Source organism: Streptomyces sp. NPDC007945 (assembly GCF_042958885.1).
Taxonomy (GTDB): Bacteria; Actinomycetota; Actinomycetes; order Streptomycetales; family Streptomycetaceae; genus Streptomyces.
Window position 1 is genome coordinate 449486 of sequence record NZ_JBIBJV010000004.1, and the last position, 230686, is coordinate 680171.

Here is a 230686-nt window from a genome sequence, read left to right on the forward strand (position 1 = left end):
CGGCCCCGAGGACGACGATGCGGTGCTGCTCCATGTCTCGCTCCTGTCGTTGTCTGCGTGCTCTCGACGGTTGAGCGGGGCAGCCCGTCGATTCCTGACAGGAGGGCGATGTGACATGGGTCACGTGGTGGAGTGGGGGTCATGACGGTCGAGGCGCTCGGCGGCGCGGTGGCCGGGGACTAGGTTGGGGGGATGACTACCGGGACGGCGCCACGCCACACACGGATCGGTGACCCGGTGCTCTCCTGAGCGCCGTGCGGGCCGGCGAGGGCCCGCTGTTCGATCGAGGAGCGTGCGCCGTCGCGCGGGCTCCGCCTCCGTCGTGTTGACCACAGGCTCGACACATCGACCACGACTGGAGGACCTTCATGCCGCTCACGACCCTGCGGATTCCCACCGCGGACGGGCAAGCCGACGCGTTCGCCGCCTTCCCCGACCGCGGCGGACGGCACCCGGGGGTGCTGATGTACCCGGACGGCTTCGGTATCCGGCCCGTACTGCGCGACATGGCCCGCGAACTGGCCGAGCACGGGTACTACGTGCTCGTCCCCAACCCCTTCCACCGGCACGGCCCGGCACCCGTCGTCGAACTGCCCGCGCACATCGGGGAAGAGGACCGGCCCGCCGTCTTCGCCCGACTCATGCCCTTGATCGAGGCGCACACCGCCGAACGCGTCCGCGGCGACGCCGAGGCCTACCTCGGCTTCCTCGCCGCCCAGCCCGAGGTCGACGCCGGACCGGTCGGCGTGACCGGCTACTGCATCGGCGGCCTCTACGCCATGCGTACCGCCGCGGCCCACCCCGCCCGCGTGGCCGCCGTCGCCGCGTTCCACGCTCCCGTGGGCGTCGACGGCCCGGGCCTCTTCGCCCCCCTCACGGCCCAGGTGCACCTCGGCCACGCCGAAGGCGACATGACGCCCGAGGCACTCGACGAACTCCATCGTGCCCTCGACGCAGCGGGTGTCGGCTACACCTCCGAGGTCTACCCCGGCACCGTCCACGGCTTCACGATGCCCGACACCGACGCCTTCAGTGCCCCCGGCCTCAAGCGCCACTGGGATCGCCTGCTCCCCCTCCTGGACCGCACCCTGACCCGAAGGGAGTGAACCCCCTCGCGGGCCTGGGATCCCTGGGCCGGCCCGCGCTCGGTACCGGCCGGTGCTCAGTACCGGGCGGTGCTCGGTACCGGCCCGCGCTCGGGGCCGGCCGGTGCTCGGTACCGGCCGGGCTCGGTACCGGCCCGCGCTCCGCGCCTGCTCGACCGGCCGGGGGACGGCGAGTGAGGCCGTAGGGTCTGCTCGTGCACCAGTACGAGATATCCGACCTGATCACGGTGGTGGAGCCACACAGCGGCCGCCGGCTCCCGGTCCGGCGCGCCGACGTGACGCGGCTGCTCCGCGAGAACGGGGACCGGCGCGCGGCCCGGATCGTCGCCGAGCTGCCCGTGGACCGGGACGGCGTCCTCGACCCGCACGCCGTGGACCGCCTGCTCATCAGCGTGCACACCGAGCTCCAGCGCCTGAGCGAGGAGCTACGGATCGGTGAACGGCTCATCCACGTACTCCGTCCGCTCTTCTCCGCGATCCGCTCGACGGCGGGCGCGCCATCCGGCCCGTACCGCCTCGTCGACGTCGGCTGCGGCCTGGGCTACCTGGTCCGCTGGCTGGCGGCCACCGGCGCCCTGGGAGCGGACGTCGAGCTGGTGGGCGTCGACCTCGACGCCGCGCTGGTGGGTGAGGCGGATCGACTGGCCCGCGCGGAGGGGCTCGACTGCCGCTTCGTCCACGGCAACGCCTTCGACCTGCCGGAGGCGGCGACCGTCTACGTCTCCACCGGCGTGCTGCACCACTTCCGCGGGGCGGCCCTGACCGACTTCTTCCACGCCCAGGCCGCCTCCCCGGCGCAGGCGTTCTGCCACTTCGACATCGCCGCGACCCGACTTGCCCCCATCGGAGCCTGGGTGTTCCACCGCGCCCGGATGCGGCACCCCCTGGGCCGCCACGACGGCGTCGTCTCCGCACGGCGCGCGCACAGCGACGAGACGCTGCTGCGCGCCGCCGCCGCACCCGGCATCCGGCCTCTGCTGTACGAGCCGCGCGGCTCGGCCAACCCGTTCTGCACCACGCTCCGGCCGGTCATCGGCGTACGCCCGCACCTGGAGGCGCCGCTCCGACTGGCGCTGGGCCGCGCCGCCCGCCGCCTGGTCGGCCCGGAACAGCCGGCAGAGGCCGCCCGATGACGACCGCCGCACTGCTCGTCCTCCTCGGCCTGATCGACGCGTCGTTCAGCGGCTTCCGCGCCTACGCCGGCCGCGACGCCCGCATCCGCAAGCACCGGCCCACGGCGCGAGCGGCCCTCCGCGGGCTCGCCGTCGGAGCCGTACTGCTGCTCGCCCCGACCCTGACCGCCGTCCTCCTCCTGCTCACCGCGGCCGACCGGTCCCGGACCTTCGACACCCTGGCCGCCGGAGGCCTCGGTTACCTGCTCCCGCTCGCCCTCTACACCGCCGTCGTGACGGTCTCGCTCGCCGCGTACCTGGCCCTGCCCTTCCGCGCCAGCACCCTCGCCGTGGTCATCGGCCTCGGCCCGCTGACCCTGCTGCGCCCCCTCGCCGTCGCCGCCGCCTGCCTCGGCGCCCTCCTCAACGGCGGCGGACTCCCGTCCCTCCTGGTCGGCGCGACCGCAGGCGCGGCTGTCCTGTCCGTGGAACCTCTCGTGCACCGACGGTGGTACCGGCAGGTGCGGTAGGGGAGTGCGGCCCGGTCCGACGGCCCACGCCGCCTACCTACCGTGCCCTCCGCTTCGTCAGCCGGTCACTGTTCCCGGAGAGTCCGGAGAGCGCAGTGGATGGGGAGACTTCGGCGAGTTCGGCGAGGGCCCCCACCCACAGCTTCGGGAGGTCGGCCGCCGCCGCGGACGACCGGTCGTGAACGACCGTCATGCGAGCCGTCCCCGTCGTGCGGACGAGGGAGAAGTAGCCGAGCATGCCGGGACTGTTCAGCGCGAAGACGCCCCCTCCCAGAAGGGGCGCGTCGAGGACGCGATAGGTGCCGTTGAGGTTGATGTTGCTGATGGCCAGGCGGAAGCCGACGCGTTCCGTCGTTCGGCAGAGCAGGCGGGGTGGGATGCGGAGGAGGGCCCTCCAGCCGCTCTCCCGCAGCCCGGAGCCCTTGTGCGCGAGGGTCTGTCCGGCCAGGTCCGCCAGGCGCTGCTCCGGCGCCGCCGTGGTGCACGGCAACCGTACGATCGCCGGCAGCGCCGCGTTGCCCGGCGCGAGCGAGGCCCCCTGGGCGCGGACCGACATCGGCATCACCGCCTTCAGGTCCCTCGCCCGGCCCGTCCGCCGCTCCTGGAGGGCCGTGAGCGCACCGGCCACCGCGGCGAGGTAGACGTCGTTGACCGTCACCCCCCGACGCGACGCCACCGCCCGGAGTTCCGCCTCCGGGACGTCCGCGTACGCCATGGCCACCTGCCCGCTCCGCGGGGCGTCGCAGCCGGCCGGCACCGTCTCCCCGTCGGGGAGCTTCCCGAGCGGCCAGGTGGCCGCCCACGATACGGAGCCGCGCCGCCTTCGCACGGGCGGCCGGTAGGGGTACGGCCCCGCGCACGGCTCGTCGGCCAGCAGCGCGGCCAGGAGATGGGCGGCGCCGACCCCGTCCGTGATCGCGTGTTCGATGCGGAAGCACACCCGTTGCACGTTCTCGGCACGGCAGGTCAGCAGCCGCAGGTCCCAGCGGGGCGCTGGACGGGCGGGCAGCGGCCGGTGCTGGGCCGCGTCGGTCGCCTCCGCGAGCCGGCCGTCCGCGTGCTCTCCGCCGACGTGCAGCTCCGCCAGGGGCGGCGCGGTCCGCGTCCACGACCGCGCTCCCGGCACCGCCGCGAGATTCAGGGGTTCCAGCCCGGGCGCCCGTTCGGCCACGCGGGCGCGCAGGGCGTCGAGCGTGAACGATTCGACGGGAAAGTCCAGGACATGGCCGACCATGAACGGCTCGGCACGGCGGTCGGAGAGGAACGCGAACGCCCGGTCGAGGGCGTTCATCCTCCCCGGCCGTACCGACCCGGCACCGGACTCCTCGCCCGCGTTCCCCGACATCTTCCTGACCTGCACGAACCCACCTCGTATCCGACCGACGCGCCCTCCGCCGTGCGAACGAGCGCGCCTGCGAAGGGACACGGCACCGACAGGCGGCCGGGACGGCGCCGATCACCGGGCCGACGGCGAGGCGCTCAGAGGCGAGGCGGGGCGGCGCCGCCGTCGGCGAGAGGTCGGCCGTCGGACGCGCACCCGCCGGCGCTCACGATTCGGTCGGTCCGCTCGCGTCGAGGGCGGCCTCGACGCGGGCGGGAGCCCGCCCAGAGAACGGGCCGTACAGGGCCGCCCATTGCAGGAGCAGGATGGTCTTGCCGTCGACGATGCGCCCGTCGTGGGCCATCGCGAGGGCCTCGGCGAAGGGCAGTTCGAGGACTTCGATGTCCTCGCCGTCCTCCTCCAGTCCTCCGCCGGTGCCGGTCCGGTCGGCCGGGGTGTAGGGGGCGGCGAAGAAGTGGAGGCGTTCGGTGACGGACCCCGGGCTCATGTAGGCGTCGAGCACGGGGGTGGGCGCGCCGAGGTCGACGCCGAGTTCCTCCGCGCTCTCGCGGCGGATCGCGGTGAGCGGGTCGTCGGCGTCGAGGAGGCCCGCGGCGGCTTCGATGAGCATCCCGTCCGGGTGGTCGTTGACGTACGCCGGGTAGCGGAACTGCCGGATCAGCAGGACGCAGCCGCGTTCGGCGTCGTAGGGCAGGACGACGGCGCCGTCGCCGCGGTCGTACGTCTCCCGCTGCTGGGTCACCCACCGGCCGTCGCGGCGACGGAGGTCGAACGTCGTGCGGCGCAGAACGTGCCAGCCCTGGGAGGTGAGTTCGACGTCGCGTATCCGGACATCGGGGTTGCGGTCGAGCTCGCGCCCGGCGAGGTGAAGGCCAGTGCGCTCGCGGTGATCGGGGACGTCGACCCCCGGGCGCCCGGTCACGCCCGCCGCGTCGGCGCCGTGGCGGGAACGCCCGGCGGTCGGGAGGGGCTTCGGGTCGTCGTTCATAGCCGCTAAGGTACATGCAGAATCATGCAAGAACAGGAAGGAACGTGCATGCTGGCTGCTGAACGGCGCGAGCACCTGCTCGAACTGCTCGCCCGCAACGGGAAGATCGTGGCCAAGGACGTCGCCACCGATCTGCGCCTCTCGGAGGACACCGTGCGGCGCGACCTGCGGGACCTCGCCGCCGAGGGGCTGTGCCAGCGGGTCTACGGCGGCGCGCTCCCCGTCTCCCCTGCCGTGGTGGACTACGACGCCCGGCAGGCGCTCGCCTCCGACGCCAAGCGGAAGGTCGCCTCGCTCGCCGCGGGGCTCGTCCGACCGGGCGGCTCGGTGATCCTCGACGGCGGAACCACCGCCCTCGCGGTGGCCCGCGCCCTCCCGCGCGACCTCGCCTGCACCGTGATCACCCACAGCCCGACGATCGCCACCGCGCTGATCGACCATCCGCGTGCGGAGCTCTTCCTGATCGGCGGCCGCGTCTTCAAACACTCGGCGGTCACCTGTGGCGCCGCCGCCGTGGAGGCGGCGCGGAACGTCTCCGCGGAACTCTGCCTGCTCGGCGTCACCGGGGTCCACCCCGAGGCGGGCCTGACCACCGCGGACGCCGACGAGGCGGCGATGAAACGGGCGCTGTCCGCACGGGCCGCCGACACGTACGTCCTCGCCTCCTCCGAGAAGATCGGGACGGCCTCGCCGTACCGTGTCCTGCCGTGGGAGTCGATCACCGGGCTGATCACCGACGCGGACCCCGGGGACGCGACGGTCGGCCGGCTCCGGGCGCTCGGTGTCGACGTCCTCACGGCGGACTGAACACCGAACCGCCCGCCGCTCCAGCGCCCCCGGGATGGACGGCAGGGGAGCGGGAGGATCGGCCCGGCCAGGCCCGGGCTCGTCCGAAGGCTCCGTGCCGTTGCCGTTTCGGCAACACGGCTGGCCCGGCGCGGAGGCGCTGGGCGACGCTGGCGCCATGGCCGACGACACCGCAGCAGAAACCCTCCCCGCCGACGACTCCTCCTTCGGCGACTCCGACGACTCCCTCTTCGCCGACGGGTACGTCGGCGACCCCGCCGTGCGCGACGAGTGGGACAACCGCTATGCCGAACGCCCCCGGCTGTGGAGCGGACAGCCCAACGGGGCGCTCGTCGCGGGCGTCGCCGACCTCACGCCCGGGCGCGTGCTCGACGTCGGGTGCGGAGAGGGCGCCGACGCCATCTGGCTCGCCCGCTCCGGCTGGGACGTCACCGCCGTGGAGGTCTCCGGCGTGGCGCTGGCCCGGGCCGCCGCCCACGCCCGGGAGGCCGGCGCCCGCGTGCGCTGGGTGCACGCCGGTCTGACCGAGGCGGCGCTCCCGCCCGCCTCCTTCGACCTCGTCTCCGCGCAGTACCCCGCGCTGCTCCGCACCCCGGGATCGACGGCCGAGCGCGCCCTGCTCGACGCGGTCGCGCCCGGCGGCGTCCTGCTGTTCGTCCACCACGCTGGGATGGACGAGCACCACTCCGGCCAGGACGGTGGCTTCGACCCCGCCGACTACGTCTGGCCCTCCACGGTCGCCGCGCTCCTCGGCGACGACTGGCGCGTCGAGGTGGACGAGGAGCGGCCCCGCGTACTGCCCGGGGGCGGCGCCGGCGCCCATCACACCCACGACGTCGTGCTGCGGGCCCGCCGCCTGCGCTGACGCCGCGGAACGGCTGACGCCCCGGAACAGCGGGTCCCGGGCAGTCCCGGATCGGGCAATGGCCGGGAATCGATGACACCTCCGAGTGAAGTACGCCAAAAGGGGCGAGTCGCCCGACGTGGGCCTCGACACTGTGCCGGAGCCGGCAAACCCGGCGGAACGACATACACCCCTACCGGAGGTGGGCCCATGTCACGAGGCAGCGTGCTGCTGGCACTGCGCGAGAATCCCTTGGCCGGCGGCGTCAGTACCGAACAGGTACGGCGCATCGGCAAAGAGCTGGAGGGCCGGGGCCTGGAACCGCGCTGGGCCGCCGGGGCCGAAGAGGCCCGCGCGATCCTGCGGACCGAAGCCGGACTGGGGGCCGCGGTGGTCGCCTGGGACCTGCCGGGCGGCGCCGACGAGGAAGGCGGCGGCGCGGAGGTCCTCCGGCAGATCCAGCGCCGCTGGAAGCGGCTTCCGGTGTTCCTCCTCATGAACGACGACTCCGACCACGACCTCGAACGGCTGCCCCTGTGGGTGTCGGAGACGGTCGTCGGCTACGTCTGGCCGCTGGAGGACACCGCCGCGTTCATCGCCGGACGGATCGCGGCGGCGGCCGGCGCGTACCAGCAGAGCGTCCTGCCCCCGTTCTTCAAGGCCCTGCGGCGCTTCGACGACGCCCATGAGTACTCCTGGCACACCCCGGCACACTCCGGCGGCGTCGCCTTCCTCAAGTCCGCCACCGGCCGCGCCTTCTTCGACTACTTCGGCGAACGCCTCTTCCGCAGCGACCTGTCCATCTCCGTCGGCGCGCTCGGCTCCCTCTTCGAGCACAGCGGTCCCATCGGCGCGGCCGAGCGCAACGCCGCCCGGATCTTCGGCGCCGACCGGACGTACTTCGTGCTGCACGGGAACTCCACCGCGGACCGCATGGTGGGCCACTACAGCGTCACCGCCGACGAGATCGCCCTGGTCGACCGGAACTGCCACAAGTCGGTGCTGCACGGCCTCGTCATCTCGGGCGCCCGCCCCGTCTACCTGGTGCCGACCCGCAACGGCTATGGCCTCGCCGGCCCCCTCCCGCCGCATGCCCTCGCCCCCGAGGCCATCGCGGCCCGCGTGGCGGACCACCCCCTGGCGGCGGGCGCCGTCTCCCCCGAGGCGCAGTACGCCGTCGTGACCAACTCCACCTACGACGGCCTGTGTTACGACACCGTCGCCGCGGCCCGCACCCTCGCCCCCAGCGCCCCGCGCCTCCACTTCGACGAGGCCTGGTTCGCGTACGCCCGCTTCCACCCCCTGTACGCCGGCCGGTACGGGATGGCCGTCGGCCCCGACACCCTGCCGGACGCCGAGCGGCCGACGGTGTTCTCCACGCAGTCCACGCACAAGCTGCTGGCCGCCCTCTCGCAAGGAGCGATGGTCCACGTCCGCTCGTCGCCCCGGGCGCCCGTCGAACACGAACGCTTCAACGAGGCGTTCATGATGCACGGCACGACCTCACCGCTCTATCCGGCGATCGCCTCCCTCGACGTGGCCGCCGCCATGATGGACGGCCCCCAGGGGGAGTGGCTCATCGGCGAGGCCGTGACCGAGGCGATCCGCTTCCGGCAGGCCGTCGTCCGTGCCGGCCGCCGGATCGCCGAGGCCGGCGACCGCCCCGGGTGGTTCTTCGGCGTCTGGCAGCCGGAGACCGTCACCGACCCCGCCACCGGCCGCACCCTCCCCTTCGCCGACGCGCCCTCCGAACTCCTGCGTACGGAGGCGTCCTGCTGGCAGCTGGAGCCCGGTGCCGCCTGGCACGGCTTCGAGGGGCTCACCGACGGCTACTGCATGCTCGACCCGATCAAGGTGACCCTGACGTGCCCCGGCGTCACCGCGACGGGAGAGGTCGCGGACCGGGGCATCCCGGCCCGGATCCTCACCGCCTATCTGGAGAGCCGGGGCATCGTCGTCGAGAAGACCGACAGCTACACCGCCCTCGTCCTGTTCTCCATGGGCATCACCAAGGGCAAGTGGGGCACCCTCATGGACGCCCTGATGGACTTCAAGGCGCTGTACGACGCCGACGCGCCGCTCGACCAGGTCCTGCCCGACCTGGAGGAGCAGTACCCCCTGCGGTACGGCGGCCGCACGATCCGCGAGCTGTGCCAGAACATGCACGACCACCTCACCGGCAGCGAACTGATCGCGGCCCTCGACGCCGCCTTCCAGCAGCCCTCGGAGCCCGTCGAACCGCCCCAGCGCTGCTACCAGCGCCTCATCCGCGGCGGCACCGAACGCCTCCGCCTCGCCGAAGCCGCGGACCGCGTCGCCGCCGCCATGGTGACCGTCACCCCGCCCGGCATCCCCGTCCTCATGCCCGGCGAATCCACCGGCACCCCCGACGGTCCGCTCCTGCGCTACCTGCGGGCCCTCGAAGCGTTCGACAGGGAGTTCCCCGGCTTCCACAGCGAGGCGCACGGGGTGACGATCGACCCCGACTCCGGCGACTACCTCATCGAATGCGTCCGCCGCAGCCCCGCATGACACCCGCCGAGGCCCTGAGCGGGACGTGAAGAAAGGGGGCCCGCCTCGCCGGCGGCCCCTGATCCGCGCGAGGTGGGCCCACTTCGTCCGCCGGGGGAGGGCGCGCCGGCCTCACGACGCGCCGCGGCCGGTGCCTTCCGCCCCCTGCCCGGACACCTTCCGCCTCGGGCTGGGGACGACGCCGAGGACGAGGAGGGGGAGCGCCCCCAGGACCAGCCACGGCAGGGGGCCGCCCCGGTCGAGGAGCGCGCCGACGGGGGCGCCGGCGGCGAGCACGGCCAGGCCGGAGAGGGAGGACAGGGCTCCCGTGAAGAGCCCGAGGTGCCGGTGCTCGACGAGGTCGGGGAGCATGGCCCGGGTGGCGGGCAGGATCAGCAGCTGCCCGAAGGTGAGCAGCACCGTGAGGACGAGCGCTGCCCCTATGCCGTCCAGCGGGCGCAGCAGTGCCGCCGTGACGAAGGCCCCGGCGATGGCGAGGAGACCCGCCCGCGCCGCGCCGGGATGGTCGAGGCGCGTGGCGGCCAGCTTCTCGACCGGGCCGGAGCCGCACACGACCAGTGCGGCGGAGAGCGCGAACAACCAGCCCAGCGCGGCCTGGGAGCCGGTGGACCGTTCGAGTTCGGCGGGCAGCGCCAGGTAGAGCTGGTTGTAGGCCAGCAGGTAGACCGCGTACGCGGCGGCGAGCCGGAGGAAGCGCCGGTTGCCGAGGACGAGCCGAGCCGCCGCCGGGACGCCCGGCCCGTCGGGCGGAGTCGCCGACCCCGCTCCGTCCTTCTCGGGCATCAGCACGAAGTGGGCCGCCAGGACGACGACGAAGACGGCCGCACCGGCGAAGCACGCCCCACGGAAGGCGCCGTCACCGCCCCACGTGAGGAGGAGGGATCCGACGGCCGGGCCGACGAGGGCGCCGGCCTGGCCGCCGGCCGAGAACCGGGCGAGGGTCCGGGTGCGGCGGGGACCTCCCGCGTCCTCGACACGCAGCGCCTCGCGGGTGATCTCGGACTCGACCGCCGGGGAGAACAGCGCGGCGGCGAAGCCGACGAGGGTGACGGCCCCGATCACCGCCCCGACGCCGGTCGCCTCCGCCAGCCAGCAGAATCCGGCGACCCGCAGAGCACAGCCGACGAGGACCACCGGACGCGGCCCGTACCGGTCGGTGAGCATGCCTCCGACGACGAAGAGGCCCTGCTGGCTGAAGGTCCGCAGCCCGAGGACGAGCCCGACGACGGCTCCGCTCAGGCCGAGCGTTCCGGCAAGGTGCTCGGCGAGGTACGGCAGGACGGCGAAGAACCCCACATTGAAAGCGAATTGACTGCCGATCAGGAGTCGGCCGAGGGACGTCACGGGGCGAGCTCGCCGTCACGCATGGTCAGGACGCGGTCGCTGACGTGCCGGACGGCCGCGTGGTCGTGGGAGATGAGCAGGAAGCCGACGCCCAGGGAGTCCCGCAGGTCCATCAGCAGGTTGAGGATGCCCGCCCGCAGTGACGGGTCGAGGGCGGAGGTCGGCTCGTCGAGCACGAGGAGATCGGGGCGCGTGGCCAGCGCCCGGGCGATGACGACACGCTGGCACTGCCCTCCGGACAGCTCGTGCGGGAGCCGCGGCCCGTGGGCGGGGGAGAGCCCGACGCGTTCCATCAGTTCGTCCACGCGGGCCGGACCGGCCGCCCGGGACCAGCGGCCGTGCACGCGCAGGGGTTCCGCGATCTGGTCGCGGACCCGGCGGCGCGGGCTCAGGGCCCCGTGGGTGTCCTGGAAGACCGGCTGGAACCTGGGCCGCAGACGGCGCAGTTCGCGCTCGGGCAGGTGGGTGAGGTCGACCCCGGCGAAGCGCACCGTGCCGGCCGTCGGCCGGAGCAGGCGCAGCACGGCCAGCGCGGTCGTCGACTTGCCGCAGCCCGAGGGGCCGACCAGCCCGACCGCCTCCCCGGCACCGACCGTGAAGGACACCCCGTGCACGACCTGCCGGGCTCCGTACCGTACGACGAGGTCACGCACGTCCAGGAGGGGATTCACGCCGCCTCCCCGGACGGGTGGTGGCAGGCGACCGCACGGCCGTCCACCGTACGGAGCGCCGGTTCCTCTCGCCGGCAGAGGTCGTCCGCGCCCGGGCAGCGGGGGGCGAAGCCGCACCCGGCGCCGGCCGTTCCCGGAGCGGGCGGGGAGCCGGCGAGGACGGGCAGGCGCGTCCGGCGGGGGACGCCGGGCCGCGGGAGGGAGGCGAGCAGGCCCCGGGTGTACGGGGCGACCGGCCGTTCCAGTACCGGCTCGTCCCCGCCGAGTTCGGTGATCCGTCCGGCGTACATGACGGCCACGCGGTCGGCGTGCCGCCGTACCGCCGTCAGGTCGTGGCTGACGAGCAGCAGCGTCGCCCCCGCGGCCGCGCAGCGCTCGCGGAGGAGCGTCAGCACCTGTTCCCGGCGTTCGGGATCCAGTGCGGTGGTCGGCTCGTCGGCCACGACCAGCGCCGGGCCGTTCACCAGGGCCAGCGCGATGACGGCGCGCTGCCGCATTCCGCCCGACAGGGCGTGCGGGTACGCGCCGGCCGCGTCCGGACCGAGGCCGACCGCGGCGAGCGCGCCCCGAGCCGCCGACAGCGCCTCGCGCCGTCCCGCATGCGCCACCGTCCGCACGGCGAAGGCCAGTTGGTCCTCGACGCGGTGCACCGGCGACAGGGCCGACACCGCGTCCTGGGGGATCCACGCGACACGGCGGCCGAGATGGGCACGGGTGACCGGACCGCCGTCCAGCAGCACCCGTCCTCGTACGGTGACTCCGCGCGGCACCATCCCCAGCAGTGCCCGCGCGGTGAGGGACTTGCCGGCCCCGGACTCGCCGACGAGGGCGAACACCTCACCGGCGGCCAGGTCGAAGGAGACTCCGCGGACGGCCTCGTCACCGTCGGGGAAGCGGATCCGCAGACCGTTCACGCGCAGCAACGGAGCCGGAGCGTCGGACAGGGGGAGAGACGGGGGGACGGCCGGAGAGGGAGCCGGGCGGGGCGGGGGAGAGGAGGGAGACGGGGGGAGGTGCGGAGGGAAGGGCACGGTGGAGGACTTTCATCGGAGCGAGCACGGAACCGGGGGAGCGCGGCCCGGGGCGGCGGGTCGTGCCGAGGGACGAGAGGCAGACCGCCAGCGCGGCGAGCAGGGCGAGTGCCACGGCAGGGGCGAGAGCGGGGACGGGGGCGCGCTCGACGTAGTCGGCCGACTCGTCGAGCAGCAGCCCCCACTCGGGCGAGGGGGGCCGGGCGCCGAGGCCCAGGAAACCCAGCGACGCCAGGGCGAGCGCGACGCCGGGCAGGCGCAGTACGGCGTGCCGGGCGACCGGGCCGGCCACCGACGGCAGCACGTGCCGCGTCCACACCCACAGGGGGCCGGCACCGATGGCCCGCTGGGCCGACAGGAACCGGGAGGCCCGTATCTCCTGGACCAGGGCGGCGGCGTGCGCGGCGAGCGGCGGCCAGGACACCAGGGTCACGGCCAGCGCCGCCGCCCCGCTTCCCGGACCGGTGACCGCGGCGACCAGCATGCCGGTGAGGACCGGCGGCAGCGCGTTGGCGACGTCCGAGAAGCCGGTCGCCACACCCGGGACGAAACCGAGGAGGAGCGCGATCAGCCAGCCGGTCGCCGTCACCGCCGCGGCGGTACCCACCGTCGCCGCGGCGCCGTGCCCCAGGCGGGCGAGCACGTCCCGGCCGAGCGCGTCCGCGCCGAGCGGATGCGCTCGGGACGGCCCCGCGAGCCGAGCGGCCACGTCCACCGCGTACGGGTCGCGCAGCAGCCCCCACCCGACCACCCCCAACAACACGAGCGCGAGCGCCACCGGCACGGCGAGCGGGATCCGATGGGGACGCGGCGTCGGAAGCGCGAGCCCGGCCTCCCGCAGCGCGGGCCCCAGCAACCGGCGCCGGACCAGCGCCGCCGCGGCCCCGGCGAGCAGCCCCAGAGCCAGCAGCGCGAGGACGCAGCCCTGGAGCAGCGGCAGGTCCTGCGACGTCGCCGCCCCGAGCGCCGTACGGCCGATCCCGGGCACGGCGAACACCGTCTCCACCGCCACCGCCCCGCCGGTCAGGCCGACGGCCACCATCCCGAACTGAGCGGCGAGGGCGGGCATCGCGCGGCGTAGCGCGGCCCCGGTGATCCGCCACCGGCCGATGCCCGCCCCGCGCCACGCCTCCACCCACCGCTCCTCGAACACGGCGGGCAGGGCGTCGGCGACCAACCGGCCCAGGAGCGCACCGGCCGGCACGCCGAGCGCCACGGCCGGCAGCATCAGGTGCGACGGCCCCGCCCAGCCGGACGTGGGCAGCCATCCCAGCCACACGCCGACCGTGAGCAGGAGGATCAGGGCGAGCAGGAACTCGGGCACCGCCGCGAGCACCGCGCCAGACGTCCCGCCCGTGGGCCGTCCCCGCAGGAGCGCCGGGGCGGCGAGCAGCGCCCCCACGGCGAGGGCGACCGCCAGGGCCGCCCCCATGAGGGTCCCCGAGACCCCGAGCCCGGAGACCACCGCCGCCCGCACGTCGCCGCCCGACACCCACGAGACCCCCAGGTCGCCGCGGAGCAGCCCGGCCAGCCAGTCGCCGAGAAGCCCGCCGGGGCCCGCGTCCAGGCCGAGATCGGCGCGGATCGCGGCCAGCGCCTCGGGCGTCGGAGCCTGCTCAGCGGACCGGGCGCGCAGCAGCGTGAGCGCCGGATCCCTGCCGGAGAGCCACGGGAGCAACCCGACCGCGGCCATGACGGCGGCCAGGGCGACGAGCCGAGCGAGGCCAGACCGTACGGCGGCGGCGGAAGGCGTACGACGCGGCGCGAGAACGCGCTCACGCGCGGACGCGTGCGAGCCGTGCGGGGCGGGGAGCCCGCCCCTCGAAGGCGCGCACAGTCCGGGGCGACGGAGGACGCCGTGCGGTGACGGAGCGGTCAGACGGAAAAGGCGGCGCCTTGTCGGCGCGAGGAGGCGGAAGAGGCGACGCCTTGTGGGCGCGAGGAGGTGGATGACGTGGCGCCTCGTGGGCGCGAGGAGGTGGGAGGCGCGGCGCCTTGTGGGCGCGAGGAGGTGGATGACGTGGCGCCTCGTGGGCGCGAGGAGGTGGGAGGCGCGGCGCCTTGTGGGCGCGAGGAGGTGGAAGACGTGGCGCCTCGTGGACGCGAGGAGGTGGAAGAGGCGACGCCCTGTGGGTGCCAGGAGGTGGAGGACGCGGTGTCTCGCGGGCGCGAGGAGAGCTCGGAGGCGGTGCCTCGGAGGCGCGTTCTCGCCGGTGCCCTTCCGTCCTGCGCGTCGGTGGGGCGCCCTCACCGGACGTGCGTGTCGAGGGTGACGAGCTCGCGCTCGCGCGGATCGTGCGCGGCGCCCACCACGTTCTCGGCGTCGCCCTGGATCACCCGCTCGTGCAGGAGCGGCACGGCCGCGTCCGTGGCGAGCACCGCGGCCTCGGCCGCGACGACGGCCTTGCGCCGGGCCTCGCCCGTCCCCGTCGCCGCGGCGGCGGAGAGAGCGGAGTCGACGGCGGGATCGGAGAGCTGGGAGATGTTGAAGGAGCCGTCGCCCGCGAAGTCGCTGTACAGGTACGCCGCCGGGTCACCCGAGTCGAGGACGGTGGCCCGGGAGAGGACGAAGGCGTCGAACTTCCCCGCCAGGGCGTCGGCTTCGATGTGCGCGTACTCCCGCACGTCCAGCTCGACCTCGAACCCGGCCTCGCGCAACTGCTGCTGGAGCAGCTGAGCGACCTCGGGCAGCTCGGCCCGGTCCGTGAACGTGCCGATGGTGATCCGGGCACCCTTCGGGTCTCCGGCCGTCGTGCGCCGCGCCGGGCCGCGCAGCTTCGCCGCCCACGGCAGGGCCGGTCCGAGCAGTCCGTGGGCCAGGTCCGCACGGCCCTCGTACACCCCCGCGACGAGGCTCCGCGCGTCGACGGCCTCACGGGCGGCGGCCCGCAGCGCGGGATCGCGGAAGGCGCCGCGCTCGGTGTTCAGGTACAGGGTGTTGGTCCGGGGCATCGGCACCTCGGTGACGAGGTCCGGGTCCAGCAGACCGGCCTGGGCGACGGGCACCGCCTCCACGATGTCCGCCTCACCGCTGCGCAGCGCGGCGGCCCGGGCGGTGCCGTCGGGCACGTAGCGGACGTCGATGCCCGCGGCCTTCGCCCGGCCGCCCCAGTAGCGGTCGTACCGGTCGAGGGTCGCCGACGAGGTGCCGTCGGCACGCACGAGCACGAACGGTCCGGTGCCGGCGCCGACCGGGTTCACGCTCCTGCCCCGGTACGCCTTGGCGGAGAGGATCGACAGCTGGGGGGAGCTGAGTCGCTGCGGCACGAGGGGGTCGGCCCGGGAGGTGGTCACGGTCACCGCGCGCGGGCCGTCAGCCCGGACGGTGAGGTCGACGCCGTCGAGGATCCGCGGCTTGGGGGAAGCCGTCGCGGCGGCGGAGAGGGAACGGACGACGTCCGCGGAGGCGAGCGGGCTGCCGTCGTGGAAGGTGACGCCCTCGCGCAGGGTGAACGTCCAGGTCCTGCCCTGCTGCCGCCACTCCGTGGCGAGGGAGGGAAGGGCGTCGCCGTCGGGGTTCAGCCGGACGAGCGTCTCCGCCGTGGACCAGCGCGACAGCTTGAAGGCGTCGTCGGAGAGGGGGGAGAGCCCCGAACGGGGCGGCTGCATCATCGCCACGCGTATGCGTCCGTCGTCACTCCTGGACCCTCCGCCGGCCCGGCTACCGCCGCCCGCGAAGCAGCCGCCGAGGAGGGCGGTGGCCGTGACGGCGGAGAGGAGGGCGGTCACGCCGCGGCGGGTGCGGCGCGGTTTTTCGGAAGGGCGAGACATGCGGATCCCCAAGGGTGTGGTGCGGTGAGGATCCAGACCTTAACAGAATGAAAATCATATTCGTTAACGGGGTGATGGGGTACGGGGGCGGGTCCGAAGGTGCGGCGAGGGCGAGGGGAGGGCGGGGTCGGGGTCGGGGTCGGACGTGTGCGGCCGGTGCGCGGTCAGGCGGCGCGCAGGTGCCGTACCGCGTCTTTCGACAGGCCGACGCGGACGAGCGCCGCGGCGAGGCTCGCGTGCTCCTCCGGAGGCACGAGGTCCCCGAGTCCGCGAGGTGTGTGCGGGAGGCCGAGCTCCTGCGCCGTCCGGCACGCCCGGTCGTCGAAGTACGGGCGCAGCCACGGCCAGACCGCCTGGACCTCCCGGCAGAAGATGTCCGCGCCGACCGGGCCGATCCGCGGAACCTCCCGGAGCAGCCCGCGCAGGGCGTCCGGGTCGCCGTCCGCCTCGTCCCCCAGGCGGCGGAGGTCACCGCCCCAGCGATCGAGCACGAGGCGTGCGCCGTCGCCGAGTGCCGTGGCGGTGCTCTCGTCGTACCGCACGTAGTGGGCCCGGCCCAGGGCGTCCACCCGGGCCTGCCAGCTGGAGCCCGCCATCGCCCGGGGCGTCCGGAACCCGGCCCGCGACAGTTCCCGCGCCGCCGCGACCGCCGTGTCGGCGCCGATCCGGATCGAGCAGAGCACCGTGAGCACCAGGAGCCGGTACAGCGGGGAGGGCTTGTCGCGCAGGGTGATGCCCGCCTGCCGCGCGTAGGTCCGGCCGTACTCGGACAACAGCCTGGAGGTCATCGTGTCGGCGGTCATCGGCCGGGCACCTCGCCTTCGTACGCCGGTGTACGTCGTCCCGTACGCATCCCCCGTCGAGCGACTGCCCCGCGGGGGCGCTGTCACACCGCGGCGTGTCCCCGCCCGGTCCACGGGGTAGACGCGGAAACCGGAGAGGAGGAGACGGGAGGGCAGGGGAGGGGAGAGGCGAGCATCATCCGCGAACGAAGGAAGCCATGACCACCACCGCCATCCGCGTGAGCGGCCGGACCGTCGAGATCAAGCGCGCGGGCAAGGAACTCTTCCCCGACGACGGCATCACCAAGGCCGACCTCGCCGCCTACTACCGCAGGGTCGGCCCGCGCATCCTGCCGCACCTGCGCGGGCGCCCGCTGATGCTGGAGCGGTACCCCGACGGCATCGCCGAAGGCCGCTTCATGCAGAAGGACACGCCCGACCACTTCCCGGACTGGATCCACCGCGTGGAACTGCCCAAGGAGGGCGGCACCGTCACGTACGCGGTCTGCGACGACCTGGCCTCCCTCCTCTACCTCGTCGACCAGGCGTGCGTCACCCCCCACCGCTGGCTGTCCAGAGCGGACCGGCCGGACCACCCCGACCGCCTGGTCTTCGACCTGGACCCTCCCGGCGAGGACTTCGAACCGGTCAGGCGGACCGCCGCCCGGCTTCGCGAGCTGCTCGCCGAGCTCGACCTGCCGGCGGCCCTGATGACCACCGGCTCGCGCGGACTGCACGTCGTGGTGCCGCTCGATCGCCGTACCGCCTTCGACGAGGTACGGGCGTTCGCCGGCGACGTCGCCGAACTGCTGGCCGCCCGCCACCCGGACGAGCTCACCACCGCGCCCCGCAAGCAGGCCCGCGAGGGACGGCTCTACCTCGACATCCAGCGCAACGGCTACGCCCAGACGGCCGTCACCCCCTACGCCGTCCGCGCCCGCCCCGGCGCCCCGGTCGCCACCCCGCTGAGCTGGACCGAACTCGACGCCCCCGATCTCACCGGGAGGCGCTGGACCCTCGCCAACCTCGACGAACGCCTGGAGGAAGACGATCCCTGGAAGCGAGAACTGCCCCGAGGCCGCTCCCTGAAGGCGGCCCGCGGGCGGCTGGAGAAGCTCACCTCATGAGCTGGTCTGATCATGGAGACTGACGCAGGGACCGGCCCGCCGACCCGTCCGACCCCGCCGAAGCCCGACGACCCGACAGGACCATGAGGCCTGCCGGACCCGTCGAAGCCGCGCCCCGCACCCCCGACGAACCCCTTCCCGCCGGGCCGTCCGGCGCCCCGGCCCGGGCCGGGGCCGGTACCGGAACGTGAGTCCTGGACCCGTCCGCAACGAGCGACAGAGGTCCGTCCACCCGCCCGCTGACGGGGGCGGGCGGCACATTCGCCCGCCGCGTCGTCTGCGACGATCGCGGCATGACCGCCCACCGCACACCTCCACCGCCGGAAGCGCCGCGCCCGGCGGCGTGCCCCGTGTCGGCGGCGTCCTCGGCACCGTCCACGTTCTCCGCGCCGGCCCACCTCTCCGCGTCGGCCACGGCCGTCCTCGCGGCGCTGCTGGACCGTTCGGTGGACCGCATGGCGGAAGCCGCGGCGGACGTCCGCCTCTTCGACCGGGAGGCGGTGCGCGAGGCGGCGGACGTATGGGACAACAACCTCTTCCCGCTGTTCTGGGCCATGAGCACGCCGCGCGCCGGAAGGCGCGAGCGCCGGGCGGCGGCCGTACTGGAGTGGATGGCCGGTCTCGGCGAACGGCGGCGCGTGTGGATGACCGAGCAGGCGGCCGTGGTCGGCTACGACGTGGCGGCGCTCCTGTCGGCACCGGACGAGCCGTACGCACCGGGCCGGGACTACCGTGGGCACGTCATGGCGCCGCAGGGCCGGCTCACGCGTGAGCGGATGGAGGAACTGGCCGCCGACTACGACATGACGACCGCGACCGTCCGCCACCTGAGGGTGGAGCGTGCCGGGAGCGAACTGACCGCGTTCCTCCGACTCGACGTCGCCCGCAGGTTCGCCGTCGAAACTGCCGCGCCTGCCGCCCTGTTGAGCCTGTGGCTGGACCGCGTCACCGACGCCGACTTCACGGCCCCGGGCGAGGGCGGTGTGACCCTGGACGCCGGGCCGGGGGAGATCGGGATAGCCCTGGGCAGCGGCGGACGACTCCGCGCGGCCGGCGCCTTGTACCACCCGGACGACCGCTCATGGCACCTGTCGGCCGCCGGTCGACGCGCGGACGCGATCACCCCTCCCCGCCCCGAGCGGCCGGAGCGCCGGCGGAAGGCGCCGGGCGGAGCCCTGGGACCCGACGCGCACGCCGCCGCCACCCTCCTGCGCATGGCCATGCTGGAGCTCCGCTCGGTGCGTTACCCGGAGCGCGCGGATCGCGTCCCGGTTCTGGAGCTGTGCCGGGCGTTCTCCGGGGCGGGCCAAGGGATCCTCGCCGCCGGGTCGAAGGTCTGCGCACGCCGCCGGGAGGCGGCCTTCCGCGCGCTGATCCGCGAATGGGCCGTCCGGGGCGGCCCCCGGCTCGCGCGCGGGTTCGCGCGCGTCCTCAAGACCGCGGCGGGCCGCACGGACCTCATCGAGGCGCCGAAGACCGCCGACCGGACGCCGCCGTCCCCCGTGGCCGACGCACCCGGGCGCGGAACGCCCTCCAGGGCGGTGCTCGTCATGGCCTCGTGGACGGCCGCGCACACCGACTACGGGACGGAACGACCGGCTGCCGCGCAGTTCCAACTCGCCCTGCCACCCCGCCCCGACGACCCGGCGCCGGGACGCTGGAGACTCCGTACGGTCGGCTGCGCGGAGCCGGTAGCCTTCCGCCTCCGCGCAGCCGCGTTCGAGGGGGCGGGGCCGCTCGTCCAGGTGGAGGCGCCGAACGCGGCCCGCGGTCTCGACCTGCATCAGGGGGCCTTGCACGTCGCAGCCGAGGACGGCTGGAGCGCGTCCGCGAGCTGACCGCAGGGAGGGGGCAGGGGGCTCAGCGCAGCGAGGACCTGTCGGTCGGGAGCAGCCGCAGCCTCTGCGGTGCCCTCGCCCAGCGGTCCGAGAGGATCGGCAGGAGCTCCTCGCGCCAGCGTTCCACCCGCTCCAGCCGCTCCAGATGCCGGTCGAGCTCGGCTTCGTCGGCGAAGCGCGCGAACCAGACGAACACCTCCTCGTCCCGGCGTACCGGCAACGCGGGGAAGGTGTTCGGCGCGTGTTCCGACCGGAGGCACGCCAGGGGCTCGCACCCGGTCTCGGCCAGGACGGGCCGCACGCGCCGCCGGAAGAAGTCGACGAAAGCGGCGTCGAACGGGCCGCGCCCGTACCAGATCGTGGCGAGGAAGAGCGACCGCCGCCGAGGAGGCGGCGCGCCGGGAGCCGGCCGGGAGCCGACCGGCACCGGGAACCCGCCGTGCGCCGAGGCGGGTCGCAACAGCAGCACGTCATCGGAGTCGACCATCGTCGCGTTCGCCTCGCGCCGGTGGGCCGCCCAGACCGGCCCACCGTAGAAGTCCTCCAGGGCCTCGGCACGACGATCCATGTCCGCGAAACCGCGCAGCCAGACGAACCGGTCGGGATCGTCCAGGTCGCGGAACTGGCCCAGGAGGGTCGCACCCACGGCCTCCTGGGACTCGACGAACTCCCGGTCGAACAGGTCGATCAGCGCGTCTCGGCGTCCCGGGCGCAGCGTGTACTGCCGCAGCTCGACGACGCCGGCGGGACACCGCAGGGCTTCCACCACACGTGCTCCTCGTTCATTGCTGGAACAGAAATTGTTACGACAAGTGGCAGGGTGAGGGGATGGACTGCCGACCCGCTGGCCCGGCCAGCCGCATGGCCTCCCGCCCGCCCGCCCGCACCGTCGCCGGCCCGTGTCCGTACCACCTGACCTGGCCCTGACCTGCCTGGCCCGCCGGCCCGCGCCCTTCCGTCAGTTCGCCAGCGACTCGCGCAGGACATCGGCGATCGACGTGGCCGCCAGCTCCTGCCGAAGGGCCTGCTCGACCCGGTCGTAGACCCCGCTCAGGGCGGGGCGGATGCCCCGGCCGACCGGGCACTCCAGGTTGGGCTCGGTGCGGTGCAGGCCGAACGGCGGCTGCGCGTCGACGGCGTCGTACACGTCGAGCAGCGTGATCCGCTCGGGCTCGCGCCCCAGGCTCCACCCGGCGCCGGCGCCGTGGCGCACCTTCACCAGGCCGGCGCGCCGCAGGTCGCCCAGGCTGCGCCGGATGACCACGGGGTTGGTGTTGACGCTGGCCGCCACCTGCTCGGACGTGAGGACCTCCTGGCCTCGGCGCTGTGCCAGCGCCAGCCAGGCCAACGCGTGTGCCGCGATGGTCAATCGACTGTTGGCCGCCATCATCCCTCCTTGTCGCAACAGCTTCTGTTACAGCCGACGCGGTTGTCAACGCCGAGCCCCTGGCCCACACGCTCACCGGCCGCTTCGCCCTCCAGCCTGCGCGCGAGGTGGGCCTGATCTACCGTCACCTCAAGCCGTCCAACGTCGTCGTGACCATGGACCGCCCCGCGTCATCGACTCCGGCATCGCCCGGGCGATGGACACCGGCCTGAACGCCCACCTCTTCCGGGTCGCCGACGAGGAAGCCGTCTCGTTGCGGCGTGCCGGGCCCGCTCATCGACCTCGTACGGCCATGCCGCGACAAGGAGCCGACCACGCGGCTCGCCCCGCACGAGGCGGCCGCGCGCACGGCCAGCGCCGAGGCGGGGGAGTGGCCGCCCGGAGCGGTAGTCGCCCAGCTCGACCGCCGCCGCGCCGCGCCCCTGCTGGGACTACGCTCCTGCTGCTCCTGCTGCTCCTGCTGCTCCTGCTGCTCCTGGTGCGCCCGGCGCGGCCGCCCTGACCGATGTCGGCGTCGGCCTCCTGCTCACGGGCGTCGGACACCTTCCCTATCGGGGCGTGCGGGGCAACGGCCCGTCCCTGCGGTCACCGACCGACGGTGTCGAGGAGGACCTGCGCCAGTTCGCGCGGCTGGGAGAACATCGGCCAGTGGCCGGTGTCCATCTCGACCAGCCGCCAGCGCTCGCCGGCCAGCAGCTTCGCCACGTCATCGCTCGGTTCGGGGTCGCCGAGCGTGCACTTGACGTACGTCGCCGGGAGGTCGCCCAGCGGCCGTTCCAGCGCGGCGGGTTCGGTCAGCGTGGCGCCCGGGTGCGGCGTCGAGCCGCGCACGATGCGTGCGATCTGCTCGTCGGTGAGCCCGTGGCCCTCGAAGTGGGCCGCAGTCGCGACCGGCCAGAATCCCTCGTTCTCGGCGAGCGATGCCCTCATCGCCGCCCCGCCGTCCGGCCAGGAGGAGACGAACGGTTCGCCGTCGACCGGAACGCTGGAGTCGACGAAGACCACGCCCGCCAGCCGGTCGCCGATCCGCTCGGCGGCCTGACCGACCGGGATGCCCGAGTAACTGTGACCTACCAGGACGACCTCGCGAAGGTCCTGGCGCTCGACCTCGTCGACGATGTCCTGAACATGGGTGCGCTGCCCGGCCGGCACGCCTCGCTTCTCCGCGAGACCGGACAGCGTCAGCGGGTGGACACCGTGTCCGGCCGCCTCCAGATGCGGCACCACCCCGTCCCACGCCCACGCTCCGAGCCGAGCACCTGCAACCAGCACGTAGTTCACCATGGCCGCACCCTAGCGAAGCGCCCGTACAGCGGCTCCGGAAATATTTCCGATAGCTCCCAGGCCCCCTGGAGGTGGTCAGCGATCAGGGCCGATGTCGCGGTGCGTGAGGGGTACGGGCCCGCTGCTTGGCCTCTCCGGTCGTGCCCGAGGGCGATCGGTTAAGACGGCTCTCATCTGGGGCGCCTAGCGTGCGCCGCATGGATACGAAGACGACCGAGAAGACCGACGGGGCGGCGGTACGCCTGGACGGCGAAAGCGTCGGCGACCGTACGGACCTGTCCGACGAGCTGCACGACGACGCACGCGCAGACGCCCACGAGGACGCCCGCGACGACGAGGGCGACGGTGCATTCGTCCGGGACGAGGAGGCGGACGACGACACAGACGGTGGGGCCGCCCGGCCGGATGCCACCGGTGTCGGTGCCGCCGCCGCGGCCGTCGTCTCCGCCGCGCTCTCCGTCGTCGCCCTGACGGGCACCTGGACCGGCAGGGTCGTCGCCGAGCGCGAGACGCTCGTCGGCCAGATCAAGACCTCCGGCACCGGCACCCCGGCCCAGCAGATCAGCGAGATCTACGGCGACGCCTGGCACAGCACCGCGCTGGTCAACGGCATCTTCGCGCTCCTCGCCGTGATCGTCGCGGGCCTCGTTCTGACGCTGCCCCGGCGCCCCGCCTGGGTGCGCGCGGTCGCCGTCGCGGGCGCGGTCCTCGGGGGCGTCGGCCTGCTCCTCTCGGCCGGCACCTACTTCGACCTGTTCCTGAGCCTCCCGACCGCCGGATCCTGACATCCGTCCGGCGTGGCCCTGCCGCGCAGAGCGGGCCACGCCGCACGCGCCCCCCGCGGAAAGGGCCCCTTCACGCCCCATCCACCCACGCGTGCCCGAGTGGCGTGAGGGTCTCGGCGCGGGCGTTCCGCCGGCTCGGCCAGCGGCTCGTCGACCTGGCTCATCCACCGGATCGTCCACCGGCTCGTCGACCTGGCTCATCCACCGGATCGTCCACCGGCTCGTGCGTCGGCCTCTCCGTCGGTGGGGGCCACCGGCTCGGCCGCCGGTCGGGCCACCGGCGGACGGGGACGGTCTCAGACTCCGGCGGTCGCGGTCCGTGCGATGCGTGCGAGGGTGGTGCGCATGCCGGCCCGGTTGAGTGCCACCCGGCGGGCGGGATTCGACCCCGCGAAGACCGTTCCGAGGAGTTCGGCGGCCCGGGCGCGGAATCCTTCGGTGCGCAGGTCCTGCCAGAACTCGGTGACCCGCGTGCCCGAGCCCTCCGGTTCGAACCGGTAGCCCCAGCGAGCGATCGGCAGTCCGAAGGCGCTGATGTCGAAGACGAAGGCGCTGTCCCGGCGGGCCTGGGTCACGCGTCCCACGGTCGGCCACAGGAACGGGCCGCGCCGGTTGAACCCGATGAACCGGGAGCCGGGGCGGGCCGGCGGCCGCGGCACCCACACGCCCCGGCACTCCGGGCTCCAGCGGCCCATGTTCCGGAGGTCCGACACCAACGCGTAGACCACCACGGGCGGCGCGTCGACCACGACGCTCTCCTCCAGGCTCCACTGCCGGTCCATGGCCCGCTCCCTCCGCACCGCGCGACACCGTCGCCGCTCATTCCTACTCGCGGGTACGTTAGTTGCCGCGGCGGCCGCCTGTCCTCCGTTCCCGGGTTCGGGTGTCGCGGGCGGGACGACCTGCCGCTGAGCGAAGGAGAAGTACATGACCGAGGTCTGCGTCATCCTCGACATCGGCGGCGTCCTGGAGTTCACCCCCGACACGGGCTGGGTGCAACGGTGGGAGGACCGACTGGAGTTGCCACACGGCACCGTGCACGCACGGATGCACGACATATGGCGCGCCGGGAGCGTTGGGAGCGTCGGCGAGCCGGAGGTGCGCGCACAGGTGGGGGTCCGCCTGGGGCTCGACGCGCCGCAGGTCGAGGCCTTCATGGCCGACCTCTGGACGGAATACCTGGGGACACCCAACGAGGAGCTCATCGCCTACCTCCGAGGGCTGCGCGGAACCTGCAGGCTGGGCATCCTCAGCAACAGCTTCGTCGGCGCCCGCGAGCGGGAGACCAGCCTGTACCGCTTCGACGAGCTGGTGGAACAGATCGTCTACTCGCACGAGCTCGGCATCGAGAAGCCCGACCCCCGCGCCTACGACGCCGTGTGCGCCGCCCTGGGCGTGCGGCCGGAGGACTGCCTGTTCGTCGACGACGTCACGGTCCACGTCGAGGCCGCGCGGGCGAGGGGCATGCAGGCGCACCTGTTCGAGGACAACGCCCGCACCATCGCGCGCATCGCGGCCCACCTCGATCGGGCCCCGCTCCCACGGGTCGCGCGGCGTCCCTCCGACCGGACGTGATCAGGACGCCGGCTCCTCCGGAGGCGGCGCAGCGCCCGTTCGACCGGCCTGCGGGGCGGCGGCGCCCGCCACAGGAGGGCCGGAACCGCACGCGGCGGCGTCAGTCGATGCGGATGGCCAGCATGCAGGCGTCGTCGTCGTGGCCCGTCTGCTGCTCCGGGTCCGCGAGGATCGTGTCCATCAGGGCCCGGGGCGTCGGGTCGGGGACGGCGGCGACGAGGTCGGCGAGGCGTTCGATGCCCTTGGTGACGTCCTCGCCCCGTCGCTCCACCATGCCGTCCGTGTAGAGCAGCAGCAGGTCCCCGGGGCGCAGACGCGTCGTGGTGGTCTGGTACGCGTAGCCGGGCAGCGCGCCGAGCAGGGGCCCGCGTTCGGTGGTGCGCAGGGGCCGGGCACGCCCGTCACGGAGGAGGATCGGGGCCGGGTGGCCGGCGTCCGCCCAGTACAGGTCGCGGGCCTCGTCGATGTGGCCGGTGACGACCGTGGCGGTCTGCTCGACCGGGTCGCTGCAGACCAGTTCGTTGAGCCAGGTCGTGATCTCGCCGGCCGAGGCGCCGGTCTGCGCCAGGCCGGCCAGGGCGTGGCGCTGCTGGGACATGCGGGCGACGGCGTCCAGGCCGTGACCGGCGGCGTCACCGATGGCGATCAGGACCCGTCCGTCGGGCAGCAGCCGGCACTTGTACCAGTCGCCGCCGACGGCCGCGTCGGGTTCGGCGGGCCCGTACGATGCCGCCACGGTCAGCCCGACCGCCGCCAGCGCCTCGGAGTGGGTCGGCAGCAGTGCCTCGCGCAGCGCGTCCGCGACCCGCCGTTCGGCCCGTGCCTGGCGCCGGAGCCGGTCGGACTCGCGCTCCGTCTCGGCGAGCCTGCGGCGGCTGCGGATCTGCGGCGTGAGGTCGCGGGCTATGAGGTTCACCGCCCAGGGCCTGCCGTCGGTACCGGCGACGGGCCTGCCGAGCAAATCGAGTGTGCGGACCTCGCCGAGGACGAGGAAACGGATGCGCGTCCAGGCGGGTTCCTCGCCCGCGAGGACCGAGGTGATGAACTCCGAGAAGGCGGTGAGGTCGTCCGGGAGGAGGGCGTCGCACAGCTGCTCCAGCGACCAGGGCATCCGGATGTCGGCGTGGAAGATCCGGCTCAGCCCCTCCGACCAGGTCACCTTCCCGGACAGCAGGTCCCAGTTGCCCCAGCCGAAGGACGCGAGGTACTGGGCGTCGATCGTCAGGAGCTCGGTCTGGCTCTGCACGGGCCGCCACGTCGCCAGGATCTGCTCGCCGCAGCGCGCGGCCGAGTAGAGGAGCGGTGCGCGGTGCAGCCGCCCCAGCCGCTGCTCCGTGTAGTCGACGACGCGGCCCTCCAGCGGGCCGCCGCCCGCGGCGACCTCCGAGAGGCCCGCGAGCAGCCCGCTCGTCGCCGCCCCCGGCCGGGCCTCCAGGAACCGCTGTCCGACCTGCCGGTGCGGCGCCTCCAGCCACTCGGCGGACCGGATCCGATTGCCGGCGACGATGCGGAAGTCGCGGACCGCCCCGGCCTCGTCGCGCATCGCTTCGAGGAGGACGGCGGACGCCGGAATCGCTTCCAGGACGGAGCACGTACCGGTGGCACCGGGGTCATGGGTACTGCAGAGGCAGCCGTCCGACGAACCGTCCCGCGTGGGCAGGCTGGGGGTCGGCGACAGCGCCTGCGCGGACGCGGTGACCTCCTCGCCGGGCCCGGGAGCGGCCGGCCGGTCGGTGGCCCTGCGGACCGCCGACCGCAGACCGGCCACCTCCTCGCCGATGAGGACCTTCAGGTCCTCGACGTTGTCGGGCAGCGGAAACCCCATGATCGCCTCCCGTGGCCGGTGGACGCACCACCATGCCGGCGGCCCCGGCCCTGCCACCACCGACGCGCTCTTCCTCCGGCCACTGCCCACCCCACGGACCCCCCATGCGCGGGCCCGAGGACGACCGTCGCCGTTCCGCGTCCTGCGGGGCGGCGTGACGCCCGTGCTCAGCATCCCGTCCTCCGCCGTGGGACCCGGCGGGTCGCACCCGGAGACAGACGCCACCCGGACCTTCCCCTCCACCGCGCCCTCCCCCCCCCGCGCCCCCGAACGAAGGGAATCCCCACGCCTCCCGCCCCCGCCGTCCCGCCGCGCACGTACAGTGACAGGACGACGTCCCTCCCGGAGGTGCCGATGAGCGCGGAGCCCGACCACACCCCGTTCACCCCTCACGCGCCGGCGCCCGGCGCACCGGCGGAACTGCTGGCCCGGCTGCGTTCCAGCGACCGCGCGGAGCGGTGGGCCCCGGCCTTCGAGCGGGAATGGACGGCGGCGCTGGAGGAGTCCCGGCGGACGTTCTCCCTCGCCGGGCTGTACGAGGTCGTCCGGGCCTGGCAGGGCCGTCTGGCCCACGCCTCGGCGGTCGACGCCTTCATCAGCTCCGGCTACGACGACAGCGACGCCGTCGACATGGCGGAAGTGCGGCGACGGCGCCCGTGACCGGCGCCCCGTACGCGGTCCGCCTCTCCTCCACCGCCGCCAAGGTCCTCGACACCCTTCCCGGTCAGGCCGAGGACACGGTGTGGGACGTCCTGGACGCCGCCGCGACCGACCCGTGGGGCTTCCGCCAGTGGAACGCCGACGACCCCGAGGGCGGCGACGTCCGCTACGCCTCCGTAGGCCGCCTGTCCCTCACCTACTGGGTGAACAGACCCCTGCGCCACCTCACCGTCCTGAGCATCGTCTGGCTCGGCTAGGCAGTCCCGGGCGGACCAGCCCCACATGATCGCGAGCCGAGACCCGTCCCCGCTCGGCACGCACGTCCGCGAGATCCAGAGGGAGGGACCGGTTTCCGGGGTCCAGGAGCAAGGCGCTCTCGAAGCCCGCCGCCTGATCCGGGTCGCCCGTCACGCGCCGGGTGGCGGCCCGCGCGACCGCCGTCCGCATGACCCGCTCCACGGCGTCCGCGCGGTCGCACAGCGTGGAGACCGGCTCGTACCGGCCACAGACCCGGGCCGACCGGGACACGGCGGCCGGCGACCCCGGCACGGGATCGCGTTCGGACACGCGGCCGGGCCTGTGGGCGGCGGTGTCCCGCACGAGCAAGTCCCGGCCGTGCAGGGGCGGTCCGCACCTGCACGGAACGAAACCGTCCGACCCCTCGCCGTGGGACCGTTGGGCTACTCTCCTTCCTCGTGGACCAGTTGACCGCCGAAGATCCGCCGCGCATAGGCGCCTACCGTCTCATCGCCCGCTTAGGTGCCGGCGGCATGGGGCGCGTCTACCTGGCCCGCTCCGAAGGCGGGCGCACGGTCGCGGTCAAGGTCGTACAGACCGAGTTCGCCCAACATGCCGAATTCCGCTTGCGGTTCGCCCGCGAGGTCACCGCCGCGAAGCGGGTCGGCGGGGCCTGGACCGCTGCCGTGCTCGACGCGGACACGGGCGCGGAGACGCCCTGGGTGGCGACCCAGTACGTTCCCGGACCCGATCTGCACGCCGTCGTGGCCGAGCGGCACGGGCCGCTGCCCGAACAGTCGGTGCGGGTCCTGGCCAACCGGCTCGCGCTCGCCCTGCAGGCCATCCACGGGGCGGGCCTCGTCCACCGCGACCTCAAGCCGTCCAATGTCCTGGTCACCGTGGACGGGCCCCGGGTCATCGATTTCGGTATCGCCCGGGCGCTGGACAGCATCACCGGGGACAGCCTGCAGACCCGCACGGGCATGGTGATCGGTTCGCCCGGCTTCATGTCCCCGGAGCAGGTACGTGGGCTCCACGTCACCACCGCCTCCGATGTGTTCAGCCTGGGTTCGGTGCTCGCCTACGCGGCCACGGGGCGCCAGCCCTTCGGGGCGACCGGCAACGGCCTGCACGCCCAGCTGTTCCGGGTCGCCGAGGAGGAACCCGACCTGGACGGGGTGCCGGAGGCGCTTCTCGGACTCGTACGGGACTGCCTGCGGAAAGACCCGGCGCAACGCCCCACGCCGGAGCAGATCGCCGCCCGCACCGCCACAGAAGGCGTCGGCGAATGGCTTCCGGGCGCGCTGCTCGGCCAACTGGGGCGGCACGCGGCACAATTGCTGGACTTCGATCCGCTGCGGCCGCACACGGCCCTCGTGCCGGGCCAGGTTCCCACTCCACCGGCGCCCGCCCGGCCCGTGCCCACGTCCCGGCCCGTGCCCACCGCCCGGCCCGTGCCCACCGCCCGGCCCGTTCCCGGTCCCGCCGCACCTCAGCCGGTGCCCGCGCCCGCCGCGGCCCCGGCGGACGCGCTCGCGCAGGCGCCCACGGTGGGGCCGGGACACGACGAACCGGCACGCTCGCCCGGGTCGGCGCAGCCCCCGGAACAGCGGCGTCGCCCCGCCGTCGTGGCGGGGACGGCAGCCGCCGTGGTGCTCGTCGCCGTCGGTGGCCTGCTCGCGCTCCGTCCGTGGCAGGGCGGGGCGGGGGAAGCACCGTCGCCGTCGCTGAGTGCTCCGAAGGCGTTGCAGGGGAACTGGGAGGCGCGCCTGAGCAAGGGCGACCTGCACAGGGAAGGAGCGCTCGCACGCCTGCTCGTCGATGGGAAGGGCACCGTCCAGTACTCCCTGCTCAACGAGGTGCGGCTGTGCGTCTGGGAAAGCACCATCACCGCCTCCAGAAGCGACGCGATCAAGCTCGGCTCGAGCCGGCTCAAGAAGGTGAGCCCCCAGTCCGAGGCGGAACGTTGCGAAGACAGCACCGAGGACTACAGCTCCTCCCGCCCGGACGGTACCGGGGCGTTCGTCGCCTCATGGAACGGTGCGTTCCAGTGGGAGGACGACCCGAGCTTCTACGACCGCCACAACGACCGACAGGCCTCCTACGAACCTGCCATGTTCGAGAAGGTGCCGCCCGCCACGGGCGCGCTGCCGGAGAAGTTCCGGGGCTCCTGGGGTGGCCGGGCTGCGGACGGCACCTACCGCTTCGAAGTCACGATGGGTCAGGGCGCGGCGAAACGCGACATCCGTCTCGTGTCCATCAGCGCGGTGGGCCAGAGGTGCACGTACAAGGCGGAGGTGTTCTCCCAGGATCCGACCCGGCTCCGCACCGCGCCCGTGGAGCTCGCCGACAACAAGCAGCCATTGGGCTGCTCCAGAAGCACCGCCTCCCTGACGTTCTGGGTGAGCGAGGAGAAGGGAAGACGGAAGCTGTCCTCCGGTCCCCTCCTCGGCGCCGACACACCCTGGGCCGAGGCCAGCCACTGGGTAGCACAACTGACCCCCGCAGGCACCTAGGTGTGCGGTTCGGGGGCGTTGGCCTACCTCCGCACCACCCTCGACGACCACAGCCGCATCGCCTACACCGAGAACCTGCCCGACGAGACCGCCCCGACCTGCGCGGCCTCCTCGTCCGGGCCACGGCCTACTTCGCTCCCTGGGCATCCGCATCGAACGGGTGCCGACCGATTACGCCTGGGCATACCAGAGGCCCTACACCTCAGACCACGAACGCAGGGAAGCGTTCACCCACTGGCTGCACTGGTACGACCACCACCGAACCCACACCGGCATCGCAGGCCGAACCCCCGCCAGCCGCGGCACCGACCCCTCCGGGCGACACACCTTGCCGGCCGGCTTCCTCCGCGGCCGGCCGTGCGCCGCCGGGCCCCGCGGTTCGTCGTCCGTCCGTCGGGGGTCACGCGGGGGTGCCGAGCGGCGGGTGGTCGAGCACGCGGGGCTTGTACTCGACCAGTTGGATGCGGCCGTCGAACGTGCGGTGCCCGGTCATCTCCAGAGCGACGTCCGGATAGCCGTCGTAGATGCGTTCCTCGCCCGTGGCCCCGGTGATCACCGGGAACATCACCACCCGGAAGCGGTCGACGAGACCGGCCCGCAACAGGGACCGGGAGAGGCTGAGGCTGCCGATCGTGCTGAGGAGCCCCGAGCCCGTCGCCTTCATGGCGCGGACCGCCTCGACGGCGTCGTCGCGGACGAGCGTGCAGTTGGCCCAGGTCAGCGGCGCGTCGAGGGAGGAGGAGAACACCACCTTGGAGGCGCGCGTGAGCTCGTCCACGGACGCCTCCTCCTCGGGCCTGAACTCGTCCTGGCCCGCCGGGACCTGCCCCGCGGCGAAGCCCGACATCAGGCGGTAGGTGTTCGCTCCCATGAGATACGTGGCCTCGGGCTGCTCGCCGAGCCACGCGAGGTACTCCGGGCCCTCCAGCCCCCAGAAGCCGGGCCACCCCTCTCCCGACGCGTAGCCGTCGAGCGAGGTGATGAAGTCGACGAGAAGCTCCGACATGGCGGTGTCCTTCCTGCGGGGGATGTCACGAGTGTGGACCGCCCGGAAGCCGCGAACTCATCGGCCACGCTGTGGAGCGCCGAGAAAACTTCGCCGCGAGGGGGCACCGGAGGTGACGGCGGCGGCGGGGCCCTGTCCAACGCACGGCGGGGGGCCTGCGAGCGCACGGCGGGGCCCGCCCAGCGAACGGCAGAGCCCCGCCCAGCGAACGGCGGGGCCCTGCCGAGCGTACGGCCGGGCCCCGCGAGAGTACGGCGGGCCCCGCCGTACTCAGCGCAGGATCTCGAGCCGCACCCGCTCGTCCGGCGTCGCGATGTCCCAGAAGCGGGCGATGCCCCGTGCGTCGCGGTAGACGCCCGTACCGCCGGTGATGGCCATGTCGAGGGAGGCGCCCGCTCCCCGCGTCCACAGCGACTGCATCGTCAGGGAACCCCGTTCGACCTCCATGGTGATCAGGCACTGCGAGGTCGTCTCCTCGCCCTTCAGGTGGATGACCTGGCAGTGACCGCCGCCGCGTCCGACGGTCCGGCCGTCCTTGACGGCGGTGCCGGAGTACACGTCCATGTCGCCCAGGCTCGGTCCGGCGGGCCCGAGATCCACTGCCGTGTACTGGTCGTTCCGGACGGCCATTTCGATGACCTCGGGCCTCTTCGGAGGCGCTGCCCCCGCGCCCTCGACCGCCCCCATGCCGACCGCGACCGCGGCGAGCGACGCCGCGACGAACCTCTTCCTCTTGGCTGCCATGACCGATGCTCCTCGATGTGAAGGAATGCCGTACGCGAACGGGGGTCAGGCGAGCTGGTCCTTGTCGGACGGAAGCCAGACGGTCAGGGTGGCCGGGTCGATCGGGATCGAGACGTGCTCGTGGGTGATCGACCAGGTGCCGTCGCCGGCCTTCCGGAGGCAGACGCTCTCCCGTACCCAGATCGAGCCCTGGAGCCCGCCCTTCCGCTCTCCCGAGTCGCGGTGGAGCATGTGCGCGAACGCGGTGTCCCCGCCGGCCGTGAGGGTGAGGTCGTGCGTCTCCAGGCTGATCCCGCCGACGTATCCGTCGAACCAGCGCAGGAAGTTCCGCCGGATCTCCTCGGTTCCCGTGAACCGCAGGGGCGGGACGACGTCGTAGTAGACGGCGTCGGGGGCGTAGAACGACATGAGCCGGTCGATGTCCTTGGACTGCTGGGCGTCGGCGCGGCTCGCCAGAAGCGCCCGGATCTCGGACTCGCTGGTGGTGGTCATCGTGTACTCCTTCGGTGAGGGCCATCGGCACGGCCGAGGTGCCGTTGCCGGGTACGACGAGACGGCCCGGCGGAATGTGAGGTGGGCCGCATCACATTCCGGGGCGCCGGCGCGTCATAACGGTGAAGGAAGATCCGACCGAGGAGCCCCAGGACCATGACGTACCGTGCGACCACGCCCCAGGACGGCCGACAGGACTCGACGGTGAGCGCGCTCGCGGCCGAGCGCCGCCGGCTGATCAACCTCGCGTACCGGATGCTGGGTTCCCTGGCCGAGGCCGAGGACGTCGTGCAGGAGACGTACGCCCGCTGGTACACGATGCCCGCGCGGCAACGGGAGGCGGTGGCTTCCCCCGGGGGATGGCTGACGAAGGTCGCCGGCCGCATCTGCCTGGACGTGCTGCGCTCGGCCAGGACGCGGCGGGAGCGTTACGTGGGGGAGTGGGTGCCCGAGCCACTGCCCGCGCACGCCGAGTGGCCGGCCGGCGGGGCGGACGGCGGCACGGCGGATCCGGCCGACCGCGTCACGCTCGACGAGTCGGTCGGCATGGCCTTCCTCGTCGTACTCGAATCGATGACGCCGGCGGAACGCGTCGCGTTCGTCCTCCACGACGTGTTCCGCTATTCCTTCGGCGAGGTCGCCGACATCGTCGGCCGCACACCGGCGGCCTGCCGCCAGTTGGCTGCCTCGGCCCGGCGCCGCGTCGACGCCTCACGGCCGCCCCGGTCGCCGTCCGCCCAACGAGCCGCTGTCGTACGGGAGTTCAAGCAGGCGTGGCAGGCCTCGGACATCAGCGCCCTCATCGGCCTGCTCGACCCCGACGCCACCGCGGTCGGGGACGGCGGCGGACGCGTCACGGCCCTGCCCCATCCGATCGAGGGCGCCGAACGGATCGCCCGCTTCTTCGCCGCACGCACCCTCCCGGGCCGACTCGCGCTCCGGGAGTGCACGGTCAACGGGCAGCCCGGCCTGGCGGCCCACCTGGACGGCACGGTCGTCTCCGTGTACGCGTTCGACATCGTGGACGGCCGGATCCACCGGATCTGGGCGGTCCTCAACCCCGAGAAGCTCCGGCCGTGGCGGGAGGAATGACCGGCGCGGCAGCCGCCGGCCTCCGGCGAGTCCGCGCCCGCCGCCCGTGTCGCCGATCCGCCGAGGAGGGACCCCGGCGACGGCGAACCGTGCCCCGGCCGCCGACGTCGAGACGGGCTCGGCCCCACCAGGAGCGGATCAGAGGGCCTGCGCGGTCGAACGCGGGTCGGACGTGTCGATGCCCTCGACGAACCGACGGACTTGGTCCTCGACGGGGTCGGCCCCGGTGACGGCCATGGTGTAGCGGAAATGCGATGCCGTCGCGAGGACCGCGTCCTCGACGCGGAACCACATCGTGACGCCGGCCTCCTCGCCGCGGCCGCGGACCGAGACGCCCAGCCCCCACGGCGGGGCCAGGCAGTTCCACCGCTGGTGCCAGTCGCGGGCGGCCAGTTCCCGCGCCAGGAGGCGCGCGGCGGTGTCGACCGGCTCCTCCCAGCTGTGGTCGGCGGCGAAACGGTCGAGCTCGGCGTCGTACTGGACGGCGTCGAAGTGGCAGTCCGGCGGCAGCGGAACCCGGACGTCGTCCGTGTTCTCCCACGTCCAGACCACCAGGCCCGCGCATCGCTCGACGGTCACGAAGACGCCCCCGCAGCAACCGCTGTCGCAGTAGTTGTTCGACAGCTCGACCCGCCGCGGCTCCGTGCCCGCCGTCAACGGCCACGACTCCGGCGGGCCGATCAGCATGTCGCGCAGGAGGCTCGCATCGCTGTCGGGGTGGATCGTCTCCACGACATCCACCCCGTCGACCAGCACGCGGAACCGCGCCGACGCTCGCCAGGAGCAGGGATCGGCAGGGGCGTGGCGAAGCGAGAGGACATCGAACGGCTCGGACGGTTCCATCCGCCCATCATCACACCGCCCTCACTCCACGAAGCCTCCGATGCCCTCCACATCCCGCCGCCGCGCGCATCTGGAACTCGTCCGGTCCGAACTGCTCGCCGCCCCGTCGCGCGGCGAGTGAACCGCACCCGGAGGCGCGTCATCGCGAGGATCACGTGGTGCGGCTGATCCACCGTCGGAGCGCGGCGTGAGTGGTGTCGTCCAGCCTGCACAGCGCTTCGATGGCGTCGAGGTCGCCGGGCCGGGGCGTGACGCCCGCGACGGTGAGGGCGGCGTGCAGGTCGAGGCGACGCCGGTCGACCGGCGCGAGGGACGAGAACACGCGGCTGTCCGGTTCGGACGCGGGCAGGGGGACGATGTCGGGCTCCACGGCGCCGCGGGTCGTGTGCGTCGGCTCCGGCACGTCGTCGACGAGTGCGGCGGGGAAGCGGTACGGGTCGAGGTCCGTCAGTCCCACGGTGCTCCAAGTGAAAGCCTGAAAACCAGTCACAGTTGCCTCCTTGGTCGTCATACCACTGCAGCAGACGACTACGTGCGGCGCACGGCCGGTTGCGGACCGCGACGGATGCCACCCGGATGTCCCCTATGACATCTCGTCACAAGACCGATGAGCCGACCGTCCGCCCGCCGGTCCGCCAGTGCGGTCCGTCGGCTCACCGGTCCGTCCGCCCGTCCGCCGGACGGCACAGCCACCAAGGCAGCCACGCCCCCTCAGTCGCGTCGCTGTCCGACCCCGCCGGCTTCTTCCATGAGCCCGGCAACCTTTCCGTGCCCGGTGGCGACTGGAGGTCGACCACCCCCTCCACGGAAACGGACACTGCACATGACCTCCCACCATCGCGCCGCGCGTCACCGCAGGCCCCGCAAGGTTCTGGCGCTGGGGCTGCCGGCGGCGGCGGTAGCCGCCGGCGTTCTGGCCTACGGGTCGGTGTTCGGCCTGGGGCTCGGCGAGGACGGCAGGGCCGTCGCGGCCGAGGTGCCCGCGGGGGCGGCCGACGCCGCCGACGGCTTCGCCTCGGTCGACGCCCTCGGGCAGAACGGTACGTACGGCGGACGGAACGGCAGGACCGTCACCGTCACGACGCTCGCCGACCTGGAGAAGTACGCGACCGCCCCCGAGCCCTACGTCATCGTCGTCGCCGGCACCATAGCCGTGGCCCCCGTCGGCAAGGAGATCAAGGTTGCCTCGGACAAGACGATCATCGGTTCCGGAACCTCGGGGCACATCGTCGGCGGCGGGTTCTTCCTGGGCCAGGGCGTGCACAACGTGATCATCCGGAACCTGACGATCCGGGATTCGTACCAGGGCGTGTGGAACGACAAGGAGCACGACTTCGACGCCGTCCAGATGGACGGCGCCCACCACGTGTGGATCGACCACAACGATCTCCGGCACACCGCCGACGGGCTGATCGACGTCCGCAAGGACAGCACGTACGTCACCGTCTCCTGGAACCGCCTGAGCAACGCCAACAAGGCGTTCGGCATCGGCTGGACCGAGAACCTGGTCACCGACATCACGATCCACCACAACTGGATCCGCGAGACGGAGCAGCGCAATCCGTCCACGGACAACGCCGCCCACGCCCACCTCTACAACAACTACCTGGAGGACGTGGCCGGCACCGCCATCACCTCCGCCTACGGCAACTACGCCCGGGGCCGGACGCGGATGGTCCTGGAGAACTCCTACTTCCAGGGCGTCCGCAACCCCGTCATCAAGGACGCCACCGCCGCCCTCGTGCAACGCGGCAACCTCTTCTCCGGCACCAGCGGCCGCAACGAGAGCGGCGGGACGGCCTTCGACCCGAGGGCGTCCTACGCCTACACGGCGGACGCGGCCGCCGACGTACCGGCACGGGTGAAGGCGGGAGCCGGTCCGAGGACGTCCGTGGGCAGGCCGGCCACCGCCGCCACCACCGGCGCGGCCGCCGGGACCCTGACCGTCGCCAAGGACGGCACCGGCCAGTACCGGACGGTCCAGGCCGCCGTGAACGCCGTACCCGCCGGCAACACCAGCCGCGTCGTCATCTCCGTGAAGCCGGGCACGTACCGCGAGACGGTGAGCATCCCGGCGAACAAGCCGCACGTCACCATCCAGGGCTCGGGCGCGAGCCGCAAGGACACGGTCATCGTGTACGGCAACGCGGCCGGGATGCCCAAGCCCGACGGTTCGGGCACCTACGGCACTCCCGGGAGCGCCACCGTCGCCGTCCGCTCGGACGACTCCCACCTCCGCAACCTCACCGTCTCCAACGACTTCGACGAGGCCGCCCACCAGTCCCTGACGGGCCACCAGGCGGTGGCGCTGCTCACGACGGCCGACAGGATCGTGCTGGACAGCCTCATCGTCACCGGCGACCAGGACACCCTGGAGCTGGAGACCGCGGCGAAGGACAAGCCCGGCCGCGTCTACATGAGGAACTCCTACGTCATCGGCAACGTCGACTTCGTCTTCGGCCGTGCCACCGCCGTGATCGACCAGTCGATCATCACCCTGAAGAAGCGCTGGAACGGCACCTCGGCCGGGTACGTCACCGCCCCCAGCACCCCGGCCGGCCGCAAGGGCATCCTCATCAACCGCTCCACGATCAACGGTGACGTGACCGCGGGCTCCTTCCACCTCGGCCGCAACTGGCACCCCGGCGGCGACACCACGGCGGACCCCCAGACCACCGTCCGCGACTCCGAGCTCAGCGCGGCGATCAAGCGCACGCCCTGGACCGACATGGGCGGCTTCTCCTGGAAGGAGGACCGCTTCGCCGAGTACGGGAACACCGGCCCGGGAGCAGGCCCGGCAAGCACCGAACGTCCCCACCTGACCGCGACCCAGGCCGCCTCCCAGGAGGTCGCGGACTGGCTGGGCGACTGGACCCCGTAGGACGCTGCGCCGCCCCGGCAGAACTTCGGTGAGCCCGGGGGTGATCCGGAGCGCGCCGCCGGTGCGCCGTCGGAACGGGCGGCCCGCCTCCGGGACCGACGGCGGGTTCATCCGTCTGCCGCACGGCGCGCGGCCGCCGGCCGCGCGGCGGGGGCCGCTGGTACAGACTGGCCTCATGGGCGAGACCTCCGCCCCGGCGGCGACGTCCCGCCGGTTCCCTCCGGTCCCGGTGAGCGTGGCCCGGGCCCGGCGCTTCGTGCGGGCCGCCCTCGCCGGCACCGCGCCGGAGGCCGTGCCCGGCCTGTCGGACACCGCCGAACTCCTCGTGAGCGAGCTGGCGACCAACGCGCTCCTGCACGCCAGGACCGAGATCGAGGTCTCCGCCCAGGTGTCCGGCCACCGCGTCCGCGTCACGGTCCGCGACCGCCGGCCGTCGCGCGCCCTGGTGCCGCAGGACTGTCCCCCGTACGCCGGTACGGGACAGGGGCTGGTGCTCGTCGCCCGGCTGGCGTCGCGGCACGGCGTCGACGCCGGCGACGACACCAAGGCGGCGTGGTTCGAGCTGGGGCCCGACGGGAGACCGCCCCCCTCGGCCTGGGAGCTCCCGCCGCCGCCCGCCGAGACCGCGCGGACGGTGACCCTCGTCGACGTGCCGGGCGCGCTGTACTCCGCCGCGCAGCAGCACCGGCACCTGCTGCTGCGGGAGCTGGAGCTGGCCTCGGCCGCGGGGGAGGACCTCGTCCCGCCGCGCGACCTCGCCACCGCCCACGACATCAGCAACGTGATCAGCGGGTGCGTCACCGCGGCCCTGCGCCGCGAGCCCGCCGAAGGGGAGATCCGCTCCCTGCCCCTGGCCGTTCCCGCCGACGCCGCACCGGCGGTCGGGACCCTGCGGCAGGTACTGGACGTGGCCGAAGGGGCGGCCCAGGAGGAGCGGCTCCTCTGCCTGCCGGCCCTGCCCCGCAACCGGGTCTTCGAGCGGTGGCTGCTCGACGAGATCACCGGCCAGCTCGCCGGCGCCCACCCCACCGCGTGGACCGTGGTGCCGCGCGAACCCGGCGCCGGCCCGGCGGAGCTCGTGCCGTGGGACCCCGCACACATCCACTCCAGCAGGGCGCCGACGATCGCCGCCGACGAACAGAACCGCATCATCGCGGCGAACGGCCCCGCCGCGGACCTCCTCGGCTGGCACGCGGACGAGCTCGTCGGACAGCGGCTCACCGCCATCATCCCGGAGCACCTGCGCGCCCGGCACATCACGGCGTTCACGTCCCTGCTGCTCAGCGGAGAGCCCCGCATCCTGGGCCGCTCCGTCCCGCTCCCCGCGCTGCACCACGACGGGATGCTCGTACCGGTCCGGCTCTTCATCCAGACGCAGGAGACGGCGGACGGCCGCACCGTGTTCGTCGCCCGGCTCTCCCCCCGCGCCGCCGTGTCCAGCGGTACCGCGGCGCGCCGCCCCGGCGACCGGCGCCACGCCGCCTTCGGGGAGCAGGCGGGACGGCGGCGCCTCGAAGCGGTCCCGGCGACACCGCACCCGGTGTCGCTCATCGCGGAGACGGGAGCGGCGATCAGCAACGCCCACGGCCTGGACGACGTCCTCCATCGGGTCTGCCAGATCCTCACCAGCCGCCTCGCGGACTGGTGCGCCGTCGACCTGTTCACCGAGGACGGGGGCGTCGAGCGGGCGTGCGTGGTCCACCGCGAACCCGGTGGCACGCACGCGGAGGACTTCGAGCGCACCTTGCCGCCGCTCACCGACGAGGCGCGGGGCCCCCTCGCCCGGGCCCTCAGCGGAGCCGGCCCGCTGCTGCTCACCGAGCCCCCGCCGGCCGGGACGGGTGGCCCGCTGGACGCGGACTTCGGGGCCCTGTTCGAGCAGCTGGGCGCGCGCAGCGCCGTCGTCGCCCCGCTGCGCGCCCGGCGGGAGACCATCGGCGCGCTGACCGTGGCCCGTACGGGACGGGCGCAGGCGTTCACCGAGGAGTACCTGCCGGTCGTCGACGAGCTCGGCCGCGCGCTGGCGCTGGGCGTCGACAACGCGCGCCTCTATCAGAACACCCGGAACATCGCCGAACGGCTCCAGCGGTCGCTGCTGCCCGTCCTGCCCGAGGTCCGCCACCTCGAACTGGCGGCCCGGTACGCCGCGTCGTCCGCCACCGCGCAGGTCGGCGGCGACTGGTACGACAGCTTCATCCTGCCGAGCGGCGACACGGCGCTGGTCATCGGTGACGTGACCGGGCACAACCTGGACGCGGCGATCGCCATGAGCCGGCTGCAGAGCATGCTCCGCGGCATCGCCGTCGACCGTCAGGAGCCGCCGGAGACGGTGCTGCGCCGTCTCGACCTGGCGAACCACACCCTGCACCAGGAGGCGACCGCGACCTGCGTCTACGGTCTGATCAAGGGCCCGGAGGAGGGTCCGTGGGAACTGGAGCACTCCTCGGCCGGGCACCCGCCGCCGCTGCTTGTCACGGACGACGGCCGCACCCGCTTCCTGGAGGACGGCTCCGGGTTGCTCCTCGGCATGGACCCGGACGTGCCCCGCCGCAGCGCGCACGACGCCGTCCCCGCGGACGCGACGGTGCTGTTCTACACGGACGGGCTGATCGAGCGCCGGGGCGAGTCGCTGAGCGACGCCCTGGAGCGGCTCCGTCGCCATGCCGCCGGGCTCGCGCGCGAGCCGCTCGACGTCCTCTGCGACGAGCTGCTGATCGGGCTCGGGGCCGACGGCGCCGACGACATCGCGATCCTGGCGGTACGCCCCAAACCCTCCTGACGCGACCGCGCCGCGGCTGTTCCGGCACCATCCTCCGGCAGCCCGCTCCTGTGCCCGGAGCCCTTCGCCGGCCGGCGGGCGGCTGCCGACCATTGGTCTTTTGACATAGGTATCCGCACATATCTAAACTCGCCGCATGCCCCCGCACCGCGCGTCCGAACAGGACATCGACCGTCTGGCCCTCGGCCTCGCGGCGTGCCTGCCCGCGCTCGCCCGGGCCCTCGAACGGCACGTCGACCGCGACTACCCGCACCCCAAGCCCTCCGACGCCCAGCTCACCCTGCTGCGGTACGTCGAGACGCACGGCGGCACCACGGTCCGTGAGGCCGCCGAAGCGGTGCGGATGAAGCCGAACAACGTCAGCGCACTGGTCACACAGCTCACCGAGCAGGGACTCCTCGAACGCCGCCAGGACGGCGCCGACAGGCGGATCGCCCACCTGCACCTCACCCCCGCCGCGCGGCGGCGGATCGGCGAGGTCACGCAGCTCATGGGAGACCAGGCCGCGCGGATCCTGCGGACCATGACCGACGGCGAACTCGACGCCCTCGGCTCCGCCCTCGGGTCCCTCCAGTCACTCACCGAGCACCTCCACACCGCGCGCTGAACCCTTCCGGCCCGGCATGCCTTTCGGACGCACCGTCGTGTGCCCGAAGGGCCCGCCGCCGTACCCCGCGCCCCTCCCCTCCCTGCCAGCCGCGGCCGGCCGCCCCCGGGCGCCGCGCGGCGGCTCGGCGTTCCCCACGACGAAGGAACACCACCCGATGGCCCCCGCCGGCACCCTGGCCGAACCGTCCCACTCCCCGCCCGCCCACACGGCGCGCGACCGCCGCTCCCGCCCCTGGCTGACCCTGGTCGCCGTCGCCTTCGGCCTGTTCATGGTCGGACTCGACGGCTCCGTCGTCTCGATCGCCAACCCCGAGATCGGGCGGGACCTCCACGCGTCCACCTCCGACCTGCAATGGGTCACGAACTCCTACCTGCTCGCCCTCGCCGCGGCGCTGATACTCGGCGGCAAGCTCGGTGACCGCTTCGGCCGCCGCACCTTCTACCTGGTGGGCGTCGCGGGCTTCACCCTCGCCTCGGTCGCCATCGGCCTGGCCGGCTCCATCGAGGGCGTCATCGCCTTCCGCGCCGTGCAGGGCTTCTTCGGCGCCCTGCTGATGCCCAACACCCTGGGCCTGCTGCGCGCGGTCTTCCCGCCGAGGAAGTTCGGCATGGCCGTCGGCATCTGGGCCATGGTCTCCTCGGTCTCCACCGCCCTCGGTCCCATCGTCGGCGGCTTCCTCGTCCAGCACGTCGGCTGGGAGTCCGTCTTCTACATCAACGCCCCGATCGGCGTCCTCGCCCTCGTCTTCAGCGCGGCCGTCCTGCCGCAGAGCCGGAACGAACACGCCGCCCGGGAGAAGTTCGACGTCCTCGGCGTCGTCCTGCTCGCCCTGGGGCTCCTCGCGCTCGTCTTCGGTGTGGTCAAGGGCGAGACCTGGGGGTGGACGTCCGCCGGCACGCTCGGCGCCCTCGGCGCCGGCCTGCTGCTCCTGGTGCTCTTCGGCTTCCGGCAGTCCCGGATCGCCGCGCCTCTGCTGCCCATGCGCCTGTTCCGCAATCCGGCCCTGACCATCGGTACGGTCATCACCGCTCTCAACTTCTTCGTCCTGCTCGGCGTGATCTTCTTCGTCATGATCTACCTGCAGAACGTCCGGGGCTTCACCCCGGTCGAGGCGGGCGTCCGCACCCTGCCCCTCAGCCTCGCCTCCGTCGTCGCCTCCCCGCTCGGTGCCGCGCTCACGGACAAGTACGGTCCGCGCCTCACCATGCCGCTCGGCATGGTCCTCCAGGCCGTCGCGTGCTTCGCCATGCTCACCTGGGACGCGCACAGCGCCTACGCCCTCATGTGGCCGCCGTTCATCGCCCTCGGCCTCGGCGTCGGCATGGTCATGGCCTCCTCCTCCGACGCCATCGTCGGCAACGCCCCCGTCGAGGACGCCGGCGTCGCCGGCGGCCTGCAGGCCACCGCCCTCCAGATCGGCGGAGCCCTCGGCACCTCCGTCCTCGTCTCCCTCATCGCCGGCCGCGTCGGCACCACCCTCACCGGCGAGCTCACCTCCGCCGGCGTGCCCGCCCCCGCGGCGACCGCCCTGCTGGAGGCCGAGGACGCGGTGGCCATGGGCGTCGCGCCCGTCGCCCCCGACACGCCCGCGCACCTCGCGTCGGCGATCGTCGAGGGCAGCCACCACGCCTTCATGAACGGCGTCCACACGGCCGTCCTGACGGCGGGAGTCCTCTGTGTGGCCGGCGCCGCCCTGGCCGCCGTCGGCGTACGACGGGCCCCCGGCGACACCCACCACTAGACGCGCGCGCCGGAGTCGCCTCCCCCCGGACGTATGGATGTTGGATGCGTGGCTGCGAGGCGGCGGGGCGTTCCGGCCGTGGTGACGAGGAGAGTCGGCCATTCCGCCTCCGGACGCGCACCGCGGGACAAACCGGGTGTCAGGCTGCGCGCATGGCCCGGCCGTCGAGTGTGGGACGGGCCGGGGAAGCGCACAACTACGGGGGGAACGCATGGCGTTGCGTACACGTCGGTACGGTCTGCTCACCGCGGCCGTCACCACCGCGCTGCTGGCGGTGGCGTCGGGGACCGAAGCCGCGGCCGTGGAGTGGCGACCGCGACCGGGCATGGTCTACCTGTCCGACATGCCCAAGGACGGAACGACCTGGTACGGGCTCCCGGCCGTGCGCGGCTGGAACACCATGACGGCCTGCTCCGGGTTCTGGCCCCAGGGCCAGGCGCCCGAGGTGAACGTGTGGAGTCGTGAGGTGGCCACGTCCGAGACCGCGGCCGGTGTGCAGAACACCGTGGTCTTCGAGACGGAGGCCGAGGCGATCGCCTTCGCGACCCGCGCCCGCCAGGCGTACGCCGACTGCCCGCGCGACTACGAGGGCCCCGACACCCTCGTCACCGGGTACGACTACGGGACCGTGAACGTGGAGGAGGGCGCCGCCGTCCTCGGCATGCGCACCCAGGCCGCCTGGGACAGCGGCATCTACCACAACCACCTGTTCGGCGTGGGACGTGACGGTGACACCGTCACCCTCATCGAGTGGCAGAGCAACTGGAGCGCCCCGCCGGTCGACCACTTCAAGAACACCACGGTGAAGAACGTGGTCAACCGTCTGTACTGAGAACCACCACGGGTCCGTCGGCGGAGGCCGCCCACCCGGCCCCGGGGTCCGCCGGGGTCGAGGTGGGCCGGTCGGGCGCGGAAGGCGCCCCGGGGCGTCGGGAGGCCGGGATCACGGGGTGCCGACACGTTGCTGACCGGCCCGCTCCGCCTCGCTCTCCACGAGCAGGGAGAGGAGGGAGGCCAGCGGCAGTCCGGCTTCCGCCGGGTGACGCAGCGCCTTGCCCGGTTCTATGCGGTACGTGTTCGTCCGCCCTTCTCGCGTGTGGGAGAGGTAGCCGTCCTGTTCGAGGTCGGCGATGATCCGCGACACGGCGCGCTCGGTCAGCCGGCAACGGGCGGCGATCTCACGGATGCGGGCGTTCGGGTTGTCCGCGATGGCGGCCAGTACGCGGGCGTGGTTCGTGACGAACGTCCATCCGGTGTGGGATTCAGGGACTCCAAGCATGGTCCGTGATTTTACGCGACCCAACTTGCCAGAACGAGAATGCATGACATAAATTTCCTGCATTCGACGTCTCGCTTCCCTCTCGTGGAGGGATCACCGGAGGGGGCCCAGGTATGCCTTGGGACGATGTTGCCGCCGTCGAACTCCTCTCGGAGCCCGGAGACGAGCCGCCGACGGGGGAGGCGGCCGAGGAACCGGGTCCGCAGGACGCGGTACTCCGATACGAATACCGGGGCGCACAGGTCGTGGAGGCCCGCGGCGACTACGACATGCACTCCCTCGGACCTCTGAGCGACGCCCTGAACGCGGCGGCCGCCACGCACCCGAAGGTGATCCTGGACGCCTCGGGGGTCACCTTCGCGGACTCGTCCTTCCTGAATCTGATGATCCTGGCCCACCGGACGGGGAAGCTGCGCGTCGCGGCACCCTCGACACAGGTCCGGCGCCTGTGCGCGATCACCGGTGTCGAGGACGTCCTGGAGATCCGGGACACGCTCTCCGACGCCGCCGCCACGTAGCACCGCACCGTGGGCCGCCCTCGCCGGATCGCCCGACGACCGAGGCGCCGCATTCCGGTGGTGGAGTCCGTCCGCCTCCCGTTGCCCCCGGACACCGGTTCTCCGCCGTCGTTCGGCCTCCCCGCGCCGCTCTGACCTGCGAGGTGTGCATTCGGGCCGAGAGGAGAGGATGGTGGTCGGTACCGGACCGATCCGGGTTACCGTCGGCGTCCCACCTTCCCGCCGACGGCGATGTCGCCTCGAAACCAGGCTTCGACGCCTGGAATCCCGCGGAGGCCAGCGGGTGCACCTTGCCGAAGGGCTCTGCTCACGGATCGAGGCGCATCCCCGTGATACCCGACCGACACCAGGACGACCGAACCCCTGTCCGTCTGCACCTCGTCGACGGCGCACCCGCCTGGCGCCCCGCCCGAGGCGACGCCCTCGTCCGCTACGCCCCCTGCGGCAGCCCGACCACGGCCCTCCTGCTGCTGAGCGGCGACTTCGACGCCGACACCGTTCCCTGCCTGCGCGAAGCCCTCGACGCCGTGCGCACCCCGCAGATCGAGCTGGTGCTGCTGGACCTGGCAGGCGTGAGGTTCGGCGACTCCGCGCTCGTCCATGAACTGACCGACACCCGGTTCCGCCCGCAGCGGCACGTCCTCATGGGCCCCCTCACCCGGCAGGTCGCCTGCCTGCTCGACGTCACCGGCACCCGGGACATCCTCGACATCACGCTCGACGACGCCTCCTGAGGACCGGCGCCCGGACCCCGCGTACGACACGTCAGACTCGGTCTCGCCGTAATTGTTCGACCGAGCGGGAACCCCGGGGCGGGTGCCGGACACGAAGAGGACATGGAACTGAACGACGTCGGTCTCGCTGCGCCGGCCGAGGCGATACCCGACCGGGAGTTGTGGGCGGCGGCCGTCGACGGCGACCGGGAGGCGTTCGGCCGGATCTTCGACCGTCACGCGAAGGCCGTGTACAACCACCTCTTCCGCCGAACCGCCGACTGGGCGGAGGCCGAAGACCTCACGTCGACGGTCTTCCTGCACGCGTGGCGGCGGCGGTCGGAGGTCGTCCTCGACCGCGATTCGGCCTTGCCGTGGCTGCTGGGTGTCGCCGACGGCCTGTGGGCGAACACCCGGCGGAGACTGCGACGGGCCGAGGCCCTCTTCCGGCGACTCGTCTCCCATGACGAACCGGTACGCGATCACGCGGACCGCGTCGCCGCGCGGGTCGACGACGAGCACCGCATGTCGCAGCTCCACCGGGCGTTGGCCCGGCTACCGCGGCACGAGCGCGACGTCGTCGAGCTGTGCGTGTGGTCAGGTCTGGATCACCAGGCGGCCGCCGTCGCCCTGGGGATCGCGGTCGGCACCGTCAAGTCCCGCCTGCACCGGGCGCGCCGCAGACTGGGCGCCGAGCTGGTCGACACGGGCGCGGTGGCGGCGCCGTTCGGTTCCACCCGTCCCGTCCCCACGGAGGAAGTCGCACGATGAACGACAACCAGGGCATTCCCGCGGCTCCTTCTGATCGTGACCTGCCGGACCACCGGCGGATGCGAGAGGAGCTACTGATGAAGATCGGCACACAGAGCGGCCGGAAGGGCCCCGAGTACCGCGCACCCCTGCGACGCGGCTGGCTCGTGCCGGCGGGCGCCGCCGCGGGCGTGGCGGCGGTGGGCGTGGCGGCCGTCGCCGTCTTCGGCCCGGGCGCGGAGGCCCAGCCGCCCCTCGGAGGCGCTGCCGGGAACCCGACCCGCGCCGCCGAGGCGCCGAACCCCCGCCCCACGGGCGGCACCGACCGGCCCCGGCCCACGGCCGACGGGCAGTCCGACGCCTTCTCGCTCACCAGCGCCAGGACGACGCCCATCGACGCGCCCACGGTGGCGAAGATCCTGCGGACCTGCCTCGGCGCGGACGCCTCGCGATACGAGGCGGTCGTCGCGGTACGGGCCCCCCTCGCCTCGCCCGACCGCGACGGCCTGGTCGTCGCGGTCGACTCCGCGGGCAAGTACGTGCAGTGCCACTCGAAGGGCTCCAAGGGCACCAGTCAGAACGTCCCGCCCACGTTCATCAACGACCGGCTCTGGGGGACCGGACGGCTCGTCGAGTACTTCGACTCGCTGGGCGAGCTCGCCGGCAAGGACCAGTACCTCATGACCGGAGCCGGCCACTACACCTCCGACGTCGCCAGGATCACCATCAGTTTCGGGGACCAGAAGAAGGAGTACCCGGCGGTGATGGCCGGCGGAGCGTTCGCCTACGCCGCCGCTCTCACCCCCGACACCCCTCCCGGCCCCCGCTACGTCGGCCCGTCCCCCTACGTCCACGCCTACGACGCGGCGGGGAAGAAGATCTACGACCAGCTGACGGACCCGCAGTTCGCCGACCAGCCGTAGCCGGCGGGGCCGACGGCCCGGCTCCGACGCTCACCGTCACCGGCCTGGACCGAGCCGCCGGCGCCCCGCGACGGGTCCGGGTCCGGCCTCGCCTGAGCGGCCACGTCACGGCGGGAGGGCGGAGGCGTGGGCCCCGGGCTCTCAGGGGTCAGAAGGCGTACCGCACGCGCAGCCAGGGGGCATGGGACCCGATCAGGCGGGACAGCGCCTCGACGGCCTCGCGCTTGACCGCGTTGCGGTAGCGGACGTTCAGGGCGCCGTTCTCGGACCTCTTGACCTGCTGGAGGTCCGGCTGCCACAGGACGTCCTCGGCGCGGGGGTGCCAGCCCAGGTTGACGCCGTGCAGGTCCTCGTTGTGGGTGAGCATGATGATCTCCGCCGCGGCCTGCTCCTTCACCCGTGGCGGGAGCACGTCGTCCATCATCCGCAGCAGCTCGGCCCAGGCATCCCGCCAGCCCGGGCGGATCACCACGGGGGAGAGGTTGAAGTGCACCTCGTAGCCGGCGTCGAGGAAGTCCGCGGCGGCCTCGATCCGGGCGGGGACGGGGCTGGTCCGGATGTCGAGGAGGCGGGAGTCGTCCGGCGGCATGAGGGAGAACCGGATCCGGGTGCGGCCCCGCGGATCGAGCCGCAGGAGGTCCGGGTTGACCAGCTTGGTCGCGAAGGACGCCTTGGCCGTGGGCCAGTGCCGGAAGGCGTGGACGAGGTCGGCGGTGTTGTCGCTGATCAGGTCGTCCACCGAGCAGTCGCCGTTCTCCCCGATGTCGTAGACCCAGGCCCGCTCGTCGCACTGGTTGGGTTCCGTCTTGGGTCCGGCGGCGGCGATGTGCCGGCGGAGGGCGCCGAGCACCCGGTCGACGTTGGTGAAGACGGTGATCGGATTGGCGAAGCCCTTCCGGCGCGGGACGTAGCAGTACGCGCAGGCCATCGCGCATCCGTTGGAGAGGCCCGGGGCGATCCAGTCGGCGGACCTCCCGTTGGGGCGGACGGTGAGGGACCCGCGTTCGCCCAGGACCAGGGTCTCCCGCTTGATCCGCACCCAGCGCCGTACGTTCCCCTCGTTGCCGTGCAGGTGCGGGATGCGCCAGTGGGAGTCCGTCTCGACGAGCCTGGCTCCGGGGAAGCGGGCGATGATCTGCCGGCCCCGCCAGGACGCGGCCGCGGCGGGCTCCGCGTGGATCTCCGTCACCCGCAGCAGCCGACGGCCCTCCGGACCGTCCCGGAAGAGCCCGGCCTCCGGCTCGCCCCCGGCCGCGGCCATGAGGTCGTCCATGCCGAACAGTCCCTCGGCCCCGTCACCGGGCTCGGCCCCGGGACGCCGTCCCATGTTCACGCGACTCCGTCTCGTCGACGCCCCGTACATGCCGGGGCGTTTTGCCCCAGTCTAGGGACCGGGCCGGGGGAAGGACGCCCGGGCATCCGCGTCACCGGTTCCTGCCCGACCACGCCGGATCCCACGGCAAGCACGCCGGCCGCCTGCCGCGGCCCACGCAGGGGCTCGCGGCGACCGCACCCCCGCTGCCGGGTCGGTCTTCCGGCCGAGACCGGGGGTCGTACTGTTGCGGGCATGACGATCAGCCGCCCGGGACTCCCCGAGGACCTTCCGCCCGCCGGCACGCTGTGGGCACGCTGGGCCCTGGTGGCCGCCTTCGGCACGACGGCGGCGACGGAGGAGCGGCCGAGCGCGCACCGCACCGGCCACTGGGTCCACGACGACGGCCTGCACCGGGACGACGGCGGCTGCACCTGGTGGGTGCTCTCCCGCAGGGGCGAGGGCCGCTACGTGCTGTACGGCGAGGACGAGTCCAGCACCACGAGATGGCACCGGCCTCCCGTCGACGTCCTCGCGGGCGGTCCCGCGTGGCTGCCCTGGGACGAACTGAACGACCGGCTGTCCGGCGACGAACTCGGCTGCGTCTACTGGTACGAGGAGGGAGCCTGGGCCCGCGCCCCCTACCCGGACGGCCTCGACGACGACGGCCTGGACTGCGGCATGAGCGAGCTGACCGACCGCGCCGGGGCGGCGCGGCTCCTCGCCGAACGACTCGCGTCGGCGGACGGGGGCCCTGACGCCGAAGCGGTCCTCGCCGAGGTCGAGTCCCTGGCCGGGGCGGGGCGGCCGCTCCAGGAGGTCCAAGCGCTGCTGGCGCGGGTGCGCGACCCGGACGGCGGCGAGCCGGACCCGTCCGCCGTGGCCCGAGCCCTGGCGCGCGCGGGCCTGACGGACGGGGTCGTCATCGTCTGACGCCGTCACCGCCTGATCCTGCCGTCACCGCCTGATGCCTGCCGTCACCGCCTGGTGCCTGCCGTCACCGTCCGCCGCCGTCTCCGGTCGGCGCCGGTGCCGGGCCGGTGACGGGCAGACGCCGGGGTCGGGGCCGGGGACCCGTCGGGGCCGAGACGGGGCAGACGCGGGGGGCGTGACCGGACCGGGTGACGAGTACCGGCCACCCCGTCGTGAGGACCGCCCGTCGGCCCGGTGTCTGCGAGGGGCGCCAGCGGGCACACGGGGTGCATGACCGTTCACAAGACGAGCGTCCTCGTGCTCGACAGCACCGACCCCGAGCCCCTCGCCCGCTTCTACGCCACCCTGCTCGACGGTACCGTCGAACCCGGTGGCGCCGACCACGACCTGCTGCTGATCTCCGGCGCGGACGGCGTCCTCCTCGGCATCCACCGCGATCCCGGCCACGCTCCACCGAGCTGGCCCCGACCGGAGGACTCCCAGCAGTCCCACCTGTGGATCTTCGTCGCCCCCGAAGCGCTCGACGAGGCCGAACGCGAGGCGGTCTCCCTGGGCGCCCACCCCGTGACCGCCGAACACAACGGCAGCCGGATGGACCGCCGTACCGATGTGCGCCGCTTCATGGACCCGGCAGGGCACGCCTTCGTGCTCGCCGCGCGCAACGCCTCACCCTGACCGGGGCGGACGCGGTCACGCCGCCCGAGCCGGCGAGCCCTGCTCCACGAGGTCGAGGACCGGGTCAGAGGAGGCGCCGCAGACCCTCGACGAGGAGGAAGACCCCGAACGCGGCGAGGGGGAGCGCCACCCAGAGCTTGAAGGTGATCACGCCGGTGCGCTCGGCCTTCCACGGCTGTTCGGGGTCGTAGCGCACCGGTATGCGGGAGCCGACCTTGGGACCGGGGAAGGTGGCCGCGGAACTGGTGACGTCGAACGTCCGGCCGTCCTCGGTGGTGAGACGGAAGACCGCCGAGCGCCGCACCCGTCCGGGGTGCGACGAGGTGTTCGCCCGCTCCACGACCAGCGCGGTCGTGTCGACCAGACGTCGACGCCCGCGCAGATGCTCCACCGTCTCCGCGAGAACGGCCCACGTCATGTAGGCCCCGGCCAGGACCGCGATCACCGCCTTGATCACACCCACGACCCCCCTCGTGCGAACGGCCTTGCAGAGACGTTCCGTTCACACGATAGAGGTGTGTCGCCGCATGGCGTCAGCCCGTCCGTCGACTTTCGGTCGCACCGCCGCCCTCACCCCGTGGGCCACGGGCCTACGGGCCGACCAGGGCGTCGATGCGGGCCAGCTCCTCGGCGTCGAATTCGAGGTTCCCGATGGCCGCCACGCTGTCGTCCAGCTGCCGGGTGCTGCTCGCTCCGATCAGGGCCGAGGTCACGCGGCCCGCGCGCAGCACCCACGCCAGGGCGAGTTGCGCCAGAGTCTGACCGCGCTGCTCGGCGAGGGCGTTCAGGGCGCGCAGCCGGGCCACCAGGTCCTCGGTGACGGCCTCCCGCCCCAGGAAGGGGCTGTCGCTCGCGGCCCGCGAGTCGTCGGGGACGCCGTTCAGGTAGCGCCCGGTGAGCAGTCCCTGTTCCAGCGGGGAGTAGGCGATGGAGCCGACGCGGAGTTCGTCGAGCGCGTCGAGCAGACCCTCGGTCTCGGGGCGCCGGTCGAGCATCGAGTAGCGCGGCTGGTGGATGAGCAGAGGGGTGCCCAGCTCGCCGAGGATGCGGGCGGCCTCACGGGTCTGGTCGGCCGAGTAGTTGGAGACGCCGACGTAGAGGGCCTTGCCCTGCTGGACGGCGGAGTGCAGGGCACCCATCGTCTCCTCAAGGGGGGTCTCCGGGTCGAAGCGGTGCGAGTAGAAGACGTCCACGTGATCCAGGCCCAGGCGGGTCAGGCTCTGGTCCAGCGACGACAGCAGGTACTTGCGCGACCCCCACTCGCCGTACGGGCCCGGCCACATCAGGTACCCGGCCTTGGTCGAGACGACGAGCTCGTCGCGGTGGGCCGCGAAGTCCGTTGTGAGGAGAGCGCCCAGGGCGGACTCGGCCGCGCCGGGCGGCGGCCCGTAGTTGTTCGCCAGGTCGAAGTGGGTGATCCCGAGGTCGAAGGCACGGCGCAGGATCGCGCGCCTGCTCTCGTCCGTGCGGTCGGGGCCGAAGTTGTGCCACAGGCCCAGCGACAGCGCGGGCAGCTTGAGGCCGCTGTTCCCGGCACGGCGGTAGGGCATGTGGGCGTATCGGTCGGGGTGTGCGGTGTACAACACGGCTCCAGGGGGTCTAGGGGTGCCGGCCGCCCGCGGGGCCGGGCCGGGTCCAATCTGCACCCGCCCCGCACCATCGGTCCAACAGGAGAATCCGATGGGATCCAGCGGCTACGCTTCTCAATCATGGAACTGCGCCACCTCCAGCACTTCGTCGCCGTGGCCGAGGAACGTCACTTCACCCGCGCCGCCGAACGGCTGATGGTGTCGCAGTCGGGCCTGTCCGCGTCCGTCCGGGCGCTGGAGAGGGAGCTGCGGGCCCCTTTGTTCCTGCGCACCACCCGCCAGGTGACCCTGACGGAAGCGGGCCGGGCGCTGCTGCGCGAGGCCGAGCGGATCCTCGCCCAGGTGCGGACCGCGCGCGAAGCGGTGGCGGCCGTGCAGGGGGTGCTGCGCGGAACGCTGGCGCTGGGCACCGAGCAGTGCGTGGCCGGCGTGTACGCGGCCGGGCTGCTGGCCGCGTTCCGCCGGCTCCACCCGGACGTGGAGATCCGGCTGCGCCAGTCCGGCTCCCTCGACCTGGCCGAGGAGGTCTCCGGCGGTCGCCTCGACCTGGCCTTCGCCTACCGCGCGCAGTCCCGCGACGACTCCGACCGGCTGCGCGCGGTGCCGCTCGCCACGGAGCCCATGACCCTGCTGTGCCACCCCGCGCACCCGCTCGCGACGGTCGGGGCGCCCGTAGCGCCCGACGACCTCGCCGGGGAGGTGTTCGTCGACTTCCACCCCGACTGGGGTCCGCGGCGGGCCACCGACGCCGCCTTCGCCGCCTCGGGCGTACGGCGCACGGTGGCCCTGGAGGTCAACGACGTCCACACCCTGCTCGACCTGGTCGACGAGAACCTGGGAGTGGCGGCCGTGCCGCGGCACTTCCGGCAGAAGCGCGAGACCCTGCGGGCCCTGCCGGTGAAGGGAGTGGGCGCCACCGTCTACGAGACGGTGGCGCTGCTGCCGCCCCCGCACGCCACCAGCCCCGCCGCCCGCGCCCTGATGGCGCTCCTCGAACGCCCCGACGCCGAGCCGTCCTGGTAACGGGCGGTTCGCGCAACGGGCCGTAAGCGCAACGGGCCGTTCGCGCAACGGGCCGTTCGGGACGCGGGCCGGTCCCGGGGGCCCGCCGCCCCGCCGACCCGCAGACCCCGCCGCTCCACCGCCGCCGGAAGCGGCGTCGCCCGCCGTGGACCACACTCGTAGGAGATGGGCCGACGTGCCCGGCGCGAGGGCCGAGGGGAGTGTGGCCGGCATGCTGGAGGTCCCGATCTGGCTGTGGGTGGCGTTCGCCGCGACCGTGGTGGTGTCCCTCGCGGTCGACCTGCTCGCCCACCGCACCGCCCACGTGATCGGTTTCAAGGAGGCCGCCGCGTGGAGCGGTCTGTGGGTGGGGCTCGCGCTCGTCTTCGGCGCGGTCGTCTTCCTCGTCCTGGGGACGACCGCGGGGACGGAGTACACGACGGCGTGGCTGCTGGAGAAGAGCCTGTCGGTCGACAACCTGTTCGTCTTCGCGGTGATCTTCGCCTACTTCAAGGTGCCCCGGGCCTACCAGCACCGGGTACTGTTCTTCGGCGTCATGGGCGCGCTGGTCTTCCGCGGGGTCTTCCTCTCCCTCGGCGTGGCCGTGGTCAGCCGCTTCACCGCCGTGCTGTTCGTCTTCGCGGCGGTGCTCTTCTACAGCGCCTACAAGCTCCTCAAGGACGAGGAGGAGAGCTTCGACCCGGGCAACAGCCTCGCCGTGCGGCTGCTCCGCAGGATCGTCCCGGTCCGGGACGAGTACGCCGGTGCGAAGTTCTTCGTCAAGGAGGCCGGCAGACGGGTGGCCACCCCGCTCCTGGCGGTGGTGGCCGCGATCGAGGCCGCCGACCTGATCTTCGCGGTCGACAGCGTCCCGGCCGTCCTCGCGGTCAGCGACGACGCCTTCATCGTCTACACCAGCAACGCGTTCGCCATCCTCGGCCTGAGGGCCCTGTACTTCATGCTCGCCGGGCTGCTGGACCGCTTCCATTACCTCGGCAAGGGCCTGGCGGTCATCCTCGCCTTCATCGCCGTCAAGCTGATCCTCCAGGCCTCCCACAAGATGATCAGCCCCGATGTGCCGGAGATCCCCTCGCCGGTCAGTCTGGCGGTGATCGTCGTCGTCCTGGCCGGTTCCGTCGCGCTCAGCATCCTGAGGCCCCCACCTCCGCCGCCGCCCCCACCTCCGCCCTCGGAGTCCACTGACCGGGACCCGTGACCCTCCCGCCCGCGTCCGCAGGGGCGCGAGGACTTTCCAACGGGCATATACGGGCATATCGTAAAGAAATGGTCAAGAAGAAGAACAAGGGTGACTCCTACGTCTGCCCGACCTGCCAGCGATCCGTGCCGATGAAGCTGCACCGGCACAAGACCCTCGGCGTGTTCGTCCCCGTCGCCGGCCCCGGCCCCTGCCAGAACCGCCACTGCCCCGACTACCGTCTGGACCCCAGCCCGTCGACCGCCCGGTGACCCGCACGGCACGTCGGGAGATGACGGCCCCCGACGCGGCCCCTCGGCCCGTCGGCGCGACGCGCCCGCCGAAGAGACGCGCCCGCCGGGGTGTCAGCTCGCGTCCGTGAGACTCCGGTCGAGGACGCCGGTGAGCCGCGCTCCCGCGCGGTCGGTCCCGCGCCGCTCCCGCCGCCCACCCGCGGAGGCCTTCTCCAGCCGGAGCCGCGCCGTGCGCCCCCGCAGGGTCAGCGTCATCAACTGGTTGCCGAACCACGGCCCGCCGGTGCGCTCCCACCGCACCGCCGGCCTCGCGACCCGCCCGTGGCGGGCCAAGAGGTGCCCGATCCCCTTGGCGAACCGGCTCCAACCGAAACGGAACGCGACCCGCATCGCCGCGGGCACCGAGTTGTGCAGCGGTGAGCAGGTGAACTGGAAGACGCGCGAGCGCGGCTGCCGCCCGGAGGTCCAGACGGGCTCCGCCACGTACGCGTGGTGGACGTCCCCGGAGAGCACGCACACCGTCGCCGGGGCCTCGTCGGCCCTCCCCACCCGGGCGACCGTCTCCGTCAGCCTCTCGAACGACGAGGTGAACGCCGCCCAGTGCTCCAGGTCCGCCCGTCGGCGCAGCCACTCGCCGAACCGCGCCCAGCGCGGCCCGTGTTCGCCCCGGCAGAGCGCCGCGTGCCAACCCTCCGCGAAGTGGACCATCGGCGGCAGCAGCCACGGCAGCGAGGTCCCGACCAGCAGGTGGTCCACGTCCCCGAGGCCGTCGAGCGCCTGAGCCCGCAGCCAGGCGGCCTCCTCGGCGTCCAGCATCGCCCGGCGCCGCTCCTCCAGCACCCGCGCGGCCCGGGTGTCCACCATCAGGAGCCGGGTGCGGCCGAAGTCCCTGCGGTAGCTCCAGCGCACCGTCGCCGGATCGGCGTCGGCACGCTCGGCGAAGGCGCGCAGCACCTCCGTGCCGTCGTCGGCCGCCCGGACCGCCGCGTACAGTTCGTCCTCCTCCAGCTCGGCGGGGGAGAGGTTCCCGAGGTGCTGGTAGACCCAGTACGACATGAGGCCGCCGGTGATCCGCTCGTGCCACCAGGCCGTCGCCCGCATGTCCGCGACCCAGGCGGCACTGGTGTTCCAGTCGTCGATGACGTCGTGGTCGTCGAAGATCATGCAACTGGGCACGGTCGACAGCAGCCAGCGCAGCTCGGGATCGCCCCAGGACTCGTCGTAGAGGCGGGTGTACTCCTCGTAGTCCGCGACCTGGTCCGGCGGGGCGGCGGAGCCGGTGCCACTCGCCTGCCGGTGCCGGGCGATCCAGGCACGGGTGTCGGCGGACGTCTCGTCCGCGTACACCTGGTCGCCCAGGAGGACGAGAACGTCCGGGCGCTCGGCGTCCGGGTCGGCGGCGAGCCGGGCCGAGAGGGTGTCGAGGACATCGGGGCCCACCGGATCGGACTTGCCCGCGGCAGGCGCCGCCCACCGGCACGACCCGAAGGCGACGACCACGTCGGCCGCCGGGACCGGGGGCGTGCGGATGGTGCTGGCCGGCTGGGAGGAGTCCGCGAGGGGCCACACCCGCTCGCCGTCGAGCAGCACCTCGTACGGGGTGACCGTCCCGGGGGCGAGCCCGGTCACGACCACCAGCGCGTAGTGGTGGCCGGCGACGCGGAACGTGGGCGTGGAACCGCCGGCGCCGCCCGGACACCGGACCTCCGCGGTGCACGCCCGGTCGGTCTCGACCCACACCGTCGCCTTCGTGCCCGACTCCCAGTCCACGTGCCGCAGGACTGGACCCAGCCTCAGACCGGCCACCGCGAGCCCCCTTCCCGTGCCCCGCGCGGTATGGAACCGTCCCTCCGTACGCTACTCGACCGCGCCGGAATCAGCGCCGCCGTCCCAGCCGGTTCCCGCCCGTGCGGAGTTCGGCACGGGCGGGAACCGGGGCCGGGAGCGCCGGGACCGCGGGTCGGCGGCCCGGGTCCCGTGTCACCTGCCGCCGGTGAGGTACTTCCGGAAGAAGGCGTCGACGAAGGCCGCGCCGCCGCGGCGCTGGGCCTCCTCAGTCAGCTGGGTCTCGTAGACGGAGCCACCGGGCTCCGTGCACGCACCGGGCCGGGAGGCGTCGTGGGCGGCGTCGTCGCGGGCCGCGACCTGGCCGCCGGCCGGTGACCACTGCGTGTTGAAGAAGTTGTGGTTCGCGCCGGGCATCTCGAACGAGTGGAAGCCGGCCTTGCTCCCGGCGGCCGCGTCGGCGGCGAAGGAGAGCGCTTCGCGCCCGACCTGCCCGTCGCAGGTGCCGCGCACCACGGCCAGGGGCGTCCGGGTGATCCCGTACGCGGCCGCGTCCTCGGTCATGACGTTGTAGGCGGGGGCCAGGGCCAGGGCGGCTCGGACCGTGACGCCGGCGGGCCACTGGCCCCTGTGGCGGTCCGACGCGTGCCACGTCACGCCCGCCCCGCCGCGCGAATGGCCCAGGGTGCCGACGTTGCCCAGGTCGACGCGGTGTCTGAAGTCGACGTTCCGCGGCTTGCCCGTGACCGCGTCGCGGAACGCGCCGTCGAGGCCGCCGCGGCCCGAGGCGTCCAGCTTCTGCCACAGGGCGAGGTGCTTGTTGATCAGGTCGGCCCGCGCGGAGGCGTTCCGGTCGCCCCACACGGACGAGGCGTTGATGCCGTTGGCGCGGACGGACACCACGATGTAGCCGCGGGCGGCGAGCCTCGTGCCCAGGTAGTCGTAGCCGCGCTCGTTGGGGAGGGGGCTCGTGCCGGGTGCGCAGGGCCAGCTGAACAGCTTCTGGTTCGCGGCGGCGTAGGCGTCCCAGTCACCGGCCTGTTCGGCGGCCTCCCGGGCCGCCTCCGCCGTCCTGTCGGCGCAGGTCTCGTGCCAGCCGTGCAGCAGGACGACGAGGGGCCGGGGCGAGGCGCCGAGGTCTTTCGGATAGTGCACGACGGCGGCCATCTCGACCGGTTCCCCGGTGTCCGGCAGCCGGTAGGCCCGGTCGCCCAGGTCGTAGGTGACGGTGCCGACGCCCCGCGCGGCCTCCGGGAAGGAGGTGCCGAGGGGAGCGGCGGACGCCGGGGTCCCGGCGATGGCCTGGGGCAGGAGGAGGGCCGCCGTGGTCGTGGCGAGCGCGCACGTCCGTACCAGGCGGCGGCGGGGGTTCGAGGCGGGACGGGATATCCGCAAGAGACGATCTCCGTAAGGGGGGAGGGACGGCGCCGACAGGGGGTTGCCGAGCGCCGGACCATGACGTCATGACGCAAGATCGTCGAATCGGGCCCGAGGTTGCTCGCCACGGTGTCCGAGAACAGGAACTTCCGGGACGGCGGAGGCTCGGGGACCGGGCGCTCCGACGCCCAGGGGCGCCCGACCCCTGAAGGCCGGGCGCCCCCGGGCTCCCGGCCTCACGGGCCTGGCGGGCACGCACTCGGGGGCTCCGCGCGGACCCCCGTTCCCAGGGGCTCGGTGGTCAGGCGTGGTGCCTGAGCGTCTTCCGTATCCACTCGGCGTAGGAGGGCGCGGCGGCGTACAGACCGGGCCCGGCCGAACAGGCGACGCCGGGCGCCCCGGGACCGGACGTGACCCCGACGAGCTCCCACCGCCCCGCCCGGCCCTTCTGGAGCTGCGGCCCGCCGGAGTCCCCGAAGCACGCCATGGCGCCGGGCACTCGGCTGATGGTGCACAGCCGGTTCCCGGCCGCGTAACCGGGGGCGCACTCGGCCGCGGCCCCCCTGCGCGTGTCGAGCTCCCGCAACCGGTCCGCGAAGACCAGCCCGGTGTCGACGGTGGTCCCGAAGCCGAGGATCCGGGTCGGGGTTCCGGGTCGTCCGGCCCGCTCCGCGATCCGGATCGGCTCCTCGGTGACGGGACGATCCAGGCGCACCAGCGCGATGTCGTGGCGGTTGGGGCCCGTTCCGTCGCCGTTCGCGTAGCCGGGATGGACGACGGTGCGCTCGATGGCCCGGACCGTCCCCCCGGACTTCCGCGTGTCGCCGCCGACGCGGACGGTGCCCTCCAGGATCAGGCCGTCCCCCCGCACACAGTGGGCCGCCGTCAGCACCCACCGGGGATCGATCAGCGACGCCCCGCAGACGCCGTCGTGCACCCCCTGTGCGGGCGCCGACTCCGGGATCACCGCCATGAACGGGTAGCGCTCCGTGGCCTCCCTTCCGCCGACGATCGCCGAGGCGCTGCCGGCCGTCATCACGGCGCACATCGTGGTGGCGAGCGCGCCGACGGCCACGACGCGCGCCACGCGGCGGCCGATCGCTTGAGAACCGAACATGAGAAACCTTCCGAAGGGGTCCGGGACGTGTCCGTCCACCCTGCTCGTTCCAAGATCCACCGGGCCATCCGGACACCCGCCCGACTTCCGTGGGGACATCCCCCGGCCGGCGTCGGGGCAGCCCCCGGCCGGCACCGGGGGCGCTCCCGGAGGAAACCGGTGGATCACCCCAGCGCGGCCCGTCGGCACCGTCCACGAAGATCACTCCATCGGCGGACAACCGCCCCAGGCGAGGAGAGACGCGACATGCACGGGTACAGGAAGACGACCGGACGGCGAGCGGTGCTCGCCCTCGCGGGAGGCATCGCCGCCACGATGCTGAGCACCACCACGACCCACGCCGCGTCACATGCGCCGCCGCCCGCACGCGTCGCACCGCCCTCCTCGGCCCCCCCGGCGGCGGCCGGTCCCGCGGCAAGGGGCGGGGACGCGGCCGTCCTGCGCTCCCTGGAACGGGCCGCGCACCCGCTGCGGTCGACGGATCCCGGCGGCCGGACCGCCGACCTCCGGGCCTTGGGCCGGATGGTCGGGGACGCGAAGGTGGTGGGCCTGGGGGAGGCCACGCACGGCTCGCACGAGTTCTTCGCCATGAAGGAACGTGTCTTCCGGTACCTCGTCGAAGAGCGGGGCTTCACCGCCTTCGCCCTGGAGATGAGCTGGTCGGCCGGGCTCAGGATCGACGAGTACCTCCAGGGCGGCCCCGGGGACCCGCGGCAGATCGCCCGGGAGGCACTGGCCGGATCCCCCTGGGAACGCGAGGAGTTCGTCAGCCTGATCGGCTGGATGCGCGAGCACAACCGCCGCCACCCCGACCGCCCGGTGCACTTCATGGGGGACGACCTGGGGGCGCCGAAGCTGGGCGACCCCGTCTTCGAGCGCTTGCTGGCCTCCGTCCGGCAGACCCGTCCGGAGGCCCTGCCCCGGCTCACCGAGCTGTACGCCGGCCTGCGCCCCTTCGACGACGTGTTCGCCTACCTGCGCAAGCCCGTCGCCGAGCGCGAGGCGAACGCCGCACGGGCCCAGGAGGCCTTCGACCTCGTCGCCGCGCACCGGCACGCCGAGGGCGACGCCTACGCGTGGACGGTGCAGCACGCCAGGAACATCGCGCAGACCTTCGCCTTCGCCACCGTCGACCTCGCCGACCCGGCCTCGGTCACCACCGCCGAGCGGCTGCGCGACCGGGCCATGGCCGACAACGTGCTGTGGTGGCAGCGCCAGACCGGCGACAAGATCCTGCTGTCGGCGCACAACGGCCACGTCGGCCACCTCTCGACCCACCCGGACATGTACCCGGTGACCCAGGGCGCCGTGCTGCGCGAACGCCTGGGCCGCGACTACGCCGCGATCGGCTTCACCTTCGCCGCCGGCTCCTTCCTCACCAAGGACACCTCCCTCGACGGTGCCTGGAAGCCGGTGACCGTCCCGGCGGCCGTCCCCGGGATGAACGAGCACACTCTGGACCAGGTCCGCCACCGGGACTTCTACCTCGACCTGCGGACCGCCCCCGCCGCGGCCCGCGCCTGGCTCGACCGCGCCCGACCCGTCTACGACGCGGGCTCGACCTTCACCCCGCACCCCCTGCCCTCCCTGGCCCTCGGCCGGGCCTACGACGTCCTCGTCCACCTCCACAACGTCCGGGCCGCCGACGAGCTCGCACCCGAACCCCGGCACCCGAACGACTGACCCCGACCGGCGTGGCACCGCATCTCCGCGGAAAACCCCGTTTGCCCCTGTGCCGCGCGGTCAAGAGATCCCTGTCCCGAGGGGGACGACGCACGCCCCCGCCCGCACGAACAGAACAGACGAGATCTCATGCCTTCCCGCCCCGCGGACGCCGTCGGCGCGCCTCAGCCGCTCCGCCAGGTCCTCACCACGCGCCTGCTGTACTTCTTCATCCTCGGTGACGTCCTCGGCGCCGGCGTGTACGTACTGATCGGGGAGGTCGCCGCCAAGTCGGGCGGCGCCGTGTGGGTGCCGCTCACGTGCGCGCTGCTCCTGGCGCTCCTCACCGCCGCCTCGTACGCCGAGCTGGCGACGAAGTACCCGAAGGCCGGCGGCGCCTCCCACTACGCCACGCGCGCCTACGGGCCCGCCGTGGGGTTCTTCGCCGGATACTGCATGCTGGCCGCGGGCATCGTGTCGGTCGCGGCGCTCGCCCGGGGCTTCGCCGGCGACTACCTCGCCGCCCTCGTGTCCGTGCCGGTGGTCCTCGTCGCCGTGGTCTTCCTCGTCCTCCTGGCACTGCTGAACGCGCGCGGCATCCGTGAGTCCACCCGCTTGAACACCGTCGCCACCCTGGTCGAGACGGGCGGTCTGCTGCTCATCGTGGGACTCGGCGCGTGGATCGTCCTCCGGGGCGACGGCGACCTGGGCAGGCTGACGCAGCTCGGGACGGAATCAGCCTCGCCCACGGCGGCCGTGCTGGCGGGAGCGGTACTCGCCTACTACTCCTTCGTGGGCTTCGAGACCTCCGTGAACGTCGCCGAAGAGACCCTCGACCCCGCACGCTCCTACCCGCGGGCCCTCTTCGGAGCGCTCGCCACCGCGGGGCTCATGTACGCCGCCGTCGGCGCGGCGGCCTCGGCCGCCGTGCCCACGGCCACCCTGGCCACGTCCGACGGTCCCCTCCTGGAAGTGGTGCGAGCGGCCGGAGGGGTACCGCCGCGGCTGTTCGCGTTCATCGCGCTGGTCGCGGTGGCCAACGGAGCCCTCCTCACCGGGATCATGAGTTCCCGGCTCGCGTACGGGATGGCCAGGGAAGGCCTCCTTCCCGCGTTCCTCACCCGCGTCCTCCCGAACCGGCGCACCCCCTGGGCCGCGATCGCCGCGACCACCGTCGTGTCCGCCTTCCTCGCCGCGACCGGCGAGGTCGACGTCCTGGCGGGCACCCTGGTGCTGCTCCTGCTGGTCGTCTTCTTCATCGTGAACACCGCGGTCCTGGTCCTGCGGCGTGACGGGTCCGCCCCCACTGGCCACTTCCGCGCCCCCACGGTCGTGCCCGTACTCGGCGCCCTGTCGTGCGTCGTCCTGGCGACGCAGATCGAGGCCGGAGTCTGGGTGCGCGGGCTGGTGCTGATGGGCGTGGGCGCCGGCCTCGGCGTCCTCATGCTGCGGCGCCGGGGACGACGGACCACGGACGACCGGGCCGACCGCGCCCCCGTCCGCTGACCGGCCCCGCCCCGGGGGCCCACCGCTCACCGCCTGCGCGAGGAGTGCGGCGCAGCGACCTGGGTACTCGTGGGGGCGGCGAGTCACCAGGGACAGCCATCGGGATCCGGTCACCCGGACCCGCCGCCACCGCCGACCGACACGGAGGACCGTCCATGAGCGAGCAGACACCGTCCCAGGCCGAGGGCGAACGCGAGCCCGAGACGACCGATGGACCGCCCACCCCCGAATCCCCGGAAGCGCCCCGTACGACGCCCTCACAGGCGGAGGGCGAGAGGACGGACGAGGACGACGAGGCCGGCTCCGAGGACGCGACCGAGGGCTGAGGCGTGGCAAGGACGCCGAGCCGCCGCCCCGTCCGGCTGCTGCTCGTCTCGGACACCCACGTGCCCCTCCGCGCGAGGCGGCTGCCCGACGAGCTGCTGCGCGAGACGGACCGGGCGGACGTCGTCCTCCACGCCGGCGACTGGGTCGACGCGGCCACGCTCGACCTCCTGGAACGGCGCGCACCCCGCCTGATCGGTGTGTTCGGCAACAACGACGGCCCGGACCTGCGCGCGCGGCTCCCGGAAGTGGCCCGCGCCGAGCTCGGCGGCCTGCGGTTCGGCGTCGTTCACGAGACGGGGCCGGCACGCGGCCGGGAGGCCCGGTGCGCCGCGCTCTACCCGGACCTCGACGTCCTGGTCTTCGGCCACAGCCACATCCCCTGGGACTCGGAGGCGCCCGGCGGGCTCCGCCTCCTCAACCCGGGATCGCCGACGGACCGCAGACGTCAGCCCCACCGCACGTTCATGACCTGCGTGGTGGCGGACGGCACGCTCGACGAGCTCGTGTTGCACCGCCTGCCCGCGCGCTGACCTTCTCCCCTCACGGGCTGCCCGCCCGAGCGAGACGGTCCTGCCGTTCAACCGTCGCGCGCCTCCGCGTCGTGCGTCGGTCGGCCTTCCCGCGGTGGCGTCTCGGCTCCGCGGCCTTGGCGGGATCCGGCGTAGGCGGCCTCGCGTACGGTACGGAGACGGTCGGTGGGCGGCAGGTCCGCGAGACTCGCGGCATACGGGTCGAAGGCCACCGTGTCCGGCGCGGGGACGGGACGTGCGGGGTGCACCGAGAGGACGGCGAACGGCCGCCACGGTTCGCCGCGCGCCGCGGCGCAGAGCCGGAAGCGTGCCGGGCGTCGGGCCAACGCCGCAGCGAGCTCGGACGGCCGTACGGGAAGCCCGCGGCCGGGTTCGGCGGGGAACGCCGCGACCACCCGTACCCGGTCGGGGAAGCGGTAGCCGCTCAGTGAGGAGTAGGGACCGGCGAGGGCGTCCGTACGCGGCAGCGGCAGGTGCCGTGTGAGGGAACCGCTGCCGCTTGAGGTGAGCAGCAGGTCCAGTGGCCGGTCGGGGCCCCCGGCGTCCCGTACCTTCAGCGCCAGCCCCAGCCCGTCGGGCAATCGCCCGGGCAGCCCGGCCGCCCTCGACCAGCGCACGGTGACGTCGTACCGCCCTGGCGAGTCCAGCCATGCCACGCCCCAGGGCCGGTGACCGACCGGCAGGACGTCGAGCACTCCGGACAGGACGACACCGTCCGGATGCAGAGCGGGCCGCCGGCCCCGGCGTCGTGCCAGCCCGCGCGCCAGCGCCTGAAGAGAGGGCGCCGGTGCCGGACGAGAGGGGCGAGGAGCCGTCAACGCCACCACCCGCCCCGTGCCGGACCGGAAGCGCCGCCGGAGCCACGAACCCCTGACCGTCGGTACACCTCGGCGTGAACGGGCATCCTCTTCGCCTCCTTGCGCGCTCGCTTCCTCGCGCGCTCGTGTCCGGGGCGTCTACCCCTCCTGCCGCCACCGACACGAGAGCGGTGCGCGTCCTCCAGGGAGGCGCCGGCCGTCGCCACGAAGGCCCCGGCGCCGGGCGCGTAAGTGGATCATCAGCAGGACGTTAGGGGCGCTGCCGAGGATGGGGAGCGACTGCCGATCTTTCGCGTCCCGTCCCGAGGAGTCTGCTGGTGAAGAAGCACAAGGGCACTGTCGTGGCCGCCGCCGCGTGTGCGAGCGCCCTGTTGGTCGGAGCGGTGGCGCAGCCCGCCTGGGCGGACGGCGCCGCGGACAACTGCAAGCCGGAGGACACGGTCGTGCCGGGGTCGTACGGGTCGGGCACGCTGACGTGGTGCATCCTGGCGGTCAAGGAGAGCAGCGAGGCGAAGACGCTCGACCGGGAGAACTTCGTCAAGGAACTGCTGCAGATGCTGACGGACTACACCGGCGGCAACTACAACATCATGATCTTCGACATCAAGGGCAAGAACGCCTTCGGGGACCCGTGGTTCTACAACCACTACACGGAGAACCTCCGCGACGTGGCGTTCCAGGGCGACGTCGAGTACAGCTCCCCGAACTCGCGCGAGGACCAGACCTTCCGCATCTGGATCTTCTCCGGCGGTGGCAGCTTCACCAACCACGGTGACGGCGGCTGGATCAACTGGGGCTTCTACGGCCTGTGGGACCGCAACGGTTCTACCGTCGACTTCCGCCCCACACTGGCGCCCACCACTCCGGGCGTCCCCAAGGGCGAGACCCCGGCCCCCGGCGGCGTCACCCCCATCCCGGGCGTGCCCGCCCACCCCGGCACTCCGCCGGCCTTCCGTTCCCACAGCGGACCGGAGGCGCCCCTGACGGAATCCGAGCGCCCGCCGGTCGGCGTCCCCGTGCGGTTGAGGACCGTCAACTCGCTCGGGGCCGTCGCGACGAACAGCGCCTCCGGTTCCTCCGTCGTCGCGGGCACGCTCGGCACCACGGGCGGCCAGTGGACCTTCAAGGACGCCGGCGACGGGCGGTACGAGATCGCCAACGGCCACGGCCCGGCCCTCACCATGAACACCAGCACCTACTACGCCCAGATCGGCACCTGGAAGGGGAGCACCACACAGAAGTGGGAGGTCCTTCCCCTCGGCGGCGCCGCCTACCAGATCAGGATCAGCGACCAGGACTGTCTGACCTACCACGAGGACTACAAGAAGCTCGGGGTGTGGACGTGCGACGGCTCCGAGGGCCAGCGGTGGACCATCGCGCCCTGAGCGCACGGCTCGGCGCGGACGGGGCGTCACGGGGTAGGAGGGAGGAATGGACAACACCCTCTGGCTCACCGTGGCGGCGGTGCTCGCGCTCGCCGCGGCAGGCACCGCGGCCGTTCTGCTCGTCCGTGTGTTCCGCGCCCGCAAGCTGCTCCTGGACGCCGGTATCCCTCTGAGATCGAAGGCCCTGTACTGGGCGGCCGTGGTCTACACGATCTCCCCGGTCGACCTCGTACCGGACCCGGTCTACCTGGACGACATCGGCGTGCTCCTGGTCGCGCTGCGGGCGCTGCACGCGGCGGCCGCGAGGAGCGGGGCCCTGCCGAAGGCCCCGACGGAGACGCCGGACCTCCTCGGCAAGAGGGGTGGCTGACGGCCTGCCGGAGGGAGTCGAAGGCCGTGGCGGCCCGCGCCGCCTGATTCGAAGCGCGCCGCCGGGGCATGCGAGGGGTCTGGACGAAGGTGAGGAAGGGGGGCCGACATGACCACCGCCGGTTCGTCGTGGACCGCCGCGAGGCGAGCGGCCAGGGGAGACGTCGTACGCACGGGCGCCCGCGTGGGTTTCGCCGCGCGCGGTGTGCTGTACCTGCTCGTCGGGGTCCTGGCCGTACGCATCGGCCTGACCGGCACGAACGAGCAGGCCGACCGCGGCGGGGCCCTCACCGAGGTCGCCGCGACGCCCTTCGGGGCCGTCCTGCTGTGGGCGCTCGGCGTCGGACTCGCCGGGATGGCGGTCTGGCGGCTCTCCGAGGCGCTGTTCGGCTCGGCGGGACCCAAGGGCGACGGCGCGGGCAAACGCCTCCTGTCCGGCGCGCGGTTCGTCTTCTACGGAGTCTCGTCCTTCCTCGTCCTCGCCTTCGCGGCCGGCGACCGGAGCAGCGGCGCCGGGTCCACCGACCGGCAGAGCCAGGACATCACCGGGCGCCTTCTCGCGCTGCCCGGCGGCCAGTGGTGGGTGGGCGCCGTGGCCGCGGGATTCCTCGGCGCGGGCCTGTGGATCGCGGGCCGGGCGGCACTGCGCTCGTACCGCAAGCACCTCACGTGGGACCGGATGTCGCAGCACCAGCGGCGGTTCATGGACGTGACGGGCATCGCCGGGGGAGTGGGCCGCGGGCTCGTCTTCGGCGCCGTCGGCTACTTCGGCCTGAAGGCGGCGGTCACCTTCGACCCGAAGGAGTCCAAGGGCATGGACGACACCATCCGCTCCTTCGCCCAGACCCCCGCGGGACCGTGGCTCCTGGTCGCCGTGGCCCTCGCACTCGTCCTCTTCGGCCTCTTCTCCTTCGGCCAGACCAAGTGGCGCGACGTCTGAGCTCGCCCTTGGTCCCTCGCCCGCGTCTCTCTCGGTGCCCACGGGACGATTCGGAGCGCTCGCGAAATGGGGCGGGGGTTCGGTGTGAGGTCGCGTTTCGCGGGTAGACGGGCCGCGCAGAGAGTACGGCGCGAGGAGAGGGCAAGGATGCTGACGACAGCTGGCGGTGTGGAGGGACGGCCGCTGATGACGGACGTCCTGTCGGTGTCGGGTCTTTTCGAGGGCAGCGAGGACATCGCCGTCGCTCGCGAGCTGGCCCGTGCCTTCCTCGCCGACGCGCGGACGGGGCACGGCCTCGCGGTGTCCGAGGACGCGGCGGGCGCGGTGGAGCTGGTGGTGAGCGAACTGGTCACCAACGCCCGCAAGCACGCACCGGGCCCCTGCCTGCTGACCCTGGAGGTCGTCGGTGGCGCCGTCGAGGTGAGCGTGTGGGACAGCAACCCCGCCCTCCCGGCCGTCCACGGCCCTGACCCGACCCGCATCGGCCGGCACGGGCTGGAGATCGTGATGGCTCTCGGCCAGAGCTTCGCCGTGCACCGCGAACCGGTCGGCAAGCGCGTCACCGCGGTGGTCGCCCTCGCCGACGGCATCCCCGGCGCACCCGTCGACCCCGTGCCGCAGCACAAAGGCGAAACAGGGGCAACCCGTGCGCTCGACTCGCCCGGCCACGGCCACTAGGGTGCCGAGCGTGGAGATGCGGACGGTCATCGAGGAGCTGGCGGAAGAGGCCGAGCGGCAGCTGCGTCATCAGACCTGGGTCCCGACCCCGGCCGACCGCACCGTCGCCGAGAAGGCCGCCACCGAGCTGTACGCCGCTGTCGGCGCCCCGGAGGCCCAGCAGACCTTGCCCGAGGTCGACCGGCTGGCCCACCTGCGCGAGGCCCTCGCCTCCCTGGCCATCGCCCTCGCCCACGTCCACGGACGCCTGGCGTGGTTCCTGGGGGCGTCCGTGACCGCACTCAACCCGATCCTGCACTGGCGCGCCCTGCCCTCCGGCGACGGACTCACCTTCGGAGCGGTCCAGCCGACCCACGAGCAGTACGTCGAGGCCGAGGACGCGGTCCGGCTTCTCCGCGGCACCCTCGCCCGCATCGCCACCGTCTGACCCCACGGTCGGAGGGGCGGTGTCCCGCGCTTCCCGGTGCCGCCGACGTGTCGCCGCGCGGCTCGTTGGCTCGGCGCACAGCGGTCCTCCTCGCTCAGTGGCCGCGCAGGAGGAGCAAGGCGGTGTCGTCCGTGCGGGTGTGCCGGAGGCCGGCGTGGTGGAGGAGTCCGTCGGCCAGGTCGTCGAGGGGCAGGGCGGCGCTCCGGGCGAGCTGACGGGTGAGTGCGGCGATGGAGTCGGTGATGTCGGTGTCGGGGGTTTCCACCAGACCGTCGGTGTAGAGGGCGAGGAGGGCCCCGGCGGGAAGGGGAGCGGTGGTGCGGGGGTAGTCGGCTTCGGTGCACGCGTGGACGCCGAGGAGGGGCCCGGGCTCCACCCGGAGCGCGACGGCGCGCGCGGCGGTGCCGGGGGAGTACAGGAGCGGGGGCGGGTGCCCCGCGCTGGCGAGGAGCAGCCATCCTTCGGCCAGGTCGATGTGCACGTACAGGCAGGAGACGAACAGGTCGGTCTCCAGGTCCATCAGGACGCGGTTGACGCGGGCGAGGACCTCACCGGGTCCGGCTCCGGCGGTGGCGCGGACGGCGGTGCGGACCTGGCCCATGAGGGCCGCGGCCTTGATGTTGTGGCCCTGCACGTCTCCGATGACCGCGGCGGCCGCGGTGTCGCCGAGGCGGATCAGGTCGTAGAAGTCGCCGCCGATGTCGACGCCGCGGCTGGCCGGCAGGTAGCGCGCGGTGACGTCGAGGCGGGGGACGGTCGGCAGGGCGGCCGGCAGAAGGGCCTGCTGCAGCCCGTGGGCCAGGTCGTGCTTGGCGTCGTACAGCAGGGCCCTGTCCATGGCCTGGGCGATGAGCCCGGCCAGGGACACCAGGACGGCGCGGTCGCTCGCACCGAAGGGGTGGGGGTGGTCGTAGGACAGGATGCAGCAGCCGACGCGGCGCTCGGACACCATCAGGGGCAGGAACGCCCAGGCCTGTTTGCCGCTGAGCGCGGGAGCCCGCGGGTGGGTGGCGGTCATGTCGGCGGGGTCCGCGTAGAAGGCCGGGACACCACTGCGCAGGACGCGCCCGACGGGGGTGACGTCGGTGTCGACGGGCAGGCCGTTCAGACGGGCGATGGTGCGCGGATCGTAGCCGCGGTGCCCGATGATCTTCAGCCGGCCGGCGTCGGCGGCGGAGACGACCATGCCCTGGGCCTCGAAGGCGGGCAGGATCTGGTCGGCCACCGTGTCGACGACGTCGGCCACGGTGACCGTCTGGCTCAGCGCGGCCGCCAGGTGGAGCAGCTGGTGGATCCGCCCTGTGTCGGGGGCCTGCGGAGAGGGGTCCGGAGCCGTGGTGACACGCGGCGGCGGAGCGTCGGCCGACGGCTCGCGGAGGCTGGGGGAGAGGAATGCGGTGATGCCGCTGTCACCGGGGTAGAGCCGGATGTCGAACCAGCGGTCGTCCGGCCCCGGCGCGGTGTAGCCGACGGGCTCGCGGCCGAAGAGGGCGGCGCGGTAGTGGTCCTCGTGGACCGGTGCGTCGAGCCAGGGCACGGCCTGCCACGGCAGCGTGCCGAGGAGGCTGTCGGCGCTGCGGCCGAGCAGCCGGGCCGCCGCGTCGTTGAGGTAGGTGATCCGGCCCTGCAGGTCGAAGCCGAGGGCGCCGACCGGGAGCCGCTGCAGCAGGTCGTCGGCGGCGAGCCCGGTCCGCGCCGGGTCCCGGCCGTACCCCAGCACGGGCACGGCGCGCGGTTCCGCGGGGATGCTCCAGGCGGTGGGGGACCGGTCCAGGAGCCGGGTGATCCGGTTGGCGGTGGACAGGATGTGTCCGCGCTCGCGCCGGGTCAGCGAGGGCGGGTGGCTCTGGGGCCACATCAGCGCCAGGGCGCCCCACCGGCGGGCTCCGTGCAGGGGAGCGAAGGCCAGCGCGAACTGGTAGGGCAGTCCGGCCGCCGCGTTCGGGTACAGCCGGGCCATGTCCTCCTGCCGTCCCACCCACACGAGGCGGTCCTCCCGCACCGCCTCGGACAACGGACCGGCGGCCGACACCGCCACCCTCCACCACGGCGCCACCGTCCTCGTCGGCAGCCCGCACAGCGCCGTCAGCCCCAGCACCGGCTCGCCCGGGGACAGCAGGTACACGCCCGCCGCCACGGCCCCCGTGCGCCGCACGGTGCCGCTGAGCGTCTGTTCCAGAGAGGCCCATTCCGCAGACGTGACGCCGGCATCACCCACAGGACAAGACATTACGGGGTCGGGGAAAGAGGCGCGATCACGTGCGGGGGGCGCGCCCGCGGGGCCTCGCCGGCGGACCGGTGGACCGGCCTGCCCGGCCGGGATGGATCATGGACTTGCGGAGGCGGGAACTGTCACCGACAATAGTTGAATCACTAACTAAATTGGAGGAGGGGTCGGCGATGGGCGACACCAAGGTCGAGATCCTCACGCCCCGGGACGTCCCGCTGGGCGGTCCACGCGCCATGACCGTACGACGCACGCTGCCGCAGCGGGCCCGTACCCTGATCGGCGCCTGGTGCTTCGCCGACCACTACGGCCCCGACCCGGTCGCCGAGACCGGCGGCATGGACGTCGCACCCCATCCGCACATCGGACTCCAGACCGTGAGCTGGCTGTTCAGCGGCGAGATCGAGCACCGCGACAGCCTCGGCAGCCACGCCGCCGTGCGCCCCGGCGAGATCAACCTCATGACCGGCGGCCACGGCATCGCCCACTCCGAGGTCTCCACCCCGGACACCACCGTCCTGCACGGCGTGCAGCTCTGGGTCGCGCTCCCCGAGGCCCACCGCGACACCCCGCGCGACTTCACCCACCACGCGCCCCGCCCGGTCCGCCTCGACGGCGCCGAACTCCGCGTCTTCCTCGGCACCCTCGCCGGCGACACCTCCCCGGTCCCCACCTTCACCCCGCTCCTCGGCGCCGAACTCCTCCTCGACCCGGGCGCCACCGTGACCCTCGCCGTGGACCCCGCGTTCGAGCACGGCCTCCTCGTCGACGAGGGCGACCTCACCCTGGACGGCATCCCCCTCCGCCCCGCCGAACTCGGCTACACCGCCCCCGGCCGCGCCGCCCTCACCATCACCAACACCGCACCGCACCGGGCGCGCGCGGTCCTCCTCGGCGGCCCGCCCTTCGACGAGGAGATCGTGATGTGGTGGAACTTCATCGCCCGCACCGACGCCGAGATCCGGCAGGCCCGCGAGGACTGGGCGAACGCCTCCGACCGCTTCGGCGCCGTCCCGGGCTACCCCGGCGACCGCCTTCCCGCCCCCGAACTTCCCACCACGCCCCTCAAGCCGCGCCGCAACCCGCGCTGACGGACCCGACCGCGCCACGCGCGCCGAGCCGGCGCCACCGCCCCGGGCGGTGACGCCGGCTCGACGGGGCCGACCCTCAACCGGCGGTCGTCACCTCCCGATCCACGCGTTGCGGATCGACAGCGTGGACGTGTTGCCCTGCCGGTCCGTGACCTCGGCGGCGAGCGCGATCCCCGCGCCCTTCGCCGGGTTCCTCACGAGGATCCGGCCGCCGACGACCGGCACGGCCTGCCACGTCTTCCCCTCGTCGTAACTGGTCTTCACCGTCAGGGACTTGAGGTTCTTCCCGGCCGCCGATCCCTGCACGGTCACGGGGACCGAGGCCCAGACCCGCTCCGGAGCCCGCGTCTCCAGGTCCACCGGCGCCGCGAAGCGGACCGTGGACACCGGCAGCGACGTGGTCTCCGCGACCTGCTTCGACCGGAACGCGAACGAGGTCTCGACCCGGGTGGACACGCCGGCGACCTCCGCCGGCCGCTCCACCGAGGTGACGAGGCGGTACGCGGCGTCGGCGCCGTCGACCACGAAGGGCTCCGTGCCGCTCAGCGGGTCCTCGTTCGATGCGACCTTCTCGCCGTCGCGGTACAGCGTCGTCGTGGTCGACGAGTAGCGGGTGGAGCCCAGGTGGCCCCGGCCGTCGGCCAGCAGCGGCACCGCGCCGACGAGCCGCTGCTCGCCCGTCGCCGGATCGGGCGCCGTACGGAAGACCCCCGTGCCCTCGCCCAGAAGCGGACCGAAGACGCCGGAGTTGAACCGCTCGCCGTACGTCCGGCCGGCCTCGTACCGCTTCGGCGCGGCCATCTCGTAGCTGCCCTCCAGAGCCGGGTAGCCCCACTCGTCGGGCGCGCCCAGCTGGTTGAACCGGGTCAGCCAGCGCACGCCGTCCGCCGTGGAGACGTGGAAGGTGCGGGCGCCGGGCGCCGGCTGCGGGGCGGAGAAGCCGTTGCCCTCGGGCGCCCCCGGCAGGTGGGCGTACGGGGAGGCGAGCGCGGACTTGCCGGGCGCGGACGCCCCGAGCTCCACCTTCAGGGTGGCGAACTCCTCCGACTTCACGTGCCGGGCGTAACCGGTCGCGACCGTCTCCGCCTTCCCCCCGAAGGCCACCGCGTACTGGCTGGTGGCGTCCTTGAGGAAGTGCGCGTCCCAGGTCTGGAGCAGCGAGCCGTCGGTGACGGCCGGGCCCTGGTGGGCGGTCCTGAACCCGTCGAAGCCGCGCAGCACCCAGCCGTTGCCGACCCGCCCGATCTCGGTGTCCCGCTCGTAGTAGGTGCCCGCGTAATCCGCCCGGTCCATCCCCGGCACCGTCAGCTCCACGGGCTTCGTGGTGCGCGCGTCGACCGTGACGGAGGTGTCACCGGAGACGTCGAGCTTCGGCTGCGCGATCCAGTCGGTGCCCTTGGCGTAGTCCGAAGGGTCCTCGTAGACGGCGGTGTTGAGGGTGTACGACCCCTTGGGCACCCGGAGCGTGTGGCTGCCCGGCTCGTTGTCGATCCGGGTCTGGAAACCCGCCGCCGGCCCGGCGACGCCGGTCAGGGTGTTGGCGAAGTCCCGGGCGTCGGAGCCGTCGCGGCCGAGCGTGCGGACGGTGAGGTCGTACGACTCCGCCTCCCGCACGGCCACCGCGGCCGTGCGCACCGACCCGCCCGCACCCGTGGCGGTGACGTACCCGGTGAAGGTGCCGTCGATCCCGCCCACGCGGGTGTCGGCGACGAGCTCGACCTCCGCGGTCCCGCCGGCCGGCACGGTGACCCGGGAGGCGCCGAGCGTGAAGAAGCCCTCCGGGGCGGGCCGGCCCGCCGGGTCCAGGCCGGAGACCGACAGGTCGAGGGTGACGTCGGTGGTCCCGAGGTTGCGGTAGCCGACCTTGCGGGTGACCGGCTCGTCGTCGGCGTGCGGCCACCGGGCCGTGCCGAAGTTCAGCGACACGGGGCTGGGGATCACGGTCCCGGCCAGCGCCCGGTCGACCTGGACGCGGCCGGTGCCCTGCTGGAAGGCGGTGAGTCCGGCGCCGCCCTCGGCGGACCCGGTCAGCGCGCCCTTGAGTTCGGCGGCCGACCAGTCGGGGTGCCGCTGCTTCAGGAGCGCGGCCGCGCCGGCCACGTGCGGGGTCGCCATCGAGGTGCCGTCGATCTGGAGGTAACCCGGCGCCGGGTGCGGGGTGCCGGGCCGGGTGTCGATCGCGCTGCCCGGCGCGGCGGCGGCCGTGATGGCGACACCGGGCGCGGTCAGGTCCGGCTTGACGGCGCCGTCGCCGAGGCGCGGACCGGTGCCGGAGAAGGGGGCGAGCCGGTCGTCGTGGTCGACGGCGCCGACGGTCAGCGCGGCGTCCGCGCTGCCGGGCGACCCGACCGTGGAGGCACCGGCCTCGCCGTCGTTGCCTGCGGCGACGGCGAAGAGGACCCCCTTCTCAGCGGAGAGCCGGTCGATCGCCGCCTCCAGCGGGTCGACACCGGGGCTGTCCGGGCTGCCGAGGCTGAGGTTGACCACGTCGGCGCCCTCGGCGACCGCCCATTCCATGCCCGCGAGGACCGCGGAGTCGTCGCCGTACCCCTGGTCGTCGAGGACCTTCCCGCTGAGCACCTCGGCGCCCGGGGCCACGCCCTTGAACCGACCGCCCGACCGCGCGCCGGTGCCGGCCGCGATCGAGGCGACGTGGGTGCCGTGGCCGACGCGGTCCACCGCGTCGGCGGAGGCGGAGAAGTTCTTCTCGCCGACGACCCGGGTCCGCAGGTCCTCATGGGTCTTGTCGACGCCGGTGTCGAGGACCGCGATCCGCACGCCGGTGCCGTCGTAGCCGGACTCCCAGGCCCGGTCGGCGCCGATCTGACGGACGCTGCGGTCGAGGCTCGCGCCCCGCACCCCGTCCAGCCATACCGTGCCGATGCCGGCCGCGGCGACCCGGGCGCCGCTCGCCCGCCGGTCGGTCAGCGCCTCCCACACCCGGGCCAGGTCGTCCTGAGAGGCCGTCAGGGCGTCGGCGCCGAGCGTCGGGAAGGTGCGGCGCACCTCGGTGTCCCCGGCCGCGCGGAGCGACGCCCGCGCGGGGGTGGCGTTCCCGTCGTACCGGACGATGAGGTTCAGCCCGGAGCGGTGGCTCGCCCGCAGCCGGGGGTCGGTGAGTACGGAGAGGTCGAAGAGCCGCTGGTCGAGCCGGCCGTCCGCGATCAGGGACCGCGCGTCGGCCGGCACCACGAGGGTGCGGTCGCCGGTGCGCCGCACCTCGACGGGTATGCGCTCGCGGCCGGGAGCGGCTTCGAACCGCACCATCCGGCCCTCGGCGTCCACCACCACCCGGTCGCCGGTGACGAGCGGGATCCGCTGGTCACCGCCGACCCGGGCCCGGTGCGGAGCGGAGGCGTCCGAGGTGCGCGGAACGGTCGGGGTGGTCGCGATGGCCGGGCCGGTCATGCCGGCCACGAGAGCCACCGAGGTGGCCGCCGCGATCGTGAAGGCGCGTGCTTTCTGCACGGGTGCGCGCAAGTCTCCCCCAGGAGCTTGGGATGAGGTCGAATGGTGGAATCCGGCCAGCGGCGCGAACGGCGCTCGCGGTCGGTCAGCGCAGTATCCGAGGTCATCGGCGTGGTGATCAACGCCGTTGGGGGAGAGGGGCGTTGGAGTACATGGTTTTCGGCCACGCCGGAGGGTGCGAGTGAGATGGGGTGACGACAGGTCTGTGACAACCGTGTGACCCCCGTGCGATGGCTGCGCGACAGCGGCCCCGACGCGGGTGCCGGCGCCCCAGGTACGGCGGGGTTTTCCGCCTCCGGCGCCGCCCGGGCCGGAGCCACCCTTTCCGATTGGCCGTATCAGGGCCACGAGAGCCCGGCCCTCGGCCGACCCGGCGACGTGGCCGGGGCGAGCGACCGCGGGTGCGGAACGGCCTCCCCTCCCGGTGCGGGCGGCGCCCGCGTTCGCACGTGGCGGCATCGGCCGTCGCGGCCCGTCGGCATCGACCTCGGTCGACGCCGTCGACCGCACGACGCGACAGCGGGTGGCGGGCGTCCCTCCCGAGCACGTGCGGGCCTCCCGACCTGGGGAGACGAACAAGGCCCCTGCTATCGTGCGCCGATGTCAACGATCAGACAGTTCCAAGTGACCTTCGACTGCGCCGAGCCTGCGCGCCTCGCCGCCTTCTGGTGCGAGGTACTGGGGTACGTCGTGCCGACGGACGTCCCCGAGGGCTTCGCCACGTGGGAGGAGTACCACCGCTCGCTGCCGCCCGAGGACGAGATCTACTTCGGGTGCACCGACCCCTCGGGTGCGGGCCCCCGCTTGCTCTTCCAGCGCGTCCCCGAAGGCAAGGTCGTCAAGAACCGCGTGCACCTCGATGTGCGGGTCGGCACCGACCTCGTGGGGGACGAGCGCCTTGCCACCCTCGAGGCCGAATGCGCACGCCTGATGGCACTCGGCGCGAAGCACGTGCTGACGCAGCGCGCCGACGGCGTCAACGAGTCCTGCATCACGATGCAGGACATCGAGGGCAACGAGTTCTGCCTCTGCTGATTCTCCTCCGAGAGGGGGAAGCGGGGAGACAGGCCGCGGTCTGCCCTCGGTGAACACCCGCCCGCGCGGGCGCCACGGTCATTACCGTCGAGTCGCATGACGACGATCACAACCCGTACGGTCTCGTACCCGGCGGACGGCCTGACGATGATCGGACATCTCGCGCTCCCGGCCGGTGCCGGGCTCCGGCCCGCGGTCCTGGTCGGACCGGAGGGGGTGGGGCTCAGCGACGTCGAGCGCGGGCGGGCCGAGGCCCTGGCCGAGTTGGGGTACGTGGCGCTGGCCTTCGACCTCCACGGCGGACGCTATTTCGACGACCCGGAGGAGATGCTGGCCCGCTGCATGCCGCTGCTCGCCGATCCCGACCGCATGCGGGACATCGGACACGCCGCGCTCGACGTGCTGCGCGCCGAACCACGTGCCGACCCCGACCGGATCGCCGCCGTCGGCTACGGCACCGGGGGCGCCATCGCGCTGGAACTCGGTCGCGACGGTGTCGACCTGCGGGCGATCGGGACCGTCAACGGCCTGATCACAGGCCGACCGGGCGAGGCGGCGCGCATTCGCTGCCCGGTATGGGCGGGGGTGGGGTCGGAGGACCCGATCATGCCTCCCGCGCAACGGGAGGCGTTCACCACGGAGATGCGGGAAGCGGGTGTCGACTGGCGACTGGTGGTCTACGGAGGAGCCCTTCACGCCTTCCACCACCCACCGGTCGACCACGCCGCGCCGCCCGGCGTCGGCCACCACCCACGGCACGCGCAGCGCGCCTGGCAGGACATCGTCGGCCTCCTCACGGAGTGCCTGCCCCTCGCGGGGTGAGCCGATCGGCTTCCTGACGACCGTTCCGTCCGCAGCGTCGTCCTCGTCGAGGTCCGGGGCCCCGGCGTGGCGCATCAGGCGCGGTGCCCCGGCGGCGGCCGGACGTGAGACGCAGGCACGTGGGTCGGGTGACCGTTCCTCTCCGTCCAGCACGCCCGTACCGAGCGCTGGTCGGGGGCGGTGCGGGGCGGCCGTGGAGCCTCGGCCCCCTGGGGGTCCGAGGCTCCTTCCCGTCGACCCGCGCTCGGGCGGGCCGGGCGGCGGGCGGTCAGGCCGTGGCGGGGAAGCGGTCCCAGGCGCGGTGGGCCGCGAGCAGTTCGATCAGCTGGGGCAGGCCCTCGGCGGCCTCCGAGAGGACGACGCCCGGTTCGTCGGCGGAGATGCCGGCGGCCTCGAAGAGGGCCTCGGCGCCGCCCCAGCCGGCGAGTGCCTTGCCGTGCCGGTACGCCTCGGTGAGCAGGGCCAGGACGCGCGGGTCGCTGGGGGCGGGCCGCGGGTCCGCGGCCTTGGCGTCGCGGGCGCCGAAGGCGTCGGCGCCCGCTCCGGGCGACCCGACGAACGCCAGGGCGTCGAACTCGACCGAGCGGGCGGTGGCGAAGGTGCGCTGGACCGTGACCGGGTCGCCGTCCGATCGGAGCACCCCACCGGACGGGGCGACGACCAGCGGCACCATGCCGGCGTCGAGCACCGCCTCGCGGGCCGCGCGGACGGCGGCCACGTCCGCCGCGGGGTCCGTCACGATGCCGACGACGCGGCCGTCCACGGGCCAGGTCCGGCCGATCTGCGACAGCGCGGGGCTGGGACGGACGTCCGCGAGAGGCTCGGTGGGGGCCGGTGCCGACAGGCCGAGTCCGGCCGCGACCTGGGCGCACAGTTCGCCGTCGATGTTGGCGAGCACGGCCAGCGTGCGCTCCTTGACCGCCTGCTCGTAGCACTTGCCCAGTTCGAAGGTGTACGCGGCGATGATGTGCTCGCGTTCGGTCGGCGTCATGCTCTGCCAGAACAGGCGCGGCTGCGAGAAGTGGTCACCGAAGGAGGCGGGCGCCTCGCGGACCTTGCGTCCGGTCGGGACCACCACCGGGACGTCGATGAACGCGCCGGTGTCCGCGCCGGCGAAGAAGGGGCAGCCGCCGTCGAGGCTGTTGGGCTTGTAGGGGGCGGCGCCCCGATGCACGGCCGTCTGGTGGAAACCGTCGCGGAGCATGTCGTTGACGGGGGCGTGCGTGCGGTTGATCGGGAGCTGCGGGAAGTTGGGACCGCCGAGGCGGGTCAGCTGCGTGTCCAGGTAGGAGAAGTTCCGGCCCGCCAGCAGCGGGTCGTCGGTCGCGTCGATGCCCGGGACCAGATGGCCGGTGTGGAAGGCGACCTGTTCGACCTCCGCGAAGAAGTTCGACGGATTCGCGTTCAGCGTCAGGAGGCCGATCGGCTGCACCGGCGCGAGCTCCTCCGGCACGAGCTTCGTCGCGTCGAGGAGATCGATCCCCTCGAACGTCTGGTCCTCGGTGTCGGGGAAGGCCTGGATGCCCAGCTCCCACTGCGGGAACGCACCCGCCTCGATGGCGTCGAAGAGGTCACGGCGGTGGAAGTCGGGGTCCACCCCGGCCAGGATCTGCGCCTCCTCCCAGACGAGGGAGTGGACGCCCAGCTTGGGCTTCCAGTGGAACTTGACCAGCGTCGTGGCGCCCTCGGCGTTGACGAGGCGGAACGTGTGGACCCCGAAGCCCTCCATCATCCGGTACGAGCGGGGGATGCCCCGGTCGGACATGTTCCACAGGGTGTGGTGCGTGGCCTCGGTGTGCAGGGAGACGAAGTCCCAGAACGTGTCGTGCGCGGACTGGGCCTGGGGGATCTCCCGGTCGGGGTGCGGCTTGCCGGCGTGGATGATGTCCGGGAACTTGATCGCGTCCTGGATGAAGAACACCGGAATGTTGTTCCCGACCAGGTCGTAGACGCCCTCCTCGGTGTAGAACTTCGTCGCGAAGCCCCGGGTGTCACGCACCGTGTCGGCCGACCCGCGCGAACCGAGGACGGTGGAGAACCGTACGAAGACGGGCGTCTCGACGTCCCGGGCGAGGAAGGCGGCCTTGGTGACCGACTCCGCGGTCCCGTAGGACTGGAAGACGCCGTGCGCGGCCGCGCCGCGGGCGTGGACCACGCGCTCCGGGATCCGCTCGTGGTCGAAGTGCATGAGCTTCTCGCGCAGGTGGTGGTCCTGCAGCAGCACCGGCCCCCGCGGGCCGGCCTTCAGCGAGTGGTCGGTGTCGGCCAGCCGCACGCCCTGGGCGGTCGTCAGGTACGCGCCGCTCTGCGCCATGCGGGCCCGGTCCGCGCCGGTGGGCTGCCCCGTCGGCCCGACCGTCTCGGGACCGCTCTGATCGGCCTTCGGCGGCAGCGGCTCGGCCGGCGTCGTCGGCTCGACGAGCTGCGGGGAGGCGGAACCCGGCTTGCCGGGCACTCCCTCCTCCGGCCCTTCCGCCGGATCACCGCGCACGACATCGGCGATCTTGTCGACGACGGCCTTCGCCGGATTCTTCTCTGACATCACCACTCCAGACGCAGCAGGGGGAGCCCTCGGGCCATACACGTGTGACCTGCGTCCCGCGCGCCGAAACCCGCCTTAGCCTGTCTGACGCGCCCCCCGAACCCCCACCGACTCCTCTTCCACCGGATGCCTCGCCCGGGTGGTGCGGAACCCGGTGCGGGTGCCGACGAAGGGGCGGAAGGGGCGCCGCCCCGCTACGTCCCGGATCAGGAGCTCGACCGGCCCGGTCGTTCTGCCGGGGCGGGCGCCGGCGTGCGCGGCTGTCGCGGCTGGTCACCGGTCCGCGGGGAGAGGGGCCGTTCGAAGAAGGTCTCCAGGACCACCGTGGCCTGCGTTCCGCTGACCCCGTCGATGGCGTAGATGCGGCGCAGGACGTCCTGCAGCTGCTCGGTCGTCGCGGTCCTGACCTTCACCAGCACCGAGGCGCTGCCGGCGATGACGTGCGCCTCCATGATCTCGGGGAGCGCGGCGAAGGCCTGCGCCGAATCCCCCATCCAGGACGTCGAGTCGACCATCACGTAGGCCAGCACGGCACTGCCCACGGCGGCGGGGTCCACCTCCACCGTGGTGCGCCGGACGACCCCGCGCTCCCGCAGCTTGCGTACGCGTTCGTGGGCGGCGCCGGCGGAAAGGCCGACGGCCCGGCCGAGCGCGGCGTAGGACTGGGTGGCGTCCTGCTGGAGCTGGGCCAGCAGTTCGCGATCGATGTGATCCACAACTCCCCATTCGGAATCTCCTTGCGGAGACCATATCTCATCTTGCAATCTTCGCCTGAAGCCGATCGACGTTCGGCATCTGACGGTTCTTGTGAGGAGTGGACTCCATGAGTGGCGAGCGCCCCGGGCTGTACGAGATGTTCGACGACCGGTTCCGCGCCGGGAGGTGCATGAACGGCGACGAGGCCTTGGAGGTCCTGTACACGGGCTGCCGTTGGGCCGAGGGGCCCATCTACGTGCCGGCCTGGCGTCAGGTGGTCTGGAGCGACATCCCCAACGACCGGATGCTGCGCTGGGACGAGGAGACCGGCGCCGTCGGCGTGTTCCGCCGCTCCGCCGGACACACCAACGGCAACACGCTCGACCGAGAGGGGCGGCTGATCACCTGCGAGCAGGGCAACCGCCGGGTGACCAGGACCGAGCACGACGGAACCCTCACCGTGCTGGCCGACCGCTGGCGGGGCAGGCGCCTCAACAGCCCGAACGACGCGACCGTGAAGTCCGACGGCTCCGTCTGGTTCTCCGACCCGGACTTCGGCATCACCAGCGACTACGAGGGATACCGCGCCGAGAGCGAGATCGGCTCCAACAACGTCTACCGGATCGACCCCGACACCGGTGAGGTGCGGCTGGTGGCGGACTCCTTCGGCGCGCCGAACGGGCTGGTCTTCTCGCCCGACGAGCGTCGGCTGTTCGTCTCCGACACGCGCGCGGGCTCCATTCGGGTCTTCGACGTCCGCGACGACGGCACCCTGTCCGAGGGCGGCGTCTTCGCCGAGGCGGGACCCCGCGCGAAGGCCCGCTTCGACAACCTCCGCTTCGACGACGACGGACGGCTCTGGGTCGCCGCCATGGACGACGGCGTGCACTGCTACGACCCCGACGGCACCCTGATCGGCCGCCTGAACGTCCCCGAGGCGGTCGCCAACATCTCCTGGGGCGGCGCCAAGCGCAACCGCCTCTTCATCGCCGCGGAGACCAGCCTGTACTCGGTGGTCATGGGCGTCACCGGCACCCACCCGACCGGACCCGGCCGACGACCCTGGCTGTAGCCGACGCGCCGGTCTCCTCCCGTCGGCCCGTCGCCACCCCGCCGAGGCGCGCGGGCCGCGGACGGGGCGCGGCTCACCCCGCCGGAGTGGCGGCGCCCCGGAACGTGCGCCGGTACGCCAGCGGCGAGACGCCGATCGCCGCGTGCAGGTGCTCGCGCAGAGAGGTCCCGGTGGCGAAGCCGACCCGCCCGGCGATGTCGTCGACGGGCAGGTCGGTGGTCTCCAGCAGGTGTTGCGCCCGGGACACGCGCTGCTGGATCAACCACCGCCCAGGACTCGTCCCGACCTCCTCGTTGAACCGGCGGATGAAGGTGCGCAGGCTCATCCGGGCGTGCCCGGTGAGCTCTGCCAGCGTCAGCGGCTCGTGGAGGTTCTCCAGCGCCCACTGGCGGGTGGCCGACGTGCCGTTCGCCGACGGCGGCGGCACGGGGTGCTCGATGTACTGGGCCTGGCCGCCGTCCCGCCAGGGCGGCACGACACACACCCGTGCCACGTGGTTCGCGACGGCCGCGCCGTGGTCCCGCCGCACCAGGTGCAGGCAGACGTCCACGCCGGAGGCTGCGCCCGCCGAGGTCAGCACATCGCCGTCGTCCACGAACAGCACGTCGGGGTCGAGCTCGACCGCCGGGTACCAGGACCGGAAGACGTCGGCGACGGCCCAGTGGGTGGTGGCGGGCCGGCCGTCGAGCAGTCCGGCCGCCGCCAGCATGAACGCGCCCGTGCAGATCGACACGATTCGGGTCCCGGGCCGGACCGCCGCGAGCGCCTCCGCCGCCCCCGGCGGCAGCTCGCGCGAGATCCGCGACAGCTCGAAGGGCGGCAGCAGCACCGTGTCCGCCGTGGCGAGAACCTCGGGACCGTGCCCCACCGTCACCGAGAAGTCCGCGTTCGTGGCGACGGGCCCGCCGTCGACGGAACAGGTCAGCACCTCGTAGCGGTCCTGGAGCGCGCCGAAGACCCGGCTCGGGATGCCGAGCTCGAAGGGGTACACCCCCTCCAGGGCGAGGACGACGACACGATGCACAGCGGTCATGGCACGATCCCGTTGTAAGTTGGCATTCATGCCATGGTACGTGGGAGGCGCCTTCCGCGAGGCTGGTGCCCATGACGAACCACGCCACCATGCGCGCCATCACCCAGGACACCCACGGCACCCCCGAGGTGCTGAAGCAGACCGTGATGCCGCGCCCCGCGCCCGCCCCGGGCCAGATCCTCGTCGCCGTGCGCGCCGCCGGGGTGAACCCGACCGACTGGAAGCACCGCGCCGCCGGCCTCTTCCTCGACCGTCTGCCGCTGGTCCTCGGCTGGGACGTGTCCGGCGTCGTCGAGGCGGTCGGCTTCGGCGTCACCCTCTTCAAGCCCGGCGACGAGGTCTTCGGGATGCTGCCCTACCCGCAGGGCGTCGGCTCCCACGCCGAGTACGTGACGGGCCCCGCCCGCGCCTTCGCGCGCAAGCCCGCCGGCATCGACCACGTCCAGGCCGGGGCGCTGCCGCTCGCCGCCCTCACCGCGTACCAGGCGATCGTCGACACCGCCGCGGTCCGCGCCGGACAGCGCGTCCTCATCCACGCGGCCGCCGGCGGGGTCGGCCACCTGGCCATCCAGATCGCCAAGTCCCGCGGCGCGCACGTCATCGGCACCGCGAGCGCCCCCAAGCACGACTTCATCCGCTCCCTCGGCGCCGACGAGGTCGTCGACTACCGCACCACCGACTTCCGCGACGCCGTCCAGGACGTCGACATGGTCCTCGACCCGCTCTCCGGGGACACCCGGGCCCGCTCCCTCGACGTCCTGCGCCCCGGAGGCGTCCTCGTCTCCCTCCTGCCGGGGACGGACCCGGACGAGGCGGCGAAGGCCGAGGCCCGGGGGGTCCGCGTCGAGACCCTCCTCGTCGAGGCCGACCACGCCGGCATGAGCGCGGTCGCCGACCTGGTCGCCTCCGGCGCCCTGCGCGCCCACGTCGAGGCCGTCTTCCCCCTCGCCGACGCGGCCGAGGCCCACGCCCTGGGCGAGACGGGCCGCACGACGGGCAAGATCGTGCTCACCGTTTCCTGAGCCACGACACCGCTCCCCGGGCCCGAAGGGACACCCGCCTACAGCGACGACCGGCCGGACAGGTCCTGGCCGAGGAACGCGAACGGGTTCGAGAACGAGGTCGGATCGCTCACGCGTACCAGGGCGAGTTCACCCGGTTCGGTGCCGGATCCGTACACCACCACGTCCGTGTGCGCGACGCGTCCGCGTGCGATCCAGTAGCCGTTGGCGGCGTTCCGCCAGAGTTCGAACGTCGCGGGCACTCCGTCCACGGTGAGGGTGACGGGTTCGGAGGCGGGCAGGTCGGCCGGGAGATTCTCGTCGGGGTAGTGGTAGTGCTCGACGGCCCGTTCCATGGCTTCGCCGGTCTCCGCGTTGCCAGGGGACGCGCTGAGGACCGTGAGGTGTGCGACCTCGGGATCGAAGTGCGGGGAGCCGAACCACAGGTACACGTGGGAGTCGCCGCTCGTCCGGTCGTGACCGTGGCCCGTGACCTGTCGCGATTCCGGCCAGTCGGCGTCGACGGCGAAGACGTCGAGGCCTGCCGCCGCGCCGAAGATGCCTTGACCGTTCATGGGGCCTCCCGTGTGTCCGACCGTGATCAGGCATCCTGCCACCGGGCCTGAACCGGCGCGAAGGCGGGGCGAGTTCGGCGGCGGGCGCGGCGCCCGGCGTGGCGGCACGCGCCCCGGCGAAGCCGGCCGTGCCGCCCGTGCTCACCGACCCCCGTGGAGGCCGAGGGCGCCCGGGCGGGGGGCGCCTCCGCCGCCCAGGGCCGGGCGCCGCTCCGTGGGGCGGGCCCCTCGGCCGGTCGCCGCTCCGTGGGGCGGGCCCGGAGCGGGGGGCGCCCCGGCGGACCGAACCGGGCCCGGACCTCGCCGGATTGTTTGGCCGGGGTCTCGCTGGTCAGGCGGGAGAGCATGGAGAATTCACTGCGGCTGTTGATCGCCCTGTGCGGCTCCGCGCTGGTCGCGTACGCCGTCGTGCACGTGGCCGACCTCGCGGCCCGGCGCGTGGACGCGCGGCGCCCCGGCACGCCCCTGTGGGGGTTGCTGCGCCGGTGCCGGACCCCCCTGTTCGTCGTCCTGTTCACCGCCCTGCTCGGCTGGGCGATGCGCACCACCGGCTGGACGCCCGCGCAGGACCACGCCGGGCTCGTCGACCGGCTCCGGGTGCTCTGCCTGATCGCCAGCGGCGCCTGGCTGACGGTCCGCGTCGCCACCGCCCTGGTGGAGTCCTCGTACGCGCGCTACGCCGGGCGCACCCTGGACCGGGCGCGGGTGCGTCGGGTGCGGACCCAGATCACGCTGATCACGCGCGTGGTGTCGGTGGCCGTCGGGGTGATCGCCGGCGCGGTGGCGCTCGTGACCTTCCCGTCGTTCCGGGCGCTGGGCACGTCGCTGCTGGCCTCCGCCGGAATCATCGGCATCGTGGCGGGCGTGGCCGCGCAGTCGACCCTCGGCAACCTCTTCGCCGGCTTCCAGATAGCCTTCGGCGACATGGTCCGCATCGGCGACACGGTCGTCGTCGACGGGGAGTGGGGCCTCGTCGAGGAGATCACCCTGACCTTCCTCACCGTCCGCACCTGGGACGAGCGGCGGGTGACGCTGCCGGTCTCGTACTTCACCTCGCGCCCCTTCGAGAACTGGTCACGCGGCGGTGCCGAGATGACCGGCACGGTCTTCCTCCACTGCGACCACGCCACTCCGGTCCCGGCGCTCCGGGCCCACCTGCGAAGCTTCCTCGACGAGTGCCCCGGCTGGGACGGCCGAGGCTGGGACCTCGCCGTCACGGACACCTCGCCCACCGGCATCACCGTCCGCGCAATGGTCACGGCGAAGGACCCGGACGAGCTGTGGACGCTGCGCTGCGCAGTCCGCGAGGAGCTCGTCAGGTGGCTCGCCCGGGAGCACCCGGTCGGCCTGCCGAAGATCGTCATGGGCCCGCCCCCGCACGACGAGGACGAACCCGCGTCCCTGGACTGAGGCGCTCAGCCGCGCCCGCCGTCCTCACGCCGCTCGTCGGGCGTGGACCAGGAGTCGTCGCGGGGCGCTGCCGGCTGCGAGGCCGCGGGGTCGCCGACGGGGCGACGCCGGCGCGCCACGCGGCGGGAGCCCCACCAGAAGGCCCCCAGCAGCAGGACGACGACGACCACGCCGATGACGAGGGCGAAACCGAGGGCGTTCGAGCCCGCCGAGGCGAGCGCGGGTGCGGCCGTGTGAAGGATTGCGCTGGTCATGGGCGCCTTCCGGGTCGGGAGCGGGCGGGCGGCCGACCCTGCGGGCGGGCCGCGCGACGGAACACAGGGCGCGTCTCTCCCGTACCGGGGCCCGCAAACGTACCGGACGCCCCGCACCGCGGCGGGGCGTCCGGCAAGCTGGGGGCATGACCGTCCCGTACGGTGCCGCCGTCGTCCTCCGTCCCTCGGCCCCGGAGGATGTCCCCGCACTCGCCGCCATCCGGGCCACGCCCGAGGTACGCGTCCGCTGGCGGGGCGAGGACGACCTGGCGGCGGAGGTCGCCGCCGACCTGGAGGACCCCGACAAGCGCTGTCTGACGATCCGGTTCCAGGACCGGATCGTCGGCATGATCCAGTGGTACGCCGAGGACGAGCCGGACTACCGGCACGCCGGGATCGACCTGTTCCTCGACCCGGCGGTGCACGGCCGGGGCCTGGGGACGGACGCCGTCCGCGCCCTCGCCCGCCACCTCGTCGACGACCGGGGCTTCCACCGGCTGGTCATCGATCCGGCCGCCGACAACGCGGCGGCCATCCGCTGCTACGAGAAGGCCGGGTTCCGCCCCGTCGGGGTGATGCGCCAGTACGAGCGGGGCGCGGACGGCAGCTGGCACGACGGCCTGCTGATGGACCTGCTGGCGGCGGAACTGGTGCGCTGAGCCGGCCGACGCCGAACGCCCTCGGGACGCGGCCGACCGCCGCGGCCCCCGCCGCCACCCCATCCGCCGGGGCCGCTGCCTCGCGGTTCCAGCGGGCGTCGGCCGACCCGTCCGGCCGAACCTCGTGGTCGGGCGATGAGTTTCCCTGCCCGTCTCTGTCCTCCCTGGTGGACAGTGAGGAAAAGGAAGGGAAGGCAGGGATGAGTACCAGGACCCGCATCACACAGGTGGCCACGGTCGGGATTCGCGTGTCCGACCAGAGGAAGGCGACCGGGTTCTACGTCGGCACGCTCGGTTTCGAAGTACGCCGGGACGTGCCCTTCGGCGACGGCCGCTGGATCGAGGTGGCACCGCCGGGAGCGGCGACGACACTCGCTCTCGTCCCCGAAGGGCTCCCGACCGGCATCCGCCTGACGACCCTGGACGTCGACGCCGACCACGCGGACCTGCGGGCACGCGGTGTCGACGCGGACGCGGAGGTCCTGCGGATGGGACCCGCGGTGCCGCCGATGTTCGCCGTGCGCGATCCGGACGGCAACCACCGGATTCTCGTCGAACACTCCTGAACGGGCGGCCACGTCATGCACAAGCAGTTCACCGCGACCCTGCGGAAGAGCCCGGCCAAGGGCGGCTGGACCTACGTCGTGTGGCCCGAGTCGGCCGCGTTCTTCGGCACCCGCGGCCTGGTGAAGGTCCGGGGCACGATCGACGGCCACCCGTTCCGCAGTTCGTTCATGGCCCTGGGGGACGGCACGCACAAGCTGCCGGTGAAGGCGGACGTCCGGAAGGCGATCGGCAAGGAGGAGGGGGACACCGTGACCGTCGTCCTGCAGGAGCGCCTGGACACCTGACCGGCTGTCAGCGATTACCGAGGAACTGGATCGTGAGTTCCAGGAAGTCGTAAGGATCGCCGTCCTTCGGAAACTCGACCAGCGCCAATCCGCCCTTGCCCGACTCGAAGCAGAACCGGCTGCCCGCCTCCAGGGTTTCCAGGTCGATCCCGCCGATGAAGCGAGTGACGGACCGGCAGGTGGCGAGTGTGCCCGGCTCCTCGGGCTTCAGTGCCACGATCCGTGAGCCGTTGATCGCCCAGAACTCGTCGAAGTCCCGGTAGAAGTCCAGGGTGTCCGCGTCGTACCGTTCCACGGCGGGCGCGGGTCCGCGTAAGCGGAACCCGTAGTCCTGGGACAAGGTGATCAGGGTGCCGTCGACGGCGGGATGCGAGGAGGGGGCCGCCGACGGGCTCGGCGCACCGCCCGTACCCGGGGTCGCAGCGGTGGACGGCACCGCCGGTGCGGCCGTCGGGGTCGTTGTCGGCGGCGGCGAGGGAGTCACGGTGACGTAGACCGTCTCCGTGCGCGCGGTGGGCGACTTGACGAGCGCCGGCAGGCCGAGGAAGCCGAGCGCCACACCGGCCACCGCGGCGACCGCGGAGATCAGGGCTGCCCACTCGCCCAACCGTCCGTTCGACCGCCGAGATCCCTCCGAAGCTCCGTCCCCCGGCCCATCGGGCGGGTTCTGCGGTGGAGGGGGCGTCCCGGGCGGTACGGGCCGGGCGCCCGGGGTCCCCGAATCGTCGCCTCTGTCCTGCGGGCTGCTGCTCATCCGTCTCGGCCTCCGCTGCTGGACGCTTCTCGTCGTCACGCAAGAAGATTCATACAGTCCGAAGAGCGAGCGGCCCCAGTGGTTTCACCATCTCGTGACGCTCCGGCCGGTACGGGAGCCCGCGCGCTCCGGCGCGCGCCGGTCGAACGCCTGCGTGCCGCGCGCTTGCCCGAAAGGATGAACGGGAGCGGTCGGCGGCGTTTCGCGCCGGGGCTGCCGTCACCCTGCTGCCGTGCGTAAGGTGCGCGAGTCCACGGTCCCCTCCCAGCGGACGCCGCGGCGTCCCCGACCCGGCGCCGGACAGCACGTCCGGCCGGTGCCGGTGCCGGTGCCGGAACCGGCGACCGGGCCGGGGCTGCGGGCCCGGGCCCGCTACTGGGTCGACCGGACCGTGGTGCGCGGGGTGAGCGCACTCGTCGGCTGGCTCGCCCTGGCCTGCCTCGGCCTGGTGGCCCCCGTCAGCGCCCTCCTCGTCTGGACCGACAGCAAGGCCCCGGACACCCTCCAGGGGAAGGCCGCCACGGTCTGGCGCACCGTCGGCCAGACCCTCCGCCTCGGCGGCGAGGTGGGGCCGCCGCTGCGGATGGTCCTCTCGGTCTTCCTGGCCCTGGTGTCCCTGCTGTACGTGTCCTTCCTGGTCGGCATCGTCACCACCGCCCTCACCGACCGCCTCGCCGAGCTGGAACGCGGCCAGACCACGGTCGTCGAGCGCGGCCACACCCTGGTCCTCGGCTGGTCGGAGCAGACCCCCACCGTCGTCGCCGAACTGCTGGCCGCCCACGCCCAGCACGGCCGGGGCGCCGTGGTGGTCCTCGCCGACCGCGACAAGGGGGAGATGGAGCGGGAGTTGCGGGACGCCCTGCCGCCCCGCGCCCGGGTGCGGCTGCTGTGCCGCAGGGGCCGCCCCACCGACCCCGCCGCGCTGGCCCGGGTCACCCCCGCCGCCGCCGGTGCGGTGGTCGTCCTCCCCCCGGACGCCCCCGGCGCCGACGCCGAGGTGACCAGGGCGCTCCTGGCGCTGCGGGCGGTGGTGGGGGAGGGGTGCCCGGTACGGGTCGTGGCCGCCGTCAGGGACGGCGCCCGCCTGCCCACGGCCCGCCTGGCCGCCGGGCCCGGCGCGGTGGTCCTGGACGTCGACGACCTCGCCGCCCGGCTGCTCGTGCAGTGCGTCCTCGAGCCCGGCCTCGCGCTCGTCCTGGAGGACCTGCTGGACTTCGCCGGCGCGGAACTCCACATCCTCCGCCCACCCGGCCTCCCGGGCCGGCGCTACGGCGAACTCGCCGCCTCCTGCCCGGACTCCTGCGCCGTCGGGATCGTCCGCGCGGACGGCACCCCGCACCTCAACCCGCCCCCGCAGACAGTCCTGGCCCCTGGCGACGGCCTCGTCGTCCTGGCCGAGGACCACCGGGCGACCGTCCTCCCCGCGGCCCCGGCGCCCGGCCCCGCCACCGTCCCCTTCCCCACCCGGCCCCGTACCGCCGCCGCCCCCCGCCGGGCCCTCGTCCTGGGCTGGAACCACCGGGGCGAACGCGTCCTGGAGGGCCTGGCGCAGGGCGGTGTCGCGGCGGTGCGGGACGACGGCGCCGGGCGTCCGGCGGCACCGGAGGCGTACGACCACGTGGTGGTGCTCGCGGGACGGGACGGTGACGGACAGTCCGATCCCGACGGTCCGGTCCTCGAAGCCCTGCTGCATCTGCGCGCGGGGGCACGGGAGTCGGGCCGGAGCGTGTCCGTGGTGGCCGAGCTCACCGACGCCCGCAACCGCCGGCTGGCCCCCGCCGGCCTCCGCGCCGACCTCCTGCTCACCGGCCGGCTCGCCGCCCTCCTGATCGCCCAGGTCTCCCAGGACGTCCACCTCGCGGCTGCCTTCGACGCGCTCTTCGCCGCCACCGGCGACGGCGTCCGCCTCCGCCCCGCCACGGACTTCGTCCCGCCCGGCACCGAGGCCCCCTTCGGTTCCCTCGTCACCGCCGCCGCCCGCCACGGCGCCGCCGCCATCGGCTACCGCCCCCGCCACTCTCCCCGGCCCCGCCTCAACCCGCCCAAGAACGAGAGCCGTCACTGGGGTGCCGGAGACGTCCTCGTCGTCGTCGGACCGCCCCCGGGGCGACCCTCGGAGCCGCGCCCCTGACACCCACCCGCCGCGGCGGGGTGAACGCCGTCGAGGGCGGCGACGCGGGGCGAGCGGTCGCCCGGTGGGCGGACCGGCGACCGCTCGCCCCTTCGTTCGTTCGCCGCCGTCCCTCTCCGGCTTCCGGCTTCCGGCTCGTCGCGCCACGGAGGGACCGGACTCGTCACCGGGGGATGGTCTGCTCCGTCCAGATGGTCTTCCCCGTCTCGCTGTAGCGGCTGCCCCACCGCGACGTGACCTGCGCGACCAGGAACAGGCCGCGGCCGCCCTCGTCGGTGCTGACGGCCCTGCGCAGTCGTGGATGGCTGTTGCTCGTGTCGGTGACCTCGCAGACCAGCACCCGGTCGCGGATCAGCCGCAGGCCGACGGGGCCCGTGGCATAGCGCATCGCGTTGGTGACCAGTTCGCTGACCACGAGTTCGGTGGTGAACACGAGCTCGTCCAGATGCCAGTCGGCGAGTTGCGCGCCGACCAGCCGTCGTGCCCGCGCGACCGCCTCCAGATCCTGCGGGAACCGCCACTCGGCCACGTCGCCCGGGGCGATGGCCCGGGTCCGGGCCAGGAGGACGGTGGTGTCGTCGGCGTGCCGGCGCGTGGGGGAGGCCGCGGCGACGAGGTCCAGGCCCGCCTCCTCCAGCGGCCGCCCCGGCCGGCACGCGGAGCGCAGGAGGTCGGTCACGTCCGCCTCGGAGGCCCCGGAGGCGTCCCCGCCGGCCGCGTCGGCGGTGAGGAGACCGTCGCTGTACAGCGCGATCACGCTGCCGGGTGCCAGCTCGGTCTCGACCAGCTCGAAGGGCATGCCGCCCACCCCCAGGAACGGCCCCGGCGGGACGTCCACCAGGCGCACGCCGCCGTCCGGATCGATCACGGCCGGCGGAGGATGGCCCGCGCTGGCGAACCGGCACACCCGTGACACCGGGTCGTAGTCCGCGTAGAGACAGGAGGCGCCGACGGAATCGGGGTGCTCCGACTCCGCGGCCATCCGGTGGACCAGGTCGTCCAGGCGGGTCAGCAGCTCGTCCGGGGGGAGGTCGAGATCGGCGAGCGTGTGGATCGCCGTTCTCAGCCGTGCCATGGTCGTCGTCGAGGGAAGCCCGTGGCCGATGACATCGCCGACCACCAGAGCGGTCCGCAACGACGACAGGGGCAGCGCGTCGAACCAGTCCCCACCGACCCCGACGTCCCCGGCGGCGGCCTGGAAGAAGCCGGCCGTGTCGACGGCGGCGGTGCTGCCCGACACCGGCGGCCGCAGACTGCTGCGCAGCGCCGCCGCCGTGCGGCGCTCGCGGGTGTAGCGGCGGGCGTTGTCGATGGCGAGGGCCGCGAGGTTGACGATCTCCTTCATCAGCTTCGCGTCCTGCCCGTCGAAGCGGTGCGGCCGCCGCGTGCGGAAGACCTGGACGTAGCCCAGGACGTGCCCGCCCGCCACCAGCGCGGCCCCCATGGACGCGTGCGTGCCCGCCGGCACCATCCGGCCCGCGCCGGGGCCACTGCCGAGGAACTCCCGGTAGTCGCCGGGCCCGTTGCCGACCAGCACGTCCCCCCGCTCCAGGCTCCGGAAGCCGGGCCGGTCGGGGACCAGCGGCAGGACCTCGCCCACCGCCACCTGGTCGTCGGGCCAAGGTCCGTGCGCGTGTTTCACGGCGGCCCGCCGGAAGTCGGCGTTCAGGCCCTCCACGCGCGTGGGCGGCTCCGCACCCGAGGCGAGCCCGTCGAAGAACTCCACCGCCGCGAGGTCTCCCAACGCGGGTACGAGGAAGTCCACCAGCTCCTCGGCGATGCGCTCGGCCACCAGGCTCCGGCTGATGGCGCGCGAGGCCCGGTAGACCAGGTCCAGCCGGTCCGCCGACCGGAAGCGTTCGGTGACGTCGACGAGCGAGGAGAACACCCCGTCGATCCGTCCCCGCAGATCGCGCACCGGGGCGGCGGTCAGCGAGTAGACCCGGCCGCGGGCCTCCGGCGGCGACCCGCGCAGGAGGCCCGACTCGTCCACCACCGACACACCGGTCGCCATGACCTGGCGCAGCACGTCGCTCGCGGAGCCCTCCACGCCGACCCGCGCCATCGCGCAGAGCAGGTCCCCGTCGTCGCTCAGCCGCCCCGCACGGGCGACCTCGGGGCTGCTGCGCCGCACCCGCAGGTCGCGGTCGTGGAGGGTGATCTGCCACTCCTCCTGCCGCAGGGCCGCCGCCCCGATGGCCAGGCCGTCGCGCCAGTCCGCCAGCGTCTCCATGGGCAGGCCGAGGACGAGGACGCCGTCTCCTCCCGCGTCCGAGGCGAGCGGCACGAGCCGCACCCAGACATCCACGACGCCGCCGTCCCGAGTGCGCAGGCCCAGCACCCTGCCGCCTGGGGCGCCCCCGTACGGTTCGAGCCCCCCGGAGGAGCGGCGTACGGCGACGAGGTCCCGTGCCCGGCGGCCGAGCGGCGGCCCACCCGGGCCACGGTGACCGAGCAGGCGAGCCGCCCCGGCGGTCCACGACACCAGGGTGCCGCTGGCGTCCACGACCGCGGCGACGGCCCCGTCCAAAGGGGTCGGCGGGCTGGACCCGGCCGAGTGGGAATCACGCATGAGACCTCCGGAACGCATTTCTCAACACTTGCCCCCTTCAGCCTTTTCTGTCTACTTGTCCCGGCGAAAGCACATGCCACACCGAGGCCTCGGGAGCGCACGACACGCCGAGCGGCGTCGAGGTCGAGCTCAGCGGCGCCGACGTCCGGAACCGCGCCCGCGTGCCGCCGGCCGACCCTCCCCCGCCGAAGACACCCGCCGACGGGCGCGGGAGACGCCTGCTTGCAGCTTCCGTCCGGCAGGAACGTGACACCCCCGCATCGCCGCAGGCCGGGGCCGCGCGGAGGCGCCGGTGCGGGGTGGCGTCTAACGCCCGGACGGTTGCTGCCAGCGCGGAAGGACTGACACCGGCCCCTCGGTCGAGCAGTCTGGGACGTGTCGAAAGGGCCCCGCCGAGGGGCGAACGACACGAATCCCGAGAACCGCTCCCACCGGAGGTCTCCGCCATGCGCTCTTCCGCCCGCCGCGCCCTTCTCACCGCTCTCGCCCCGACGGCCGTCGCCGGTGCGCTCCTCCTCGCCTCGCCGGCCCTTGCCTCCGAGACCGCCGCCCCCACCCCGGTTCCGGCGCCGTCCGCCACCCCCTCCGCCCCCGCGCCCGCGCCCGCGCCGACCGATTCCACCGACGGCTTCTCCTGGGGCTGACCGGCCCGCTCCACCAGGACCGCACCATCTACCTCATCGGCATCTCGCTGTCCGCGTCCGCCGCGGCGGACAGCACACGCCCCACCTCCAGCGGCATCCTGCGCACACTGCGCCAGGCCATCCACCCCACGGACCCCGTCGAGGTCAGCCGCGCCCTGGTCGTGGACGGCTCCGTCAGGATCGCGCTCTGCCTCGACTGCCGGGACGAACTCGACGCCGTCGGCCGGGCCCTCGGCATCTGCCGGCGGATGCTCGCCGCCGACCCGCCCGAACTCCGCGGCTACGCGGTGGCCGACTGCCGCCTCCTCTGAGCCTGAGCGCCCCACCCCCACCCGACCACCCTGAGAAGCGAACGGGGAGACTTCGCCGTGTTCCTGCATGTCCTCGGCCCGCTGAGGGCCACCGTCGACACCCGCCCGGTGCCGCTCGGCGGCCGACGGGCCCGGACCGTCCTGGCCACCCTCGCCCTCGAACCCGACTGGGCCGTCTGCGTCGAGAGCCTGGTGGAGGCCGTCTGGGGGCCGCGCCCCCCGGCCAGCGCCCGTACCCAGATCCGCATCTGCGTCTCCGCCCTGCGGCGCGCCTTCGCCGAGGCCGGGGCGCCCGAGGCGATCGAGACCCTGTCGAACGGCTACCGGCTCCGCATCGACCCCGGCGACCTCGACTCCGCCGTCTTCGAGTCGCGCACGCACCACGCCCGCGCCCTCGCCGAGAGCGGGCGCAGAGCCGAGGCCGTCCTGGAACTCCGCAGCGCGCTCGCCCTGTGGACCGGTCCCGCCTTCGCCGGCGAGAGCGCCCCGGCCCTCGAACCCGCCGTGCTGCGCCTGGAGGAGCTGCGGATCCGGGCCGCGGAGGAGAAGCTCCGCCTGGAACTGGCGCTCGGCAGGCACGCCGACGTCATCGGCGAACTGATGGCACTGACCGCCACCCACCCGTTCCGCGAGCAGTTGCACGGTCAGCTGATGCTCGCCCTGCACGGGGCCGGGCGAACCGCCGAGGCGCTGGCCGCGTACCGGAGGATCCGTCTGACGCTCGTCGACGAGCTGGGCATCGAACCGGGGTCGCGGCTCAGCGGCCTGGAGCGGTCCATCCTGATGGGCGAGCGGGTCGAGTGCCTCTCGGCGTGACCCCGACCCGCGTCACGTGCCCCCGGGCTTCCCTCACAGAGCGGTGTGCATCGTGAGCCGTCACTGACCCCGCGGCGGGATGACGGCAGAACCGTGCGACGGCCGAACGGCGGCTATGGGCGGCTTGATCACTCTTCGTTCACCTCGGGGTAAAACCCAGTCACTTTACGGCGCTAGAGTGCTCGTTCCCAGGTTCGAGGACTTCCGTCCGGTTCAGGTGCGGGACCGCCTGGCCAGCCGGGGTGCTCGCGCCGAGCCGGGCCCCGCGGCCCGGGCGGCAGGCCGGGGTCCCACCTGCCGTTCCGAGAGAGAGTGCCTCCTCCCATGTCCAACAGAGATCGCCGCAGCATGCGGCTGGTCTTCGCAGCCGTGGCCGCGCTCACGGCCGCGCTCGTCGCCTCCGTCCTCCCAGGGGCGGCCGTCGCCGCGCCGGGACCGCCCAACCGGCTCGGGCCGGTCCAGATACAGAACGCCGTGAACGGCCTCGCCGTGGACGCCGAGGCCGGGGACATGGAGGAGGGCCGCAAGATCCTCCAGTTCACGTACGGCGGCCGGCACGGGCAGCAGTGGTGGTTCGAGGCCGCGACCGGCTCCTCGTACTACCTGAAGAGCAACGTCAACGGTGCCTACTGCATCGGCCTCGACGGCACACTCGCGGTCCTGAAGCTGTGCGGCGGCGACGGTACGACCTGGGAGTTCGACCAGGTCCAGGCCGATACCTACCTGCTGAAGACGCCCGGCGGCGAGCAGTACCTCACGTCCCCCACCACGGCGGGCGGCAGGTCCAACAGCGGCGTCCAGCTCGCCCTCGGCAGCCGCGCCGACGCCGACACCGGCCGCGGCCACTGGCACCTGACCGACCTGGTGCTGGAGGAGTACACCCCGCCGGCCGACCCCCGGCTCGACCAGGCGACGTTCCTCACCAGCCACAACGCCTTCAACTCCTACGGCGACGGCTACTCCTTCCCCAACCAGTCCCGCAGCATGGCCACCCAGCTGGACGAGGGAGTCCGCGGCATGATGCTGGACGTCTACGACGACGGAGCCACCGTCGAGGACCCGCTGCGCATGTGCCACGGCACGTGCTCGATCGGCGGCGACCGGCGCTTCGAGTACGGCCTCGGCGACATCGTGAAGTTCCTCCAGAAGGACACCGACGCCGTCGTCACCGTCTTCCTGGAGGACTACGTCGCCGACCGGGCGAAGATGGCCCGCGAGATGAGCGCCGTACCCGGCCTGAAGGAACTGGTCTTCGACCCCGTGGCGCAGGGGGTGGCCACCCACGGTTGGCCGACCCTCTCCCAGATGCGCGGGCTGGGCAAGCGGCTGCTGATCTTCTCCGACAAGGGCGACGTCCCCGAGGTCGGCGTCCGCGCCCAGCGCGACTGGACGGTCGAGAACTACTGGAGCATGGGCGGCCTCGCGGGCAACAAGGACTGCTACACCCGCTGGGACGAGATCCCGCTCACGCGGCAGGAGCCCGGCTTCACCCCGCTGTTCGTGATGAACCAGTTCCGCGACGCTCCCACCGTCATCACCGCCGCCATCGACAACGGCGACTCCCTGGTCGACCGGGCGCTGAACATCTGCGGCCCGGCCGCCCGCAAGACCCCCAACTACGTCGCCGTCGACTTCTACGAGCTGCCCCTCGGCGGCTCCACCCACCGCGCCATCGAGACCATCGGCCGCCACCGGTACACCTCCGAGGCCGCCGCGAACCCGAACCCGCCCTCCCAACTCCTGAGCGCCTACAACCGCAAGGCGCAGCTGCCCGGCATGCCGAACTGGTCGGCCGCCGGCTACCGCGGCGGCAGCCCGCTGCCCGGCGAGGCGCAGCACACCGGTGACGAGGCCTGCCGCATCACCCCGGAAGAGCTCGACGGCACCTACGGCGTCAAGCCGGACGACGAGGCCGACGACTCCGCCGGCCTCCAGCGGGCCATCGACGACATCCGCACCCGGTGCGGGGGCGCCGCGCAGTTCGAGCGGCTGTCGCTGATCACCCTGCCCGCCGGCAAGCTGAACGTCAGCCGCCAGATCTCCGTGGACGCCAGCTACCTGACCATCCGCGGCCAGGGCAGCGACCCGGCCCGGCCCGGGGGCACCCGGATCGTGTTCCGCCCCGACGACAGCACCACGTACGACACCCTGACCCCGGACGGCAGCCGCTGGGACCAGGACGCCATGTCCTACGGGTCGGGCGCGGACACCGGCAAGGGCGGCTGGATGTGGCCCGGCCGCGGCCTGTTCCGCGTCTCGACCCGCGAGGTCGCCCCCCGGTACGCGGACGAGCTGGCCGCCGCCCCCGCCAACCGCAAGGACATCTTCGAGGGCTCGGTCAACCAGCACTGGGCCTCGGGCGTGAAGCTGCGGACCTCCGCGGCCGCGCCGGGCTTCTCCGCGAAGGAGGGCGACCGGGTCGTCCACCTCGACGCCAAGGCCGACCCGGCCCGCTTCCCGGTCGGCGGGCACGTGTGGGTGGGCGCTGCCAACAGCCGGAAGTTCTACGCCCTCCAGAGCGCCACGGACGAGGGCCGGTACGAGAACCTGCACATGCGCCAGCAGGTCTTCCGCATCAGCTCCGTCGATGCGGCGAACCGTACGCTGACCCTGGACAAGCCGCTGGAGTTCGACCTCCCGGTGGACTCCACCTCGGACGGCTCCGCCGCGATCGACGGCACCGTCTACCCCAGCAAGGTCACCCCGCTGAAGATGGTGGTCGGCGTCGGGTTCGAGAACTTCTCCTTCACCCAGGACATGCCCGGGATGACCCCCGAGCAGGCCCGGCACAACTACGGCAACCTGGCCCCCGCGTACGCCATGCACGGACTGGTCTTCAAGTGGGCCGCCGACTCCTGGGCCCGCGGCGTCCGCGCGGAGATGACCGGATCGCACCCGATCGTCACCGAGGTCGCCAAGAACCTCCAGTTCGAGCGGAACCACCTCGACGGCGCGTGGAACAAGGGCAAGGGCGGCAACGGCTACTTCCGCGGCAGCCGCGTCTGGGACTCCCTCTACGCCTTCAACACCACCCGCAACCTGCGCCACTTCACCCTCCAGTGGTCGGCCTCGGGCAACGTGGTCTACGGCAACGACTTCGACTCCGACCTGAACCTCCACGGCGGCTGGGAGCGCCGCAACCTCTTCGAGAACAACACCGTCCGCGTGCCGTACGAGCACTACTCGGGCAACTGCACCGCCCGCTGCGGCGGCGAGGGCGGCGACGTCGAGGGCGGGACCTGGTACCCGATCTGGTGGGCCGCCGGGGCCAAGGCGCTCAAGTGGTCCGGCTCCTCCGGCCCGCAGAACGTCTTCCACAACAACACCCTGTCCAAGCAGCTCACCCCGGGCGGCCCGTACACGGACTACCTGCCGTACGGGAAGACGGGCGCGGGCGCCCAGCCGGTCTACCAGTTCGGCTCCGCGCCGGGCGACCCGTCCCGCTTCCAGCACCTGACCCAGGGCGGTAGCCCGATCGCCGACTGGAACGGCCGCGAGAAGGACGACTTCTCGGCGGGTGCGGGCGTGGACTCCACCCACACCGCACCGCTCACCTCCGTGTTCCTCAGGAACGCGGGGTAGCCGCAACCCGCTGAACGCGCGGCCCGGGCAGTCCCTCTGCCCGGGCCGTCGCGTTCGATACGGGCGCGTCCCGACACGGGTGCGTCCGCACCCGGAGGCTGCTTCGAACCGCCGATGGTCCGGAGCCGAGAACCGGAAGAACTACTCCCGGCAAGCACACATGCCATGGCACGAGCACCCCGAAGCCCATGCACACCAGCCCCGTGACCTGCAACTTCACGATGCACACAACTCACAGGGTGATGCGGAGCTCCTGCATGCGGTGTTCCGAGATTCCCTCCGTCGGCAGGAAGTCGTAGCGGTGCACGGTCGTGCCGCCCTTGGTGAAGGCCCAGTCCATCCGGAAGAACGGCAGGTCGCGGTTGAACAGCGCGTCCTCGCCGAATTCCCCGAGGGAGGCGAACTTCCAGCTCAGCGGCAGGAGTTCGGGGTTCGCGGGGGTGGCGTCCTCGGCCACCTCCCGCAGCCCGTCGAGCGAGCGCATCGCGTCCGTGGCGTTGAAGTCCCCGGCGATCAGCACCGGGTTGCCGTTCGCGGCCACGTCCTTCTCCAGGCCGGCGAACTCCGCCTGCCGCCATGCGTGCTTGCGCCGCAGGTAGCGGTCGTGGTCGAAGTCCGAGAGGAGGTTCAGGTTGTCGAGGGCGAGCGGCACGGTGATGTGGACGTTGTACAGGCTCAGGGTCCTGCCGGCGACGGCCACGTCGGTGCGCATAACCTTCTCGCGGGCGAAGACCTGCCCGAAGTCGGGTTCCTCGCCGAAGGCGAGCGCCGGTCCGGGACCCACCGGGTACCGTCCGACGATCGGGAACCGGGAGACCGTCAGGAGCTCCCCGCGGCGGGCGATGTGGTAGCCGGGGAAGGCGCGGCGCAGTTCGGCGTCGTCGTCCAGCGGCCAGTACCCGTCCTCGCCGAGGCCCGGGGTCCAGCCGACGTGCTCCTGGAGGAGGTAGACGTCCGCGTCGCGGGAGCGGAGGAGGGCCAGCAGCCGGTCGGAGTCGGTCGCCATCGCCCAGTACTGGGTGTTGAGGGAGACGACCCGCAGCGCGTCGGCCGGCACCGGGCCCGGCTCACGCCACAGCGCGGGCCAGTTGATCCCGGGGCCGGTGGCCAGGGCCAGCGCGAGGGCCGTGCCGGAGACGGCGGCGGCGACCGGGCGCCGCCGCCCGCAGGCCGCGGCGGCGGCGACGAGCAGCAGGAGGGGGACGCCGACCAGGAAGAGCGGCGGGACGACGTCGAGGATGAGCGACCAGTGCCAGCGTCCGCTGACCAGCCACCGCACCACGGCGTAGACCAGCCACACCAGGGCGGCGGCCACGACGGCCCGCCCGTACCAGAGCCGCAGGCCGCGGGTGATCCGCCGGGCGGCGCTCGGGGCGGGCCCGCCGGCGGGGTCGGGCGTCCGTTCGCCGCCGGCGTCCGTGGGCACCGCGGTGGACGCACGGACCGGGGGAGGCGCGGTGCTCATGCCGCCGCCTCGGCCGGCCGGTACATGCGGCGGAACCGGCCGCTGGCCGCGTACTGGGTGAGGCCGGTGGCGAGCCCGGCGACCACGGCGCTGTTCACCAGCAGGTGGGCGCCGGTGAAGAAGGCCGTGAAGGCGAGGCCGCGTTCCTTCGCGACGAAGCGGTACTGGCCGAGGTCCGCGAGGACGGAGCCCGCGAGGGCCAGCGCCGACACCGGCAGGGCGGCCGTCGGCCAGGCCGCCGCGAACGGCAGGGCCGCGACGGCGAGCCCGCCGAGGGCGGAGGCGACGGCTCGGCCGCCGGTCTCCATGCCCTGCATGGCCCGGCCCCGGTCGAAGTAGAACGGCACCCGCAGCCGGCTGCGGACGAAGGCCTTGCGCAGCAGGGGGCGCATCCGGCTCTCGTCGGAGAGACGGCCGCGTATCCGTGAGGTCAGCAGCATGGGCCACCGGGCGGCGAGCCGCTCCGCGTGGTCGATCTCCTCCGTCTGGCGCAGGGCCGTGTTGAACCAGCCGGCCTCCATGAAGGCCGATCTGCGGACCGCGCCGAGCGCGTAGAAGCCGCCGCTGACATCGCCCTCGGCGCTCTTGCGCCAGTAGTGGTACTGGAGGATGCGGTACTGCCCGACGAGCGGTTCGGGGAAGAGCGGTTCCTTGTCGGGGACGCCGAACACGGCCCCGTACTCGGGATGTTCCCGGAAGAGCGCGACGGCCTCCGCCACCGCTTCGGGATGCATGGTGAGGTCGGCGTCCAGGAAGAAGACGATCTCCCCGCGGGCCCGGCGGACGCCCTCGTTGCGAGAGGCGCCGGGACCGCCGTTCTCGGTGACGCGGACGAGCCGGACCGGGTGCCGGGCGGCGATCTCGGCGCAGCCGTCGGTGCTGGCGTCGTCGACGACGATCACTTCGAGGTTCGGGTGGGTCTGCGCGAGGACGGAGCGCAGGCAGAGGTCGACCGTGCGGCGGTCGTTGTACATGGGGACGACGACGGACACGAGGGGTGCGGACATCGGGACTCCTCGACGGTTCGGGACGGACATGGGGGGAGGCGGCGGGGTCAGGCGGCGAGCTGGGGCAGGAGGAGGAGCCCCCAGGCGGCGGAGTTGGCGAGCATCACGCGGTCGCGCAGCAGCGTCCTCACCGGCTCGCCGCCTCCGCCGTCGACGACCACGACCTGGAGGTAGCGGAAGAGGGCGAGGAGCGCGCAGACGACGGTGAGCAGGGCGTAGGGTCCGAAGCCGGACTCGGTGCGCAGGTAGAGCAGGTAGCCGACGACGGCGAGGGCGGAGCACAGGACGAGGACCATGTCGAGGAAGTGCGCCGAGTAGCCGACGAGGGCGGGGCGGTGACCGGTGCCGGAGACGCTCAGCTCGTGGCGGCGCTTGCCCAGGATGAGGACGAGGCAGAAGGCCAGCACGGTGAGGACGAGCCACATCTCCGCGGGCCGGCCGGTGGCCTCGTATCCGCCGAGGAGGCGCAGCACGAAGCCGGTGGCGACGATGAACACGTCGACGAGCGGCAGGTGCTTCAGCTTCCAGCTGTAGGCGCCGTTCACGGCGAGGTAGGCGCCGACGACGAGCGCGGAACCGGGCCCGAGCACATGGAGGAGGGGGCCGAGGAAGGCCCCCAGCGCGGCGGCGGTCGCCCAGGCCGCCGGGACGCCCATCCGGCCGGAGGCGAGCGGGCGGTGGCGCTTCACCGGGTGCCGCTTGTCGCGTTCGACGTCCGCGATGTCGTTGAGGACGTAGACGAGCGAGGAGGCGAGGATGAAGGCGCAGAGGGCGAGGCCGACGCGGACCGCCCCGTCCCCGCTCCAGCCGCCTCCGAGCAGCGCGAGCGGGACGACCAGCAGGTTCTTGGGCCACTGGCCGGGCCGGAGCAGGGCCAGCGGCGCGGGCAGGCCGCGCCGGCTTCGTCCGTCTGGATCGGGCGGGGAGGGCTCGGGTACGGCTGCCGGCGCCTCGGCCTTCGGCGGGGCGGACGGCTCGGAGGCCACCGCCGGGCGCGTCGGCGGGTGCGTGCCGGGCGCGGTGTCCGGACCGGCGGGCGGGTGCGCGCCGCCGCGGGTGAGCTGGTTCATGGCGGTGGCCCCTCAGAAGAAGATCTTCGCGGTGGACAGCAGCCCCTGCTTCCACGGGTCTCGGCTGGTGCGTCCGGTCGCGCCCGCCGCCGGCGCGGTGTGCCGGGAGGTCCGCCACCAGTCGTAGGTGCGCAGCACGGCCTCGGCGTTGGAGAGGCGCGGCGTGAAGCCGAGGCGTGCCTTGGCCTTGTCGATGCTGACGTACGAGTCGTCCATCAGCTTGTGCAGGAGGCGCCCGTACACCGGGGACAGCTTCAGCCGCTGGAGGAGGCTGAGCAGGGCGAGCGCGGGGCGGGCGGGCAGGCCGACGACCCGCTTGCCGTGGCCGGCGGCGTCGAGGACGGCCTGGAAGTCCTCGCGGAGGGTGCCGAACTCGGCGGCCGCGAGGTTGTAGGTGTCGTTGGCGATGTCGTCCTCGGCGTGGATGACGGTGACGACGGCGTCGACGAGGTCGTCGACGGCGAACATCTGGATCTTGACGTTCCCCTTGCCGAGCACGGGGAAGTTGCGGCCTTCCTCGGCCCATTCGAAGAGCATCGAGAAGAGGCCCATGCGGCCGGGGCCGACGAAGGTCTTGGGGCGGAGGATCGGCACGCACATGCCCTTGGCCCGGTACTCCTCGGCGATCTCCTCGGCGGCGGCCTTGGCCCGGCTGTACGTGTCGACCGGCTCGCGCGGGTACTCCTCCGGGGTCGGCACGATCGTCGGGAGACCGTAGACGGCGGTCGAGGAGATGTGGACGACCCGCGGGGTGCCGGCGGCCGCGGCGGCGGCGAAGACGTTGCGGGTGCCGCCGACGATGATCGAGCGGATCTGCTCGTCGGGGTAGCTGGGCAGGGCGGCGGCCGCGTGGACGAGGACGTCGGCGCCGTCGAGCGCCTTGTCCATCAGGGTGCGGTCGCGGATGTCGCCGGTGAGGACGACGCCGGGGCCCGACCGCAGGTCGACCCCGCGGACCTCGTGTCCTTCGCCGAGGAGTCGTTCGGCCAGGCGGGAGCCGAGCATGCCGGCCGCGCCGGTGATCGTGATCACCACTGGGAGCTCACCTTCTGCTTGATGAAGCGGGCGACGAGGCCGGTGAGGCCGCGGGAGAGGACGTCGTCGAGGGCGTCGATCACGCGCTCGGCCTCCTCGGGTTCGGTGACGAGGGAGGGGCCGATGATCAGCGGGTTGTTCCCGTTGAGCGTGTAGTACGTGTAGATGTCGTGGTCCTGATAGAGCGCGTTGATGACGGCGCAGGTCACGAGCTTGGTCTTGAAGCGGGGGTCGCGGGCCATGCCGCCGGGGGCGAGCTTGGCGACCAGGTCGAGGATCTTTGGGCCGCCCTCGATGAAGACGCCCCAGAGGGCACCGGCGCCGGCGATCCGGCCGATCTCGTCGGGGTACTGCTTGGCGAGCCGCTCCAGGCCGGGTTCGAGTACGGCTCCGAGGGCCCGGGCCCGGGCCGGGTAGTCGTCCTCGACGGCGATGTTGACGGCTTCGAGGGCGGTGGCGCACTCCTCGCCGAAGCCGTAGTAGGTGGTGGAGGTGGAGTTCATCAGGGCGTCGCCGAGGTTGTCGTACGCCTTGCGGAAGACCGGCTCGCGGGCGATGTAGGCGGAGACGGAGGACTTGCCGCCGCCGAAGGACTTGGACGTGGTGAGGACGTCCGGGACGAGGCCGGGGTAGCGCATGAAGTGGAAGAGGGAGCCGGTCTTGCCCCAGCCGGTGTAGATCTCGTCGAAGATCAGGACGATCTTCTCGCGGTCGCAGATCTCGCGCAGACCGCGCAGGAACTCCTCGGAGCACTCCTGGATGGTGGAGGCGCTGAACGGCTCGATGAGCAGGGCGTAGACGTCGCCCTTGTGGGTGGCGACGGACCGGCGGACGGAGTCGAGGTCGCCGTAGCGGAAGGTGGCGACGCCGGGGATGGTCGGGAAGCCGAACTGGGCCTGGCCGGTGAGGCCGCCGGAGCCGAGCAGCTTGCCGTGGAAGGCGCAGTCGGCCCGCAGCACCGTGTTCCGCTTGCCGTTGTGGTACTTGTACGCCAGCTTGACCGCGCCCTCGACGGCCTCGGCACCGGAGTTGGGCAGGAACGCCATGTTCAGGTCGCCGGGGAGGATCTCGGCCAGGTTGTGGCCGAGGGCGGCGAGGTAGGGCGAGAAGTAGGTCTTGTGGACCTCCATCCGCTTGTCGCGGGCGAAGCGTTCGCGTGCGGCGAGGATGCGCGGGTGGTTGTGGCCGTGGTTGAGGACGCCGACCCCGCCGGTGAGGTCGAGGACGCGGCGGCCGTCCGTGAGGGTGAGGTAGGCCCCTTCCGCGCTCCGGACCAGCTCGCGGCCGAAGCCGAACGACGTCATGAGGGAGACCTGGCTCTTGTTGACGTAGCGGCGGTACAGGTCGTGGACCTGACCGACGTCGAACCGCTCGGCATCGTCAAGGGTGTACATGGGCGTTCTCTCCGATCGGGAGGGCGAGGGCGTAAGGGTGGGGCTGGGGGTGGGGGAGGCCGGCGGGTCCGGCGGCGGGGGCGCCGCTCTCGCCGGGCGTGGGGGACGACGGGGTGCGGGAGGGGGCGCCGGCCGGTACGGGGCCGGGAGCCTCCTGCGGTTCCCGTACGTCCCGTCCGGGCTCCTCCGTCGCGGTACGGACCGGCGGCGTGCCGTTCCGGGCGTCGCGGATCCGGGCCCAGGTCAGGACCACCGCCGAGCTGCCGAGTTCGGCGAGGACGCAGACCAGGCGGCTGGCCAGGGCGGCCGCGGCGGCGAGCCCGCCGGGCAGCACGGTGGCGAGGGCGGCGGTGAGGGTGAGCTCCCGGACCCCCCAGCCGTCGGGGACGATCACGGCGAGGCTGCTGACCACCGTGGCCAGCGCGAAACCGCCGACGGCCGCGCCGAGGCCCGGCCACGGGGGAGCGCCGATCGCGAGCAGCAGGAACCACAGGTGGAGCCCGGAGGCACCCCAGGACGCGAGCGCCAGGAGCACGGCCCGGCGGACCGCGGTGTCCGGCGGCGGCTCGACGGGGCGGCGTACCAGCCGGGCCAGCCGGGCGACGGGGCGGGTGAGGACCGAAGGACGAGCGACCCCGGCGAGGAGGACCAGGACCGGCGGGCAGAGCCAGTACCAGTGCTGCGGCAGGGCGGCGGGCGCGGCGGCCAGGCCGACGGCGGCGCCGGTGAGCAGGGTGAGGGCGAGGCTGAGCACGTACGCCGAGGTCATCCGGGCGCCGGGAACGCCGGCCGCGCGGCCGTGGGCGACGTGGGTGAGGACGCCCCAGACGCGGCCGGGCACGTACTTGCTGAGCTGGCCGAGGAAGTAGATCTTGGCGGCGAGCAGCCCCCGGATCGGATGCTCGCCGGAGATGAGGACGCGCCAGGCGTGGACGGCCAGGACGAGTCCGGCGATGTTGGCGAGGACGGAGGCGACGAGGAGCGGCACGGCGTCGGCGCGGGCGAAGGCCCTGGCCGCTTCGGCCCCCTGGTCCTCGACGAGGAGGAGGACGCCGAGGAGGGCGGCCGCCACCACGACGGGGGTGAGCCAGCGGCGGATGCGGTCCATCACCGGCCGCCCGCTCCCGCCGTGGCGGGCGGGGCCGCGGGCGCGCTCGGGGACGTCCCGCCCCGCAGGGCTCCCACCGCCGCCCCCGCGAGGAGCGCGGCGTGGCAGGCGAGGTGGACGCCGGTGAAGAAGGCGGCGAACGCCGCGCCCCGGCGGCCGGCCGCGAAGCCGATGAGCCGGCCGTTCGCGAGGCCGAAGGCGAGCAGGCCCGCGGCGCTCGGCAGCGCGAGCCAGGGGCCGGTCGTCCCGAGGAGCGCGAGGAGCGCGGCGACGACCGGGGAGCCGAGGAGGAACGCGGCGGCCAGGACGGAACCGGGAGTGTTGGCGGTCAGGTTGGTGCGACCGCCGGCCCGGGCGGAGCGCAGGGCGGGTACGAGGAGGAGGGCCCGCCGGTACGTCTCGGCGAGGAGCGGCCCGAGCCGGTGCTCCTCGTCGTGGTGGGCCATCACCCGCTCGGTGAGGACGATCCGGTAGTGCGGGGCGAGCCGGTCGCTGAACTCCAGGTCCTCGGAGTCCCGCAGCGACTCGTCGAAGCCGCCGAGCCGGGCGAACACCTCGCGGGGCACGGCCGCCTGGGCGAAGAAGGCGGTCTCGACGACGCCCGCGCCGCGCGCCCGCCACCAATAGGCGTGGAGGGTCTTGTACCACTCGACGGGCCCGTCGTCGAAGAGCGGCTCGGGGGCGATCACACCGTGCACGCAGCCGCACGCGGGGTCGGCGCGGAGGATCTCCAGGGCCGCTTCGACGGAGCCCGCGGTGAGGGCCTCGTCGGAGTCGAGGAAGAACAGGACGTCCCCGGTCGCGGCGGCGATGCCCGTGTTGCGGGCGGCGGAGACGCCTCGGTTGGTGCCGTCGCCGAGGAGGGTGCAGGGGTGACGGCGGGCGATGTCGGCGGTGGCGTCCGTGGAGCCGTCGTCGACGACGATGACCTCGTGGACGGGGTGGGTCTGGGCGAACACGGATCGGAGGCAGGCGTCGAGGGTGCGTGCGGAGTTGTGGGCCGGTATGACGACCGACACGGTTTGCGTCATGGGAGGAGCACACCGGGTCGGCGTATGGGACGCGTATCGTTCCCGTATCGCCTCTTCTCGCAGTTCGAGACGGTCAACTCACGGACGGATCAGCTGACTTGGAGGCTGCTAGCGTTCCCGGCCGTGAACCCTGCCGTGAACCAGGTCGCACGCCCGGCCGAGAGCCCCGGGCCGGAGCGCGCCGTGAACCCCGCCGTGACCCCTCGGACGGCCTTCCCCCGCGTGCTCGCGTCGGCCGCGGCGGGGTGGGCCCTGCTCGCCCTGCCGGGCCTGTTCCTCAGCGGGGCGTGGTGGCCGTGGCTGCTGCCGGACCTCGTGCCCCCGCTCGCCTTCCTCGCCGTGCCGCTCGCGCTGCTCGCGCTCTGCGCCGTCGTACGGGACCGGGTGCGGCGCCGGCGGCTCGCCGGCGCCCTCGCGGTGCTGCTGCTCGCCGGGGCCGGGCGGGCCGGGGTGAACTGGGGAGCCCTCGTGCCCGGTGGCGGGCCGGCGCCGGCCCCCGCGACCGCACTGCGGGTCTTCTCCTGGAACACCCTGTACTGGGACACCACCGACGACCCCTCCGCCATCCACCGCTTCCTGCGCGCGAAGGACGCCGACGTGTACCTGCTCCAGGAGTACCTGGCCCGGGAGGACGGCAAGCACACCGAGATCGACCGGTCGGCCGCCCTGCGCGCTGCCTTCCCCGGCTACGAGGTGGTGGTGCGCGGCGAGCTGGTGACGCTCTCGCGGTTCCCGGTGGTGGCCACCCCCGCGGTCGGCCCCGGGCAGGCGACCGACGACCGGTCGGTGCCGTGGCGGGAGCGGTTCGAGCGGAACAAGGTGCTGCGCACCGACATCGCCCTGCCCGGCTCGGTGGTGTCCTTCTACAACGTGCACGTCCCGGTGCAGCTGGACGTCGAGCGCTCCCCGCTGAGCGGGGACTTCTACCGGGTCGTGCGGGACACCGATCCGGTGCGCAAGGAGCACTACGCGGCGTTGCTCGCGGACGTCCGCGCGAACCCGCGTCCGCTGCTGGTCTCGGGCGACTTCAACACCACCCCGGCGATGGGCGATCTGGACGGGCTGCGGGGCGCTCTCGCGGACGCGGCGACCGCGTCCGACGAGGTGCTGCCGGTGAGCTGGGGCCCCGGCCCGCTGCCGCTGTGGCGGCTGGACTGGACGTTCACGGGCGGGGCGCTGCGTGTGCACCGGTACGCGCTGACGGACCCCGGCGGTCTGTCCGACCACCGGGGCCAGGAACTGCTGGTCTCCCCGGCCCCGACGGCGGGGCGGGCGGGCGGGAGGTGACCGTCAGGCGCCGGCCTCGTCGAGGCGGCGGCGCTGCTCGGGGTCGAGGGTCAGCGTGAGTGCCCCCATGACCTCCTCGATCTGTTCGACGCGGCTGGCGCCGACGATCGGCAGGATCCGCTGCTCGCCGCCGAGCAGCCAGGCCAGGACGACCTGGTTGACGGTGGCGCCGAGCTCGCGGGCGGTCTCGGCGAGCGCGGCGAGCCGGGGCGGAGTGCCCGGGTGGTCGTACGCGTCGGGGATGCCGACCTCGGGCCGGGTGTATCCGCCGGAGAGCAGCGAGCTGTAGGCCCAGACGGGCAGCTGCTCGGAACGGGCGTAATCCAGGTGTTCGCGGGTGACGTGGACGTGGGCCGTGGACGGCAGGGCCTTGTCGAAGCGGGGCAGCAGATAGGAGTGGCGGTTCTGCAGGTGGGTGAACCGGGGGCGCTCGCCGGCCAGGGCGCGGGCGCGCTCGACCCGCCAGACGGCGTGGTTGCTGGCGCCGAGCTCGCCGGCCTTGCCCTCGTCGACCAGGTCGGCGAACGCACCGACCGTCTCCTCCAGCGGCACGGCACGGTCCTCGACATGGGCCCAGAAGACCTCGACGCGGTCGGTGCCGAGGCGCGTCAGGCTGCCGTCGAGGGCCGTCTTGACGACCTTCTCGGAGAGGCCCTCCCACTCGTCCGTGCCGGGCCGGGGACGGGCGCCGCACTTGGTGGACAGCACGACGGAGTCGCGGTTGCCGCGGGCGTCGAGCCAGCGGCCGACGGTGAGCTCGGACTCGTCGCCGGTGGCGCCGTCGAGCCAGTACGAGTAGTTGTTGGCGGTGTCGACGACGGTGCCGCCCAGTTCGGTGAAGCGGTCGAGGATCGCGAACGAGGTGGCCTCGTCGACGCTGGTGCCGAAGGGGAGGGCGCCGAGGACGATGGTGCGCTGCGGGATCGCCATGGGGTGCGGTCCTTTTCGATGGAGCGGCGGACAACGGATCGAGCGGGTTGGACTAGACCAACCCGCCTCCATCCTGGATCACGAACTCCCCTTCCGCACCGCCTTGTTGGTAACCACCCGTCTCGACCTGACGAACTCCGAGGAGTTTGGATTGGTCCAGACCTTCACCCGTGCGGCGGTCTATGATGCCCCCGCACGCGAGACGTACACAGGGCTTTGCCAGGGGGGATACGCCTTGTTGGAGGCGCTGGGAATCCAACGGTCGGAAGAGACCGTCTACCGACTCGTCCTCGACCACCCCGAGGAAGGCGTGGCCGAACTTGCCGCGCGCCTCGCGTGGCCGGAGGAACGGGTCCGCGAGGCACTCGGGCTCCTCGCCGAGGCCCGGCTCGTCGCCATGGGCGACGGCGCGGACCGCCCCGTCCCGTTCAGTCCCGAGATCAGCTTCTCCTTCCTCCTCGCCCGCGCCGAGGCCGAACTGAGCCGCCGCCGCCGTGAGGTGGCCCAGGCCGAGCGCGCGGTCGCCGGCATCCTCGCCGGCTACGCCGACGGCACCGGCCCCCGCCCCGCCCACGACGTGGTGGAGCGCGTGATGGGCCTGGACGCCGTGCGCCAACGGCTCGAAGAACTCGCCATGGGAGCCCGCGAGGAATGCCTCTCCCTCCTGGTGGGCGGCGCGCAACTGCCCGACACCATGGACGCCAGCCAGCCCCTCGACCAGCTCGCCCTGGAACGCGGCGTCAAGATCCGCTCCATCTACCAGGAGAGCTTCCGCAACGACCAGCCCACCGTCGACTACGTCCGCTGGCACTGCGAACTCGGCGGCGAGGTCAGGACGGTGCCGGTGGTCCCCCTCCTCATGGTCATCGTCGACCGGGAGTCGGCCCTCGTCCCCGTCGACCCCGACGACGGCCGGGCCGGCGCCCTGGAGGTCCGCAGCCCCGGCCTCGTCCACGCCCTCACGATCCTCTTCGACCGCCTCTGGGAGACCGGCACCCCCTTCGGCCAGGCCCCCCGCCGCGACGCCCACGACCTCTCCCCCCAGGAGCGCGAACTCGTCATGCTCCTCGGCATCGGCTGCACCGACGACATCGCCGCCCGCCGCCTCGGCGTCTCCCTGCGCACGGTCCGCCGCATGAGCTCCGAACTGATGTCCCGCCTCGGCGCCCGGAGCCGCTTCGAAGCAGGCGTCCGCGCGACGAAGGAAGGCTGGCTCTGACGGATGGAGGGGAGCGGACCGCGCGGTCCGGCCTCCGGGCGGCGGGCCGAAGGGCGTCCGTACCCCCTGAAGTCGGACAGGGCAACCCGCTCGCGGACCGGTTCCCGACCGGGAGCAGGGTCCCAGGCCTCCTCCCGTCGACGGACGGGCTGACCCCCGGGCCGGTCGGGGGGTGCGTCGGATGGTCCGGGGTGTCCTCGCCCGGCGAGAGTGAGGATCATGAACACGCACAAGATCCTGCTCGCCGCCCTGATGGTCCCGCTCGGTGCCACCCTGGTCGTCGCCCCGGCCGCCTCCGCCGCCGCCCCGCCCGCCGTATCCGTCTCCACCGGCGCCGCCGTGCCCGCCGGACCGCGGGGGGCCGCGGCCGAGACCTTCCGCTCCCCGGAGGCGGCCCTCGGCCGGGTGGCCCACCCGCTGCGCACCACCGAGTCCCACGGCGGCCTGTCCGACCTCCGCGCGTTCGGCCGGATGGTCGGCGACGCCGAGGTGGTGGGCGTGGGCGAGGCCACCCACAGCTCGCACGAGTTCCTCACCCTCAAGCACCGGCTCCTGCGGTACCTGGTCGAGGAGAAGGGCTTCCGGGCCTTCGCCCTCGAAGCCCCGTGGAGCACCGGACTGCGGCTCGACGCCTACCTCCTGCGCGGCGAGGGCGACTTGAGGCAGATCATGGACGAGGAGTTCCAGGGCACCTACCGGTGGTGGAACAACGCCGAGTACCGGGATCTGCTCCAGTGGATGCGCGCGTACAACGTCCGGCACCCGGAGGACCCGGTCCGCTTCGTCGGCGACGACGGAGGGTTCGCCGGCGCCGAGCTGTACGACAGGGTGAGCGCCTACGCGGCCGCGGCCCGCCCCGACCTCGCCCCCCGGCTCGCCGACCTGTACCGCGGCCTGCGGCCCACCACCGACGCCGAGACGTACGTCGACGACTACCTGTCGAAGCCGCTGGCCGAACGCGAGGAGCTCGCCGGACGGACCGCCCGGGCACTGGAACTGCTCAAGCGGCGGCCCGGCGGGGCCGCCGACGCCGACGCGCACGCCTGGGCCGTCCAGCACGCCACGGCCATCCACCAGATGACCACGCTGTACGCGTTCGACTGGGACGACCCCGAGCGGATCCCCGACGCCATGCTCCACCGCGACCGGACCATGGCGGAGAACGTCGCCTGGTGGCAGCGGCGGACCGGCGACAAGATCCTCCTCGCCGCCCACAACAGTCACATCGCCCTGCGGACCCCCGTCCCCGGCACCTATCCGAAGGTCCAGGGCGAGTTCCTCCGGGAGCGGCTGGGCCACGCCTACCTGAGCGTCGGCCTCACCTTCGACCGCGGCTCGTTCAACGCCTTCGGCCGGGACGGCGACGTCCACCGCTTCACCGTCGGCCGGTCCGCGCCCGACTCCGCCGAGCACACCCTCGACCGGGTACGGTTCCGCGACTTCGCGGTGGACCTGCGCAGCGCCCCGGAGGCGGCCCGTTCCTGGCTCGCCGCGCCGCGCACCGTCAAGAACATCGGCGCCACCTACCCCGGGATCGCCGACGCCCCGAGGATCGGGCTCGCCCGGTCGTACGACGTCCTGATCCACCTCCAGCAGGTGGAAGCGGCCCGTCTGCTCTCGTAAGTAGCGCCGGACGGGCGCGGGCGGGGCGGGAGGCATTATCCCTTTTCCGCCGCCGGTCCGGGTTGAACTGGGCATTTCCTGCTGATGAAGCAATTCGGAAGCGTTCGGGCGTCGAATGCGCTCCGCGTCTTCCCGGCCCCGGTACGGAATCGCGGTGGTCGTTCCCAAGGATTGATCCAGTATGTCCAGAATACCCCGCTGCCCGGCGGAATTTGCCGCAGTGTACCGGTGAAGGAGAAAGGCCCTCCTGTCAAGAGGGCCTTTCTTCGATGCACTCTTGTGGCGGGATGGAAGCCGTGTATACGGTTTCCTGGCGCGTCCTCCGGGGCGGCATGGTGAAGGAAAGCGGACAAAGGGGTCGTTACCGTGGCCTACGGTGCAGTCGTCGCCGTTTCGTGCCCGCGCGGTATGCGGCCTGCTGTGCGCTGGGCCGGTATTTGCTGGGCGGGATGACTTTTCCATTCGTTCCGCAGAGGGCTCCGCAGAGGACTTCGAGTAAAAAAGCGCGATCCTGATCACAAAAAAGGATCAGCCCTGTATGGTGGTGCCGGACAGTCCGATTCCCCGGATGGGGGAATCGGGTCACACGGTTTTTCCTGAGGATCAGCGCGTGCGTACGACCTGTAAAATCCGCCGCTTCACGGGGGTCAGCAGAGAGTGTACGACCACGGAGATCCGTACTCCTTAGCCGTTCGGTCGGCGTACCGGAAAGTGCCGCCGCGCCTCTTGGCCGTCCGCGGTGGCGGCCCCGCCGGCCTGGTGGCCCGAGACCACGGGAGCGCGTCCTGCGCGCCGGCCGCCGCGGCCCCGAGGCCGCGTGCCGGCGGGAGACGAGGGCCGCTGCTGTGAGCAGTCCTTCGGTGAACCCGCTGGCCGGCCCCCACCTGGTGGCCGCGATCTCCGCGACGGCCGAGGCCCACCCCGAACGCAAGGCCGTCGGCCTCGTCCGGGATCCGGACCGCGAAGGCGAAGAGGCGTTGCGGAACTACGCCTGGCTCGACGAGACCGCCCGCCGCGTCGCCGTCCTCCTGCGCACGGCCGGCCTGGGCGCGGGCGCGCGCGTCCTGCTGCTCTTCCCGCAGTCCGCCGAGTTCGCGGCGGCCTACGCCGGATGCCTCTACGCGGGCATGGTCGCCGTCCCCGCGCCCCTGCCGACCGGGACCTCCCTGGAGGCCGCCCGCGTCGTCGGCATCGCGAAGGACTCCGAGGCGGGTGCCGTCCTCACCGTCTCCGAGACCGAGGAGGACGTCCGGCAGTGGGCGGCCCGCACGGGCCTGGGCGCACTGCCCCTCCACTCCGTCGACGCACTGCCCGGCGACGCCGACCCCGACACGTGGCGGGAACCGGAGATCCGGACCGACACCGTGGCCGTCCTCCAGTACACCTCCGGCTCCACCGGCAGCCCCAAGGGCGTCGTCGTCACCCACGGCGCGCTCGCCCACAACGTGCGCAGCTTGCTCACCGGCTTCGACCTGGGATCCGGCGCCCGACTGGGCGGCTGGCTGCCGATGTACCACGACATGGGGCTCTTCGGACTGCTGAGCCCGGCCCTGTTCAGCGGCGGAACCGCCGTGCTGATGAGCGGCGGCGCCTTCCTGCGCCGACCGTCCCAGTGGCTGACGCTGATCGACCGCTTCGGCCTCGTCTTCTCGGCGGCGCCCGACTTCGCCTACGACTACTGCGTACGACGGGTGAAACCCGAGGAGACGGACCGGCTCGACCTGTCGCGCTGGCGCTGGGCGGCCAACGGCTCCGAGCCCATCCGCGCCGAGACGCTCCGCGCCTTCACCAAGGAGTTCGCCCCCGCCGGACTCCCGCCGAACGCCACGACCCCCTGCTACGGACTGGCCGAGGCGACCCTGCTGGTGACCCTGTCCGGGGGGGAGCTGCGCACCCGCCGGGTGGACGTCGAGGAACTGGAGAACCACCGCTTCGTCGAGGCGGCCGCCGGACGCCCCTCCCGTGAGGTCGTCTCCTGCGGCCGGCCCCCGGCCCTGGAGATCCGCGTCGTCGACCCCGCCACCGGCAAGCCCGTCAGGGGCGACCGGGTCGGCGAGATCAGAGTCCGCGGTGCGAGCGCCGCCAGCGGCTACTGGCAGAAACCCGAGGCGAGTGCCGAGACCTTCGTCATGGACGCGGACGGCACCGGGCCCTGGCTGCGCACCGGCGACCTCGGCGCCCTGTACGAGGGCGAGCTGTACGTCACCGGCCGCATCAAGGAACTCCTCATCGTGCACGGCCGCAACATCTACCCCCACGACATCGAGCACGAACTGCGCGCCCGCCACCCCGAACTCGGCACGACCGGGGCGGCGTTCTTCCTCCCCACCGAAACGGGCGAGGCCGTGGTCGTCGCCCACGAGGTCAACCCCTCCGTCCGGCCCGAGCACGGCCCCGCGCTGGTGACGGCCCTCCGGGCCACGCTCGCCCGCGAGTTCGGACTCGCCCCGGCCGGAGTGGTGCTGGTACGCCGCGGCTGCATCCCGCGCACCAGCAGCGGAAAGGTCCAACGCCGCCTGACCGCCCGGCTCTTCAGCGCCGGGGAGCTCGCCCAGGTCCACGCCGACCCCGGCGCCCACCGTCTCCTGGAGACGCTCCGGGAGACGGGCGACCGGGACGGCACCCTCCCGTCCCCCTCATGACCGCGCCCCCCCCACAGACGCCCCGCCCCCCACATGTCCGCCGCTCCCGCATGATCATGCCTCCCCCATGACCATGCCCCGCCCCTGACACGCGACCGTCCCCCCGCCCTGATCCGCTCCCGGCGCCGGGCTGCCCCCACCCCGGGGCACGGCGAAGCCGAGGTCCCGGCCCGCTCCACGGCGCCGGCCCCGACGCCGTCCTGAGCACCGACCGTGCGCGCCCACCGAAGGCAGAGGTTTTCCCCGCATGTCCCCCTCCCCCTCCCCGTCCCCCTCCCCCTCCCCGGCCGCTCCCCACGACCCCGACGCCCTGCGGCAGCGGCTGCGCGAGCTGTCCGCCGACTGCCTCGGCGTCCCCGCGGACTCCCTCGCCACGGACGTCCCCCTCACCGACTACGGGATGACCTCCGTCACCGGCACCGCCCTGTGCGGCATGGTGGAGGAGCAGCTGTCCGTCGCATGCGACCTCGGACTGCTCTGGCAGGAGCCGACGATCGACGGGCTCACCTCCCGGCTGGCCTCGCGCACCGTGCGCTGACGGCCGCCGCCCCCGTACCACGCGCAGACCGTGCCCAGGCACGCGTGCGTCCGGACGCCTCCGCGCGCCCTGGCGCGCCGACACCCCTTCAGTCCGAGAGCGGGAGAAGCATGTTGGAGTCCCCGGCACACCGTGTGGCCGCCACGTCGGCCCAGTCCGGGATCTGGACGGCACAGCGTCTGCGCTCGGACGACAGGCTCTACGCCTGCGGCCTCTACCTCGAACTCGACCACGTGGTGGAGGAGGTGCTGAGCGAGGCGATCCGACGCGCCGTCGCCGACACCGAGGCGCTGCGCACCGCGTTCCGCGAGGACGCCGACGGAGCACTGCAGCAGCACGTGCTCGCCCGGCCGCCGAGCACCCAGACCCGCCTCTTCCGCGCCGACCCGAGCGGCGGCGCCCCCTCCCGAGCCGCGTCCCTGGAGTGGATGGACCGGCAGCGGGCGGAACCCTGGGACCTCGCCGCGGGGGACACCTGCCGCCACACCCTGATCCCGCTCGGCGGCGAACGCGCCCTGCTGCACCTGCGCTACCACCACCTCGCTCTGGACGGGTACGGCGCCGCCCTCTACCTGGACCGGCTCGCGGCGGTCTACCGCGCGCTGCGCACCGGCCAGCAGCCGCCCCCCTGCGCGTTCGCGCCGCTGGCCCGCCTGGTCGAGGAGGACCACGCCTACCGGAGCTCCGCCCGCCACCGCGCGGACGCCGACCACTGGCGCGACCGCTTCGCGGACCTCCCGCGCCCCACCAGCCTCGCCGACGCCCCCGCGCCCGCCGCGCCCGACGAACTGCGCCGCACGGTGCGCCTGTCCGCCGACCGGTCCGCCGCGCTGCGCCGCGCGTCCGACCGGAGCGGCCGGCCCTGGCCCGTGTACGCCACGGCCGCTGTGGCCGCCTTCCTGAGCCGTCTCGCGCCGGGGGACGAGGTCGTCGTCGGCCTCCCCGTCACCGCCAGGACGACACCCGCCGCGGTGCGCACACCGGGGATGCTCGCCAACGTCGTACCGCTGCGCCTGTCCGTGCGGCAGGGCACGTCGATGGCGGCGCTCCTGGAGCTGACCGCGGCCGAGATCAGCACCACCCTGCGTCATCAGCGCCACCGCACCGAGGACATCGGCCGGGCGCTCGGACTCCACGGCGCGCCGCCGGCCACCACCCTCGTCAACGTCATGGCGTTCGCCCCGGTGCTCGACTTCGGCGACTGCCGGGCGCCGGTGCACCAGCTCGCGGCCGGTCCGGTCGAGGATCTGGTCGTCAACCTGCTCGGCACTCCGGGCGACGGCGGCGAGCTGGAGCTCACCCTCGCCGCCAACCCCCTGCTCCACTCGGCGGACGCGGTGGCCTCGCTGGCCGCGCGGCTCGCGGAGTTCCTGACGCGCGTGGGCCAGGACCTGGAGGCGCCCCTCGGGCGGACCCGGCTGCTCGGCGCGGAGGAGGAGGCCTCTGTGGTGGCCGCAGGACGCAGCCCCCGGCGCGACCTGCGCCCCCGGACCCTGCCCGAACTCTTCGCCCGGCAGGTCGCCCGCACCCCCGACGCCCCCGCCGTCTCCTCGGACCGGGCCACCTGGACGTACGCCCAGCTCGACGCCCACGCCGAGAGGGTGGCCCGGCGGCTCGCCGCGCGGGGCGTGGGCCCGGAGAGCATCGTCGCGCTCGCGGTGCCGCGGGGCGTCGAGCTGGCGGCGCTGATCCTCGGGGTCCACCGGGCCGGAGGGGCGTACCTCCCCGTCGACCCGGAGTACCCGGCGGAACGCATCGGTTTCCTGCTGCGCGACGCCCGCCCCGCCCTGCTGGTCGGCGGGGCCGGGACCGAGCCCCCCGCCGCCGACTGCCCGCGCGTGCCGGCCGAGGACCTCCTCGACGCCGGGGCGCGGTGCGCCGAGGCCGACGTGCCCCCGCCCGGAACGCTCCCGGTGGACCTTCCGGCGTACGTCGTCCACACCTCCGGCTCGACCGGGCGGCCCAAGGGGGTCGTGGTCACGCACGCCGGCCTTGCCGCCCTGGCGGCGGAGCAGATCGAACGCTACCGACTGGGCCCCGGCTCCCGGGTGGCGCAGCTCGCGGCCCTCGGCTTCGACGTGGTGGTCGCCGAACTCGTGATGGCGCTGACGTCGGGGAGCTGCCTCGTCCTCCCGCCGCACGGCCTCGCCGGCGACGAGCTGGCCGCGTTCCTGCGCGACCGGCGCGTCACCACGGCCCTCGCGCCGGCCGCCGTACTGGCCACCCTGCCCCCCTGTGACCTCCCCGACCTGACCGACCTGGTCACCGGCGGCGAGGCGCCCCCGCCCTCGCTGATCGCCCGCTGGGCGCCCGGCCGGCGGATGTTCAACGTCTACGGGCCGACCGAGGCCACCGTCCAGGCCACCTCCGGGCGGTGCGCACCGGACGAAGACCGGACGCCGGACATCGGGAACCCCGAGGCCGCGGTGGACGCCTACGTGCTGGACGCCGCGCTGCGACCCGTGCCCGACGGGGTGACGGGAGAGCTCTACCTGCGCGGCGGCGGCCTGGCCCGCGGCTACCTGGGCCGTCCCGGCCTCACCGCCGACCGGTTCGTCGCCGACCCGTACACCGGGACGGGCGAGCGGATGTACCGGACCGGCGACCTGGTGCGCCGGGTGCCCGGCGACGGAGGAACCGTGCTGAGGTTCGTCGGCCGGGCCGACGACCAGGTGAAGATCCGGGGCTTCCGGGTCGAGCCCGGCGAGGTCGAGGCGGCCCTCGCCGAACTCGACGGCGTCGCGCTGGCGTTGGTGACCGTGCGCGAGGACCGGCCCGGCGACCGAAGGCTCGTCGGCTATCTGACGCCCGCGCCCGCGCACCGGGGAGCACTGGACGTCGAGGGCCTGCGCCGCGTACTCGCCGACCGGCTTCCCGCCCACCTCGTCCCCTCCCTCTTGGTGGAGCTGGCGGAGATCCCGCGCACCGCCAACGGCAAGGTGGACCGCGCGGCGCTGCCCGCCCCCGCGACCCCGGCCCCGGCCGTCGGGCGGGCGCCGCGCGACGCCCGCGAAGAGGCCCTGTGCGGGCTCTTCGCCGAGGTGCTGGGCGTCGATGAGGTCGGCGCCGACGACGACTTCTTCGCCCGGGGCGGCGACTCCCTGCTGGCCGCCCGGCTGGCGAGCCGCGTACGGGGCCGCCTGGGCAAGGCCGTCACCGTACGAGAGGTCTTCCGCTTCCCGACCGTCGCCCGCCTCGCGGCGGAACTGGGAGAAGGGGCCGTGACGGACGACCGGGTCCGCCCGGTCCGGCCCCGCCCGGAGCGGGTGCCGCTCTCGTCCGCGCAGCGCCGGCTGTGGTTCATCGACGAACTCAACGGCGCGTCGGCCGCCTACAACATCCCCACCGTCCTCCGCCTGGACGGACCCCTGGACGTCCCCGCCCTGCACGCCGCGCTGGGCGACGTCACGGACCGGCACGAGACGCTCCGCACCACGCTGCGGCCCCCGGCGGACGACACCTCGGCGGCGGGCGCACCCGAGCAGCACATCGCGCCCCCCGGCGGCCACCGGATCCCGCTGCCGGTCGTCGACGTCGCCCCCGACGCGCTCGCGGGGGAGCTGCGCGCCGCCGCCGGCCACGTCTTCGACCTCGCGCGGGACCTTCCGGTGCGCGCCACCCTCTACCGCACCGGCGAGCAGCGGCACGCCCTGCTGCTGCTCGTCCACCACGTCGCCGCCGACGGCGCGTCGATGGGGCCCCTGATCGGCGACCTGGCCACCGCCTACACGGCCCGGCTCGCGGGACGCGCCCCCGTCCTCCCGCCGCCCGAGGTGACGTACGCCGACTTCGCGCTGTGGGAGCGGGGGAGCCGGGAGCGCTCCGCCGCCCACGCCGAGGGGATCGCGTACTGGCGCCGGGCCCTGGCCGGGCTGCCGGACCACATCCGGCTCCCCGCCGACCGGCCCCGCTCGCAGGAACCGGTCCGCCGGGGCGGGGTCGCCCGGTTCGAGGTGCCGCCCGCCCTGTACGCCAGGCTGGAGGAGCTGGCCGGAAGCGTCGGCGCCACCCCGTTCATGGTGCTCCAGACCGCGATAGCCGTCCTGCTCGGCCGGATGGGCGCCGGACCGGACGTCCCCCTGGGCACGCCGGTCGCCGGCCGCCCGGACGAGGCGCTCGACGGACTCGTCGGCTGCTTCGTCAACACCGTCGTCCTGCGCACCGACGTCTCGGGCGACCCGACCACGACCGAACTGCTGGCCCGGACCCGCGACGGGGACCTGGAGGCCTTCGCCCACCAGGACGTGCCCTTCGACCGGGTCGTGGACGCGGTCAACCCCGTCCGCTCCACCACCCGGCACCCGCTCTTCCAGGTCATGCTCATCCTCAACGGCCCCGAGCAGGACCGGGGCCGGGCGCGGTTCCCCGGACTCGCCCACCGCGTCGAGACGGTGGAGTCGGGGGAGACCAAGTTCGACCTGTCCTGGCACTTCACCCACCGCGACGGGCCGGACCGGGCACTGGACGGGGCCCTCGTCCACGCCGCCGACCTGTTCGACGCCGCCACCGCGCAACGGCTCACCGAACGCCTGCTCGACCTCCTGACCGCCATGGCCGACGCCCCCGACCGGCCCATCGGGACCCTCGACGTCCTCAGCGCCGCGGAGCACCGCCTCGTGCGCGCCTGGGGGACCGGCACGCCCCGCCCCCGGGGCAGCCGCCCGGAACCGGTCGCCGCGCGGATCGCCCGCCGGGCCGCCCGCACACCGGACGCGCCGGCGGTGATGGAGCCCGGACGGGTCTGGAGCCACGCCGAACTCGACGCCCGCGCCGACCGGGTCGCCGCAACCCTGGCCGCCCGCGGCATCGGCGCGGAGGACCTCGTCGCCGTCCTCCTGCCCCGCGGCGCCGAACTGATCGCCACCCTGCTGGGGATCCTGCGGGCCGGCGCCGCCTACCTCCCGCTCGACGCCGGACACCCCGCCGACCGCAACCGCTGGGCCCTCGCGGACTCCGCCCCCGCCCTGCTGGTGACCGACGCCGAGCGGCTGCGCGCGCTCCCCGGCACCCCCGGGTGCGCCGCGCTGGTCCTGGGCGAGCAGGACACCGAGAGGGAACTCGCGGACCGCGCCCGCCTCCCGCGCGCCGGCGCCGACCCCGTACGACCTGTGACCGGGGACAACGCCGCGTACACCATCTACACCTCCGGCTCGACCGGTCGCCCCAAGGCCGTCGTCGTGACGCGGGACGCGCTGGACGCCTTCGTCGAACGCGCCCTGGACACCTACGGCGACGCGCTGAGCGGAGGGGTCCTGCTGCACTCCCCGGTCGCCTTCGACCTCACGGTCGTCTCCCTCTACGGGCCGCTGGCCGCGGGCGGGCACGTCCGGGTCGGCGACCTCGACGAGACCGGGATCGCCCAGTGGGACCGGGACCGCCCGGCCTTCGTCAAGGCAACGCCCTCCCACCTCGCGCTGCTGGAGGAGTTCGGCGGCTCCACGGCCCCCGGAACGGTCGTCCTGGCGGGCGAGCAACTCGTTGGCGCACGCCTCGACCGCTGGCGCACCCGCCACCCCGCCACCACCGTCTTCAACAGCTACGGGCCCACCGAGACCACCGTCAACTGCCTGGAGCACAGGATCGCCCCGGGCGCCGACGTGCCCTCGGGACCCGTGCCGGTGGGCCGGCCGGTGGCGGGCGTCCGGGTGCTGCTCCTCGACGACCGCCTGCGCCCCGTCGCGCCGGGCGTCACGGGCGAACTGTACGTCTGCGGTCCCGGCGTCGCCCGCGGGTATCGCGCCAGGCCGGCCGCCACCGCCGAACGGTTCGTCGCCTGCCCGCACGGGCGGCCGGGGGAGCGGATGTACCGCACCGGCGACCTCATGCGCTGGACCGCCGACGGCGAACTGGTCTACGAGGGACGGGCCGACGCCCAGGTGAAGGTGCGCGGCTTCCGGGTCGAACCCGGCGAGGTGGAGGTCGCGCTCCTCGACCTCCCCGGCGTCCGGGAAGCGGCCGTCACCCTCGTCGAAGGGCCGGAGGGCGAGCCCGGAGGGGCGGCGGCCCCCGCCCGCCTCGTCGGCTACGTCGTCGGCGCCACCGCCGGCCCGGCCGCCCTCCTGGAGCGGCTGCGCGTCCGCTTGCCCGACCACATGGTGCCCGCCGCCCTCGTGGAGCTCGACGCCCTGCCGCTCACCCCGAACGGCAAGCTCGACCACCGCGCCCTGCCCGCGCCCGACTTCGGCCGCCACGCGGGCCGCCGCGCCCCGAACGGGCCGACAGAAGAACTGCTCTGCGCGCTCTTCGCCGACGTGCTGGGAGTCCCCGACGTCGGCGCGGACGACAGCTTCTTCACGCTCGGGGGCGACAGCATCGTCAGCATCCAGCTCGTCGGCCGCGCCCGCCGAGCCGGACTGCACCTCACCGTGCGCGACGTCTTCGAACACCCCACGGCCGCCGGTCTCGCGACCGTCGCCCGCCCCGCCGGACCGGACGAGGACCCGCACCGCCCCGCGCCGGAGGCGCTCGCCCCGAGCGGGCCGCTGCCCCACCTCCCGGCCGCCGCGCGGCTCGTCGCCAGGACCGGGTCGATGCGCGCCCGGGGCGCCGACCGCTTCCACCAGTCGGTGGTCCTCACCACCCCCGCGCGCGCGTCCGCCGACGACATCCGGCGCGTGCTCCAGACACTCGTCGACCACCACGGGGCACTGCGCCTGCGGACCGCCACCGACCGGGACGGATCGCCGGACGGCCTGGTGATCGCCGAACCGGGGACGGTCGCCGCCGCCGACCTGCTGCGCCGCCGCGACGCCGCCGGACTCGAAGGCCCGGCGCTGCGGGAGTTGGTGGAGCGGGAGGCCGAGCACGCCCGCGACGCCCTCGACCCCGGCACCGGTGCCGTGCTGCGCGCGGCCTGGCTCGATCGGGGCGAGGACCGGAGCGGCCTGCTCGTCCTGGTGGCCCACCACCTCAGCGTGGACGGCGTCTCCTGGCGCATCCTGGCGGACGACCTCCGCCAGGCCTGGACCCGGGGCGACGACCCCGCCCCGGCGGCGCCCCTGCCGCCGGAGGGCGCCTCCCTCAGGGAATGGGCCACCCGGATCGCCCGGCGCGCCACCGAGCCCGCCGTGACCGACCGGCTTCCCCACTGGCGCGCGACCCTGGCGGGCGTCGAGGACCCGGACGGCGACGTGGTCGCCCTGGAGACGCGGCTCGACCCCGACCTGGACACCCACGGCACGGCGCGCGAGCACGCGCACGGCCTCGCGCCCGATCTGACCGACACGCTCGTCCGCACCGCGCCCGCGGCGCTCCGCGCGGACACCGGCGAACTGCTGCTGGCCGCCTACGCGCTGGCCGCGTCACGGGTCCTGGGCGACCGGCCCGTGTTCGTCGTGGAGACCGAGAGCCACGGCCGCCAGGACGCCCTCCTGCCCGGTGTCGACCTCACCCGCACCGTGGGCTGGTTCACCTCCGTCCACCCGGTGCGCCTGCGGCCCGGAGCCGGGGCCGCCCGGCTGCTGAAGGAGACCAAGGAGCGCCTGCGCACCGTGCCGGACGCCGGTCTCGGCCACGACCTGCTCCGCCTCGGCGGCGCGGCGTCCCCCGCGGAGGGCGGCCGGAAGCTGCCCCGCCCGCAGTTCGGCTTCAACTACCTCGGCCGGGTCGACGTGGCCGGCGACCTCGCCGACGGGGGCACGGAGCCCGCCGGGGCCTGGGCATTCGCGGGCCACAGCGTCGTCCCGCAGCCGCCCGAACTGCCGCTCGCGCACGAGGTGGAGCTGACCGTCGTCCTGGAGGACGGCCCGCGGGGACCGGTCCTCGCGGCGCGCTGGAACGCCTCCGCCCGCTGCCTGACCCCGGCGCGGCTGACCGCGCTGGCCCAGGAGTGGGAGAAGGCGCTGCACGAGCTGACCGCCCTGGCCGGCGTCGCCGGGAGCGCCGGCCTGATCCCCTCGGAGACCGGCGCGGGCGACCTGGACCAGGACGCGATCGAGGAGTGCGAGGCGGCGGCGGACTTCGAGATCGCCGACCTGCTCGCCCTCGCGCCCGCCCAGGAGGGACTGCTCTTCCACAGCACCTTCGACGAGGCGGCGGAGGACGTGTACGTCGGCCAGCTGGCCCTCGACCTCCACGGAGAGCTGTCGGGCCCCCGCATGCGCGAGGCCGCCCGGCACGTCCTCGACCGGCACGACGTGCTGCGCGCGGCCTTCCTCCAGCGCCGCTCCGGCGAGTGGATCCAGGCGATCGCCGCGGGCACGCCGGTGCCCTGGGAGGAGCACGACCTGTCCGCCCTGGACGGGGAGGAGCGGCAGCGGCGCCTCGACGCCCTGCTGGCCGGGCAGCGCACCCGCCGCTTCGACCTCGCCCGGCCGCCGCTGGTGCGCTTCCTGCTCGTACGCACGGCGGCGGACCGGCACGTGCTGGCCGTGACCAACCACCACCTCGTCCTGGACGGCTGGTCGCTGCCGCTGGTGGTGCGCGACCTCATGGCCCTGTACGCCACGGACGGCGCCGCCCTGCCCGCCGTACGGCCGTACCGCGACTACCTCGCCTGGCTCGCGGACCAGGACGCCGACGCGGCCCACGCCGCCTGGGAACGGGCGCTCGCCGGGCTGCAGCCGTCCCTGATGGCGCCCGACGCCCCCCGCGACGGCGCGGCCCCGCTCGCGCACTACCGCACCATGGACCCCGACGTCGTCGCCCGCCTCACCGACTGGGCCCGCCGCCTGGGCGTCACCCTCAACTCGGTGGTCGAGACCGCGTGGGCACTCCTCCTGGGCCGGCTCACCGGCCGGGACGACGTGAGCTTCGGCATCGCCGCCTCCGGCCGCCCCACCGACCTGCCCGGCGCGGGGGAGATCGTCGGCCTGCTGATGAACACCGTGCCGGTACGGGTCTCCCTGGACCCCGCCGAACCGCTGGAGGCACTCGTCCGCCGCGTGCAGCGGGAGCAGGCCGCCCTCCTGGACCACCAGTTCCTCCCCCTGGCGCAGGTGCAGCAGCGCCTCGGCGCGGGTGACCTCTTCGACACCACGCTGGTCTTCGAGAACTACCCGCTGGACCCCGCCGAGGGCCTCGGCGACGGCGACGGGCTCCGCCTGCTCGGGGCGCGCGGCCACGACGGCAACCACTACCCCCTCAGCATCACCGTCGGCCCCGCCCCTGACCTCCAACTCCGCTTCATCCACCGCCCCGACCTTTTCGCACCCCCGTGGGTGGAGGACCTGGCGGCGCGGTTCGAGCAGGTGCTCGACACCATGGCGACGTCCGGGGACACCCCGGCGGGCCGGCTGGACGTCCTGCTGCCGCGCGAACACGCCACGCTGCTGGGCGACTGGGCCCGCGGTGAGGCGGCGAACGCACGGGAATGCCCCGTCGCCCTGTTCGAGGAGCAGGTCGACCGCACCCCCGACGCCCTCGCGCTGGTCGAGGGCGGTGACGGTGCCAGGCTGAGCTACGCCGAGTTCGACGCCCGCGCCAACCGCATGGCGCGCTTCCTCATGGCCCGGGGCCTCGGGGCCGAGGACCTGGTCGGCCTGGTCTTCCCGCGCGGCGCCGACCTGCTCACCGGAGTGTGGGGAGCGCTCAAGGCCGGAGCGGCCTACCTGCCGGTCGACGTGGACTACCCGGCCGAACGGATCGCGCTGCTTCTCGGCGACGGGAACCCCGCCGTCGTCCTGACCACCTCCGCCCACGCCCACCTGGTGCCCGAGGCACCGGGACGGCAGATCCTCTGCGTCGACCTGCCCGGTCCCGCGGACGAACTCGCCCGCGCCGCCGAGGGAAGGGTGACCGACCGGGAGCGGCCGCGCCCGGTGGGAGCCGACACCCTCGCCTACGTCCTCTACACCTCGGGCTCCACCGGCCGCCCCAAGGGCGTGGCGGTGAGCCGGGGTTCGCTGGCCGCCCACGCCGTCCGCTCCCGCGACCGCTACCCGGACGCGGCCGGGGTGTCGCTGCTGCACTCGCCGGTCGCGTTCGACCTGACGGTGACCGCCCTGTTCACCACGCTGATCTCCGGCGGGACCCTGCTCCTCGCGGAGCTGGACGAACACGCCCAGGGCTCCGGCGTCACCTTCGTCAAGGGCACGCCCTCCCATGTCGCCCTCCTGGACGAGCTGCCCGGCGTCCTCGACGCCACCGGAGACCGCCCCGGCACACTCGTCCTCGGCGGCGAGCCGCTCACCGGGGAGATGCTGGAGCGCTGGCGGGCCCGTCACCCTCGGGCCCGGATCTTCAACGACTACGGGCCGTCGGAGACCAGCGTCAACTGCTCCGACCTGCTGTTCGAACCCGGCGACGAGGTGCCGGACGGCCTGCTGCCGATCGGGCGCCCGCTGCCCGGCAACCACATGTTCGTCCTCGACCACCTCCTCCAGCCCGTGCCGGTCGGCGTCGTCGGGGAGATCTACGTCTCCGGCGTCGGAGTGGCCCGCGGCTACCACGGACGGCCCGGACTGACCGCCGAACGCTTCCTGCCCTGCCCGTACGACGCGCCGGGCGCCCGGATGTACCGCACCGGGGACCTGGGGCGCTGGCGGCCCGACGGGATCATGGAGTGCCTGGGCCGTACCGACGACCAGGTCAAGGTGCGCGGCTTCCGGGTGGAGCTGGGCGAGGTGGAGGCCGCGCTCGCCGCCCGCCCCGACGTCGCCCGCGCCACCGTCGTCGTGCGCGAGGACGAGCCGGGGGACAGGCGGCTGACGGGCTACGTCGTTCCCGAGGGCGGACCCGAGGCGGGCTTCGACCCGGCGGCCGCGCTGCGCGACCTGGCCGCCGCCCTGCCGGCGTACATGGTCCCGGCCGCGATCGTGGTCCTGTCCGAACTGCCGCGCACCGAGAACGGCAAGCTCGACCGCAGGGCGCTGCCCGCGCCCGAGTACGGCACCGGCTCCGCCGGACGCGCCCCGCACACCGCCGCCGAGACCGCCCTGTGCGCCCTGTTCGCCGAAGTGCTCGGCGTGCCCGGGTTCACCCTGGACGACGACTTCTTCGCCCTGGGCGGCCACTCCCTCCTCGCCGTCCGGCTCGCCGGCCGCATCCGGGCCGAACTGGGACTGCGGCTCGACATCCGGACGATCTTCGACCACCGCACGGTCGGGGACCTCCTCGCCGATCCGCAGATCGCCGCACAGCTCACCCCCGCCGCCGGGACCAACTCGGGGATCACCGCCGAGACGCCCGGCGGGGCCACTGCGGGGCCCACCGGCGAGACCACCGCGGAGGCCCCCGGCGCACGCGTGCCGGTGCGGCCCGAGCGGCTGCCCCTGTCGCCCGCCCAGCGCAGGCTGTGGTTCCTCAACCGCTACGACAGGGAGGCCGGCGGCTACCACATCAGCGTCGCCCTGCGGCTCACCGGCGACCTCGACGTCGACGCCCTGCACGCGGCACTGGCCGATCTGACCGCCCGGCACGAGAGCCTGCGCACCGTCTTCCGCGAGGACGAACAGGGCCCGTACCAGCTCGTCCTGGCCCCCGGGGCCCCGGCCGCCCCGGCCGTCGTCCCCGCCGCCGCCCACCGACTCGACACGCTGGTGCGCGAAGCCGTCCGCCGCCCCTTCGACCTGGCCGACGACACCCCGCTGCGCCACACCCTCTTCGCGCTCCCGGAAGGCGAGCACGTCCTGCTCCTGGTCATCCACCACATCGCCGCCGACGGCTGGTCGATGTGGCCGCTGGCACGGGACCTGGCCGCCGCCTACCGCGCCCGCGCCGCGGGCCGCGCGCCCGACTGGCCGGCCCCGGCCCCCAGCCCCGTCGCCCACCTGCTCGGACAGCACCGCGAGGCCGGGGACGACGCGGACGCCCCGCTGGACCGCCGCGTCGCCCACTGGGCCGAGGAACTGCGCGGACTGCCCGACGAACTCGCGCTGCCCTACGACCGGCCGCGCCCGACGACGCCCCCCGGCCACGCCGAGCGGGTCGCCTTCCGCGTCGACGCGGAACTGTACGGGGACGTGCGGGCGCTGGCCGCCCGTCACCGGGCCACCCCGTTCATGGTCCTCCACGCCGCCCTGGCCGCCCTGTGGCACCGGCTCGGCGCCGGCCCCGACATCCCCGTGGGCACCCCGTCCGCCGGCCGCGACCGGCCCGAGACCGCCGACCTCGTCGGCTTCCTGGTCAACACCCTGGTCCTGCGGACCGACACCTCGGGGGACCCGGCCTTCGCCGAACTCCTCGACCGGGTGCGCGAGACCGACCTGCGGGCCTACACCCACCAGGACGTGCCCTTCGAGCGGCTGGTGGAGGCGGTCAACCCCGCCCGCTCGCCCAGCCGGCACCCGCTCGTCCAGACGATGCTCACCTTCGACAACGCCGCCGACGGAGCGCTCGACCACCTCCTGGACCTGCCGGGTGTGCGCGTGGAGCCGCTGCCGACCGCCGAGGGCACCGCCCACACCGACGTCGAACTGACCTTCACCGAGACCACGGCCGCCGCGGACGGGACCGGACTCGACGCGTCCCTGCGCTACCGCCCCGACCTCTTCGACCGCACGACCGCGGCGGCTCTGGCGGAGCGGTTCGTGGCGCTGCTGCGCACCGTGACGCGCGAGCCCGGCCTGCGGCTCGCCCAGCTCGACGTCACCACCGCCGGGGAACGCCGGCGGCTGGCCGAGGCCGACGCCGCCGCACGGGCCCGGACGGCCGCCACCCCCGTCGCCGACCTGCCCGCCCTCTTCGCCGCCGCCGTCCGCCGCGCGCCCTCCGCCCCCGCCCTCACCGACGGCCCGACGACCCTGGACTACGCGGAACTCGACGCCCGCTCCAACCGCCTGGCCCGCGCCCTGCTCGCACTCGGCGTGGGACCGGAGGACTTCGTCGCCCTGGCCGTGCCCCGCTCGGCGGACCTGGTCGTGGCCGTGCTCGCCGTGCTCAAGTCGGGTGCCGCCTACCTCGCCGTCGACCCCGACCACCCGGCCGAGCGCACCTCGTACATCCTCCACGACTGCCGGCCGGTCGCCGTGCTCTCCACGACCACCGTCCGCGATACCCTGCGCGGCACCGTGGACGCGGCGGTGGGCGAGGTCCCGTGGCTGCTGCTCGACGCGCCCCCGGCCGACGACACGACAGCCGGCCTCGCGGCCGCGCCGGTCACCGACGCCGACCGCCGGACCCCCCTGCTCCCCGACCACCCGGCCTACACCATCTACACCTCCGGCTCGACCGGGCGGCCCAAGGGCGTGGTCGTCAGCCACGCCAACGTCTCACGCCTCCTGACCGCCTGCCGCGCGGCCGTGGACTTCGGGCCCGACGACGTCTGGACCCTCTTCCACTCCAGCGCCTTCGACTTCTCGGTCTGGGAGATGTGGGGACCCCTGGCGCACGGCGGCCGGCTGGTCGTCGTCCCGCACGACGTGGCCAGGTCGCCCGGCGACCTCCTGGAACTGCTGGGCCGCGAGCGCGTCACGGTGCTCAGCCAGACACCCTCCGCCTTCCTCCAGCTCCTGCGGGCCGAGACCGAGCTCGGCGTCCCCCCGCGGACCACCGCCGCCCTGCGGTACGTCGTCTTCGGCGGGGAAGCGCTGGACACCGCCCAACTCGCCCCCTGGCGGGGCCGCCCGGTCCGCCTGGTCAACATGTACGGGATCACCGAGACGACCGTGCACGTCACCCACCTGGAGCTGGACGACGCCGCCGTGGAGCGCGGCGGCAGCCCGATCGGCACGCCGCTGGACGACCTGCGCGCCCACGTGCTCGACCAGGGGCTGCTTCCCGTGCCGGTGGGCGTCGTGGGCGAGCTGTACGTCTCCGGCCCCGGCCTGGCCCGCGGCTACCGCCGCCGCCCCGGCCTGAGCGCCACCCGGTTCGTCGCCGACCCGTTCGACGCCGGCGGCCGGATGTACCGGACCGGTGACCTCGTCCGGCGCGGCCAGGACGGCGGCCTCCACTACGTCGGCCGGTCCGACTCCCAGGTGAAGCTGCGCGGCTACCGCATCGAGCCCGGCGAGATCGAGGCCGCCGCCCGCCGCCACCCGGGCGTCGCCCAGGCGGCCGTCGCCGTGCGCGGCGAAGGACCGGACGACCGGTACCTGGTCTGCTACGCGGTGCCGGCGGCCGACGCAGACCCCGACCCGCACGAGGTGCGCGCCCACCTGGCCGGCGCCCTGCCCGGCTACATGGTCCCCGCCGCCGTCGTGCTGCTGACCGCCCTGCCGCTCACCCCCAACGGCAAACTGGACCGAGCGGCGCTGCCCGCCCCCGACCGGACGGCGTGGGCCACCGGCGGCGCCCCCGCCGGACCGCGCGAGGAAGCGCTCTGCGCCGCCTTCGCCGACGTCCTCGGCGTCCAGGAGGTCAGCCGCGACGCCGACTTCTTCGCCCTCGGCGGCCACTCCCTCTCGGCGGTCCGGCTCATCAGCCGGATCAGGTCGGCGCTCGGCGTGGAGATCGGCATCCGCACGCTCTTCGAGGCCCCCACGCCCGCCGCACTGTCCCGGCGCCTCGACACGGCCGGGACGGGACGGCCCCGCCTGCTCCCGCGCAGGCGGCCGGACCGCGTCCCGCTCTCCTCCGCCCAGCGCAGGCTCTGGTTCCTCGGAGAACTGGAAGGACCCAGCGCCACCTACAACATCCCGCTCGCCCTGCGCCTGCGCGGCCCCCTCGACGTCGGCGCCCTGCGCACCGCCCTCGCCGACGTGGTGGGCCGCCACGAGGCCCTGCGCACCGTCTTCCCTGCCGAGAACGGCTCCCCCCACCAGCATGTGGTCGCGCCCGAACGGGCCGCGCCCACCCTCGACGTCGTGGACGTCACCGAGGAAGAGCTGCCCGCCGCCCTCGCCGAGGCCCGCGGACACGCGTTCACCCTCACCGAGGACCTTCCGCTGCGGGCCGTGCTGCTGCGCACCGGCCCCGCCGACCACGTGCTCTCCCTCGTCCTCCACCACATCGCGGGCGACGGCTGGTCGCTGGCCCCGCTCGCCCGCGACCTGAGCACCGCCTACGCCGCACGGCGGGAGGGCCGCGCCCCGCAGTGGCGGCCCCTGCCGGTGCAGTACGCCGACCACACCCTCTGGAAGCAGGAACTGCTCGGCGCCGCCGACGACCCCGACAGCCTCGCCGCCCGCCAACTCGCCTTCTGGCGCGACGCGCTGGACGGCGCGCCGGAACAGATCGAACTGCCCACCGACCGGCCGCGCCCCGCGATGGAGAGCCACCGCGGCGCGATCCACCGCTTCACCCTCCCCGCCCCGCTCCGCGACCGGCTGCGCGCCCTGGCGCACTCGCGGCGGGCGACCCTCTTCATGGCCCTGCAGGCCGGACTCGCCGCGCTGTTCGCCGCCCTCGGGGCCGGACGGGACATCGTCCTCGGCACCCCGGTCGCCGGCCGCGGCGACGAGGCGGCCGACGACCTCGTCGGCTTCTTCGTCAACACCCTGGCCCTCCGCACCGACCTGGGCGGCGACCCCACCTTCGAGGAGCTGCTCGACCGCGTCAGGGACGCCGACCTGAACGCCTTCGCCCACCAGGACATCCCCTTCGAGCAGCTGGTGGAGGCGCTCAACCCCACCCGCTCCCTCTCCAGGCACCCCGTCTTCCAGGTGCTGCTGGCCCTCCAGAACAACGAGCGCGGCGAAGCCGTGATGCCCGGTCTGGAGGTCACCGTCGAACGCCCCGCCCAGGCGGCGGCCAAGTACGACCTCTTCGTCAACCTCGTCGAGACCCGGAACGAGGACGACGGGGCGACCGCCGTCGAGGGCGCGGTCGAGTACGCCACCGACCTCTTCGACGCCCGCACCGTCGCCCGGCTGACCGAGCGCTACCACGACCTGCTCCTCGCCGCCGTCGAGGCGCCCACGACACGCCTCAGCCGGATGCCCGTCCTTGACGCGGCGGAACGCGCCGCCCTGAGGGCCGAATGGGACGCCTCCGCCGCGGGCCCGGCCGAGGACCTGATCGGCCTCTTCCGCGCCCGCGCCGCCGAGACGCCCGACGCGGTGGCGGTCCGCAGCGGCGGGGACAGCCTCACCTACGCCCAGCTCGACGAACGGGCCGGACGCGTCGCGGCGGCCCTCTCCGGGCACGGCGCCGGCCCCGAGAGCCGGATCGCGGTGTGCCTGCCGCGCACCGCCGACCTGGTGGCCGGGCTGCTCGGCGTCCTGCGGGCCGGCGCCGCCTACGTACCGCTGGACCCGGAGTACCCGGACGAGCGCATCGCCGCGATCCTGGCCGACACCCGCCCGGTGGCGCTGCTCACCACGGCGGACTGCCGCCCCGCGATCACCGGCGCCGCGACCGCCGCCGGCGGAGCCGTCCTCCTGGCGGCCGACGCCGCACACGGCGCGGGACCCGTCCCCGAGGCCCGCGCCGCGCTGCCCGGCCAGGCCGCGTACGTCCTGCACACCTCGGGCTCCACCGGACGCCCCAAGGGCGTCGTCGTCAGCCGGGGCAACCTCGCCAACCTCCTGGCCGACATGCGGGACCGGCTGCGCCCCACCGCCGACGACCGGCTGGTCGCCGTCACCACGGTCAGCTTCGACATCGCCGCCCTGGAGCTCTTCCTCCCGCTGGTCAGCGGCGCCGGACTGGTCCTGGCCGACCGCGCCGAGGCACGGGACCCCGAGGCACTGGCCGCGCTGCTCACCGAGAGCGGCGCCACCCTCCTGCAGGCCACCCCGACCACCTGGCAGCTGCTGGCCGAGACCGCCCCCGACGCCCTGCGCGGCCTGCGCAAGCTGGTCGGCGGCGAAGCACTCCCCGCTTCCCTGGCCTCCCGCCTGCGCGACCTCGGCGGCGAACTCGTCAACGTCTACGGGCCCACCGAGACCACCATCTGGTCCACCGCCGCCCACCTCGACCGGGACACCGGCAGCGCCCCGCCCATCGGCCGCGCGCTGCGCGGCACCCGCGCCTACGTGCTGGACGAGTGGCTGAACCCGCGCCCCGAAGGCGTACCCGGCGAGCTGTACCTCGCCGGCGCGGGCGTGGCCCGCGGCTACCTGGGGCGCGGCGGCCTGACCGCGGAACGCTTCACCGCCGACCCCTTCGGCGCGCCGGGCAGCCGCATGTACCGCACGGGCGACCTGGTCCGCCGCCGCGCGGACGGGGAGCTGGAGTTCCTCGGACGCACCGACCACCAGGTCAAGGTCCGGGGCTTCCGCATCGAGCTGGGCGAGATCGAGACAGCCCTCGGCGCGCACCCGGACGTCGCCGGGGCGGTCGTGGTCGCCCGCGCGGCGTCCGGCGCGCCCTCCGCTCCGGGCGACCCGGCCCCGCGGCGACTGGTGGCCTACGTGGTCCCCGAGCCCCACCGCGCCACGCCCGACGACGGCCGGGAGCAGAACCGGCTCGACGAGTGGCGGGAGGCCTACGACACCCTCTACGGCGGCTCCGCACCCGCCCCCCTGGGCCAGGACTTCGGGATCTGGCGGAGCAGCCATGACGGGCAGCCCATTCCCCTGGACGAGATGCTCCAGTGGCGGGCGGCCACGGTGGACCGCATCCGGGCGCTGCGGCCCGCGCGACTGCTGGAGATCGGGGTCGGCACCGGACTGCTGCTCTCGGAGCTGGCGGAGGAGTGCGCCGCCTACCACGGGACCGACCTCTCCGCCCGGGCGATCGAGACGCTGCGCGAACAGGTCGACGCGGAACCCGCCCTGAAGGAGAAGGTCGAGCTGCACGTCCGCCCGGCCCACGACTTCGGCGGCCTGCCCCGAGGCTTCTACGACACGATCGTGCTCAACTCCGTCGTCCAGTACTTCCCCGACGCCGACTACCTCACCCGCGTCCTGCGCGGCGCGCTCGACCTGCTCGCCCCCGGCGGGCGGCTCTTCGTCGGCGACGTCCGCGCCCTGGCACTGCTGCGCGCCTTCCGCGCCTCGGTGGAGACCGGCAACAGCGCCGTCTCCGCCACCCCCGCCGCGGTGCTGGCCGCCGCCGACCGCAGGACGGCCGCGGAGAACGAACTCGTCATCGCCCCCGACTACTTCGCCCGGCTGCGGCGCGAGGCCGGCGAACCGCTCCTCCTGGACGTACGCCTCCGGCGCGGAAGGCCGCACAACGAGCTGACGCGCTACCGCTACGACGTCCTGCTGGCCAAACAGGGAACCGCGCCCCCCGCCGCGCCCCCGGCCACCGAACTGCGCTGGACGCCGGAGGACGGCGACGCCGGGCGGCTGGCCGCGCTCTGCGCCGCGCACCCCGGCGCGCTGCGCGTCACCGCGATCCCCAACGCCCGCGTGCGGCGCGAGACCGCCGCACTCGCCGCCCTGGAGGACGGCCGACCGGTCACCGAGGTGCGGCGGATCCTGGACGGTCCCGCCGACGGAGTGGACCCGGAGGACCTCTACGACGCCGCGGCCGCCGCCGGACGCACCGCCTGGGTGACCTGGTCGGCCGAGGGCCGGCCGGACACCGTCGACCTCGTACTGGCCCCCGCGGACGGGGGCGGTGCGGCGCCGGTGGCGTCGCCGGCCGAGCTGTGGACCGGCGAGCCGGACGCGGACCGGGCGGAGACGAACGACCCCTCCGCCGGGGCGCACCACCGCGAACTGGCCGCCCGACTCCGGTCCCACCTGGCCGAACGGCTGCCCGACTACATGGTCCCCTCGGCCGTCGTCGTCCTCGACGCCCTCCCGCTGACCGCCAACGGGAAGGTCGACCGGAACGCGCTGCCCGACCCCGACCCGGCGGGCACGGACGCCGGCCGCCCGCCGCACACGCCCCGCGAGAAGCTGCTCTGCGCGCTCTTCGCCGACCTGCTGGGCCTCGGCCGGGTCGGGGTCCAGGACAGCTTCTTCGCCCTGGGCGGTGACAGCGTCCTGTCCGTCCGCCTCGTCAGCCGCGCCCGCGCACAAGGGCTGCCCCTGACCACCCGCGACGTCTTCGAGCACCACACCGTGGCCGCGCTCGCGGCCGCCCTGGAAGGCAGGGAACCGGAGGACGAACCGGCCGGCGACCCGCCGGACCCCGGCGCCACCGCCCCGCGGCCCATCAGCGTCGAAGAACTCGCCGAGCTGGAGGACGAGCTCGGCGCGGACTGGGAGGAGATGCAGTGAACGGTCCGCAGCGCAGGGTCGAGGAGGTCCTCGCGGTCACCCCGCTCCAGGAGGGGCTGCTCTTCCACGCGGTCTTCGACGAGAACGTCCCCGACGCCTACGTCAGCCGACTGGTCCTGGCCCTCTCCGGAGAGCTCGACGCCGACCGGCTGCGACGGGCCGCCCAGGCGCTGGTGGCACGCCACCCCGCCCTGCGCTCGGCCTTCCGGCAGCGGCGCTCGGGCGAGTGGTTCCAACTGGTCGCCACCCGCCCGGCGGTGCCCTGGCAGGAACTGGACCTGCGGTCCGTGGGCAGCCCGGCGGAGGCGGACAAGCACCTGGAGGCGCTCCTGGACGAGCACCACCGCACCGGATTCGACCTCGGCCGACCGCCCCTGCTGCGTTTCCTGCTGGCCAGGACCGGCGAGGACCGCCACCAACTCGCCGTGACCTACCACCACCTCGTCCTCGACGGCTGGTCCATGCCCATCCTGATGCGGGAACTGGCCGCGCTGTACGGCAGCGGCGGAGACCCCGCCGCGCTCCCGCCCGTCCGCCCGCACCGCGACCACCTCGACTGGCTGGCCCGCCGCCCGCCCGAGCAGAGCGCCGCCGCGTGGCGGGAGGCGCTGGCGGGACTGCCCGGCCCCACCCTCATCGCCCCGGACGCCGACCGCAACGGCCCGCCCCCCAGGTCGGTGTGGACCCGGCTCGGGGAGCGGGACACCCGCGCCCTCGGCGCCTGGGCGCGCGCCCGCGGAGTCACGGTGAACTCGGCGGTGCAGGCCGCCTGGGCGACCGTCATCGGCCGCCTCACCGGCCGCGACGACGTCGTCTTCGGGACGACCGTCTCGGGACGGCCGCCGGAGCTGCCCGGCGCCGAGGAGATGGTCGGCTTCTTCATCAACACCGTGCCGACGCGCGTGCGGATGCGACCGGCCGAGCCGGTCGGCGACCTCGTCGTCCGGATCCAGCGCGAGCAGACCGCCCTCATGGAGCACCAGCACGTCCGGCTCTCCGACATCCAGCGCTGGTCCGACCGGCCCGTGCTCTTCGACACCTCCACCGCGTTCGAGAACTACCCCGCCGACGACCTCTCCGCCGTCGGCTCCGCCGACCACGCCGGCCTGCGCATCGAGGGGGGCTCCGGCCGCACCACCAACCACTTCCCCCTCTCCCTCTACGCGCTCCCTGGCCCGGCGCTCCGCCTGCGCCTGGACCACCGACCCGACGCCGTGGACGACGTCACCGCACGCCACGCCGCGGACCTGCTGGAACGCGCCCTGACCGCCGTCCACAGCGCCCCCGGGACCCCGACCGCCGCACTCGCCGCCACCCCCGCCACACCCCGCGCCGCCCGGGTGCCCGCACCCCGCGCCGCCACGCCGCACGCCCCGGCCACGATCGTGGACGCCTTCGAGGCGCGGGTGCGGGCGACGCCCGAGGCCCCCGCCGTCCTCGCCGGCGGTGAGGAACTGACCTACGCCGAACTCGACGCCCGCGCGAACCGCCTCGCCCGGCTGCTTCTGGAGCGAGGGGTCCGACCCGAGAGCCGCGTCGCCCTCACCGTCTCCCGGAACGCCTGGCTGCCCGTCGCCGTCCTCGGCATCCTCAAGGCGGGCGGCTGCTACGTGCCCGTGGGCGCCGGGCTGCCGCCCGAGCGCGCCGCCCGCATCCTCCGCGAGACCGCGCCGGTCTGCCTGCTCACCGACCCCGACGCCGAGGCCGCCCGGCACACCGCCCCCGCGGGACCCGACCGCCCCGAGGCCGCGCCGGGCGGCGTCGAGCGCGTCGTCCTGACCGGAGCGCTCCTCGCCCCGTACGACCCCGCCGCACCGACCGACGCCGAACGGGCCGGGCCGCTGCTCCCCGGTCACCTCGCCTACCTCCTCCACACCTCCGGCTCCAGCGGCCGGCCCAAGGGGGTCGCGGTCGAACACGCCCAGGTGACCGCCCTGCTGTCCTGGGCCGTCACCGGCGTCGGAGCCGACCGGCTGCGCCGGACCGTGGCCTCCACCTCGGAGAGCTTCGACGTGTCGGTCTTCGACACCCTCGTCCCGCTCCTCACCGGCGGCCGCATCGAGATCGTGGAGAACACCCTGGCGGTCGCCGACCGGAACGGCGGCGAACCCTCCCTCCTGAACGCCGTCCCCTCGGCGCTGCAAGCGCTCCTCGAACGCGGCGAGCCGCTCGCCGTCCACACCTTCCTCTGCGCCGGCGAGCCCTTCCCCGCCCCGCTGGCCCACGCCCTGCGCGCCGCCTTCCCGCGGGCCCGCGTGGCCAACCTCTACGGCCCGACCGAGACGACCGTCTTCGTCACCGCCCGGTTCCTGGACGGGACCGACGACGGCGCGCCCCCCATCGGCCGCCCCCTGCCCGGCGTCCGCGTCCACCTCCTCGACCCCTGGCTCCGCCCCGTGCCGGACGGAGTCGTGGGAGAGCTGTACATCGCCGGGGACCACGTCACCCGCGGCTACTGGCGGCGCCCCGACACGACCGCCGAACGCTACGTCGCCGACCCCTTCGGCGCGCCCGGCGCCCGCATGTACCGCAGCGGCGACCTCGGGCGGCTCCGCCCCGACGGCGACATCGACCTGGTCGGCCGGGCCGACGGCCAGGTGAAGGTGCGCGGCCACCGGGTCGAGCTGGGGGAGGTGGAGGCCGCGCTGGCCTCCCACCCGGACGTCCTGCAAGCGGCCGCCGCGGTGCACGACGGCGGACCCGCGGGGCCGCGCCTGGTGGGCTACGTCGTCCCCCGCGGCACGACGCCCGACACGGCCGCGGTCCTGGACCACGTGCGACGCCAGGTGCCCTCGTACATGGTGCCCTCGGCGCTCGTGGTGCTGGACGAGCTGCCGCTCACCGTCAACGGCAAGCGGGACCGCGCCGCGCTGCCGCCACCGCCCGACCGGAGCGACGCGGCGCGGGCGCGCGCCCCCCGGGGACCGCACGAGACGATCCTGCTCGGCCTGTTCGCCGAAGTGCTCGGCGTCCGCCCGGCCGGCATCGACGACGACTTCTTCGCCCTGGGCGGCCACTCGCTGCTCGCCACCCGCCTGGTCAGCCGGGTGCGCACCACCCTCGGAGCCGAACTGTCCGTGCGGGACCTCTTCGAACACCCCACGGTGGCCACGCTGTACGCCAGGATCGCCCGAGCCGGGTCGGCCCGGCCGCCGGTCTCCCGCGTCCACGAGCGGCCCGACCGCGTCCCCCTCTCGTTCGCCCAGCGGCGGCTGTGGTTCCTCCACCGCCTCCAGGGCCACAGCGCCGCCTACCACGTCCCGCTCGCGCTCCGTCTCACCGGACGCCTCGACACGGCCGCGCTGCGGGGCGCGATCGCCGACACGGTCGCCCGGCACGGAAGCCTGCGCACCGTCTTCCAGGAGGACGCCGACGGCGTCCACCAGGTCGTCCGGGACGCCTCGGCCGCCGCCCGGCTGATCACCCTGGTCCCGGAGCCCGTCGAGGATCCGCTGCGGGCGGCGGAGGAGGCGGTGGCCGAGCCCTTCGACCTGACGGCGGGCCCGCCCCTGCGGTGCAGGCTGTTCACCCGAGCCCTCGACCCGGCCGACCCGCGCGCGGGCCAGGAGCCGGAAGAACACCTGTTCCTGCTGCTGGTGCACCACATCGCGGCCGACGGATGGTCGCTGCGGATCATCGCGCGCGACGTGGCCGCCGCGTACGCCGCCCGCGTGCGCGGCGAGGACTTCGCGCCCGCCCCGACCCCCGTCGACTACGTCGACCACACCCTGTGGCAGCACCGGGTGCTCGGCGACCCCGACGCGGCCGGCCGCCCCGACGCGGCCGACGGACCGCTCGACGCCCAGCTCACCCACTGGCAGAAGCGGTTGGCCGGCCTGCCGCAGGAGATCGCGCTGCCGGCCGACCGGCCGCGCCCGGCCGCCTCCTCCCACCGGGGCGCGGACGTGGACTTCACCGTCCCCGCCGCCGCGACCGCGCGGATCAGGGAGCTGGCGGGAACCACCGGCACCACGCCCTTCATGGTCCTCCAGGCCGCGCTTGCGGTCCTGCTGCACCGCATGGGAGCCGGGACCGACATCCCGCTGGGCACCCCGGTCGCCGGGCGCACCGACAGCGCGGTCGAAGGGGTCGTCGGACTCTTCGTCAACACCCTCGTCCTGCGCACCGACCTGAGCGGCTCGCCCACCTTTGCCGAGCTCCTGGGCCGGGTCCGCGCCACCGCCCTGGACGCCTACGCCCACCAGGACGTGCCCTTCGAGCGGCTGGTCGAAGTGCTCGCCCCCGAGCGCTCCCTGGCCCGCCACCCCCTCTTCCAGGTCTCCCTCGTCCTGCAGAACCTCGACGAGGCGGCGGAGCCGGTGGAGGGACTGCCCGGACTGCGCGCCGAGGCGGTCCGCCCCCGGCGCGACGGCGCGAAGGTCGACCTGTCCTTCGTGCTGGCCCCGGGCGGGCCGGAGGGCGGCGACATGCCGGGAGTCCTCACCTACAGCGCCGACCTCTTCGACCCCGCGACCGCGCGCGGGCTCGTGGACCGGCTGCTGCGGGTGCTGGACCAGGTGCTCGCCGCCCCCGCCACCCCCGTCGGGCGGGTGGACGTGCTCCTGCCCGGCGAGGCGCGGCGCGAGGTGGAGCACAGCCGCGGACCGGGCACGACGGGCGCGGCGGACGAACCGCTGGCCCGCTTCGAGAAGTGGGCGGCGACCACCCCCGACGCCCCCGCCCTGCGGTGGGATGGCGGCCGGCTCACCTACGCCGAGCTGAACCGGAAGGCGGACGCGGTGGCCCGCGTGCTCAGCGGTCGTTCGCTCGGACCCGAGGACGTGGTCGCGGTCGTCGCCCCGCGCGACCCGGACGTGGTGGCCGCACTTCTCGGCGTGCTCAAGTCCGGCGCCGCGTACCTCCCGATCGACGGGACGTGGCCGCTCGAACGGCGCCGCCGGGTGATCGCCGACGCCGGGGCGCGCCTGCTCCTGGCGGCAGGGGACACCGAAGCTGCTCGGACCGCCTTCGGCCCCGCGTGCGGCCCGGACACCGAAGTCCTCGGCCTCGCCGACCCGGTCTTCCGCGCCACCGGAGTCCCGGCCCTTCCGGCCGGGCGGAGCCACCCGCGCTCCCTGGCGTACGTCCTCTACACCTCGGGCTCCACCGGGCGCCCCAAGGGCGTAGGCGTGGAGCGCCGGGCCCTGGCGCACTACGTGGAAGGGGCCGCCCGCCGCTACCCGGACGCGGCGGCCACGGCCCTGCTCCACTCGCCGCTGACCTTCGACCTCACCGCCACCGCCCTGTTCACCCCCCTCGCCTCGGGCGGTTGCGTCGTCCTGGGGGAGGTGGACCGTGCGGCGGACGCCCACCCGGTGGCCTTCGTGAAGGCGACGCCGTCCCACCTGCCGCTGCTGGAACGGCGTCCCGGCCTGCTCGCGGAGCACGGCACCCTCGTCCTGGGCGGTGAGGCGCTCGACGGGCGGGCCCTGCGCGACTGGCGGGCCGCCCACCCGCACGCCGAGGTCGTCAACGCCTACGGCCCCACGGAGCTGACCGTCAACTGCGCCGAGCACCGCATCGCCCCCGGCGACCCCGTGCCGGACGGGCCGGTGCCGATCGGCCGTCCGTTCGCCGGCGTCCGCGCGATGGTGCTCGACCCGGCACTGGCCCCCGCGCCGCCGGGCGTGGCCGGGGAGCTGTACGTCGCAGGGCCCGGAGTGGCCCGCGGCTACCTGGGGCAGCGTGCCCTGACCGCCGAACGGTTCGTGGCCTGCCCGTTCGGGGAGCCGGGGGAGCGGATGTACCGCACCGGCGACCTCGTCCGTCGCCTCCCCGACGGGGAACTGGAGTACGTGGGCCGAACGGACGAGCAGGTGAAGCTGCGGGGCTTCCGCATAGAACTGTCCGAGGTGGCCCGTGCCCTGGCCGCCGAGGAGACGGTCGCCCGCGCGGTCGCCGTCGTACGGGAGGACCGGCCGGGCGACCGGCGGCTGACCGGCTACGTGGTCCCGGCGGCGGGAGCCCGCCCGCACGAGGACGAGCTGCGCGGCGCGGTCGCCCGCACCCTGCCCGACTACATGGTGCCCTCCGCCGTCGTGGTCCTCGACGAACTGCCCACCACGCCCCACGGAAAGCTCGACCGGCGCGCGCTCCCCGCCCCGGCCCACCGCTCGAAGGGCGGCCGCCCGCCGCGCGACGAGCGCGAGCGGCACCTGTGCCGGATCTACGCCGACGTGCTGGGCCTGCCCGAGGTCGGCGCCGAGGACGACTTCTTCGCACTCGGCGGCCACTCCCTGCTCGCCACCCGGCTGGTCAACCGCATCCGGGCCGAACGCGCCGAAGAGCTCGACGTACGGACCGTGTTCGAAGCCCGAACGGTCGCCGCGCTGGCGGCCCGGCTGCGGACCGGCCGCCCTGACACCCGCCCCGCGTTGCGACGGATGTCGCGGTCGGAGGACTTGTGATGCTTCCCCTCTCCCTCGCCCAGCAGCGGCTGTGGTTCCTCCACACGATGGACGGCCCCAGCTCCACCTACAACATCCCCACGGCACTGCGGATGACCGGCGCGCTGGACGTCGGCGCGCTGGGCGAGGCCCTGCGCGACGTCGTAGGGCGCCACGAGACCCTCCGCACCGTCTTCCCCGACACCGGCGACGGCGCCCGGCAGCACGTCCTGCCCGCCGACGCGGCCGCCGTCGAGCTGGCCGTCGCCCGGTGCACCGAGGACGAGCTGCCCGCCGCCCTGGCCCGCGAGGCCGGCCACGCCTTCGACCTGGCCCGCGACGTCCCGATCCGGGCGAAGCTGTTCACGCTCGGCGAGCGGGAACACGTGCTCTGCCTGGTGATCCACCACATCGCCAGCGACGGCTGGTCGCGCACCCCGCTCGCCCGCGACCTCGCCACCGCCTACGCCGCCCGCACCGCCGGGCACGCACCGCGGTGGGAGGAGCTCCCCGTCCAGTACGGCGACTACACCCTCTGGCAGCGCGAACTCCTCGGCTCTGAGGACGACCCCGAGAGCCTGCTCAACCGCCAGACGGCCCACTGGAGGCAGCGACTCGCGGGCCTGCCGGACGCCATCGAACTGCCCCTGGACCGCCCCCGCCCGCCGATCGCCGGCCACCGCGGCGACACCGTCCCCTTCACCCTCCCGCCGCGGACCCACGAGAGGATCGCCGCGCTCGCCGCCCGCCACGGCGCCAGCACCTTCATGGTGGTGCAGGCGGCCCTGGCCGGCCTGCTGTCCCGGCTCGGCGCGGGCACCGACATCCCCCTGGGCACCCCGGTCGCCGGACGCACCGACGAAGCGCTGGAAGGCCTGATCGGCTTCTTCGTCAACACCCTGGTGCTGCGCACGGACACCTCGGGGAACCCCACCTTCGACGAACTGGTCGAGCGGGCCCGCGCCTGCGCCCTCGACGCCTACGCCCATCAGGACGTGCCGTTCGAGCGCCTGGTGGAGGCACTCGCCCCCGAGCGCTCCCTGGCCCGGCACCCGCTCTTCCAGGTGAGCCTGAGCCTCCAGCACGCCACCGACCACACCGCGCTCCTGGACGGACTGGAGATCGCCCCCCTGGACACGGGGTGGCGGGCGGCCAAGTTCGACCTGTCCTTCGACCTCCTGGAGAAGCGCGGCCCCGACGGCCGCCCGGACGGCATCGCCGGCACCGTCGAGTACTCCACCGACGTCTTCGACGCCACCACGGTCCGCGGGCTCGGGGAACGCCTCGTCCGCCTCCTGGAGGCCGGAACCGCCGACCCCCGGGCGCGGCTGCTCTCGATCGACCTCCTCTCCGCCGCCGAACGGCGGCGCGTCCTCACAGAGTTCGCCACCGCGCCCGCCGTCGTCGAACCCGCGCCCGCCTCCGGACCCGCGCCCGCCTCCGGCGATCCCGCCTCCGCCGCGCCCCCGATCGGCGACGCGGCCGACGAGGGCCTGGAGGCGGTGTGCGACACCTTCGCCCGCCAGGCGGCGGTCACCCCCGACGCCCTGGCCGTCGTAGGCGGCCCCGTCGCGCTCACCTTCGCCGAGGCCGACGCCCGCGTCTCCCGGCTGGCCCGGCTGCTCATCTCCCGGGGCGCCGGCCCCGAGGTCCGCGTCGCCGTCTGCCTGGACCGGGGCGCCCTGTGGCCGACGACCGTCCTCGCGGTGCTGCGCAGCGGCGCGGTCCACGTCCCCCTGGACCCGCGCTCCCCGCACGAGCGCCTGGCCGCCGTCGAACGCGACGTCGCCCCCCTCCTCGTCCTCGCCGAGCGCGCCACCGAGGCCGCGGTCGCCGAACTCGACGCCCCCGTCCTCGTCCTGGACGACCCGGACACCAGGGCCGCGCTCGACGCCCTGGACCCGGGCCCGGTCGGCGACGCCGACCGCACCGCTCCCCTCCTGCCCGCTCACGCGGCCTACGTCATCCACACCTCGGGCTCCACCGGCCGGCCCAAGGGGGTCGTGGTGGACCACCGGGCCCTGACGCGGCTGCTCCAGGCGCACCGCCGGGTCACCTTCTCCCGCGTCCGTCCCTCCGCCGGCGGCCCCGGCCGCGCCGCCCACGTCGCCTCCTTCTCCTTCGACGCCTCGTGGGACCCGCTGCTCGCGATGGTCGCCGGCCACGAACTGCACATGATCGACGAGGACCTGCGGCTGGACCCGCCGGGCGTGGTGTCCTACTTCCGCGACCGCCGCATCGACTACGTCGACCTCACCCCCACCTACTTCCGCAGCCTGCTCGACGCCGGGCTGCTGGAGGAGGGCGCCCCCTGCCCGTCGCTGCTCGCGCTGGGCGGCGAGGCCATGGACGGCGAACTGTGGGAGCGGCTGCGGGCGGCCGCCCCCCGGGTGACCGCGATGAACACCTACGGCCCCACCGAGACCGCCGTCGACGCCGTGGTGACCGCACTGGGAGACCTGCCCCCGGGCACGATCGGCCGGCCCGTGCCCCGCTGGCGGGCCTACGTCCTCGACGCCGGACTGCAGCCGGTCCCGCCCGGCGTGCTCGGCGAGCTGTACCTCGCCGGACCCGGCGTCGCCCGCGGCTACCTGGGACAGCACGCCCTGACCGCCGAGCGGTTCGTGGCCTGCCCGTTCGGGGCGCCGGGGGAGCGGATGTACCGCACAGGCGACCTGGCGCGCTGGCTCCCCGACGGCCACCTGGTCTGCGTCGGACGCGGCGACGAGCAGGTCAAGATCCGAGGGTTCCGCATCGAGCCCGGCGAGGTGGAGGCCGCCCTGCGGGAGCTGGCGGGCGTCGCGGCGGCCGCCGTGACCGTCCGCGAGGACACCCCCGGAGCGCGCCGACTGGTGGGGTACGTCGTCGGGGCCCCCGACGCCGACGCCGACCTGCTCAAGCCCGCCGAGGTGCTGGCGCGCCTGCGCGACCGGCTGCCCGACCACCTGGTGCCGTCGGCGCTCGTACGCATCGGCGAACTGCCCGTCAACGCCAGCGGCAAACTGGACCGGGCCGCGCTCCCGGCCCCCGATCCCGCGGACTTCCCGGCCGGCCGGCGACCGCGCACCGCCCTGGAACGGGAGCTGTGCGCGCTGTTCGCGGCCGTCCTCGGCGCCGGGAGCGTCGGCATCGACGACGACTTCTTCGGCCGGGGCGGCGACAGCATCCTCTCCATCCAGCTGGTGGGCAGCGCCCGCCGGGCGGGCCTGGAGTTCACCGTCCGCCAGGTCTTCGAGCTGCGGACCCCCGCGGCCCTGGCCGCCGCCGCCCGCAGGACCGACGCCGCACGCGACGAGGAACCCGCCCTCGCCGTCGGACCGCTGCCGCAGCTCCCCGTGGTCGTCGACACCCTGGCGGCCGGCGGGCCGGTCCACGCGTACAACCAGTCGGTCGTCCTCGCGTCCCCGCCGGACGCCGCACCCGACGACGTACGCGACGCGCTCCAGGCCCTCCTCGACCGGCACGACGCGCTGCGCGTCCACGCCGCCCCGGCGGCCGACCCCGGCCGCCTCTGGGACCTGCGGGTGCGGGAGGCCGGCGCGGTCGAGGCCGAGCGGTGCCTGCGCCGGATCGACGCGACCGGAATGTCCGACGAGGAGCTGGCGCGGGCCCAGGCCGCCGAGGCCGTCACCGCCCGCGCGTCCCTCGACCCCCTCGCCGGGGCCCTCGTCGCCGCCGTCTGGTTCGACCGGGGCGACCGGCCGGGCCGGTTCGTGCTGGTGATCCACCACCTCGCCGTCGACGGCGTCTCCTGGCGCATCCTGCTCGGCGACCTCCGCGAGGCATGGCGGGCGCTGCGCGCCGGCCGCCGCCCCGACCTGCCCCGGACGGGCACCTCGCTGCGCACCTGGGCCACCCGGCTCACCGAACGGGCCGCCGACCCGGCCGTCACCGCCCAACTCGACCACTGGGCGGCCACCCTCGCCGACGACGCCCCCGCCCCGGGCAGCCGACCGCTGGACGCGGCCCGGGACACCGTGGCCACCTCCGCCGTCCTCAGCGGCGAACTGCCCGCGTCCCTCACCACCGCCCTGCTCGGTCCCGCCCCCGCGGCCTTCGGCGCCGGGGTGAACGACCTGCTGCTGACCGCCTTCGCCCTCGCCGTCGCCCACTGGCGGGGCGATGAGGACGCACCGGTCCTGGTGGACCTGGAGGGCCACGGCCGGAACGAGGAGCTGGTGCCGGGGGCCGACCTGTCCCGCACCGTCGGCTGGTTCACCACCGTCCACCCGGTGCGGCTCGCCGCCGGGAAGGTCACCGCCGCCGACCTCGCCGAGCACGCCCCGGCCGTCGGCGACGCGATCAAGCGGATCAAGGAGCAACTGCGCGCCGTCCCCGACGGAGGCCTGGGATACGGGCTGCTGCGCCACCTGAACCCCGACACCGCCCCCCGCCTCAGCGGCCTCGCCCGCGCGCGCTTCGGCTTCAACTACCTCGGCCGGTTCGCCGCCGAGCAGGGCGCGGGCGAGGACGGCTGGCCGCTGCTCGGCAGCGGCCCCGCGGGCCAGCACCCGGACACCCCGCTCGACCACGAGATCGAGGTCAACGTCGTCACGGCGGAGGGCCCGGACGGGCCCCGGCTGATCACCCGGTGGACCTACGCCACCGGCCTGTTCACCGACGAGGAGGTGCGCCGCCTCACGCGCTCCTGGTCACTGGCGCTGCACGCCGTCGTCGGCCACGCCACCGCCGCCGGAGCGGGCGGCCTCACCCCCTCCGACGTGGCCGTGCCCGACCTCGGCCAGGCCGAGATCGAACAACTCGAACGCCACTCCGGCACTGCCCTGGAGGACGTCCTGCCGGTCGCCCCCCTCCAGGAGGGACTGCTCTTCCACAGCGTGTACGACCGGCGCGCCCTGGACGTCTACGTCGGCCAGCTCGCCTTCCGCCTGGACGGAGAGATCGACCAGGACGCCCTGCGGACGGCCGCGGCCGCGCTGCTCGCCCGCCACACCAGCCTGCGGACCGGCTTCCACCAGCGGGAATCGGGCCAGTGGGTGCAGGCCGTGGCACGGTTGGTGGAGCTGCCGTGGCGCTTCCACGACCTGCGCGACCCGCACGGCGGCCCCGGGGACGCCGGCTCCGCGCGGCGGCTGGAGGAGCTGGTCGCGGCCGAACGCGCCGAGCGGTTCGACCTCACCCGCCCGCCGCTCGTCCGCTTCCTCCTGGCCCGCACCGCCCCCGAGCGGTACCAGTTCGTGATCACCACCCACCACACCATCGTGGACGGCTGGTCCATCCCCATCCTGCTGCGCGAACTGCTCGCGCTCTACGGCGGAGACCCGCTGCCCCCGGCCCCCGGCCACCGCCTCCACGCCGACTGGCTGGCCGCGCGCGACCTCGTCGCGGCCCGCGAGGCGTGGACGCGGGCGCTCGCGGACACGGACGGACCGACCCTGCTCGCCCCCGGCGCGCCGCGCGTCGGAGCGGTCCCCGAATCGGTGCGCCTGAACCTGCCCGAGGAGGTGTCCGCCCGGCTGCTGACCCGCGCCCGCGAGGCCGGCGTCACCCTCAACTCCGTCGTCCAGGCCGTCTGGGCGCTCGTCCTCGCCCAGGAGACCGGCCGCTCGGACGTCACGTTCGGCATCACCGTCTCGGGCCGCCCGGCGGAGCTCCCCGGCGCCGAGGACGTCGTCGGCATGCTGGTGAACAAGATCCCGCTGCGCGTCCGCCTCCGCCCGGCCGAACCCCTCATGGAACTGGTCCGCCGGCTGGAGAAGGAGCAGCTGGAACTCCTGGAGCACCAGCACGTCCCCCTCACCACCCTGCACCGCTGGAGCGGACTGCCCGAACTCTTCGACACCACCATGGTGTTCGAGAACTACCCGGCGGAGGTCACCGCACGGCAGGCGCCCTTCCGCGCGTCGGGCACGGCCAGTTACAGCCGCAACCACTACCCGCTCACCCTGGTCGGCTCCATGCGCGGGACCGAGCTGACCGTCCGCGTCGACTACCGCCCCGACCTCTTCGGGGAGGACTGGGCCCGCTCCGTGGGCGAGCGGGTGATCGCCGCCCTCACCGAGGCCGTCGACCGCCCCTCCGCCCCCGCCGGCACGCTCGACCTGCTCGGGGCCGAGGAGCGCGCCCGACTGCGCGCATGGGGCACCGGCGCCGCGCCGGAGGACGCCCCGCGCACCTATGTCGAGCTGTTCGAGGAGCAGGCCGCCCGCACCCCCGACGCCCCGGCCGTCATCTCGTCCGACGGCGCCCTCACCTACGCCGAACTGGACCGGCGGGCGAACGGCGTCGCCCGGTGGCTGGCCGACCGCGCCGGGACCGTCGACGGCGCCGAGGTCTTCGTCGGCGTACTGGCCCCCCGCCGCCCCGACGTGCTCGCCGTCCTGCTCGGTGTCCTCAAGTCGGGGGCCGCCTACGTCCCCCTCGACGAGCAGTGGCCGGCCGAACGCCTCCGCACGGTCCTGGCGGACTGCCGCCCCGCGCTCGTGGTGGCCCCGACGGGCGCCAGGAGCGGCGCCGCGCGGGAGTCCGGCGCCACGGTGCTCCCCGTGGACCCAGGCGCCCTCGCCGTACACGGGGCCCAGGCCCCGACCGACGCCGAGCGGATACGCCCCCTGACGCTCGGCGGAGCCGCGTACGCCCTCTACACCTCGGGGTCCACCGGCCGCCCCAAGGGCGTGGTGATCGACCACGGCGCCCTCGGCGCGTACGTCGCCGGCGCGCGCCGCCGCTACCCCGACGCGGCCGGGACCTCGCTGGCCCACACCTCGCTCGCCTTCGACCTCACCGTCACCGCCCTCCTCACCCCGCTCACCGCGGGCGGCGCCGTGCGCCTGGGCGAACTCGACGAGTCCGCCCGGGCCGCCGGGGCCACCCTGATCAAGGCGACACCGTCCCACCTGCCCCTGCTGAGCGAGCTGCCCGGAGCCCTGAAGGACGGGGGCACCCTGATCCTCGGCGGCGAGGCGCTGACCGGCGGACGGCTGCGCCCCTGGCTCGAACGGCACCCCGACGCCCAGGTCGTCAACGCCTACGGACCGACGGAACTCACCGTCAACTGCACCGAGTACCGGCTGCCGAAGGGAGAACCCGTCGGCGAGGGACCGGTGCCCATCGGGCGCCCGTTCGCCGGGGTACGGGTCCACGTGCTCGGCCCCGGCCTGCGTCCGGTCCCCGCCGGGGGCCCGGTCGGCGAGCTGTACGTCAGCGGCACGGGGGTGGCCCGCGGCTATCTGGGCCGGCCGGGTCTGACCGCCGAGCGGTTCGTGGCCTGCCCGTTCGGGGAGCCGGGGGAGCGGATGTACCGCACCGGCGACCTCGTCCGCTGGCGCACCGACGGCCAGCTGGAGTACGTAGGCCGGAGCGACGACCAGGTCAAACTGCGCGGCTTCCGCATCGAGACCGCGGAGGTCGCCCGCGCCCTGGAGACCTGCCCCTCCGTCGCCGGCGCGGTGGTGGTGCTGCGCGAGGACCAGCCGGGCGACCAGCGCCTGGTCGGCTACCTCGTACCGGCCGCCGGAAGCGGTGGCCTCGACACGGAAGCGGTGTCGGACGCGGTGCGGGCGGTCCTGCCCGAGTACATGGTCCCCTCGGCGCTCGTGGTGCTGGAGGACGGGCTGCCGCTGACGGTCAACGGCAAGGTCGACCGGAGCGCGCTGCCGGCGCCGGAGGCGGAACCGGCCCGCCCCGCGGGCCGGGCGCCGCGCGGGCCGCGCGAGGAGATCCTGTGCGGGCTCTTCGCCGACGTGCTGGGCGTGCCCGCGGTCGGCGTGGACGACGACTTCTTCGCCCTCGGCGGCCACTCCCTGCTGGCCATCGTCGTGATCAGCCGGATCAGGGCCCTGCTCGACGTCGACGTGGCCATCGACGCGCTCTTCGAGGCCCCCACGGTCGCCCGGCTGGCCGCCCAGCTCGACGGGCCCGGACGCGGCCACGGCGCGGTGCGCCCGGCGGTGCCGCGCCCCGGACGCGTCCCGCTCTCCTACGCCCAGCGCCGCCTGTGGTTCCTCCACCAGATCGAGGGGCCGAGCGCCACCTACACCATCCCGCTGGCGCTGCGCCTGACCGGTCCGCTGGACGTGGCGGCGCTGCGGGCCGCGCTGGGGGACGTGGTCGCCCGGCACGAGAGCCTGCGCACCGTCTTCGTCGAGGACGAGCACGGCCCGCACCAGATCGTCCTCGCCCCCCGGCACGCCGAACCCGGCCTCAAGGCGGTCCCCACCACCGAGGACCGTCTGAGGGCCGACCTGGAGGCCGAGGCCGCCCGGCCCTTCGACCTCGCCCAGGAGCCGCCGGTCCACGCCCGGCTCTTCGTCCTCGACGAGCGCACCCACGTGCTGCTGCTGGCCGTCCACCACATCGCCATGGACGGCTGGTCGGTCCGCCCGCTGGTGCGCGACCTGGCGTCCGCCTACGCGGCCCGCCGTCGCGGCACCTCCCCCGACCTGCCCGAACTGCCCGTCCAGTACGCCGACTACAGCCTGTGGCAGCACGAGGAGCTGGGCTCGGAGGACGATCCGGAGAGCCCCATCGCCGCGCAACTGCGGTACTGGCGCGAGACCTTGGCCGGACTGCCGCAGGAGTCGGCGCCGGCCGCCGACCGGCCCCGCCCCGCGACCCCCTCGTACCGGGGCGGCCGCGTCCCCTTCACCGTCCCGCCGGGGTTGCACGGGCGGGTGGTGGAGCTGGCGCGGGAGTTCCGGGCGACGCCGTTCATGGTGGTGCACGCGGCGCTGGCGGCTCTGCTGACCAGGTTGGGGGCGGGGACGGACGTGCCGATCGGTTCGCCGGTGGCCGGGCGTGTGGACGACGCGCTGGAGGACCTGGTGGGGTTCTTCGTGAACACGCTGGTGCTGCGGACGGACACCTCGGGCGACCCGACCTTCGGTGAGCTCCTCGAGCGGGTACGCGCCACCGACCTGGGGGCGTACGCGCACCAGGACCTCCCCTTCGAACGCCTCGTGGAAGTGCTCAACCCGGCGCGCTCCCTCGCCCGCCACCCGCTCTTCCAGGTCCTGCTGGCCTTCAACAACGGCGCCGCGCCCGACGAAGGACCCGCCGACCGCGCCTCGGACGTCCTGGTGCGGCCCGAGACCGTCGAGATCGCGGCGGCCAAGTTCGACCTGTCGCTGTCCTTCAACGAGGACCGGGCGGCCGACGGCACGGTGGCCGGGATGCGGGGCGTCCTGGAGTACAGCACCGACCTGTACGACGAGACCACGGCCCGTAAGACGGCCGAACGCTACCTCCGGCTGCTCGAAGCGGCGGTCACGGAGCCCGGCACCCCGCTGAGCCGCATCCCCGTCCTCAGCGAGGCCGAGCTGCACGACGTCCTCGTCCGGCGCAACGACACGGCCCGCGCCCACCCCGACCCCTCCCCGCTGCGGCGGTTCGAGGCCCAGGCCGCCAGGAGCCCCCGCTCCACGGCCCTGGTCGCGGGCGAGGAGCGGATCGACTACGCCGAACTCGACGCACGGGCCGACCGGCTCGCCGCACTGCTGTCCCGGAGCACCGCCGGGCGCGGCGGACCCGTCGCCGTCGCCCTCCCGCGCGGCGCACTGCTGCCGGTGGCCCTGCTCGCCGTCTGGAAGGCGGGCCTGCACTACCTGCCGCTGGACCCCGACCACCCGAGGAGCCGCCTGGCGGACATCCTCGCCGACGCCGCCCCCGACTGCGTCATCACGACGACCGGCCTCGCGCCCGGCCTCCCGCCGGTGTCCGCCCCGCTGCTCGTCCTCGACGACCCGGCCACCACCGCGCGCCTGGCCGCCGCCCCCGGCACCGCACCGGCCGACGGCACGCGGACCCGCGAGCCGGAAGCGGGGCAGGAACTCGCGTACACCGTCTACACCTCCGGCTCCACCGGCCGTCCCAAGGGCGTCATGGTGACCCGGTCCGCCGTGGCGAACTTCCTCGCCGACATGACCGAGCGACTGGAACTGGGGCCCGACGACCGGCTGCTCGCTGTCACCACGGTCTCCTTCGACATCGCCGTCCTGGAGCTCTTCGCCCCGCTGCTCACCGGCGGCACGGTCGTCCTCGCCGACACCACCGCCCAGCGCGACCCCGCGGCCGTGAGGTCCCTCTGCGCCCGCGAGGGCGTGACCGTGATCCAGGCCACCCCCGGTTGGTGGCACGCCATGGCCGTCGACGGCGGCCTCGACCTCACCGCCCTGCGCGTCCTGGTGGGCGGCGAGGCGCTGCCGCCCGCCCTCGCCCGCACCCTCCTGGAACCCGGCCGCGCACCGCGGGGCGACCGCCTGCTCAACCTGTACGGACCGACGGAGACCACCGTCTGGTCCACCGTCGCGCAGATCACCGCCGAGACCCTGGAGGCGCACGGCGGCGCCGTGCCGACCGGGACGCCGATCGCCCGCACCGCCGCCTACGTGCTCGACGCCGCGCTGCGGCCCGTGCCCGACGGAGTGCCGGGCGAGCTGTACCTGGCAGGGGCCGGGCTGGCCCGGGGCTATCTGGGCCGGCCGGGTCTGACCGCCGAACGGTTCGTGCCCTGCCCGTTCGGGGAGCCGGGGGAGCGGATGTACCGCACCGGCGACCTCGCCCGCTGGCGCCCGGACGGACGCCTGGAACACATGGGCAGGACCGACGACCAGGTCAAGGTCCGCGGCTTCAGGATCGAACTGGGCGAGGTCGAAAGGGCCCTGGCACAGGCCCCCGGCGTCGGCCGGGCCGCCGCCGCCGTGCGCCCCGACGCCGCCGGCTCCGCCCGACTGGTCGGCTATCTGGTACCGGCCGGCGGGAGCGGCGTCCTCGACCGCAACGCCGTGGCCGCCGCCGTCCGGGCGGTGCTGCCCGAGTACATGGTCCCCTCGGCGCTGGTGGTGCTGGACGACGGCCTGCCCCTGACCGCGAACGGCAAGCTGGACCGGGCCGCGCTCCCCGCGCCCGAGGCGACGGCGGGCCGGGGCCCGGGCCGGGCGCCGCGCGGACCGCGCGAGGAGATCCTGTGCGGGCTCTTCGCCGACGTGCTGGGCGTGCCCGCGGTCGGCGTGGACGACGACTTCTTCGCCCTCGGCGGCCACTCCCTCCTCGCCACCCGGCTCGTCGCCCGCGTCCGCAGCACGCTCGGCGTCGAGCTCGGGGTCCGCGAGGTCTTCGAGACACCGACCGTGGCCGGCCTCGCCGCCGCGCTCTCCGCGGCGGGCGAGGCCGGACCCCGGCTGCGCCCCGCCGACCCGCGCCCCGAGCGGTTGCCCCTCTCCTACGCCCAGCGCCGCCTGTGGTTCGTCCGGCAGCTGGAGGGGCCGAGCGCCACCTACAACGTCCCACTGGCGCTGCGCCTGACCGGTCCGCTCGACGTGGCGGCGCTGCGGGCCGCGCTGGGGGACGTGGTCGCCCGGCACGAGAGCCTGCGCACCGTCTTCGCCGAGGACGAGCACGGCCCGCACCAGGTCGTCCTGCCCGCCGACCACCCGGCCCCGCTCACCGGCCCCGTCCGGACCGACGAGGAAGCCCTTCCCCGCCTGCTGCGGGAGGCGGCCGACCACGCCTTCCGGCTCGACGCCGAACCACCGCTGCGCGCCCACCTGTTCGCCACCGCGCCCGACGAGCACACGCTGCTGCTCGTCCTGCACCACATCGCCACCGACGCCTGGTCGCAGCGGCCGCTGATCGCCGATCTGGCCGCGGCCTACGCCGCCCGCCACGCCGGACGCGCCCCGGCCCTGCCGCCGCTGCCGGTCGCCTACGCCGACTACGCCCTGTGGCAGCAGGCCCGCCTGGGGGACGAGCACGAGGAGGACAGCGCCCTGTCCGCCCAACTCGCCTACTGGCACGACGCGCTGGCCGGCTCCCCCGAGGAGCTGCCGCTGCCCGCCGACCGGCCCCGGCCCGCCGTCCCCTCGCACCGCGGGGACAGCGTCCCCTTCACCGTCCCGCCGGGGTTGCACGGGCGGGTGGTGGAGCTGGCGCGGGAGTTCCGGGCGACGCCGTTCATGGTGGTGCACGCGGCGCTGGCGGCTCTGCTGACGAGGTTGGGGGCGGGGACGGACGTGCCGATCGGTTCGCCGGTGGCCGGGCGTGTGGACGACGCGCTGGAGGACCTGGTGGGGTTCTTCGTGAACACGCTGGTGCTGCGGACGGACACCTCGGGCGACCCGACCTTCGGTGAGCTCCTCGAGCGGGTACGGGCCACCGACCTGGGGGCGTACGCGCACCAGGACCTCCCCTTCGAACGCCTCGTGGAACTCCGCGACCCCGAACGCTCACTGGCCCGCCACCCGCTCTTCCAGGTCTCCCTGAACTACGACACGGCAGAGACGGCCCGGGCGCGCGAGGCCGCACCGGAACTGGACGGCCTGACCGTGAGCGGACAGCGGCTCGGCGTCACCACCTCCAAGTTCGACCTCACCTTCGCGCTCACCGAGACCCGCGCCCACGACGGCGGCCCCGCCGGACTGCGCGGGGTGCTGGAGTACAGCACCGACCTCTTCGACCGCGGCACCGCCGAGCGCCTCGCGGAAAGGTTCGGCCGGCTCTTGGAGGCCGCCGTGGCCGCGCCCGGCGCCCGGCTCGACGAGATCGACATCCTGCTGCCGGGCGAACGCGCGCTCCTGGAGGGCACGTGGAGCGAGCCCGACCCCGGACCGGTCGCCGCGCCCGAGGACGACGCGCGCTTCCCCGACCTGTTCGAGGCGCAGGCCGCCCGCACCCCGCACGCCCCCGCCGTCCGCCACGGCGACCGGGAGGTCACCTACGCCGAGCTGAACGACCGGGCCAACCGGCTGGCCCGGCTCCTCTCCTCCCGTGGAGCGGGCCCCGAGGACACCGTCGCCGTCCTGCTGCCGCGCGGCCCCGAACTGCTCACCGCCCTGGTGGCCGTCCAGAAGGCCGGAGCCGCCTACGTCCCGCTGGACACCGAGCTGCCCGCCGAGCGGATCGCCCACATGCTGGAGGACGCCCGCCCGGTGCTCGTCCTCGCCCTCACCGGGACGCAGGGCGCCCTCCCGGCCGGCGCCGGCCCCGTGGTCCACCTCGACGCCCCGGACACCGAGGCGGCGCTCGCCCGGCTCGACGGCGGCGACTGCACCGACGCCGACCGCCGCTCACCGGCCGCGAGCCACGACCCGGCCTACGTCGTCTACACCTCCGGGTCCACCGGCACCCCCAAGGGCGTCGTGGTCGAACAGCGCTCCCTCGCCGCCTTCCTGGTCCGCTCGGCCGCCCGCTACCGGGGAGCCGCCGGAACCGCGCTGCTGCACGGCTCCCCGGCCTTCGACCTCACGGTCACCACCCTGTTCACCCCGCTGATCGCCGGCGGCTGCGTCGTGGTGGCGGACCTCGACGCTCCGGAGCAGGACGCCCCGGCCCGCCCCGACCTGCTCAAGGTCACCCCCTCCCACCTCGCCTTCCTGGACACGATCGCCTCCTGGGCGGCCCCCGCGGCCGACCTGGTCGTCGGGGGCGAGCAGCTGACCGCGGCCCGTCTCGCCCGGCTGCGCCGCGCCCACCCGGGCCTGCGCGTCTACAACGACTACGGACCCACCGAAGCCACCGTGAGCTGCGCGGACTTCGTCCTGGAACCGGGTGACGCGCTGCCCCCCGACACCGTGCCCATCGGACGCCCGCTGGCCGGACACCGGCTGTTCGTCCTGGACGAACGCCTGCGTCCGGTGCCCGCCAACGTCCCCGGGGAGCTGTACGTCAGCGGCGTCGGGGTGGCCCGGGGCTATCTGGGCCGGCCGGGTCTGACCGCCGAGCGGTTCGTGGCCTGCCCGTTCGGGGAGCCGGGGGAGCGGATGTACCGCACCGGCGACCTCGCCCGCTGGCGGACCGACGGCAACCTGGAGTACCTCGGCCGCCGCGACGGCCAGGTGAAGGTGCGCGGCTTCCGCGTCGAGACGGGCGAGATCGAGACCGCCCTGCTCGACCGTCCCGAGATCGGCCAGGCCGCCGTCGTCCTGCGCGAGGAACGCCTCCTCGCCTACGTCGCGGCCCCGCCGGAGCGGTTCGACCCCGACGCCCTCCGGCAGGCGCTCGCGTCCCGGCTGCCCCGGTACATGGTCCCCGCGGCGTTCGTCCGGCTGGACGCCCTGCCGCTGGCCCCGGGAGGCAAGCTCGACCACCAGGCGCTGCCCGAGCCGCCGGCGCCCGCCGACGCCCCGCACCGGAGCAGGCCGCCGCGCGACGCGTGGGAAGGCGCGCTGTGCGAGGCGTTCCGTGAGGTGCTGGGGCTCGCGGAGGTCGGCGCCGACGACGACTTCTTCACCCTCGGCGGCGACAGCATCGGCTCCATCCAGCTCGTCGGCCGGGTGCGCGCGGCCGGCGGCCGGATGACCGTCCGCGACGTCTTCGAACAACGCACGCCCGCCGCGCTCGCCGCCCTCTCGCGCCCCGGAGGCCCGGCGACCGAGGTGCTCCGCGGCCGGGGAACCGGCCCAATGGCGCCGACGCCGATCAGCTCCTGGCTCGCCGAGCTGGGCGGCGCGGTCGACGGGTACAACCAGTCCGTGCTGCTGCGCGTCCCCGCCGGGGCCGACGCTGCCGTGGTGACCGGGGCCCTGCAGACGCTCCTGGACCACCACGACGCACTGCGGATGCGGGCCGAACCGGAGGACGGCCACTGGCGGATGGAGATCGCCGAGGCGGGCGCGGTGGACGCGGCCACCGTGCTGGAGCGGGTGGACGCCGCGGGCGTCGAGCAGGAGGAGCTGGACCGGCTGGTGCGGACGCGCTGCGCCGCGGCCCGTGACCTGCTCGCCCCGCGGAAGGGCTCCGTCCTGCGCGCCGTCTGGTTCGACCGGGGGCCCGCGGAGCCGGGACACCTCGCGCTCGTCGCCCACCACCTCGTCGTGGACGGAGTCTCCTGGCGCATCCTCACCGCCGACCTCGGCAGCGCGTGGGAGGCACTCGCCGAGGGTCGGGAGCCCCGCCTCGACCCGGTGGGCACCCCGCTGCGGATGTGGGCCCGGCACCTGGCGGAGCTGGCCGCCGACCCGCGCCGCGCGGAGCGGTGCGCCCACTGGGAGGAGCAGTCCGCGCGGCCCTGGGAGACCGGGCGCCTCGACCCCGCCCTCGACGACCGGAGCACCGAGGAGGCCCTGTCCCTGACCCTCCCGGCCGCCGCCACCCGCGCCGTGCTCGGTCCGGTGCCCGCCGCGCTCGGCGTCGGGGTGAGCGAGGTGCTCCTCGGGACGTTCGCCGCCGCCGTGCGGCGCTGGCGCCCGGCGGAGGCCGCCGGCGGCGTCACGGTGGACCTGGAGGGCCACGGCCGCGAGGAGCACGTCGTCCCCGGAGCGGACCTCTCCCGCACGGTCGGCTGGTTCACCGCCGTCCACCCCGTCCGGGTGCCCGCCGCCGGGCCCGGCGACGATCGGACTGCCGCGCTGCGGGCGCTGCGCGCGCTCCTGGACCGGGCGCCCGACGCCGGTCTCGGCTACGGCCTCCTGCGCTACCTCAACCCGCGGTCACGACAGCGGCTCGCGTCCCTGCCCGCACCGCGCTTCGGCTTCAACTACCTGGGCCGCTTCGGCGGTTCGGGCGGCCACCGGGACGCGTCCGACCGGGCCACCGACTGGTCGCCGGTGGGCAGCGGGCTCGCCGGCCAGCCCGACGGCCTCCCCCTGGCCCACGAGATCGAGGTCACCGCGGTCGCCGTCGAGGGGTCCGAGGGCCCGCGCCTGATCGCCACCTGGTCCTGGGCCGGCCGGCTCCACCGGGAGCGGGACGTCCGCGAACTGGCCGACCTCTGGTTCCGCGAGCTGGAGGAGCTCGCGTCGGCCGAACCGCCCCCGGCCGGCCCCCCGCCCCTGTCGGACCCGGCCCCCCTGGTCGAACTCTCCGACGCCGAACTCGACGAGCTCGAAGCAGAGTGGAAGGCCGGCTGATGCGCGGATCCCTACAGGACGTCCTGCCCCTCTCCCCGCTGCAGGAGGGTCTCCTCTTCCACAGCGAATACGCCGGGGACGAGGCCGTCGACGTCTACACCGTCCAGACCGAGGTGGAGCTGCGCGGACCGCTGGACGTTCCGGCGCTGCGCGCCGCGGCCGGGGCCCTGCTCCGCCGCCACGACAACCTGCGGGCCGGCTTCGCGACCCGCGCCCTGAAGGACCCGGTGCAGTTCGTCCCCCGAGAGGTCGAACTCCCCTGGGAGGAGGCCGACCTGCGCACGGCCGACGACCCGGACGCGGAGGCCGCCCGACGGCTCGAAGAGCACCGCTGGCGCCGTTTCCGGCCCTCCAAGCCGCCGCTGGTGCGGTTCCTGCTGCTGCGTATGGCCCACGACCGCCACCGCTTCGCCCTCACCAACCACCACATCCTGCTGGACGGTTGGTCGATGCCGATGCTGCTGCGCGAGCTCATGCTGCTCTACCGCACCGGGGGAGACGCCTCCGCCCTGCCGCCGGTGCGCCCCTACCGGGACTACCTCGCCTGGCTGGCGGGCCGCGATCAAGGGGCCGCGCGGGAGGCCTGGAGCGGGGCCCTGGCGGGACTGGAGGCCCCCACCCTCGTCGCCCCGCGGGCCGACCGGGCCGCGGAGGCGCCGACGTGGCTCGACTTCGAGCTGCCGGAGACCGCCTCCGCCGGTCTGACCGCGGCGGCGCGAGGCGCCGGCCTCACGCTCAACACGGTCGTGCAGGGGCTGTGGGCCCTGACCCTGGCCCGCACCACCGGCAGCCAGGACGTCGTCTACGGGGTGGTCGTCTCCGGACGCCCGCCGGAGCTGGACGGCGTCGAGTCCATGATCGGCCTGTTCGCCAACACGGTCCCGCTGCGGGCCCGGATGCCCGTCGGCGAACCCCTGACGGCTTTCCTGCGGCGGCTGCAGCGCGAGCAGAGCGCGCTCCTCGACCACCAGCACCTGCGGCTGGCCGACATCCAGCGCCTGGCCGGCCGGGGCGAACTGTTCGATTCCGTGATGGCGTTCGAGAACTACCCGGACGGCCCCGCCGACGAGCCCTCCGACGCGTCCACCGACACGCCGGGACGCGTACGCGTGGTGGCCTCCAGGATGCGCGACGCGATGCACTACCCGCTCGGCCTCCTGGCCTCCCCGGGCCCGCGGATCCGCTTCCGCCTCGGCCACCGGCCCAGCGCGGTCACGCCCCGCCTGGCGGCCGCCCTGCGCGACCGCCTGCTGCGGCTCGTCGACGCCTTCCTCGCCGCCCCGGACCTCCCCCTGGGCAGGCTCGACGTCCTCGACGACACCGAACGCTCCCTGGTGCTGGAGAAGTTCAACGACACCGCGCGCCCGGTCGAGGACACCACCGCCATCGAACTGTTCCTCCGGCAGGCCGCCCGGACCCCCCGCCGGACCGCCGTGGAGACGGCCGAGCGCTCCCTCGACTACGCCGGGCTCGCCGACCGCTCCGGCCGCCTGGCCCGACTGCTGGCGGAGCACGGCGCCCGGGCCGAGCGGTTCGTCGCCCTCGTACTGCCGCGCTCGCCCGAACTGGTCGAGACCGCGCTCGCCGTGTGGCAGACCGGAGCCGCCTACGTCCCGGTGGACCCCGCCCACCCGGCCGACCGGGTGGCCCGGCTGCTGCGGGAGGCCGACCCCGTCCTCACCGTCACCACCGCCGACCTGGCCGACCGGCTGCCGGCCGGACTCCCGCTGCTGGTCCTGGACGGACCGGACACCGCCGCCGCCCTCCGGAGGCTGCCCGGCGGCCCCCTGGACCCGCGCGAACTCCCCGCGCCCGTGGACCCCCGGAACGCCGCCTACGCCATCTACACCTCCGGGTCCACCGGCCGCCCCAAGGGCGTCGTCGTCGCCCACCGCTCCCTCGTCGGCTACCTGCTGCGCGGCTCGGAACAGTACCCGTCCGACGGCCGCTCCCTGGTGCACTCGCCCGTCTCCTTCGACCTCACCGTCGGCGCCCTGTACGTCCCGCTGATCAGCGGCGGCACCGTGCGCCTCGCCTCCCTGGACGACGAACCGGTCCTGCGCCCCGGCGAGGCCTCCCCGGACTTCGTGAAGGTGACCCCCAGCCACCTGCCCCTCCTCGAAGGGCTTCCGGACCGGGTCAGCCCCACCGGGGCGATCACCTTCGGCGGCGAGCAGCTCACCGGCCGCCACCTGCGGCGCTGGCGCGCCGACCACCCGGACGTCACCGTCTACAACGTCTACGGGCCCACCGAGACGACCGTGAACTGCTCCGAACATCACATCGCCCCCCGCGAACCGGTCGGCGACGGGCCGGTCCCCATCGGACGGCCGCTGTGGAACACCCGCCTGTTCGTGCTCGGCCCCGGCCTCGCCCCGGTGCCGGTCGGCGTCCCGGGCGAACTGTACGTCGCCGGCGCCGGCCTGGCCCGCGGCTACCTCCGCGACCCGGGCAGGACCGCGGAGCGATTCGTCGCCTGCCCCTACGCCGCCGGGGAGCGGATGTACCGCACCGGCGACCTCGTGCGCTGGGACGAGGACGGCCGGCTGGAGTACCTGGGCAGGGTGGACGACCAGATCAGCCTGCGCGGCTTCCGGGTGGAGCCCGGCGAGGTGGAGGCGGCGCTGGCCGCCCACCCCGCGGTCCGCCGCGCCGCGGTGGTGCTGCGGGAGGACACGCCCGGCGACGCCCGACTGGTCGCCTACGCCGTCCCCGCCGAGCCGGAAGGAGCGACGAGCACCCCCGCGCACCCGCTGCCCACCGAGCGGATCCTGGAGCACCTGCGCCGGACCCTGCCGCCCTACATGGTCCCCGCGCACCTGGTGGAACTGCCCGCGCTGCCCGTCACGCCCCACGGCAAGATCGACCGGGCCGCGCTGCCCGAGCCCTCCGTCGCCGACGCACAGGCCGGGGGAGCGCCCCGCTCTCCCCGCGAGGAGATCCTGTGCGGCATCTTCGCCGACGTGCTGCGGCGCCCCCGGGTCTCCATCGACGACGACTTCTTCGCCCTGGGCGGGCACTCCCTGCTGGCCACCCGGCTGGCCAGCAGGGTGCGGGCCGCCCTCGACACGGAGCTGCCGGTGCGCCGCCTCTTCGACCACCCCACGGTGCGCTCCCTGTCCGCCCTGCTGGACTCCCACGACGGCCGCCGCCCCCCGGTGACGCCCGTGCGGCGGCCCGAGCACGTCCCGCTCTCCTACGCCCAGCAGCGGCTCTGGATCATGCACCGGCTCACCGGCCCCGACGCCACGTACAACATCCACCGGGCCCTGCGGCTCGACGGCGACCTCGACGTCCCGGCGCTGGAAGCCGCGCTGCACGACGTGACCGAACGGCACGAGACGCTGCGCACCGTCTTCCCGGAGGGCCCCGAGGGCCCGTACCAGAAGGTGCTCCCGGCCCGACGCGAGGACGGGGCCCTCACCGTCGTCCCGGTCGCCGACCAGGACGTCGACCGCACCCTCGCCGAGCTGGCGGCCCACCGCTTCGACCTGGAGACCGAGCCGCCGCTGCGCGCCTGGCTGCTGGAGAGCGGCCCGCGCAGCCGGGTCCTCGTGCTGGTGCTCCACCACATCGCCACCGACGGCTGGTCGGGCAGGCGGCTCCTGCGCGACCTGTTCACCGCCTACACCGCGCGCCGCGCGGGCCGGGCGCCCCACTGGCGACCGCTGCCGGTGCAGTACGCGGACTACGCCCTGTGGCAGCGGCGCCACCTCGGCGACCCGACGGATCCCGCGAGCCTCGCCGCCGTCCAACTGGACTACTGGGAGAAGCAGTTGGCCGGGCTCCCCGAGGAGCTTCGGCTGCCCGCCGACCGGCCGCGCCCGGCCCGCCCGACCCGCACCGGAGGCCAGGTGTGGCTGACGCTCCCGGCGACGGTCCACTCCGCCGTGACCGACCTGGCCCGAACCTGCCGGGCCAGCGTGTTCATGGTCGTCCAGGCCGCCGTCGCGGCCTTCCTCACCCGCATGGGCGCCGGTGAGGACATCCCCATCGGTGCCCCGGTCGCCGGGCGCACCGACGAAGCGGTGGAGGAGCTGGTCGGATTCTTCGTCAGCACCCTCGTCCTGCGGACCGACACCTCCGGCGACCCCACGTTCGCCGAACTCGTCGGCCGGGTCCGCGAGACCGCGCTGGCCGCCTACGCCCACCAGGACCTGCCCTTCGAGCAGTTGGTGGAGCGGCTGAGCCCCACCCGGTCCCTCGGCCGCCACCCCCTCTTCCAGGTCGCCCTCTCCTGCAACAACACCGAGGAGCAGATGGACCGCCAGGGCGGCCGGCCCCCCGGACTCTCCGTCACCCCGCACCACGTGGACGCCGACCGCTCGAAGTTCGACCTGATGTTCACCTTCCTGGAGACCCACGCGGAGGACGGGCGGCCCACGGGCATCGAGACCGCCCTCGAATACAGCGCCGACCTCTTCGACCGGGAGACCGCGCGCGGCCTCCTCGACCGCTTCGCCCGGATGCTGGCCATCTGGGCGGCGGAACCGACCGCCGCCATCGGCACCCGGGAACTCCTCGCGGCCGACGAGCGGCACACGGTGGTCACCGCGTGGAACGCCACCCGGCGCGCGGGCCTGGTCGCGACCCTGCCGCGGATGTTCGAGGAGCAGGTCGCCCGCACCCCGAACGCCACCGCCCTCGAACACGCAGGTCACCACCTGACGTACGCCGAACTCAACGCCCGCGCCAACCGCTTGGCCCGACGGCTGGTGCGGCGCGGCATCCGCCCCGAACAGCGCGTCGCCGTCCTGATGCCGCGCTCCCTCGGGCAGATCACCGCCCTGCTGGCCGTCGCCAAGGCCGGCGGCGCCGCCGTACCGGTGGACCCCGGCCACCCCGGACCGCACATCGCCTTCATGCTGCGCGACAGCGTCTGCGCCCTGGTCCTGGCGGACGACCCGTCCGCGGCGGGACGCGAGGAGATCGCCGGCGTCCCGGTCCTCGTCCCCGCCGACGAACCGGACCGGGAGCCGGACGCCGACCTCACCGACGACGACCGCAACGCCCCCCTCACCGCCGGCAACGCCGCGTACGTCGTCTACACCTCCGGCTCCACGGGCCGCCCCAAGGGCGTCGTGACCGAACACCGCGGCCTGCTGTCACTCGCCACCGCACAGCGGGAGCGGTACCCCGTGGAGCCCGGCAGCCGCGTACTCCAACTCGCCTCCCCGTCCTTCGACGGCGCCGTACTGGAACTCCTCATGGCCCTCACCACCGGAGGGACCCTCGTCCTGCCCGACGGACCCCTCCTCGCCGGGCAGCCGCTCGCCGACATGCTGGCCGAACACCGCATCAGCCACGCCTTCATCCCCCCTGCGGTGCTGAGCGGCCTCCCCTCCGAAGGGCTGGAGGGCCTGCGCTGCCTCGTCGTCGGCGGCGAGGCGGTCACCACCCCCCTCGTGGACCGCTGGGCCCCCGGCCGTCGCATGCTCGACATCTACGGGCCCACCGAGGCCACCGCGGTCACCCTGACCAGCGAGGCCCTGACCCCCGGCGGCCCCCCGCCCGCCATCGGCACCCCCGTGCCCAACACCCGGGCCTATGTGCTCGACGACCGGCTGCGCCCCCTCCCGCCCGGCGTCACGGGCGAGCTGTACCTCGCGGGCGCCTCACTGGCGCGCGGCTACGGCGACCGCCCGGCGCTCACCGCGAGCCGGTACGTCGCCTGCCCCTTCGGAGAACCGGGGGAGCGGATGTACCGCACCGGCGACCTGGCCCGCCGGGACCGGGAGGGCCGCGTCCACCACGTGGGCCGCGCCGACGAGCAGATCAAACTGCGCGGCTTCCGCGTCGAGCCCGGGGAGATCCGGGCCCGGCTCACCGAGCACCCCGCCGTACGGGAGGCGGCGGTCGTCCTGCGGGAGGACGGGCCCGGCGGACGCGCGCTGGTGGCCTACGCGGTACCGGCCGACGGACCGCCCCGCCCCACCGCGACCCAGCTCCGCGCGCACCTGGCCGCCCTCCTTCCGCCCCACATGGTGCCCGCCGCCTTCCTGGTGCTGGACGCCCTGCCGACCACCGCCAACGGCAAACTCGACCGGGACGCCCTGCCCGCGCCCGAACCACTGGCCGAGGAGGCGGGCCGGCCGCCGCGCGACGACCGCGAGGCCGCCCTCTGCGAGGTGTTCGCCGAGGTCCTGGAGCGCACGTCCATCGGCGCCGACGACGGCTTCTTCGAGAACGGCGGGCACTCGCTGCTCGCCGTCCGCCTGGTCACCCGGGTCCGTGAGCGCCTGGGCGTGGCCGTGGCCGCGCGGGACCTCTTCGAGGCCCCCACCCCGGCCGCCCTCGCCGCGCACATCGGCCGGGGCGCCGAGCGCCGCGCCCCGGCGCCCCTGCTCACCCTGCGGGGCCGCGGCGACCAGCCGCCCCTGTTCTGCTTCCACCCGGCCGTCGGCCTGGGATGGGCGTACGCAAGCCTCCTGCCCCGGCTCCCCACCGACGTCCCCCTCCACGCGCTGCAGGCCCGCACCCCAGCGGACGGTTCCGGTCTGCCGGCGAGCGTCGAGGAGATGGCCGAGGACTACGTCCGGCTGATCCGCCGCGTCCGCCCCCACGGCCCCTACCGGCTGCTCGGCTGGTCCCTGGGGGCCCACGTCGCCCACACCGCGGCGGGCCTGCTGGAGCGCGCCGGGGAGCGGGTGGACCTGCTCGCCATGCTGGACGCCTATCCTCCCCACCGCACCGGCGACCCCGGCGGACGGTCCGGGGGGTCCGAGGCCGAGATCGTGGCGGCCAACCTGCGCGACTCGGGGTTCGCCTGGGAGGAGGACGACCAGCGCGCCGGGCGCTTCCCGCTGGAGCGGTTCCGCGCCCACCTGCGCCGGGTCGACAGCTCGCTCGGCCACCTCGACGACGCCGAACTGACGGCGGCCAAGGACGTCTACGTCAACAACGTCCGCCTCATGCGCTCCTTCACCCCCGGCCGCGTCCGCTGCGGCATCGTCCTGATGACCGCGGAACGCACCCGCACCCTCGACCCGGCGGCGTGGGAGCCGCACACCGGAGGCGGCGTCGAGGTGCACCGGCTGGACGCCGCCCACATGTCCATGCTCACCGAACCGACGTCGGTCGCCGAAGCCGGCCGCGTCCTGACCCACCGACTGGACTCCCTGCGGGGAGCCACCACGAAGAAACGAGAGGTATGACGATGACCAACCCCTTCGACGACGCCGAGGGTGTCTTCCACGTCCTGGTCAACGACGAGAACCAGCACTCGTTGTGGCCCCACTTCGTCGAGATCCCCGAGGGCTGGCGGGCCGTGGTGCGCGAGCGCCCGCGCCAGGAGTGCCTGGACTACATCGAGGCGAACTGGACCGACATGCGCCCCCAGAGCCTCATCGACGCCATGGAGGCCCACGAGAAGACCGAGGGCGCGACCCGGTGACGTCCGGGCGCGGGCGGGCGGCCGGTCCACGGCCGCCCGCCCGCGCCCTCCGCGCCCGACCCCCGACCCGACCCCGGTCCCGGAGACCGCCGACGAACTGCGAGGAAGCCTGGATGCTGGCACGGATCAACGGGATCGACCTGGACCACGAACGCACCGGCAACGGGCCCCCCGTCCTCCTGATCATGGGGAGCGGCGCCGCCGGAACGGGCTGGCACCTGCACCAGGTGCCCGCGCTGGTCGCCGCCGGCTTCGAGGCCGTCACGTTCACCAACCGGGGCATCCACCCCAGCGGCGGCGGCGCCGGCTTCACCCTTCAGGACATGGCCGCCGACACCATCGGCCTGATCGAGCACCTCGGCCTGGGCCCGTGCGCGGTCGTGGGCACGTCCCTGGGGGCCAGGGTCGCGTGCGAGGTCGCCCGGATCCGCCCCGACCTGGTCTCCCGCTGCGTCCTGATCGCGCCACGGCCCCGCGCGGACCGGATGAGGGCCGCCGCGACCGCCGCCGAGATCGACCTCGCCGACAGCGGCGTCACCGTCCCGCCCCGCTACCGGGCGGTGGTGCGGGCCCTGCAGAACCTCTCGCCCCGGACGCTCGCCGACGACGAGCGGATCACCGACTGGCTCGACCTCTTCGAACTGGCGGGGACCGCGGGCCCCGGCGTCCGCACCCAGCGCGAGATCAGCACGGCCGACGACCACCGGGAGGACCTCGCCCGGATCACCGCCCCCTGCCGGGTGATCGCCTTCGCCGACGACCTCGTGGCACCGGCACACCTGGCCAAGGAGGTCGCCGACGCCCTGCCCCGAGCCGACTACCACGTGGTGCCCGACTGCGGCCACTACGGCTACCTCGAACAGCCCGACCGGGTCAACCGGCTCATCACCGAATTCCTCGACGCATGAAAGAGCCCTCCATGGAACCGACCACCTCCTGGCGGCCCGCCGTGATCAGTCCGGACAGCCACGCGCTGCCCGCCACCGCCGACGCCCTGGCCGACCTCCTCCAGGACTCGGCGCGCACCGACGAACTCCTCGCCGCACACAAGGTGCTGGTCCTGAGCGGCTTCGGAGTGGGCCCGCGGGAGCTGGAGAAGATCATGCCGCTCCTGCTCCCCGACCGCCTGCCGTACGTCTTCGGCAACTCCCCGCGCACCAAGGTCGGCCACAACGTGTACACCTCCACCGAGTACCCGGCGGAGTTCACCATCTCGATGCACAGCGAGATGTCGTACGCCGCGCAGTGGCCGGCCCGGCTGCTCTTCTACTGCGAGCGGGCGGCCGACAGCGGCGGCGCGACACCGGTGGTGGACAACGCCGCCTGGTACCGGGCCCTGGACCAGGACGTCCGCGACGCCTTCGCGGGCGGCCTGCGCTACACACAGAACCTCCACGGGGGACGCGGGCTCGGCAAGAGCTGGCAGGACACCTTCGAGACGGAGGACCGCTCGGAGGTCGAGGAGTACCTCTCCGGCACCGGGGCCACCTGGCAGTGGAACGCCCGCAACGGACTGCGCGTCAGCCACGTGCGGCCCGCGACGATCGAGCACCCCGCCACGGGCGAGCCGCTGTGGTTCAACCAGAGCGACCAGTGGCACCCCGCCACGCTCGGCGACGAGGCCGCCGCCGCACTGATGCAGATGCTGCCCCCGGAGGAACTGCCCCAGTCCGTCGCCTTCGCGGACGGCTCCCCGATACCGGCCGCGTACGCGCGCCAGGTCCGCGACCGCGGACTGGAGCACGCCGTGGACAACGACTGGCGGCCCGGCGACCTCATGCTCGTCGACAACGTCCAGGCGGCCCACGGCCGCAGGCCCTTCACCGGCGACCGCCGCATCCTCGTCGCCATGTCGGACCAGGGCGGCTCGCCCCGCCCCGGACAGCCGCCGCGGGCCCCGCGGGAGGGTGACCGATGACCATCGCCCTCACCGACGTGGAAGGACTCAACAAGCACGAGACCGAGTTCCTCTACGACGAGATCTTCACCCGCCGCGCCTATCTGCCCGAGGCCCTGCACCTGCCCGAGGCCCCGGTGGTCTTCGACGTCGGCGCCAACATCGGCATGTTCACCCTCTTCGTGCGCTCCGAGAGACCCGGCGCCACGGTCCACTCCTTCGAACCGGTCCCCCCGGTGTACGACATCCTGCGCCGCAACCGGGAGCGCCACGCGGTGGCGGGGCTCGTCCATCCCTACGGCCTCGCCGAGGCGGAACAGGAGGTCGAGTTCACCCACTATCCGGGCTACTCGACCATGTCCACCCTCAGCACCCTGGCGGACACCGAGGCCGAACGCGCCTTCGTCCGGGGGCAGGTGCGGACCGACCACCTGCCCGAGGCCGAGCGGATGCTGGACGAACTCCTCGCCTTCCGGTTCAGGGAGGAGAAGGTGACCTGCCGGCTCCGCCCCCTCTCGGCCGTCCTCGACGAACACCCCGTGGACCGGATCGACCTCCTGAAGATCGACGTCCAGCGCGGTGAGCGGGAGGTGCTGCGGGGCCTGGAGGACCGGCACTGGCCCCTGGTCCGCCAGATCGCCATGGAGGTGCACGACAGCCCCGGCAGCAGCACCGCAGGCCGGCTGGGCGCGGTGGCCGACGAACTGGAGCGGCGCGGGTTCCGCGTCCTCACCGAGCAGGAGGACCGGTACGCGGGCAGCGACCGCCACAGCGTGTTCGCCGTCGCGCGGCCGCGTCGCGGCTGAGCCCCCTCCCCGCCCGGCCGCCCACCGCAGATCCGAACCGAACGGTTCCCCACCCCGGAGAGACAGCATGGAACCCGAGAACACCTTCACCCTGTCCGAGGCCGAACGCGACGACGTGGCCGCCCTCGCCCTGGAGTTGACCCGCACCCGCCCGGGCCTCGTCGACGAGGGGGAGTGGCTCGACCGGTGCCGCGCCCTCTCCTGCCACCTGCCCGCCCGCCTCCAGGACCGCATCCGCGCCTTCCGCCACGACCCCGGCCCCACCGGCAGACTGCTCCTGCGCAACCTCCCCGCCGCCGACCGCGTACCGGCCACTCCGCGGGAGGCCGACTCCGTGGAGCGCACGGCGACGCTGAGCGCCTCCGTGCTGTGCGCCCTGTCCATGGAACTCGGCGAGGTCATCGCCTACCGCAACGAGAAGCAGGGCGCGCTCGTGCAGAACGTGGTGCCCGTGCCCGGCCGGGAGGGCCAGCAGTCCAACGCCGGCTCCGTCCCGCTGGAGATGCACACCGAGAACGCCTTCCACCCCCACCGCCCCGACTACGTCGGCCTGTTCTGCGTCCGCAGCGACCACGACCGGGCCGCGGGGCTGCGGGTCGCCTCCGTCCGCGCCGCGATGGACCACCTGGACGCCGGCACCCGCGAAACGCTGCGGCGACCCCTGTTCACCACCGAGCCGCCGCCCTCCTTCGGACGGCCGGACAGCGGCACCAAGCCGCACGCCGTGCTCACCGGTGACGCGGAGGACCCGGACATCCGCGTCGACTTCCACGCCACCCACACGAGCGACCCCTGGGGCAGGCAGGCCTTGGAGGCCCTCGCGGACGCCGTCCGCACCGTCTCCGAGGAACTGGTCCTGGACCCGGCCGACCTGGTGTACGTGGACAACCGGGTCGCGCTGCACGGGCGGACGGCCTTCGTCCCGCGCTACGACGGCCAGGACCGCTGGCTCCAGCGCACCTTCGTCCACCTGGACCACCGGCGGTCCCGCGCGGCGCGCGCCCATCACGGGCGCGTGCTGAGCTGATGGCGGTGGACCAGGTGATCCACGCCACCGGCCTGCACAAGCGCTTCGGCGCGGTCCAGGCCCTCGACGGCGTGGACCTGACGGTGGCGCGCGGGGAGATCATGGGCCTCCTGGGCCACAACGGGGCGGGCAAGACCACCCTCGTCAACGTCCTGTCCACCCTCACACCCCCCACCTCGGGCACCGCCTCGGTCGCCGGCTTCGACGTGGTCGGCCGCCCCGACGAGGTGCGCCGGCGCATCGGGGTCACCGGACAGTTCGCCGCGCTCGACGAGGAGCTCTCCGGCTACGACAACCTCGTCCTGGTGGCCCGGCTCTGCGGAGCCTCCAGGGCGCAGGCGGCCGGCCGGGCGGACGAGCTGCTGGAGGCGTTCGGCCTCCGTGCCGCCGCGCGACGCAGGGCGGGGTCGTATTCCGGCGGGATGCGCCGCCGGCTCGACCTGGCGCTGGGACTGGTCGGCCGACCCGACGTCCTGTTCCTGGACGAGCCGTCCGTGGGACTGGACCTGCCCAGCCGCCTCGGCCTGTGGGAGCGGGTGCAGGGGCTCGCGCGGGAGGGCACCGCGGTTCTGCTGACGACGCAGTACCTGGAGGAGGCCGACCGGCTCGCCGACCGGATCACCGTCCTGGGCGCGGGCCGGGTCCTGGTGTCGGGTACGGCGCCGGAGCTGAAGGCGCGGGCCGGCAGCGGTTCCATCTCGCTGCGCGTCGGACCGCAGGGCGACAGGACCGTGGCCGCCGAGGCCCTGCGCCGGGCCGGCTTCCCCTCGGACGGCGACGCAGGGCCCGGTGAACTGACCGTGCCGGCGGGGGATTCGGCGGATCTGGCCGTGGTGATCCGGGTGCTGGACGCCGTGGGACAGAACGTGACCGAGATCCGCTACGCGGAGCCCTCCCTGGACGACGTCTACCTCGCCTTCACCACGACGGCCCCCGATGGCCCCGCCCCGGCGACGGGCGGCCCCGCCCGCCCCGGCACCCCCGCTCCGGCGCGCACCGCCCACCGGATCACCCTCCCGGCGGCCGAACGGCGCACCGGCGACACCCCGGAGACCCCGTGAACGTACCTGGGACGATGGCGCCCTCGGCCGAGACCGCCGCGGAAGAGCGCGCCCCGCGCTGGAGACCGGCGGGCAGGGCCGCGCAACTGCGGGTCCTCACGGCACGCCAGATCCGCCTGGTCTACGCGGACCGCAGGGTGGTGCTGTTCAGCGTGGCGCAGCCCGTGGTGATGCTGCTGCTCATCAGTCAGGTCTTCGGCAGCCTCGCGGACCGCTCGATCCTGCCGCGCGGCGTGTCCTACATCGAGTTCCTGCTGCCCGCCCTCCTCGTCACCACCGGGATCGGCACCTCGCAGTCCGCGGGGGTCGGGCTGGTGCGGGACATGGAGGGCGGGATGGTACGCCGCTTCCGCGTCCTGCCGTTGTCGCTGCCGCTGGTGCTGGTGGCGCGTTCGATCGCCGATCTGACGCGCTCCGGTATGCAGCTGCTGGTCCTGGTCGTCGCGGGCCATCTGCTGTTCGGCTACCGGGCCGGGGGAGGGGTGGGAGGCCTGGTGGCGGCGCTGGCGCTGTCCACGGTGGTGATCTGGTCGTTGATCTGGATCTTCATCGCGCTGGCCGCGTGGCTGCGGAAGGTGGAGGTGCTCTCCAGCATCGGGTTCTTCGTCAACTTCCCGCTGATGTTCGCCTCCAGCGCGTTCGTGCCGGTCGACGTGCTGCCCGGCTGGCTGGCGGCCGTCGCCACCGTCAACCCGGTCAGTTACGCGGTGGAGGCGTCACGCGGCCTCGCCCTGGGAGGGCACGTCGGCGGCGAGGTGCCCGCGGCGCTGTGCGCGGCCCTGGGCCTGATGGCGGCGATGATGGTCCTCGCCGCACGCGCCGTCCGCCGGCCCCCCGACGAGTGACATGACGAAGCGCCGACGGATCCCACCCTCCCGGGCGCGCGGCGTCGGACGCCGCGGCGCGCGGTCAGGAGCTGCGGCGGCGGTGCTTGCGCCGCCACCACACGGTCGCGAGCGTGAGGGCGACCGCCACGCCCAGCAGGGTCCAAAGGATGGTGGAGAGCACGCTCTCGGCCTCGCGCAGGGAGGCGGAGACCAGCGTTCCCGCGGACACGTAGAGCGCCGACCACATCGCGGCACCGGCGAGGGAGGCGGGCAGGAAGCGGAGGTAGCGCACGGATCCGACCCCGGCGGTCGCGGGGGTGAGCGTGCGCACCACGGGCAGGAGCCGGGTCAGGAAGACGGCACTCGCCCCGTACCGGTGGCAGAGTTCCTGCGCGCGGTCCCAGTGGTGCTGCCCGATCCGGCGCACCAGGCGGGTCCCCCGCATGCGCTGCCCGTAGCGGATGCCGAGGAAGTAGCCGATGTGGTCGCCGGCCGAGCTGCTGATCGTGACCACGAGGAACAGGGCCAGCAGCGGGCGTGTCCCCTCCGTTCCGGCGCTCAGCGCCAGGACGGCGACCTCGCCCGGGACGACCATGCCGGCGCCGAGCCCGGACTCCGCGAACGCGAACGCGGAGGCCAGACCGAATCTGGCGACCGGGCTCATGTCCGACACCGCTGTCAGTACCTCGTTCACCCACGACATGGCAGCCCGATCCGCCTCTCCTCGCTCAGGGAGCCCTCCCGGCGGCGCCCCCGGGATTCGCGCGTCCTTCTTCCGAGAACTCACCGGAGGGAACGGGGAGACGACTTCCCGGAATCGCCGGGCGCATACCCGGACGGCCGGTATGGGCGGGGAGAAGGACGAAGGGACGCCAACCTACCAGGGACCGCCGGACGATTCCTTCCTCCCGACCGCGATCACCCCCTACGACGGACCCGCCGCCCGACGCGGCGACCGCCTTCCCCGGCCTCCGCGCCGACGGGGTATGGCGGACGCCCTTCCCGGAGGCGCGGAGAGGCGATTCACTGAACGGATCCGACGGGAAGAGGAATATCGGGGAATGTCGGTCTGAATCGAAATGCCTGAGGAAGCCCCTTCCCTTTCCCCGGAGTTCGACCACCGGACGGGACGACCGACACGGCCCGCACAAGGGTGCCGCACCCCGGCGTGAGCACTCTTGACGCGGGATCGGTGCCCTGAAAGGGTGCGACGGTGAAACTGCGGACCGGACTGGCCGAACCCCGGGGGCCCCGAACTCCGCCCGGCACGCACCCCGGTGCCGACCGGCGGAATAACGGGCCGCACATGAGTTGCGGAGGGTGAGAGCCCCGCACACGGAACGACCAGTCGTCCACGACGGGATCCATCGACTGACCGGATTGGTGGAAATGCAGGCGGATGCACCGGCGGGAACGGAAACCTACTTACCGTCCCTGACCCTCGAAGATTATCTGCGCGACACGGTTCCGGCCCACCCGGTCCTGAAATCGTCCGTGGACTTCGCCCGACCGGGCGCCGACAAAGCGCTCAGAACACTGGCCGCGACGACCACGGAATTCGATTCCGACGACACCGGACGCGGCGACTCCTACCGCAGGGCCCAGCAGGACTCCTCCGTCCGCTGGACGGGAATGCGACAACTGCTCGAACTGGCCGCTCCCTCCCGCGCCACGCACGACCCGGCCGCCCCCCGCACCGTCCTCGACGTCCTGGGCGGGGACGGAACCATCGCCCGCGCCGTCCACGAGAACGCCCCCGACCTGCGCGACCGCCTCCACATCCTCACCGGCGACCTCTCGGGGGACATGGTCGAACGGGCCCTCGCCCAGGGCCTGGCCGCCATCCGGCAGGCCGCGGACCACCTCTTCCTCGCCGACGGCACCATGGACGCGGCACTGCTCGCCTACGGAACCCACCACATCGCGCCGCACGAGAGGCTCGACGCCGTCACCGAGGCCCTGCGCGTCGTCAGGGACGGCGGCCACGTGGTCCTGCACGACTTCGACGACACCAGCCCCATGGCACGGTTCTTCACCGACATCGTCCACCCCCACACCACGGCCGGCCACGACTACCGCCACTTCTCCCGCGACCTCCTGACCGAACTCTTCGCCGAGGCGGGCACCCCCGCCCGGGTCGTCGACCTGTACGACCCCCTCGTCGTCCGCGGCGCCACGCCGGAAGAGGCACGCCGCCGGATGTGCGCGTACGTGGCCGACATGTACGGAGTGGGCGCGTTCTTCGCCACCCTGGGCGGAACCGACGCCCGCTGGCGACTCCTGGAGGAGTACTTCCAGCACGAGACGTACCTGGCGACCCTGCCCGGGACGACCGACTTCACACCGGCGCCGACCGTTCACCGCTCCGAGGACGGCTTCGTCGCCGAGGTGCCCCGCGCGGCCATCGTCGCCGTCGCCCACAAGCCGCCCACCTGACCCCCTCCGCCTCCGAAGCCCGCGACCGCCCGCCCCCGCCCCTCCCGCGACCGCGCCGGAGGGGCGGGGGCGGGCGGTCGCGGACCCCTGCCCGGCGGAAGGGCGGGGCCGGCGGTGTCCGGGAAGATCCCGGGGAGCGGGCGGCCGCGCGCTGCTACGGTCGGGCGCCATGAGCTGGCTTCCCGAAGACTTCGTCCACCCCGTCCTGGTACCGCTACCGGGCGGCGTCCATCACCTGCGGCCGATCCGCGAGGCGGACGCTCCGCTCGACCACCCGGCCGTGATGGGTTCCCGCGAGCGGCTCTGGAGCCTCTTCGGCCCGGCCTGGGGCTGGCCCGCGGCCACCCTGACCTACGAGGCGGACCGAGCGGACCTGGCGCGGCACGAGAAGGAGATCGCCGCCCACCAGTCCTTCAACTACGCGCTGTTCGACGCGGCGGAGACAGCCCTGCTCGGCTGCGTCTACATCGACCCGCCGGAGAGGACCGGCGCGGACGGCGAGATTTCCTGGTGGGTGGTGGACGAGCTGGTGGGCGGTGAGGTCGAGCAGGCCCTCGACGCGCTGGTGCCGCGGTGGATCGCCGCCGACTGGCCGTTCGAGCGGCCACGCTTCCTCGGCCGCGACATCTCCTGGTCGGACTGGCTCGCCCTGCCGGCGCACCCCGGCGCGTAGGCGCGTCGACGCCGGGCGGCGAACGGCCCCGGCCGCGGAGCCGTGGCATATTCACTCGCGGGTCCTGCGAGACTGTCCCGATGGACATCGCCCGCAGGAACAATGTCACGGTCACCGGCAACCCCCAGGGCCCCACCGTCGTGCTGGCCCACGGGTTCGGATGCGACCAGAACATGTGGCGGCTGACGGTCCCCGCCCTGGCCCGGGACCACCGGGTCGTGCTCTTCGACTACGTGGGATCCGGGCGCTCGGACCTGACCGCCTTCACCGAGGACCGGTACGGCACCCTCGACGGCTACGCCCGTGACGTCGTGGAGGTGTGCGAGGCGCTCGACCTGCGCGACGCGGTGTTCGTCGGGCATTCGGTCAGCGCCATGATCGGCGTCATGGCCGCCGAGGCGGCCCCCGAGCGGATCGGGGCACTCGTGATGGTCGCCCCTTCCCCCCGCTACATCGACGACGAGGGCTACCGCGGCGGCTTCAGCGCCGCGGACATCGACGAGCTCCTGGAGTCCCTGGAGGCGAACTACCTGGGCTGGTCGGCCGCGATGGCCCCGGTGATCATGGGCAACCCCGAGCGCCCCGAACTGGGGGAGGAGCTCACGAACAGCTTCTGCGCCACCGATCCCGACATGGCGCGGATCTTCGCCCGGGCCACCTTCCTCTCCGACTCCCGGGACGACCTGAAGAAGGTCGCCGTCCCCACCCTCGTGCTCGAATGCGACCAGGACGTCATCGCGCCCCGGGAGGTCGGCGCCTTCGTGCACCGGGCGATACCCGGCTCGCACCTCGTCACCCTGCGGGCGACCGGCCACTGCCCGCACCTGTCCGCACCAGAGGCCACCAACGAGGCGATCCAGGACTTCCTGGCCGGTCTGCGCTGATGTGCCGCGCCGCGCAGCCCGACCCGTACGACCCGGACGCCGGTACCACGTACGACCCCGCGTTCACCGCGCTCCTGGAGGACAGCGCCGAAGAGCTGTACGAGGCCGCCCCCTGCGGATACCTGTCCACCCTGATGGACGGCGTCATCGCGAAGATCAACAACACCTTGCTGGACTGGCTCGGGCTGCGGCGCGAGGCGGTGGTCGGCCGGATGCGGTTCACCGACCTGCTGACCGTCGGCGGCAAGCTGTACCACGAGACGCACTTCGCTCCGCTGCTGCGGATGCAGGGCGAGATCAGCGGCATCGCCCTGGAGATGAAGCCGGCCGGCGGGGGTCGGATCCCGGTGCTGATCTCCTCGATGGTCAAGCTGGGGACCACGGGTGAGCCCCTGCTGATCCGCACCACCGTCTTCGACGGCCGCGACCGGCGCGCCTACGAGGAGGAGCTGCTGCGCGGCAGGAAGGCGGCCGAGGAGGCGCGCCGCCAGGCCGAGGAGGCGCGCCGCCAGGCCGAGGAGGCGCGCCGGCAGGCCGAGGAGTCACGTCGGCAGGCCGAGGAGTCACGTCGGCAGGCCGAGGCGGCCCGCCAGGAGGCCGAGGCCGACCGGGCCAGGCTGCAGGACGCCCTCGCCGCCCTCCAGCGCTCGCTGGTGCCCGACGACCTGCCTCGGGTCCCGGGCGTGGAGACGGCGGCGTACTACCACACCGCCTCGCCGGACCGGCTCGGCGGCGACTTCTACGACGTCTTCCCCGTCGACGGCAAGCGCTTCGCCTTCTTCCTCGGTGACGTGTGCGGCAAGGGCCCCCAGGCCGCCGCGGTCACCTCGCTCACCCGCTACACCCTGCGCGCCGCCGCCCTGCACGACCCCGACCCCGTCTCCGCCCTCGGCACGCTCAACAAGGTCCTCCACGAGCGCTACGCCGTCGGCGGGGACCCGCGCTACTGCACCGCCATATTCGGCACCCTCGAACCCGACCCCACGACCGGGCAGGTCGTCGTCAGCCTCGCCTCGGGAGGCCACCCGCCGGCCCTGGTGCTGCGCGCCGACGGCACGGCCGAATACCTGCACACGCCCGGCGGCCTCCTGGTCGGCATCCTGCCGTCCGCCCCCTTCACCACCGCCACCACCACCCTCGCCCCCGGCGACACCCTCCTCCTCTACACCGACGGGCTCACCGAGGCCCGCACCGGCGCGGACCGCACCAGCCTCTTCGGGGACGAGGCGCTGCTCGCCTTCGCCACCGCACACGCCGGCCGTCCCCCCGAGGCCCTCGTCCACGCCCTCACCGGCCTCCTGGAGGACTTCGGCGCGGGCCTCGACGACGACACCGCGCTGCTCGCCCTCGGCACGCCCGCCGAGGGTCCCGCCCGCCCCTCCACGAGAAGCCCCGCATGAGCCCTCTGAAGATCACCGTCCGAGACGCCGCGACCGGTCCGGTCATGGAGATCGTCGGCGACCTGGACTACGCCCACGCACCCGAGCTGCGCCGAGAACTCGACGCCCTCGCCCTGCGGCCGGGCGAGCGACTCGTCCTGGACCTGTCCGGCATGACGTTCTGCGACTCCAGCGGAATCACCGCCATGATCGTGGCCCGCGGCCGGGCGGAGGCGTCGGGAGCCGGGTGCGCGCTCGCCGCCGTACCGGACTTCGCCCTGCGCGTACTGCGCATCGCCGGGCTGGACCAGATCTTCCCCCTGTACCCCGATGGGGCCTCCGCCACCGCCGCCGTGTAGGCACCCGGACAGGCACCGGGCCGCCCGGGCGGCCTGGTTGTCCCCGGACGGCGGTACAGTGGCGGCCGGGAAGAGCCTCCTGGTGCCGGTGGTGGGCTCGGACTGCCGGTAGACGGCCGAATGACAGAAGGAGTCCCGGCGTGGAAGCCCGACGTGCGAAGGGCGGGCAGGGCCCGGCTGTTCCGCAGAACACCGCCTTGGAGGTGAGCCCGTTGTCCGGCCGTCCCGGGATACGTGTCCGCGGCGAGATCGGCGAGGCCACGCGTCCCTCCTGGGAGCGCGCGCTCGCCGAGCTGTCCCGGCGTCACCAGGACGTCTCCTACGTGGAACTGTCAGAGGTGGCCTTCGTCGATGTCGCCGGAGTGACGGCGCTCGCCGTGACCGCCATGGACCTGCCGGACGGACGGTTCGTGATCGAGGCGCCGCCGCCGCAACTCCCACGGGTCCTGGAGTTGTTCTGGCCGGACCTGGACCGGATCGAGGTGACCGCGCGATGACCTCGACGACCACCGACGCGGCGTTCGTCCACCCCGCCCTCTTCTACCGCGACGAGGACGAGTACGTCCGCCGGACGGCCGCCTTCCTGGCGGAGGGCCGCGCCCACGGCGAGCCGATGGCCGTCGCCGTGCCCGGCCCCAACCTGGAGCTGATCAGGACCGCCCTGGGCGCGGACGCCGAGGGCATCCTGTTCCTCGACATGACCGACGCCGGCCGGAACCCGGGACGGATCATCCCCCGGGTGCTGCGGGGCTTCGCCGACGCCCACCCCGGCGGCCGGGTGCGGATCATCGGCGAGCCCATCTGGGCGGGCCGGTCCGCGGCCGAGTACCCGGCGTGCGCCCAGCACGAGGCGCTGATCAACGCCGCGTTCGAAGGCCGCGCGGTGACGATCCTCTGTCCGTACGACGAGTCGGCGCTGGCCCCGGAGGTGCTGGCGGACGCGCGCGCCACCCACCCGGTGCTCATCGACGGCGAAGGACGGCAGGAGGCCAGCGACGCCTACGACTGGCGGGCGGTGGTGGACCGCTACAACCAGCCCCTGGTACGCCCGGCGGACGTCCCCGCCTTCCCCTTCGGCGGGCAGGACCTTCCCGGGGTCCGCCACTACGCCGCCGCCCGCGCCAAGGACCTGGGCGTGGCGGGGGAGCGGCTCATGGACCTGGAACTGGCGGTGGCCGAGCTGACCACCAACAGCGTGGTCCACGGCGGGGGCAGCGGAACCCTCGCGCTCTGGACGGAGTCCGGCCGACTGGTGTGCGAGGTCCACGACGGGGGCCGCCTGTCCGACCCCCTCGCGGGCCGCAGGCCTCCCGAGCCGGGCCAGATCGGCGGTCGTGGCCTGATGCTGGTCCACTACGTGGCCGATCTGGTCCGCCTCCACACGACGGCCGAGGGCACGACCGTGCGGTTCTACCTCGACCTGTGACGGCAGGGGCGGCCCCGAGAGGCCGCCCCTCTCCGCCTGTCCCCGCCGTGCGCGGGAGGGCGTCGAAAGCCCCCTCGAACGGCCCGTCCCCGCGCAGGGGCGGTCACTGCCTCTCCGGCGCTACCCGTTCCCGGTTGCCGGAAGGGTGCCCGGTGCGGGGTCGACGGTTCGGCCGGCAGCGGCGTCGAGGAGGGGGCCGAGTTCGTCCACCACGGTCGTCAGGGCGCGGACGCTCCGCTCGGCGCGGGCGATGAGGATGGCCCCTTCCAGGGTGCTGATCATGAGCGTGGCGAGCGCGTACGACCTGTCCGGTGCCACTCCCATGTCGGCCAGGGCCTGCGCCACCGGCCCGGTCCAGGTGGCGAACGCGGCGGCCGCGGCCTGCTGCGTGGACTCGACCGACTCCGCGCAGTCGACGGTGGCGGCGGCCACGGGGCAGCCGGCCGCGAACCCGTGCTCGCGGTATTCGTCCGTCCACTGCCGCACCATCTCGGCGAAGAGCCCGCTGGGTGTCGGCTCGGGCAAGGCCGCCAGGAAACGCGCGACGCGGCCGGCGGCGAACCGCCCCGCCCAGTCCAGCGCCTCGTTCACCAGCTGTTCCTTGCCTCGGGGGAAGTAGTGCTGGAGTGAGCCGCGGGGCGCCCCGGCGTGCGCGGCCACCTCGCGCATCCCCGTCGCGGCGACTCCCTGGCGTCGAATGAGCTGGGCCGCACTGTAGATCATCCGCTCGCGCGGCCCGCGCTCCCGCATCGCCATCTCCGCTCTCCGTCCGTCACCTCACGAGCCTCCACTCTATGACCGCTGTCATAGATGGGCCTATTATGACAGCGGTCATAATCATGGACCGCGGATCGGAAGGGGTGGTCCCCATGCGTGTGGGTTTCATCGGCCTGGGTGTCATGGGTCGACCCATGGCGCTCAACCTCGCCCGTGCGGGCATCCCCGTGGTCGTCTGGAACCGCACCCCCGAGCGGTGCGAACCCCTGGGGAAGGCCGGAGCCAGGATCGCCGCGAGCATCGACGAGGTCTTCGAGCACGCCGGGACCGTGATCCTGATGCTGGCCGACGAGAACGCCGTCGACGCCGTCCTGGGCCGTGGCACGCCCGACTTCGTCGCCCGGGTCGCCGGCCACGGCGTGGTCCACATGGGCACCACCTCACCCGGCTACTCCGCCGCCCTCGAGGACGACATCCGCGCCGCGGGCGGACGGTACGTCGAAGCCCCGGTCTCCGGATCCCGCGTTCCCGCCGAACAGGGGCGGCTCGTGGGGATGCTGGCCGGCGACGAGGAGGCCGTGGCCGAGGTCCGCTCGCTGCTGGCCCCGGTGTGCCACGAGACGTTCGACTGCGGGGCCGTCCCCGGAGCCCTGCTGATGAAGTTCTCCGTGAACCTGTTCCTGATCACGATGGTCACCGGCCTCGCCGAGGCCTTCCACTTCGCCGACCGGAACGGACTCGATCAACAGCTGCTCCAGGACGTCCTGGCCGCGGGCCCGATGGCCAGCGCGGTCTCCCGCCTCAAGGGCCAGAAGCTCCTGACCCGGGACTTCACGGTCCAGGCCGCCGTCGCGGACGTCCTCAAGAACAACCGACTCGTGGCCCAAGCGGCCCGCGGCGCCCACATGGCCTCCCCGCTGCTCGACGTCTGCCACGCCCTCTACGGCGAAGCCGTCGAACACGGCCACGGAAGCGAGGACATGGCGGCGGTGGTACGGGCCCTGGAAGCGCGCAGCGACCGCGTCCCCCCGAGCGGATAGCGGGCGCCGGCCGAGCCGTCGGGCGACCCGCTCACAGCACTGCCGTGACGCGGCCCCCGGCGGAGCGGAGCTCGAACCGGCGGCCATGGCATCGCACCTCCCGGAGGGACCGGGTGGGGGAGACGTCGGTGACCGGAACGCCGTGACGAGGTACGGATCGGCCGGGCGGGCCGGGTCCGAGGCCCCCTCCCTCAGGCCCCCTCCCTCAGGCCCCCTCGTTCTCGTCGTCGGCCCGGCCGGCTCGCGAGAGGGGGATGCGGGTCTGCCCCTCGATCGGCGGCGGGGTGCGCTCCCCGAGCCGGTCCTCCAACTCCCGGAGCCTCGTGCGCGTCTCCTCGGTCGTCATGGGCCCTCCCCTCACCGCTGTCGCGGACCGGTATCCGACGGGCGGTCCTGCCCCTGGGCCGCCGCCGTCGCCACGGTCCTGGCGTCCTCGCCGGCGAGTCGGGCGATGCGGTGCGGCGGCACCCCGGCGGCCGTGGCCCGCGACAGCAGGGCGTCCCGCTCGCCCGTGCAGTCGCGGTAGGCGAGCAACTCTTCCTCCACGCGGGCGAGGGCGCCCGGCATCAGCGCGCGGCGCAGCCGGTCGAGTTCGTCGTCGTTCAACGGGACGGGCAGCTTCTCCGCCCCGTCCGGAATGGCGTCCGTCTCCTCCGGCGGCAGCAGCCGGACGCCTGGGGAGGTGGCGCTCACGCCGTGCGCGTCGAGCCAGGCCCGTACGGCGGGCGTCTCCAGGCACGTCAGGTCTTCCACAGCGGTGACGGAGGCGCCCAGCGGGACCGCCGGGTCGTCCACGAGGAACAGGTAGGCGTCGTCGGTCATGCTCGTCTCCTTCGCAGGCGCGATGATCATGTGGGGCCCTCACCTACCCCCTCAGCCGCGAGTCATCACCGTTCCGGCAGCCTTCGTCGCGGCGGGCCGACACCGCGCACGCCGCCCACCCACCCGGCTTCCCGCGCCGGTGGGCCACCACCGGCCGGTGGCAAGGCCTGCCGCGTCGACGGCAGTCGGTCCTCCTTGCCGCGAAGTCGTGTGCGGGGAGGGGGATGTCCGGCGGCTGAGCGGGCACACGTGCACAGGTGCTCGCACCCACGCGGCCCGGAATGCCCTCGGCCGCGCACCTGGGCGGGCGGACGACGGCAGGTGACAACAGGACGCAGGGAGCGCAGTGATGAAAGTCCGCTCGTGGCCGATCCGACCGGACCTCCGGCTCACCGCCCACGTGGTGGCCGGCCGCTACCGGCTCGACGACCTGCTGGGCCGCGGCGGCGCCGCCGACGTGTACGCCGGCATGGACCTGCGCCTCAGGCGGCCGGTCGCCGTGAAGGTCTTCCGCCCCGACGGTGCCGCGGCCACGGAGGAGCGGTTCGACGGCGAGGGCCGGCTGCTGGCCCGGCTGCAGCACCCCGGCCTGATCACCGTGTACGACTGCGGCCGGGACGACGGAACGCCCTATCTGGTGATGGAACTGGTCAGGGGCACGACGCTGCGCCGGAGGATCGCGGAGGCCGCGCTGGCGCCCGCCGAGGCGTGCCGCATCGGAGCCGCGCTCGCCCGGGCGCTGGCCCATGTGCATGAGGCCGGAGTCGTCCACCGGGACGTCAAGCCCGCCAACATCCTGCTGGACGAGGCGGGCACCCCCCGCCTCACGGACTTCGGCATCTCCCGGCTCCTCGGCACCACGGCCCAGACCGCGACGGGTGCCCTGGTGGGCACCGCCGCGTACCTGGCCCCGGAGCAGGTGCTGGGCCGGGGCGCCGGGCCGGCGGCGGACATCTACAGCCTGGGTCTGGTGCTCATCGAAGCGATCAAGGGTGAACTGGAGTACGACGGGGCGCCGCTGGAGGCGGCGATCGCCCGCCTGAACCGCCCCCCGGTCATTCCGCCGGACCTGCCGTCGGCCCTCGTCGAACTGCTGGAAGCCATGACCGACGCGGACGAGAGCCGCCGACCGGACGCCCGGGTCTGCGGGCGCGCCCTGGCCGCCTTGGCCTCGGAGGCCTTCGCGGGAGCGGCCGACGTCCCCGCGGCTCCGCCCGTCAGCACGGAGGACGGCGCCGACGAGCGGAATCGGGACACGCTGAGGCCGGACAGGGCGGCCGCCGCGGCGAGTGCCACCGGCGGGGAGGCAGCCGCCCCCGCACACGGCGGTCCGCTGCCCGCACCGCCTTCGTCCGATCGGCCCGCCTCACGCCGGACCGGCCGGATCCTGCTGACCGTCGGCGCGGCACTGACCGTCCTCGGCGTCGGTCTCGCCGGTTCGGTGGGCGGCCCGCCCGCCGAGGCGGAGAACGTCGAGTCCGTTCCGTCCCGCCCCGCCGCGACCGAGCCGGCCTCCCCGACCGGTCCGCCGACCGGAGCCGCCCCCGTCTCCACGTCCCCGCCGCGGTCCTCCTCGTCCACCGGCGACCGGCGGACCTCCGGTTCCGAGGACACGGCGGTCGACAGCGCGAAGCCGCCGGCTCCCGGCGTCCGGGAGCGTCCGCGCGGCCGTGCGAACCGTCCGGAGGCAGCCGGTCCGGCCTCCCGGAAGGACGATTCACGGCCGGGGAATCAGAAATCGGCCAAGGGCAAGCACGCGCGATGACTCGTGAGAGATTCGTGAAGGATCGGAGCGTCCTCTGTGAGGAGTGCGGGCCGCATCTCCCCCTTTTCGCCGACGAATTCCTCACCGCGACCGGGCGGACCCCGTGCGTCGCCTCGCTCGAACTCATCGGTAACAGGTGACGGGGGTCGCCGCCTTGCGCCCGCGCGCACCGCTGACCAGCGGAAACTCCAGAACAGTGGGCGATGCGAAGATCCTGCTCATGGATTCACGGAAGCGGGGTAGGGTCGGTCTCGTTCGAACATCCGGACGTGCGTCGTGCATCAAGTGCGGGGCGTACCGCCGGATTTGAGGAAACGGGGCAAAGCGCCGGGAATTCCGACGGAAAGGAAAACGGGACACGCGTGAGCCCCGTGAGAAGACCAACCGAAAGTTGTTCGAGGCGAGGCGAACCGATGGATGCTCCGACCACCACGTCGGCCTATGGAGACGGGTCCGGCGACAGCGCCGGCGGCGGCACTCGGGACGCCGGCTGGTTCGGCCGAAGCCCCCGGCAGCACCGGGGGGAGACGCCCTCGGAGACGGAAGGCCGACTTCCCCGCCGCCCCGCCACCCCGATACGCCCCGTGGGCAGCGGGACCGACCGGAGCGGTACGGCACACGAGTCACCGGCCCCGGCGCAGGCCGCGGCCTACGGCGCGGTACGCGCACAGGGCCAGGCCGCACCCTACGGCGGGGTACCGGCCCAGGCGCAGGCCGCGGCGTACGGCGGTGTGCCGCCCCAGGCCCAGACCCTGACGTCGGAACGGGTCCCGCCCCAGGCTCAGCCGCCCGCGCCGAACCGGCCCCAGGCCCCGGCTTCCGAGCCGGCGCCCGCCCCGGCCCCGACGGCCGCCCCCGAGGACATGTCCGCCACCGCTCTCCTGCGCCGCACCATGGCCGAGATCGAGCCGATCGCCGACAAGGTCACCTCGCACTTCTACGCCCTGCTCTTCCTCCGCCACCCCGAACTGCGGGCCCTCTTCCCCGCGGCGATGGACGCCCAGCGCGACCGCCTCTTCCGAGCGTTGCTCACCGCCGCCACCCACGCGGAGGACACCGCGACCCTGACGACGTACCTGTCCCACCTCGGCCGCGGCCACAGGAAGTACGGCACCCTTCCCGAGCACTACCCCGCCGTCGGCGAATGCCTCATCGGCGCCCTGTCCAGCTACGCCCCCCGGAGCTGGGGGCCCCGCACCGAGGCCGCCTGGGTCGGCGCCTACACCACGATCTCCCAGATCATGATCGACGCGGCGGCCGCGGACGAGCTGCGCGCCCCCGCCTGGTGGCAGGCGGAGGTCGTCGGTCACGAGATGCGCACCCCGGACATCGCGGTCGTGACCGTCCGTCCCGACCAGCCCTACCCCTTCCTCGCCGGCCAGTACGCCGCCCTGGAGACGCCCTGGTGGCCGCGCGTCTGGCGGCACTACTCCTTCGCCTCCGCGCCCCGCGCCGACGGGCTGCTCTCGTTCCACGTGAAGGCCGTGCCGGCGGGCTGGGTGTCCAACGCCCTCGTGCACCGCGCCCGTCCGGGAGACGTGATCCGTCTCGGCGCCCCCGCCGGTTCCATGACCGTCGACCACAGCACCGACAACGGGCTGCTCTGCCTCGGCGGCGGCACCGGCATCGCGCCCATCAAGGCCCTCGTCGAGGACGTGGCCCAGCGCGGCCGTCATCGTTCCGTCCAGGTGTTCTACGGAGCGCGCCGCGACCACGACCTGTACGACATCGAGACCATGCTCCGCCTGCAGCAGTCGCACCCGTGGCTCTCGGTCCGACCGGTCGTCGACGACGGCCACGTCGGCGCCCTCGGCGACCGGCTCCCGGAAGCCGTCTGCGAGTACGGCCCCTGGCACACCTACGACGCCTACCTGTCCGGCCCGGCCGGCATGATCCGCCGCGGCGTCGACACCCTCGTGGGCATGGGCATCCCCACCCACCGCATACGGCACGACTCCATCGAGGAACTGGTCGGGGCAAGGAATTGAGCACCATCGAACAGACCGGGCACCCGCAGGCGCAGCCACCGCGCACCACCCGCCCGGGGAGCGACGGCGAGCATCTGGTCCAGCAGCGCACGGGTACCACCGCGCGCGCCGACAAGTTCTACGCCGAGCAGGTCCTCGACCGACTCAACACCCGGATGCAGGAGTTCGTGGCACGCCAGGAGATGTTCTTCCTGGCGACCGCCGACCGGCACGGCGAGTGCGACAACACCTTCCGTGCCGGCCCGCCCGGCTTCCTCCACGTCCTCGACGACCGGACCCTGACCTACCCCGAGTACCGCGGCAACGGAGTCCAGGCCAGCCTCGGCAACATCGAGGAGAACCCTCATGTCGGCCTCCTGATGATGGACTTCCTCCAGGACCGCATCGGGCTCCACGTCAACGGCACGGCCCGGGTCGTGGCCGACGAGGAGATGCGCGGCGCGTACGCAGGTCTCGCGTTCGACCCCGTGCCCGGCCGCCGGGCACAGGTGTGGGTGGTGGTCGCGGTGGAGGAGGCGTACATCCACTGCGCCAAGCACATTCCGCACCTGCAGAAGGTGCCTCGGGACGGCTCCGGCCGCGCGTGGGGGACCGACGACTTCAAGCGCAAGGGCGGCGACTTCTTCGGAGCCGCCGCGGAAGCGGCCGAACGAGGTCCGTTCCTCCCGCCACCGCGCGCGGACGCGGCGACGTGGCGAGCGCAGGCCGCACGGATCCTGGAGCGGGCCGAGCAGCGGGCGGCCGACGCGGAGGAAGAGTCGTTCAGCGGCTGGTTCCGCCGAAGCGTGAGCGCGTGAGCGACGCGTGACGGGATGACGGCGTGGCCGCGTGGCCGCATGACGGGTGACGGCACGACGGGGTACCGCGTGACGGTCTGACTGTGCGAACGGCTGACCGGGACTCAGCCCGGGCCTGCGTCGGGGCGGGTGGCAGGTGGCGGGCGGCGCGTGGCCGCAGGCGCATGGAGGGGTGCGAGGCCGCAGTCGCGGGCGTCGCCCCGCCTGCCCGCCCGCGCCTGGGATCTGCCTCAATCCTGGACGGGTGACCGGCTGCTCCCGGGGTAGGCGCGGCGTGACAGCGGCATGCACAACCAGTCAGGGAGGGCTGCGCCGTGGCGGCTCAGGTTCCAGGTCGCCCTCGTGCAGCCGTCGCCATGACGCACCGAGCACGCGGAGAAGGTGAAGACACCAGATGAGCCCCGTAGGACGGCACCCGAACCACGGCGGCGGCACCGAGGAATCGGTGGGCGACCTCGTTTCACGGGCGTCGCAGCAGATTTCGGAACTGGTCCGTGAGGAGATGCGGCTGGCCCGGGCGGAGATGACCCGGAAAGGCAGACGCTTCGGTGCGGGCGGCGGTCTGTTCGGCGGGGCGGCCCTGGTCGGCATCCTCGCCGCGCAGGCCCTGGTCGGCGCCATGATCGCAGCCCTCGCCCTGTTCCTGCCGGCCTGGGCCGCGGCCCTGATCATCGCCGCGCTGCTGGCGGTGGTCGCGGCTGTGATGGCCGCGCTGGGGAAGAAGCAGATCGCCGAGGCCGGCGCCCCCGTACCGGAGCAGGCCATCGACAGCATCAAGGCCGATGTGGCCGAGATCAAGGAGGCAGCACACCGATGAGCAACCGTCACCAGGGCGACAAGGAATCCGCGCCCCCTCCGGAGGAGCTGCGCGAGCAGGTCGAGCGCACCCGCGACGAGCTCGGCATGACCGTGGAGGCGCTGGCGGCCAAGGTCGACGTCAAGGCGCAGGCCAAGGAGAAGGCGGCCGAGATCAAGGAGCACGCGGCCGGGATCAAGGAGAAGGCCGCGGAGATCACGGACCAGGCGGCCGAGAAGGCCGCGCTCGTCGGCGAGCGTCTCCGGGAGAAGGCCGCGCACGCCGCTGAGCTGGTCAAGGACAAGACCCCCGACCCGGTCCTGGACAAGGCCGCCCTCGCAGCGGCCCAGGTGGGCGACACCGCGACCCGGGTGGGGCAGCTCGCCGCGGAGAGGATCCCGGAACCGGTCGGGGAGAAGGCGGAGTCCGCGGCCACCATGGCGAAGGCCAACCGCACCCCCCTGATCGCCGCGGCCGTCGCGCTCGGCGTCTTCCTGCTCCTGCGTCGCGGCCGGAGGCACTCGTGAAGGCATCCAAGATCGCCTACAAGCCGGTCGGCATGGCGCTCGGAGCCGCGAGCGGCTTGATCGCCAGCGCGGCGTTCAAACAGGCGTGGAAGACGATCGGCCACGACGACGACGCCCCCGATGCCACCGACGAGCACCGTACCTGGCAAGAGGTCCTGATCGCCGCAGCCCTTCAAGGCGCGATCTTCGCGGTGGTCAAGGCCGCCGTCGACCGGTCGGGCGCCGTCACCATCCGGCGCCTGACCGGTACCTGGCCCGGCTGATCCGTGCAGCGGCGGCGCCGGCCCCGCCTGGAGGGTCGGCGCCGCCACCAAACCAGGACTCGTGGAGGAAGAAGTGGTCGCGCAGCCCGGGCTGCACACCCTCGCCGCCGCCCTCACCGCGGCCGTGCTTCGCACCCGCTGGTGCGCCACCCGCGGGGTTCGCGACGCACACGGCGCCGACGCCGCCGAGGCGCCCTGGCGGCGCGCGGCGCCCCCACGCGACGGCGGGGACCCCGACCGCGTGGCCGAGTCGCCTGCCTCGTTCCCGGACCCGGTCCTGCGGGAAACCGACGCTCACCTCGACCGGTACTGGAACACACTCGCCCCCTTGTACCCGCCGCACCGCGACGGCGAGCGCCGCCGCGGATAGCACCAGGGCACCACTCGCGGTCCGTCCATCCAGGAGCCCCGGCCGACTACACCCCCGGCCCCCACACACCCACCCACGGGCCGACACCGGCGGCTGTCCCGGTGCGGGTATGGTCCGCCGCCCGGGGCATACGAGACCTCATGCACGGACAACACGCGCGTCCCACGAGCACCCTGTTCGGCCCGGCCACCACAGCCCCGGCACCGAGGGCGGCCCACGGCCGCGCCAAGCACTCACGCCGAGGCCGGATCACCGGCCGCCTGCGCCGCCGCATCCTCGCGTACCGGGCGATCGACTTCTTCTCCACGCACATCCCGGACCATTCCGGGACGGGCGAGGAATGCCTGCTCCTCGTCCACGTCCGCCAGGTCGTCGGTCAGGTGCACTACCGGATCTGCGCCGACTGCGCCCAAGGCGTCATCACCGCCCTCACCATCGACGAACGTTTCCACAGCACGGGGCTGGGCACCCGGGCGCTTTCGCACCTGCGCTCCCGCCACCCGGGCCTCGCCTGGCGCAGCACGCTGCACAGGCGCACCACCCGTGATCTGCTGCGCCGTATGCGCATCCCCACGCTCACGACGGACACCCCGTGCCCCCACGAGCCCCGGCCGCTGTCCGACCCGACACCCGCCGACGGCTGACGACGAACCGGCCGACAGACATCACAGACGCCCCGGAGACGCCCCCCGGGCGTACACCACGCGCGGGCTCCGGCCCACCCATGACGGAGTTACAGAGCTTCCGCAGCACACGCCGGGGTGCCGCACACGGGACCCCCACCCTCGGCATCAGGCACAGAACGGCGCACTGCCCCTGCGCGCAGTATCGCGGCATCGGGCGGCTCCCCACCTCGCGTCACCGCACTCCTCCCTCCCAGGCCGCCGGTGGTCGAGCCGAGCAGAGCGCGGCGAACCCCGAGGCTCGTGAAGCCCGCCGCGCCGTGCGCCTAGAGGTGGGACAGGGCGAACGCCGACAGGAATCCGGTCACGGTGACCAGTCCGGTCAGCAGGTGCACCGTGCTGTACGCCTCGGGGATCATCGTGTCCGCGATCATGGCCAGGATCGCCCCGCCGGCCACGGCCGTGATCGCCGCCAGCGCCGCCTCGGACGCACCACCCGACAACGCGTATCCGGTCAGCGCGGCCAGACCGCTGACCACGGCGATGCTTCCCCACAAGGTGAATACGTACCGGCGACTGCGCCCGGCAGCGCGCATCCCGGCAGCGCTCGCGAGGCCCTCGGGGAGGTTGCTGATGAACACCGCCCCCACCGTCGCCATCCCCACCTGGCCCCCGCCCAGCAGGCTGGTGCCGATGACCACGGACTCGGGGATCCCGTCCAGCAGCGCTCCCAGGGCGATGGCGTTGCCCGATCCGGGCGCCTCGGCCTCGGACGGCTGGTGTTCCCCGGAGCGCTTGCGATGCCGCGCACCGCGCCGCGCCAACAGGGCGTTGGCCCCCGAGTAGACGACCGCACCGCCGACCGCCCCGGCCACGACCGGCCACATCCCGGAGCGCTCGTACGCCTCGGCGATCAGTTCGAACGACACCGCCGCCATCAGCACCCCACTGCCGAACGCCATGACCAGCGCGATCACCCGTGGAGGAACTCGTACGAGCGAGCCGACAGCGGCACCCACCAGCAGAGCCGCGCCCGCGAACAGCCCCCATCCGCCCGCAACCAATGCTCCGGCCACAACCGCCCCTTCCCACACCGCCGACAGATCCACCCCGCCTACCCGCCAAGCCGAAGATCAACGAGCGGTTCGTCGCGCGAAACGGACACGCCCCCTCCCGCCCCGCACACCCCACATAGCGCGCCCTGCGCTTCCCCCCCCCCGGTCCGCGGCGGCCACCGACCCCGGCTCCGCCCTCCCGCAGGCGCAGCCCACCAACACCACGCCAGGCATGCGCCCACAGCGGCAGGGCAGGCGAGACAACGGCGGACGGCCGCAGCGGCCTCAGGCCCCGCGCCCCGTCGACGTCCAAGACCTCAAGGAGGAGAAGGTGAAGGGCTTCCGCAGCTTCATCCTGCGCGGCAACGTGGTCGACCTGGCCGTCGGCATCGTCATCGGGGCGGCGTTCACCGCCGTGGTGAACGGCTTCGTCGGCGCCTTCCTGACACCGTTGGTCGGGCTGGCCACCGGCGTGACGGGCGACATGAGCCGCAAGTCCTTCTCCGTCGGCGCCACCGAGTTCCCGTACGGCACCTTCGTCAACGCGGCGATCAGCTTCGTCCTCCTCGCCTCCGCGCTGTACTTCCTGGTCGTGCTGCCCATCAACAAGCTGCACGAGCGCCTCGCCCCCCACCACGATGTCCAAGCGCCCAAGCGGGACTGCCCCGAATGCCTCAGCCCCGTCCCGGCCCAAGCCCGCCGCTGCGCCTCCTGCACCGCCCCCCTGCCGACCGCCCCCGCCCGCCCGGAGAACACGACCCAACGCGCCGGCTGACCCCCTCCACCGCCCGATTCCCCCCGCGCAGAAGCCTTGCGCACCCAGCGCCACACCGCCCGTCATCTGTGTCACACCCTCGACGAGTCCGCCCCGAACGCTAGCCCCGGTCACGTACGCAAATGGCAAGGGTGCTGCGGCATCGCCGGTCCCGGTCGCGGCGCGGACGGAACCATCAGAACGCCGCCCAGCACCCGGAATCTGCATGCCCTCCCGCCGTGCCGCTCCCATCTAGGCAGCTTCTACGGGTCACTGCACGAGCCCGAGCCGTGGGTGATGTGATGGCCTCATGCGCCCTGAGCACTGTGTGACCAGAAACCACATAGCGGTGTGGCAAGAACGCGTGCTGCCGTCGGGACCGGCACGGATCACGTTCGGGATGGTGCTGCGGGGTTCACTCCTGCCGATCCTGGTCTGGTCCGGAGCAGCGTGCTTCGCGTACTTCGTCTACAACCCGCTCGTAGCGACGGTCCTCGGCGGTCTCTTCGCGTTGTCGTTCATCGTGGGGTTCGCGCTGCGTCGCAGGGCGAAGCACTCGGTTCGCTGCAGCGTCTACGGTGCGCTGGGCGGAGTGCTCGACAAGTCCATGGCTGGGGTCTGAGGCGTCGAGGCACAGGCCGCCCCGGCCCCTCGTTGTATGGAGCGTGTTGACCGACGCCCAGTGGGCCAGGGCCGAGCCCCTGTTGCCGGACCGGAGCCGACTCATCACGCCATCAACCGCTCCTGAGGCGGGCTGATCACGAAGATCCACCTCGCCGCCGACAGCAACTGCAAGCTGCTGGGTTCCGTGCTTGCGGCCGGACAGGCGGGCGACGCGCCCACCTTCACTGAAGTGATGGCAAGACTGCGCGCCCCGCGCTCTGTCGGGCGTCCCGGGACTCGGCCGGACATGGTTCCGGCCGGCAAGACGTACTCCTCCCGGGCCATCCGCGAACACCTTCGACGGCGAGGGCTCCGGACGGTCCTCCGATCCCAGCCGACCAACAGGACCACCGGCTCCGTCGAGCGTCTGGACGGCAGGGGAGGTGACAGCCCGACCACCACCCCGGCCGCGTGCGGCGCGTTCAGGTGGGCAGTTCCCAGACGGTCGCCTCGATACGGGTCTCGCCTTCGCCCACGGGCAGGCTGACGACGCGGATGGAGGCGGTGCGGCCGTCGGTGGTCTGCAGGCAGAACCGGTCACCGCGCTTCACGTCCGACGCCTTCCCGAAAGGGGCCTGGAGGGCGTCCGCGCACTGCTGCTCGGTGGGCGGTTCCTCGGACGTCCACCGGACCAGGGCGTTCGACTTGCCCGAGAGGAGAACGGGAGTGGCGCCGGTGCGTTCCTCGGCGCGCAGGTCGTCGGTGAGGTCGCGGGTGTCGATCCACCGCTCGGCCCCGGTGGGCGGGACCGTATCGAGTTCGAAGGTGTACGGGCTGTGCAGGGTGACGGGGCCGGTGCGCACCTTCGCGGAGTCCCTGACCGGCTCCTTGTCCCGGTGGCCGTCGGGCCACATCAGCGCCCCGGTCAGCACCGCCGCGCCCACCACCGCAACCCCACCGACCACGGCGGCGCGGTGACGCCCGCCTGCGCGGGCGGCCCCGGCCTGATCGGGAGCCCCGGTCGGCCCGGGGCGCTGAGTCCCCGAGGCCGACGGGGTCGGAGCGGGCCAGGATCGCTTCACCAACTCCGTGGCCCGTTCGGCGTCCACACGTTCGTCACCGACCAGCCGCGCCAGCAGCCCCGAGGCGGTCCCGCGCCGGCCGGGATCCTTCTCCAACGCCTGCTCCACCAGCTCCCGCAGGGGACCGTCGAGGCCGGAGAGCCGGGGAGGCTCGGCCAGTACCCGCTGGTGAACGGCGAAGACGTCCTCGCCCGGGAACGGGAGCGCGCCGGAAGCGGCGTAGGCCATCACGCAGCCCCAGGCGAAAAGGTCCGCGGCCGGAGTGACCGGCCCGCCGCGCAGGACTTCGGGGGCGATGTAACCGGGCGTCCCGGACAACTGTGTCGGCTGGACAGAAGCATCCGGCCCCTCCCATGCCCGTGCGACACCGAAGTCGATCACCCGCGGCCCCACCGCCGACAGCAAGCACGTTCGACGGCTTCAGATCCCGGTGCACGACCATGGCGGCGTGGATCGCGGTGAGGGCCGCGGCCATGCCCACCGCCAGCTGTTCCAGCGCGCCGCCCCGCAACGGACCGTGCCGAGTGACCAGGGCCTGCAAGGTCGGTCCGTCGACGTACTCGGTGACGATGTACAGCGGGTGTTTGTCCAGCTGCGCGTCGAGGACCGGCGCCGTGCAGAAGGCACGGACCCGCCGTGCGGCCGTCACCTCACGCTTGAACTCCCGGGCGAATCGCTCGTCCCCGGCCAGATGAGCGTTGATGACCTTGACGGCCACAAGCTGCGACGTCGCGCTCTCGCCCGCGTAGACCGTCCCCATCCCCCCACTGCCGAGCCTGCCGAGCAGCCGGTACGGCCCCAGTCGGGTCGGATCGTTCGGTTGCAGAGCCGTGAACGCGGCGCGGTCGACCATGCTGCCAACTCCCCCTTGACGGCGACAGGCCAACTCTAGGAGATCAGGCGAAGAGGCGGCCCTGTAGGGCATGTTCGTGCGCGCCCCTCCTCCCCAGGACCACGACAGCAACCCGTGCTCCGCAGGCCCCGCCCACCGCTCCCACCACCCTCCGCCCTGTCCACCGCCCCACGCCGAAACACCGCCGGAGTCACCCTCGCCCTCGTATCCGATGCGGACAGCGGGGTGCGGCGCCCCTTTTCGACCTGGCGGAGCTCCTCCTCACAGTGGCCCTGGATCTCACAGTCGACCGGATTCATGCCGACGGGCCTTACTACTCGCAAGAGCACCGCAAACACGGCATGAGCGCGCAGGTCGTCACTCGTCCTGATGGCACAGCGCTGTGGCTCCCGCGCGACATCCGGTCGCACTCACGACCTGACCGCAGCCCGCGCCCATGGCATCGTCCAGGCCCGCCTGACCCGACAGATCCTCGTCCTCGCGGCCCGCGCTTACCAGGGCGTCGGCGCCACCTTCCGCACCCCGTACCACCGTCGCCGCGAACAGCCACAGCATTACCACCAGTTCAACCGCGGCCACGCCAGGCTGGGAGCGCCCGGCGAACGGGCCTTCGCCCAGTTGAATTCCAGGCGGCTGCTTCGGCGAGCCAGATGCTCCACCTGCCGCCGCATCGGCACCATCCTTCAGGCTGTCCATCCGCTGCTGATCGGCAGCTATTCGGGATGAAGGAGGCCGAAGGAATCAGACCGACCGCTTCCCTATGCCTTCACGTCGAGACGCACAAGCGCGCCGATCTCCACAAGCTGGTCCGGCAGCGCCAAGTCGGAAACGCCCATGACCGTGCTGGCGGGCCGGTGCTCCCCGAAGTGCTCCGCGTGGAGGCGTGCTGTCGTGTCGAAGTTCTCACGCAGGTTCCTCACCAGAACCGTGGTCTCCACTATCTGGCCACGCTCGGCCCCGAACTGCCTCAGCACCAAGTCCAGGTTCTCCAGCGTCGTGCGGACCTGCAGTTCGAAGTCACCGGCGCCCACGAAGTCGCCATGACGGTCATGAGACAGCTGCCCCGACACATAGACCGTTTCACCGACCTGGGTGGCCTGGCTGTAGCCGTACAACGACTCCCACGGCATGCCGAACCCGAATTTCTTCACCTGAGAACCCATGGTCCACTCCCTCGATGCGATGCGCGGGACCGTCGGTCACAGGCGGGCCCCTTGCATGCAGAAGTTACGGCTTCGCACGCACGATGCTTGTCTGGTGGCGCCGTCCCAGTGTTCTCTGTGCGCACAAACTGGCTGCAGTGGGCACTTACGGACGCCGGTGGGATGAGTGGCCACTACGCCGACGGTGAGGGCCCCGCCTCCTCGCCACACCCGTCGGCCAGCCCGTTTCGCCCGCAAGGAGAGGATGAAAGAAGATCATTGGGCACCCTGCGGAGGTCGCGTGGGCGCTTCGTTGAGGGTCGACCCTGCGCTTCGGGGCCGAAGGTGATTGTGGACGGATGGAACGCACGCTCGAAGTACGATCCCTGGAAGGTTCTCCCACCCGGTACTTCTCAACCTCCGCAGGGGTGTAGCCGGACGGAGACATCCCGGAGAGAGGGCAGCGATGAGTGTGGCTGAGAGTTGGTCGCGTGTGATGAGCCTTCTTCGGGAGCACGCGCCGGCCGATCATGCGGATCTGCCGGGGCCCGCTACAGAGCAGACGCTCGCGGCAGCCGAAGAGCGGATGGGGATCTCGCTGCATGATGACCTGCGGACGTGGCTGTTGCAGAACGATCTGGATCTTCCGGCGGAAGACTTCGACCACGACGTGATGTGCTGCGGCTTCGATGGGTTCCCCGACGAAGGAAGCTTCTTTCTGGGGGTTCGAGGGATGGAGAGGCTCTACGCGAACCGCTCCACATCCTGCGGATTCGACCCTCCGGACCAGCCGGAGTATCCGTTCTGGCGTAACGAGTGGATCCCGTTCCTGTCGGACCAGGACGGCTGGAGCGGAAAGTTTGTCGACGTGCGGGACGGTCGCGTCGGCAGATGGTTCGTGGGTGAGCCCACGGTCACGGGGGAGTATGAGTCGATGGCCCAGTATTTCGACTCTGTGGCGGAGACGCTGACGAGGATCGCCGATGGAGGCTCCCCGGTCTGTCGGTTCACCGAAGGTCGACTTGTGTGGTCGTGAGACGGTTCTCGACTGGATGGCGACCCTTGCCGAGCCGCTGTCACGCTGGAACGGCCATGAGATACACCAGCGTTGACGTTCCAGGGTGTGGGTGGTTGAGGGGATGACGGTCATCCGATGGGGGGCTGGAGTGGGCTCGCGGAGATCCCCCAGAACCTGAGGCGCGTCATGCGCCGCTCGACCGGTCCGTTCGCAGATCCGGATGATGCGGTGGGCGCGGGTCGCGGGCCACTTCCTGAGTGTGGCCGGGCAGTTCAGGTGAGATCCACGGCAGCTTGACGGTGGGCTCGACAACGACCCGTACGTTCACGCCATGACGGCAGTGCTTTTGGGGGAGTGGGCCCGGCTGTCGCCCACCCGGTCGCGCTCGGCGAGCGTCCTGCGGAGCAGGTGATGATCAGGTTTCGCACAGGACCCGCAGCAGGACGGGTGCCCGGTGGGGCAGGTGCTCGACGAGGGCTGCGACGTCGGAGTGGACGGTGCTGACGGATACGCCTGCGTCGTCGGCGATCCGCGTCAGCCTCTCGTACCGGCGAAGGTGGACCAGGCTGACGAGAGCGCGCCGGCGGGGCGGCAGTTCGCAGCGCGCCGGTCACCCTCACGGCGGCGCCGATGAATCCCCACTCGACCAAAGCATGCGGCAGGAAAACGTCTCTCAACGGCACGCGAGCGCAGCCCTGTGCGTGGTGATCCTCGACCTGACTTGGTCTGGCTCGCTCGATCAATGACCGATTCGAAAAGACTCGCCACCGCCGAGTGAAGAAGGCGGGCAGCCCGTAGGAAAAAGGCTGGCCTCCGCGCTATTCAAGCAAGAATGAGAGGCGCCCGGCCCGCTCCCGCTGCCACGGTATCGAACGCACTCTCATGCGTGGCCGGAGTGACTCCCAGGGGTGGGAATTCCATGGCCACCGAGATAGTAATCGACCTTCCCCACCAACCCTTTTCACCCTTGCAGTCGGCGGGTGTGAAAGCGAAGGCAAGGAGAGAGTGAGGCGAGACTTCAGACCTCTTGCTGCCAGCAGGAACACTGCCGTAAACGTGAGCGCCTCGCCATCCCCCAGCCGTCGGGTGTACCCCCGCCGATCGGCGGGGGTACACCCGACGGCTATGCCGGGGATCCGCGCGGCGACTGGGACGGGATCCGCGCGCACCCAACCCCGTTCAGAAGCCGTATTCCCCCCCGCCGATAAGAATTCCACCGCCGGGAACACTCCTGTGTCGTGCCCCACGGACACATTGGCGAAATTTCAGTGTTACTTTTGATCGCTTTTTTACGTGCGCCTTGGTGGCGCCGATCGATGTGGACCATTCATGCAACATTCCGAGATACCGCGGCGACGCCCGCGTGCCCGCGGAGGCCTGGCCGTATCCGCGCTCGGCACCGCCCTCCTGCTGGCCTTGGAGGCGTCCCTCCTCGCGGTGGCGCCGCTCTCCGCAGCCCGACCGACCGCAGCCGTACCGACCGCCGCCGCCCGGCCGCACGCCCAGCCGGCCGTCGGCGGGGGTGAGACCTCCGCGCTGCTCCGGGCCCGTCTGGAGAGGAAGCGCGTCGAGGTCACCGACCGCAGGACCGAGACGCTCACCGTCTGGGCCAACTCTGACGGCACCCTGACGGAGGACCACTCCGCGGGCCCTGTCCGCTTCCGCGACGACGCGGGGGCCTGGCGCAACGTCGACGTCACGCTGGCGGCGCAGGCCGACGGGTCGGTGCGGGCCAAAGCCCACCCCCTCGACGTGAAGCTCGCCGGCCCCAGCGCCCCGCAGGCCGAGGCCGTCACCAGTCGTGGGCCGAGGGCCGCCGCCCCGGTACCGGCGGCGGCGACGCCCCTGGTCTCGCTCACCTCGGCGGACGACCGGCAGGTCGTCCTCGGGTGGCGCGGACGTCTGCCCGCACCCCGGCTGTCCGGCAACCGCGCCGTCTATCCCGGTGCGCTGCCCGACACGGACCTCGTCGTGGACACCACCCGCACCGGCTTCGAGCAGTTCCTGCGCCTCAACTCCCGGGCGGCGATCGGCAGCGCCGGCACCGTGCGGATGACGCTCAGCGCCGAGGGCATGACGGCGAAGGCCGCCGACGGCGGAGTCGCGTTCACCGACAACAAGACCGGGAAGCCCGTCGGCACCCTGCCCGCGCCCGTCATGTGGGACGCCAGGGTCGACGCGCGCTCCGGTGAGCACCCGCACCGGGCTCCCGTCTCCCTGCGGGTCGCCCAGAACGGCGACGACGTAGACCTCACGCTCATCCCGGATGCCGACTTCCTGAAGGACCCGAAGACCGAGTTCCCGGTCACGGTCGATCCCTCCGTCAACCTGCTCAGCACCTTCACCACCTTCGTGCAGCAGGGCTACGGCACCGACCAGTCCACCTCGCAGGAGCTCAAGCTCGGCAACAACGGGTCCGGTCAGATCGCGCGCTCCTTCCTGCGCTTCGACAACCGCCCGGTGAAGAGCAAGGACATCAGGTCCGCCACCCTCAAGCTCTGGAACCACCACTCCTGGTCCTGCCAGGCCCGCCCCTGGGAGGTCTGGGACACCAGCACCCCCAGCACCGCCACCCGGTGGGACGCCCAGCCGAGCTGGAACCGCAAGTGGGCCACGAGCACGGACACCAAGGGCTTCGGCACCGGCTGTGCCGACGGTTGGGTCACCGCCGACGTGAAGGCCCTGATGCAGGCGTGGGCCGCCAACCCGCACGCGGAGAACAGCCTCGGCATCCGGGCGAGCGACGAGAAGGACGAATACGCCTGGAAGCGCTTCAACTCCCGGAACGCGCCCGCCAACGTGCCGGTCCTCTCCGTCACGTACAACAACCAGCCCGCCGTGCCCACCGCTCTCACCCTGAGCCCGTCCACGCTCAACGCCCAGGACAAGCGGACCTACGTCACCTCCGCGACGCCCCTGCTGTCGGCCAAGGTCGGCGATCCCGACGGGAGCGCCGTCACCGCGCAGTTCGAGGTCACCGCCGATCCGGCCACCAAGGACGCCGGGACCTACGCGCACACCATGACCAGCGCGAGCGTCGCCTCCGGCGGCATCGCCAAGGTGACCGTCCCGGCGAACAAGGCCCTCCCCGAGGGCGGCCTGCGGCTGCGCGTGCGCGCGGGCGACGGCTCCGCGGACGGACCCTGGAGTGTGTACCTCCCCTTCCGCAGCGACTTCACCAAGCCTGCGGCGCCCCAGGTGACCTGCCCGGACCTCCCGAAGGACAAGTGGCGGGACAGGCCCGCAGGTGACACCACCTGCACCCTGGTCACCACCTCGGCCGACGGCCACGGTTTCCGGTGGGGGCTGGACGACCCGTCCGCCCCCAAGGCCCTGACCGCCCCGGCGAACACCGGCGGCAAGCCGCAGGCCGTCACCTTCAAGGCGGACAAGGGCTGGCACGTGCTGCACGCGCGCACCGTCGACGCCGGCGGGCTGCTCTCCGCCACCACCTCCTACGCCTTCGGTGTGGGCGCCGAACCGGCCGTGGTCCGCACGCCCGACGTCCCGCACTCCCTCCAGGAGGGCGCGACCCGCACCCCGTCCCCGCTGCTGTCCGGCGTGGTCACCGCGGACAGCCAGGAGCGCCTGCGCGGAGAGTTCGCCCTGTTCGGCGCGGACGGCACCGCCATGCCGGGCGTGACCCTGGACTCCACCGGCACCGACTCCGGCAACCGCGTCGCCACCGCCGTACCGGCCGGCGCACTGGAGACCGGCAAGCAGTACCGCTGGTCCATGCGGGCCTGCGGCGAGACCGCCTGCTCCCCCTGGACGCCGCAGCGCACCTTCACGGCCCTCGCTCCCGAGCCCGCCCCGGTGCCCGGGACGCGGACGCTGAAGATCACCGGGGACGCGCTGGCGGACGCCACGAGCGCCGTCGGCGACCAGGACTGCGCCGGGGCACCGTGCGCCCCGCTCCAAGACGGCCTGCTGCGCGTCGGTACGCCCGACGGCGTCGCCTGGCGCACCTGGTTCAAGCCCGACCTCGCCGGTCTGCCCGCCGGTGCCCGGATCACCGGCGCCCGCCTCCAGCTGCACCGCGCCGACTGCGTCACGGGCGCGGACGACTGCGCCGAACCCGCCGCCGCCCTCGGCGACCTGACCGTCCCGTGGTCCCCCGCGGACAGCGGACAGGACCTGGCCGCCGCCACGAGCGAGGACGTCTACGAGGACCAGGACGGGCTGCCGCACGCACTCACCGACCTCGATCTGGGACCCCTGGTCGCCGGGTGGGGCCCCGAGAACCCCAACCACGGCTTCAGCCTGCGGCACGGCGACGAGTCCGCCCCGGCGCCCGGCGTCGTCTACCACTCCTCACGCGCCGCGGACCCGGCCGACCGGCCGTCGCTGGTCGTCGAGTACGTGCCGCCGGCCGCGCCCGGCGCAGCCGAGCAGGTGAAGGCCGTGGCCGCCGACGGAGGGCTCCTGGCCGTCTGGAACCCGCCGGCCGACCCGGGCGCCGCCGTCGACAGCCTGACCTACACGGTCGTCGTCACCAAGGACGGCGCCGAAGTGGCCCGTACCACCACCGAGGACACCCGCGCGGTGTTCCCCGGGCTGGCCAACGGCGCCGACCACCAGGTCACCGTCACCACCGGCTCCGCGTACGGCACCGGTCCGACGGCCAGGTCGGCCGCCGTACGCCCCACCGCCCTCCCGGGCGGCGGCGGCCGCTACACGGAAGCGGTCCGCGAGTACGCGCAGGCCCGGGCGGCCCTGCTGAAGGGCACCGCCACCTCGGCCGACGCCGCGGCCGCCACGGGCAAGCACGGTCCGGTCTACCGCGACCTGCTGAGCGGCCAGGAGCAGGAGCTCAACCGCCGCCGGGATGCCTTCAAGCGCCACAGCCGCACCTATACGGAGATCACCCCGGAGTTCACCGACGTCCTCGTCGGCGCCGGCCCCGACCAGACCGTGCTGGTGCGCGCCCGGTACCGGGAGACCTCGGTCCTGACCCACACCGACGGCACCACCGAACGGGAGGAGAGCGACCTCGTACGCCGCTTCACCTTCACCGGCCCCGCCACCGCTCCGGTGCTCAGCCAGGAGTCCGCGGACACCGACGTCGAGATGACGCTGCCCACCGGCGCGGAGGCCCAGACCGCCGTCACCGTGGCCCCGCCCGCACCCGACCACGTCGACGAGGGCGGTTCCGACCCCGAGGACAAGCCGCTGATCACCCTCGACGAGGACGGCATGCTCCCCGAGGAGCCGCTGCCGCCCGCCCGGCCCGCCGCACTCCGCGCGGCGCCGTCCGGCAGCGGCACGGCCACCTGGGCCAAGCGCAACGTCACCATCCGCTGGGAGTACGGCCAGGACTGCACCAACTTCGTCTCCAAGGCCCTGTACTACGGCGGCAAGATGAAGCAGCGCAGCGGCGGGCAGCGGGACGGCTCGAAGTGGTGGCAGCGCAGGGTCTACCCGCGCGGTGTGGCGCAGGTGACCTCCAGCTGGAGCTGGGCGGCCGCCAACAACCTCCGCAACCACCTCAAGGCCCACCGTGTCGGCCGGGAGATCTCCCGTTACGACGCGCGCCCCGGCGACCTCCTGTTCGTCTACTACAAGAGCGACCGGACGTGGAACCACGCGGCGGTCATCGTGAGCGCCGGCGGAGGGAACGCCGAGGTCAGGCAGCACGGCGGCAGCAACATCAACACCCTGGCGAACATACTCAAGAAGAAGGACGTGGGCGCGGTGAGCATCATCCGCCCCGGAAAGACGACATGAGGCCCAGGAGACCGGACGTGCACCGCAGACACCGCACCGCAGCCATGCTGCTGGTGGCAGCGCTCCTCCCGCTCACCGCCTGCGGGGCGGGCCCCTCGGGATTCGGCCGCGACCACACCCCCGGCTGGGTCGCGGACGGCACCGGGGAGCTCGGCTTGAAGGTCACCGGACAGCCCATGCCCGAGTCGCTGCGCACCACCCAGCTGGCCCTCCGCCACCTGCGCGACCGCGACGCCGAGGCCCTGGCCTCCCTCGCGCTGGACGACGCCCCGGACCCCGACGCCGTCGCACGGCGCTGGGTGGAGCAGTGGGGCGAGGCCGCCCAGAAGCCGGCACTGGCCGACTTCGAGGGACCCGACCTGATGCGCCTGACCGTCACCGTCCGCTTCGAGGGAACCACCGAACCCTTCGAGCTGGTCCTCGACCGGGCCGACGGCGACGAGTTCGGAGTCGTCATGCCCCGACCGGCCGGATAGCGCCCCGGCCGACAACGGCAGCCCCGGCGGCCGGGACACCCCGCGTGTTCCGGCCGTCGCTGCGTGGCGGGCCCCTCCGGCGCACGAGCGTGCCGGCGGACGGTCGTATCGGGGGCCGGCCCCGCCGCCCCCTCCTCCGGCCCCGCCGCCCCTTTTCCGGCCCCGCCGGCCCCCCTTTCCGGTCGCGGGACCTGATCGAGTTCCCGGGGCGAGGCGTGGGCCGGGTCCTCCGACGGCGTGTCGACCTCGGCACCCACGCCACCTCTCGCCCCCTCTGTGGCAGAACGCACATCGTGAGGAAGCCACCCTTTCGGCGCGCATCCCGTCATAGCACTCGCCCCCCGTTTTCCAACGTAAGGAGTGAGGGTGATCCGGGTCGCGATCGTGGACGACGAGCCACTGGTCCGTACGGGACTGGCAACGATCCTGGGTTCGGCGCCGGACGTCTCCGTCGTCTCCGGCTGTGGCGGCGGGGACGCCGTCGAGGCCGTGCGACGCCACGCACCCGAGGTGCTGCTCCTGGACGTCCGCATGCCGGATGTGGACGGCCTGACCGTCCTGCGGCGGCTCGCCGGTCTCCGGGCGCGCCCGCGGTGGCCATGCTGACCACCTTCGACGCCACCGCGTACATCGACGAGGCACTGCGCGCCGGGGCGGCGGGTTTCCTGATGAAGAACACGGCCCCGGACCAGCTCGTGCAGGCGGTTCGGGTGCTCGCGGCGGGCGGCAGCCTACTGGCGCCCGAGGCGGCGGGCCCGGTGATCGGCGGCTATCTGAAGGCCAGGCGGCCCGACGACGCCGCCCGGCGCATCGAGCCCCTGACCGCGCGGGAGCGGGAGGTGCTCGCTCTCATCGGCGGGGGATTCACCAACCGCGACATCGCCCGCCGCCTCTACCTGGCGCCCAGCACGGTCAAGGACCACGTGAGCTCCCTGCTCTCCAAGCTCGGGGGCCTCAATCGCGTCCAGGCGGCCGTCGTGGCCGACCGCGCCCACCTGGTCACCGACAGCATCGAGAAGTTCGGCGCCCCCAGACCGTGAACCTGACACCGTGAAGCTGACAACGGCTCGCCGAGGGCCACGGCTCCCGCGCATCTGCCGCCCCTCCTCGCCCCTTCGGCGTCTGACCGGCACGGCACTTCCCGTGATCCTCGCGTCCGTCGAAGCGGTGCTGGTCACCGGAGCCTCCAGCGGCCACGAACTCCTGATCGCGCTCATCGCCGCTCTCGCGCTGCTCCTGCGGTGGCGTGCTCCCGAGGTGGCACTGCTCGCCGCTCTGCCGGGTCTCTACCTCGGTTCCATCGCCTTCGCTCCGTTGATCGCGCTGTACTGCCTGGCCGTGCGGCGCCGACGGTGGATCCTCAGCGGCATGGGGGCGGCAGCCGTCACGGCCGCCCACTTCGTCCCCCATCCCCTCGGGGACCTTCCGGCCTTCCGCCTCGACCAGGAAAGCCTGCTGCTGGTCCTGGACAGCTGTGTCCTGCAAGGGGGCGCCGTCGTCCTCGGGCGATCGGTCCGGCTGCGTCGCGAGCAGTTCCGCGAGGTCACCGCGGGCCGGCGGAGGGAGGACCGGCTGCTCGCCGAACGCGTGCTCGCCACCGAGCGGGCCCGCCTCGCCCGGGAGATGCACGACGTCGTCGCGCACAAGGTCAGCCTGATCAGCCTCCAGGCCGGGGCGCTTCAAGTCGGCGAGCCGCACCAGGCGGACGTCCGCCGGAGCGCCGGCGCGATCCGCGAGCTGTCGGTCCAGACCGTGGCCGAGCTCCAGCACATGGTCGGCGTCCTCCGCGCGGCCGGAGGGACCATGGCGAGGTGGTGCCGCGACCTCGCCTCGCCGACATCCCCGCACTGACCCGGGCCAGCGGCATCCCGATCACACTCGACCTGCCCGCCGGCGTGGCGACGGCAGGGCTGCCGGAGGCCGTGGAGCGAGGCGTCTACCGCACGGTCCAGGAGGCCCTGACCAACGTCCACAAACACGCGCCCGGAGCCGCTGCCCACGTACGCGTCCGCGTCGAGGACCGGACCGTCAGGGTCACCGTCGGCAACGCGGCGCCCGAGCCCACCGCCCGGCCGCTCGACCTCCCCGGCGGGGGCCATGGTCTCGTCGGCCTCCGGGAACGCGCCCACCTCCTCGGCGGCACCCTGCAGACGCACGCGCCCGCCGGAGGCGGCTTCGTCGTCGAGGCGGCGTTCCCGTTCTGAAGAGTCGGCCGAGTCGGCGGAGTCGGCTGAGTCGGCCGGCGAGGAACGCCGGCCGGGGGGACACGCCGAGCGCCTCGTCCGTACCGACCCCGCCCATGTGATCACATGGGCGGGGTCCGTCCCGGCGGGTATTCGTGCGTAACGAGGTGTTCCTTCGTGTCGTCCCTGTCCGAGCGGCGCCCCCCGCGCGCGTGCTGCTCCGCACCGACCCCGTGGGTGTGCGCCCTCGCCCTCGCGGTCCTGGCCGTGGTCACCCTCGCCTCCCCACCTCCCTCATACGCGGCCACCGCGTCGGTGCCCAGCGCCCACCCCGGGTCTTCGGCCTCCCTCACGGCGCGCGTGCGGAACACGCCGTTCAAAGCGCGGGAGAACCACTTCTGCACGCGGATCCCGGCCCTCGTCACCAGCACCGACGGCGTCCTCCTGGCCTTCGCCGAGGGGCGGACCCGGATGAGCGCGACCGGCTGCCACGACGTCGGCGACACCGACATCGTGCTCAGAAGGTCCTTGGACGGCGGTGCGCACTGGGAGGATCCGCAGGTCGTCGTCGGCGCGGACGACGCGCTCGCGCACGGGAACCCCGCCCCCGTCGTGGACGCGGCCAGCGGCCGGATCACCCTGCTGTACTCCAGCGGCGACTGGAACCGTGACGGCGCCAAGCCGAGCCGTGACGGCTTCGCCCGGACCGTCCGCGCGGTCCACAGCTCGGACGGGGGAGCGACCTGGTCCCCGAGCGTCGCGCTGCCGCACACGAAGCCGCCGGAGTGGCGCTGGGTGTCCACCGGCCCCGGCCACGGCATCCAGCTCGCCCGGGGGCCGCACCGGGGACGGCTGATCGTGCCCGGCGACCACACGACGGGAGGCGACCGGACGGCCGGCGCGCAGCTGTACCACAGCGACGACGGCGGCCTGACGTGGACGCTCGGCGCCACGACCGCAGGCCTGGGCACGCCCACCGCCTTCCCCGCCGAGTTGACGGTCGCGGAAACCACGGACGGCGACGTGTACGTCAGCGCGCGCAACTCCGCGCCCCGCCACTGCGGCCCCCACCCGCACCGGCTGGAGACCACGAGCACCGACGGCGGCGCCTCCTTCGCCGCCCCCTTCACACCGGTGGCGAACCTGGACACCTCTCCGACGTACGGCGCGCTGCTGCGCCTGCACGCCCGGGACCTCGACGGCAAGCCCGACCGGCTGCTCTTCTCGGGCCCCTCGCGACTGGGCCCGAACACGCTGGAGGACCGGCGCGAACTGGCCGTCCGTTCCTCGTACGACGAGGGGAAGACCTGGCAGACCACCGGCACCCTCGTCTCGGCCGGCCGCACCGGCTACTCCGACCTCACCCTGCTCGCGGACGGCTCCCTCGGCGTCCTCTACGAGACGGCCGTCACCGTCCCGCACGGCAACCTCGCCTTCGCGGCCTTCACCGAGAAGGACATGGACGAGGCCGCGACCGAGCTGCGCCGCCCCCGCACCAGCGACACCCGTGTGCGTCCGCCCGGCGAACCCGGCAACCACGCGCTCATCCACGGCGGGGCGGTCCTCGGCACCCGCCGCGGCGGCAAGGCCATGGAGTTCGACGGCACGGACGACTACCTGCGACTCGTCTGCGCGCCGTCCCTGCGGGTCGAGGACCAGGACTTCACCGTCACGGTGTGGTTCCGGCACTCGGCCACCACCGGCACGCTGCCGATCGTCTGGGCGTACGGGATGCCGGGCACCGACCCGCTCAAGAAGGGCCGGCACTTCTCGATCCGGGCGGAACCCGCGGCGGGCGACGTCCTGCGCGCCACCGTCGGCACCGACATCGGCTCCACGGAGGTGACGCTCCCCTCCTCGTACAACGACGGCGCATGGCACCACGTGGCCCTCACCCGCGACGGCCTCACCCTCCGTCTCGCGGTCGACGGCGGCCCCGCGGCCACCGCCACCATGCGGCGGGGAATGTCACCCGCGGACGGCAACGTCACCCCCGCGGGCGCGTTCAACATCCACGTCGGCGCCCGGCCCGACTTCCCGAACCAGCCGGCCGGCGTCACGCAGCTCTTCCGCGGCACGCTGGACGACGTACGGCTCTTCCGCGGCGCCCTGACCCCGGAAGAGGCCGCCCGGGTGAAGAACGGCGCCCTCGACGTGGCGACCGACGACGAACGCCTCCGCCTCGGCTTCTCGACCATCTGGTAGAGCCCCCTCCCCGCTCGCGCGGGATGCTGGCCCCGGGGCCGGTGGCCCCTCAGCCGGGCTGTTCCTGGGGCGCCGGAGTTCCGGGACCGGCGGCCGGACGGCCCTCGCCCCGCGCGTCGGCGTCGTCGTGCGACGTACCTGCGGTGCCGCCCTCGTCGGACGCGTCGGATGCGTCGGATCCCTCGGGCTTCTCGGACTCCTCGGGCTCCTCGGACTCCTCGGACTCCTCGGACCGGAGGGGCCGGCCTCCGGTGCCGCGTATTTCGGGAGCCTGCGGGCCCGGCGGGGGCAGGTCGGGGGTGACGGCGTCCGGCGACGTCGGAACGGGGTCGGGAAGCTCGGGTTCGGGGGTGGTGCCGGCCATCGGATGCTCCTGGCTCGATATCTCTCGGGACTCCACATCGACTGCCCTCCTCCGCGCCCCGCACTCCTCCACCCGACGTGCGAGAGACGCACGCCCTGAGCGGTCCCGCGGTCGTCCGCCGCTGCGAGCGGCATGTCCACGAGGGGAGGGCCGAGCGCCCCGGGAACCCCTGCGGACGCGGAGGTGCGGTAGGCACCCCTGAGGCTGGCCGAGGCCTCCCGAGGTCCGTGGCCGCCGTCGAACCGGCACCGGGGCGCCCCCCGAGGGAGGGGGGCCGATGACAAGCGCCACCCGATGCAATGGTCCTGCGCTGGTTCGCGTGGGTCGGGCCTCGCCTGAGCGTCCGTGCCTTCGACCTCAGCAGCCGAAAAGCAGAAAAGGCACCCCAAATACCACCAAATGGCCGATGTAGGCGCATTCCTGACGTCCCGTCGACCAGGTTTGCCAGTTGCTCCGGCGTTCTGGAAGCCTCCGTCTCACTTATCCCGCACATGAGCACGGAGACACCCTCACATGCCCTCAAGGCGAATACGCCGCGCCTGGTTCAGCGCCGCCCTCGCGGCCTCGCTCGCGTTCACCGGTCTGGTGACCGCCGCTCCCGCCGGGGCCGAGGCCGCGCCCGTCACGGACCCCACGGTCCAGGAGCCCCTCACGGCCGAGGCCGTGCCCGCGCCGTTCTCGACCAGCGCCTGGACCTCGCCCGGCGGTGCCGCCTCGCCCGGGGACTTCACGCTGTCGCCCGGCGCGCTGAACGCCGAGACCACCACCCGGGTCGCCCGGCTGGACGCCGTCCTGCCGAAGTCGGGCGTGCAGAACCTCCTCGCCGGGGCCAACCGCACGGTCGAACCGGGTTGCTCCCGCGACCCGTTCGGCACCGCGCCCGACCCCGACGTCAAGTACTGCCTCCAGAACGACGACTCCGTCTCGCGCGAATGGGTGCCCCAGGGCATCACCGGCGTCTCCGACGCCAAGGACAACGAACTGTGGGGGGAGGCCGGGAACGTCCAGCTCTTCGCCTCGTACGACGGCTGGGACCCGGGCCGCGAGACCGACCCGGACCCGGCGACGGGCGACTGCACCGCCGCCGAGGTGGCCGCCGACGACGCCTGCAACCAGAAGGGCGTGCGGATCACCTTCGTCCAGAAGCGGACCAACCCGATCACCGGCGCCGCCGAGGTCAAGTACCGGCACGTCCTCCTCGGCTGGACCTACGTGAACTCCGCCGGCCACGTGTCCTTCGACGGGCTGCACGCCGCCGAGTACCCGATCCAGAAGGGCGTCCACGCCGGCGGGATCGTCTGGTACGGCAACTACCTCTACGTCGCCGACACCCGCAACGGCCTGCGGGTCTTCGACATGCGCACGATCATGGACCTGGACCCGGACGGCGACCCCACCACGCACGACGCGATGGGCGCCGACACCGACGGCGTACGGACGACCGCCGACGTCCAGGACAAGACGAAGGTCGGCCGGCACAACAACGTCTGGTACAGCTACGGCTACCGCTACGTGATGCCGCAGGTCGCCGCCTGGAAGTTCAAGGCCACCCAGAGCAACCCCAAGGGCTCCTACGCCTGCGTCTCGACCGGCGCCCCGAAGGCCTCGTACATCTCGCTCGACCGCAGCACCACCCCGGACCGGCTGCTGATGGGCGAGTACTGCCGTCCGCAGACCGGCTACCCGTCCACCGGGCGCATCGCCTCGTACCCCGTCGCGGCCCTGGAGGGGCGCTCCGCCGACGTGCCCGCAGAGGGCTGGGCCAACTACCTTCCCCTGGCCAACGGCGGCGCGCAGGGAGCGGCGGCGAACGGCGGCACCCTCTACGTCAACGAGTCCAAGGGCACGGACGAGCCCGGCAACCTCTGGCGCTACCGGTGGAGCAACGGTCAACTGGTCCAGAACGGCCAGGCCGTCAAGACCGCCAGGGGCGCCGAGGACCTCTACCTGGAGCGCGGCACCGGCCGCCTGTGGTCCCTCTCCGAACACCGCCCGGGATCGGCGTCCGACTGCACCGCCAACCGGGACGCCGCCGACCCGGTCGGCACCGACTACTGCCAGCGGGTGCTCTACGGGCACAAGCTGAGCTGGCTCGACGCCCAGCCGTAGGCAGGGTTCAGGGTCCGACGGGCCCGCCGAGCGCCCGTACGGCCTCCACGATCAGGTCCCAGAACCGGTCGGCGTCGATGTCGACCGCGACCTCGACGCCGGCCGGCAGGCCCGTCACCCCGTGCAGGTCCACCACCGTCGCGCCCCGGGTGTACGTTCCGTCCAGCTCCACCGTCACCGCCGCCCGGACGACACCCGCCAGCGTCGGATCGATCAGATGGGCGACCGTGAGCGGATCGTGCAGCGGGGGCGCGTCGAAGCCGAACACCTCGCGGTAGGTGGAGGCGAAGTAGATGAGCAGGTCGACGCAGAGCCGGCTCAGCGGGGTGCCGAGGGCGGCGATCCGGGCGATCACCTCGGGCGTGGCCCGCACCTGGTGGGTCGCGTTGAGGCCGAACATCGTCACCGGCAGCCCGCTGCGGAAGACGATGTCGGCCGCCTCCGGGTCGCACAGGATGTTGAACTCGGCCGCGGGCGTGGTGTTCCCCCGTTCCGTCGACCCGCCCATGAGCACGATCCTCCCGATGCGGGAGGCGAGTTCGGGATGCGCGAGCAGGAGCACCGCGATGTTGGTGAGCGGCCCGGTCGGCACGAGTGTCACCGGCTCCGGGTGTGCCAGCAGGACGTCCCGCAGCAGGGTGAGGGCGTCGCGCGGGTCCTGCGGCACGTCCGGCTCGGCCGTGCCGAAACCGGGGCCGTCGAGGCCCGACGCGCCATGGATGTCCTCGGCGACCCGGCCCGGTCCCCGCAGCGGCAGGGCGCGGCCCGCGGCGATCGGCACGCCCCGGATCCCGGCCGCCGCGCACACCCGCCGGGCGTTGAGCGTGGTCTTCTCCACCGTCTGGTTGCCCGCGACGGTGGTGATGGCGAGCAGCTCGACGGCGGGATGGGCGGCGGCGAGGAGGATGTTGAACGCGTCGTCGTGACCGGGATCGCAGTCGAGAATCACGGGAACCGGCATGCCCCCACCGTCCCACACCCGACCTCGCCCCGCGCAAGGTCACGGACCTCGCCCCGCGCAGGGCCGGGGACGCGCACCGCGCACGGCCACGGACTTGCCCCGCGCACGCCCCGCGCCGGGCCACGGCCTCGCACCCTCGCCACCGCCCTCCTCGACGGGCCCCTCCACCCCGGCGAAGTGATCTCCATCAACCGTCTCGTCGGTCACTGACCAGAATGTCGTTCGGACGCTCGACTTCCGTGACGGTGAACACGGCCGCGGTCCTCCGAGATCCATCCTTCAGGGTGACGAAGACATCGAGGTCGGAGCCCACGCCCGCCCTCGCTCGATGGTGCAGGCGAAGGAGGGAAGTAACTGTGGAGAACGGGGGAGAGCAGTGGAGAGCGGGGGAGAGCGGGGGAGGCCCGGTGGGAATGCTCCGTACGTCGACACCGGTACCCACCGTGTACCGTTCCCCTGTTGCCCAGCCGTCCCTGAGCAGCGGCAGCGCCGTGGCCTTGCGCGGCGGCCGGTGCCGTGGCCGGCCCCGCCGCCCGGCCCGGGGCCGGGCACCGGGCGCACTGGCCCTTTTCGGAGCGTGGAGGTGCGGGGATGAATGACACGGCGGGCTCGGCGAGCCCTCGTGAGCAGTTGCTCACGCTGCAGCGCCTCCTGGGGGAGGCGCTGGACCGGCTGGGCGCCGGGGCCTACGCCGTGGACGCCGACTGGGCACTCGTCGCCATGAACGCGCAGGCCGAGATGCTGCTCGGCGTCAGCGCGGACGAGGCGCTGGGACTGGACGCGCACGACCTCTTCCACCGGCAGGCCAACGGAATGCGCATGCCGCGCAGCCAGTGCTCGATCATGGAAGCCTTCATGGCCGGCCAGGCACGCCAGGAGAAGCAGGGCTTCTTCGCACGCGGGGACGGCACGCTGCTGACGGCGTCCTGGCTCGTGACGCCCCTGCGCTTCACCCCCCAGGAGACCGGGGCCCTGGTGGTCTTCCACGAGTACGACCCGGCTGGTGTCTCCCTGCCGGCCTCCACCCTTCACGCGGGGCTGCTTCCCGAGCTGGAGCGGCTGGCGCTGCTGGCCGAGACCACCACGCAGCTGACGGCCACGCTCGACGTCAACGAGGCGCTGGACCGGCTGGTCAGGCTGGTCGTCCCCATGCTGGCCGACTGGGTCGTGGTCGACCTGATCACGGAGAGCGGCGAGATCCACCGCTCTCTCGTCGCGCACGGTGACGACCAGGGCGTCACCCGCAGACAGGACCTGCAAGGGACCCTGTTCTCCGTCCCCGAGACCTCGCCGCTGCCGTTGTCCCGCGCGCTGCGCGGCGCCGGCTCCACCTTGGCGACCCCCCAGACGTATCAAGGCCCGCCCGACACCCACATCGCCATCGAACAGCGCAGGCTCTTCGACGCCACGGGCATGCATTCCGCGGTCATCGCCCCCATCCGGGGCCTGCGCGAGGTTCTCGGCGCGCTCACCCTGGGCCGGTCCGGGCAGCCCGAGCCGTTCACCACCGCCGAGATCCCGCTCCTGGAGGACATCACCCGACGGGCCGGTCTGGCACTGGACAACGCCCGCCTCTACCAGCGTCAGCGCAAGGTCGCCGACACCATGCAACGCCATCTGCTGCCGCTGCTGCCGAGCGTTCCCGGCCTGGAGATGAACGCCCGCTACCTCTCGGCCCCCTACGCCTCCCAGGTGGGCGGGGACTGGTACGACGTCTTCCACCTGCCCGACCGGGCACTCGCCCTGGTGATCGGAGATGTCGCCGGACACGATCTGGACGCCGCGGCCGGCATGGCCCAGCTGCGCAACATCCTCCGTGCCTACGCCTGGTCCCAGAAGGAACCGCCGAGCGTCATCGTCGACCGCTTCGACCGGTCCCTGCCCCACATCACCGACGTCGGCATGGCGACGATGATCCTGAGCCGGCTCCACCTCAAGGCCGACGGGCAGTGGCAGCTGCACTGGACGAACGCGGGACACCCGCCTCCCCTCCTGATCACCGACGACGGCCAGGCCCGCTACCTCACCGGCGGTCACGGCATCCTGCTCGGAGCCCAGGCCGGCCTCCGCCGCACCGACGCCACCAGCACACTGCCGCCCCGCTCGACATTGGTGCTGTACACCGACGGGCTGATCGAGTCCCCCAGCCACCCCATCGACGACGGACTGGAACGGCTCCGCCACCACGCCGCCAACCTCGCCCACCATCCACTGGAGAGCTTCGTCGACGCCCTGATGGAAGCCCGCCCCTCCGACAACGACGACGACGTGGCCGTCCTCACCATCCGAGTACCTCCGGTCGAGGCCCCCTCACCCTGAACCAGGCCTCTGCGTTTGAGACACCCTGGACGGCTTCGCCACCTGGGCCGACCGTCTCTCGAGGCCGCGCCGATCACCGGCCGGGCGGCGCGGCCGCCCGCACCCGGATCCAGTCCAGTCCACGCTCCAGGGCATCGGCCGCAAGCGCAGCATCGATGCAGAGGCCGAGCGCCGCCGTGACGTCGTCCGTGCCGTGTGGCCCCGCCGCCGCTCGTCGAGGAGCCTGCTGAAGCGGCGACAGAGTCGTACGGGACCGGTCGGGACGCAAGAGAAGGGTCGGCACCCACGGCGGAGCACGTACGGCGCGGAACCCCCCGCGCTGTACGTACGGAGGCCCTTCCCGGGCCGATCGGCCCTGACCGGCGCCGACAGGCCCAGGGGTGACAGCCGGACGGTCGTCTGCCCTCCGGACGGGTGACCTCCGGGCCGGAGGCGGGGCAGGCGCGACCCGCGGGGAAGGCAAGCCCTGGACGGGGTACGCGCCCGCCCCCTCTCACCCACGACGGAAGGCGGACACAGTGCACCGCGACGGAACGGCCGGCCCGGGTCCGGCCGGACACGGCGACGACTGCGGCGACGGACTTCTCCACGACCGTGGCCACGACCGTGACGACGACGGCGGCCGTGACGCCGGCCGCAGTGACGGACATCTCCACGACCGCGGTCACGGCCACGACGACGCCCCCCATCCCGTCCCCCAACCCAACCGTCACGACAGTCCGGACCGGCCAGGAGAGTCCACGTCGTCCACCGCCCTCCAGGTGAACGGGTCCGTCCATCTCCTCCGGCTCGACAACCGCACGACCCTGCTGGACGCCCTGCGGGAGCACCTGGATCTCACCGGTGCCAAGAAGGGCTGCGACCACGGGCAGTGCGGCGCCTGCACCGTCCTGATCGGCGGCCGGCGCGTGAACAGCTGCCTGGTCCTCGCGGTCGCCTGCGACGGGCCCGTCACCACCGTCGAGGGCCTCGCCGAGGGCGGTCGGCACCATCCGCTCCAGGAGGCCTTCGTCGCCCGCGACGCCCTCCAATGCGGCTACTGCACCCCCGGACAGCTCTGCTCCGCCGTCGGCCTCCTCGCCGAGGCCGCCGCCGGACACCCCTCGCACGTGACGCCGCCGCGCGCCGCCCGCGCCGAGGGCCCCGCGGAACTCACCCGCGACGAGATCCGCGAGCGCATGAGCGGCAACCTCTGCCGCTGCGGCGCCTACCCCCACATCGTCGACGCCGTCACCGACGCGCACAGGGAGACGGTCCGATGAAGCCCTTCGAGTACGTGCGCGCCGAGCGCACCGAGCAGGCCCTCGCCGTCTGCGCCGGCCGCCCCCGCGCCCAGTACCTGGCGGGCGGCACCAACCTGGTGGACCTGATGAAGCTCGGCGTGGCCGACCCGCCGCTCCTCGTGGACATCGGCCGGCTGCCGCTCGACACCGTCGACGAGACGCCCGACGGCGGCCTCGCCATCGGCGCCACCGTCCGCAACAGCGACCTGGCGGCCCACCCGCTCGTCCGCACCCGCTACCCCGTCCTGTCCCAGGCCCTCCTGTCCGGCGCCTCCCCCCAACTCCGCAATGCCGCCACCACCGGCGGCAACCTCCTCCAGCGCACCCGCTGCCCGTACTTCCAGGAGGCCTCCCACCCCTGCAACAAGCGGGAACCGGGCTCCGGCTGCCCCGCCCGCGACGGCGTCCACCGCGACCTCGCCGTGCTCGGCCACTCGCCGCACTGCGTCGCCACCCACCCGTCGGACATGGCCGTCGCCCTCGCCGCCCTCGACGCCCGGGTGCACCTGCTCGGCCCCGACGGCACGCGTGTGGTCCCGCTCACCGAGTTCCACCGGCTGCCGGGCGACCACCCGGAACAGGACACCGTCATCCGCCCAGGAGAGCTCATCACCGAGGTGGTCCTCCCGCCGGCCGCGGGAACCAGCGCCTACCGCAAGGCCCGTGACCGCGCCTCGTACGCCTTCGCCCTCGCCTCCGTCGCCGCCGTCCTGGACGTCGCGGACGGCCGCGTCCGGCACGCCGCCCTCGCCTTCGGCGGACTCGCCCACCGGCCGTGGCGCGCCCGCACCGCCGAGGAGGTCCTGCGCGGCGCGCCCGCCGTCGAGGAGACCTTCGCCCGGGCCGTCGACGCCGAACTGGAGGCCGCCCAACCGCTGCGTGACAACGGCTTCAAGGTGCCGCTCGCGCGCGGCCTCGCCGTCCGCGTGCTCACCGACCTCGTCGCCGCCAGCTGAGGAGCCACCGCCCATGTGCCCCCCGCCGACACCTCCCGTACCGGCCACCGGAACCGACGCCGAGCGCCGCGACGCCTGGCAGAAGGTCACCGGGACCGCGCGCTACGCCGCCGAGCACACCCCGCCCGGCTGCCTCCACGCCGTGCCGGTGCCGGCCACGATCGCCAAGGGCCGGGTCACCGCCGTCCACGCCGACGAGATCCTGCGCAGACCCGGCGTCCACGCCGTCCTCAGCCACGAGAACGCGCCCCGCCTCGCCCCGGCCGACGACCAGACCCTGGCCGTGCTCCAGAACGACCGCGTCCCGCACCGGGGCTGGTACGTCGCCCTCGTCGTCGCCGACACCCCGGAGAACGCCCGCGCCGCCGCCGAAGCCCTCCGGATCGAGTACGCCTCCGAGGACCACGACGCCGGACCCGCCGAAGGCCACCCCCGCCTCCGTACCCCCGAGGAGGTGAACGGCGGCCACCCCGCCGTCCGCGAACGGGGCGACTTCGACGCCGCCTACGCCACCTCGGCGTTCCACGTCGACGCGACCTACACCATGACCGCCCTGCACAACCACCCCATGGAACCGCACGCCTCCACTGCCTGGTGGACCGACGGCGATCTCACCGTCCACGACTCGAGCCAGGGGGCCACGACCGTACGGGACGTCCTCGCCCGCCTGTTCGCCCTGCCCCCGGAACGGATCACGGTCGGTTCCGCGCACGTCGGCGGCGGTTTCGGCTCCAAGGGCACCCCGCGTCCCCAGGTCGTCCTCGCGGTCATGGCCGCGCGGTACACCGCACGCCCCGTCAAACTCGCCTTGCCCCGACGCCACATGCCCGCCACCGTCGGCCACCGCGCCCCCACCGTCCAGCGCGTCCGCATCGGCACGGACGCGCACGGAGCGATCCAGGCCCTCGCCCACGAGGTCACCACGCAGACCTCCACCGTCACGGAGTTCGTCGAGCAGGCCGCCGTCCCCGCCCGCGTCATGTACGCCTCGCCGCACAGCCGCACCACGCACCGCGTGGTGGCCCTGGACGTCCCGACGCCCTCGTGGATGCGCGCCCCCGGCGAGGCGTCCGGCATGTACGCCCTGGAAGCCGCCATGGACGAACTCGCCGTCGCCACCGGCCTCGACCCCGTCGAACTCCGCCTCCGCAACGAACCCGACCGCGAACCCGACAGCGGGCGGCCGTTCAGCAGCAGGAACCTCGCCGGCTGCCTCCGCGAGGGCGCCCGGCTCTTCGGCTGGGAAGACCGGGACCCCCGGCCCGGCGTGCGGCGCTCCGGCGACCGGCTGACCGGCACCGGCGTGGCCTCCGCCACCTACCCGTACCTCGTCAGCCCGTCGACGGCGGTCGCGCACGCCGCACCCGACGGCACGTACGTCGTGCGGCTCAACGCCACCGACATCGGCACCGGGGCGCGGACCGTCCTCGCCCAGATCGCCGCCGACGCCCTCCACGCGCCTCTCCAGGCGGTCCAGGTGGAGCTCGGCAGCAGCGCCCTGCCCGACGCCCCGTTGGCGGGCGGCTCCTCAGGTACCTCGTCGTGGGGCTGGGCCGTCCACCAGGCCTGCACCGCCCTCGCCGACCGGCTGCGCGCCCACGCCGGCCCGCTGCCGCCCGAGGGCCTCTCCGCACGGGCCGACACCGCGGAGGAGGCGGGCAAGGAGTCCCCGTACGCCCGGCACGCGTTCGGCGCCCACTTCGCGGAGGTTGAGGTGGACGCCGTGACCGGAGAGGTGCGGGTGAGCCGACTGCTCGGTGTCTTCGCCGCCGGCCGGATCCTCAACCCCCGCACGGCCCGCTCCCAGCTCATCGGAGGCATGACGATGGGCATCGGCATGGCGCTCACCGAGGGCAGCACCCTCGACCGCCGGTACGGGGAGTTCGTGGAACGGGACCTGGCCTCCTACCACGTCCCCGGCAACGCCGATGTGCCGTCCCTGGAGGCGCACTGGCTGGACGAGGACGACCCCCACCTCAACCCGATGGGCAGCAAGGGCATCGGCGAGATCGGCATCGTCGGCACCGCGGCCGCCCTCGCGAACGCCGTGTACCACGCCGTGGGCGTCCGCCTGCGCGACCTGCCCCTCACCCCGGACCGCCTGCTCCCGCACCTGCCGGGACGTCCGAACTGACCGCCACGCCCCACCTCCTCCGCCCCCGCCACGCCATCGGCCTCGCACCTGCGCCAGGCCGATGGCGTGGCGGGGGCTGTCAGGCGCCCCCGCGGCTTCGCGTCGCCCGCCCGTGCACGGGGCCTCGGCCCGCCCGACGAACGCCAGGACCCGCCGCGCTGTGATCGCCCCACTCCTCCACCAGCGCAGAACGCTGTTACGTCAACACCGTTGACACCGTCGACTGCGGCCTGCCTAGGATCTGTTCCACCGCCGCGCCAGCCCCGCAGCCCCTACGGAGTGCCGTGATCGCCCCAGAGCCGCAGACCGCCCCCGGGCCGGGTTTCACCCCCGCCCTCGCCTTCGCCTTCGAGGTTCGTGCCTTCCTCGGTCCCTCCCTGCACATCGGGCACGGCGGCGGGGAGACGACCGAGTACGTCCCCATCACCGGCGGCATCGTGGATGGCCCCCGCCTGCGCGGCACGGTCCTGGCCGGCGGTGGCGACTGGTGCGACAGACGCCACGGGGTCTACCAACTCGACGCCCGGTACCTCCTGCAGGCCGACGACGGAGCGGTCATCGACATCACCAACCGCGGCTACTACCACGAGGACGACCCCTCCACACCCGCCCAGTACGACGGCACCCTGCAGGTGTCCGAGGCAGGCGTGTACTACCGGACCGCCCCGGTCTTCCGTACCGATGCCCCCGCCCATCTCTGGCTCGCCCGCACCGTCTTCATGGGCCTCGCCCGCGGCGACGACTCCGAAGTCGCCATCCGGTTCTACTCCGTGACCTGACGCGCCCTCGCGTCGACCGCAGAGCGTCGAGGGGTACCCCTGTGAACCGCCGCCCACGCGCCGTCGTAGGACACCGCCGCGCACGGGGCGCGGAGGCGACCGCCCAGGATCCGCCCGGCTCTGGTGAGGGACAGGCCCCGGTGAGCAGCAGGCCCTACACTTCGACCGCCGTGTCCCTCCGGACGGCCCACGGGGTGTCCGCCCGTGGGCCGTCCGGAAAGGGCGGGTCGGGAGGCCAGGGCCGGTTGCGTCGGTCCTGGCCCCCCTTTGACGCGAGAGCGCAGGGGATCTCGGGTTACTTGTCGGCGGCGCAGGGGTCGCAGCAGGCGGGGGCCGCCTCCACGCAGATGGTGACGCTGTCGCTGTTGTCGTCGGGGTCGGGGTCGGTGTCCTGGCCGGCGACGGTGGCGGTGTTGCTGACGGACCCCGCCCGGGTGGCCTTGGCCCGCAGTACGAGGGTGGCGGTGCCGCCCACGGCCAGTTCGTCCAGGGTCCACCGGCCGCCGGCCGGGTCGTACGTGCCGGGGGAGCCCTCGGCGGAGAGGAAGACGAGCCCCTCGGGGAGCCGGTCGGTGACGGTGACCCCGGTGGCCCGGTTGGGGCCGGCGTTGCGGACGGTGACGCGGTAGGTGACGGTCTGGCCGACGGTCACCGCGGTGGCGTCGGCGGCCTTCGTCACGGACAGGTCGGCGGCCGGCTTGACCTCGGTGACTTCCTCGTCGGACGTGGACGTCAGCGGCTCCGGCGTGTCACCGAGCCGGTTCTCGTAGGAGGCGGTGGCGGTGTTGCTGATCTGCCGGCCGCCGCTGGCACGGTCGATGGTGACCCGGTACTCCACCGTGGTCCCGCCGGGCAGGACGCTGGTGTTCGGCAGGCTGCCGGGCTGGGATCCGGTGGCGCCGTCCCCGAGGTGGAAGACGACCTTGCCCGCATCGGCGTCGTAGTGGGCCTGGTCGTCACCCTTCCTGTCGGTCTTCGGCCCGGCGTTCGGCCCGTCGACGACGCGCAGGGACCCGGGGACGTAGGTCGTGCCGTCCGGGACTTGGTCGGTCAGCACCAGGGCCTCCGCCGCGCCGCCGCCTTCGTTCTTTGCCGTGACGCGGTAGGTGAGCACGTCACCGACTTCCAGCGGCCCCGCGGGGATCGCGGACTTGGTCAGCTCCACGTGGGGCGCGGTGCCGAAGAAGACGCCGTCCAGGAAGTTGCCGATGCCGCGGTTGCCGCCGGCCGCGGAGACGGAACGGAACGCGAACCGGGTCACCGTCTGCCCGTCGGGGACGGTGTAGGTGCCGGTGTAGTAGCCCCAGGCGCTGGTGCCGTCGGTGAACGTGCGCTGCTCCACCGCCGAGCCCGGCACTCCGATGTCCAGCGCCATCGTGTCCTGCCCCTGCCGGCCCCGGTGGTACAGCCGCCAGTACAGCTTGGTCCCGGGCGTGGTCGGCAGGTCCTGGTACAGCGTGGAGACCTCGTTGGCGTTCAGCTCGGCGAACTGCGCGCCCTCGGCCGAGGGCACACCGTGGGTGCCGTTGCTCCACAGCTCGATCTGATGGTCGGTCGCGGTGGTGAGCCAGCCGGGAACGTACTTGGCCGCCTGTGACTGGGAGGCATCCGGCAGGAACGCGACGCCGCTGATGGGCGGTTCTTCGAAGCTGCCGTTGGCCAGGGCGACCCTGCGCGGAGCGGAGGGAGGGGTGCTCATGACGTACTCCTCGAGTCGACGGTGCTGTGACATGCCGCCCTGCCCCGCCGGGCAGCCCGGGTACAGCGCGCAGGAACCGGAAAGCGCATCCCCGCCCGAGCTGCCGGAGGGAGACGGTGGCGGGCGGCCGGGACGCCGTGCCGCTGCCCGCTGCCCCGCGCAGAGCCCCGAACGGATTCGGGACCGACGCGCTGTGCGGGTGCCGACGTCCTCACCCCCAACTTCTCCGCAAACAGGCGCCCGAACGCCTCGCTGACAGGGCCCCGCCACTCATCGGATCAGATGCCCGGAGCACTCCGGCGTGCGCGGACCGGCCACCGGCGCCCAGGAACCCGCACCCCATGCCCCGGGCAGCGCCTGGCTCACGCCGGGCGCAACGGCCAGCGCCCGAGCCGCACCCGCCCCCTACGGAACGAGCCTCCGTTCACAGAGGCGGTCCTGTCGGATCCGCGAACGGCAACAGGAGCTTCTGCCGGGCCTCCGGCGGCAGATCGCCGTCCCGCTCAAAGGGGTGGGCAAGCATCACCGCCATGCAACAAAACAGCTATTGACCCCATACATGGTGCATCGTAAGGGTATGGGCGCACACTTCCGGAACGGTCCCCACGGCTACGGCATCGTCACGAGGACCTTGCACTGGACGGTGGTCCTCGCCGTCGCCCTACAGTTCGCCGTCGGCTACCTCCTCGACGTGGACGACGGCGGACGGGGCAGGGGGCGCGGTCGAGGACGTGGGGAGGAACCGGGCAAAGGCCAGGGGCGTGGGAGGGGTGGCGACGACGGCTACGAACTCTTCGGCGACGACACGCTGCTCACCGTCCACGTCCTGCTCGGCCTGACGATCCTCCTGCTGGGAACCGTCCGCCTCGTCTGGCGCCTCGCGACGCCCCTGCCCCCCCTGGGCGCCCACCCTCGGTGCATCCGAGCGCCGCCTGGCCCACTGGACCGAGAACGCCCTCTACGCGGTGACCTTCGCCATCCCGCTGTCCGGGCTCGCCCTCGTCGTCTCCGGCGACGACGGTCTGCTCGCCGCCCACGTCGCGACTCACGTCGTCTTCTTCATCGCCCTGTCCCTGCACATCGGGCTCGTGCTCAAGCACCAGCTCGTCGACCGGGACCACTTGCTCCGCCGCATGCTGTGACGTGCTTGCCCCGGCCTCGGCCGCCAAGCAGGGGAGGTCTTGGTCATTTCGCGGTGCGGGGGAGGGGGCAGGTGCGGCCGTTCGACCCTGCGGATCAAACCCGCCACTGACGACGCGGCGGGCCCCGGGCTCAGGCGATCTCCAGGAAGCTCCTGCTGATCGGCTCCGGCGGGCACGTCGGCCGACGAGAGCTGTGCTCTTCCGGACTGCGGGACTGATCGGGTACACGTTCAGCCCCGCTGAGCATCGGACGGCTTCGGTCAGGGGACGCGGAGGTTGTTGAGGGCGTTGTGGGTGGGCAGGGCGTCGGCGGTCTTGGCCTCCTGGTCGCCGTTCCCGAAGGTCTGGTTCAGGAGACCGGCCCCGGGGAGGTGGTTGCCGACGCTGTCGGCCGCCGCGACCCCGGCGGAGGCGAGGACGGCGGTGGCGGCCACAGCGGCGGAGGCGAGGACTCGGCGGTTGAAGATCGTCATGCCTGGCTCAACGACACGAGGCCCGACAGGGCACGCCGCCGGCTGCACGGGCCCGCCACCCGCTGATTCACGCCCACCAAAAAACCATGGCCGGGCTCCAGCCCCCGCCGTAAGGTCTGCCGACATGGCCGTCAGTCATCACGAAATGCGCGTCTTCCCCGAACTCGCTACCCACGTACCCGTATTGACGTTGTGCGTCCTCACTGCTGGACGAGCCGATGAATATTTCGCACTCATCGATCGAAATCGCACACACCTCACCCAGCACGGCGACTACGAGGCGCTGGCCGCTTCGGATTACGAGACGGCCCATGCCGAGCTGCTCCAGGACCCCAGCCCGTCCCTCCGCTGCGGCGTCCTTCTTCACGGCGCCCTCGTCGGCCGCGTCGACCTTGTCGCCGTCGACCCACCCAAGTACAGCTTGGGATACTGGCTCGACCACGCGACTACGGGGCAGGGGTACGCCACCGCGGCCTGCCGGGCTTTGATCGAGTACGCAGCCACGGTGTGGGGCGCCACTGACGTGTTCGCGGGCGTCACCCACGGAAACGCCAAGAGTGGCGCCGTGCTGACCCGCCTCGGTTTCGAGGTCTCCGAGGTCTTCGAGACCTACACCCGGTACCACCGGGCCGCCGCCGCCCCCGTGCCGTAGGCCTTCAGAGCGCGGCCCGGTCCGCGGCCTCGCGTGTGATGTCGGCGTAGAGGCGGAAGAGGGTCGGGCGGGTTCCGTCGGCTTCTCGCTCCTGCATGACCGCCCAGCAGCGGGCGATGAGTTCCCGTGCCTGGGTGCCGGGCCAGGGCTGGGGCAGGAGCTGCGGGGGCAGCAGCGGGTCGGGCTCCATGGCGCGGGTGAGTTCGGCTGCGAGCTCGACCGCGATGGTGAGGAACGCGGAGGGGGAGAGCTCGGCGGGGCCGGTGAGCCGGGCCAGGCGGGGCCTGGCGATGCGGCTGAGACGGCGGTAGCGGTCGGCGGTCTCCTGCAGGGGCCACAGAAGCCGGGCGAGCTCGACAGGCTCCTGGGTGTCGCCCTTGCGAAGGTCGGTCGTGGTGAGAAGGGTGAGCGCGCCGTGGGCGCCGAGGCGGTGGGCCGCCTCTTCGACGTACGGCTCCCAGGCGTTCGCGCAGACGTACAGTCCGCCCTGGAGCGGGGCGCCGCCGAGGTGGACGAGCGTCTCGCGGAGGGCGTCACGGGCCTGGCGGGCCGATTCGGGCACCGCGAAGGCGGCCAGGTGCCAGACACCGTCCCAGGGAGCGAGTCCGGCATCCTGCTGGAAGGCGTGCCGGAGGAAGTCCGCGTTGGGTGCCAGGGAACGCGTGGTGTCCGCGGTCGCGTGCAACCGAGCTCTGCGGCCACGGCCCTCGTGGGTGAACCGGCCCTCGGCCACGAGGCGCTTGATGCACAACCGCACCTGCTGGTCGCTCATGCCCAGGGTGCCGGCGACGGTGTAGAGCTCGTCCGCGTCGACGGTGCCGTCCTCACGGATCAGCGCGTGGACGAGCATGCGGGTGGGGACCTCGACGTGGTCCGCCTCGGTGCTCACCGTTCTCCTGCCCCTCTCGTCGCGACCGCGCGACGCATGGTGGTCACCGCACCGAACCCCAATAGGCCGCTCAGGTACGGCGTGTGTTCGGTCCGCACGGCCGTGAAGCCGCGCCGCTCGTACAGGGCCCTGGCACGCGGATTGGTGTCGATCACATCCAGTCTGATCTCCTGGCAGTGCTGCTCCGCCGCCACGGCGGCCACTTCCTCGATGAGCAGGGTCCCCACGCCGCGCCCGCGCATGTCCGGGTCCACGGCGATCCCGTCCATGACGAGCTGCCCGGGAGCGGGACGGCGTTCGAACAGGGCGAGGAGCAGCAGTCTGGGCAGCCCCCGCAGGTGTCCGTAGGCGCGCAGCACGTCGGAGGCCGATCCTCCCGTCAGAGCTCGGCCGCCGAGCTGGTAGCCGGCGAGGCCGACGAGCCGCCCGTCCAGGAGCGCGCAGACGGCGCGGTCCGCGTTCAGGTGGGCGGCGATGAAGGACACCGCCTTCTCCGGAGGGTTGAGTGCCGGACCGAGCTTACGGCCGAAGGCGCCCCAGTACATCTCGGCCGCCCGTCGCTCGGCGCCGACCGGAAGCCCCCGCCGGACCGTCACCGGCCCCTTAGCCGGCCCAGCCGTGTCCCGTCCCATGCCGTGCACCACCCCTCTGCTCGTCCGACCCGAGACTCGAAACTATCACTCTTTCCACGAACGTTCGAGAGTTGATAGTTTCCGGTCGACTCATTCGAACAGAGGCGGTCAGATCTCATGTCCATGCAGCCCCTGCAACCCGTGCGTCCCAAGAACCCACCAAAGAACCCACCCCGACGGCGCCGGCTCCGCACGACCGTGTGGTCGCTCGTCACGATCCTGGCGATGACCGCGGGTCTCGTCAGCGTGGTGCTGTGGCAGCACTCCTACGCCATGGACGAGCAGCGCGTCTCGATCCGTCACGGCGGCCACACCCTCAACGGAGTCCTGACCACGCCCCGGGACGGCCGCGAGCGTCATGGCCTGGTCGTGTACGTCCACGGCGACGGCCCCGTCGATGCCACCCACGACGACGGCTACAAGCCCCTGTGGGAGGCGAACGCCCAGGCCGGCTACGCCTCCCTCTCCTGGGACAAGCCCGGCGTCGCGGGCGCGCCCGGGAACTGGCTCGACCAGACCATGGACGACCGGGCCGACGAGACAGCTGCCGCCGTCGCCTGGGCCCGGGCCCGGCCGGACATCGACGGCGACCGGATCGGGCTCTGGGGCGCCAGCCAAGCGGGCTGGGTCATGCCGAAGGTCGCGGCCAGGACCCACGTGAGCTTCGTCATCGCCGTCTCGCCCGCGATCAACTGGCTTCGGCAGGGCCGCTACAACCTCCTCGCCGAGCTGCGCGCCGACGGCGCGTCAGCGAGCCGTACCAGCGCGGCGGTCGCCAAGAGCGACACGACCCGACAGCTGCTGGAACGCCACGCGACCTACGAGGAGTACGTCAAGGCCATGAGCAGCGACCTGGACGGCATGACCGCCGATCGCTGGAGCTTCGTCTCCAGGAACTACACCGCGGACGCCACGCGAGACCTTGCCGCCCTCCGCGGCGTACCGGTTCTGCTGGTCCTCGCGGGCCACGACCTCAACGTGGACACCGCCGACACGGAGCGCACCTACCGCGAGGTACTGGGCGCGGGCGGTGCGTTGACGGCCAAGCGCTACCCGGACGCGACTCATTCGCTTCTCAAGCGGTCCATCGAGCAGTCGGACCTCAAGGTCACCCTCACCGCGCTCTTCTCGCCCCGCTCGCTCTTCGCGGACGGATTCGTGGACGGTCAACGACAGTTCCTCACGGATCTCGGCCGGACCAGCGGTGCCACTCCGTGACAGCCCGGCCGGACCCGGCCATGCCGTCCGGCGCGCGTTCGGACGCACCGCCCGGCGCACCGGGAGGAACGCGCAGCACCACGTCCTGGTCGGCTGCGGTGCCGACGGGATTCGAACCCGCGAGACAGATGGGAGCAGGCCCGCCCCGTCCCCGTCACCCGCCGCGGGAGGGACCTCGCCCGCGGCGGTCGCAATAGACCGCTCTGCCACGGCACCGCAACCTGCGGAAACACGCGCGCTCCCGCTGCGGCCCAGCGTAGAGACATCGTTCTCCGCGGACGAGTCCTTTGTCTGACCGTCGACAGCGGTTGCCGCGGATCCTCAGCGACCTGGCGGCGGTCGCCGAAGTCACTCATTCCTGTCGGCCGGCGCCCTGTGCGCCCCCGCGTGGCGCGCGCCGAAGAGGCGCTGCTCGCGGTGAGCGGTGCCGGGGTCGGATCTGGACAATCCCCGCGCGAACCGGTCGGCACCGGACAGCGCCGGCCTGCGATCCCGTGGCGGACACGGATCGGATCCGGCCGAGAGACTGCGCCGTGCGCCCTCCGTGCGCCTGGTGTCCCGTTCCTCCCGGAGCTTCAGGGGCAGAGGAGGTGAGGGTGACTGCTCGCGTCGTGCACCCCTGGCACGACGCAGGACCGAAAGGCTGGGAATGATACGGGTGACGGTGGTCTACGAGGCGCAACTGCTGCGCCTCGCGCTCGAGGAACTGCTGCGGTCGAGCGGGATCCATGTGGTCGCCTCGCTGCCGCGGTGGTCCGACGGCCCGGCCGCCGAGCAGGCGGAGACGGATGTGTACGTCGCCGACGCCGAGTGCCTGCCGCCCCCCGTCTTACCCGCGACCGCTTGCTTATCCTCCTCCGGAGCCGGCGTGGCGGGCCGCTCGGCGCTCCTGGCCCTCGTACCGGGGCAGCGGCCGGGGGTGTTGAGACGGGCGCACGCGGCAGGAGCGGCCGGCTTCGTCGACAAGGACAGCCCCAAGTGTCGACTGGTGGAGGCGGTGCACCGTCTGGCCAGAGGGGAGCGCTTCATCGACGAGACACTGGCGCTCGGGTTCCTGCAGGCCGCGGAGATGCCCTTGACCCGGCGCGAGCTGAGCGTCCTGTCGCTGGCCGCCAACGGAGCGCCGATCTCCGAGATCGCGGCAACGCTGTTCCTGTCCAAGGGCACCGTCCGCAACTACATGGCGAGCGTCATACGCAAGGTCGGCGCCCGCAACCGTGTGGACGCCATCCGGATCGCCCAGGGCGCCGGGTGGACGTGAACCGCGGACACGTGAGGTCGCCGTGACCGGGGTGACTCACCGCTCGGTGCCGCCCCAGTGCCCCATGAGGTCGCGGTAGAGAGCGGAACGCTCAAGCAGTTCCTCGTGCGTGCCGCACTGGGCACGGGTGCCGTCGAGGACGAGGACGCGGTCGGCCCGGAGCGCGGACGACAGCCGGTGGGCGACGACGACCAGGGTCCCGGGCCGGGCCCGCAGGGCGTGTTCGGCCGTGGCCTCCGCGACGGGATCCATGTGGCAGGTCGCCTCGTCCAGCAACAACAACGGGGCCGAAGCCAGGTGGGCCCGTCCCAGGGCGATGAGCTGGCGTTCGCCGAGAGACAGGGTGTCGGGCGTCAGCGTACGGTCGAGGCCGCCCACCCGTTCGACGAGCGGGCGCAGGGCCAGCGCGTCCACGGCCCCGTCGACATCCGAGGGAACGGCGCCGGGCCGCAGGTAGCAGAGGTTGTCCCGCAGGGTGCCCGTGAAGACGTACGCCTCCTGGGGAAGCAACACGCGCAGGGCGGCGCGTTCCGACGGCGGGCAGGCACCGATCGCGCGGCCGAGGAGCCGTACCTCGCCCTGCTCGGGCGTCAGCAGGCCCGCCATCGCGTGCAGCAGGGTCGATTTGCCGATGCCGCTCGGACCGACGACCGCGAGGTGTTCACCCCGCTCGACCGTCAGGTCCAGATCGTCCAGTACGGCGCGGGCCCCGGGTCCGTACGCGGCCCGCACGTGCCGCAGCTCCAGGGCCGGGGACGCCCGCCCTGTACGGCCGGCAACGCTCGTGTGGGCGGCCGGGGGAGGGGCGACCGGGGGAGGGGCGGCGGGCAGCGGCCGGGTGAGCCGGTCCAGGATGACGAACAGGCGCGCGCCCGCCGCGCCCAGCACGGCCATCAGCGTGTGCAGGGCGGGGAGCAGCGACTGGAGGACGTAGGTGAGCGCCCCCACCATCGCGCCCGCCGTGACGCCTTCGCGGAGGAACCACGGGGTCGCGGCGAGCAGCAGGAACACCGGCAGCTGCCCGGCCGCCGCCACGGAGAGCGTACGGACGGCCGCCCACCGGGCCAGGGCACGCTGGGCGGCCGCCGCCTCCTCGACGGCACGGCGGTTCTCCGCGGCGGTCGCTTCCTGGGCGCCGCAGGCCACGATGTCGCGCAGGGCGGTACGGGTGACCTCGGCGCGCCGGCCGACAGCCTCGTCGGCGTCGAGGTAGCGGTGCTGGGCCCGTGCCATCGGCCGCAGCGACGCCGTGAACAGGGCGAGGCCCAGCGCCAGGGGAGGGAGCACGACGAGCAGGAACTGCGGCGCGAGCGACACCAGTCCGGCGAGGGCGCCCACAGCGACGAACACGAAGGAGCGAGCCGCGAGCACCAGTCCGGCGAAGCTGTCCCGGGCTATCTCGGTCTGGCTTGTCAGCCGCGACACCGCCGTGGTGTCCGCGCCGTGACGCGCCGCGGTGGCCGAGCGCAGGGCCCGTACGACCGAGCCTCGTACGAGGTCGTCGCGCAACGACTCGGTGAGAGGAGGGAGTTGGGCGAAGATCCCCCGGGCGACAGGAGCCCCGAGCAGGATGGCCACGGCGGCTGCCGCCAGCCAGAGCAGTCCCGTGGCGGGGGAGCCCTTCAAGAATCCGTCGTCGAGGGAGTGGGCCACGCAGTAGCCGCCGAGGAACGTCTGGGCGGACTCGGCGGCCGACCATGCCGCCAGTTTCCCCAGCACGCCCTTGCGGCGGAGCAGGAGGGACCGGATGGGGGCAAGCGCGCGCCGGGTCGTGGTCGCCTCCTCGAAGGCCGGAGCCGGCGTCGGCGCGCCTGTCGAGGTCGGCTCCGTCCGCCCCGCCGACTCCTTCGCGTGCGTCGTGCGCGGTGCGGTGGTCACGGACATGCCCCCGTCCCTGCCGACGGCGTCGACGTGTCGACCACGGGCGCCCCCGCTGACGCGCGGGGTGCCCCTGCTTCCGCCTGGGGTGCCACAGCGTCCGTCCGGGGTGCCTCAGCGTCCGTCCGGGGTGCCTCAGCGTCCGTCCGGGGTGCCTCAGCGTCCGTCCGGGGTGCCTCAGCGTCCGTCCGGGCTGCCTCCGCGTCCGACCGGGCTGCCTCCGCGTCCGACCGGGGTGTCGCAGCGTCCGCTTCGGTCGCCGGAATCGCAGCCTCCGCCGTGAACACCGCGCGATAGTCCGCGTCCTCCCACAGCTCACGGTGAGGGCCGGTCCTCCGCACGCGGCCCGCCTCCATCCAGACCACCCGGTCCGCGCGGGCGGCGGTGGACGCCCGGTGGGCGACGATCAGCTGGGTGCACGGTCGTGGTGACGCGGCGAGGGCGCGTTCCACCTGCCGTTCGGTGGCCGTGTCCAGGCTGGACGTCGCGTCGTCGAGGATCATCAGACGCCCGTGGCCGACGAAGGTCCGGGCGAGGCCCAGGCGTTGGGCCTCGCCGCCGGACAGCGGAGCCTCGTCCACCGGGGTTTCGTAGCCCAGGGGGAGCAGCCGGACGAAGGCGTCGGCGCAGACGGCCGTCGCGGCCGCCCTGACCCTCTCCGCCGTGGCGGGACCCTGCGCGGGCCCGGTCCCGGCGGCCAGTGCCGCGCCGATCGTGACGGTCGCGCCACCATCGAAGACCGGACGTGCGAAGGCGTACGCGGTCGCCCCGCGCAGCTCCGCGAGGGTCAGGTCGGCCAGGTCGACACCGTCCAGGACGACGCGCCCGGCATCGGGGTCGGTCAGCCTGCCCGCGACGGCCGCCAGAGTGGACTTCCCCGCACCCGAGCGGCCCACGACGGCCACCGTCGACCCCCCGTCCACGGTGAGCGTCACGTCCGAGATCAGGGGAACGCCCCCGCGCACCACCCGGACCTGACGCAGCTCCAGATCGCCGGGCCCGCCGGGCGGCAGGACGGCGGAGCCGTGGCTCATCGGCGACAGATGCGCGAGTTCCGCGGTGCGGTGGCCCGCGCTGCGGGCTCGGACCAGGGTGCCGAGGGGCGCCGCGACGCCTCCGATGCCGGCGGCGAGCGCCGCGTACCGGGACACGGCCAGGAGCTCGCCCACGCTGACGTCACCGGCGGCGAGGCCCGCCCCCGCCACCGCGACGACGGCCGTGGTGAGCAGCGGGAGCAGGACCCCGCTCCGGGCCACGGCACGGCCGTGGACGAGCCACATGCGCGTGCCGTGCAGGGCCAGTTCGGGCAAGGGGGCGAGGATGCGGTCCTCTTCGCGGCGCGCCGTGTCGGCGGCGGCGATGGTTCGGGCGCCGCCGAGTGCTTCGGCCAGCCGGGCGGCGATGGCGCCCTGCGCCCGCTGGTACCGGCCGACCGAGTCGGAGGACTGGACGGCGAACGCGCGCAGGAGCAGCAGGAGCAGCGGCAGACCGGCCGCGAAGACCACCGCGGTCCAGGGATGGATGAGCGCCAGGGCCACGAGCGCTCCGATCGGCATCAGCACGGAGGACACCGACGTCGCGAGGGCCGCCGGGGCGGTGCCGCTGTCGGTGGCGTTGACGCACAGCCGCGCGGCGACGTCGCCGCCCGAGTGGAGCGCCGCCCGGTGGGGCGCGGTGCCGAGGAGGCCGCCCAGGGCGCGCAGCCGGATCCATCCGGTGGCGCGGGCGTTGGCGAGCTGGGTCAGGAGCACGGAGCCGGTCTCCGCGAGGATTTCCACGGCGAGCAGTGCGGCGGTCCACACCAGCCACGTCTCCGCCCCGGGCCCCTGGCGCAGCAGCAGGTCCAGGGTCCTGCCGGCGAACGCGGGGACGGCGAGCGTACAGGCGGCGCCCGCGACGGAGCAGAGCAGCAGCGCCGCGGCGAGGCCAGCGGTGTGCCGTACGGCGCCGATGAGCAGCCGGTCGGAACCGGTCGGCGAGGCCATCCGATCCCCTCTCTTCTCTTCTCGTACGGGCGCGTCCCCGGCGAGGCCGCCGTCGGTGTCCGGCCCCGACGGCCGGTGCCCCGGGAGCAGCGCTCCCGGGGCACCGTGGCTCCGCACCGGCGTTCAGGCCGCCGGGCGGAAAGCCGGATCGGGTCAGTTACAGGTCGTCACGCTGAGGCTGCTGTCACCGCAGAGCAGGAGGCTCGCGCGGCTGCCGGTCTCGACGTCACCGATGGCCTCGTCCTGCGGGGTCTCCAGCGACTGAAGGTCGAACAGGTTCATGATCGTTTCCTTTCGTAGGGGACGGTTGTGCGGGACGACCCCGTCATGGGGCCGGTTCGTGGGGCCGCCGAAGCGGCGGGAGGAACGGCAGGTGCGCCGGGCGGTCGTCGAGCGCCGCCGCGAGGGCCAGCAGGACGCCGGCGGTGCCGGTGGAGAGGTCCATGGAGAGGCGCATCATCTGCTCACCTGGGAAGGCGAGGTGTCCCCGGTAGGACATGGCGTGCCAGGTGAGGCAGCCGACCTGTCGGCGTACGTCCTCCGGTTCCATACCGGGTCCGCCGGCGTTCGTACGGGAGAGGTGGAGCACCATCCCGGCGACGCCGCGGAAGAGGCCCGGCTGGGCGTAGAAGGTGGCCTGCGCCGCCCGCACGATGTCGCGCCGGGCCCGGTCCAGGACGTCGTCGCGGCGGTGGAGCAGGTAGTCGTCGATCACCATGCCGATGCCGACACTGCCGGCGCCGAGGTAGGGCATCGTGCGCCAGCCCTCGTCGACCTGGAGGATCCCGGAGACCCCGCGCACGCAGCGGGAGAGATCGTCGTGGAGCGCCTCGGCGGCGAGGTCGAGCAGGGCGGTGTCCCGCGTGCGCTCGTAGAGCCGTACGAACAGCAGGGCCCGCCCGGCACCGCCGTGCAGCAACCCCGTGCGCGCCTTGCCCGGCGCGGCTCCCGTCGTCCGGTCGGACCTCCGGAGCGGTCGTGCCGTCAGCTCGGCGCAGCGCAGGGCCGCCGTGTGCAGGGCACTCTCGCCGGTGGCGTCCGCCAGGGCGTCCAGGGCCAGGCCGATGCCGGCGGTCCCTCCGTGCAGATCGGGGGCGAGGGCGTCGTGGTCCTCTTCGACGACGCGTGCGGCCAGTTCGAGCGCGCCGGCGGTGTGCCCGAGTCGATCGAGCACCCACGCCACGCCGCTGAGCCCGTCGTAGAAGCCGAGCGGCGTGCCGGAATCGGGTTCCTTGGCGTACCGCAGCAGCCTGTCCTCGGCTTCCGGACATCGAGGGGCCCCGCTCTCCCGCAGGGCGTACAGCACTCCAGCGGTGCCGTACCCCACCGACATGCCCCCGCCCGCCGTGGCGAACTGGGCGATGTCGCCGGGAAAGTACCGGTCCTCCCTGCCCGGTGTCGCCGACGCGAGGACGGCGCGCACCAGCGAGTCACGGCTGGCGGGCCAGTCCCCCGGCTCCACGGGCAGGAACCGGGAGCCGTCCGGGAGTCGAGCGGGCGTCCGGACGCCCTCACCGGCCCTGTCCCCGGCCGGCTCGCGCATGATCTCCCGCACCGCCTCGTCCAGGAAACCAGGGGGCACGGGGAACCGCGCCGCGGCGGCCTCGGCCAGGTGCGCGGCCTTGGCCCGGTCCACGGCCAGCAGACTCGTGAGCGGGATGAACAGGGCGATCCGGAGGCACGCGAGGGCGTACCGGTCCACATCGAAGCCGCGCCGGTCGGCGGGTGCCACGAACGCCGGGTTGGCGACGGTCTGACGACCGCCCTCCGAGGCGCGTTGGGCGGCCTCGAAGTCCAGCAGCACCACCGAGGCCTCGTCCTCGGACACCATGATGTTGAACAGGTGCAGGTCGTTGAAGACGATCCCCCGCGCGTGGACCTCGGCCACGGCCCGCTCGACGAGCCCATGCATCCGCAGGGCCCACGCCGTGTAGTCGGCGAGCTTCTCCGCCGGCGGATCGGCCTCCATCAGCGGGTGCCGCCGGGCGAAGAAGGTGTTGAGCGGCTTGCCCTCCACGAACTCCAGCACCAGGAAGTGGTGGTCGCCGACCGTGAAGCTGTCGAGGACCTCCGGCGTGCAGGCGAGCCCCGAAAGCTGCTCCAGCGCCTCGCGCTCACGGCGCAGCCGGGTCACGGCGTCCGCCCCGTCCGCGGCCAGCCCGGCGTGGGGGCGCGCCTCCTTCAGGACGACGCGCCGACCGGTCGGCCGGTGCCGCGCCGCGTACACTCCGCCGCCGTTGGAGAAGTGCAGCGCCTTCTCGATCTCGTACGGCAGGTCCCCCACGGTCACCGCGGCCCGCGCCGCGAGGTGCGGGAGCAGGAAGGCGGGCGGAGTCACCCAGTCCGGCACGTGGAACACCGGACCGCGGTGATCGGGCACGAGCGTGCCGGAGCCGTCCTCCAGGGCGGGCCGCAGCTCCCCGTGCTCGTCGTAGCAGTGGCGCCGGGTGAAGCTTCCGTACCGCAGGTGCACGGGGCCCCGGCCCCACCGCAGGTCGCTCAGGATGTACGGACCGGCCTCGCCGTCCAGCAGCCCGGCGAGGTCGGTCGCCACGCGCGGGCACTCCCGGTCGTCCGCCGGGTAGACGGTGATGAACTTGCCGCTCGCCGCGCGGTCCGCGTACTTGGCGTTGCGCTGGTGCAGCAGGTAGCGGCTGGGCACGAACTTGAAGGCGACGTCCCGCCCGAGGCAGTACTCCCGGACCTTGCCGAGGACCGCCTCCGCGTTGTCCAGGCCGGCCGAGACGTGGATCTTCCAGCCCTGCGAGGGGAGCGGGCGGTCCAGCGGACGCAGCGCGAGCCAGTCACCCGTGCGGTGGGAGGTCCATCCCTCGGGTACGGGGAGGGTGGCGGCCCGATAGAGCGAGCCGCTCTCGGTGTCGCCGAAGACGAGGCGGTGGGGCGCGTCGTAGAAGTGACGGTCGGCGTCGCAGAAGACCGCGTACCCCATGTTCACTGCGCACTCCCTCGGTCGGTGACGGACACGACGTTGCCACCCCTCCCACAAGCTCCGACAGTCGCCACTGTCACCTTCCGCCCGTGCGGAACGCACGGGTAACAAGGGCCCCGCGCACGGCCCTTGCTCCGCCCAGCAAGCTCCAGCCGCGAGTTGCTCAAGCTGCCTCCAGCCAGGCCCCGACCAGCGCACCTGACCTTGACGCGGGGGAGGCCGCTGGTGCCCCGGGCTACGCGCCGCCACGGCGGTCATGACCACATTCAGCGGTGGTGGCGGTCCCGTCCCAGGACGGGCGTCGGAGTCTCCTACGGCCCCGGTCGGCCTGCTCGATCAGCGACCTCGCTACGCATGGCACCTCACCGCAACGCTCCCGAACGGGTCTGTGCTGCGGTCACGTTGGCGTCGCTCCACGACGCCTGGTGAATCCAGGAAAGGAAGATCCACGGCGAGCGGGACGGTACCCCCGCGTCAATCGAGGTGCTGCCGCTCGGACACCGCATGGCCGACGAACAGTTCGGGGGCCTGGCCGCCGCTCTGAAGCCCGGGCCCATGACGGCGGATGAGGCCGCGGGGGAGGCCGACAAGGCCACCAAAGGCGTAACCGAACCTGCGTCGGACGCGCGGGCCCTCGGTAGGCGACGGTGACCGTGACGCGCCGTACGAGTGACACCTGGCGCACCTTCCGCCGGGCTCAGGCTGCCGCTGCCCTCGGTGCCTCGCTATGACGAGTTGCTCCGACGCCGCCGCGCCACTGGCAGCGGGCGCTAGGAGGGAGAAGTACAGTGACCGCGCCCTCCAGGGTGAGGCGCGACGGAGCAGGCCGCCGATGCTGCGATGAAGGGCTAACGCGTCCGCGGAAGAGAAGCAGCTGATCAAGACCATCGCCCGCTACGGCGTCGAACGCCTCCTCCAGGTCCTGACCGACCATGAAGGGGAGAACAAGCGTCGCCATGACTCCCAAGGAGCCTTGGACAGCTGGACCGGGACCTTCACCGACCCCCGCCCCTGCGCGTACCGCCTCGCCGGGACCAAAGCCGAAGCGGAGCGGGCAGCCAGTTGAAAGGCTGCGGATCGGCGTCACGAGGCGCTGAAGGCGTTCCTGCTTCGATCTCCCGCAGCAGTCCCCTGTCATCGTCGTAGAGTTCGAGACTGAACCACATTCCGAACCGGGTCAGCAGCGCCGCCAGATCCTCGAACCGTTGAGGGTCGACGACTCCGTTCAGGAGCGTGCCCCTGTCGGTCGGGTCGACCTCGATGCGAGACCAGCTGGTCTCGACCTCATACGACTCCCACGACGACCCGGACAGGGATCTCCAGCCGGCCCCGATGAAGCGCTCGGCCACCAACGATGCACTCGGGGCTCCTGCCAGGACGCCACACACGTTGTTGCTGATCTCATGCCAGACGGGATCGAGCGGCTGTCCCTCATCGGATATGTCCACGGCTGGATTATGAGGCAGACACCGTGACCCTCGCTCGCAGACGCTATCGGTCCGATGCCCTGCCAGGGAGGCGTCACCGTCAGTGCCACCAGCGGGGGGCTTCGTCGTCCGGGGTGTCAGGGCTTGCGAAGTGGAAGGGAACGGCAAGGCGGGCCGCCAGTTCCGCGCCGACTCCCTGGGCTACCACTCCCGCAGGGTGGCGGCCTTCGACCCTCTCATCCTCTCCGAGGTGTCGTACGGCCATGGTCCAGTGGATGAGGGCCAGCGGGTGCTCCACGGGAGGATCCTCGGCGATGGCCAGCAGCCTCACGAACCAGTCGTGAACGGTGTCGCCGTCCCAGACCGCCTCGATCGCCGCGATACGACCGGGTATACCGTCGACACGCCGTACCAGGGACTCCTGATCGATGGGAGTGTCCGGGGCACGGGCTACCCGGTCGCCGTAGTGCGCGTACCGGTCACTGACGATGGCCGTTGCGGTGGCGACCCCGATGTCGTCGGGCACGAAGCCGATCTCCGCGACGAGGCGGATGGCCGCCATTGACGCGTCCTGCAGAACGTACCCGTCGATCTGCCTGCGGATCCCTTCGGGCAGCCCCTCCCACCATCCGCTCCGAGCCTGCTTGTTCATCATGTCCGACCGCTCCGTTTCCCCTGCGGCCTGCCTCTTCGTGCCGGCAGGCCCCGAGGCCGCACAGTACTCGGGCGGCCTCGCCTGGTCACCAAGGCCCGAAAGGGGCGACCTGTGTGAGGGCCCTGGCCGCAGTCTGCGGCGTCGGTGCGGCTTGGAGCGGGCGGGCTCAGTGGCCCGAACCGCCGTAGTACCCGCCGAGCTGGTCGCGATAGGCGGGGTCGCCCAGGTGCTTTTCCTTGTCGAACTCCGGTGCGTTCTTGATCTGCTCCTTGGTGAGTGAGACCAGGATCCGCTGCTCCTCGTTGTCGATGGCGGTCACGGTGCTGGCGGGCAGCAGGACTTCCTTGCCGAAGATCCATACGCCGGTGTCGACCACGATGTACTGGTTGGCGAAGTCGTTGGAGTGCTTGTCGACCTTGCCGATGGGCCCGTCGGTGGCTTCGACCTTGTAGCCCGTGAGGTCGCTGTCGGGGCCGTGGCCGGCGGTCGGAACGTAGCTCCACATGTCGTTGCTCATTGAGAACTCCCTAGTCGGTATCTGTAGTGCGGAATGTGAGGTCGTGCTTGAGCAGCGTGTCCACCAAGCACTCCATTCGAAGGAAAAGATCTTGGTTGCATCCAGAGATGGCCGGTGCCCGGAGAGGGGAATCGAGCCCGCGTCCGGCAGCACATACGGCTACCTGGGATCCTGCCCTGCCCTGCCCTGCTCGCGAGCCAGGGCCGCGAGCGTCGTGGAGTGCCCTGGCGTGCCCCGGGCATGCCGCGAGGCCCGGACTGGGGGAGTGGTCGGGGCCTCGCGGGTACAAGGGGTCCGGTTCTAGTGCCGGAAGGTGTCCTTGATGTCTTCCTTGGCCTGACGGGCGTTGCCCTTGGCCTGCTCGGCCTCGCCTTCGGCGGTCATCCGCTCGTTGCCGACGGTGCGGCCGACGGTCTCCTTGACCTTGCCCTTGGCCTGCTCGGCATGAGCCTTGCTCTTCTCCGTGCCCGACATCGGGACCTCCTCGTGAAGTAACCGGTTTGGTCTTGACCCACGCCTGCTCCCGATGGCGAGGCGTAAACCGCACAGACGCCGACCGGAAGCCCCGATCACTTCCGCCCAACCGACCCCGGCGTCAGCTCAGGGTCGGCTCGGCGTCACGTTGCCGGTGTGCACTTCGAGAGCGGTTCGTACGGCGGATTCCAGGGCTCCCTCGATCCAGGCGGGCTTGACCGACGTGTGACAGCCCGCGAAGCGCAAGGGGCCCTCCGGGGTCGGCACGTCGGGGAAGATCTCCGTGTGCTGGCCGGGAAACAGGACGGATGCCTCGCCGTACGCGTAGGGGTCGCGCATCCAGGACTGGGTGCGGCCCACGCCGGTGTAGAACACCTCGATTCGCTGCCCGTACACGTCCTGGACCCCGCCCAGCGCCCTCGGGTAGCGCTCGCCGTCATCGAAAGCGTCCCATTTCAGCGCGTCGTCCGCCCAGCTGTAGGAGGCGAGCAGGACGCCTCCCTCGCTGCCCGGGACGGGATGGGAAGGTTCGAACATGAACCGGTTGGGGTTGTCGGTCGTCGAACCGCCGCCGATCACCTGGGCGGCCTCGGGTTGGTCGCGGAGGGCCGAGCGGTGGGCGGCGTAGTGGACGCGCTGAGCTTCGGTGATGTGGCCTGCCGGCACCGACGGGTGAGCGCCGAGGAGTGAGCCGTCGGCCGGGGCGGTGCCGCGCCGGTACTGCTGGTAGAGGCCCGGCCGGATCGCCTCCAGCTCGCGCCGCCAGGTCTCCTCGTCGAACTCCCACCAGCGGCGCGAGAACTCCAGCAGGACTTTGGTCGCGGCGTCGTAGTGGAGCTCCGTGATGGCCCGCCGCTTGCCGTACGAGAGCGGCGGGGTGAAGGCGACGTGGCGGAGCCCCGAGAACGGCACCGTGATGATGGCCTCGTCGCCGGTGAAGGTTTCCCGCACGACGGTGCCGTCACGGCCCTCGGAGACGGTGTGCACGGTGACGCCGTGTCGAGGATCGTGTGCCACGCGGACGGCACGGCGGTCCAGGCGGACCAGGTCCTTCACCCGCGCGTAGAGCGCGTCCACGAGGGTGGCCGTTCCGCCGGTCAGTTCGTAGAAGGCGGTGTCCGCGCTGATCAGCGCGGAGGACAGGAAACTGTGCAGGAACGACAGGTGCAGCCGTGAGGTGACGTTCTGGACCGTGCCGACGAGGTCGACGGTGTGCTCGTCGAGCCCCGCCTCCTCGGTGAGGTACCGGAACATGGACCAATGGCCGTAGCGCTGCAGCACGGTGGCCCAGCCCTCGACGAGGTCGCTTCCCTGCTTGCCCTCGATGAGGGCACGGGCGGGCGCGAGGGCGGTGCGGTAGATCTCCGCCGCCGTCATGTCGAGGTACTTCTCCGGCACCCCGAAGTGCCTGTTCAGGACGCGCGGCCTGCGCTCGTACTCCGCACGGCGGACCCGGACCCCGTTGGCCTGGATCCACGTCCGGTTCGCCGGCCTGCCCGAGGGGTCGACATCCGTGAGGTGAAACCTGCGGCGTTCCAGGCCGAGGGCGTCGATCAGCCCGATGATCAGCGGGTGGCTTCCGGGGAT

Annotated in this window: 169 protein-coding genes, 1 tRNA gene and 6 pseudogenes (2 of these 176 cut by a window edge); 107 read left to right on the forward strand and 69 right to left on the reverse strand. The window is 73.7% G+C overall.

What is annotated here, in order from left to right; translation table 11 throughout:
• Nucleotides 1–34, reverse strand: the 5' end (the start) of a protein-coding gene (locus ACFZCF_RS16155) for an NAD(P)/FAD-dependent oxidoreductase (protein ID WP_388449386.1). Its footprint begins 1163 nt before the window's first position; the window shows 34 of its 1197 coding nt (coding positions 1–34); the start codon lies at nucleotides 32–34; its stop codon lies off the left edge, out of view.
• Between the two features lie 334 nt (nucleotides 35–368).
• On the opposite strand from ACFZCF_RS16155, the gene ACFZCF_RS16160 reads away from it, so the two are divergent.
• From ACFZCF_RS16160 to ACFZCF_RS16170, 3 genes are all read left to right on the forward strand, one after another.
• Nucleotides 369–1106 carry a dienelactone hydrolase family protein gene (locus tag ACFZCF_RS16160; protein ID WP_391286951.1) on the forward strand — a complete coding sequence of 246 codons (738 nt, stop codon included), beginning with the start codon at nucleotides 369–371 and terminating at the stop codon, nucleotides 1104–1106.
• A gap of 194 nt (nucleotides 1107–1300) precedes the next feature.
• Nucleotides 1301–2239: a methyltransferase domain-containing protein gene (locus ACFZCF_RS16165; protein ID WP_391286952.1), complete on the forward strand. Its 939-nt coding sequence runs from the start codon at nucleotides 1301–1303 to the stop codon at nucleotides 2237–2239.
• Nucleotides 2236–2748 carry a hypothetical protein gene (locus ACFZCF_RS16170; protein ID WP_391286953.1) on the forward strand — a complete coding sequence of 171 codons (513 nt, stop codon included), beginning with the start codon at nucleotides 2236–2238 and terminating at the stop codon, nucleotides 2746–2748. The genes ACFZCF_RS16165 and ACFZCF_RS16170 overlap by 4 nt, the downstream gene beginning before the upstream one ends.
• 37 nt (nucleotides 2749–2785) lie before the next feature.
• On the opposite strand, the gene ACFZCF_RS16175 is transcribed toward ACFZCF_RS16170, so the two are convergent.
• Together ACFZCF_RS16175 and ACFZCF_RS16180 are read right to left on the reverse strand one after the other, a co-directional pair.
• Nucleotides 2786–4108 carry a hypothetical protein gene (locus ACFZCF_RS16175; protein ID WP_391286954.1) on the reverse strand — a complete coding sequence of 441 codons (1323 nt, stop codon included), beginning with the start codon at nucleotides 4106–4108 and terminating at the stop codon, nucleotides 2786–2788.
• Nucleotides 4109–4295: 187 nt separating this feature from the next.
• Nucleotides 4296–5012, reverse strand: a complete 717-nt coding sequence (locus tag ACFZCF_RS16180; protein WP_391287097.1) for an NUDIX domain-containing protein — start codon at nucleotides 5010–5012, stop codon at nucleotides 4296–4298.
• Nucleotides 5013–5126: 114 nt separating this feature from the next.
• Between ACFZCF_RS16180 and ACFZCF_RS16185 the strand changes: the two genes are divergently transcribed.
• The 3 genes from ACFZCF_RS16185 to ACFZCF_RS16195 all read left to right on the forward strand — a co-directional run bounded on the left by ACFZCF_RS16185 (nucleotide 5127) and on the right by ACFZCF_RS16195 (nucleotide 9261).
• Complete coding sequence (locus ACFZCF_RS16185) at nucleotides 5127–5885, forward strand: DeoR family transcriptional regulator (protein ID WP_391286955.1); 759 nt, start codon at nucleotides 5127–5129, stop codon at nucleotides 5883–5885.
• Between the two features lie 157 nt (nucleotides 5886–6042).
• Nucleotides 6043–6750: a methyltransferase domain-containing protein gene (locus ACFZCF_RS16190; protein ID WP_391286956.1), complete on the forward strand. Its 708-nt coding sequence runs from the start codon at nucleotides 6043–6045 to the stop codon at nucleotides 6748–6750.
• Nucleotides 6751–6939: 189 nt separating this feature from the next.
• Nucleotides 6940–9261: an Orn/Lys/Arg decarboxylase N-terminal domain-containing protein gene (locus ACFZCF_RS16195; protein ID WP_391286957.1), complete on the forward strand. Its 2322-nt coding sequence runs from the start codon at nucleotides 6940–6942 to the stop codon at nucleotides 9259–9261.
• 111 nt (nucleotides 9262–9372) lie between these two features.
• Here the strand turns inward: ACFZCF_RS16195 and ACFZCF_RS16200 are convergent, their stop codons facing one another.
• The 6 genes from ACFZCF_RS16200 to ACFZCF_RS16225 form a co-directional block, all read right to left on the reverse strand.
• Nucleotides 9373–10605, reverse strand: coding sequence for an MFS transporter (locus ACFZCF_RS16200; RefSeq protein ID WP_388449378.1), 1233 nt, complete (start codon nucleotides 10603–10605; stop codon nucleotides 9373–9375).
• Entirely contained in the window at nucleotides 10602–11276 is a 675-nt protein-coding gene (locus ACFZCF_RS16205) for an ATP-binding cassette domain-containing protein (RefSeq protein WP_391286958.1), read from the reverse strand. Before ACFZCF_RS16205 ends, ACFZCF_RS16200 begins: the two co-directional genes overlap by 4 nt.
• On the reverse strand, nucleotides 11273–12190 hold the full coding sequence (locus tag ACFZCF_RS16210) for an oligopeptide/dipeptide ABC transporter ATP-binding protein (protein ID WP_391286959.1): 918 nt from the start codon (nucleotides 12188–12190) through the stop codon (nucleotides 11273–11275). The genes ACFZCF_RS16205 and ACFZCF_RS16210 overlap by 4 nt, the downstream gene beginning before the upstream one ends.
• Nucleotides 12156–14000 (reverse strand): ABC transporter permease subunit, encoded by a 1845-nt coding sequence (locus tag ACFZCF_RS16215; RefSeq protein ID WP_391286960.1) that lies wholly within the window; start codon nucleotides 13998–14000, stop codon nucleotides 12156–12158. Before ACFZCF_RS16215 ends, ACFZCF_RS16210 begins: the two co-directional genes overlap by 35 nt.
• 554 nt (nucleotides 14001–14554) lie before the next feature.
• A complete protein-coding gene (locus tag ACFZCF_RS16220; protein ID WP_391286961.1) occupies nucleotides 14555–16078 on the reverse strand; it encodes an ABC transporter substrate-binding protein in 1524 nt (507 codons plus the stop codon).
• Between the two features lie 164 nt (nucleotides 16079–16242).
• Complete coding sequence (locus tag ACFZCF_RS16225) at nucleotides 16243–16881, reverse strand: endonuclease (RefSeq protein WP_391286962.1); 639 nt, start codon at nucleotides 16879–16881, stop codon at nucleotides 16243–16245.
• Between the two features lie 197 nt (nucleotides 16882–17078).
• Here ACFZCF_RS16225 and ligD point away from each other — a divergent pair, with 197 nt between their 5' ends.
• Both ligD and ACFZCF_RS16235 read left to right on the forward strand, forming a co-directional pair.
• On the forward strand, nucleotides 17079–17987 hold the full coding sequence (ligD, locus tag ACFZCF_RS16230; RefSeq protein WP_391286963.1) for a non-homologous end-joining DNA ligase: 909 nt from the start codon (nucleotides 17079–17081) through the stop codon (nucleotides 17985–17987).
• A 293-nt stretch (nucleotides 17988–18280) separates the two neighbouring features.
• Nucleotides 18281–19825 (forward strand): hypothetical protein, encoded by a 1545-nt coding sequence (locus tag ACFZCF_RS16235; protein WP_391286964.1) that lies wholly within the window; start codon nucleotides 18281–18283, stop codon nucleotides 19823–19825.
• Nucleotides 19826–19847: 22 nt separating this feature from the next.
• Here the strand turns inward: ACFZCF_RS16235 and ACFZCF_RS16240 are convergent, their stop codons facing one another.
• The 3 genes from ACFZCF_RS16240 to ACFZCF_RS16250 all read right to left on the reverse strand — a co-directional run bounded on the left by ACFZCF_RS16240 (nucleotide 19848) and on the right by ACFZCF_RS16250 (nucleotide 22496).
• Entirely contained in the window at nucleotides 19848–20594 is a 747-nt protein-coding gene (locus ACFZCF_RS16240; RefSeq protein WP_391286965.1) for an NIPSNAP family protein, read from the reverse strand.
• Nucleotides 20595–20783: 189 nt separating this feature from the next.
• Nucleotides 20784–21212 carry an Rrf2 family transcriptional regulator gene (locus ACFZCF_RS16245; RefSeq protein WP_388449369.1) on the reverse strand — a complete coding sequence of 143 codons (429 nt, stop codon included), beginning with the start codon at nucleotides 21210–21212 and terminating at the stop codon, nucleotides 20784–20786.
• 585 nt (nucleotides 21213–21797) lie between these two features.
• Entirely contained in the window at nucleotides 21798–22496 is a 699-nt protein-coding gene (locus ACFZCF_RS16250) for an alpha/beta fold hydrolase (protein ID WP_391286966.1), read from the reverse strand.
• 197 nt (nucleotides 22497–22693) lie between these two features.
• Between ACFZCF_RS16250 and ACFZCF_RS16255 the strand changes: the two genes are divergently transcribed.
• Nucleotides 22694–23281 carry a hypothetical protein gene (locus ACFZCF_RS16255; RefSeq protein WP_391286967.1) on the forward strand — a complete coding sequence of 196 codons (588 nt, stop codon included), beginning with the start codon at nucleotides 22694–22696 and terminating at the stop codon, nucleotides 23279–23281.
• A gap of 296 nt (nucleotides 23282–23577) precedes the next feature.
• Here ACFZCF_RS16255 and ACFZCF_RS16260 read toward each other — a convergent pair whose 3' ends face one another.
• Complete coding sequence (locus ACFZCF_RS16260) at nucleotides 23578–24063, reverse strand: SRPBCC family protein (RefSeq protein WP_391286968.1); 486 nt, start codon at nucleotides 24061–24063, stop codon at nucleotides 23578–23580.
• Between the two features lie 145 nt (nucleotides 24064–24208).
• Between ACFZCF_RS16260 and ACFZCF_RS16265 the strand changes: the two genes are divergently transcribed.
• Nucleotides 24209–24856, forward strand: a complete 648-nt coding sequence (locus tag ACFZCF_RS16265) for an HAD-IA family hydrolase (RefSeq protein WP_391286969.1) — start codon at nucleotides 24209–24211, stop codon at nucleotides 24854–24856.
• Between the two features lie 100 nt (nucleotides 24857–24956).
• Here the strand turns inward: ACFZCF_RS16265 and ACFZCF_RS16270 are convergent, their stop codons facing one another.
• A complete protein-coding gene (locus tag ACFZCF_RS16270) occupies nucleotides 24957–26681 on the reverse strand; it encodes a SpoIIE family protein phosphatase (RefSeq protein WP_391286970.1) in 1725 nt (574 codons plus the stop codon).
• Between the two features lie 354 nt (nucleotides 26682–27035).
• On the opposite strand from ACFZCF_RS16270, the gene ACFZCF_RS16275 reads away from it, so the two are divergent.
• The 4 genes and pseudogenes from ACFZCF_RS16275 to ACFZCF_RS16290 all read left to right on the forward strand — a co-directional run.
• Nucleotides 27036–27341, forward strand: a complete 306-nt coding sequence (locus ACFZCF_RS16275) for a DUF6247 family protein (protein WP_388449363.1) — start codon at nucleotides 27036–27038, stop codon at nucleotides 27339–27341.
• The gene (locus tag ACFZCF_RS16280; RefSeq protein WP_388449362.1) at nucleotides 27338–27598 is read left to right on the forward strand and encodes a hypothetical protein; all 261 of its coding nucleotides are present in this window, start codon (nucleotides 27338–27340) and stop codon (nucleotides 27596–27598) included. Before ACFZCF_RS16275 ends, ACFZCF_RS16280 begins: the two co-directional genes overlap by 4 nt.
• Nucleotides 27599–28036: 438 nt before the next feature.
• On the forward strand, nucleotides 28037–30094 hold the full coding sequence (locus ACFZCF_RS16285; protein WP_391286971.1) for a protein kinase: 2058 nt from the start codon (nucleotides 28037–28039) through the stop codon (nucleotides 30092–30094).
• 21 nt (nucleotides 30095–30115) lie between these two features.
• Nucleotides 30116–30422: pseudogene (locus ACFZCF_RS16290) on the forward strand (IS481 family transposase); the annotation flags it as partial.
• A gap of 72 nt (nucleotides 30423–30494) precedes the next feature.
• On the opposite strand, the gene ACFZCF_RS16295 reads toward ACFZCF_RS16290, so the two are convergent.
• The 3 genes from ACFZCF_RS16295 to ACFZCF_RS16305 all read right to left on the reverse strand — a co-directional run bounded on the left by ACFZCF_RS16295 (nucleotide 30495) and on the right by ACFZCF_RS16305 (nucleotide 32336).
• Nucleotides 30495–31100 carry a dihydrofolate reductase family protein gene (locus tag ACFZCF_RS16295; RefSeq protein WP_388449360.1) on the reverse strand — a complete coding sequence of 202 codons (606 nt, stop codon included), beginning with the start codon at nucleotides 31098–31100 and terminating at the stop codon, nucleotides 30495–30497.
• Between the two features lie 270 nt (nucleotides 31101–31370).
• Nucleotides 31371–31844: a hypothetical protein gene (locus tag ACFZCF_RS16300; protein WP_388449359.1), complete on the reverse strand. Its 474-nt coding sequence runs from the start codon at nucleotides 31842–31844 to the stop codon at nucleotides 31371–31373.
• A gap of 45 nt (nucleotides 31845–31889) precedes the next feature.
• On the reverse strand, nucleotides 31890–32336 hold the full coding sequence (locus tag ACFZCF_RS16305; protein WP_391286972.1) for a nuclear transport factor 2 family protein: 447 nt from the start codon (nucleotides 32334–32336) through the stop codon (nucleotides 31890–31892).
• Nucleotides 32337–32492: 156 nt separating this feature from the next.
• Between ACFZCF_RS16305 and sigJ the strand changes: the two genes are divergently transcribed.
• Nucleotides 32493–33428, forward strand: coding sequence for an RNA polymerase sigma factor SigJ (gene sigJ, locus ACFZCF_RS16310; protein ID WP_391286973.1), 936 nt, complete (start codon nucleotides 32493–32495; stop codon nucleotides 33426–33428).
• A gap of 138 nt (nucleotides 33429–33566) precedes the next feature.
• Here the strand turns inward: sigJ and ACFZCF_RS16315 are convergent, their stop codons facing one another.
• Entirely contained in the window at nucleotides 33567–34271 is a 705-nt protein-coding gene (locus tag ACFZCF_RS16315; protein WP_391286974.1) for a hypothetical protein, read from the reverse strand.
• Nucleotides 34272–34422: 151 nt separating this feature from the next.
• The gene (locus ACFZCF_RS16320; RefSeq protein ID WP_388449355.1) at nucleotides 34423–34728 is read right to left on the reverse strand and encodes a hypothetical protein; all 306 of its coding nucleotides are present in this window, start codon (nucleotides 34726–34728) and stop codon (nucleotides 34423–34425) included.
• 366 nt (nucleotides 34729–35094) lie between these two features.
• On the opposite strand from ACFZCF_RS16320, the gene ACFZCF_RS16325 reads away from it, so the two are divergent.
• The 5 genes from ACFZCF_RS16325 to ACFZCF_RS16345 all read left to right on the forward strand — a co-directional run bounded on the left by ACFZCF_RS16325 (nucleotide 35095) and on the right by ACFZCF_RS16345 (nucleotide 43114).
• Nucleotides 35095–37152: a pectinesterase family protein gene (locus ACFZCF_RS16325; RefSeq protein WP_391286975.1), complete on the forward strand. Its 2058-nt coding sequence runs from the start codon at nucleotides 35095–35097 to the stop codon at nucleotides 37150–37152.
• A 175-nt stretch (nucleotides 37153–37327) separates the two neighbouring features.
• The gene (locus tag ACFZCF_RS16330; protein WP_391286976.1) at nucleotides 37328–39931 is read left to right on the forward strand and encodes a SpoIIE family protein phosphatase; all 2604 of its coding nucleotides are present in this window, start codon (nucleotides 37328–37330) and stop codon (nucleotides 39929–39931) included.
• A gap of 136 nt (nucleotides 39932–40067) precedes the next feature.
• Nucleotides 40068–40538 carry a MarR family transcriptional regulator gene (locus ACFZCF_RS16335; RefSeq protein ID WP_391286977.1) on the forward strand — a complete coding sequence of 157 codons (471 nt, stop codon included), beginning with the start codon at nucleotides 40068–40070 and terminating at the stop codon, nucleotides 40536–40538.
• A 157-nt stretch (nucleotides 40539–40695) separates the two neighbouring features.
• Nucleotides 40696–42282 (forward strand): DHA2 family efflux MFS transporter permease subunit, encoded by a 1587-nt coding sequence (locus tag ACFZCF_RS16340; RefSeq protein ID WP_391286978.1) that lies wholly within the window; start codon nucleotides 40696–40698, stop codon nucleotides 42280–42282.
• A 211-nt stretch (nucleotides 42283–42493) separates the two neighbouring features.
• On the forward strand, nucleotides 42494–43114 hold the full coding sequence (locus tag ACFZCF_RS16345; protein ID WP_388449350.1) for a hypothetical protein: 621 nt from the start codon (nucleotides 42494–42496) through the stop codon (nucleotides 43112–43114).
• A 111-nt stretch (nucleotides 43115–43225) separates the two neighbouring features.
• On the opposite strand, the gene ACFZCF_RS16350 is transcribed toward ACFZCF_RS16345, so the two are convergent.
• Nucleotides 43226–43561 carry a helix-turn-helix transcriptional regulator gene (locus ACFZCF_RS16350; protein WP_388449349.1) on the reverse strand — a complete coding sequence of 112 codons (336 nt, stop codon included), beginning with the start codon at nucleotides 43559–43561 and terminating at the stop codon, nucleotides 43226–43228.
• Nucleotides 43562–43674: 113 nt separating this feature from the next.
• Here ACFZCF_RS16350 and ACFZCF_RS16355 point away from each other — a divergent pair, with 113 nt between their 5' ends.
• The 4 genes from ACFZCF_RS16355 to ACFZCF_RS16370 all read left to right on the forward strand — a co-directional run bounded on the left by ACFZCF_RS16355 (nucleotide 43675) and on the right by ACFZCF_RS16370 (nucleotide 46465).
• On the forward strand, nucleotides 43675–44079 hold the full coding sequence (locus ACFZCF_RS16355; RefSeq protein WP_388449348.1) for an STAS domain-containing protein: 405 nt from the start codon (nucleotides 43675–43677) through the stop codon (nucleotides 44077–44079).
• Between the two features lie 329 nt (nucleotides 44080–44408).
• Entirely contained in the window at nucleotides 44409–44813 is a 405-nt protein-coding gene (locus tag ACFZCF_RS16360; protein ID WP_388449347.1) for an STAS domain-containing protein, read from the forward strand.
• 102 nt (nucleotides 44814–44915) lie between these two features.
• On the forward strand, nucleotides 44916–45563 hold the full coding sequence (locus tag ACFZCF_RS16365) for an RNA polymerase sigma factor (protein ID WP_388449346.1): 648 nt from the start codon (nucleotides 44916–44918) through the stop codon (nucleotides 45561–45563).
• Nucleotides 45564–45640: 77 nt separating this feature from the next.
• Nucleotides 45641–46465 carry a hypothetical protein gene (locus ACFZCF_RS16370; protein WP_388449345.1) on the forward strand — a complete coding sequence of 275 codons (825 nt, stop codon included), beginning with the start codon at nucleotides 45641–45643 and terminating at the stop codon, nucleotides 46463–46465.
• 148 nt (nucleotides 46466–46613) lie between these two features.
• On the opposite strand, the gene ACFZCF_RS16375 is transcribed toward ACFZCF_RS16370, so the two are convergent.
• Complete coding sequence (locus ACFZCF_RS16375) at nucleotides 46614–47792, reverse strand: spore photoproduct lyase family protein (RefSeq protein WP_391286979.1); 1179 nt, start codon at nucleotides 47790–47792, stop codon at nucleotides 46614–46616.
• 240 nt (nucleotides 47793–48032) lie between these two features.
• On the opposite strand from ACFZCF_RS16375, the gene ACFZCF_RS16380 reads away from it, so the two are divergent.
• A complete protein-coding gene (locus ACFZCF_RS16380; RefSeq protein ID WP_391286980.1) occupies nucleotides 48033–48710 on the forward strand; it encodes a hypothetical protein in 678 nt (225 codons plus the stop codon).
• A gap of 270 nt (nucleotides 48711–48980) precedes the next feature.
• On the forward strand, nucleotides 48981–49385 hold the full coding sequence (locus ACFZCF_RS16385; protein WP_391286981.1) for a VOC family protein: 405 nt from the start codon (nucleotides 48981–48983) through the stop codon (nucleotides 49383–49385).
• 64 nt (nucleotides 49386–49449) lie between these two features.
• Here ACFZCF_RS16385 and ACFZCF_RS16390 read toward each other — a convergent pair whose 3' ends face one another.
• On the reverse strand, nucleotides 49450–49848 hold the full coding sequence (locus ACFZCF_RS16390; protein WP_391286982.1) for a DUF3592 domain-containing protein: 399 nt from the start codon (nucleotides 49846–49848) through the stop codon (nucleotides 49450–49452).
• 127 nt (nucleotides 49849–49975) lie between these two features.
• Nucleotides 49976–50968: an L-glyceraldehyde 3-phosphate reductase gene (gene mgrA, locus ACFZCF_RS16395; RefSeq protein ID WP_391287098.1), complete on the reverse strand. Its 993-nt coding sequence runs from the start codon at nucleotides 50966–50968 to the stop codon at nucleotides 49976–49978.
• A 126-nt stretch (nucleotides 50969–51094) separates the two neighbouring features.
• On the opposite strand from mgrA, the gene ACFZCF_RS16400 reads away from it, so the two are divergent.
• The 3 genes from ACFZCF_RS16400 (at nucleotide 51095) to ACFZCF_RS16410 (ending at nucleotide 53443) form a co-directional block, all read left to right on the forward strand.
• A complete protein-coding gene (locus ACFZCF_RS16400; RefSeq protein WP_391286983.1) occupies nucleotides 51095–51997 on the forward strand; it encodes a LysR substrate-binding domain-containing protein in 903 nt (300 codons plus the stop codon).
• A 211-nt stretch (nucleotides 51998–52208) separates the two neighbouring features.
• Nucleotides 52209–53192, forward strand: a complete 984-nt coding sequence (locus ACFZCF_RS16405; RefSeq protein ID WP_391286984.1) for a TerC/Alx family metal homeostasis membrane protein — start codon at nucleotides 52209–52211, stop codon at nucleotides 53190–53192.
• 68 nt (nucleotides 53193–53260) lie between these two features.
• The gene (locus tag ACFZCF_RS16410; RefSeq protein WP_388449338.1) at nucleotides 53261–53443 is read left to right on the forward strand and encodes a hypothetical protein; all 183 of its coding nucleotides are present in this window, start codon (nucleotides 53261–53263) and stop codon (nucleotides 53441–53443) included.
• 93 nt (nucleotides 53444–53536) lie between these two features.
• Here ACFZCF_RS16410 and ACFZCF_RS16415 read toward each other — a convergent pair whose 3' ends face one another.
• The 3 genes from ACFZCF_RS16415 to ACFZCF_RS16425 form a co-directional block, all read right to left on the reverse strand.
• Nucleotides 53537–55231, reverse strand: coding sequence for an alkaline phosphatase D family protein (locus ACFZCF_RS16415; RefSeq protein ID WP_391286985.1), 1695 nt, complete (start codon nucleotides 55229–55231; stop codon nucleotides 53537–53539).
• Nucleotides 55232–55405: 174 nt separating this feature from the next.
• A complete protein-coding gene (locus tag ACFZCF_RS16420; RefSeq protein WP_391286986.1) occupies nucleotides 55406–56605 on the reverse strand; it encodes an alpha/beta hydrolase in 1200 nt (399 codons plus the stop codon).
• A gap of 283 nt (nucleotides 56606–56888) precedes the next feature.
• The gene (locus ACFZCF_RS16425) at nucleotides 56889–57704 is read right to left on the reverse strand and encodes a trypsin-like serine protease (RefSeq protein WP_391286987.1); all 816 of its coding nucleotides are present in this window, start codon (nucleotides 57702–57704) and stop codon (nucleotides 56889–56891) included.
• A gap of 246 nt (nucleotides 57705–57950) precedes the next feature.
• On the opposite strand from ACFZCF_RS16425, the gene ACFZCF_RS16430 reads away from it, so the two are divergent.
• From ACFZCF_RS16430 to ACFZCF_RS16445, 4 genes are all read left to right on the forward strand, one after another.
• Entirely contained in the window at nucleotides 57951–59387 is a 1437-nt protein-coding gene (locus ACFZCF_RS16430) for an erythromycin esterase family protein (protein WP_391286988.1), read from the forward strand.
• 129 nt (nucleotides 59388–59516) lie between these two features.
• A complete protein-coding gene (locus ACFZCF_RS16435) occupies nucleotides 59517–60872 on the forward strand; it encodes an amino acid permease (RefSeq protein ID WP_391286989.1) in 1356 nt (451 codons plus the stop codon).
• Between the two features lie 155 nt (nucleotides 60873–61027).
• The gene (locus ACFZCF_RS16440; protein ID WP_388449332.1) at nucleotides 61028–61198 is read left to right on the forward strand and encodes a hypothetical protein; all 171 of its coding nucleotides are present in this window, start codon (nucleotides 61028–61030) and stop codon (nucleotides 61196–61198) included.
• A gap of 3 nt (nucleotides 61199–61201) precedes the next feature.
• Nucleotides 61202–61729: a metallophosphoesterase family protein gene (locus tag ACFZCF_RS16445; protein WP_388449331.1), complete on the forward strand. Its 528-nt coding sequence runs from the start codon at nucleotides 61202–61204 to the stop codon at nucleotides 61727–61729.
• A gap of 47 nt (nucleotides 61730–61776) precedes the next feature.
• Here the strand turns inward: ACFZCF_RS16445 and ACFZCF_RS16450 are convergent, their stop codons facing one another.
• Complete coding sequence (locus tag ACFZCF_RS16450; RefSeq protein ID WP_391286990.1) at nucleotides 61777–62346, reverse strand: phosphodiesterase; 570 nt, start codon at nucleotides 62344–62346, stop codon at nucleotides 61777–61779.
• 518 nt (nucleotides 62347–62864) lie between these two features.
• Here ACFZCF_RS16450 and ACFZCF_RS16455 point away from each other — a divergent pair.
• From ACFZCF_RS16455 to ACFZCF_RS16475, 5 genes are all read left to right on the forward strand, one after another.
• Complete coding sequence (locus ACFZCF_RS16455; RefSeq protein WP_391286991.1) at nucleotides 62865–63932, forward strand: RICIN domain-containing protein; 1068 nt, start codon at nucleotides 62865–62867, stop codon at nucleotides 63930–63932.
• 46 nt (nucleotides 63933–63978) lie between these two features.
• Nucleotides 63979–64302 carry a DUF1232 domain-containing protein gene (locus ACFZCF_RS16460; RefSeq protein ID WP_391286992.1) on the forward strand — a complete coding sequence of 108 codons (324 nt, stop codon included), beginning with the start codon at nucleotides 63979–63981 and terminating at the stop codon, nucleotides 64300–64302.
• A gap of 108 nt (nucleotides 64303–64410) precedes the next feature.
• Nucleotides 64411–65241: a DUF1206 domain-containing protein gene (locus ACFZCF_RS16465; RefSeq protein WP_388449328.1), complete on the forward strand. Its 831-nt coding sequence runs from the start codon at nucleotides 64411–64413 to the stop codon at nucleotides 65239–65241.
• Between the two features lie 147 nt (nucleotides 65242–65388).
• Nucleotides 65389–65919, forward strand: a complete 531-nt coding sequence (locus ACFZCF_RS16470; protein WP_388449327.1) for an ATP-binding protein — start codon at nucleotides 65389–65391, stop codon at nucleotides 65917–65919.
• A gap of 16 nt (nucleotides 65920–65935) precedes the next feature.
• Nucleotides 65936–66346, forward strand: coding sequence for a hypothetical protein (locus ACFZCF_RS16475; protein WP_388449403.1), 411 nt, complete (start codon nucleotides 65936–65938; stop codon nucleotides 66344–66346).
• Nucleotides 66347–66440: 94 nt separating this feature from the next.
• Here the strand turns inward: ACFZCF_RS16475 and ACFZCF_RS16480 are convergent, their stop codons facing one another.
• Complete coding sequence (locus ACFZCF_RS16480; protein ID WP_391286993.1) at nucleotides 66441–68576, reverse strand: SpoIIE family protein phosphatase; 2136 nt, start codon at nucleotides 68574–68576, stop codon at nucleotides 66441–66443.
• 170 nt (nucleotides 68577–68746) lie between these two features.
• On the opposite strand from ACFZCF_RS16480, the gene ACFZCF_RS16485 reads away from it, so the two are divergent.
• Complete coding sequence (locus ACFZCF_RS16485) at nucleotides 68747–69664, forward strand: pirin family protein (RefSeq protein WP_391286994.1); 918 nt, start codon at nucleotides 68747–68749, stop codon at nucleotides 69662–69664.
• Nucleotides 69665–69754: 90 nt separating this feature from the next.
• On the opposite strand, the gene ACFZCF_RS16490 is transcribed toward ACFZCF_RS16485, so the two are convergent.
• Nucleotides 69755–73132, reverse strand: a complete 3378-nt coding sequence (locus ACFZCF_RS16490; protein ID WP_391286995.1) for a S8 family serine peptidase — start codon at nucleotides 73130–73132, stop codon at nucleotides 69755–69757.
• 600 nt (nucleotides 73133–73732) lie between these two features.
• Here ACFZCF_RS16490 and ACFZCF_RS16495 point away from each other — a divergent pair.
• A complete protein-coding gene (locus tag ACFZCF_RS16495) occupies nucleotides 73733–74167 on the forward strand; it encodes a VOC family protein (RefSeq protein ID WP_391286996.1) in 435 nt (144 codons plus the stop codon).
• Nucleotides 74168–74263: 96 nt separating this feature from the next.
• On the forward strand, nucleotides 74264–74989 hold the full coding sequence (locus ACFZCF_RS16500) for a dienelactone hydrolase family protein (RefSeq protein WP_391286997.1): 726 nt from the start codon (nucleotides 74264–74266) through the stop codon (nucleotides 74987–74989).
• A gap of 268 nt (nucleotides 74990–75257) precedes the next feature.
• On the opposite strand, the gene ACFZCF_RS16505 is transcribed toward ACFZCF_RS16500, so the two are convergent.
• Entirely contained in the window at nucleotides 75258–77531 is a 2274-nt protein-coding gene (locus ACFZCF_RS16505) for a catalase (RefSeq protein ID WP_391286998.1), read from the reverse strand.
• 206 nt (nucleotides 77532–77737) lie between these two features.
• Nucleotides 77738–78247 (reverse strand): Lrp/AsnC ligand binding domain-containing protein, encoded by a 510-nt coding sequence (locus ACFZCF_RS16510; protein ID WP_391286999.1) that lies wholly within the window; start codon nucleotides 78245–78247, stop codon nucleotides 77738–77740.
• 107 nt (nucleotides 78248–78354) lie between these two features.
• Here ACFZCF_RS16510 and ACFZCF_RS16515 point away from each other — a divergent pair, with 107 nt between their 5' ends.
• Nucleotides 78355–79299: an SMP-30/gluconolactonase/LRE family protein gene (locus ACFZCF_RS16515; RefSeq protein ID WP_391287000.1), complete on the forward strand. Its 945-nt coding sequence runs from the start codon at nucleotides 78355–78357 to the stop codon at nucleotides 79297–79299.
• A gap of 73 nt (nucleotides 79300–79372) precedes the next feature.
• On the opposite strand, the gene ACFZCF_RS16520 is transcribed toward ACFZCF_RS16515, so the two are convergent.
• Entirely contained in the window at nucleotides 79373–80332 is a 960-nt protein-coding gene (locus ACFZCF_RS16520; RefSeq protein ID WP_391287001.1) for a helix-turn-helix domain-containing protein, read from the reverse strand.
• 89 nt (nucleotides 80333–80421) lie between these two features.
• Between ACFZCF_RS16520 and ACFZCF_RS16525 the strand changes: the two genes are divergently transcribed.
• Nucleotides 80422–81354, forward strand: coding sequence for a zinc-binding dehydrogenase (locus tag ACFZCF_RS16525; protein WP_391287099.1), 933 nt, complete (start codon nucleotides 80422–80424; stop codon nucleotides 81352–81354).
• Between the two features lie 38 nt (nucleotides 81355–81392).
• On the opposite strand, the gene ACFZCF_RS16530 is transcribed toward ACFZCF_RS16525, so the two are convergent.
• The gene (locus ACFZCF_RS16530; protein ID WP_391287002.1) at nucleotides 81393–81908 is read right to left on the reverse strand and encodes a hypothetical protein; all 516 of its coding nucleotides are present in this window, start codon (nucleotides 81906–81908) and stop codon (nucleotides 81393–81395) included.
• Nucleotides 81909–82253: 345 nt separating this feature from the next.
• Here ACFZCF_RS16530 and ACFZCF_RS16535 point away from each other — a divergent pair, with 345 nt between their 5' ends.
• A complete protein-coding gene (locus ACFZCF_RS16535) occupies nucleotides 82254–83318 on the forward strand; it encodes a mechanosensitive ion channel family protein (protein WP_388449316.1) in 1065 nt (354 codons plus the stop codon).
• 5 nt (nucleotides 83319–83323) lie between these two features.
• Here the strand turns inward: ACFZCF_RS16535 and ACFZCF_RS16540 are convergent, their stop codons facing one another.
• Nucleotides 83324–83572, reverse strand: coding sequence for a DUF6479 family protein (locus ACFZCF_RS16540; protein WP_391287003.1), 249 nt, complete (start codon nucleotides 83570–83572; stop codon nucleotides 83324–83326).
• 146 nt (nucleotides 83573–83718) lie between these two features.
• On the opposite strand from ACFZCF_RS16540, the gene ACFZCF_RS16545 reads away from it, so the two are divergent.
• The 3 genes from ACFZCF_RS16545 (at nucleotide 83719) to ACFZCF_RS16555 (ending at nucleotide 85082) form a co-directional block, all read left to right on the forward strand.
• Nucleotides 83719–84231: a GNAT family N-acetyltransferase gene (locus tag ACFZCF_RS16545; RefSeq protein ID WP_391287004.1), complete on the forward strand. Its 513-nt coding sequence runs from the start codon at nucleotides 83719–83721 to the stop codon at nucleotides 84229–84231.
• Between the two features lie 200 nt (nucleotides 84232–84431).
• A complete protein-coding gene (locus ACFZCF_RS16550) occupies nucleotides 84432–84797 on the forward strand; it encodes a VOC family protein (protein ID WP_391287005.1) in 366 nt (121 codons plus the stop codon).
• 15 nt (nucleotides 84798–84812) lie between these two features.
• Nucleotides 84813–85082, forward strand: a complete 270-nt coding sequence (locus ACFZCF_RS16555; RefSeq protein WP_391287006.1) for a DUF1905 domain-containing protein — start codon at nucleotides 84813–84815, stop codon at nucleotides 85080–85082.
• 7 nt (nucleotides 85083–85089) lie between these two features.
• Here ACFZCF_RS16555 and ACFZCF_RS16560 read toward each other — a convergent pair whose 3' ends face one another.
• Nucleotides 85090–85689: a hypothetical protein gene (locus ACFZCF_RS16560; protein WP_391287007.1), complete on the reverse strand. Its 600-nt coding sequence runs from the start codon at nucleotides 85687–85689 to the stop codon at nucleotides 85090–85092.
• Between the two features lie 379 nt (nucleotides 85690–86068).
• Here ACFZCF_RS16560 and ACFZCF_RS16565 point away from each other — a divergent pair, with 379 nt between their 5' ends.
• Nucleotides 86069–87967, forward strand: coding sequence for an NAD-binding lipoprotein (locus ACFZCF_RS16565; protein WP_391287008.1), 1899 nt, complete (start codon nucleotides 86069–86071; stop codon nucleotides 87965–87967).
• A 163-nt stretch (nucleotides 87968–88130) separates the two neighbouring features.
• Here the strand turns inward: ACFZCF_RS16565 and ACFZCF_RS16570 are convergent, their stop codons facing one another.
• A complete protein-coding gene (locus ACFZCF_RS16570) occupies nucleotides 88131–90539 on the reverse strand; it encodes a SpoIIE family protein phosphatase (RefSeq protein WP_391287009.1) in 2409 nt (802 codons plus the stop codon).
• A gap of 446 nt (nucleotides 90540–90985) precedes the next feature.
• Here ACFZCF_RS16570 and ACFZCF_RS16575 point away from each other — a divergent pair, with 446 nt between their 5' ends.
• The 4 genes from ACFZCF_RS16575 to ACFZCF_RS16590 all read left to right on the forward strand — a co-directional run bounded on the left by ACFZCF_RS16575 (nucleotide 90986) and on the right by ACFZCF_RS16590 (nucleotide 95892).
• Complete coding sequence (locus ACFZCF_RS16575) at nucleotides 90986–91183, forward strand: hypothetical protein (RefSeq protein ID WP_391287010.1); 198 nt, start codon at nucleotides 90986–90988, stop codon at nucleotides 91181–91183.
• Nucleotides 91184–91344: 161 nt separating this feature from the next.
• Nucleotides 91345–91494 (forward strand): hypothetical protein, encoded by a 150-nt coding sequence (locus tag ACFZCF_RS16580; RefSeq protein WP_388449308.1) that lies wholly within the window; start codon nucleotides 91345–91347, stop codon nucleotides 91492–91494.
• 57 nt (nucleotides 91495–91551) lie between these two features.
• A complete protein-coding gene (locus tag ACFZCF_RS16585) occupies nucleotides 91552–92310 on the forward strand; it encodes a BTAD domain-containing putative transcriptional regulator (protein ID WP_388449307.1) in 759 nt (252 codons plus the stop codon).
• A gap of 324 nt (nucleotides 92311–92634) precedes the next feature.
• The gene (locus tag ACFZCF_RS16590) at nucleotides 92635–95892 is read left to right on the forward strand and encodes an RICIN domain-containing protein (RefSeq protein WP_391287011.1); all 3258 of its coding nucleotides are present in this window, start codon (nucleotides 92635–92637) and stop codon (nucleotides 95890–95892) included.
• Between the two features lie 232 nt (nucleotides 95893–96124).
• Here the strand turns inward: ACFZCF_RS16590 and ACFZCF_RS16595 are convergent, their stop codons facing one another.
• Genes ACFZCF_RS16595 through ACFZCF_RS16625 form a run of 7 tightly spaced genes read right to left on the reverse strand, consistent with a single transcriptional unit; the run spans nucleotide 96125 to nucleotide 104002 of the window.
• The gene (locus tag ACFZCF_RS16595) at nucleotides 96125–97357 is read right to left on the reverse strand and encodes an endonuclease/exonuclease/phosphatase family protein (protein ID WP_391287012.1); all 1233 of its coding nucleotides are present in this window, start codon (nucleotides 97355–97357) and stop codon (nucleotides 96125–96127) included.
• Complete coding sequence (locus ACFZCF_RS16600; protein WP_388449304.1) at nucleotides 97354–98364, reverse strand: glycosyltransferase family 2 protein; 1011 nt, start codon at nucleotides 98362–98364, stop codon at nucleotides 97354–97356. The genes ACFZCF_RS16595 and ACFZCF_RS16600 overlap by 4 nt, the downstream gene beginning before the upstream one ends.
• 47 nt (nucleotides 98365–98411) lie before the next feature.
• Nucleotides 98412–99434 carry a UbiA family prenyltransferase gene (locus ACFZCF_RS16605; RefSeq protein WP_391287013.1) on the reverse strand — a complete coding sequence of 341 codons (1023 nt, stop codon included), beginning with the start codon at nucleotides 99432–99434 and terminating at the stop codon, nucleotides 98412–98414.
• A 12-nt stretch (nucleotides 99435–99446) separates the two neighbouring features.
• Entirely contained in the window at nucleotides 99447–100469 is a 1023-nt protein-coding gene (locus ACFZCF_RS16610) for an NAD-dependent epimerase/dehydratase family protein (RefSeq protein WP_391287014.1), read from the reverse strand.
• Nucleotides 100463–101863, reverse strand: coding sequence for an aminotransferase class III-fold pyridoxal phosphate-dependent enzyme (locus tag ACFZCF_RS16615; RefSeq protein ID WP_391287015.1), 1401 nt, complete (start codon nucleotides 101861–101863; stop codon nucleotides 100463–100465). The genes ACFZCF_RS16610 and ACFZCF_RS16615 overlap by 7 nt, the downstream gene beginning before the upstream one ends.
• Nucleotides 101850–102971, reverse strand: coding sequence for a lysylphosphatidylglycerol synthase domain-containing protein (locus ACFZCF_RS16620; protein ID WP_391287100.1), 1122 nt, complete (start codon nucleotides 102969–102971; stop codon nucleotides 101850–101852). The genes ACFZCF_RS16615 and ACFZCF_RS16620 overlap by 14 nt, the downstream gene beginning before the upstream one ends.
• Entirely contained in the window at nucleotides 102971–104002 is a 1032-nt protein-coding gene (locus ACFZCF_RS16625; RefSeq protein WP_391287016.1) for a glycosyltransferase, read from the reverse strand. The genes ACFZCF_RS16620 and ACFZCF_RS16625 overlap by 1 nt, the downstream gene beginning before the upstream one ends.
• Before the next feature lie 123 nt (nucleotides 104003–104125).
• Here ACFZCF_RS16625 and ACFZCF_RS16630 point away from each other — a divergent pair, with 123 nt between their 5' ends.
• Nucleotides 104126–105289, forward strand: a complete 1164-nt coding sequence (locus tag ACFZCF_RS16630) for an endonuclease/exonuclease/phosphatase family protein (protein ID WP_391287017.1) — start codon at nucleotides 104126–104128, stop codon at nucleotides 105287–105289.
• Between the two features lie 3 nt (nucleotides 105290–105292).
• Here ACFZCF_RS16630 and ACFZCF_RS16635 read toward each other — a convergent pair whose 3' ends face one another.
• Nucleotides 105293–106219 carry an aldo/keto reductase gene (locus ACFZCF_RS16635; protein WP_388449297.1) on the reverse strand — a complete coding sequence of 309 codons (927 nt, stop codon included), beginning with the start codon at nucleotides 106217–106219 and terminating at the stop codon, nucleotides 105293–105295.
• 310 nt (nucleotides 106220–106529) lie between these two features.
• On the opposite strand from ACFZCF_RS16635, the gene ACFZCF_RS16640 reads away from it, so the two are divergent.
• The 15 genes from ACFZCF_RS16640 (at nucleotide 106530) to ACFZCF_RS16710 (ending at nucleotide 166397) form a co-directional block, all read left to right on the forward strand.
• Entirely contained in the window at nucleotides 106530–107438 is a 909-nt protein-coding gene (locus ACFZCF_RS16640; RefSeq protein WP_391287018.1) for a LuxR family transcriptional regulator, read from the forward strand.
• A gap of 219 nt (nucleotides 107439–107657) precedes the next feature.
• Nucleotides 107658–109061: an erythromycin esterase family protein gene (locus ACFZCF_RS16645; protein ID WP_391287019.1), complete on the forward strand. Its 1404-nt coding sequence runs from the start codon at nucleotides 107658–107660 to the stop codon at nucleotides 109059–109061.
• Between the two features lie 845 nt (nucleotides 109062–109906).
• A complete protein-coding gene (locus tag ACFZCF_RS16650; protein WP_391287020.1) occupies nucleotides 109907–111703 on the forward strand; it encodes an AMP-binding protein in 1797 nt (598 codons plus the stop codon).
• A gap of 247 nt (nucleotides 111704–111950) precedes the next feature.
• Nucleotides 111951–112241 (forward strand): acyl carrier protein, encoded by a 291-nt coding sequence (locus ACFZCF_RS16655; RefSeq protein WP_388449293.1) that lies wholly within the window; start codon nucleotides 111951–111953, stop codon nucleotides 112239–112241.
• Between the two features lie 134 nt (nucleotides 112242–112375).
• Nucleotides 112376–131179, forward strand: a complete 18804-nt coding sequence (locus ACFZCF_RS16660; protein WP_391287021.1) for an amino acid adenylation domain-containing protein — start codon at nucleotides 112376–112378, stop codon at nucleotides 131177–131179.
• Nucleotides 131176–137586 carry an amino acid adenylation domain-containing protein gene (locus ACFZCF_RS16665; protein WP_391287022.1) on the forward strand — a complete coding sequence of 2137 codons (6411 nt, stop codon included), beginning with the start codon at nucleotides 131176–131178 and terminating at the stop codon, nucleotides 137584–137586. The genes ACFZCF_RS16660 and ACFZCF_RS16665 overlap by 4 nt, the downstream gene beginning before the upstream one ends.
• Nucleotides 137586–153368, forward strand: coding sequence for an amino acid adenylation domain-containing protein (locus ACFZCF_RS16670; protein WP_391287023.1), 15783 nt, complete (start codon nucleotides 137586–137588; stop codon nucleotides 153366–153368). The genes ACFZCF_RS16665 and ACFZCF_RS16670 overlap by 1 nt, the downstream gene beginning before the upstream one ends.
• Nucleotides 153368–160522 (forward strand): amino acid adenylation domain-containing protein, encoded by a 7155-nt coding sequence (locus tag ACFZCF_RS16675; protein ID WP_391287024.1) that lies wholly within the window; start codon nucleotides 153368–153370, stop codon nucleotides 160520–160522. The genes ACFZCF_RS16670 and ACFZCF_RS16675 overlap by 1 nt, the downstream gene beginning before the upstream one ends.
• Nucleotides 160523–160524: 2 nt before the next feature.
• A complete protein-coding gene (locus ACFZCF_RS16680; RefSeq protein ID WP_388449400.1) occupies nucleotides 160525–160761 on the forward strand; it encodes an MbtH family protein in 237 nt (78 codons plus the stop codon).
• Between the two features lie 113 nt (nucleotides 160762–160874).
• Nucleotides 160875–161669: an alpha/beta fold hydrolase gene (locus ACFZCF_RS16685; protein ID WP_391287025.1), complete on the forward strand. Its 795-nt coding sequence runs from the start codon at nucleotides 160875–160877 to the stop codon at nucleotides 161667–161669.
• A gap of 11 nt (nucleotides 161670–161680) precedes the next feature.
• The gene (locus ACFZCF_RS16690) at nucleotides 161681–162679 is read left to right on the forward strand and encodes a TauD/TfdA family dioxygenase (protein WP_391287026.1); all 999 of its coding nucleotides are present in this window, start codon (nucleotides 161681–161683) and stop codon (nucleotides 162677–162679) included.
• Nucleotides 162676–163464, forward strand: a complete 789-nt coding sequence (locus tag ACFZCF_RS16695) for an FkbM family methyltransferase (RefSeq protein ID WP_391287027.1) — start codon at nucleotides 162676–162678, stop codon at nucleotides 163462–163464. Before ACFZCF_RS16690 ends, ACFZCF_RS16695 begins: the two co-directional genes overlap by 4 nt.
• 67 nt (nucleotides 163465–163531) lie before the next feature.
• Complete coding sequence (locus ACFZCF_RS16700; protein ID WP_391287028.1) at nucleotides 163532–164491, forward strand: TauD/TfdA family dioxygenase; 960 nt, start codon at nucleotides 163532–163534, stop codon at nucleotides 164489–164491.
• Nucleotides 164491–165552: an ATP-binding cassette domain-containing protein gene (locus tag ACFZCF_RS16705; protein WP_391287029.1), complete on the forward strand. Its 1062-nt coding sequence runs from the start codon at nucleotides 164491–164493 to the stop codon at nucleotides 165550–165552. The genes ACFZCF_RS16700 and ACFZCF_RS16705 overlap by 1 nt, the downstream gene beginning before the upstream one ends.
• Nucleotides 165549–166397, forward strand: coding sequence for an ABC transporter permease (locus tag ACFZCF_RS16710; RefSeq protein WP_391287030.1), 849 nt, complete (start codon nucleotides 165549–165551; stop codon nucleotides 166395–166397). Before ACFZCF_RS16705 ends, ACFZCF_RS16710 begins: the two co-directional genes overlap by 4 nt.
• Before the next feature lie 64 nt (nucleotides 166398–166461).
• Here the strand turns inward: ACFZCF_RS16710 and ACFZCF_RS16715 are convergent, their stop codons facing one another.
• Nucleotides 166462–167082, reverse strand: coding sequence for a VTT domain-containing protein (locus ACFZCF_RS16715; RefSeq protein WP_391287031.1), 621 nt, complete (start codon nucleotides 167080–167082; stop codon nucleotides 166462–166464).
• Between the two features lie 791 nt (nucleotides 167083–167873).
• Here ACFZCF_RS16715 and ACFZCF_RS16720 point away from each other — a divergent pair.
• The 7 genes from ACFZCF_RS16720 to ACFZCF_RS16750 all read left to right on the forward strand — a co-directional run bounded on the left by ACFZCF_RS16720 (nucleotide 167874) and on the right by ACFZCF_RS16750 (nucleotide 173536).
• Complete coding sequence (locus tag ACFZCF_RS16720) at nucleotides 167874–168815, forward strand: methyltransferase domain-containing protein (protein ID WP_391287032.1); 942 nt, start codon at nucleotides 167874–167876, stop codon at nucleotides 168813–168815.
• Nucleotides 168816–168984: 169 nt separating this feature from the next.
• Nucleotides 168985–169488, forward strand: coding sequence for a GNAT family N-acetyltransferase (locus ACFZCF_RS16725; RefSeq protein ID WP_391287033.1), 504 nt, complete (start codon nucleotides 168985–168987; stop codon nucleotides 169486–169488).
• Between the two features lie 80 nt (nucleotides 169489–169568).
• The gene (locus tag ACFZCF_RS16730) at nucleotides 169569–170372 is read left to right on the forward strand and encodes an alpha/beta fold hydrolase (protein ID WP_391287034.1); all 804 of its coding nucleotides are present in this window, start codon (nucleotides 169569–169571) and stop codon (nucleotides 170370–170372) included.
• Nucleotides 170372–171772: a SpoIIE family protein phosphatase gene (locus ACFZCF_RS16735; protein ID WP_391287035.1), complete on the forward strand. Its 1401-nt coding sequence runs from the start codon at nucleotides 170372–170374 to the stop codon at nucleotides 171770–171772. The genes ACFZCF_RS16730 and ACFZCF_RS16735 overlap by 1 nt, the downstream gene beginning before the upstream one ends.
• Nucleotides 171769–172110 (forward strand): anti-sigma factor antagonist, encoded by a 342-nt coding sequence (locus ACFZCF_RS16740; protein WP_391287036.1) that lies wholly within the window; start codon nucleotides 171769–171771, stop codon nucleotides 172108–172110. The genes ACFZCF_RS16735 and ACFZCF_RS16740 overlap by 4 nt, the downstream gene beginning before the upstream one ends.
• Nucleotides 172111–172250: 140 nt before the next feature.
• The gene (locus ACFZCF_RS16745) at nucleotides 172251–172607 is read left to right on the forward strand and encodes an STAS domain-containing protein (protein ID WP_391287037.1); all 357 of its coding nucleotides are present in this window, start codon (nucleotides 172251–172253) and stop codon (nucleotides 172605–172607) included.
• Complete coding sequence (locus ACFZCF_RS16750) at nucleotides 172604–173536, forward strand: anti-sigma factor RsbA family regulatory protein (RefSeq protein WP_391287038.1); 933 nt, start codon at nucleotides 172604–172606, stop codon at nucleotides 173534–173536. The genes ACFZCF_RS16745 and ACFZCF_RS16750 overlap by 4 nt, the downstream gene beginning before the upstream one ends.
• Nucleotides 173537–173656: 120 nt before the next feature.
• Here ACFZCF_RS16750 and ACFZCF_RS16755 read toward each other — a convergent pair whose 3' ends face one another.
• A complete protein-coding gene (locus tag ACFZCF_RS16755) occupies nucleotides 173657–174292 on the reverse strand; it encodes a TetR family transcriptional regulator (RefSeq protein WP_391287039.1) in 636 nt (211 codons plus the stop codon).
• A gap of 113 nt (nucleotides 174293–174405) precedes the next feature.
• Here ACFZCF_RS16755 and ACFZCF_RS16760 point away from each other — a divergent pair, with 113 nt between their 5' ends.
• The gene (locus tag ACFZCF_RS16760) at nucleotides 174406–175293 is read left to right on the forward strand and encodes an NAD(P)-binding domain-containing protein (RefSeq protein WP_391287040.1); all 888 of its coding nucleotides are present in this window, start codon (nucleotides 174406–174408) and stop codon (nucleotides 175291–175293) included.
• 205 nt (nucleotides 175294–175498) lie between these two features.
• Here ACFZCF_RS16760 and ACFZCF_RS16765 read toward each other — a convergent pair whose 3' ends face one another.
• Nucleotides 175499–175639, reverse strand: a complete 141-nt coding sequence (locus tag ACFZCF_RS16765) for a hypothetical protein (protein WP_388449887.1) — start codon at nucleotides 175637–175639, stop codon at nucleotides 175499–175501.
• 11 nt (nucleotides 175640–175650) lie between these two features.
• Nucleotides 175651–176115, reverse strand: coding sequence for a DUF6003 family protein (locus ACFZCF_RS16770; protein ID WP_388449889.1), 465 nt, complete (start codon nucleotides 176113–176115; stop codon nucleotides 175651–175653).
• A 349-nt stretch (nucleotides 176116–176464) separates the two neighbouring features.
• Here ACFZCF_RS16770 and ACFZCF_RS16775 point away from each other — a divergent pair, with 349 nt between their 5' ends.
• The 8 genes from ACFZCF_RS16775 (at nucleotide 176465) to ACFZCF_RS16810 (ending at nucleotide 183265) form a co-directional block, all read left to right on the forward strand.
• Nucleotides 176465–177880 (forward strand): protein kinase, encoded by a 1416-nt coding sequence (locus ACFZCF_RS16775; protein WP_391287041.1) that lies wholly within the window; start codon nucleotides 176465–176467, stop codon nucleotides 177878–177880.
• A 413-nt stretch (nucleotides 177881–178293) separates the two neighbouring features.
• A complete protein-coding gene (locus ACFZCF_RS16780) occupies nucleotides 178294–179868 on the forward strand; it encodes a globin domain-containing protein (RefSeq protein WP_391287042.1) in 1575 nt (524 codons plus the stop codon).
• On the forward strand, nucleotides 179865–180665 hold the full coding sequence (locus ACFZCF_RS16785; RefSeq protein WP_391287043.1) for a pyridoxamine 5'-phosphate oxidase family protein: 801 nt from the start codon (nucleotides 179865–179867) through the stop codon (nucleotides 180663–180665). The genes ACFZCF_RS16780 and ACFZCF_RS16785 overlap by 4 nt, the downstream gene beginning before the upstream one ends.
• Before the next feature lie 394 nt (nucleotides 180666–181059).
• Nucleotides 181060–181482 (forward strand): phage holin family protein, encoded by a 423-nt coding sequence (locus ACFZCF_RS16790; RefSeq protein ID WP_388449896.1) that lies wholly within the window; start codon nucleotides 181060–181062, stop codon nucleotides 181480–181482.
• The gene (locus tag ACFZCF_RS16795; protein WP_391287044.1) at nucleotides 181479–181988 is read left to right on the forward strand and encodes a DUF3618 domain-containing protein; all 510 of its coding nucleotides are present in this window, start codon (nucleotides 181479–181481) and stop codon (nucleotides 181986–181988) included. Before ACFZCF_RS16790 ends, ACFZCF_RS16795 begins: the two co-directional genes overlap by 4 nt.
• Complete coding sequence (locus ACFZCF_RS16800; protein ID WP_388449899.1) at nucleotides 181985–182251, forward strand: DUF4235 domain-containing protein; 267 nt, start codon at nucleotides 181985–181987, stop codon at nucleotides 182249–182251. Before ACFZCF_RS16795 ends, ACFZCF_RS16800 begins: the two co-directional genes overlap by 4 nt.
• Nucleotides 182252–182324: 73 nt before the next feature.
• Complete coding sequence (locus tag ACFZCF_RS16805; protein ID WP_391287045.1) at nucleotides 182325–182621, forward strand: hypothetical protein; 297 nt, start codon at nucleotides 182325–182327, stop codon at nucleotides 182619–182621.
• A 140-nt stretch (nucleotides 182622–182761) separates the two neighbouring features.
• Nucleotides 182762–183265: a hypothetical protein gene (locus tag ACFZCF_RS16810; protein ID WP_391287046.1), complete on the forward strand. Its 504-nt coding sequence runs from the start codon at nucleotides 182762–182764 to the stop codon at nucleotides 183263–183265.
• 305 nt (nucleotides 183266–183570) lie between these two features.
• Here ACFZCF_RS16810 and ACFZCF_RS16815 read toward each other — a convergent pair whose 3' ends face one another.
• Nucleotides 183571–184320, reverse strand: coding sequence for a ZIP family metal transporter (locus tag ACFZCF_RS16815; protein WP_391287101.1), 750 nt, complete (start codon nucleotides 184318–184320; stop codon nucleotides 183571–183573).
• Between the two features lie 310 nt (nucleotides 184321–184630).
• On the opposite strand from ACFZCF_RS16815, the gene mscL reads away from it, so the two are divergent.
• The 3 genes and pseudogenes from mscL to ACFZCF_RS16830 all read left to right on the forward strand — a co-directional run.
• Nucleotides 184631–185074, forward strand: a complete 444-nt coding sequence (mscL, locus tag ACFZCF_RS16820) for a large conductance mechanosensitive channel protein MscL (protein WP_388450031.1) — start codon at nucleotides 184631–184633, stop codon at nucleotides 185072–185074.
• A gap of 379 nt (nucleotides 185075–185453) precedes the next feature.
• Complete coding sequence (locus tag ACFZCF_RS16825; protein ID WP_391287102.1) at nucleotides 185454–185675, forward strand: hypothetical protein; 222 nt, start codon at nucleotides 185454–185456, stop codon at nucleotides 185673–185675.
• A gap of 93 nt (nucleotides 185676–185768) precedes the next feature.
• Nucleotides 185769–186097, forward strand: a pseudogene (locus ACFZCF_RS16830) (IS5/IS1182 family transposase); the annotation flags it as partial.
• A gap of 41 nt (nucleotides 186098–186138) precedes the next feature.
• Here ACFZCF_RS16830 and ACFZCF_RS16835 read toward each other — a convergent pair.
• Both ACFZCF_RS16835 and ACFZCF_RS16840 read right to left on the reverse strand, forming a co-directional pair.
• A complete protein-coding gene (locus ACFZCF_RS16835; RefSeq protein WP_391287047.1) occupies nucleotides 186139–187131 on the reverse strand; it encodes a protein kinase in 993 nt (330 codons plus the stop codon).
• Nucleotides 187132–187150: 19 nt separating this feature from the next.
• Nucleotides 187151–187663: pseudogene (locus tag ACFZCF_RS16840) on the reverse strand (protein kinase); the annotation flags it as partial.
• A gap of 218 nt (nucleotides 187664–187881) precedes the next feature.
• On the opposite strand from ACFZCF_RS16840, the pseudogene ACFZCF_RS16845 reads away from it, so the two are divergent.
• A pseudogene (locus tag ACFZCF_RS16845) lies at nucleotides 187882–188317 on the forward strand (transposase family protein); the annotation flags it as partial.
• 32 nt (nucleotides 188318–188349) lie between these two features.
• Here ACFZCF_RS16845 and ACFZCF_RS16850 read toward each other — a convergent pair.
• Nucleotides 188350–188754: a Rid family hydrolase gene (locus ACFZCF_RS16850; protein ID WP_391287048.1), complete on the reverse strand. Its 405-nt coding sequence runs from the start codon at nucleotides 188752–188754 to the stop codon at nucleotides 188350–188352.
• 445 nt (nucleotides 188755–189199) lie between these two features.
• Here ACFZCF_RS16850 and ACFZCF_RS16855 point away from each other — a divergent pair, with 445 nt between their 5' ends.
• The gene (locus ACFZCF_RS16855; protein WP_391287049.1) at nucleotides 189200–189769 is read left to right on the forward strand and encodes an SMI1/KNR4 family protein; all 570 of its coding nucleotides are present in this window, start codon (nucleotides 189200–189202) and stop codon (nucleotides 189767–189769) included.
• A 397-nt stretch (nucleotides 189770–190166) separates the two neighbouring features.
• Here the strand turns inward: ACFZCF_RS16855 and ACFZCF_RS16860 are convergent, their stop codons facing one another.
• Nucleotides 190167–190346, reverse strand: coding sequence for a hypothetical protein (locus ACFZCF_RS16860; protein WP_391287103.1), 180 nt, complete (start codon nucleotides 190344–190346; stop codon nucleotides 190167–190169).
• Between the two features lie 734 nt (nucleotides 190347–191080).
• Between ACFZCF_RS16860 and ACFZCF_RS16865 the strand changes: the two genes are divergently transcribed.
• From ACFZCF_RS16865 to ACFZCF_RS16895, 7 genes are all read left to right on the forward strand, one after another.
• Nucleotides 191081–195478, forward strand: coding sequence for a DNRLRE domain-containing protein (locus ACFZCF_RS16865; protein ID WP_391287050.1), 4398 nt, complete (start codon nucleotides 191081–191083; stop codon nucleotides 195476–195478).
• A gap of 17 nt (nucleotides 195479–195495) precedes the next feature.
• Entirely contained in the window at nucleotides 195496–195954 is a 459-nt protein-coding gene (locus ACFZCF_RS16870) for a hypothetical protein (RefSeq protein ID WP_391287051.1), read from the forward strand.
• Nucleotides 195955–196320: 366 nt separating this feature from the next.
• Nucleotides 196321–196560: a response regulator gene (locus tag ACFZCF_RS16875; RefSeq protein ID WP_391287052.1), complete on the forward strand. Its 240-nt coding sequence runs from the start codon at nucleotides 196321–196323 to the stop codon at nucleotides 196558–196560.
• Entirely contained in the window at nucleotides 196554–196994 is a 441-nt protein-coding gene (locus ACFZCF_RS16880; protein ID WP_391287053.1) for a LuxR C-terminal-related transcriptional regulator, read from the forward strand. Before ACFZCF_RS16875 ends, ACFZCF_RS16880 begins: the two co-directional genes overlap by 7 nt.
• A gap of 103 nt (nucleotides 196995–197097) precedes the next feature.
• Entirely contained in the window at nucleotides 197098–197805 is a 708-nt protein-coding gene (locus ACFZCF_RS16885; protein WP_391287054.1) for a histidine kinase, read from the forward strand.
• On the forward strand, nucleotides 197766–198158 hold the full coding sequence (locus ACFZCF_RS16890; protein ID WP_391287055.1) for an ATP-binding protein: 393 nt from the start codon (nucleotides 197766–197768) through the stop codon (nucleotides 198156–198158). Before ACFZCF_RS16885 ends, ACFZCF_RS16890 begins: the two co-directional genes overlap by 40 nt.
• A 156-nt stretch (nucleotides 198159–198314) precedes the next feature.
• A complete protein-coding gene (locus tag ACFZCF_RS16895) occupies nucleotides 198315–200342 on the forward strand; it encodes an exo-alpha-sialidase (RefSeq protein ID WP_391287056.1) in 2028 nt (675 codons plus the stop codon).
• Nucleotides 200343–200391: 49 nt separating this feature from the next.
• Here ACFZCF_RS16895 and ACFZCF_RS16900 read toward each other — a convergent pair whose 3' ends face one another.
• Entirely contained in the window at nucleotides 200392–200706 is a 315-nt protein-coding gene (locus ACFZCF_RS16900; protein ID WP_391287057.1) for a hypothetical protein, read from the reverse strand.
• 513 nt (nucleotides 200707–201219) lie between these two features.
• Between ACFZCF_RS16900 and ACFZCF_RS16905 the strand changes: the two genes are divergently transcribed.
• Nucleotides 201220–202815 carry a hypothetical protein gene (locus ACFZCF_RS16905; protein WP_391287058.1) on the forward strand — a complete coding sequence of 532 codons (1596 nt, stop codon included), beginning with the start codon at nucleotides 201220–201222 and terminating at the stop codon, nucleotides 202813–202815.
• Nucleotides 202816–202822: 7 nt separating this feature from the next.
• Here ACFZCF_RS16905 and ACFZCF_RS16910 read toward each other — a convergent pair whose 3' ends face one another.
• Nucleotides 202823–203776 carry a nucleoside hydrolase gene (locus ACFZCF_RS16910; protein WP_391287059.1) on the reverse strand — a complete coding sequence of 318 codons (954 nt, stop codon included), beginning with the start codon at nucleotides 203774–203776 and terminating at the stop codon, nucleotides 202823–202825.
• A 591-nt stretch (nucleotides 203777–204367) separates the two neighbouring features.
• Between ACFZCF_RS16910 and ACFZCF_RS16915 the strand changes: the two genes are divergently transcribed.
• The 5 genes from ACFZCF_RS16915 (at nucleotide 204368) to ACFZCF_RS16935 (ending at nucleotide 211247) form a co-directional block, all read left to right on the forward strand.
• Nucleotides 204368–206095, forward strand: coding sequence for a SpoIIE family protein phosphatase (locus ACFZCF_RS16915; RefSeq protein WP_391287060.1), 1728 nt, complete (start codon nucleotides 204368–204370; stop codon nucleotides 206093–206095).
• Nucleotides 206096–206856: 761 nt separating this feature from the next.
• Nucleotides 206857–207357 (forward strand): 2Fe-2S iron-sulfur cluster-binding protein, encoded by a 501-nt coding sequence (locus ACFZCF_RS16920; RefSeq protein WP_388449923.1) that lies wholly within the window; start codon nucleotides 206857–206859, stop codon nucleotides 207355–207357.
• Nucleotides 207354–208334, forward strand: coding sequence for an FAD binding domain-containing protein (locus tag ACFZCF_RS16925; RefSeq protein WP_391287061.1), 981 nt, complete (start codon nucleotides 207354–207356; stop codon nucleotides 208332–208334). Before ACFZCF_RS16920 ends, ACFZCF_RS16925 begins: the two co-directional genes overlap by 4 nt.
• 13 nt (nucleotides 208335–208347) lie before the next feature.
• Entirely contained in the window at nucleotides 208348–210468 is a 2121-nt protein-coding gene (locus ACFZCF_RS16930) for a molybdopterin cofactor-binding domain-containing protein (protein ID WP_391287062.1), read from the forward strand.
• Nucleotides 210469–210752: 284 nt separating this feature from the next.
• Nucleotides 210753–211247 carry a DUF3237 family protein gene (locus ACFZCF_RS16935; RefSeq protein WP_391287063.1) on the forward strand — a complete coding sequence of 165 codons (495 nt, stop codon included), beginning with the start codon at nucleotides 210753–210755 and terminating at the stop codon, nucleotides 211245–211247.
• Nucleotides 211248–211542: 295 nt separating this feature from the next.
• On the opposite strand, the gene ACFZCF_RS16940 is transcribed toward ACFZCF_RS16935, so the two are convergent.
• On the reverse strand, nucleotides 211543–212946 hold the full coding sequence (locus ACFZCF_RS16940; protein ID WP_391287064.1) for an isopeptide-forming domain-containing fimbrial protein: 1404 nt from the start codon (nucleotides 212944–212946) through the stop codon (nucleotides 211543–211545).
• Nucleotides 212947–213523: 577 nt separating this feature from the next.
• Between ACFZCF_RS16940 and ACFZCF_RS16945 the strand changes: the two are divergent.
• Both ACFZCF_RS16945 and ACFZCF_RS16950 read left to right on the forward strand, forming a co-directional pair.
• Nucleotides 213524–213832, forward strand: a pseudogene (locus tag ACFZCF_RS16945) (cytochrome b/b6 domain-containing protein); the annotation flags it as partial.
• A gap of 25 nt (nucleotides 213833–213857) precedes the next feature.
• Nucleotides 213858–214088 (forward strand): annotated as a pseudogene (locus tag ACFZCF_RS16950) (cytochrome b/b6 domain-containing protein); the annotation flags it as partial.
• 260 nt (nucleotides 214089–214348) lie between these two features.
• On the opposite strand, the gene ACFZCF_RS16955 reads toward ACFZCF_RS16950, so the two are convergent.
• On the reverse strand, nucleotides 214349–214561 hold the full coding sequence (locus ACFZCF_RS16955) for a hypothetical protein (RefSeq protein ID WP_388449934.1): 213 nt from the start codon (nucleotides 214559–214561) through the stop codon (nucleotides 214349–214351).
• Nucleotides 214562–214685: 124 nt separating this feature from the next.
• On the opposite strand from ACFZCF_RS16955, the gene ACFZCF_RS16960 reads away from it, so the two are divergent.
• Complete coding sequence (locus ACFZCF_RS16960) at nucleotides 214686–215213, forward strand: GNAT family N-acetyltransferase (RefSeq protein ID WP_391287065.1); 528 nt, start codon at nucleotides 214686–214688, stop codon at nucleotides 215211–215213.
• A 4-nt stretch (nucleotides 215214–215217) separates the two neighbouring features.
• Here ACFZCF_RS16960 and ACFZCF_RS16965 read toward each other — a convergent pair whose 3' ends face one another.
• Both ACFZCF_RS16965 and ACFZCF_RS16970 read right to left on the reverse strand, forming a co-directional pair.
• Nucleotides 215218–216063, reverse strand: a complete 846-nt coding sequence (locus ACFZCF_RS16965) for a PaaX family transcriptional regulator C-terminal domain-containing protein (protein WP_388450035.1) — start codon at nucleotides 216061–216063, stop codon at nucleotides 215218–215220.
• 35 nt (nucleotides 216064–216098) lie between these two features.
• The gene (locus ACFZCF_RS16970) at nucleotides 216099–216734 is read right to left on the reverse strand and encodes a GNAT family N-acetyltransferase (protein ID WP_391287066.1); all 636 of its coding nucleotides are present in this window, start codon (nucleotides 216732–216734) and stop codon (nucleotides 216099–216101) included.
• A gap of 225 nt (nucleotides 216735–216959) precedes the next feature.
• Between ACFZCF_RS16970 and ACFZCF_RS16975 the strand changes: the two genes are divergently transcribed.
• Nucleotides 216960–217952: a serine aminopeptidase domain-containing protein gene (locus ACFZCF_RS16975; protein ID WP_391287067.1), complete on the forward strand. Its 993-nt coding sequence runs from the start codon at nucleotides 216960–216962 to the stop codon at nucleotides 217950–217952.
• A gap of 96 nt (nucleotides 217953–218048) precedes the next feature.
• On the opposite strand, the gene ACFZCF_RS16980 is transcribed toward ACFZCF_RS16975, so the two are convergent.
• Nucleotides 218049–218168, reverse strand: a tRNA-Gly gene (locus ACFZCF_RS16980).
• Between the two features lie 433 nt (nucleotides 218169–218601).
• Between ACFZCF_RS16980 and ACFZCF_RS16985 the strand changes: the two genes are divergently transcribed.
• A complete protein-coding gene (locus ACFZCF_RS16985) occupies nucleotides 218602–219213 on the forward strand; it encodes a LuxR C-terminal-related transcriptional regulator (protein WP_388449942.1) in 612 nt (203 codons plus the stop codon).
• A 36-nt stretch (nucleotides 219214–219249) separates the two neighbouring features.
• Here the strand turns inward: ACFZCF_RS16985 and ACFZCF_RS16990 are convergent, their stop codons facing one another.
• The 9 genes from ACFZCF_RS16990 to ACFZCF_RS17030 form a co-directional block, all read right to left on the reverse strand.
• A complete protein-coding gene (locus ACFZCF_RS16990; RefSeq protein WP_391287068.1) occupies nucleotides 219250–221097 on the reverse strand; it encodes an ATP-binding cassette domain-containing protein in 1848 nt (615 codons plus the stop codon).
• A complete protein-coding gene (locus ACFZCF_RS16995) occupies nucleotides 221088–223076 on the reverse strand; it encodes an ATP-binding cassette domain-containing protein (RefSeq protein WP_391287069.1) in 1989 nt (662 codons plus the stop codon). Before ACFZCF_RS16995 ends, ACFZCF_RS16990 begins: the two co-directional genes overlap by 10 nt.
• 153 nt (nucleotides 223077–223229) lie before the next feature.
• Nucleotides 223230–223358, reverse strand: a complete 129-nt coding sequence (locus ACFZCF_RS17000; protein ID WP_388449947.1) for a SapB/AmfS family lanthipeptide — start codon at nucleotides 223356–223358, stop codon at nucleotides 223230–223232.
• A 43-nt stretch (nucleotides 223359–223401) separates the two neighbouring features.
• The gene (lanKC, locus tag ACFZCF_RS17005) at nucleotides 223402–226032 is read right to left on the reverse strand and encodes a class III lanthionine synthetase LanKC (protein WP_391287070.1); all 2631 of its coding nucleotides are present in this window, start codon (nucleotides 226030–226032) and stop codon (nucleotides 223402–223404) included.
• A gap of 989 nt (nucleotides 226033–227021) precedes the next feature.
• Nucleotides 227022–227474 (reverse strand): hypothetical protein, encoded by a 453-nt coding sequence (locus tag ACFZCF_RS17010; RefSeq protein ID WP_391287071.1) that lies wholly within the window; start codon nucleotides 227472–227474, stop codon nucleotides 227022–227024.
• A 79-nt stretch (nucleotides 227475–227553) separates the two neighbouring features.
• Nucleotides 227554–228108 (reverse strand): hypothetical protein, encoded by a 555-nt coding sequence (locus ACFZCF_RS17015; protein ID WP_391287072.1) that lies wholly within the window; start codon nucleotides 228106–228108, stop codon nucleotides 227554–227556.
• A gap of 166 nt (nucleotides 228109–228274) precedes the next feature.
• The gene (locus tag ACFZCF_RS17020) at nucleotides 228275–228625 is read right to left on the reverse strand and encodes a PRC-barrel domain-containing protein (protein WP_391287073.1); all 351 of its coding nucleotides are present in this window, start codon (nucleotides 228623–228625) and stop codon (nucleotides 228275–228277) included.
• 300 nt (nucleotides 228626–228925) lie between these two features.
• Entirely contained in the window at nucleotides 228926–229099 is a 174-nt protein-coding gene (locus tag ACFZCF_RS17025; protein ID WP_388449955.1) for a CsbD family protein, read from the reverse strand.
• Between the two features lie 126 nt (nucleotides 229100–229225).
• Nucleotides 229226–230686: the 3' portion of an FAD-dependent oxidoreductase gene (locus ACFZCF_RS17030; RefSeq protein ID WP_391287074.1), read on the reverse strand. 471 nt of this gene lie beyond the right edge of the window; 1461 of the gene's 1932 nt are visible here — the last part of the coding sequence; its start codon lies off the right edge, out of view; it ends in the stop codon at nucleotides 229226–229228.

What these genes read in the sequence shown, in the direction of transcription:
- ACFZCF_RS16160 (WP_391286951.1), top strand. Translation starts at nt 369, where the DNA reads ATGCCGCTCACGACCCTGCGGATTCCCACCGCGGACGGGCAAGCCGAC.
- ACFZCF_RS16170 (WP_391286953.1), top strand. Translation starts at nt 2,236, where the DNA reads ATGACGACCGCCGCACTGCTCGTCCTCCTCGGCCTGATCGACGCGTCG.
- ACFZCF_RS16185 (WP_391286955.1), top strand. Translation starts at nt 5,127, where the DNA reads ATGCTGGCTGCTGAACGGCGCGAGCACCTGCTCGAACTGCTCGCCCGC.
- ACFZCF_RS16190 (WP_391286956.1), top strand. Translation starts at nt 6,043, where the DNA reads ATGGCCGACGACACCGCAGCAGAAACCCTCCCCGCCGACGACTCCTCC.
- ACFZCF_RS16195 (WP_391286957.1), top strand. Translation starts at nt 6,940, where the DNA reads ATGTCACGAGGCAGCGTGCTGCTGGCACTGCGCGAGAATCCCTTGGCC.
- ACFZCF_RS16215 (WP_391286960.1), bottom strand. Translation starts at nt 14,000, where the DNA reads ATGGCCGCGGTCGGGTTGCTCCCGTGGCTCTCCGGCAGGGATCCGGCG.
- ACFZCF_RS16220 (WP_391286961.1), bottom strand. Translation starts at nt 16,078, where the DNA reads ATGTCTCGCCCTTCCGAAAAACCGCGCCGCACCCGCCGCGGCGTGACC.
- ACFZCF_RS16225 (WP_391286962.1), bottom strand. Translation starts at nt 16,881, where the DNA reads ATGACCGCCGACACGATGACCTCCAGGCTGTTGTCCGAGTACGGCCGG.
- ligD (WP_391286963.1), top strand. Translation starts at nt 17,079, where the DNA reads ATGACCACCACCGCCATCCGCGTGAGCGGCCGGACCGTCGAGATCAAG.
- ACFZCF_RS16235 (WP_391286964.1), top strand. Translation starts at nt 18,281, where the DNA reads ATGACCGCCCACCGCACACCTCCACCGCCGGAAGCGCCGCGCCCGGCG.
- ACFZCF_RS16245 (WP_388449369.1), bottom strand. Translation starts at nt 21,212, where the DNA reads ATGGCGGCCAACAGTCGATTGACCATCGCGGCACACGCGTTGGCCTGG.
- ACFZCF_RS16250 (WP_391286966.1), bottom strand. Translation starts at nt 22,496, where the DNA reads ATGGTGAACTACGTGCTGGTTGCAGGTGCTCGGCTCGGAGCGTGGGCG.
- ACFZCF_RS16255 (WP_391286967.1), top strand. Translation starts at nt 22,694, where the DNA reads ATGGATACGAAGACGACCGAGAAGACCGACGGGGCGGCGGTACGCCTG.
- ACFZCF_RS16260 (WP_391286968.1), bottom strand. Translation starts at nt 24,063, where the DNA reads ATGGACCGGCAGTGGAGCCTGGAGGAGAGCGTCGTGGTCGACGCGCCG.
- ACFZCF_RS16265 (WP_391286969.1), top strand. Translation starts at nt 24,209, where the DNA reads ATGACCGAGGTCTGCGTCATCCTCGACATCGGCGGCGTCCTGGAGTTC.
- ACFZCF_RS16270 (WP_391286970.1), bottom strand. Translation starts at nt 26,681, where the DNA reads ATGGGGTTTCCGCTGCCCGACAACGTCGAGGACCTGAAGGTCCTCATC.
- ACFZCF_RS16275 (WP_388449363.1), top strand. Translation starts at nt 27,036, where the DNA reads ATGAGCGCGGAGCCCGACCACACCCCGTTCACCCCTCACGCGCCGGCG.
- ACFZCF_RS16295 (WP_388449360.1), bottom strand. Translation starts at nt 31,100, where the DNA reads ATGTCGGAGCTTCTCGTCGACTTCATCACCTCGCTCGACGGCTACGCG.
- ACFZCF_RS16300 (WP_388449359.1), bottom strand. Translation starts at nt 31,844, where the DNA reads ATGGCAGCCAAGAGGAAGAGGTTCGTCGCGGCGTCGCTCGCCGCGGTC.
- ACFZCF_RS16305 (WP_391286972.1), bottom strand. Translation starts at nt 32,336, where the DNA reads ATGACCACCACCAGCGAGTCCGAGATCCGGGCGCTTCTGGCGAGCCGC.
- sigJ (WP_391286973.1), top strand. Translation starts at nt 32,493, where the DNA reads ATGACGTACCGTGCGACCACGCCCCAGGACGGCCGACAGGACTCGACG.
- ACFZCF_RS16315 (WP_391286974.1), bottom strand. Translation starts at nt 34,271, where the DNA reads ATGGAACCGTCCGAGCCGTTCGATGTCCTCTCGCTTCGCCACGCCCCT.
- ACFZCF_RS16325 (WP_391286975.1), top strand. Translation starts at nt 35,095, where the DNA reads ATGACCTCCCACCATCGCGCCGCGCGTCACCGCAGGCCCCGCAAGGTT.
- ACFZCF_RS16330 (WP_391286976.1), top strand. Translation starts at nt 37,328, where the DNA reads ATGGGCGAGACCTCCGCCCCGGCGGCGACGTCCCGCCGGTTCCCTCCG.
- ACFZCF_RS16335 (WP_391286977.1), top strand. Translation starts at nt 40,068, where the DNA reads ATGCCCCCGCACCGCGCGTCCGAACAGGACATCGACCGTCTGGCCCTC.
- ACFZCF_RS16340 (WP_391286978.1), top strand. Translation starts at nt 40,696, where the DNA reads ATGGCCCCCGCCGGCACCCTGGCCGAACCGTCCCACTCCCCGCCCGCC.
- ACFZCF_RS16345 (WP_388449350.1), top strand. Translation starts at nt 42,494, where the DNA reads ATGGCGTTGCGTACACGTCGGTACGGTCTGCTCACCGCGGCCGTCACC.
- ACFZCF_RS16350 (WP_388449349.1), bottom strand. Translation starts at nt 43,561, where the DNA reads ATGCTTGGAGTCCCTGAATCCCACACCGGATGGACGTTCGTCACGAAC.
- ACFZCF_RS16355 (WP_388449348.1), top strand. Translation starts at nt 43,675, where the DNA reads ATGCCTTGGGACGATGTTGCCGCCGTCGAACTCCTCTCGGAGCCCGGA.
- ACFZCF_RS16365 (WP_388449346.1), top strand. Translation starts at nt 44,916, where the DNA reads ATGGAACTGAACGACGTCGGTCTCGCTGCGCCGGCCGAGGCGATACCC.
- ACFZCF_RS16370 (WP_388449345.1), top strand. Translation starts at nt 45,641, where the DNA reads ATGAAGATCGGCACACAGAGCGGCCGGAAGGGCCCCGAGTACCGCGCA.
- ACFZCF_RS16375 (WP_391286979.1), bottom strand. Translation starts at nt 47,792, where the DNA reads ATGGGACGGCGTCCCGGGGCCGAGCCCGGTGACGGGGCCGAGGGACTG.
- ACFZCF_RS16380 (WP_391286980.1), top strand. Translation starts at nt 48,033, where the DNA reads ATGACGATCAGCCGCCCGGGACTCCCCGAGGACCTTCCGCCCGCCGGC.
- ACFZCF_RS16385 (WP_391286981.1), top strand. Translation starts at nt 48,981, where the DNA reads ATGACCGTTCACAAGACGAGCGTCCTCGTGCTCGACAGCACCGACCCC.
- ACFZCF_RS16400 (WP_391286983.1), top strand. Translation starts at nt 51,095, where the DNA reads ATGGAACTGCGCCACCTCCAGCACTTCGTCGCCGTGGCCGAGGAACGT.
- ACFZCF_RS16405 (WP_391286984.1), top strand. Translation starts at nt 52,209, where the DNA reads ATGCTGGAGGTCCCGATCTGGCTGTGGGTGGCGTTCGCCGCGACCGTG.
- ACFZCF_RS16410 (WP_388449338.1), top strand. Translation starts at nt 53,261, where the DNA reads ATGGTCAAGAAGAAGAACAAGGGTGACTCCTACGTCTGCCCGACCTGC.
- ACFZCF_RS16425 (WP_391286987.1), bottom strand. Translation starts at nt 57,704, where the DNA reads ATGTTCGGTTCTCAAGCGATCGGCCGCCGCGTGGCGCGCGTCGTGGCC.
- ACFZCF_RS16430 (WP_391286988.1), top strand. Translation starts at nt 57,951, where the DNA reads ATGCACGGGTACAGGAAGACGACCGGACGGCGAGCGGTGCTCGCCCTC.
- ACFZCF_RS16435 (WP_391286989.1), top strand. Translation starts at nt 59,517, where the DNA reads ATGCCTTCCCGCCCCGCGGACGCCGTCGGCGCGCCTCAGCCGCTCCGC.
- ACFZCF_RS16440 (WP_388449332.1), top strand. Translation starts at nt 61,028, where the DNA reads ATGAGCGAGCAGACACCGTCCCAGGCCGAGGGCGAACGCGAGCCCGAG.
- ACFZCF_RS16460 (WP_391286992.1), top strand. Translation starts at nt 63,979, where the DNA reads ATGGACAACACCCTCTGGCTCACCGTGGCGGCGGTGCTCGCGCTCGCC.
- ACFZCF_RS16465 (WP_388449328.1), top strand. Translation starts at nt 64,411, where the DNA reads ATGACCACCGCCGGTTCGTCGTGGACCGCCGCGAGGCGAGCGGCCAGG.
- ACFZCF_RS16470 (WP_388449327.1), top strand. Translation starts at nt 65,389, where the DNA reads ATGCTGACGACAGCTGGCGGTGTGGAGGGACGGCCGCTGATGACGGAC.
- ACFZCF_RS16475 (WP_388449403.1), top strand. Translation starts at nt 65,936, where the DNA reads ATGCGGACGGTCATCGAGGAGCTGGCGGAAGAGGCCGAGCGGCAGCTG.
- ACFZCF_RS16480 (WP_391286993.1), bottom strand. Translation starts at nt 68,576, where the DNA reads ATGTCTTGTCCTGTGGGTGATGCCGGCGTCACGTCTGCGGAATGGGCC.
- ACFZCF_RS16485 (WP_391286994.1), top strand. Translation starts at nt 68,747, where the DNA reads ATGGGCGACACCAAGGTCGAGATCCTCACGCCCCGGGACGTCCCGCTG.
- ACFZCF_RS16495 (WP_391286996.1), top strand. Translation starts at nt 73,733, where the DNA reads ATGTCAACGATCAGACAGTTCCAAGTGACCTTCGACTGCGCCGAGCCT.
- ACFZCF_RS16500 (WP_391286997.1), top strand. Translation starts at nt 74,264, where the DNA reads ATGACGACGATCACAACCCGTACGGTCTCGTACCCGGCGGACGGCCTG.
- ACFZCF_RS16505 (WP_391286998.1), bottom strand. Translation starts at nt 77,531, where the DNA reads ATGTCAGAGAAGAATCCGGCGAAGGCCGTCGTCGACAAGATCGCCGAT.
- ACFZCF_RS16515 (WP_391287000.1), top strand. Translation starts at nt 78,355, where the DNA reads ATGAGTGGCGAGCGCCCCGGGCTGTACGAGATGTTCGACGACCGGTTC.
- ACFZCF_RS16520 (WP_391287001.1), bottom strand. Translation starts at nt 80,332, where the DNA reads ATGACCGCTGTGCATCGTGTCGTCGTCCTCGCCCTGGAGGGGGTGTAC.
- ACFZCF_RS16525 (WP_391287099.1), top strand. Translation starts at nt 80,422, where the DNA reads ATGCGCGCCATCACCCAGGACACCCACGGCACCCCCGAGGTGCTGAAG.
- ACFZCF_RS16530 (WP_391287002.1), bottom strand. Translation starts at nt 81,908, where the DNA reads ATGAACGGTCAAGGCATCTTCGGCGCGGCGGCAGGCCTCGACGTCTTC.
- ACFZCF_RS16535 (WP_388449316.1), top strand. Translation starts at nt 82,254, where the DNA reads ATGGAGAATTCACTGCGGCTGTTGATCGCCCTGTGCGGCTCCGCGCTG.
- ACFZCF_RS16540 (WP_391287003.1), bottom strand. Translation starts at nt 83,572, where the DNA reads ATGACCAGCGCAATCCTTCACACGGCCGCACCCGCGCTCGCCTCGGCG.
- ACFZCF_RS16545 (WP_391287004.1), top strand. Translation starts at nt 83,719, where the DNA reads ATGACCGTCCCGTACGGTGCCGCCGTCGTCCTCCGTCCCTCGGCCCCG.
- ACFZCF_RS16550 (WP_391287005.1), top strand. Translation starts at nt 84,432, where the DNA reads ATGAGTACCAGGACCCGCATCACACAGGTGGCCACGGTCGGGATTCGC.
- ACFZCF_RS16555 (WP_391287006.1), top strand. Translation starts at nt 84,813, where the DNA reads ATGCACAAGCAGTTCACCGCGACCCTGCGGAAGAGCCCGGCCAAGGGC.
- ACFZCF_RS16570 (WP_391287009.1), bottom strand. Translation starts at nt 90,539, where the DNA reads ATGCGTGATTCCCACTCGGCCGGGTCCAGCCCGCCGACCCCTTTGGAC.
- ACFZCF_RS16575 (WP_391287010.1), top strand. Translation starts at nt 90,986, where the DNA reads ATGCGCTCTTCCGCCCGCCGCGCCCTTCTCACCGCTCTCGCCCCGACG.
- ACFZCF_RS16590 (WP_391287011.1), top strand. Translation starts at nt 92,635, where the DNA reads ATGTCCAACAGAGATCGCCGCAGCATGCGGCTGGTCTTCGCAGCCGTG.
- ACFZCF_RS16595 (WP_391287012.1), bottom strand. Translation starts at nt 97,357, where the DNA reads ATGAGCACCGCGCCTCCCCCGGTCCGTGCGTCCACCGCGGTGCCCACG.
- ACFZCF_RS16600 (WP_388449304.1), bottom strand. Translation starts at nt 98,364, where the DNA reads ATGTCCGCACCCCTCGTGTCCGTCGTCGTCCCCATGTACAACGACCGC.
- ACFZCF_RS16605 (WP_391287013.1), bottom strand. Translation starts at nt 99,434, where the DNA reads ATGAACCAGCTCACCCGCGGCGGCGCGCACCCGCCCGCCGGTCCGGAC.
- ACFZCF_RS16615 (WP_391287015.1), bottom strand. Translation starts at nt 101,863, where the DNA reads ATGTACACCCTTGACGATGCCGAGCGGTTCGACGTCGGTCAGGTCCAC.
- ACFZCF_RS16620 (WP_391287100.1), bottom strand. Translation starts at nt 102,971, where the DNA reads ATGGACCGCATCCGCCGCTGGCTCACCCCCGTCGTGGTGGCGGCCGCC.
- ACFZCF_RS16625 (WP_391287016.1), bottom strand. Translation starts at nt 104,002, where the DNA reads ATGACGCAAACCGTGTCGGTCGTCATACCGGCCCACAACTCCGCACGC.
- ACFZCF_RS16635 (WP_388449297.1), bottom strand. Translation starts at nt 106,219, where the DNA reads ATGGCGATCCCGCAGCGCACCATCGTCCTCGGCGCCCTCCCCTTCGGC.
- ACFZCF_RS16645 (WP_391287019.1), top strand. Translation starts at nt 107,658, where the DNA reads ATGAACACGCACAAGATCCTGCTCGCCGCCCTGATGGTCCCGCTCGGT.
- ACFZCF_RS16655 (WP_388449293.1), top strand. Translation starts at nt 111,951, where the DNA reads ATGTCCCCCTCCCCCTCCCCGTCCCCCTCCCCCTCCCCGGCCGCTCCC.
- ACFZCF_RS16670 (WP_391287023.1), top strand. Translation starts at nt 137,586, where the DNA reads ATGCTTCCCCTCTCCCTCGCCCAGCAGCGGCTGTGGTTCCTCCACACG.
- ACFZCF_RS16675 (WP_391287024.1), top strand. Translation starts at nt 153,368, where the DNA reads ATGCGCGGATCCCTACAGGACGTCCTGCCCCTCTCCCCGCTGCAGGAG.
- ACFZCF_RS16680 (WP_388449400.1), top strand. Translation starts at nt 160,525, where the DNA reads ATGACCAACCCCTTCGACGACGCCGAGGGTGTCTTCCACGTCCTGGTC.
- ACFZCF_RS16685 (WP_391287025.1), top strand. Translation starts at nt 160,875, where the DNA reads ATGCTGGCACGGATCAACGGGATCGACCTGGACCACGAACGCACCGGC.
- ACFZCF_RS16690 (WP_391287026.1), top strand. Translation starts at nt 161,681, where the DNA reads ATGGAACCGACCACCTCCTGGCGGCCCGCCGTGATCAGTCCGGACAGC.
- ACFZCF_RS16695 (WP_391287027.1), top strand. Translation starts at nt 162,676, where the DNA reads ATGACCATCGCCCTCACCGACGTGGAAGGACTCAACAAGCACGAGACC.
- ACFZCF_RS16700 (WP_391287028.1), top strand. Translation starts at nt 163,532, where the DNA reads ATGGAACCCGAGAACACCTTCACCCTGTCCGAGGCCGAACGCGACGAC.
- ACFZCF_RS16705 (WP_391287029.1), top strand. Translation starts at nt 164,491, where the DNA reads ATGGCGGTGGACCAGGTGATCCACGCCACCGGCCTGCACAAGCGCTTC.
- ACFZCF_RS16715 (WP_391287031.1), bottom strand. Translation starts at nt 167,082, where the DNA reads ATGTCGTGGGTGAACGAGGTACTGACAGCGGTGTCGGACATGAGCCCG.
- ACFZCF_RS16725 (WP_391287033.1), top strand. Translation starts at nt 168,985, where the DNA reads ATGAGCTGGCTTCCCGAAGACTTCGTCCACCCCGTCCTGGTACCGCTA.
- ACFZCF_RS16730 (WP_391287034.1), top strand. Translation starts at nt 169,569, where the DNA reads ATGGACATCGCCCGCAGGAACAATGTCACGGTCACCGGCAACCCCCAG.
- ACFZCF_RS16735 (WP_391287035.1), top strand. Translation starts at nt 170,372, where the DNA reads ATGTGCCGCGCCGCGCAGCCCGACCCGTACGACCCGGACGCCGGTACC.
- ACFZCF_RS16740 (WP_391287036.1), top strand. Translation starts at nt 171,769, where the DNA reads ATGAGCCCTCTGAAGATCACCGTCCGAGACGCCGCGACCGGTCCGGTC.
- ACFZCF_RS16750 (WP_391287038.1), top strand. Translation starts at nt 172,604, where the DNA reads ATGACCTCGACGACCACCGACGCGGCGTTCGTCCACCCCGCCCTCTTC.
- ACFZCF_RS16755 (WP_391287039.1), bottom strand. Translation starts at nt 174,292, where the DNA reads ATGGCGATGCGGGAGCGCGGGCCGCGCGAGCGGATGATCTACAGTGCG.
- ACFZCF_RS16760 (WP_391287040.1), top strand. Translation starts at nt 174,406, where the DNA reads ATGCGTGTGGGTTTCATCGGCCTGGGTGTCATGGGTCGACCCATGGCG.
- ACFZCF_RS16765 (WP_388449887.1), bottom strand. Translation starts at nt 175,639, where the DNA reads ATGACGACCGAGGAGACGCGCACGAGGCTCCGGGAGTTGGAGGACCGG.
- ACFZCF_RS16770 (WP_388449889.1), bottom strand. Translation starts at nt 176,115, where the DNA reads ATGACCGACGACGCCTACCTGTTCCTCGTGGACGACCCGGCGGTCCCG.
- ACFZCF_RS16775 (WP_391287041.1), top strand. Translation starts at nt 176,465, where the DNA reads ATGAAAGTCCGCTCGTGGCCGATCCGACCGGACCTCCGGCTCACCGCC.
- ACFZCF_RS16780 (WP_391287042.1), top strand. Translation starts at nt 178,294, where the DNA reads ATGGATGCTCCGACCACCACGTCGGCCTATGGAGACGGGTCCGGCGAC.
- ACFZCF_RS16790 (WP_388449896.1), top strand. Translation starts at nt 181,060, where the DNA reads ATGAGCCCCGTAGGACGGCACCCGAACCACGGCGGCGGCACCGAGGAA.
- ACFZCF_RS16795 (WP_391287044.1), top strand. Translation starts at nt 181,479, where the DNA reads ATGAGCAACCGTCACCAGGGCGACAAGGAATCCGCGCCCCCTCCGGAG.
- ACFZCF_RS16810 (WP_391287046.1), top strand. Translation starts at nt 182,762, where the DNA reads ATGCACGGACAACACGCGCGTCCCACGAGCACCCTGTTCGGCCCGGCC.
- ACFZCF_RS16825 (WP_391287102.1), top strand. Translation starts at nt 185,454, where the DNA reads ATGGTGCTGCGGGGTTCACTCCTGCCGATCCTGGTCTGGTCCGGAGCA.
- ACFZCF_RS16850 (WP_391287048.1), bottom strand. Translation starts at nt 188,754, where the DNA reads ATGGGTTCTCAGGTGAAGAAATTCGGGTTCGGCATGCCGTGGGAGTCG.
- ACFZCF_RS16855 (WP_391287049.1), top strand. Translation starts at nt 189,200, where the DNA reads ATGAGTGTGGCTGAGAGTTGGTCGCGTGTGATGAGCCTTCTTCGGGAG.
- ACFZCF_RS16865 (WP_391287050.1), top strand. Translation starts at nt 191,081, where the DNA reads ATGCAACATTCCGAGATACCGCGGCGACGCCCGCGTGCCCGCGGAGGC.
- ACFZCF_RS16880 (WP_391287053.1), top strand. Translation starts at nt 196,554, where the DNA reads ATGCTGACCACCTTCGACGCCACCGCGTACATCGACGAGGCACTGCGC.
- ACFZCF_RS16900 (WP_391287057.1), bottom strand. Translation starts at nt 200,706, where the DNA reads ATGGCCGGCACCACCCCCGAACCCGAGCTTCCCGACCCCGTTCCGACG.
- ACFZCF_RS16905 (WP_391287058.1), top strand. Translation starts at nt 201,220, where the DNA reads ATGCCCTCAAGGCGAATACGCCGCGCCTGGTTCAGCGCCGCCCTCGCG.
- ACFZCF_RS16910 (WP_391287059.1), bottom strand. Translation starts at nt 203,776, where the DNA reads ATGCCGGTTCCCGTGATTCTCGACTGCGATCCCGGTCACGACGACGCG.
- ACFZCF_RS16915 (WP_391287060.1), top strand. Translation starts at nt 204,368, where the DNA reads ATGAATGACACGGCGGGCTCGGCGAGCCCTCGTGAGCAGTTGCTCACG.
- ACFZCF_RS16925 (WP_391287061.1), top strand. Translation starts at nt 207,354, where the DNA reads ATGAAGCCCTTCGAGTACGTGCGCGCCGAGCGCACCGAGCAGGCCCTC.
- ACFZCF_RS16930 (WP_391287062.1), top strand. Translation starts at nt 208,348, where the DNA reads ATGTGCCCCCCGCCGACACCTCCCGTACCGGCCACCGGAACCGACGCC.
- ACFZCF_RS16940 (WP_391287064.1), bottom strand. Translation starts at nt 212,946, where the DNA reads ATGAGCACCCCTCCCTCCGCTCCGCGCAGGGTCGCCCTGGCCAACGGC.
- ACFZCF_RS16955 (WP_388449934.1), bottom strand. Translation starts at nt 214,561, where the DNA reads ATGACGATCTTCAACCGCCGAGTCCTCGCCTCCGCCGCTGTGGCCGCC.
- ACFZCF_RS16960 (WP_391287065.1), top strand. Translation starts at nt 214,686, where the DNA reads ATGGCCGTCAGTCATCACGAAATGCGCGTCTTCCCCGAACTCGCTACC.
- ACFZCF_RS16965 (WP_388450035.1), bottom strand. Translation starts at nt 216,063, where the DNA reads ATGCTCGTCCACGCGCTGATCCGTGAGGACGGCACCGTCGACGCGGAC.
- ACFZCF_RS16970 (WP_391287066.1), bottom strand. Translation starts at nt 216,734, where the DNA reads ATGGGACGGGACACGGCTGGGCCGGCTAAGGGGCCGGTGACGGTCCGG.
- ACFZCF_RS16975 (WP_391287067.1), top strand. Translation starts at nt 216,960, where the DNA reads ATGACCGCGGGTCTCGTCAGCGTGGTGCTGTGGCAGCACTCCTACGCC.
- ACFZCF_RS16985 (WP_388449942.1), top strand. Translation starts at nt 218,602, where the DNA reads ATGATACGGGTGACGGTGGTCTACGAGGCGCAACTGCTGCGCCTCGCG.
- ACFZCF_RS16990 (WP_391287068.1), bottom strand. Translation starts at nt 221,097, where the DNA reads ATGTCCGTGACCACCGCACCGCGCACGACGCACGCGAAGGAGTCGGCG.
- ACFZCF_RS16995 (WP_391287069.1), bottom strand. Translation starts at nt 223,076, where the DNA reads ATGGCCTCGCCGACCGGTTCCGACCGGCTGCTCATCGGCGCCGTACGG.
- ACFZCF_RS17000 (WP_388449947.1), bottom strand. Translation starts at nt 223,358, where the DNA reads ATGAACCTGTTCGACCTTCAGTCGCTGGAGACCCCGCAGGACGAGGCC.
- ACFZCF_RS17015 (WP_391287072.1), bottom strand. Translation starts at nt 228,108, where the DNA reads ATGATGAACAAGCAGGCTCGGAGCGGATGGTGGGAGGGGCTGCCCGAA.
- ACFZCF_RS17020 (WP_391287073.1), bottom strand. Translation starts at nt 228,625, where the DNA reads ATGAGCAACGACATGTGGAGCTACGTTCCGACCGCCGGCCACGGCCCC.
- ACFZCF_RS17025 (WP_388449955.1), bottom strand. Translation starts at nt 229,099, where the DNA reads ATGTCGGGCACGGAGAAGAGCAAGGCTCATGCCGAGCAGGCCAAGGGC.